Origin of the sequence: Paenibacillus sp. JSM ZJ436 (assembly GCF_044383795.1) — a bacterium.
GTDB lineage: Bacteria > Bacillota > Bacilli > Paenibacillales > Paenibacillaceae > Paenibacillus_AQ > Paenibacillus_AQ algicola.
The window spans coordinates 1-173325 of record NZ_JBISEO010000008.1 but is presented as its reverse complement, the minus strand read 5'-3'; the positions used below and the strand labels follow the sequence as shown (position 1 = coordinate 173325).

The 173325-nt window shown below is 51.6% G+C and carries 164 protein-coding genes, 16 tRNA genes, 1 rRNA gene, 1 pseudogene and 2 riboswitches; of the genes and pseudogenes, 43 read left to right on the top strand and 139 right to left on the bottom strand.

Translation table 11 applies throughout. The features are described 5' to 3' along the window. The 12 genes from ACH6EH_RS12725 to tsaE all read right to left on the bottom strand — a co-directional run. Positions 1 to 2604: alginate lyase family protein (locus ACH6EH_RS12725; RefSeq protein WP_397332572.1), on the bottom strand; the 2604-nt coding region annotated here is incomplete at its 3' end. 78 nt (positions 2605 to 2682) lie between these two features. Further along, positions 2683 to 4029, bottom strand: coding sequence for a sulfatase family protein (locus ACH6EH_RS12720; protein ID WP_397332571.1), 1347 nt, complete (start codon positions 4027 to 4029; stop codon positions 2683 to 2685). A 15-nt stretch (positions 4030 to 4044) separates the two neighbouring features. Further along, positions 4045 to 6681 carry a glycosyl hydrolase gene (locus ACH6EH_RS12715; protein ID WP_397332570.1) on the bottom strand — a complete coding sequence of 879 codons (2637 nt, stop codon included), beginning with the start codon at positions 6679 to 6681 and terminating at the stop codon, positions 4045 to 4047. A gap of 128 nt (positions 6682 to 6809) precedes the next feature. Beyond that, positions 6810 to 8219, bottom strand: a complete 1410-nt coding sequence (locus ACH6EH_RS12710) for an extracellular solute-binding protein (protein WP_397332569.1) — start codon at positions 8217 to 8219, stop codon at positions 6810 to 6812. Between the two features lie 231 nt (positions 8220 to 8450). Further along, the gene (locus tag ACH6EH_RS12705; RefSeq protein ID WP_138226827.1) at positions 8451 to 9329 is read right to left on the bottom strand and encodes a carbohydrate ABC transporter permease; all 879 of its coding nucleotides are present in this window, start codon (positions 9327 to 9329) and stop codon (positions 8451 to 8453) included. Positions 9330 to 9348: 19 nt separating this feature from the next. Beyond that, positions 9349 to 10329 (bottom strand): ABC transporter permease, encoded by a 981-nt coding sequence (locus ACH6EH_RS12700; protein WP_233281041.1) that lies wholly within the window; start codon positions 10327 to 10329, stop codon positions 9349 to 9351. Between the two features lie 193 nt (positions 10330 to 10522). Beyond that, positions 10523 to 11611 (bottom strand): response regulator, encoded by a 1089-nt coding sequence (locus ACH6EH_RS12695; RefSeq protein ID WP_138226828.1) that lies wholly within the window; start codon positions 11609 to 11611, stop codon positions 10523 to 10525. Continuing rightward, the gene (locus ACH6EH_RS12690) at positions 11589 to 13418 is read right to left on the bottom strand and encodes a sensor histidine kinase (RefSeq protein ID WP_138226829.1); all 1830 of its coding nucleotides are present in this window, start codon (positions 13416 to 13418) and stop codon (positions 11589 to 11591) included. The genes ACH6EH_RS12695 and ACH6EH_RS12690 overlap by 23 nt, the downstream gene beginning before the upstream one ends. Positions 13419 to 13757: 339 nt before the next feature. After that, complete coding sequence (gene tsaD, locus ACH6EH_RS12685) at positions 13758 to 14813, bottom strand: tRNA (adenosine(37)-N6)-threonylcarbamoyltransferase complex transferase subunit TsaD (protein ID WP_397332567.1); 1056 nt, start codon at positions 14811 to 14813, stop codon at positions 13758 to 13760. Further along, positions 14810 to 15331 (bottom strand): ribosomal protein S18-alanine N-acetyltransferase, encoded by a 522-nt coding sequence (gene rimI, locus ACH6EH_RS12680; RefSeq protein ID WP_208203226.1) that lies wholly within the window; start codon positions 15329 to 15331, stop codon positions 14810 to 14812. Before rimI ends, tsaD begins: the two co-directional genes overlap by 4 nt. Before the next feature lie 17 nt (positions 15332 to 15348). Beyond that, positions 15349 to 16134, bottom strand: a complete 786-nt coding sequence (gene tsaB / locus ACH6EH_RS12675; protein WP_397332566.1) for a tRNA (adenosine(37)-N6)-threonylcarbamoyltransferase complex dimerization subunit type 1 TsaB — start codon at positions 16132 to 16134, stop codon at positions 15349 to 15351. Positions 16135 to 16136: 2 nt separating this feature from the next. Next, positions 16137 to 16610: a tRNA (adenosine(37)-N6)-threonylcarbamoyltransferase complex ATPase subunit type 1 TsaE gene (gene tsaE / locus ACH6EH_RS12670; RefSeq protein ID WP_397332565.1), complete on the bottom strand. Its 474-nt coding sequence runs from the start codon at positions 16608 to 16610 to the stop codon at positions 16137 to 16139. Between the two features lie 249 nt (positions 16611 to 16859). Here tsaE and ACH6EH_RS12665 point away from each other — a divergent pair, with 249 nt between their 5' ends. Beyond that, complete coding sequence (locus tag ACH6EH_RS12665; protein WP_208203229.1) at positions 16860 to 17495, top strand: copper amine oxidase N-terminal domain-containing protein; 636 nt, start codon at positions 16860 to 16862, stop codon at positions 17493 to 17495. Positions 17496 to 17763: 268 nt separating this feature from the next. Here ACH6EH_RS12665 and ACH6EH_RS12660 read toward each other — a convergent pair whose 3' ends face one another. Then, positions 17764 to 17946 (bottom strand): H-type small acid-soluble spore protein, encoded by a 183-nt coding sequence (locus ACH6EH_RS12660; protein ID WP_397332564.1) that lies wholly within the window; start codon positions 17944 to 17946, stop codon positions 17764 to 17766. 3 nt (positions 17947 to 17949) lie between these two features. Then, positions 17950 to 18246, bottom strand: a complete 297-nt coding sequence (locus ACH6EH_RS12655; RefSeq protein WP_138226836.1) for a hypothetical protein — start codon at positions 18244 to 18246, stop codon at positions 17950 to 17952. A 159-nt stretch (positions 18247 to 18405) separates the two neighbouring features. Between ACH6EH_RS12655 and ku the strand changes: the two genes are divergently transcribed. The 3 genes from ku to ligD are packed head-to-tail and all read left to right on the top strand — an operon-like array spanning position 18406 to position 21139. Then, a complete protein-coding gene (gene ku, locus ACH6EH_RS12650) occupies positions 18406 to 19332 on the top strand; it encodes a non-homologous end joining protein Ku (RefSeq protein WP_397332563.1) in 927 nt (308 codons plus the stop codon). A 35-nt stretch (positions 19333 to 19367) separates the two neighbouring features. Continuing rightward, positions 19368 to 20246: an ATP-dependent DNA ligase gene (locus ACH6EH_RS12645; protein WP_397332562.1), complete on the top strand. Its 879-nt coding sequence runs from the start codon at positions 19368 to 19370 to the stop codon at positions 20244 to 20246. Further along, positions 20243 to 21139, top strand: coding sequence for a non-homologous end-joining DNA ligase (gene ligD, locus ACH6EH_RS12640; RefSeq protein WP_397332561.1), 897 nt, complete (start codon positions 20243 to 20245; stop codon positions 21137 to 21139). Before ACH6EH_RS12645 ends, ligD begins: the two co-directional genes overlap by 4 nt. Before the next feature lie 64 nt (positions 21140 to 21203). Here the strand turns inward: ligD and ACH6EH_RS12635 are convergent, their stop codons facing one another. Continuing rightward, a complete protein-coding gene (locus ACH6EH_RS12635; RefSeq protein ID WP_397332560.1) occupies positions 21204 to 22157 on the bottom strand; it encodes a YitT family protein in 954 nt (317 codons plus the stop codon). A gap of 146 nt (positions 22158 to 22303) precedes the next feature. Next, positions 22304 to 23731 carry a cardiolipin synthase gene (gene cls, locus ACH6EH_RS12630; protein ID WP_397332559.1) on the bottom strand — a complete coding sequence of 476 codons (1428 nt, stop codon included), beginning with the start codon at positions 23729 to 23731 and terminating at the stop codon, positions 22304 to 22306. A gap of 248 nt (positions 23732 to 23979) precedes the next feature. Between cls and ACH6EH_RS12625 the strand changes: the two genes are divergently transcribed. Together ACH6EH_RS12625 and ACH6EH_RS12620 are read left to right on the top strand one after the other, a co-directional pair. Next, a complete protein-coding gene (locus ACH6EH_RS12625; protein ID WP_397332558.1) occupies positions 23980 to 24945 on the top strand; it encodes a M23 family metallopeptidase in 966 nt (321 codons plus the stop codon). Between the two features lie 31 nt (positions 24946 to 24976). Next, positions 24977 to 25396 carry a bactofilin family protein gene (locus ACH6EH_RS12620; protein ID WP_397332557.1) on the top strand — a complete coding sequence of 140 codons (420 nt, stop codon included), beginning with the start codon at positions 24977 to 24979 and terminating at the stop codon, positions 25394 to 25396. A gap of 54 nt (positions 25397 to 25450) precedes the next feature. On the opposite strand, the gene ACH6EH_RS12615 is transcribed toward ACH6EH_RS12620, so the two are convergent. The 22 genes from ACH6EH_RS12615 to ACH6EH_RS12510 all read right to left on the bottom strand — a co-directional run bounded on the left by ACH6EH_RS12615 (position 25451) and on the right by ACH6EH_RS12510 (position 48938). Continuing rightward, positions 25451 to 25639, bottom strand: coding sequence for a hypothetical protein (locus ACH6EH_RS12615; RefSeq protein WP_138226842.1), 189 nt, complete (start codon positions 25637 to 25639; stop codon positions 25451 to 25453). A gap of 198 nt (positions 25640 to 25837) precedes the next feature. Then, the gene (locus ACH6EH_RS12610) at positions 25838 to 27649 is read right to left on the bottom strand and encodes an ABC transporter ATP-binding protein (RefSeq protein ID WP_397332556.1); all 1812 of its coding nucleotides are present in this window, start codon (positions 27647 to 27649) and stop codon (positions 25838 to 25840) included. A 12-nt stretch (positions 27650 to 27661) separates the two neighbouring features. Then, positions 27662 to 28150 (bottom strand): lasso peptide biosynthesis B2 protein, encoded by a 489-nt coding sequence (locus tag ACH6EH_RS12605; protein ID WP_397332555.1) that lies wholly within the window; start codon positions 28148 to 28150, stop codon positions 27662 to 27664. Then, positions 28147 to 28431: a lasso peptide biosynthesis PqqD family chaperone gene (locus tag ACH6EH_RS12600; protein ID WP_397332554.1), complete on the bottom strand. Its 285-nt coding sequence runs from the start codon at positions 28429 to 28431 to the stop codon at positions 28147 to 28149. Before ACH6EH_RS12600 ends, ACH6EH_RS12605 begins: the two co-directional genes overlap by 4 nt. A gap of 14 nt (positions 28432 to 28445) precedes the next feature. Then, the gene (locus ACH6EH_RS12595; RefSeq protein ID WP_397332553.1) at positions 28446 to 29648 is read right to left on the bottom strand and encodes a nucleotidyltransferase domain-containing protein; all 1203 of its coding nucleotides are present in this window, start codon (positions 29646 to 29648) and stop codon (positions 28446 to 28448) included. 11 nt (positions 29649 to 29659) lie between these two features. Continuing rightward, a complete protein-coding gene (locus ACH6EH_RS12590; protein ID WP_397332552.1) occupies positions 29660 to 30994 on the bottom strand; it encodes a UDP-glucose dehydrogenase family protein in 1335 nt (444 codons plus the stop codon). After that, on the bottom strand, positions 30991 to 32379 hold the full coding sequence (locus tag ACH6EH_RS12585) for a sugar phosphate nucleotidyltransferase (protein WP_208203239.1): 1389 nt from the start codon (positions 32377 to 32379) through the stop codon (positions 30991 to 30993). The genes ACH6EH_RS12590 and ACH6EH_RS12585 overlap by 4 nt, the downstream gene beginning before the upstream one ends. 1 nt (position 32380) lies before the next feature. Next, positions 32381 to 33520 (bottom strand): glycosyltransferase, encoded by a 1140-nt coding sequence (locus ACH6EH_RS12580; protein ID WP_397332551.1) that lies wholly within the window; start codon positions 33518 to 33520, stop codon positions 32381 to 32383. Then, on the bottom strand, positions 33520 to 34716 hold the full coding sequence (locus ACH6EH_RS12575; RefSeq protein ID WP_397332550.1) for a glycosyltransferase family 4 protein: 1197 nt from the start codon (positions 34714 to 34716) through the stop codon (positions 33520 to 33522). Before ACH6EH_RS12575 ends, ACH6EH_RS12580 begins: the two co-directional genes overlap by 1 nt. Further along, positions 34713 to 35900 carry a glycosyltransferase family 4 protein gene (locus tag ACH6EH_RS12570; RefSeq protein WP_397332549.1) on the bottom strand — a complete coding sequence of 396 codons (1188 nt, stop codon included), beginning with the start codon at positions 35898 to 35900 and terminating at the stop codon, positions 34713 to 34715. The genes ACH6EH_RS12575 and ACH6EH_RS12570 overlap by 4 nt, the downstream gene beginning before the upstream one ends. Positions 35901 to 35925: 25 nt before the next feature. Further along, entirely contained in the window at positions 35926 to 36870 is a 945-nt protein-coding gene (locus ACH6EH_RS12565) for a glycosyltransferase (protein WP_397332548.1), read from the bottom strand. 114 nt (positions 36871 to 36984) lie between these two features. Continuing rightward, positions 36985 to 37869 carry a glycosyltransferase family 2 protein gene (locus ACH6EH_RS12560; protein WP_397332547.1) on the bottom strand — a complete coding sequence of 295 codons (885 nt, stop codon included), beginning with the start codon at positions 37867 to 37869 and terminating at the stop codon, positions 36985 to 36987. 23 nt (positions 37870 to 37892) lie between these two features. Next, the gene (locus ACH6EH_RS12555; RefSeq protein WP_397332545.1) at positions 37893 to 39176 is read right to left on the bottom strand and encodes a lipopolysaccharide biosynthesis protein; all 1284 of its coding nucleotides are present in this window, start codon (positions 39174 to 39176) and stop codon (positions 37893 to 37895) included. A 61-nt stretch (positions 39177 to 39237) separates the two neighbouring features. Then, positions 39238 to 40380 (bottom strand): glycosyltransferase family 4 protein, encoded by a 1143-nt coding sequence (locus tag ACH6EH_RS12550; protein ID WP_397332544.1) that lies wholly within the window; start codon positions 40378 to 40380, stop codon positions 39238 to 39240. After that, positions 40377 to 41162, bottom strand: coding sequence for an SGNH/GDSL hydrolase family protein (locus ACH6EH_RS12545; RefSeq protein ID WP_397332580.1), 786 nt, complete (start codon positions 41160 to 41162; stop codon positions 40377 to 40379). The genes ACH6EH_RS12550 and ACH6EH_RS12545 overlap by 4 nt, the downstream gene beginning before the upstream one ends. A gap of 2 nt (positions 41163 to 41164) precedes the next feature. Continuing rightward, on the bottom strand, positions 41165 to 42349 hold the full coding sequence (locus ACH6EH_RS12540; protein WP_397332542.1) for an O-antigen ligase family protein: 1185 nt from the start codon (positions 42347 to 42349) through the stop codon (positions 41165 to 41167). A 212-nt stretch (positions 42350 to 42561) separates the two neighbouring features. Beyond that, complete coding sequence (locus tag ACH6EH_RS12535) at positions 42562 to 43491, bottom strand: glycosyltransferase family 2 protein (protein ID WP_397332541.1); 930 nt, start codon at positions 43489 to 43491, stop codon at positions 42562 to 42564. Positions 43492 to 43507: 16 nt separating this feature from the next. After that, positions 43508 to 44227: a sugar transferase gene (locus ACH6EH_RS12530; RefSeq protein ID WP_397332540.1), complete on the bottom strand. Its 720-nt coding sequence runs from the start codon at positions 44225 to 44227 to the stop codon at positions 43508 to 43510. A 16-nt stretch (positions 44228 to 44243) separates the two neighbouring features. Further along, complete coding sequence (gene galU / locus ACH6EH_RS12525; protein ID WP_397332539.1) at positions 44244 to 45134, bottom strand: UTP--glucose-1-phosphate uridylyltransferase GalU; 891 nt, start codon at positions 45132 to 45134, stop codon at positions 44244 to 44246. Between the two features lie 258 nt (positions 45135 to 45392). Beyond that, positions 45393 to 46034, bottom strand: coding sequence for a CpsD/CapB family tyrosine-protein kinase (locus ACH6EH_RS12520; RefSeq protein ID WP_397332537.1), 642 nt, complete (start codon positions 46032 to 46034; stop codon positions 45393 to 45395). Beyond that, complete coding sequence (locus ACH6EH_RS12515) at positions 46015 to 46761, bottom strand: YveK family protein (protein ID WP_397332536.1); 747 nt, start codon at positions 46759 to 46761, stop codon at positions 46015 to 46017. The genes ACH6EH_RS12520 and ACH6EH_RS12515 overlap by 20 nt, the downstream gene beginning before the upstream one ends. A gap of 290 nt (positions 46762 to 47051) precedes the next feature. Next, positions 47052 to 48938, bottom strand: coding sequence for a glycosyl hydrolase family 28-related protein (locus ACH6EH_RS12510; protein ID WP_397332535.1), 1887 nt, complete (start codon positions 48936 to 48938; stop codon positions 47052 to 47054). A gap of 183 nt (positions 48939 to 49121) precedes the next feature. On the opposite strand from ACH6EH_RS12510, the gene ACH6EH_RS12505 reads away from it, so the two are divergent. The 4 genes from ACH6EH_RS12505 to ACH6EH_RS12490 all read left to right on the top strand — a co-directional run bounded on the left by ACH6EH_RS12505 (position 49122) and on the right by ACH6EH_RS12490 (position 52800). Continuing rightward, a complete protein-coding gene (locus ACH6EH_RS12505) occupies positions 49122 to 49556 on the top strand; it encodes a VanZ family protein (protein WP_397332533.1) in 435 nt (144 codons plus the stop codon). A gap of 85 nt (positions 49557 to 49641) precedes the next feature. Beyond that, positions 49642 to 51591 carry an asparagine synthase-related protein gene (locus ACH6EH_RS12500; protein WP_397332532.1) on the top strand — a complete coding sequence of 650 codons (1950 nt, stop codon included), beginning with the start codon at positions 49642 to 49644 and terminating at the stop codon, positions 51589 to 51591. 29 nt (positions 51592 to 51620) lie between these two features. Then, complete coding sequence (locus ACH6EH_RS12495; protein ID WP_138226862.1) at positions 51621 to 51746, top strand: paeninodin family lasso peptide; 126 nt, start codon at positions 51621 to 51623, stop codon at positions 51744 to 51746. A 118-nt stretch (positions 51747 to 51864) separates the two neighbouring features. Beyond that, a complete protein-coding gene (locus ACH6EH_RS12490; protein WP_397332579.1) occupies positions 51865 to 52800 on the top strand; it encodes an aldolase in 936 nt (311 codons plus the stop codon). A gap of 75 nt (positions 52801 to 52875) precedes the next feature. Here the strand turns inward: ACH6EH_RS12490 and ACH6EH_RS12485 are convergent, their stop codons facing one another. Beyond that, a complete protein-coding gene (locus tag ACH6EH_RS12485; RefSeq protein ID WP_397332531.1) occupies positions 52876 to 53880 on the bottom strand; it encodes an LCP family glycopolymer transferase in 1005 nt (334 codons plus the stop codon). Between the two features lie 172 nt (positions 53881 to 54052). Then, positions 54053 to 54490, bottom strand: a complete 438-nt coding sequence (locus tag ACH6EH_RS12480) for a hypothetical protein (protein ID WP_397332529.1) — start codon at positions 54488 to 54490, stop codon at positions 54053 to 54055. Positions 54491 to 54727: 237 nt separating this feature from the next. Here ACH6EH_RS12480 and ACH6EH_RS12475 point away from each other — a divergent pair, with 237 nt between their 5' ends. Next, positions 54728 to 55096, top strand: a complete 369-nt coding sequence (locus ACH6EH_RS12475) for a helix-turn-helix domain-containing protein (protein ID WP_397332528.1) — start codon at positions 54728 to 54730, stop codon at positions 55094 to 55096. 75 nt (positions 55097 to 55171) lie between these two features. Here ACH6EH_RS12475 and ACH6EH_RS12470 read toward each other — a convergent pair whose 3' ends face one another. The 4 genes from ACH6EH_RS12470 to ACH6EH_RS12455 all read right to left on the bottom strand — a co-directional run bounded on the left by ACH6EH_RS12470 (position 55172) and on the right by ACH6EH_RS12455 (position 63620). Beyond that, positions 55172 to 55321, bottom strand: a complete 150-nt coding sequence (locus ACH6EH_RS12470) for a hypothetical protein (protein ID WP_175415346.1) — start codon at positions 55319 to 55321, stop codon at positions 55172 to 55174. Positions 55322 to 55708: 387 nt separating this feature from the next. Continuing rightward, positions 55709 to 60307: a glutamate synthase large subunit gene (gltB, locus tag ACH6EH_RS12465; protein ID WP_397332527.1), complete on the bottom strand. Its 4599-nt coding sequence runs from the start codon at positions 60305 to 60307 to the stop codon at positions 55709 to 55711. Between the two features lie 340 nt (positions 60308 to 60647). After that, a complete protein-coding gene (locus ACH6EH_RS12460) occupies positions 60648 to 62909 on the bottom strand; it encodes a YhgE/Pip family protein (RefSeq protein WP_397332526.1) in 2262 nt (753 codons plus the stop codon). Between the two features lie 117 nt (positions 62910 to 63026). Continuing rightward, positions 63027 to 63620, bottom strand: a complete 594-nt coding sequence (locus ACH6EH_RS12455) for a TetR/AcrR family transcriptional regulator (RefSeq protein WP_397332525.1) — start codon at positions 63618 to 63620, stop codon at positions 63027 to 63029. Between the two features lie 271 nt (positions 63621 to 63891). On the opposite strand from ACH6EH_RS12455, the gene ACH6EH_RS12450 reads away from it, so the two are divergent. Continuing rightward, on the top strand, positions 63892 to 65058 hold the full coding sequence (locus ACH6EH_RS12450; protein WP_138226869.1) for an MGDG synthase family glycosyltransferase: 1167 nt from the start codon (positions 63892 to 63894) through the stop codon (positions 65056 to 65058). Positions 65059 to 65167: 109 nt separating this feature from the next. Here ACH6EH_RS12450 and ACH6EH_RS12445 read toward each other — a convergent pair whose 3' ends face one another. The 3 genes from ACH6EH_RS12445 to thpR form a co-directional block, all read right to left on the bottom strand. Then, positions 65168 to 65851, bottom strand: a complete 684-nt coding sequence (locus ACH6EH_RS12445; protein WP_208203257.1) for a metal-dependent hydrolase — start codon at positions 65849 to 65851, stop codon at positions 65168 to 65170. Between the two features lie 39 nt (positions 65852 to 65890). Then, positions 65891 to 66889, bottom strand: coding sequence for a cell wall hydrolase (locus tag ACH6EH_RS12440; RefSeq protein ID WP_397332524.1), 999 nt, complete (start codon positions 66887 to 66889; stop codon positions 65891 to 65893). Between the two features lie 113 nt (positions 66890 to 67002). After that, positions 67003 to 67575 carry an RNA 2',3'-cyclic phosphodiesterase gene (gene thpR, locus ACH6EH_RS12435; protein ID WP_397332523.1) on the bottom strand — a complete coding sequence of 191 codons (573 nt, stop codon included), beginning with the start codon at positions 67573 to 67575 and terminating at the stop codon, positions 67003 to 67005. Positions 67576 to 67975: 400 nt separating this feature from the next. Here thpR and ACH6EH_RS12430 point away from each other — a divergent pair, with 400 nt between their 5' ends. Beyond that, positions 67976 to 68929, top strand: a complete 954-nt coding sequence (locus ACH6EH_RS12430; protein WP_397332522.1) for a D-2-hydroxyacid dehydrogenase — start codon at positions 67976 to 67978, stop codon at positions 68927 to 68929. Positions 68930 to 68996: 67 nt separating this feature from the next. On the opposite strand, the gene ACH6EH_RS12425 is transcribed toward ACH6EH_RS12430, so the two are convergent. The 5 genes from ACH6EH_RS12425 to ACH6EH_RS12405 all read right to left on the bottom strand — a co-directional run bounded on the left by ACH6EH_RS12425 (position 68997) and on the right by ACH6EH_RS12405 (position 73332). Next, positions 68997 to 69962: a TRM11 family SAM-dependent methyltransferase gene (locus tag ACH6EH_RS12425; protein WP_397332521.1), complete on the bottom strand. Its 966-nt coding sequence runs from the start codon at positions 69960 to 69962 to the stop codon at positions 68997 to 68999. Positions 69963 to 69964: 2 nt separating this feature from the next. Continuing rightward, entirely contained in the window at positions 69965 to 70894 is a 930-nt protein-coding gene (locus tag ACH6EH_RS12420) for an MsnO8 family LLM class oxidoreductase (protein WP_397332520.1), read from the bottom strand. Positions 70895 to 70930: 36 nt separating this feature from the next. Further along, entirely contained in the window at positions 70931 to 72352 is a 1422-nt protein-coding gene (locus ACH6EH_RS12415) for a deoxyguanosinetriphosphate triphosphohydrolase family protein (protein ID WP_397332519.1), read from the bottom strand. Between the two features lie 95 nt (positions 72353 to 72447). After that, positions 72448 to 72630, bottom strand: coding sequence for a YvrJ family protein (locus ACH6EH_RS12410; protein ID WP_138226877.1), 183 nt, complete (start codon positions 72628 to 72630; stop codon positions 72448 to 72450). A 210-nt stretch (positions 72631 to 72840) separates the two neighbouring features. Continuing rightward, a complete protein-coding gene (locus tag ACH6EH_RS12405; RefSeq protein ID WP_397332518.1) occupies positions 72841 to 73332 on the bottom strand; it encodes an ArpU family phage packaging/lysis transcriptional regulator in 492 nt (163 codons plus the stop codon). Positions 73333 to 73614: 282 nt separating this feature from the next. Here ACH6EH_RS12405 and ACH6EH_RS12400 point away from each other — a divergent pair, with 282 nt between their 5' ends. From ACH6EH_RS12400 to infC, 3 genes are all read left to right on the top strand, one after another. After that, positions 73615 to 74049: a helix-turn-helix domain-containing protein gene (locus tag ACH6EH_RS12400; protein ID WP_138226879.1), complete on the top strand. Its 435-nt coding sequence runs from the start codon at positions 73615 to 73617 to the stop codon at positions 74047 to 74049. 75 nt (positions 74050 to 74124) lie between these two features. Beyond that, positions 74125 to 74550 carry an ImmA/IrrE family metallo-endopeptidase gene (locus ACH6EH_RS12395; RefSeq protein WP_138226880.1) on the top strand — a complete coding sequence of 142 codons (426 nt, stop codon included), beginning with the start codon at positions 74125 to 74127 and terminating at the stop codon, positions 74548 to 74550. Positions 74551 to 74656: 106 nt separating this feature from the next. Then, complete coding sequence (gene infC / locus ACH6EH_RS12390; RefSeq protein WP_138226881.1) at positions 74657 to 75181, top strand: translation initiation factor IF-3; 525 nt, start codon at positions 74657 to 74659, stop codon at positions 75179 to 75181. 364 nt (positions 75182 to 75545) lie between these two features. Here infC and ACH6EH_RS12385 read toward each other — a convergent pair whose 3' ends face one another. The 8 genes from ACH6EH_RS12385 to ACH6EH_RS12350 form a co-directional block, all read right to left on the bottom strand. Next, a complete protein-coding gene (locus ACH6EH_RS12385) occupies positions 75546 to 78578 on the bottom strand; it encodes a DUF5704 domain-containing protein (RefSeq protein WP_397332517.1) in 3033 nt (1010 codons plus the stop codon). Positions 78579 to 78957: 379 nt separating this feature from the next. Continuing rightward, a complete protein-coding gene (locus ACH6EH_RS12380) occupies positions 78958 to 80217 on the bottom strand; it encodes an S-layer homology domain-containing protein (RefSeq protein WP_397332516.1) in 1260 nt (419 codons plus the stop codon). A 50-nt stretch (positions 80218 to 80267) separates the two neighbouring features. Then, positions 80268 to 81518: an S-layer homology domain-containing protein gene (locus ACH6EH_RS12375; RefSeq protein WP_397332578.1), complete on the bottom strand. Its 1251-nt coding sequence runs from the start codon at positions 81516 to 81518 to the stop codon at positions 80268 to 80270. A gap of 138 nt (positions 81519 to 81656) precedes the next feature. Beyond that, entirely contained in the window at positions 81657 to 82829 is a 1173-nt protein-coding gene (locus tag ACH6EH_RS12370) for an S-layer homology domain-containing protein (RefSeq protein WP_397332515.1), read from the bottom strand. A gap of 201 nt (positions 82830 to 83030) precedes the next feature. Next, on the bottom strand, positions 83031 to 84290 hold the full coding sequence (locus tag ACH6EH_RS12365) for an S-layer homology domain-containing protein (RefSeq protein WP_397332514.1): 1260 nt from the start codon (positions 84288 to 84290) through the stop codon (positions 83031 to 83033). Positions 84291 to 84527: 237 nt separating this feature from the next. Beyond that, the gene (locus ACH6EH_RS12360) at positions 84528 to 85334 is read right to left on the bottom strand and encodes an energy-coupling factor transporter transmembrane component T family protein (RefSeq protein ID WP_397332513.1); all 807 of its coding nucleotides are present in this window, start codon (positions 85332 to 85334) and stop codon (positions 84528 to 84530) included. Further along, positions 85331 to 86956 carry an ABC transporter ATP-binding protein gene (locus ACH6EH_RS12355; RefSeq protein WP_397332577.1) on the bottom strand — a complete coding sequence of 542 codons (1626 nt, stop codon included), beginning with the start codon at positions 86954 to 86956 and terminating at the stop codon, positions 85331 to 85333. Before ACH6EH_RS12355 ends, ACH6EH_RS12360 begins: the two co-directional genes overlap by 4 nt. Then, the gene (locus ACH6EH_RS12350) at positions 86940 to 87563 is read right to left on the bottom strand and encodes an ECF transporter S component (protein ID WP_397332576.1); all 624 of its coding nucleotides are present in this window, start codon (positions 87561 to 87563) and stop codon (positions 86940 to 86942) included. Before ACH6EH_RS12350 ends, ACH6EH_RS12355 begins: the two co-directional genes overlap by 17 nt. 374 nt (positions 87564 to 87937) lie before the next feature. Between ACH6EH_RS12350 and asd the strand changes: the two genes are divergently transcribed. Next, complete coding sequence (asd, locus tag ACH6EH_RS12345) at positions 87938 to 88738, top strand: archaetidylserine decarboxylase (RefSeq protein ID WP_397332512.1); 801 nt, start codon at positions 87938 to 87940, stop codon at positions 88736 to 88738. Between the two features lie 97 nt (positions 88739 to 88835). Here asd and ACH6EH_RS12340 read toward each other — a convergent pair whose 3' ends face one another. Then, complete coding sequence (locus ACH6EH_RS12340; protein ID WP_397332511.1) at positions 88836 to 89723, bottom strand: SDR family oxidoreductase; 888 nt, start codon at positions 89721 to 89723, stop codon at positions 88836 to 88838. Between the two features lie 308 nt (positions 89724 to 90031). Next, positions 90032 to 90817 (bottom strand): helix-turn-helix domain-containing protein, encoded by a 786-nt coding sequence (locus ACH6EH_RS12335; RefSeq protein WP_397332510.1) that lies wholly within the window; start codon positions 90815 to 90817, stop codon positions 90032 to 90034. A gap of 240 nt (positions 90818 to 91057) precedes the next feature. Here ACH6EH_RS12335 and ACH6EH_RS12330 point away from each other — a divergent pair, with 240 nt between their 5' ends. Together ACH6EH_RS12330 and ACH6EH_RS12325 are read left to right on the top strand one after the other, a co-directional pair. Next, the gene (locus tag ACH6EH_RS12330; protein ID WP_397332509.1) at positions 91058 to 92356 is read left to right on the top strand and encodes an aminotransferase class I/II-fold pyridoxal phosphate-dependent enzyme; all 1299 of its coding nucleotides are present in this window, start codon (positions 91058 to 91060) and stop codon (positions 92354 to 92356) included. A gap of 166 nt (positions 92357 to 92522) precedes the next feature. Beyond that, positions 92523 to 92645, top strand: coding sequence for a YjcZ family sporulation protein (locus ACH6EH_RS12325; RefSeq protein WP_208203272.1), 123 nt, complete (start codon positions 92523 to 92525; stop codon positions 92643 to 92645). A gap of 202 nt (positions 92646 to 92847) precedes the next feature. On the opposite strand, the gene ACH6EH_RS12320 is transcribed toward ACH6EH_RS12325, so the two are convergent. From ACH6EH_RS12320 to ACH6EH_RS12300, 5 genes are all read right to left on the bottom strand, one after another. Further along, complete coding sequence (locus ACH6EH_RS12320; protein WP_397332508.1) at positions 92848 to 94071, bottom strand: ABC transporter permease; 1224 nt, start codon at positions 94069 to 94071, stop codon at positions 92848 to 92850. Beyond that, a complete protein-coding gene (locus tag ACH6EH_RS12315; RefSeq protein WP_397332506.1) occupies positions 94068 to 94823 on the bottom strand; it encodes an ABC transporter ATP-binding protein in 756 nt (251 codons plus the stop codon). The genes ACH6EH_RS12320 and ACH6EH_RS12315 overlap by 4 nt, the downstream gene beginning before the upstream one ends. 16 nt (positions 94824 to 94839) lie before the next feature. Further along, entirely contained in the window at positions 94840 to 96255 is a 1416-nt protein-coding gene (locus tag ACH6EH_RS12310; protein ID WP_397332505.1) for a DEAD/DEAH box helicase, read from the bottom strand. Positions 96256 to 96447: 192 nt separating this feature from the next. Then, positions 96448 to 97221, bottom strand: coding sequence for an SDR family NAD(P)-dependent oxidoreductase (locus ACH6EH_RS12305; protein WP_397332504.1), 774 nt, complete (start codon positions 97219 to 97221; stop codon positions 96448 to 96450). Between the two features lie 78 nt (positions 97222 to 97299). After that, on the bottom strand, positions 97300 to 97758 hold the full coding sequence (locus ACH6EH_RS12300; protein WP_138226895.1) for a chemotaxis protein CheX: 459 nt from the start codon (positions 97756 to 97758) through the stop codon (positions 97300 to 97302). A gap of 385 nt (positions 97759 to 98143) precedes the next feature. Here ACH6EH_RS12300 and ACH6EH_RS12295 point away from each other — a divergent pair, with 385 nt between their 5' ends. Both ACH6EH_RS12295 and ACH6EH_RS12290 read left to right on the top strand, forming a co-directional pair. Then, a complete protein-coding gene (locus ACH6EH_RS12295) occupies positions 98144 to 99046 on the top strand; it encodes a LysR family transcriptional regulator (RefSeq protein WP_208203276.1) in 903 nt (300 codons plus the stop codon). Positions 99047 to 99096: 50 nt separating this feature from the next. Beyond that, positions 99097 to 99909, top strand: a complete 813-nt coding sequence (locus tag ACH6EH_RS12290) for a histidinol-phosphatase (protein WP_138226897.1) — start codon at positions 99097 to 99099, stop codon at positions 99907 to 99909. 174 nt (positions 99910 to 100083) lie between these two features. Here ACH6EH_RS12290 and ACH6EH_RS12285 read toward each other — a convergent pair whose 3' ends face one another. The 5 genes from ACH6EH_RS12285 to ACH6EH_RS12265 all read right to left on the bottom strand — a co-directional run bounded on the left by ACH6EH_RS12285 (position 100084) and on the right by ACH6EH_RS12265 (position 105037). Then, the gene (locus ACH6EH_RS12285; protein ID WP_397332503.1) at positions 100084 to 100989 is read right to left on the bottom strand and encodes a metallophosphoesterase; all 906 of its coding nucleotides are present in this window, start codon (positions 100987 to 100989) and stop codon (positions 100084 to 100086) included. Continuing rightward, positions 100986 to 101687 carry a potassium channel family protein gene (locus ACH6EH_RS12280; protein WP_397332501.1) on the bottom strand — a complete coding sequence of 234 codons (702 nt, stop codon included), beginning with the start codon at positions 101685 to 101687 and terminating at the stop codon, positions 100986 to 100988. The genes ACH6EH_RS12285 and ACH6EH_RS12280 overlap by 4 nt, the downstream gene beginning before the upstream one ends. Before the next feature lie 142 nt (positions 101688 to 101829). Continuing rightward, complete coding sequence (sdhB, locus tag ACH6EH_RS12275; RefSeq protein ID WP_397332500.1) at positions 101830 to 102594, bottom strand: succinate dehydrogenase iron-sulfur subunit; 765 nt, start codon at positions 102592 to 102594, stop codon at positions 101830 to 101832. Between the two features lie 15 nt (positions 102595 to 102609). Beyond that, entirely contained in the window at positions 102610 to 104352 is a 1743-nt protein-coding gene (gene sdhA / locus ACH6EH_RS12270) for a succinate dehydrogenase flavoprotein subunit (protein WP_397332499.1), read from the bottom strand. A gap of 16 nt (positions 104353 to 104368) precedes the next feature. Next, positions 104369 to 105037, bottom strand: coding sequence for a succinate dehydrogenase cytochrome b558 subunit (locus ACH6EH_RS12265; protein ID WP_138227864.1), 669 nt, complete (start codon positions 105035 to 105037; stop codon positions 104369 to 104371). 256 nt (positions 105038 to 105293) lie between these two features. Here ACH6EH_RS12265 and ACH6EH_RS12260 point away from each other — a divergent pair, with 256 nt between their 5' ends. Further along, positions 105294 to 106214 (top strand): LysR family transcriptional regulator, encoded by a 921-nt coding sequence (locus ACH6EH_RS12260; RefSeq protein WP_208203279.1) that lies wholly within the window; start codon positions 105294 to 105296, stop codon positions 106212 to 106214. A 113-nt stretch (positions 106215 to 106327) separates the two neighbouring features. Here ACH6EH_RS12260 and ACH6EH_RS12255 read toward each other — a convergent pair whose 3' ends face one another. Together ACH6EH_RS12255 and ACH6EH_RS12250 are read right to left on the bottom strand one after the other, a co-directional pair. After that, positions 106328 to 106993, bottom strand: a complete 666-nt coding sequence (locus tag ACH6EH_RS12255; protein ID WP_138226902.1) for a potassium channel family protein — start codon at positions 106991 to 106993, stop codon at positions 106328 to 106330. A 14-nt stretch (positions 106994 to 107007) separates the two neighbouring features. Further along, on the bottom strand, positions 107008 to 108348 hold the full coding sequence (locus ACH6EH_RS12250) for a TrkH family potassium uptake protein (protein WP_397332575.1): 1341 nt from the start codon (positions 108346 to 108348) through the stop codon (positions 107008 to 107010). Between the two features lie 92 nt (positions 108349 to 108440). After that, a riboswitch (cyclic di-AMP (ydaO/yuaA leader) is annotated at positions 108441 to 108585 on the bottom strand. 315 nt (positions 108586 to 108900) lie between these two features. On the opposite strand from ACH6EH_RS12250, the gene ACH6EH_RS12245 reads away from it, so the two are divergent. Further along, entirely contained in the window at positions 108901 to 110559 is a 1659-nt protein-coding gene (locus tag ACH6EH_RS12245; RefSeq protein ID WP_397332497.1) for a CPBP family intramembrane glutamic endopeptidase, read from the top strand. 204 nt (positions 110560 to 110763) lie between these two features. On the opposite strand, the gene uvrC is transcribed toward ACH6EH_RS12245, so the two are convergent. Further along, entirely contained in the window at positions 110764 to 112866 is a 2103-nt protein-coding gene (gene uvrC / locus ACH6EH_RS12240; protein WP_397332496.1) for an excinuclease ABC subunit UvrC, read from the bottom strand. A gap of 97 nt (positions 112867 to 112963) precedes the next feature. Beyond that, positions 112964 to 113281 carry a thioredoxin gene (trxA, locus tag ACH6EH_RS12235; protein WP_138226905.1) on the bottom strand — a complete coding sequence of 106 codons (318 nt, stop codon included), beginning with the start codon at positions 113279 to 113281 and terminating at the stop codon, positions 112964 to 112966. Between the two features lie 224 nt (positions 113282 to 113505). On the opposite strand from trxA, the gene ACH6EH_RS12230 reads away from it, so the two are divergent. Further along, positions 113506 to 113661: a YqzM family protein gene (locus ACH6EH_RS12230; RefSeq protein WP_138226906.1), complete on the top strand. Its 156-nt coding sequence runs from the start codon at positions 113506 to 113508 to the stop codon at positions 113659 to 113661. An 87-nt stretch (positions 113662 to 113748) separates the two neighbouring features. On the opposite strand, the gene dnaI is transcribed toward ACH6EH_RS12230, so the two are convergent. The 3 genes from dnaI to ACH6EH_RS12215 form a co-directional block, all read right to left on the bottom strand. Then, the gene (gene dnaI, locus ACH6EH_RS12225; RefSeq protein ID WP_138227866.1) at positions 113749 to 114711 is read right to left on the bottom strand and encodes a primosomal protein DnaI; all 963 of its coding nucleotides are present in this window, start codon (positions 114709 to 114711) and stop codon (positions 113749 to 113751) included. Positions 114712 to 114760: 49 nt separating this feature from the next. After that, positions 114761 to 116266: a DnaD domain protein gene (locus tag ACH6EH_RS12220; RefSeq protein ID WP_397332495.1), complete on the bottom strand. Its 1506-nt coding sequence runs from the start codon at positions 116264 to 116266 to the stop codon at positions 114761 to 114763. 201 nt (positions 116267 to 116467) lie between these two features. Further along, on the bottom strand, positions 116468 to 116767 hold the full coding sequence (locus tag ACH6EH_RS12215) for a YuiB family protein (RefSeq protein ID WP_138226908.1): 300 nt from the start codon (positions 116765 to 116767) through the stop codon (positions 116468 to 116470). A 195-nt stretch (positions 116768 to 116962) separates the two neighbouring features. Here ACH6EH_RS12215 and hemQ point away from each other — a divergent pair, with 195 nt between their 5' ends. Then, positions 116963 to 117712, top strand: coding sequence for a hydrogen peroxide-dependent heme synthase (hemQ, locus tag ACH6EH_RS12210; protein ID WP_397332494.1), 750 nt, complete (start codon positions 116963 to 116965; stop codon positions 117710 to 117712). Positions 117713 to 118287: 575 nt separating this feature from the next. On the opposite strand, the gene ACH6EH_RS12205 is transcribed toward hemQ, so the two are convergent. Together ACH6EH_RS12205 and ACH6EH_RS12200 are read right to left on the bottom strand one after the other, a co-directional pair. After that, the gene (locus ACH6EH_RS12205; protein WP_397332493.1) at positions 118288 to 118536 is read right to left on the bottom strand and encodes a hypothetical protein; all 249 of its coding nucleotides are present in this window, start codon (positions 118534 to 118536) and stop codon (positions 118288 to 118290) included. Next, entirely contained in the window at positions 118537 to 119727 is a 1191-nt protein-coding gene (locus tag ACH6EH_RS12200; RefSeq protein WP_208203286.1) for an NAD(P)/FAD-dependent oxidoreductase, read from the bottom strand. A gap of 357 nt (positions 119728 to 120084) precedes the next feature. On the opposite strand from ACH6EH_RS12200, the gene ACH6EH_RS12195 reads away from it, so the two are divergent. Beyond that, positions 120085 to 121083: an NAD(P)/FAD-dependent oxidoreductase gene (locus ACH6EH_RS12195; RefSeq protein ID WP_138226915.1), complete on the top strand. Its 999-nt coding sequence runs from the start codon at positions 120085 to 120087 to the stop codon at positions 121081 to 121083. A 131-nt stretch (positions 121084 to 121214) separates the two neighbouring features. On the opposite strand, the gene sda is transcribed toward ACH6EH_RS12195, so the two are convergent. Together sda and ACH6EH_RS12185 are read right to left on the bottom strand one after the other, a co-directional pair. Then, positions 121215 to 121358 carry a sporulation histidine kinase inhibitor Sda gene (gene sda / locus ACH6EH_RS12190; protein WP_138226916.1) on the bottom strand — a complete coding sequence of 48 codons (144 nt, stop codon included), beginning with the start codon at positions 121356 to 121358 and terminating at the stop codon, positions 121215 to 121217. Positions 121359 to 121660: 302 nt separating this feature from the next. Continuing rightward, a complete protein-coding gene (locus ACH6EH_RS12185; RefSeq protein WP_397332492.1) occupies positions 121661 to 122323 on the bottom strand; it encodes a YheC/YheD family protein in 663 nt (220 codons plus the stop codon). A 227-nt stretch (positions 122324 to 122550) separates the two neighbouring features. Between ACH6EH_RS12185 and ACH6EH_RS12180 the strand changes: the two genes are divergently transcribed. Continuing rightward, positions 122551 to 122760 carry a hypothetical protein gene (locus tag ACH6EH_RS12180; protein WP_397332491.1) on the top strand — a complete coding sequence of 70 codons (210 nt, stop codon included), beginning with the start codon at positions 122551 to 122553 and terminating at the stop codon, positions 122758 to 122760. Between the two features lie 71 nt (positions 122761 to 122831). Here the strand turns inward: ACH6EH_RS12180 and ACH6EH_RS12175 are convergent. Continuing rightward, positions 122832 to 122960: pseudogene (locus ACH6EH_RS12175) on the bottom strand (type II toxin-antitoxin system HicB family antitoxin); the annotation flags it as partial. Between the two features lie 253 nt (positions 122961 to 123213). After that, complete coding sequence (locus tag ACH6EH_RS12170) at positions 123214 to 123573, bottom strand: HesB/IscA family protein (RefSeq protein ID WP_397332490.1); 360 nt, start codon at positions 123571 to 123573, stop codon at positions 123214 to 123216. Between the two features lie 436 nt (positions 123574 to 124009). Here ACH6EH_RS12170 and mqnE point away from each other — a divergent pair, with 436 nt between their 5' ends. Together mqnE and ACH6EH_RS12160 are read left to right on the top strand one after the other, a co-directional pair. Continuing rightward, positions 124010 to 125116 (top strand): aminofutalosine synthase MqnE, encoded by a 1107-nt coding sequence (mqnE, locus tag ACH6EH_RS12165; RefSeq protein ID WP_138226920.1) that lies wholly within the window; start codon positions 124010 to 124012, stop codon positions 125114 to 125116. Between the two features lie 111 nt (positions 125117 to 125227). Then, complete coding sequence (locus ACH6EH_RS12160; RefSeq protein WP_138226921.1) at positions 125228 to 126286, top strand: NAD(P)/FAD-dependent oxidoreductase; 1059 nt, start codon at positions 125228 to 125230, stop codon at positions 126284 to 126286. Positions 126287 to 126338: 52 nt separating this feature from the next. On the opposite strand, the gene ACH6EH_RS12155 is transcribed toward ACH6EH_RS12160, so the two are convergent. Next, positions 126339 to 126575: a DUF1450 domain-containing protein gene (locus ACH6EH_RS12155; RefSeq protein ID WP_138226922.1), complete on the bottom strand. Its 237-nt coding sequence runs from the start codon at positions 126573 to 126575 to the stop codon at positions 126339 to 126341. A gap of 81 nt (positions 126576 to 126656) precedes the next feature. Between ACH6EH_RS12155 and ACH6EH_RS12150 the strand changes: the two genes are divergently transcribed. After that, positions 126657 to 126902, top strand: a complete 246-nt coding sequence (locus ACH6EH_RS12150; protein WP_138226923.1) for a NifU family protein — start codon at positions 126657 to 126659, stop codon at positions 126900 to 126902. A gap of 64 nt (positions 126903 to 126966) precedes the next feature. Here the strand turns inward: ACH6EH_RS12150 and ACH6EH_RS12145 are convergent, their stop codons facing one another. The 10 genes from ACH6EH_RS12145 to ACH6EH_RS12100 all read right to left on the bottom strand — a co-directional run bounded on the left by ACH6EH_RS12145 (position 126967) and on the right by ACH6EH_RS12100 (position 136586). Next, a complete protein-coding gene (locus tag ACH6EH_RS12145; protein WP_138226924.1) occupies positions 126967 to 127743 on the bottom strand; it encodes an SDR family oxidoreductase in 777 nt (258 codons plus the stop codon). 154 nt (positions 127744 to 127897) lie between these two features. Next, positions 127898 to 129070 (bottom strand): NAD(P)/FAD-dependent oxidoreductase, encoded by a 1173-nt coding sequence (locus tag ACH6EH_RS12140; protein WP_397332489.1) that lies wholly within the window; start codon positions 129068 to 129070, stop codon positions 127898 to 127900. Further along, a complete protein-coding gene (locus tag ACH6EH_RS12135; protein WP_397332488.1) occupies positions 129051 to 129803 on the bottom strand; it encodes a methyltransferase domain-containing protein in 753 nt (250 codons plus the stop codon). Before ACH6EH_RS12135 ends, ACH6EH_RS12140 begins: the two co-directional genes overlap by 20 nt. Continuing rightward, a complete protein-coding gene (locus ACH6EH_RS12130; RefSeq protein ID WP_397332487.1) occupies positions 129790 to 130953 on the bottom strand; it encodes a type III polyketide synthase in 1164 nt (387 codons plus the stop codon). Before ACH6EH_RS12130 ends, ACH6EH_RS12135 begins: the two co-directional genes overlap by 14 nt. 221 nt (positions 130954 to 131174) lie before the next feature. Further along, complete coding sequence (locus tag ACH6EH_RS12125) at positions 131175 to 132020, bottom strand: MetQ/NlpA family ABC transporter substrate-binding protein (RefSeq protein WP_208203294.1); 846 nt, start codon at positions 132018 to 132020, stop codon at positions 131175 to 131177. Between the two features lie 48 nt (positions 132021 to 132068). Further along, complete coding sequence (locus tag ACH6EH_RS12120) at positions 132069 to 132737, bottom strand: methionine ABC transporter permease (RefSeq protein WP_208203295.1); 669 nt, start codon at positions 132735 to 132737, stop codon at positions 132069 to 132071. Continuing rightward, positions 132737 to 133756: a methionine ABC transporter ATP-binding protein gene (locus ACH6EH_RS12115; RefSeq protein ID WP_397332486.1), complete on the bottom strand. Its 1020-nt coding sequence runs from the start codon at positions 133754 to 133756 to the stop codon at positions 132737 to 132739. The genes ACH6EH_RS12120 and ACH6EH_RS12115 overlap by 1 nt, the downstream gene beginning before the upstream one ends. Positions 133757 to 133870: 114 nt before the next feature. Next, a riboswitch (SAM riboswitch) is annotated at positions 133871 to 134015 on the bottom strand. 118 nt (positions 134016 to 134133) lie between these two features. After that, positions 134134 to 134853, bottom strand: a complete 720-nt coding sequence (locus tag ACH6EH_RS12110; RefSeq protein WP_397332485.1) for a Cthe_2314 family HEPN domain-containing protein — start codon at positions 134851 to 134853, stop codon at positions 134134 to 134136. A 249-nt stretch (positions 134854 to 135102) separates the two neighbouring features. Beyond that, positions 135103 to 136071 (bottom strand): COX15/CtaA family protein, encoded by a 969-nt coding sequence (locus ACH6EH_RS12105; protein WP_397332484.1) that lies wholly within the window; start codon positions 136069 to 136071, stop codon positions 135103 to 135105. A gap of 170 nt (positions 136072 to 136241) precedes the next feature. Next, entirely contained in the window at positions 136242 to 136586 is a 345-nt protein-coding gene (locus ACH6EH_RS12100) for a thioredoxin family protein (RefSeq protein ID WP_138226932.1), read from the bottom strand. 124 nt (positions 136587 to 136710) lie between these two features. Between ACH6EH_RS12100 and ACH6EH_RS12095 the strand changes: the two genes are divergently transcribed. Next, positions 136711 to 138072 carry a DUF2515 family protein gene (locus tag ACH6EH_RS12095; protein WP_397332483.1) on the top strand — a complete coding sequence of 454 codons (1362 nt, stop codon included), beginning with the start codon at positions 136711 to 136713 and terminating at the stop codon, positions 138070 to 138072. Here the strand turns inward: ACH6EH_RS12095 and ACH6EH_RS12090 are convergent, their stop codons facing one another. The 6 genes from ACH6EH_RS12090 to ACH6EH_RS12065 all read right to left on the bottom strand — a co-directional run bounded on the left by ACH6EH_RS12090 (position 138073) and on the right by ACH6EH_RS12065 (position 144911). Further along, the gene (locus ACH6EH_RS12090) at positions 138073 to 139695 is read right to left on the bottom strand and encodes a putative polysaccharide biosynthesis protein (protein ID WP_138226934.1); all 1623 of its coding nucleotides are present in this window, start codon (positions 139693 to 139695) and stop codon (positions 138073 to 138075) included. A gap of 28 nt (positions 139696 to 139723) precedes the next feature. Then, positions 139724 to 140203 (bottom strand): DUF456 domain-containing protein, encoded by a 480-nt coding sequence (locus tag ACH6EH_RS12085; protein ID WP_397332482.1) that lies wholly within the window; start codon positions 140201 to 140203, stop codon positions 139724 to 139726. A 6-nt stretch (positions 140204 to 140209) separates the two neighbouring features. Beyond that, a complete protein-coding gene (locus ACH6EH_RS12080) occupies positions 140210 to 140968 on the bottom strand; it encodes a Cof-type HAD-IIB family hydrolase (RefSeq protein ID WP_397332481.1) in 759 nt (252 codons plus the stop codon). Between the two features lie 166 nt (positions 140969 to 141134). Next, complete coding sequence (locus tag ACH6EH_RS12075) at positions 141135 to 143183, bottom strand: peptidoglycan D,D-transpeptidase FtsI family protein (RefSeq protein WP_397332480.1); 2049 nt, start codon at positions 143181 to 143183, stop codon at positions 141135 to 141137. Positions 143184 to 143288: 105 nt separating this feature from the next. Next, positions 143289 to 144449: a transglutaminase domain-containing protein gene (locus ACH6EH_RS12070; protein WP_397332479.1), complete on the bottom strand. Its 1161-nt coding sequence runs from the start codon at positions 144447 to 144449 to the stop codon at positions 143289 to 143291. An 18-nt stretch (positions 144450 to 144467) separates the two neighbouring features. After that, positions 144468 to 144911, bottom strand: coding sequence for a hypothetical protein (locus ACH6EH_RS12065; RefSeq protein ID WP_208203301.1), 444 nt, complete (start codon positions 144909 to 144911; stop codon positions 144468 to 144470). A 185-nt stretch (positions 144912 to 145096) separates the two neighbouring features. On the opposite strand from ACH6EH_RS12065, the gene ACH6EH_RS12060 reads away from it, so the two are divergent. From ACH6EH_RS12060 to ACH6EH_RS12050, 3 genes are all read left to right on the top strand, one after another. Further along, positions 145097 to 146263 carry an MFS transporter gene (locus ACH6EH_RS12060; protein WP_397332478.1) on the top strand — a complete coding sequence of 389 codons (1167 nt, stop codon included), beginning with the start codon at positions 145097 to 145099 and terminating at the stop codon, positions 146261 to 146263. Positions 146264 to 146377: 114 nt separating this feature from the next. Further along, the gene (locus tag ACH6EH_RS12055) at positions 146378 to 146491 is read left to right on the top strand and encodes a sporulation protein YjcZ (RefSeq protein WP_397332477.1); all 114 of its coding nucleotides are present in this window, start codon (positions 146378 to 146380) and stop codon (positions 146489 to 146491) included. Positions 146492 to 146694: 203 nt separating this feature from the next. After that, on the top strand, positions 146695 to 147075 hold the full coding sequence (locus ACH6EH_RS12050; protein ID WP_397332476.1) for a DNA primase: 381 nt from the start codon (positions 146695 to 146697) through the stop codon (positions 147073 to 147075). Between the two features lie 42 nt (positions 147076 to 147117). Here the strand turns inward: ACH6EH_RS12050 and ACH6EH_RS12045 are convergent, their stop codons facing one another. Beyond that, positions 147118 to 147738, bottom strand: a complete 621-nt coding sequence (locus ACH6EH_RS12045; protein WP_138227869.1) for an SCO family protein — start codon at positions 147736 to 147738, stop codon at positions 147118 to 147120. A 251-nt stretch (positions 147739 to 147989) separates the two neighbouring features. Continuing rightward, a complete protein-coding gene (locus ACH6EH_RS12040; RefSeq protein ID WP_138226941.1) occupies positions 147990 to 148214 on the bottom strand; it encodes an alpha/beta-type small acid-soluble spore protein in 225 nt (74 codons plus the stop codon). A 122-nt stretch (positions 148215 to 148336) separates the two neighbouring features. Here ACH6EH_RS12040 and ACH6EH_RS12035 point away from each other — a divergent pair, with 122 nt between their 5' ends. From ACH6EH_RS12035 to ACH6EH_RS12025, 3 genes are all read left to right on the top strand, one after another. Beyond that, a complete protein-coding gene (locus tag ACH6EH_RS12035; RefSeq protein WP_175415347.1) occupies positions 148337 to 148513 on the top strand; it encodes a hypothetical protein in 177 nt (58 codons plus the stop codon). A 105-nt stretch (positions 148514 to 148618) separates the two neighbouring features. Further along, the gene (locus ACH6EH_RS12030; protein WP_397332475.1) at positions 148619 to 149599 is read left to right on the top strand and encodes an aldose 1-epimerase; all 981 of its coding nucleotides are present in this window, start codon (positions 148619 to 148621) and stop codon (positions 149597 to 149599) included. 172 nt (positions 149600 to 149771) lie between these two features. After that, positions 149772 to 150011, top strand: a complete 240-nt coding sequence (locus ACH6EH_RS12025) for an alpha/beta-type small acid-soluble spore protein (RefSeq protein WP_138227870.1) — start codon at positions 149772 to 149774, stop codon at positions 150009 to 150011. A gap of 102 nt (positions 150012 to 150113) precedes the next feature. Here the strand turns inward: ACH6EH_RS12025 and ACH6EH_RS12020 are convergent, their stop codons facing one another. Next, positions 150114 to 150518, bottom strand: coding sequence for an O-methyltransferase (locus ACH6EH_RS12020; protein ID WP_208203303.1), 405 nt, complete (start codon positions 150516 to 150518; stop codon positions 150114 to 150116). Positions 150519 to 150767: 249 nt separating this feature from the next. Next, a complete protein-coding gene (locus tag ACH6EH_RS12015; protein ID WP_397332474.1) occupies positions 150768 to 152567 on the bottom strand; it encodes a M3 family oligoendopeptidase in 1800 nt (599 codons plus the stop codon). An 87-nt stretch (positions 152568 to 152654) separates the two neighbouring features. Between ACH6EH_RS12015 and ACH6EH_RS12010 the strand changes: the two genes are divergently transcribed. Both ACH6EH_RS12010 and ACH6EH_RS12005 read left to right on the top strand, forming a co-directional pair. Beyond that, positions 152655 to 152837: a YycC family protein gene (locus ACH6EH_RS12010; RefSeq protein ID WP_397332473.1), complete on the top strand. Its 183-nt coding sequence runs from the start codon at positions 152655 to 152657 to the stop codon at positions 152835 to 152837. After that, positions 152834 to 153064, top strand: a complete 231-nt coding sequence (locus ACH6EH_RS12005; RefSeq protein ID WP_397332472.1) for a hypothetical protein — start codon at positions 152834 to 152836, stop codon at positions 153062 to 153064. Before ACH6EH_RS12010 ends, ACH6EH_RS12005 begins: the two co-directional genes overlap by 4 nt. Positions 153065 to 153085: 21 nt before the next feature. Here the strand turns inward: ACH6EH_RS12005 and ACH6EH_RS12000 are convergent, their stop codons facing one another. Then, entirely contained in the window at positions 153086 to 153790 is a 705-nt protein-coding gene (locus ACH6EH_RS12000) for a DUF2225 domain-containing protein (protein WP_397332573.1), read from the bottom strand. A gap of 35 nt (positions 153791 to 153825) precedes the next feature. Next, complete coding sequence (locus tag ACH6EH_RS11995; protein WP_397332471.1) at positions 153826 to 154203, bottom strand: globin domain-containing protein; 378 nt, start codon at positions 154201 to 154203, stop codon at positions 153826 to 153828. A gap of 439 nt (positions 154204 to 154642) precedes the next feature. Between ACH6EH_RS11995 and ylbJ the strand changes: the two genes are divergently transcribed. Then, complete coding sequence (gene ylbJ, locus ACH6EH_RS11990) at positions 154643 to 155866, top strand: sporulation integral membrane protein YlbJ (protein ID WP_397332470.1); 1224 nt, start codon at positions 154643 to 154645, stop codon at positions 155864 to 155866. Between the two features lie 66 nt (positions 155867 to 155932). Then, on the top strand, positions 155933 to 156736 hold the full coding sequence (locus tag ACH6EH_RS11985) for an NAD kinase (protein ID WP_138226948.1): 804 nt from the start codon (positions 155933 to 155935) through the stop codon (positions 156734 to 156736). A 110-nt stretch (positions 156737 to 156846) separates the two neighbouring features. Here the strand turns inward: ACH6EH_RS11985 and ACH6EH_RS11980 are convergent, their stop codons facing one another. Next, on the bottom strand, positions 156847 to 157494 hold the full coding sequence (locus ACH6EH_RS11980) for a YutD family protein (RefSeq protein WP_397332469.1): 648 nt from the start codon (positions 157492 to 157494) through the stop codon (positions 156847 to 156849). 37 nt (positions 157495 to 157531) lie between these two features. Beyond that, the gene (gene lipA, locus ACH6EH_RS11975; RefSeq protein ID WP_138226950.1) at positions 157532 to 158428 is read right to left on the bottom strand and encodes a lipoyl synthase; all 897 of its coding nucleotides are present in this window, start codon (positions 158426 to 158428) and stop codon (positions 157532 to 157534) included. A 195-nt stretch (positions 158429 to 158623) separates the two neighbouring features. Here lipA and ACH6EH_RS11970 point away from each other — a divergent pair, with 195 nt between their 5' ends. Continuing rightward, a complete protein-coding gene (locus ACH6EH_RS11970; RefSeq protein ID WP_397332468.1) occupies positions 158624 to 159709 on the top strand; it encodes a M23 family metallopeptidase in 1086 nt (361 codons plus the stop codon). 21 nt (positions 159710 to 159730) lie between these two features. On the opposite strand, the gene yunB is transcribed toward ACH6EH_RS11970, so the two are convergent. The 3 genes from yunB to ACH6EH_RS11955 form a co-directional block, all read right to left on the bottom strand. Next, positions 159731 to 160729 carry a sporulation protein YunB gene (yunB, locus tag ACH6EH_RS11965; RefSeq protein WP_397332467.1) on the bottom strand — a complete coding sequence of 333 codons (999 nt, stop codon included), beginning with the start codon at positions 160727 to 160729 and terminating at the stop codon, positions 159731 to 159733. A 139-nt stretch (positions 160730 to 160868) separates the two neighbouring features. Beyond that, positions 160869 to 161660 carry a TrmH family RNA methyltransferase gene (locus ACH6EH_RS11960; protein WP_397332465.1) on the bottom strand — a complete coding sequence of 264 codons (792 nt, stop codon included), beginning with the start codon at positions 161658 to 161660 and terminating at the stop codon, positions 160869 to 160871. 37 nt (positions 161661 to 161697) lie between these two features. Further along, complete coding sequence (locus tag ACH6EH_RS11955) at positions 161698 to 162360, bottom strand: potassium channel family protein (protein WP_138226953.1); 663 nt, start codon at positions 162358 to 162360, stop codon at positions 161698 to 161700. A gap of 128 nt (positions 162361 to 162488) precedes the next feature. Between ACH6EH_RS11955 and sspI the strand changes: the two genes are divergently transcribed. Further along, positions 162489 to 162728, top strand: a complete 240-nt coding sequence (sspI, locus tag ACH6EH_RS11950) for a small acid-soluble spore protein SspI (protein ID WP_138226954.1) — start codon at positions 162489 to 162491, stop codon at positions 162726 to 162728. 83 nt (positions 162729 to 162811) lie between these two features. On the opposite strand, the gene ACH6EH_RS11945 is transcribed toward sspI, so the two are convergent. From ACH6EH_RS11945 to ACH6EH_RS11820, 26 genes are all read right to left on the bottom strand, one after another. After that, a complete protein-coding gene (locus ACH6EH_RS11945; protein WP_397332464.1) occupies positions 162812 to 164392 on the bottom strand; it encodes a peptide chain release factor 3 in 1581 nt (526 codons plus the stop codon). A 130-nt stretch (positions 164393 to 164522) separates the two neighbouring features. Next, positions 164523 to 166070 carry a glucose-6-phosphate dehydrogenase gene (zwf, locus tag ACH6EH_RS11940; protein ID WP_397332463.1) on the bottom strand — a complete coding sequence of 516 codons (1548 nt, stop codon included), beginning with the start codon at positions 166068 to 166070 and terminating at the stop codon, positions 164523 to 164525. A gap of 404 nt (positions 166071 to 166474) precedes the next feature. After that, entirely contained in the window at positions 166475 to 167119 is a 645-nt protein-coding gene (locus ACH6EH_RS11935) for a response regulator (protein ID WP_208203330.1), read from the bottom strand. Position 167120: 1 nt separating this feature from the next. Further along, positions 167121 to 168209, bottom strand: coding sequence for a sensor histidine kinase (locus tag ACH6EH_RS11930; protein WP_397332462.1), 1089 nt, complete (start codon positions 168207 to 168209; stop codon positions 167121 to 167123). Between the two features lie 33 nt (positions 168210 to 168242). Further along, positions 168243 to 168887, bottom strand: a complete 645-nt coding sequence (gene liaF / locus ACH6EH_RS11925; RefSeq protein ID WP_397332461.1) for a cell wall-active antibiotics response protein LiaF — start codon at positions 168885 to 168887, stop codon at positions 168243 to 168245. A gap of 169 nt (positions 168888 to 169056) precedes the next feature. Then, a complete protein-coding gene (locus tag ACH6EH_RS11920) occupies positions 169057 to 169746 on the bottom strand; it encodes a PspA/IM30 family protein (RefSeq protein WP_397332460.1) in 690 nt (229 codons plus the stop codon). 1 nt (position 169747) lies between these two features. Continuing rightward, entirely contained in the window at positions 169748 to 170227 is a 480-nt protein-coding gene (locus ACH6EH_RS11915) for a PspC domain-containing protein (protein ID WP_397332459.1), read from the bottom strand. A 2-nt stretch (positions 170228 to 170229) separates the two neighbouring features. Beyond that, positions 170230 to 170901: a PspA/IM30 family protein gene (locus ACH6EH_RS11910; protein WP_397332458.1), complete on the bottom strand. Its 672-nt coding sequence runs from the start codon at positions 170899 to 170901 to the stop codon at positions 170230 to 170232. Positions 170902 to 170966: 65 nt separating this feature from the next. Further along, positions 170967 to 171269 carry a LiaF transmembrane domain-containing protein gene (locus ACH6EH_RS11905; protein ID WP_138226962.1) on the bottom strand — a complete coding sequence of 101 codons (303 nt, stop codon included), beginning with the start codon at positions 171267 to 171269 and terminating at the stop codon, positions 170967 to 170969. A 301-nt stretch (positions 171270 to 171570) separates the two neighbouring features. Then, a tRNA-Leu gene (locus tag ACH6EH_RS11900) sits at positions 171571 to 171650 on the bottom strand. A gap of 3 nt (positions 171651 to 171653) precedes the next feature. Further along, positions 171654 to 171730, bottom strand: a tRNA-Arg gene (locus ACH6EH_RS11895). Positions 171731 to 171742: 12 nt separating this feature from the next. Further along, positions 171743 to 171816, bottom strand: a tRNA-Cys gene (locus ACH6EH_RS11890). Positions 171817 to 171825: 9 nt separating this feature from the next. Next, positions 171826 to 171900 (bottom strand) — tRNA-Gly (locus ACH6EH_RS11885). A gap of 3 nt (positions 171901 to 171903) precedes the next feature. Next, positions 171904 to 171978: transfer RNA gene (locus ACH6EH_RS11880), tRNA-Gln, on the bottom strand. Between the two features lie 27 nt (positions 171979 to 172005). Then, a tRNA-His gene (locus ACH6EH_RS11875) sits at positions 172006 to 172081 on the bottom strand. A 19-nt stretch (positions 172082 to 172100) separates the two neighbouring features. Next, a tRNA-Trp gene (locus tag ACH6EH_RS11870) sits at positions 172101 to 172174 on the bottom strand. A 6-nt stretch (positions 172175 to 172180) separates the two neighbouring features. Next, a tRNA-Tyr gene (locus ACH6EH_RS11865) sits at positions 172181 to 172266 on the bottom strand. A gap of 4 nt (positions 172267 to 172270) precedes the next feature. Continuing rightward, a tRNA-Thr gene (locus ACH6EH_RS11860) sits at positions 172271 to 172346 on the bottom strand. A gap of 29 nt (positions 172347 to 172375) precedes the next feature. Beyond that, positions 172376 to 172448, bottom strand: a tRNA-Phe gene (locus ACH6EH_RS11855). Positions 172449 to 172477: 29 nt separating this feature from the next. After that, positions 172478 to 172554: transfer RNA gene (locus tag ACH6EH_RS11850), tRNA-Asp, on the bottom strand. A 28-nt stretch (positions 172555 to 172582) separates the two neighbouring features. Beyond that, a tRNA-Met gene (locus ACH6EH_RS11845) sits at positions 172583 to 172659 on the bottom strand. Positions 172660 to 172672: 13 nt separating this feature from the next. After that, positions 172673 to 172748, bottom strand: a tRNA-Val gene (locus ACH6EH_RS11840). Positions 172749 to 172845: 97 nt separating this feature from the next. Further along, positions 172846 to 172920: transfer RNA gene (locus tag ACH6EH_RS11835), tRNA-Glu, on the bottom strand. Positions 172921 to 172929: 9 nt separating this feature from the next. Then, a tRNA-Ser gene (locus ACH6EH_RS11830) sits at positions 172930 to 173021 on the bottom strand. 3 nt (positions 173022 to 173024) lie between these two features. Then, positions 173025 to 173100: transfer RNA gene (locus ACH6EH_RS11825), tRNA-Asn, on the bottom strand. A gap of 112 nt (positions 173101 to 173212) precedes the next feature. After that, a 23S ribosomal RNA gene (locus ACH6EH_RS11820) occupies positions 173213 to 173325 on the bottom strand; the annotation flags it as partial.

The following is a 173325-nucleotide window of genomic DNA, read 5'->3' as shown; positions in this document are numbered from 1 at the left end:
CGTTTCTTCATTAATAAACCAAACCTGAACAATTTCTTTGGCCTTATTTATATATTTTTGATCCTCTGTGAAATAATAGGCCAATGTTAATGTATTTAATGATGTAAACATTTCTCTTAACCGAGTAAAATCAGTATCCGAACCTCTAGTTATAGGATTAAGTACACCATCTTTATAAATCCATGGCAGTCCATCCTCCTGTGTGGGGTCTGGCCAGTGGTATGGTGAAATACTGTAGTAATCATGAATGTCACCGCTTGCCGGAATAAGTGTTTTATTCGTTACAGGATCAATTGCCTTTGCCAGCTCTGCATCTGCTTCAAGAACCAGAGTCTTGTAAGCCTCTACAAACGTATGATTATTTGCTTCAATTTCTCTTTTTGCCAGGTTTAGCCTTTCTTCATTTAAATAAACCAGGCCCTTTTCGGTAGGAGCCCCGTTTTCATCAATATCTAACGGCGCATAAACAAGGATATCGTTGTAACTAAATTCGTGATATCCATTCAGTTCATTGGGCAGGATTTTTTCCCCTAACATCAGCTCACTTCTACTGAACATGGGTAACGCCCAGTCCTTTAATGAAGCTTCAACCCCTCCGCCTGTGATTTGTTTCCAGGTCCATTCTTTTTCTCCTAGAATGTATGGTATTACGAAATCATATCCTTTTTTCAGATTGACTCCTTTTTCCGTCTCGTAGGTCCATAAGTCGACCTCTGTAAAGCGACGGCTCAAGTCAGCAAGTCTTACTAATGCCCATAGGTTGTTAACTGTGTAGCTAACGGATTTAGTCCTTTTTAATTCAAGCGGTTGGCTGCCATCCGGATCAATTTGTGCTTCTACACGCTTTGTCATAGCCTCTCTGATCTTGGCTTCAGCCTCATTTATCTTACCTAAGTAAATCATGAGACCTACCACTTGATAATCATAGTTGGAACCGTGATTATTCGTCGTGTTATCTTCCGCGATCCCGAATTCACTTGTTGTTAACCACGTGTAATATTCGTTCAGCCATTTACCCATGACCGTCCGATCACTGTCACTCCACAAGTTGTTTTTCTCTAGCATTTGAATTGCTGTAATTACCTTACCGATATCTGTCCAATCGATCACAGCAAAATTTGTTCCATCTTCAGTACCTGGTCTAGCTTTACCATAGTTAATATTAGGATTTACTTTTGTTTCTTCATTGATAAACCACACCTGAACAATTTCTTTGGCCTTATTTATATATGTTTGATCCTCTGTGAAGTAATACGCCAAGGTTAAAGTGTCCAAAGATTTGAACATTTCCCTTAAGCGTTTCCAATCAGTATCAGGGCCTGCAGTTGTCGGATTGAATTCACCATCTTTATAAATCCAAGGCAGCCCATCCTCTTTTGTAGGATCTGGCCAAAAATATGACGCAATCGTATAATAATCATGAATGTCACCGCTTGCCGGAATAAGTGTTTTATTCGTTACAGGATCAATTGCCTTTGCCAGCTCTGCATCTGCTTCAAGAACCAGAGTCTTGTAAGCCTCTACAAACGTATGATTATTTGCTTCAATTTCTCTTTTTGCCAGGTTTAGCCTTTCTTCGTTTACATAAATCAGATCAGTCTCACGTTCTTGTGTCACTTCTTCACCTAGGATGGTAAGATTAAATTCTTTTTGTGCACTTTTCCCATTCTGAGTTCCTGTTACAGTTAATTTAGCTTGCTGATTGTAATCTCCGCGAGTGATGTCTACAACTCCTGTTGTATTGTCAACAGTAGCTGATGCATGGTCAGAAGTCCAACTAAATACGGTGTTCCTTGTTCCTTTAATTGGTACGCTAAAATTCTGTACGATCCCCCACATATTAGCAATTGAAATTTCATCCAAGTCCGCTTGTATATTGAATTCATCTGTATTCGGTACCGCAGCCGACGCTTTCATTGCGTACAATCTAATACCTACACCATATTTGGTTTTATCAGCTAATGTCCAGTAAGCGCTATCCACTTGTTGCATATCCATACCATTCACAAGAGGATATTCTTTTAATTCCCCGCTGTTTATCCCCACATATATTTTATCTTCAACGGTATCCACAACGACCTTGGCCATCGCCTTCTCCTCTAGCACCACTGTACTAAGTGTCTCGTATGAGCTTCCGGTCTTTACCTTCACCTCGTTACCTTGGTGCTGCATAGATAACACGGTGTTACTTGAACCTTGCGCACTCTTGGCTGCAAGGTTAAATTGAGCTCTACCTGCACCGCCATCTGTGCTGCTGTTTGCAAATTCAAGGTCTATTGTTACAATACCTGTTGCATCTTCACTAAACTGTCTTTTTAGTGCTTTACCACTGCTGTCCCCTTCCGAACGATACAACTCCATATATTCATGGGTATACCCTTCACCATTTTTCACTGTCCAATCCATTGATAAATTACCCTGCACATCATTATAGCTCTCATCAAATAGCACCTGCGAAGAAACTTCTTCTGCACCATTCGAATCTTGAGATGTATTAGCATACACATAGCCATTGGGTGATAGAACTGAACTGATGCACACACACGACACCATCATAACCGTCAATTTACTTTTGATACTTTTTAGCATTTTAGAGTTAGACATAGATCATATTCCCTCCTCAGTTCGCTTAATCATGCTTTATTCATTTAACGTGTTAACGTATCTGTCATACTCCTTCCTTTACGGTATAATGGGCACGGTACCTGATTCGTCCGTTGCGTAACCCCAGAGATTGATGTAATGTTCTCCAGGTAAAAATTCGTCGTTACGCTTCTCCAGCATCCTCATAAGCAGGTCATCCAACTCTTTCTGTAAATGGACCATTTCTGGCACCCTGCATAAATTATAAAGCTGGTATGGGTCTAACGCATTATCGTACAGCAGCCATGGGCCACTCAGATCTCGCACGTACGTATACCGCTTCGTGCGGATTCCGCGATACTCGCGGCCACCTAGGGAACGGCGGTACTCTCCAGCCGGATGAATACAAGCAATCAACGCCGCTTCCGCCGGGGCTGGCTCAGTTCCATACAAGAATGGTGCATAATTAATACCTTCGACGGTTGATGGAATCGCAATTCCACTTAAACCCAGCAATGTTGGCATAATATCCGGGCTATTGAATGGTTCTTTAATTCGTTTACATTCTCTTGAAAAAACCGATGGATAACGCAGCAAAAACGGCACTCGGATCGACTCGTCCCACGGTCGCTGCTTGCGTATATCTCCTTGTGAATAAATCATGTCCCCATGGTCGGACGTGTAGACAAAGATCGTATCCTCATCCTTTCCCGTTTCCATCAGAGTCGTCAGCAGATCACCGACATATTCGTCGAGTGCAGAGATATGGGCGTAATAACCGGCCAAATCTCTGCGCGCGTCCAGTTCGGCTGTAGCAGGTACATTGTCGCGGAGCATGAGCTTCTCAGGCTCATACATTTCCCTGAACTGTTGTGGTGCAGTATGATATGGATTGTGCGGCGGCCCCCATGACAGCACCAGGAAAAAAGGCTTGTCGCTAGCCTGCCGTGCGCGGATATAGTTCTGCGCATCACGTGTTTGAGCTTCTGCATCATAGCCCTTCCATTGCTGTTTAATATCCGTGTCCGCATAATAGAGCGAATGATTATAGTCGTGCGTACACTCCAGAACCTTCCAGTAATCAAACCCCTGACGATCCTCTCCAGCGATATATTTGCTTCGACCACGACCATCGACATGCCATTTGCCTATATAGGCCGTATCGTAACCAGCGCATTTAAAGGCATCGGCACAGGACACCGCTTCATGATTAAGATGAACATCGTTAACGAACACCCCATGTGTCAGCGGGTAGCGTCCTGTTAAAAAAGTCGCCCTATATGGACTACAGCACGGGACATTAGCTACGGCAGTGTCTAGGCTGACGGACTCTCTTGCCAGTGCATCCAGATTCGGCGTCTTGACATCTGGATTACCATTATATCCTGTTGCCTCCGCGCGGTGCTGATCACTAAATACATAGACAACATTAGGTTGCTCCTTCATTAATTCACGCCTTTCCTAATCATTAACATCTGAAGTTTTTAAAACTTTGCTATGACGAAGTATTACAGGTCCAATGAGTCCGGAAGGCTCTTGCTGCCTATATATGGAGAAGCGATCCCGTACTTGCTTCACAAGTGTATTCGTCACTTCTACGACTACTACGTTGCTCCCTGCTTGAAGAAAGCTAGTCACTTCAAAGAGGTAGGGAGGACAGATCCGGATTCCAGCATGATGTCCGTTGATCCAAAGTTCCACTGTTTCATAGGCAGCACCCAAGTCTAGCACCACTGTACCCGCGAAGTTTTCAAAGGCAATCATCGTTTCGTATCGAAAGGTACCGCTAAACCTTGGGAGATGCTCCGGAACCGCAAGGTTAATCAACTTTGGTAACGTGCAATATGGCTTGAAATGAGGGTATTGATTCGCTTCCGCTGTACTCACCTTCCACTCCGCTACAATCGTTTGATTTACTGCAGTTTCATGCCGTGGTCTAGGAGACAAGCTCCATTTCAAATCATCCAAGGACTCATCCCAAAGGAAAACTTTAGACTCGTATGGCTCTAGATGTAATAGAATACGGCACCCATGTTCTGTTACATCACTCGGATATTTTCTGACCTCGTTGTCAAATGCATCATATTCATACACGACGCCGTTCAAATTGATGTTTACTTGATCATGAATGGCATCGTAAGGATGTTCATTAAACATCATGAGGAACCGAGCATTCTGTCTTTGATATAGGTATACCCTCAGATCTGGCTGAAATTTGTCCATTTTCAAATAAGAGGTGAAGCGCTGTTGAATCTGTTCTACGAGCAATTCTAGAGGTACCGTATATTGGTTCTCATGTTCTGCCATAGACTTAAGCACGCTGTGTACGTCTACTCCGTCGCTCGACCTTACTGGAAGATTCTCTACGAAGTAGATGGTCAGGCCCTCCTGCATCGCTTCATATAAAGAATGGAGTAACTGGCTTGGCAGTGCTTCCGCGTATGGAATAATAAGATAATGAAAACGTTCTTCGTTTATGATAAGCTGCTGGTCAGATATGATCATCCTATCTTGAAGTAGGTCGGCAGGTACGACATCACAATCGATCTGTCGCTCCAACAACTGCCGTACCGGTCTCTGAAACAGCTGAGCTTCTCCAGACCATTCTGCTTCAGCATGGTACATCACGGCTGCGCTAGCAATATGCGTGCCTCCATTTAATAAATGAGAGAGACGATTTGTATATTCCATGAGCGTCTTCAAATAACGATATTGAGGGTTATTCCCTTGTGCGTAAAAATGCGGCGGACAATCATCATCCGGGAATGCCTTGGGCGAGAATGCATGCGGGATAAAATGATTGACTCCCCGGACAAGCATATGATCGGTGAGCCATTTCATCAGTTTCAATCCCTCTACCCATCCGTAGGCACCGAAGATTTCGCAGATGGTTCTACCTTTCTTTTTAGCATCGAGATGGCCCAAAGAGGATGCCATCTTCGCCAAGCCATAGTGGTAAAACTCCCCGTCACCTGCTCCAAGAGCGATACGGAAATCGTAGGTCATACCAGGAATAATTTGCTGCAGCACTACATCCACGCCAGACATATCCTGATCCCACAGCGCTCTGTAGAAATGTCCGACGCCTGCTCCCAGCCTAGCATGTGCATTATTATCCTCAATGACATGGCTGATATATTCCACACCCTTTGCTCGACACCAATCCGCTAAACGCTTGGTAAAGCAAGTAGCATACCGCCTTGTAAGCGTATCCATATAATGATAACGAAAAGATGATGCTCTGCTTCCTGAGTTATACCATAATAGCGGCAGTTGGGTAATTAAGTCCTCACCCGGCAATTTCTGTTGTAACAGCGTAAGCATATCCGTGCACCATGGCAGTACCATAGGGGTCTTTCCAATGATAGCTTCCAAAGAGTTAATATTCCCAAATCTTGGCTCATCACTAAAAAAACCAGATAAGGTGTTTCCAAACTTATGCCGCAACCGTTCATAATGAGGCTCATAAACGGTTTGTAACAGTACATCAACGGCTTCAGGTTCCAAAGGATTGAGATGATATTGTAGTCTTTCATGGCCCCCTTCGTTTGTCAGTTTGAGCATGAACACTCGCCAGTGACCTTCTGGTACATCCCAAAATAAGACTCCGTCACGAATAAAAACATTAAGGTTCATCAGTGAACCTAATTCTTCCGTTCCAGTCAAGCGTTCTGCTGCAACGATTCCCACCAGTTCTTCCCCGTCTAGAATATGTTCTCCTACCAACAGTGATGCTCCCGGCATCGATCCCACCACATCGATGTGATCCACTCTTAGATATCGGTTCCTTAGATGCGGAAACTCATATTTCATTCGACCCGCCGCATAACCGGTTGGAAAATGTGAGTCATCGAATATCCACACTTTCATGTCTTGATTTTCTGCTTCTTCCATAATGATTTCCAAATCTCTCCACCAGCCAGATCCAACAAAATCTGGATGTGTTCTGGATTCAACACATACGGCCCGTATCCCGCTCTCACGAATTTTTCTCAACTCTGTCCGTAATACTAATTCCTCCTGACCTTGCTGCCAGAAAAATGGTAGCACATAGTTCCCTTCTTCTCCGGATAGGTTATCTATCAATTTTGCGTCCATGTTTCCTCCTTTGCCGCCAATTTGATCTCGCATCATCGGAATTACGTATAATCCTTGTTATAAGATGTAGAGATGTTTGCTTGAAAAGGAAGCCGCTTGCGCGGCCCCCTCGTTATATTGTTTTCCATTTATTGTTTGCCGTTTTGCTGATACCATTCTGTCGCTTCCTTGATCAGCTCATCGCCTCCACGTGCACGCCAGTTGTTAACGAATTCGTCAAAGTAGTCAAGAGGCTTTTCGCCCAGAACAATCCGTCCGGCAGTTTCAATAAACATAGTAGACGGTGTCACATAATCGCCGATCTCCGGCTGATCGGATTTGAAGCTCGGTGCCCCCGCAGTCACATTAGTCGTGCCTTCCTTCTTCCCAATCTCATATACCTCCTTGATCTTCGCTACAGCTTGCTCGTCTCCGCTTAACACCAGCTGAATTTCCTCGTTAAAACCTACCATGTTGAAGACGAGTGGACGCCAAAGTGCGGTTTTGTCATCCGTATCCTTCTGCTTGTTATAATCGATCTTGCCGTTATCCTTGGTAACCGTTATACCCGGTACCCCGAATTGAACGAACTCTTGACCTTCCTCAGTTACAAGCCAATCGAACAGTCTCACTGCAGCAGCAGGGTCTTTACTTGACTTTGTAATTGAGAACGCTTTATTGTGAGGGCTCTTATTAAAGCCTGATTCTTTGACACCCGGGGCTTTGGGTGTAGGAATTGCAATAACCTCAGGATTGCCATTCGGAAGCGATTTGTTCAAGCGTTCCTGCCAATCCCAAGCGAGATTTGGAGCATGAACCCATGCGCCCACAAGATCACTTTGAATCTTTTGCTCCCATACATTTCGTTTGTTGGACATGAATTCGCTGTCGATAAGCTTCTCTTCCATCATCTTTTTCACGATGCCAAGCGCCGGCTTCATATTCTTACTTACATACTGCGGGATAACCTCGTTATTTTCGATCGTTCCTCCGTACAAGTTTACACCATACATGCTCAGCACATTATCTAACCAGGTGAAATTCTCACGGGCAGAGAATGGTATTTCATCCTGTATGCCATTACCGTTCGGATCCTTGTCGCGGAATGCGCGAAGCATATCCAGAAACTCGGCATCTGTCTTTGGAGCTTCCTTTATACCTACCTTGTCCATCCAGTCCTTACGAACGAAGAGCACTCTTGCTACCGGACTGTCACCCAGCGGAGCTTCGGGAATCGCCAGAATCTTGCCATCCCGTGTGACTGCATCCCATGCATCTTGTGAAATTACCTTTTTTAAATTAGGTCCATGCTCTTCAATAAGATCATTGAGTGGCAAGAGCTGATCGTTATCTGCTAGCTCTGCATTTATTCCCCACCCCTGCACAATGTCAGGGATCTCGCCGCTCGCAAATTTGACACTCAATTGATTCCGGTATTGACTGTTTGGAATGAAGGTAATATTCAGGTCCGTATTCGTCTTCTCAGCCAAATACTTCACTGTAGGATCGTCCATGGACTCGCCCCCCGGCACAGGCTGGCCTGCGTCTGATGCAAACATTGAAATTTTTGCAGGTCCCTTCACTTCTGTACTCGTCCCTGAGCCTTCTGAATTTTCGGTCTTTGCTGTAGAGCATCCAGCTGTAGAAACAGCTAAGGCAAGCGTTAGAGTAATCCCGAGCCATTTTCGCTTGATTGACATTGTTGTACCCCCTATTTTTAGTTTTATTTGGCATTACAGGATATCATATATGACATCCTTGATATATGAAGGCTTATTGCCTGCATAGCGTTACTCTTTAACTGAGCCTAATGTGGCACCTTTTACAAAGTGCTTCTGGAGAAATGGATACAGCACCACGATCGGCAATGTAGCCAGTACAATCGTCGCCATCTCCAGCGCCTGCGGCAGCATGTTTGAAGATTCAGCCGCAGCGGCACTAGCCATATCATTGTTGGAGCCTAAAGAGATGAGATTATATAGATATACCTGCAGCGTCTGCATGTCCCTGTCATTGATATATAACAGCGGTGTAAAATAATTGTTCCAATGACCTACAGCATAGAAGAGCAGCAAAGTAACCAGAATCGGCTTTGAAAGCGGTGTTACAATACTCCACACGATGCGATAATCGTTCATCCCGTCTACTTTGGCCGCATCAAACATCTCTTCAGGAAGACCACGAAAGAAAGTAATGCACAACATCATATTGAATGCACTAATAGCCGTAGGAACGATCAGAGCCCATATTGTATTCAGCATACCAAACTCTTTAACGACCAGATACATCGGAATCATGGGCGCGTGGAAGATCATCGTAAACACAATGAACAGCAAAATCGGGCGGCGCCCCCGAAGGTACGGCTTCGACAAAGGGTATGAGCCGATAATGGTCAACACCATGTTCAGTAATGTACCCAGTACTACAACCCTAATCGTGAGCCAGCCCGCCTCCCAGAAAGCCTTAGTTTGCGTAACCAGCTTATAATGGTCCAAAGTTGGCTCGACCGGCCACAGTGTTACCCGGGAGTGGATAATTGCATTGGCTGAGCTGAAGGAGCCGGCCACCACATGAAGCAACGGGATAATGGCAGCTAAGCTTAACAAGCTCAGCAGAATGATGTTCATCGTATCAAACAGCTTCTCGCCTGTTGATTTTCGTATTTCCATTCGTTGTCGCCTCCTTCTCTTAATACAGGCTCTCGCCGGTTGTTCGCTTACTTAACTGATTGGCTGACACTAAGAGGATAAATCCAATTACCGATTTGAACAAGCCGATTGCGGTTGTAAGACTGAATTCCCCGTTCAAGATCCCTAGTCGGTACGAATACGTATCGAGCACCTCTCCGACTGACAATGTCACCGGGTTAAGGAAGATATAAATTTGTTCAAATCCTACATCAAGTACATTCCCGATTTTCAACAATAGCAGAATTGTAATAGCAGGCATTAACCCCGGGAGAGTTACATATATGAATTGCTTCCAGCGACCGGCTCCGTCAATCTTGGCTGCTTCATAAAGTGATGGATTGATTCCGGATAAAGCAGCCAGAAAGATGATCGTACTCCACCCCATCTCCTTCCATATACCTGTTCCCACTACTACAGTACGGAACAACTCGGTTGATTGCAGGAAGTTGATAACAGGTTCACCAATTTCCTTAAACAGATTGTTCACCATACCGGTTTGGGTCGAGAACATCATGTAGGCCAGTCCGTAAACTAGCGCCCAAGACAGAAAGTGAGGCAAGTACAATACCGTCTGGACTCCCCTTTTGAAGGCCATTAGTCGCACCTCATTGAGCAGACAAGCCAGAATAATCGGAGCAGGGAAGGCGAACACAATCTGATAGAAGCTTATAATCATAGTGTTCTTAAACAAGTCAATGTACATCGGATTATTGAACATAAGCTCAAACCATTTAAACCCTACCCACTCGCTTCCTAAAAAACCTTGGAATATATTGTAGTTCTTGAATGCAATGACGGAGCCAAGTAGCGGGACGTACTTAAATACAATAAAATAAAAAATGACGGGAATTAGCATGACGTAGAGCGCATGGTTTTTCTTTACAAAGCTGAGGAATGAAACATCCCCTGATACTCTTCGAGCCCCAGGCTGCTTCTTCTTTTCTTCCTTTGACAGCATCTGTAGCGACTTGCTTTGCATGGTTGGTCTTTCTCCTCTCTATGTGCACTGTTGTTTGATGTAACTTAATGATATCCAAGATTTGATAAGCCCGCTACGACAGGATATTCGGAAATTACCCGATGATGTTCTGCAATTTACCCGGTAAAAATAAAAAGAGAACAATCCGGCACTTTTCAATGAACCGGATAGTTCTCCAAATTTAGTAATGATGTCATGACTTCATCCTTTTCTTGTAATCGAGCGGGCTTAGCCCGTAATGCTTTTTAAAAATTTGTGTGAAATAATCTGCATCCTCATAACCCACTTGTTTGGCGATCTCATACACTTTGCTGCCTCCTTCAAGCAACAAGTTACGTGCCAGCTGCATGCGTTCTAACACAATGTAGGTATGAATTGTCTGTTCTGTTTCCTCCTTAAACAGCTTGCACATATAAGTTTTGTTCAGCGCCACATGGTCCGCGAGGTTTTGAAGATTGATGGACTCGCCGCAATGCTCTTTAATATATTCTTTAATTTGATTCACGACTTTAACCGACTGTTGATCTCTGACTCCACGCATGCTTGCAATCAGCCGATAAGCCCCTTCCTCCAGCCTGCGTACGGCGCATAACCGGAAGTAGTATCGCGTGCTCGACAGTTCCAGATGCTTATCACCTAACCCTAGATCCTTGCCTTCATCCAGCTCCATCTGTAACCTATCGGACGTTAACTCCTCGACTAAGGTTTGAAGCCACAAATTGGAGAGAGGGTTTAATAGATAATAATTCCCCTCCACCCACCGCTCGAGTAAATCCAATGTTTCTACGATCAGAAGTGGGAACGTGTCCATCCGGAGGGTCTGAATATGCTCCAGCCATTGCTCCAGCTGGGCCCGGTGATGCGGCAGCCGCTTGAGGAACAACTGAGCGGCATCCCGATTGCGAAGCTCGTGAATTTTGTTCGTTGCTTTGATCAATGCCTTGTTCATTGATTCCTTCTTAACAGGTTTCAGTACATAGTCAAGAGCATTTAACTCTATGCTTTGCTTAGCATATTCAAAGTCGTCATAACTGGATACGACCAAGCATGCCATCCAGCGAAATTTGGCGTTGATCTGTTCAATGAGTTGCAACCCATCCATGACTGGCATCCTTATGTCAGTAATACATAGGTCGGCGTAAGACTCCTTGAGCCATTCCACTGCTTGTTCGCCATTGGATACCATTCCGGAGACGACGGTCATGTCATTAAATCCTTCTACAAAGACCGATAAACTTTGACGAATTAGGGGTACGTCATCAACGATCAGTACACGAATCATGCATTAAACCCTCCTTTTGTTCCCATGGGTAAATGATAGTAATCTTAGTCCCTCGCTGATTAAAAGCTCTGTCTACCTTAACCCCCGTATGCTCATCTTTATAAAAGGTAATTAGCCGATAATGAACGTTTAGCAGACCAATTCTGGTCAGCATTATGAACTCTTGTTCAGTATGCAGCTGCTTTAAGGCATGCTGAATCTCTTGAAGTCGCTCAGCGGTCATACCAATTCCATCATCCTCCAACTCAATACTTATATATCGCTCTTCAACAAGTTTCACTCGTACTTGTATGGCAAGCTTACCTCCGTTCACCTCGTAACTATGCTTAATGCTATTTTCAACAAAGGGCTGCAGAACTGCCTTTAGGCACTTGGCATCCAGTAGTTCCGGTTCAATAAGCACCTGAAAGGATATATCATCCTGATACATCAATGTAATAATGTGCATATAATCATGCACATGCGCAATTTCTTCGGCAAGGGTTACTTCCGTATCTCTATAGTTGGATGTGTACCGGAGCATGTTCGAAAGAGCAACGGTGGTATTCATAATTCCGTCGTGTCCCGCGATATTTGCCATAGAGTTAATCGACTCAAGTGCGTTATAGAGAAAATGGGCATTGATCTGAGACTGAAGTGCGGATAATATCGCACGTTGCTGGACGACACGAGCTTCCGCCAGCTCTTGAATAGACGTATCGATTCTCTCCAGCAAATGGTTGTAAGCCTCCCCGAGCTCACCAATTTCATCAATGCCGGTTACCTGGGTGCGAATATCAAATCGACCTAATTTTGTCATCCGCATCGTCCGGCGCAGTTCCTTTAATCTCCGAGTGATGGAAGAGGAAATAATAAAGATCAATACAGCCGACACTACCAGAGCGGTAAGGGTCATTGCTATGGTCCAGTTGCGAATATTCTGAATACTGACAGCCAAATCATCATAGGGCACAAAAGAGACAACCTTCCAATTTGTTCGGCTAATGCTCTGAAAGACAACCATCTGTTCAGTTTCTTCAAGATAGAAGGAGCCTGCATCCTTGCCCAGCATAGGTTGGCTGATCCGCTCCGCCACTAGTGTGTTCACCTTAGAAGTTTCAGGTGAGGTTATAATACGACCTGCTTCATCTACGATCAAGGAGTAACCATTATCACCAAGATGAATTTCGTTAAGAATAGCCTGTAATGACATCAAGGAAATATCCATAGCTAAATAGGTTGTTTTATCCGAGAAACGGAATTTCTGGACATAGGTTAGTACAGGCAATTGAAGCTGTTGATTCGACCGGTCTCTATAATCCAGCCTGAGCTCCACATGCTTGTAGGGTGAGCCAAGGGTTGCAATATTCTTAATCCAAGGCATTTGGCTAAATGAATAGTGGTAGGCGAGTACAATATCTTGAGCATGACTGCTTCGGTATACACTTTCATTTCCACCCTCTTGGTACAATACAACGGATAAAAGCTCTGGATGATAATGAATGTAAGGGCTGATCGTTCTCTCCTCCAAGGATTTCATCAGGTTGTAAAGTTGGAATCGATCACCTAACGCTGTCTTTGTCCACTGCATAAAATCAGCGCTCCCTGACATCGCTCGAAAGAACTGCTCATTATCACTAAGGTATCTTTCCATATTCAAATTAGCCTGCTTCAAAATTTGGCTACTGAAGCGTTGTACATCGGAATCAATAGCTTGAGAGCTCTTATAATAGCTAAACGTACCAATCGCAGTAACAATAATAGAGATGACTGAGGTTATGATGAGAATCAATTTCCAATATAATGAGCTCCTGATTTTATGAAGCATGGCTTATTCCCCCACGATCCCTGCAAAATATAATCATGATTCTAAATTTACGCTCAGGTAGTGTGTGAATTGTCAAGCACTATAAAAAGGATACGCTTTCAACTAAGCAAGTAAACAGGGAGTTCCTACTAGGTGAAAGTCAGTTTGTATATTCTTCATAAAAATCTGTTATCCTTTAAAAATTTGAGAAAAATTTATATAAAAGTAACTGCCAGAACCGACATGAATGACCATATTTCGCATCCGGCTGCATTGATTCAAGATGATGCCCATACGGCGCATATCATTAATAGCCATAGTGAGATCCATCTCACTATGGCTATCAGGACATAACAGCGACTACCACTCCTCCAGCTTAAGCTGGGGATCCGCTTTTAGATCCAGCCCGCTGACGGCTCCCTGCTTCCACTTGAGGTGAGCTGCGGCGGCGATCATAGCCGCGTTATCCGTGCAGTACACGTGCGGAGGGATGAGAAGCGGGATACCCTCCTGCTCACAGCGGGCGCTCAGGCGCTGCCGCAGACCGCGGTTGGCCGCGACCCCGCCGCAAAGCAGCAGCTGCTGGCTGCCGAATTCCTTGACGGCACGGATCGCTTTTTCCACCAGCACTTCCGTCACTGAATCCTGGAAGCCCTTCGCAATGGCTGCGGTCTGCACGTCTTCACCGCGCATTTTGCTCTGGTTAACAGCATTCAGCACCGCCGATTTCAAGCCGCTGAAGCTGAAATCATAGGAGTCTGGCTCCAGCCATACCCGCGGCAGCTCTACCGCCTCGCTGGCTTCAAGCGCCAGCTTGTCTACATGCGGCCCTCCCGGATAAGGAAAGCCCAGTGCACGCGCTACCTTGTCATACGCCTCTCCAACTGCATCATCCCGGGTGCGTCCGATCAGGCGGAAGTCTCCCTCCTCCTGCAGATCGACCAGCTCCGTATGTCCTCCCGACACAACGAGCGCCATGCACGGGTACTCCAGCGGAGAGACAATCCGGTTGGCATAAATATGCCCGGCAATGTGATGCGTTCCGATGAGCGGCTTGTTAAGGGCAAGCGCCAGGCTTTTGGCAGCCACGACGCCCACGAGCAGCGCTCCAACCAGTCCCGGTCCCTGGGTGACTGCAATACAAGAAAGCTCTTGCAGCTTCACACCTGCCAGCTGAACAGCCTCCTGGATGCTCAAAGTAATGTTCTCCACATGCTTGCGCGATGCGACCTCGGGCACAACACCCCCAAAGCTTTGATGGGTTTCGATCTGGCTCGCGATCACGTTAGACAGCACCTCATGTCCGTCACGCACAACCGCAACCGAGGTTTCGTCACAGCTGGTCTCAATCGCCAGAATGAGGCTGGAGACGTCTGAAGCTGCCGAATGTGTTTGCTTATGCTCTTGCTCTATCATGATATATCTTCGCTTCCTTCCTCCTGAGCCTGTGCCCGGTAAGCATCAAGCTCTGCCCACATAATGAGGGCGTCCTCCTGATTGTCGGAATAATAGCCTTTGCGGATGCCGGCGGGGGCAAAGCCTTTTTTGACATACAGATTCCGGGCCACCTCATTGCTTACCCGTACCTCCAGCGTCATGCGCTCCATCCCCATAAAAGCCGCCGTCTTCATCAGCTCGTCCAGCAGACGCTCGCCCCATTTTCGGCCCCGGTAGTCCCCCAGCAGGGCAACATTCGTAATATGGGCCTCGTCGACGATCGTCCACATCCCCGCATAGCCGATCAGCTGGCCTTCATATTCCATGACCATATAATGGGCAAAATGGTTCATCGTCATCTCATTTTGAAACGCTTCTTCGGTCCACGGAAGGCTGAAGGCATCCTGCTCGACCTCCATCACGCTGGGGATATCGTCCAGGGTCATACGCCTGAATGTCAGCCCCGCCTCCCGCTCCGGGTGCTCCTGTTGCTTCATCTGATGCTGGCCTCCCTTCACCGCTTGCGCAGCAGATTGCTTTCTGCCTCAGACAGCTGTGTATAATTCGGTACCAGCGTATGCGGCTCGTCCCGCTCTCCTCGCAGCAGCCGCTCTGCTCCCAGCAGACCCGCCCACTGGCCTTCCAGCTCATAGGGGAGAACCCTTACCGGTCCTCCATAAACCTCAGCCAGTCTGGATGCTGCATCGGCGTGAACCCCGGTGTCTCCAGTAAACCAGATTCCCGCAGGCAAAGAGTCCTTTTCCAGCGTGACCAGCCGTTCACTTAACTCCTCCACCCAAGATTGCATAAGCCGGATGGCATCCGGTGCAAGCCGCTCCGGTGCAGCACCCGTGCTTCCTTCAAATAACGCCGTATAGGCCTGGCCTCTGCGGGCATCCATCACAGGAATGACCCAATGCCGGCCAGACCCCGCTTCGTCGTGCCTCTTCAGCGCCTGCTCCAAACCGCCCCATGCCAGTGCGTGCAGGCTGGATATCCCCACAATCGGGATGTCGTTCGCCCAGGCCAGGGTCTTGGCCGCAGTCACCGCCATGCGCACGCCGGTATAAGATCCTGGACCCACACCGACCGCTATGCCGTCCAAATCAGCAACGGTAATCCCTGATTGCTGAAGAACACGCTCCAGCACCGGATGCATATGAACCGAATGATTTCGTTCTACACTTTCATGAATTTCGCCCAGCAGCTCCTGATCCTCCAGCACAGCTGCAGCCAGCGAGGCTGTGGACGTATCCAACGCCAAAAGCCGCTGTCGCGGCTTGCTTTGATTCCTGCTCATCGCTATCTAACCCCGTTCTGTTTCAAGTCGCGGCACCAGCCGTCCGTGATGTCACCCTGGCCGGTCAGCGTAATAAGGCGGGCCGAGTCGCCCCGGTGCTCCAGGTGAATATGCAGATGCTCCTGTGGCAGCAGCTCTGTGATGAGCGAGCTCCATTCCACCAGGCACACACCATCGCCGTAAAAATAATCGTCCAGCCCCAGCTCATCCGCTTCCTCCAGGGATAAACGATACACATCCATATGGTAGAGCGGCAATCGCCCCTCGTACTCTTTAATGATGGTAAAGGTCGGACTGTTTACCACACCACTCACGCCTAGCGCGCGGGCGAAGCACTGGGAAAAGGCCGTTTTACCCGCCCCAAGATCCCCGTCCAGGCCAATGACCGTACCAGGCTGTACCATGCCAGCCAGCCAAGCGGCCAGCCGCTCCGTATCCTCCAGCCCGGAAGACTCGTAATTAAATGTTTCTGTCATTTGTATTCACCCCATACGTGAATGCTAATCGTCAGCTCCAACATGTCCTTAATTATATCGGTCCCAACAAGCACCCGCAAGGGAAGCAAAGCGCAGGACGCAAAAAGGAGCCGGGACTCCCCGGCTCCTGTGACTCTGTATAAAAGGATAAATACTGCATATTGTATGTACTTTTTTTGATTTTTCTTCCATTTCGCCCTATTATTAATTACATGTATTAACATCTAAATACAGCTTGGAGGAGAACTAATGAAACGCATTGTCAAAATAGGACTTGCTGGAATCCTGCTCACAACCGTATTTTGCGCAGGTGCTTATGCTTCAACAGTAGTACCTAAAGTCTTTGTTCATGGCAATATCACTCAAAGCACAACAGCACCGAAAATTATTGATGGAACAGTCTATGTACCACTTCGTACAATATCTGAAGGCCTTGGAGCAAATATTCAATGGGATAATAAGAGTAAAACCGTGTATGTCAATTCTGATCCGAACTTCAAAACGGAAACCGGCAGCGTATCGTATGTAAATGAGCGTGATCTAGCATTTAATTGGATTATGGCCTACGATGATCGACGGAAGGAAGATGTACTTGCATTAAACGCGCCGGGATTCAGAACAGATATTTACAATGAAAGCTTCCCTATTGGAAACTACAATATGGCCAGCATTATCGAAATGCAACCTGTAGACCGCAGTGAAAATACTTTAACTGTGCGTATTGTGCAACGAGTCACCGCAGAAGATGATTACAATGTCAAAGTAGAGAAATGGAAATTCACATTTGAGGGAACTAACAAAATTAAATCGGTGATGATCGTACCGAAATCGACCCAGTATTTAGAACGATACACCTTGTTTCCAGGAACAAGCTTTGGAGAGTAGAATACCAACCATAAACATGTTCCCCTAAAAGTAAAGATCCTAAATAGCGAGTTAACTACTCAAGTATGACTTTCAGTTTGTCTATCTAAGATAGACAAACTCTTTGATTTAAAGCCGCTAAATTTAGCGGCTTTTTTGTTTGCATATGAAGACTCCTTTGAGGATTATACTAGCATGCACTATCGCTCAGCATGTCCGTAAGGAACTGTGATACAACTACTGTTTCATTTACTTCCGGTTCTTTTTCACAGGACTCTCTAATAAAGCCTCACTCGCCCTCCTGCAGGCGGTCTACACTGACCGTCATCGTGTTGGCCGGGCGGGAGCCCACCTGCACCGTCGCCATGCCGTTGGCATGGTCCAGTTCCTCGATCCACACCGGCTGGCCGGCAAGATGAACCTTAATCGTATCCGGTGATTCAAAAATATGAACAGCGCGCTGCATCTCCATCCTCTATTCCTCCTCTCCATAGCGGGGAGTCTCGTCCACCGTATTCATCGTATCCGTGGTCGTCTCTCCGATCTCCCCGTTGTCATCCTCTGTCACGTATCCGCCGCCGAGCCCTTCGTTGATCATCCGGTCCACATCAAACATCGTCGATTCCCGGGACAAGCCCCGGTCCTCGCCGGTCAGCTCCTCCCAATCCAGCATCTCGCCGTTTACAGGCTCCAGTGCGTCCTCATTGAAGAGTGAGCTGTGCTGATCCGGCAGTCCGCCGCTTTCCTTGCCTTGTCTTTCGTGCTGCTTCATGGTTATGCATGCTCCTTTTCTGCCAGGAATCCCTTCTCAATATGCCTCCATCCCCCCGGTATTATGCAGGCCGTAGCGTCATAAGAAGGTACTTTTTAGGGCAAACTATAAATAGTTTATACAGAAGCGATATCAAGGATAGAAAGGTTGTGCCGCCACATGCATACCGTCTGGAAGGGTGCCATCAGCTTCGGATTGGTCCATGTCCCTGTCAAAATGTTCTCCGCCACAGAAGATAAAGATATTTCGATGAAATATTTACATAAAGTCTGCGGCAGCCCGCTGTCCTATGTTCGCAAATGCCCCGTGTGCGAGGAGGAAGTAGCGTGGGAGGACATCAGCAAGGGCTATGAGTATGAGAAGGGACGCTTTGTTCTTTTTGAAAAAGAAGAGCTCGAGCAGCTCACCGATGCAAACAGCAAGAGTATTACGATTCTTGACTTTGTGAATTTGACGGATATTGATCCGATTTATTTCCAGAAGACGTATTATCTCTCTCCCGATCAGGCAGGGTCCAATGCATACCGCCTGCTGCTGGAGGCTATGCGGCTGTCGGGCAAAATCGGCATCGCCAAAATCGCCATCCGCTCCAAAAGCAGCCTCGCTGCCATCCGCGTGCTGGATGAATGCCTCGTGATCGAGACGATTTTTTATCCCGATGAGATTCGGCCGCTGTCACAGGTGCCCAACCTGCCGGAAGGCGTCGCCGTCAATGACAAGGAGCTGACCATGGCGCGCATGCTGATCGAGCAGCTGTCCACGCCGTTTGAGCCGGGAAAGTATACAGATGATTACCGGGAACGGCTGCTTGGCGCGATCCAGAGCAAGATTGCGGGCGAGGAAATTCAGGTCGCTCCGGCGGCGCAGGAGAGCAATGTTGTCGATCTGATGGCAGCCTTGCAGGCCAGCATTGAGGCTGTCAAGCCGATTGCGACGGACCCCGGGGACGCCGGCAAAAAGCGCAAGCCTGCCCGGAAGCCGGCGGCTGCAGCTGCGGCCAAGGTTAGCGGGGACGTCGGCGCCGCTCCCCCGGCCAAGCCGAAGCGGCAGAGCCGTAAAGCCAAGTCACCGGAAGCCGGCTCCTGATGGTCAGCGGCAGCCCCCTGTTTCCGAGGGAGCCGATGGCACCCATTGCGGTGGACGACATTCCGGAGGGCGACGAATGGGGCTACCAGCTGAAGTGGGATGGCGTGCGGATCCTAGCGCTTGTAGAGCACGGCAAAGTGACGCTCATGTCACGCAAGCTGCTGGATAAGACGGCCCTGTATCCAGAGATTACAGAATGTCTGCGCAGCGGGTTTCAGCAGCGCCTGCTGCTGGATGGGGAGGTCATTTATTTCGATCCGGAGCAGGGACGGCCGGTGTTTCAGAAGGTGCTGCAGCGCGAGCGCTCCAGAGTCGCTGCCGCCAAGAATCCCCGGCTCACCTATGTTCTGTTTGACCTGCTGATCGAAGGTGAAGAAGATCTGCGTACGCTGCCGTATGAGCAGCGACACGCTCGTCTCCAGGAGCTGATGGCGAAGCAGCCTGGCCTGCTGCTGTCCGAGCTGTTTCGTGATGGTCCCCGCCTGTGGGAATGGGCACAGGAGCGCGGCTGGGAAGGCATCGTCATCAAGCGCCTCAGCGCACCTTACCGCGAAGGCAAGAAACACAAGGATTGGCTGAAAAAGAAGATTGCACTCACCGTACAAGCCAGCTCACCCGGAATCATTCTGCGGGAAGGACGGGTCGCCAGTCTCGTTGTACTGGGTGAAGACGATGCCTATATCGGACGAGTCTCCCTCGGGCTAACCGAGCCGCTGAGGCGTCAGCTGCTCTCCTTTGCCCAGCAGCATCCCGGGCCGCCGCGCTGGTCACCATCGCCCGCGGCTGGGCGCAAGGAGCAGATCCAGTGGCTCAGCCTGCCTCTAAAGCTTACAGTCACCTTTCTGGAGTGGAGTCAGGACGGTATGATGCGTCATCCGAAGCTGCTGCATTTGGAAGGGCTGGAGCCGGAATGAGGAAGCAAGTGAAAGGCTTGCTGAGGATTGAGGGCCACGACATCGTGGTTACGAATCCGGACAAGCCCTTATGGCCCGAGGTCGGCATTACCAAAGCCATGTATTTGCAGAAGCTGACCGCCCTCTCTCCATTTCTGCTGCGCTACACGTCCAATCGGCTGCTCACGACCATCCGCTATCCGCACGGGGCTGCGGGAGAATCCTTTTATCAGAAAAATGCGCCTCAGCCGCGTCCCTCCTTCGTCCAGACCGCCGTTCATGAGAAGATTAACTACGTGCTGTTGAATGGCCTGCCCGAGCTGCTGTGGCTCGGTAATCTCGCCGCACTGGAGTTTCATCCGTCGCTGCACGTTGCCGGCAGTACACTGCCGTGCGAATGGATGATTGATCTGGACCCTTCACTTCCTGAGGAGCCGCGCATCATGGAAGCAGCCAGCCTCGTAGGAGAGCTCCTCCGCTCGCTCGGCATCCAGTCCGTTCCCAAGACGTCCGGGGCTACCGGCGTGCAGATTATCGTGCCGATTGAAGCCGGGCTGACCTTCGAGGAGCTGCGCAGCGCCGGACAGTTTCTCGCCCAGTATGTATCCCAGAAGCATCCCGAGCTGTTTACGGTAGAGCGGCTGAAGAAGCACCGCGGCAACAAGATTTACTTCGATTATCTTCAGCATTACAGCGGACGCACGCTGGCTGCTCCCTACACTCCCCGCGCGCGTCCCGGTGCCACAGTCTCTACACCCTTGACCTGGGAAGAGGTGAACCGGAATGTCTCGCCTTCCTCCTATCATTTGCTCAATATCGAGGAGCGGCTCCAGGAGAAAGGGGATTTGCTGTCTCTCCTCCCTCCTCAGCCGCTGGCTCCCCTTCTGGGACATCTGCGCAAGAAGCAGACCTGATCTTTCATAGAAAAAAAAAGCATCCTGCATACGCGCCAAACGCGATATGCAGGATGCTTTCTTGTTAGTGGATATCCTTCTTCTTGAACCGTCCGCCCTTCACATCGTGAATATTACCTACAGCGAGGAAAGCTTGGGAATCCCAATCCTCCACGATGGTCTTGAGCTTCGCTTCCTCCAGGCGCGTAATAACGGTGAAGATGACCTTCTTGCTGTCGCCGGTATAAGCGCCCTCGCCATCCAGGTAAGTCACTCCGCGTCCCAGACGCTGGGTCAGGGCATCCCCGATCTCCTTGTAGCGGTCGCTGATAATCCATACCGATTTGGACTGATCCAGCCCCTCGATCGTAATATCAATCAGCTTGAACGCCAGATAGTAGGCAATCAGAGAGTACATGGCCCGGTCCCACCCAAAGACGAAGCCGGCGCTGCCCAGGATGAACAGATTGATGAACATCACAATCTCTCCGACCGAGAACGGCAGCCTCTTGCTGAACAGAATAGCTACGATCTCGGTGCCGTCGAGCGATCCTCCAGAGCGGATGACCAGACCGACGCCAATCCCCAGGATGACACCCCCGAAGACGGCTGCAAGCAGCGGATCAATCGTAATGGGAGCCACCGGATGCAGCAGATACGTTCCCAAAGACATAACCAAAACGGCAAAAAGCGTAGAAAGCGCGAACGTCTTGCCAATTTGCTTATACCCCATGAACAGAAAGGGCAGGTTAAACAGCGTCAGAAAGATCCCCAGCGGCAGTGAGGTTGCATGGGATACCATGATGGAGATGCCTGTAATTCCGCCGTCAATAATGCGGTTCGGGACGAGGAAGATTTCCAGACCCACAGCCATAAAGCCCGCACCCAGGGTGAGAAAAATGAGCCGCCGCAGCAATCTCGCCCACATCGACTTGGCAGGCTGCTTCTCCGGCTGCACCGGCGTCTTCGCGGCAGGTGACACCTGCTGCTCGCGCGGCGGTGGTGCCGGCTTGGACAAGGATTTCAGTTCACTGGACATATGATTCCCCCGATTCTTAACCCAACGGCCGTCTCGCGGCCTGTCATGTAATATGTTTATTTTATCACATAACCTTGCGATATAGAAAAGGAGGAGGTGAAACAATATTCACCGCCTCCCGATAATATAAAGTGATCAGCCCTTCCTTACAGCATGGGAGACAGCATGCGGCAGAAGATCTCCGCCGCTTTTTGCGCGCGTCCCCGTTTGTGAAAGGCCTCCTCGTCAATCTCCTTACTGTGCGTCAGATCCTCCTGAAAATCAGCTACCAGATGCCCGATCGGCTGCGGATCGAACATGACCGCCGTCAGCTCAAAGTTGCAGAAGAAGCTCCGCATATCCATATTCGCCGTTCCTACCGAGCCCAGCAGGTCATCCACGATGAGCACCTTCGCATGGATGAAGCCTTTTTGATATTCATAAAATCGTACGCCAGCCGTAATCAGATCCTCTACATACGAGAGTGAAGCCAGCTTGACGAGTCGTGAATCCGCCTTGTCCGGGATGATGATGCGCACATCTACCCCGCTGACAGCCGCTGTCTTGAGCGCTTCAAAGATGCCTTCATCCGGGATGAAATAGGGCGTTGTGATCCAGATGCGCTCCTTGGCTACCGAAATAGATCCGAAGCACATCTCCTGAATTGCGTTCCAGTTCAGATCCGGACCGCTGCTCAGAATCTGCACCTGCTCATCCCCCTTGCATTGATGCTTGGGGAAGAGAGCCATATCGACGATTTTTTCACCGGCAGCGAGCCGCCAGTCATGCAGAAAGACATTCTGGAGAAAATAGACCGCGTCCCCCTGTACCTCGAGATGCGTATCGCGCCAATAGCCCATATCAGGGTATTTGCCCAGATAATCGTCACCGACATTAATGCCGCCGAGAAAGCCGACCGTGCCGTCCACCACGACAATTTTGCGGTGATTGCGGTAATTGATCCTCCGGTTCAGCACAGACACCATCGCAGGAAGGAAGAAGTGAAACTCTACGCCCGAATCCTTAAACCTGCGGATGAATGAGCGCTTCAGCTTGTAGCTGCCCAGCCCGTCACAGATGAGGCGGACCTTCACGCCCTCCTTGGCTTTGCGGATCATGACATCCTGGAACTTCGTCCCGATTGAATCATGCCGAAAGATATAAAATTCCACATGGATATGCTCCTTTGCCTGCTCCATCGCGTGAAGCATCGCAGCAAAGGCCTCTTCCCCATCCGTCAGCACCCGGGTCGTATTGCAGCCCGTAATCGGCGTCTCGGACAAGTGATTCAGCAGATTGAACAGCCTCAGATTGTGCTTGAATTCAGGGTTATGCATGCCGGATACCTGATCCACCACCGCTGCGCGGTCCCACAGATGGCTCTTGATTTCACGGAAGAGCCGGGTGCCCCGGTTGCGGATTTTGAGCCGCTGCCTGTAATCCTGGGCAATAAAGTAGTAGAGAATGAAGCCGAGCAAAGGCAGGCAGAACAGAATAAACATCCAGGCCACCGCCTTGGACGGGTTGCGGAATTCCAGCAGCAGCACAGCCGCCATCTGAAGCACAAACGCAATGAGTGCAAGCAGGAGCCACATAACGGCAGCCTCCCAACGTCTAAGTATAATGGTTCCGTCCTGCAGTCCATGTCTTTTACAGCATTGACCAGGAGGAGAGTGATTTATTCAATACATACCCAATCTTCCCGGTAACTGAATACACCGCGATCCATCCCGGGATTTGCTGACATGTTTCCACGTCCTCCGGAATAGATAAAGAATAAGAAGCCGTCCAAGCATTGCCATGCCGTTTGCTATGAAACCGGGCGGTGCAGAAAGGGGTGCTCATGAAACGAAAGCCGGGAAAGCAGCCGTTAACTCTGCTCGTGCTGCGGGATGCCCAGCAGTCCGTGCGTCAGATTCATTTGTCCAAGCCCTTGATGATCCTCGTTCCGGCCGCTGCCGTTCTCTCGATAGCCGGTCTGATTCTTACGATGCACATACAAGCTGAGCGTACCGTCTCCGGGCTGGAGCGCCAGCTGCTATTGAAAAATCTGGAAGCCTTGCGCATGGAAATCACGGTTACAGATAAGGATGAAGCGATCGAGCGGTTAAATCAGGCCATTCTTCAGCTATCCAGTGAAGCGGCCGAAACTGAAGAGCAGATGCAGCGGGTCCAGGAGCTGGAGGCCGAGCTGCGGCAATTCATGAAGCGTCACGGATACGATCCGGACGACATTACATCCCTGGAGTCTTCAGGCGGCATGGGCGGCGAATATGTTGCAGTGCACGAGTCTGAAATGCTGCAGCTGGCCGAAGAGACTCGGGATGATTTCGAACGGGTGCGGCAGCTGATGTCTGTCATGGAGCAGGCCATCCCCCGGGCTCTCGACAGCGCGGAGCAGACTCGCCTGAAGCGGGAGGCCACGCCTTCCCTGTGGCCGACGAAATCCCGCACGCTGACGTCCAGCTTCGGCTATCGAACCGATCCCATCAATGGAAGAACCGCCTTTCATGCCGGTATCGACATTACCGGTGACACCGGCGATCCCGTATATGCCGCCGCAAGCGGGACGGTCAGCGCCGTGGAAAGGAGTGTCATCCGGGGCCGCTACGTCATTGTCGATCATCCGGACGGACTCCAGACCTGGTACGTTCATCTGGAATCTGCTGCCGTTCAGGCCGGGGACTCCATTACCCAAGGCGATGTGCTCGGCCGGCTGGGAAGCACCGGGCGCAGCACGGGCCCGCATCTGCATTTTGAAGTCGTGAAGAATAACCGGACGGTAAACCCGCTGGAATATGTGAAGTAAATGCAATGGATTTGAAGGAGGATGAATACACATGATGAGATCCAGGAAGAAGTCAGCACGGCGATCCCAAGGCCCCGCCACATTGATCAGTCAGGGAAGCCAGGTCGAGGGCAAGCTGATCTGTGAGAGTGATCTTCGGATTGACGGACAGTTTCAAGGAGATATTGAAAGCACGGGAGAGGTAACGATCGGAGAGCTCGCTGTAGCGCGCTCAAATATTACGGCCAAAGAGGTGTTCATTGCCGGAAAGGTGTATGGCGACGTGGCAGCTGAGGAAAGACTGACGATTACACGAACTGGACAAATGTATGGGGATGTGGTGGCCTCCTCCCTCATCATTATGGAGGGCGGGGTGTTAAACGGGGCCAGCCGCATGGAGCACCAAGCTTCTTCGGGGGATTCCAGTACAGCTTCCGATGCTCGCCATTTGCCGCAGCCGGAAGCGGGATAAGACTTGAGAACTGTTGGAGGATGAAGCAGCGAGCAGGCCATATGACGGGGTCATTCAAGGCTCGGGCCTTGATGTCCCCGGCTGGCTGCTGGCTATGGAGGATGGATCCTGACATTTTTGGGCGGCACATTCTTCGCAGAGTCCAATCGGAATATTATGCTTGAAATAACCGGTACGAAAAATTTTTCCGGACTGGTTCACGACACGGCAGCAAACAATGCAGTACATGTTCATCTCATCCATTCGGACCGCTTCCTCTCCGGGTCGTTTGTCGGATTGACTCGATACATATTGTATCATACTTAAAAATGTATATAAACCCGAAAAGTTTGTCAACCCGCAGTTAGGTCTTTTTGCCTGAGTGGGAAGAAATAGGGTCTTAATATAAAAAAGACAGCTGCCTCTCCGGTGCAAAAGTCCGGTGCAAAAGGCAGCTGTCTTCTATTTCGTCATGCCTGTCTGCTCCTGCAGCAGACGGCTGAATCTGCCCTGCCGGTCCTGTGCCAGCTGGCGGTAGCCCCCCTGCTGGATAACAGCCCCCTGCTCCATGACTATGACCTGATCCGCATTGCGGATGGTGGACAGGCGGTGGGCGATCACAACAATTGTCATGCTTCCTCTCAGGCTCTCCAGTGCAGTCTGGATCAGCCGCTCATTCTCTGTGTCCAGAGCACTGGTCGCTTCATCCAGCACGAGCAGAGTCGGGCGCTTGAGGATGGCCCGGGCAAGAACGATCCGCTGCCGCTCTCCTCCGGAGAGGCGGATTCCCCGGTCTCCAATGACCGTGTCCAGCCCCAGCGGCAGGCTGCGTACGAATTCCTCCGACGCGGAGAAACGCAGCGCTTCCCACAGCTCTTCCTCCGACGCATCCGGTGCCACCAGCTTTAAGTTATGGCGAATGCTCTCATGGAACAGGAAAGGGTCCTGCGGGACGTATCCGATGCCCTCCCGGAGCCGGTGCAGCTGCTGCTCCTTTAGCGGGATGCCGTCTACGAGGACCTCCCCGCTTTCCGGCGGAATCAGGCCCATGAGCAGATCCATCAGGGTGCTCTTGCCCGCGCCGGACCTGCCGACGATGGCTGTCATTTGACGGGCAGGAATTTGAATGTTGATATCGCGAAGGGCATAGACGGGGGAGCCGGGTTTATACCTGTAGCTGACGCCGCGGCACTGGATGCCCTGCGTCATGTGCAGCTTCTCCTGTTTCCCCTTGTTGTCTTCCTCGCCTCCTGTCCACTCCCGCTCTTGTCTAAGCTCCTGCTCCAGCCGGCGCATCGCGGTAAAGGCGGGTATGTTCGTGACAAGCTGCTCGGACTGTGACTGAATCGCAATGAAGCGCGGCCATAGCCTGGAGAAGATCAGCACGATCAGGATCAGCTTCTCTGCCGGGGTATGCAGCATTTCGATGGACACATAGATAAATCCAGCGATCAGCAGCACCGAGGACAGGCGGTAGATGAGCTGGGACTTGGAATTAATATCTCCGAACGTAATAAAATTGGTCTCCATTTGACGGGAGAGCCTTGCGAACCAAGAGGTATGAAAGGGCTCAAGACGATTGCTCTTGATATCCTTAATGCCGCTGAAATGCTCCTGAATCCCGGCAAAATAATACTTCGACAGCTCCGTCGTCTGCTCTCCCACCCGCTTCGACCCCCGAATATATCTTCGCCCGAACAACGCCAGCGCAGCACCCGAAAGAAGCACGAAGGCGGTCAAGAGCGGCGAAAGCCAGAGGGCAAGACCGATCTGAATCAGTGTGAACAGCCCGGCTGTAATCATGCTCATGAACAGAAATACTCCTTGATTGACCCTTCCCAGCTCATTGGACATCATGTGGTGAAAGTCCGATTTGCGGCTTCGGAGGAAGAACTCCCACCTTGCATACAGCAGTCCTTCATACGTTTCCATCCGCATCCGGCGGATAAAGCCCTGCAGCATGCGCGTACTAAGCAGGCTCTGCAGCCGGGTGAGCATGGCTTGCCCTCCCAGAATAAGCACATACAATGCTAGTACCAGGAGCAGGCTCAGCTCGGTGAACCAGCCTTCCAGCAGGGTCTGCACCCCCGATACAAGCGGCCAATCGTTCCAGGCCTGCTGCTCCAGGAGGCCGATCATGCCCAGCAGCGGAATCATGAGATACAGTCCGAGTCCTTCCAGCAGGCTGATTACCAATACAAGCGTGATATTCAGAACCAATCTAAAGCCGGAAGCTCTGTACAGCTTGGCGATAAAATACATCAGATCCTTCAAGACAACAACTCCTTATACGCCGGAGCGTTCCGGCTTGAGGCCTTTACGAGAAGGCTGCTTTGCAAAAATGCCCACGACAGCATACAGCTCATGCCCTTCAGCTCCGGTCACCAAATAAGAGCCGCTGCGCAGCCAGGCATGAGCGGCCATACGGCCCTGAGCATCTCGGCCGCTTCCCAGGTACAGGGTGCTCTCCACACCGCGCCGCTCCAGCATGACCATGGCTGCTACCGCTTTGACCAGACATTGACTCTCCCACCAGGTATAGCGGCTCATACGGTGTACCGCTTTGGATACCTGCTTCAGCAGCCTCAGCTCCTGCTCCGTGCACGGAGCTGCCGAGGTCTCCTTCATCGGAGCTCCCAGCGAAGCGGACACCTTGGCGAACGGAAGCAGCTTGAAGATTCGGCCCCAGGCCAAGCAGAGATAAGCCTCGGCATGCAGCATTTTTACGGAAAGGGAACTGTTCAGAATGCGCTGCAGCTTTGTCTTTCTCCTCATGACCCCGACTTCACCTGAATGAGGCCTTCCTCAACCAGCTGGGTGACAAAGGCCTGAACCTGCATATCACACACCTCGCGCTCAATATCGTATTCTGCGACCAGCTGATCCACGATCAGAGACAGCGAGATCGGCGCTGCCGCCAGCTCCCAGATCCGTCCCCCAATGTTCCCCAGGTTGTAGTACTTCCCGTTCTGTATACTCATCATGACCTTCTCGCCGTCCATGTCACTGACCAGAAACCCTTCCTTCTGTACGATCAAATCTTGCGATGTCATCATATGGCTCTTCATCTTTAATTCCTCCCCGCGAATGGATTTTTGGACAAGGCCTGGAGACGGCGCCAGGACCACAGCACCGGCCGAAGCACGTAATACAAGAAATGGAGCTCCCGTGGAAGCGGCAGCTGCATAGCATCTCTGGAGTTCGGAAGCAGCTTGTTTCGGAAATAAGCCGCTCTTTGTTTTCCGTCCATAAGTGCAATCAAGTAACGGTTATAGTGCCAGGCTACGCTTTTTTCCGGGACTGGATTGAGCTGAACGATTCGTTCAATGTAATGAAGCGCCATGGCGGCCAGCTGCCGGCTCTTCGCGCTTTTCATGAAGGGATGCAGCTCTACCGGAATCCGGACGTAGAACAGTGCCGACGCCAGAATCCAGGCCTGCCCCGCATAATGCTCCCCTCCCTGCTCCCGTAGATGATGCTCCAGGAGAAGAGCGTCTACGCGCGGAGTCAGCTTGACTATATCCATCAGCCAGCGGAGACGGAACCAGCCGTGCCTGGCCCCGTGGTCAGTCAAATACCCGAGCAGATCCTCATGCCCCAATCCGTATACGGTCTGCCCGGACACCGAGATGGCGCTGCGCCGGGACCAGAGCTGATCAAAGGAATACGCTTTGCTGAAGTGCGGATTGAGGCGCCAATGGATCTCCACCTGAGCCGCGTGCGCCGCATGCTTTAACGAAACATGGTGACTGGTCTGCTTCCAGTTCGCCAGGACACGCTCCTCTTCCGGGATGTACCCGAGCTCCTTCAATACTCCCTCGGCTTTCTCGACCTCGTCGGGATGCAGCAGCAGATCCAGATCCTTGGAGGTCCGAAGAGACACATCCCCATACAGCTGCATCGCAAGAGAAGGTCCTTTCAGAAACAGGCAGCGGATTCCGGACTTCTCCAGCGCGGCCTGAATGGTGCTCATCTCCCGGGTCAAATGCAGCATCTGGACTGTATTGCTCTGGTACTGCCGGCGAAGAGCTTCGAGAATGTCATCCGGAACCAGCCGTTTCGGCAGCTCCTTCAGCCGCAGATAGACGCGCGGAAACACCCGATGATGCATGGCCAGCCGGACCAGCAGACTCCAATCCAGCTGCGGCGGACATTGCCGGACCAAGGCTTCTGCCGGTACCTCCTCGCGCAGCAGCCGCAGCATAAACACCAGCTCTTTGGGCATTGCAGAGCTGCTTCGTTCTAGAATCCCGCGGGTTTTCAACGTAAACACCTCCGTAGGTATCATGACAGGGTAGGCACCGGCTCTCGCAAGCCTTGATTCATACCGGGACGCCCCACCGAATAGTAGACGAGCCCGGTTTCAGCCAGCTGCTCTTCCGTGTAAATGTTCCGTCCATCAATCAGGTAAGGCCTCTTCAGCCAGCTCTCAATTTGGGCCGGGGAAATATGCTGGAATTCGCTCCACTCGGTCAGAATGCACAGGGCATCACATTCACGAGCAGCGTCCGCAGCCTCACTGCAATACTCCACGCCGTCCTTCCCGAACTGCTTCCTGAAGTTATCTGCCGCGACCGGGTCGTAGGCTTTCACGCGCACCCCCCGCTCCAGCAGCGCCGAGATAATCTCAACAGCCGGGGCATCCCGCACATCATCCGTCTCCGGCTTGAATGACAGCCCCCAGATGCCGATGACCGCGTCCTCCATGTTCTCCAGCAGCAGATCGAGCTTACGCACGACGTTAAAGCGCTGATCGCGATTCACCTCAACGACGGATTTCAGCAGCTTGAAATCATAATCCATCTGCCCTGCAATCTGAATCAGTGCCTGGGTATCCTTAGGGAAGCAAGAGCCCCCGTACCCGATTCCCGCCTTCAAAAAAGAAGAACCGATGCGCTTGTCGAATCCCATTCCATGGGCGACTTGAGTCACATCGGCTCCTACCTTTTCACATATGTTGGCAATTTCATTAATAAAGGAGATTTTGGTCGCTAAAAATGCGTTGGACGCGTACTTGATCATCTCGGCACTTCGGATATCCGTAATGACAATATTTGCGGTCAGCCGCTCATGAAGCTGTACCAGCTTGTCGGCTGCCCTTACACTGTCGGTCCCGATAATGATTCGGTCCGGATTCATCGTGTCCATGACCGCTGTACCCTCCCGCAGAAATTCCGGTACAGATGCGACGTCGAACTCCTCCCGGGTTCTTGCGGCAATAATCTCCCGGATTTTCTCGTTCGTGCCGACCGGAACCGTACTCTTGGTTACGACTACCGTATACCCGCTCAGCGATTCCGCAATGTCCACCGCCGCCTGCTCGATATAGCTCAGATTCGCCTGGCCATTCGGCAGAGAAGGCGTTCCTACTGCGATGATAACCAGCTCCGCCCCTTGAACAGCGTCCGCGGTGTTCGTCGTAAAGCTCAGGCGTCCCTGGTCCAGATTATCGACAATCAAGGGCTGCAGGCCCAGCTCGTAGATGGGAGCTTCTCCCGCCTGAAGGCGTTCGATTTTCTCTGCCACCTTATCCACGCACACCACCTGATGCCCCAGCTCTGAAAAGCATACTCCTGACACCAAGCCGACATAGCCGGCTCCAATCACTGCAATCTTCAATGGATTTCACTCCCCAGCGCCATCATAATAATTTCTTCCCAGTGCACAGCGAGCCGGACAATATCATCCTCAATCAGCTGGCTGCCGGTCTGTACCTCGATAATCTCCATATCTGTAAACCCCTTCAGGCTATGCCGGGCCTCAGCCGGGATGACGATCACATCGCCTTTACCTACTTTGGAAGCCACGCCGTCCAGAATCATTTCTCCTTCGCCGGATATGACCGTCCAGACCTCGCTGCGCAGCAGATGGTACTGGTAGCTCAGATTGTTGCCTGCGGTCACGCAGATGCGCTTGGTCAGCACCTCATACCCTCCCGGATACTTGATATAGTCGAGCACCCGGTACCGGCCCCAGCGCCGTTCCTCGTACATGGGACGCTGGTCCCCGAAGGAAAGCACCTCCTTGATGCGCAGACTGGCATTTTTCTCCGACACCAGAATGCCGTCCGGACTTGCTGCCACAATCAGGTTCGGGGCGCCAATGACCGTAATCGGGATGTCCAGCTCATTAATAATATGCGTGTTGAAGGAATCATCCGTTAACACACCCTTGCCGACCAGAGGCGTGTGAATCTCTTCGGTCAGCATATCCCAGGTGCCGAGATCCTTCCAGATCCCGTGGTACGGCAGCGCGACAATCTTCTCTGCCCGCTCCACGATGGCATAATCGAAGCTGATCTTCTCCATTCGGCTATATTGGCGAAGCATTTCTTCATATTGAATCGGGAGGCCGCGGTCCAGCAGCTGCTGAATGATATAGCCCAGCCGGAAAGCAAACACGCCGCAGTTCCACAGCGCTGACTGCTGAATCAGCCCGCGGGCCTGCTCTTCATCCGGTTTCTCCGCAAAGTGGCTGATTCTCACATAATCCATTCCCTGCTCGGTCACAGCATGCTCCCCCGGCACCATATAGCCGAATTTAGAAGAAGGGCGGTCCGGCGCTGCGCCAATTAATCCAAGGTCCGCGCCAGTGTCCTTCAGCAGCGGCTCCAGCTCTTTGACCTTCTGGAAGAAATGTGTCTCCACGTAGGGATCCACCGGCAGCACGGCCACGATCTCATCGAGGCTTGCCCCCTTCATGGAATATAAATAGCAGGCAGATAAGGCAATCGCCGGGAAGGTATCCCGGCGCTCCGGCTCGACAATGATCTCCAGCTCATAGCCCAGCTGACTTTGCAGCAGCTCCACCTGAGATTTGCCTGTAGCTACGGCGGCGGTGGATTGAAGCTGCAGCTCCCCGAGCTGGCTCCAGACACGCTGCACCATGGACTGCGGCTGTCCGTCAGGTCCTTTGAGCACCTTCAGAAACTGCTTCGATCGGGTCTCATTCGACAGCGGCCATAAGCGGTTCCCGCTGCCTCCGGACAATAGTATCATTTGCACGTTACCCGCTCCTTTTCACTTCTGTAATTCGGGCTGGGCCCGGTTGGGCATGCAGCATGCCCTCAATGACTCCCTGCATCCGGCGGATAAATACGTCCTCACTGAAGGCCTGCGCATGTCTGCGTATGGCGGCCGGGTCCCAGGCTTGCTGTTCAAACCGCTTCATGGCTGAGATGAGAGAGTGTACGGACTGCTCTTCAAAGAACAGCCCCGTCCTGCCTGCAGCCACTGTGTCCAGTGCTCCGCCTTCGCGGTAGGCAATGATTGGCCTTCCACAAGCGTTTACCTCCAGCGGCGTAATCCCGAAGTCCTCCATTCCCGGAAAGATCAGCGCCTTGCAATGCTGCATGCGGCGAACGACCGTCTCATCACTTTCTCTGCCCAAAAAGGTTACCGTCTCCCCAGCCATCTCCTCCAGCCGCTTACGGTCCGGGCCATCCCCGACAATCAGCAGCCGCTGCTTCGTTCTCGTGCATGCCTTCACGGCAAGCTCAATCTTCTTATAAGATACGAGCCTGGACACTACCAAGTAGTAATCTCCCGGCTTGTGGTCACTGATCTCAAAGCGGTCAATATCAACCGGGGGAAAAATAATATGTGCTTCTGCTCCATAGTGGCGGCGAATCCGTTCCTTCACAGTCGTCGAATTGGCGATCAGCCGGTCCACCTGCCTGGAGTTCCGCTGATCCCAGATTTGCAGCGGATAGGTCAGCCATTTGGCCAGCAGCTTTAAGGCTCTGGGTACCTTTACCCCTTCCATATACGACTCGAAGCTCCACGCAAAGCGCATCGGAGTATGGCAGTAGCAGGCGTGCAGCGCTCCCCGTCCTTTTTGGACTCCCTTGGCATAAGCACTGCTGGAGCTGAGGATCAAGTCATAGCCCTCCAGATCCATCGACCTTACAGCAAAGGGATACAGCCAGAAGAACAGCTTGAATTTGCTGAATATACCGGGAATGCCTTGCATCCAGGTGGTCCGGATATCCGCATCCTGAAGCTCCGGCAGCAGCTTGCTGCGATCCATTATCGTTGTATAGATCGGCGCATCCGGAAACATGCGGTGCAGCACCGCTACAACCCGCTCCGCGCCCCCCATCTGGTTCAAATAATCATGCACGATGGCCACCTTCAGCTCTCTCATCACATCATCTCCTTTACCGGATGATGCTCCAGCTGTTTTCCACTGGCTGTATGCAGCAGCTGATGATATACCTGCTCTACCTTATCCGCGGTCTGGGTAATACAGAAATGATCGATGGCACGCTGCCGGCCGTTCTCACTCAGCCGGGACCACAGCTCGGGGTTATCGAGCGTTAAGCGAACATATCGGATCAGCTCCGGGACATTTCCGGTTTCATACATGAAGCCGCTTTGTCCATGCTCAATAATCTCCGGCACGCCGCCGCCGTAAGTCCCGATAACCGGTGTGCCTTGGGACATGGCCTCAATCACGACTCTCCCGAAGGGTTCTTCCTTCGAGCATAATAAAAGGAGGTCCGCTCCGCAACAAATTTCCAGCACATCGTCCCGGAAGCCGGTAAATCGAACCCGGCTGCTCAGACCCAGGCTCTGCACCCGTTGCTGCAGCTGCTCCAGATAACGCTCGTTCTCCGGTCTGAATTTCGCTTCGCCGACAATCCACAGCACCGCATTCCGACCCTCCTGAACCAGCGTGGAAAAAGCCTCAATGGCATCCTCCTGCCTCTTCCATGGAGCAATCTGACCAATAATAGCAAGTACCTCGACATCATTAGCGGCTCCAAGCTCATGGCGAACCTTGACACGTAGACGCTGCCGCTCCTCCAGGCCCAAGTGCTGCAGCTCCACACCATTATGAACCAGGTGATAACGCTCCTCCCGGCCCTGTCCCTTCATTTCCTGGAGAACAGGATTAGAGATGCCGATCAGTGCCTGTGCGCTGCGGGAAGCGAACCAGCGGATCAGCCTGCCCATCCAGCCCTTGGGCGGCAGATCCCGCACATGCCATACGACCGGGAGCCTGTGCAGCCACCGGAAAGAGCCTGCCATGATCCCGGCCCGGATGGAGTTGGCATGAACCAGCTCTGCCCCGCTGTGCCTGAGCTGCCGAGCCAGCTTCCAGCCGGCACCCAGCATCCCCAGCAGATCGACGGCAAGCCGCAGCGGATTGCGAGTCATTCGGGCCCGATAGCTCGGCAGCGGCTGTACGTCCAAGCCAAGGCTTCGCGCCCTGTCCAGCAGCTCGCCTTCCGGAGCGAACAAGACCGGCTGGGCCTGCTTCAAATGCCGGGCCGTTAACAAGAGGCTGATTTCTGCGCCGCTGATCATGCTTGTATGGTTATAGAATGCGATTTTCATGGCCGAAATGTCCTCCTCTTCTGAATTTCCTCGGCGAACACGTCAGTCACCGCTGACGCCACCCTGCTCCAGGTATAGCGCTCCAGAACTTTAGCGCGGCAGGCTTCTCTAGAGGGAAGCAGCGCCGGGTGATCCAGGACGTCGATGATTTTGCGGCTGATGGATTCCGCCGTGCCGTCCGTGAACAGCAGTTCCTTCTCCACATCCTCCAGAATCTCCCGCGTTCCACCGTAAGGGGTTCCCAGAACCGGCGTTCCACAGGCCAGGGATTCAACCGTAATCAGTCCGAAGCCCTCCAGCGTCTGTGTCGGTACAATGCTGATATCTGCAGCCTGGTAACAGCGGACCAGCTCCTCGTTCGAGATGCGCCCTAGCAGCTTCACATGCGCCGAGAGATCAAGCTCGTGAATCATATTTTCCAGCTCTGTACGCAGCGGTCCGTCACCCCCAATCCACAGGACGGCATCCGGATGGTGCTGGATCACCTCCCTCATGGCATAGATCAGGCGGTCGATTCCCATCCGGCGAACCAGACGGCGGATGCAGAACAGCACCGGCTGACCTGCAGCAAAGCCCAGCTCCGCGCGCAGTTTCTCCCGATCCGAAGATGGCTGAAACAGCATATGGTCTACCGCGCCGGGGATGATATGAATCTTGGACTTGTTTATGCCGTACGTGTTAACCAGCACATCCCGAAAATACTGGCTCAGTACAATAAAGCTGTCGGAGCGGCGGTATGTAAGCTGCTCTACCTGTTTTTTCAGCCAGAACCTGGCTTCGTTCATCAGACCCGTCTTCGCATTCTCCTCTACCTTCGACTCCATAGCCCAAGGGCCGTGGAAGTGCGTCACGATGGGAACGTGCAACGGAATCTGCTTTCGCGTCACCATCGTGGTATAGAAGGCGAAATGCGGATTGAATACATCCGGCTGAAAGCTTCGAACTGCCTGGACCGCATGCCGCTGCACCACTTTCATCCGATTCAGGAAATGATTGATCCGAATCTCGGAAGCGGCATTGTCGATGCCGCGCTCCTGGGGCAGCCGGGCATCTCTCGGAGCAACCACTATGCCCATACCCCGATGGCCATACTCACTCATTGCCCTTGTATAATCGGCAAAATACCGGTTAAGCCCGCCATGCTGAATATCTATCCAGCCCATGCCGGTCGATAGTACATTCATCGCTCGCTCACTTCTTCCATTGGATTTAGCTGATCAGTGTATTCTGGTAAATCTCAAGAGTGTCTCTAGCTACCCGCTCGACGCTGTAGTACTCCAGCCCCTGCGATGCTTTTGTCCGGTAAGCGTTTAGAACGTCAGGATATTTCAGCATAGCCATAATTCCTTTGGAAAGCTCCTCCGCCGATTTGGGAGGTACGAGCAATCCGTAGTTTCCATAATCAAGCGTTTCCGGAATACCATCCACTTCGGTTGCCACAATAGCACAGCCGGCTTCCCGGGCCTCGATCAGCACAAGTCCAAAGGATTCTTTATGTGAAGCAAATACGAAAATATCAGCCGCCTCCATAAACACCTTGGGATTTGCTTGGAACCCGAGAAAATGAATCCGATGACGATAGCTCGATCTTTGAGCTTGAAGCTCGAACTCCAGTTTGTCCGGACCTTCACCGATGAGATATAAATGAGTGTCCTCATATTCCCCGGCAACAATATTAAATGCTTCAATGAGCTCGGCAATGCCTTTCCTTCGATACATCCCAGCCACGGTTAGAATGGGGATGCCCTCCAGCACGACCTGATCCACGCTGCCGTTTCTTCTGCTGCCCACTGTCCCGTTACGAACCACATGCAGTTTGTTGGCTACAATTCCTCTGCGCTGCATGGACTCCGCAACAGCTTGACTTACAGCAATCACCGAATCTCCCACCTTCATGACAGTGGCGCTCTTTTGAAACTCATTGTGAACATGGGTAATGATTTTGTATTTGTGAAAGCCTTTCAGCAGCCGGGAAAGCAAGGCGCCGGTCATCATATGCGCATGAATAATGTCAGGCTGGAATGCCCTGAGCATTTTTCGGAAATGAAAAAAGGCCTGGAGCATCGGCACCGGCCTTCGAGTTTGATTCAGATTATAATGTGTGATTCCGTGTTTATGGAGCAGCTGAGTATACCCCCCCTCCCGCCGAGGCAACCGCTACATTGTGGCCGAGTCTGGCCTGCTCGCAGGCTAAGTCCACCATCACGTTGACAATGCCGTTCCCGCATTCTTTTACATAATTTGCGATATGCAAGATATGAATATGAATCACCTCGTCTCCGCCGCAGCGTGTACTTGTTTCATATTACGGATATATTTTCTGGAAATCATTAACGTTTGGAACGCATCCCGCATACCTTTGATCCCGCTTGTTCTTAATTTATTTGCTGTGATATGAGCGCCAGCGAGCAGGAGGAACATGTAGGCTTTCATCAAGGTTCGATCGGTCTGCCTATAACGTTTATATGTAACATAAATTCGTGAGGCTTCTTTAACGGGTCTGTAGTAATCCCGGTTCTCACTGGATGGAAAATGATGATTGACCGCTTCTTTACACAGATAGATTGTGTAACCAAGCTTTACAGCACGAGTAGTCAAATCCACTTCGTCATAGCCGTAAATAAGCTGTTCGTCAAACTGAATTTCCTTGAAGAGCTCTGCCGGGAAAATGGTGCTGTTGATCACGACGGTCTGGATGTTACCCTTCTCATACTCATATGGTTTACTCTGATGTCCCAGAAAAGATTGATTATTCGGATATACAAGCAGACCATGATTGAGTTCCAGCCCTGTGATAATAGCCTTATCCCGTTGGCCCTGATTTACAGCTTGGAGTGCTGCTAGTGCATTCCTTATAAAATGCTCCTGCATAACGACATCATCGTCCATAAACAGCAAATGTGATCCAGTAACTGCAGGAAGAATATGATTGCGGTTTGCACACAACCCTTTCTTCGGCCCATTCAAATATGTAACCGACGGAAACGCATGAGCAATCCATTGTCTTGTTTCTTCATTTGTACTGTCATCCGAAATAATAATTTCATGTGCGGGAATGGAAGAATTTAAAACCGATTGGATCGCTTTATGCAATTCTTTGGGGCGATTACGAGTGCAGATACAAACTGAAAGTTGTGAATTCAAGCTTTGCACCACCTAATAGTAGTAATAATCAACTAGGCACTATCTTTGGCAACAACTTTTTTACCTAGTTTTTTATTCCAAATCGTAGTAAATAACGTGTGAACATCCACTATATCCTCCCGTCTGGGAAGCATTAAACTAATGTTAAAATTTGAAATATGCTTATTGTAGCCATAATAATATACGGACAGCCTAATGATACTTGCTATAGTTGTTACAATTGCTGCACCTATAAGTTGCCAATTATCTAAAAACAACAACAATAATCCAACTGTAAACACGAGAACAATGAACTCTGTTTTAGTATTAATTAGTGTTCTTCCTATACCATTAAGCGCATTCTTATACGTGTTTGAAACACTATTTAACATTAAACTTGGCAGCATAATTAAAGCTGGTATAACTGCCCCTATAAATTCTGCTCCATAAATAAACGGAATCCCCACTGGAAGTAAAATCGCGAGGATAAATGAGCATGTTCCCATAATTAATATTGATTTGCGCACGACCTTCATAGCTCTCAAATGAATAACACTCCGCTCTTCGGCTGTAAGCATAGGTTGAAGAGTAATTCCAATCGTCGTTGCCACTGTATTAAGTGGAGAGATTGAACTTTGCGCAGTTGAGTAGATGCCTAAAACGGAAGGGTGAAGAAAAACAGACAACATCATTTGAGTTGAATTTAACGATGCTAGACCAGCTACACTGCCACCATGAGATTTTGATCCGTATTTGAAGGCACTTATCATTAATCTCCAATCCACTTGGGTTCCGATCATATTTTTTTGTATTATTTTCCGTATATTCAAGAGAAATATCACTGACCATATTGCAAATGACACATAAAGACCACTAAGGATATTAAAATTATCTGTTAAAAATAGTGCTGTCATGCAAATTGTAGTCATTACAGGCAGCGCCATTCTTATATAATTTGAAAATTTAAAGTCTTCTTCTCCAGCCAATGAAGCCATTAAAACATCCGTAAATGCAGCATAGATAATACCAATGAAATAGATGCGGCCTGCCAGCTTGATCTCTGAGCTATAATCTGACATCACCAATGGAACAATTAAGAATTGAGCGATGATTACGGCTATACAGCAAAAAAACACACTATATAATAGTAGTGTTGTGAAAATTATTTTTTTAGTACTTTGGTATGACTTCCAATAATAAAGAACCGTTTGATAAACACCAAAGCTTAATGCCCAATACAATAAATTTGTCCACATTGTTATAGCAATATATTGCCCTCTTCCCTCTGCACCTAACCCTCTTGCAAGCAACACACCAGACAGTATCGTTACAAGCATTATGACAAATTGGCTGCCGAATGTATTCACAAGATTGGATAGCCTATTAGTTCCTTGAGTTTTACTTTGCATATTTTAACTCCGAAGAATATTCCTTAAATAATTCTAAATACTTATCCGCCATTATAACCCATTGATTTTTCAACGCCACGTTTCTTGCTTCGAGAGACATTTTACTTAATTTATCAGGGTTATTAATCAGTTGCTTGATCAGCTGACTTAGTTGTTCCGCATCATTGGGATCATTCAATAAGAGAACCGAATCTTCTGTCATCAAATCGACAACGCCGCAACATGTACTCATAATGACAGGCAAGCCAGTTGCAAGTGCTTCCAGAATAACAAGTGAAAATGATTCGTAACGTGAAGGGAATATGAATATGTCAGCAAGAGACATTATGTCTGCAATATCTTTTCTGTATCCCAAAAAATGCACCCTATCCTTGATACCCAACCTATTAGCGAGTTCTGGATAATTAGTGTGATTAGCATCTCCAAGTACTAAAAGTTCAAAGCCATCGACTTTAGAAATAGCATAGAGCACTGTTTCAAAATTTTTTATACCTGACTTTAAGTCACCTGCAAATAATCCATATTTCTTATGCTTGTTAAGTTTGTAGTTTTCCCTATCAAGAAGTTTAGGCGAAAACTCGTCGGTATCCACTCCGTTATGAATGACAGAAATCGCAGTTTTATTAACTTTCGCATCAACTTGGAGTTCGTGCTTAACTTGACTTGATACAGCGATTATATGTCCGGTTTTTTTAAACGCATATTTTTCAAGAACTGCATTTAATTGATTGTAAAAGAAGTGATAAATAGTCCTTAAATTTTTCTTCCTGCGAATTGGATGGTATTTAGAATTTGCCCAAGTACTATGCACCAGATGAACACAATTAATATCTGATTTTGCATAAGTAATGAACCCATTCGCTATAATTAGGTCTGCACGAGCTTTATGTGACCAGATCAACAAAGCTGACACTATCGCAAAATATTGATTTTTCAATAAATTTGACGGTATTCCATTCGCGGCAATTCTAATCCACGTAACATTAGGGTGCTCATGTAAATCTATTGACAAATCTGATGAAATAATCGTAATTTTATATCCATGCTCAAGTGCTTTCTTAACCACTTCATAATTAACCCTTCCCTGACCATCTCCTTTTTTTACACAATGTGTCACAATACAAATGTTCATATGCTCACCTCGTTTCGAATCAATTTTTTTTGAAAGAGATCATTTTCTTTAATTGTATGTACGAGCATGTTCGCTATTTTTTTATGACCATGTTCATTAGGATGGAAATGATCCTCAAAATAGTCCGTCCATTTATCTAATACATGGTGACTATCACACATAAAGACGCGGCAAGTAGAACTATTCAATTCACATATTTTTTTTGTAACCTCTCGATATTTACTCATAGAATCCGATGAACCAGGAAAATATTTTTGATCTACATCACTTGGAGATAGAAAAATAATGTTTGTACTTGGACTGTTAGTTAAAATTTTAGATACGAAATCATTGGAGTAGTTTTCAAAGTCGCTTATATTCATCCAAGGAAGCCCGCCAAAAATTTTAATAAGTGCGACTTTAGTTCTCCAACGGATAGACGACTCAGTTTTCTCCATGAATCGGCGTAGCTTACTTCTCGAATAATACGCGCGCGGGTCCATCCACCCTGGCCTTCTCCACCTTTTGGGTAAATATCTTAGATACTTTTTTTGTTCGCGAACAATGGATTCAGTAATTCCATGAGCAATAATTACAATATCAGGTTGAAGACTAATAATCTTCTCGGAGTATTTCTCTAAAGATTCATTAATTTGCATTGCACTAGCTCCAAAGTTAAGCACATTAACTGGAATTGAATATACCTCTTGAAACTGTTTTTTGATCAGGTCGGCATAGCTACTCTTAGTTCGAATTACTCCTAATCCTTCCGTAATTGAATCTCCTATACATACAATGAGCATATTCACATACTCTCCTTTCTTAAAGGATTTTTTGTCAATGATAAAGAAATCAGTAGAAATAAAATAATACCGCTCAACCCACTTAACACATTGCTGCCTAACAAAAGAAAAAATATTGCACCTAGAGCTGCAATCGAAATGGGAGTATATTTCTTTTCATGCCTGTTAGCTTTAACTAAAATAATAAACATGTAGATTAATACTGAGATCATCGCTAATCCAAATGGAAGACCAAACACATATAGTAAGTTTAGATATCCATTATCAAATACAGCGAGAGTATTCGTACTTTGAGTTAATTTGACGCCTACCCCAGAACTTCCAATCCCATTTCCAATAGGATTTTTCAATAACTCTGGCACGATATATTTCGCAAAGTTCAACCGATCATTAAAGGAATGATCTTCTTCTAAAGATTCAAATGTGTTAAATCTAGCAGATACATTATCGGCCCCAGGCAAAATTGGTAAAATAGATACATAAGCTATACCCATTATAACCATCAGCATCAGCAATCCTATTTTTTTCCTAAACTGAGAACAAAGAAAATATACAAAAAACATAACTAAGCAACTAATCCAGCCTACCCTAACTAAAGTAAGCAGAAGCGCGAACGCAACTATCATTACTCCTAGGATCCCAAACACTCTCCATTTTCTTTGCACGAGCATAACAGGTAAAGCAAAGCCTAAGAACATACCAGCAGGTCCGGGAGAATTTAGCAATGAATATAGACGGAATTTTTGTGCTTCAGGTAATCCTATTGAATTCATATCAGTATTAATCATCCAAAAATGATCCCACGGGGGTAATGTTATATATTGAAATATTCCATATATACTCACAATGACTGCGAGACACGCATAGCTTCGCATCCAAAAATCTTTAATACTGTCTTCAATATAACTGACATTCGCATAGATCAATATTAAAAAAGGAATGAACAAGTTTAGAAGTTCGTATATTGATGACATTCCGTATTTCATAAAACCAACCAAAAATCCATAAAGAAGGGCTACCATTACAACTTTTAAGAGTGTTTTAACTTTAGGATTAATATGTTTAATGTTATTCAATGTTGGTATTAACAGTAATAATGAAACACTTTGCGGAGAAAGCATTATTAAAGAAAATTCACTATAACTTTGGAACGACCAATCAACAACCCGTCTTACTTCCGGAGACATAGTCCATATAAATAGAATGTATGGAATTATATAGTTGGAATACCGCGATAAAACGTACACACCTAACAATACAGTTACAAGCAGATAAAAAAACTCGAAAAGCTTAATATGCAAACTAGATACTGAGCTAGCGTAGCCTACTATCATTGCAACCGAAGAAATACATAAGATTTGTGTGATCGTATACATACTTAAGCGTGAATTCCAGATTTTTACCCTAAAGACCTTTTCCATGTATTCCAACCACCCCATCTGCCTTTAGCTACTATACATAATTTGACTAGGGCCACATACCTCTGCTCTGGAAGCATTCTCAGACACTGCAGCAGCCCTGGAGATGATTTACTCCCAACCGCCGCAACCCATAGCAGATACAGCACACGGCGTGACAGGCTCGCATGCTTCAGCATGGCATACGTCTCATTGTGGGCCATATTGAAAAATGCGGTCTCATTGAAGCTGTTTCGCTGATCCTCATCAAATCGCTCTGCCGGGAAATGGTCTACACAGACCTGCGGATCGTAAATCAGCTTCCAGCCCTTCGCTTTCACCGCTCTGCTGAATTCCAGCTCGTTATGAACCTGCGCACCGGTCCCCTTCAGGCGCTCGTCAAACCACAGTCCGGCTATCGCCTGGCGTCGAAAGCTCATATTGGCGCCTTTAAGAACATCGACTTTCCGTGGATTTCCCATGCCAATATGATGATTTCCGATGATACGGCCGTAGGGCTTGATGATCCCAACCTGGGATTTCATTGGCTCGATGGCTGTTCCCCGTATGTGGACAATATCTCGGCCCCCAACGCCTCCTACCCGGGCATCTGATTGATAATGATGCTCCAGCTGCTCCAGCCAATCGGGGTGAGGAACGGTATCATCGTCCGTAAACGCCAAAATGGAGCCTGTACTGTTCTGAATGCCGCAGTTCAAGGCCGCAATCATTCCACCACGGACGACAACGGCCATGACCAGGTTCTCGTCCTCTATTTTCTCAATAAAACGCCGGGTTTCTACATCGGTATCTCGTACCACAACCACAATCTCATCGGCTTGCCGGCGCTGCTGGCGAAGGCCTTCCAGACAATGGATAAGCACCTCCACCCGCTGATACGTGGGAATTATAACGCTTATTGTCATCTTCATCCTTTGAACAACTCCATCAATAAGCTGAATTCGGAAACACCATGACCTTGACCGTACGCAGGATCACCTTCAGGTCCAGCCAGAGTCCGCGTTTCTCGATGTAATTCAGGTCGAGGGCCAGCATTTCCTCGAAGCTCAAGCCGTTTCGTCCGCTAACCTGCCACAGTCCAGTACATCCCGGTGTGACAGTCAGGCGCTGCTTGTCGTAGCTGCTATACTGCTCTACTTCTCGCGGCAGTGCCGGCCGAGGGCCGACGAGGGACATGTCTCCACGAACGACATTCCACAGCTGCGGCAGCTCGTCAATGCTCGTCTTGCGAATCCATTTGCCGATTGCTGTAATCCGGGGATCCTCTTTCATCTTGAACATGGCCCCGTTGATTTCATTCTGTGCAAGCAGCTGCTCCAGCTGCTCCTCCGCGTTGGAAACCATGGAACGAAATTTATACATACGAAACAGCTTTTCGTTCTTCCCCACCCGGGTTTGGCAAAAAAAAACGGATCCCTTAGGATCCTCCAGCTTGATCGCCAGGGCAATGACCAGTAAAAAAGGGGACAGCAGCAGCAGTCCCCCTAACGCCAGCAGCACATCGGTGCTGCGCTTCCATGCCAGATACAGGCGGCTTTGACGACCGCCGAGCTCTCTTCCCGTCCGTTGCTGCAGTGTATAACCGCCATAGCTCGTACTGCCATCCAGCACGATGTCTGCATCGTTATGCTGCGAATTCGGATACATGATTCAGGTCACCTCGTTAATTCAGTATTTTTCCGGAGTGCTCCCGTTCCAAAATACTCTCCATGCCCTCCAGCAACGGCTTGCGAAGCTCCTCATTCTGCAGCGCAAAATCCAGTGTCGTCATAATAAATCCCAGCTTCTCCCCGACATCATGGCGCGTGCCTTCGAAATCATAAGCGTATACGCCTTGGGCCTCGTTCAGCTTCTGAATCGCATCCGTCAGCTGGATTTCGCCGCCCGCGCCCTCTTCCTGGTGCTCCAGATAATCAAAGATTTCTGGTGTCAGAATATATCTGCCCATAATGGCCAGCTGGGACGGCGCTTGTCCTGCCGGAGGCTTCTCCACGAAATACTCCACCTCATACAGCCGGTTCATCTTCTTCGCCGGTGCAATAATGCCGTAGCGGTGTGTCTGATCACTCGGTACCGTCTGCACCCCGATCATGGATCGCTGCGTAGTTTCAAATTGCAGAGCCAGCTGGCGGATACAAGGCACTTGGGATTTAACAATATCGTCACCCAGGAGAACCGCAAACGGCTCGTTTCCAATAAAATTACGTGCACACCATACGGCATGCCCTAGACCCTTGGCTTCCTTCTGTCTTATGTAATGAATATCTACGTTCGAGGAACGGCGAACCTCGTCCAGCAGGTCAAACTTGCCCTTGCTGAACAGATTGTGCTCCAGCTCAAACGCGTGATCGAAATGGTCCTCAATGGACCTCTTTCCCTTGCCGGTGACAATAATAATGTCTTCAATACCCGAAGCCACGGCCTCCTCAACAATGTACTGAATGGTTGGCTTATCGACGATCGGGAGCATTTCCTTCGGCATCGCTTTGGTTGCGGGCAGAAACCGGGTGCCGAGCCCTGCTGCGGGAATAATCGCTTTTGTAACCTTTTTCATCGTACCTTCACTCTCCTGTCCATATTTTAGTGGAATGAATACATCAGGACTCTTATTGTTTTTACAGAGGACTTAGCTACACACTCTTCCCCCTGAAAAAAACATAGCTAAGCCTTCTGAACAGGGCATTCAACCCATCCTCACATCACACCCTTGACAATCATGTCTAAGGTCCGAAACCGAACCCACAGCGTGACCGAGTGCCTACAGTGATAAAGGTGCAGTAGACATTACCTATTCGCTGTACATCCATGCTGGCTAGACGACCCGATTCAGCACAACGCCCAGCATTCTGGCATGAACATGCTCCAGCTGCTCCCGGGCTTTCTTCAAATGCTCTTTTCTCACCTTGCCCGGCGCGGCGACCATGATCACCCCGTCACACAACGAGCTGACAATAACCGCATCCGAAGCCGCCAGTACGGCAGGTGTATCTACGAGAAGCACGTCATATTGCTGCTTCTGCTGCTGCAGAAGCTGGTGCATGGCCGCAGAATCAATAAGCTCTGACGGATTGCCCGGCACTGGGCCGGAAGGCAGCAGATCCAGATGCTCGAAGTCGGTAGGCTGCACTGCATCCTGAATGCTGCAGTGGCCGGTCAATAGGGAGCTTAGTCCCTGATGGTTTAGCTGAGGAAAAATACGGTGCAGCGACGGCTTGCGCAAATCAGCATCGATCAGGAGTACCTTCTTGCCTTCCTGGGCATACGCGATCGCCAGATTGCTGATGGTTGTCGTCTTGCCCTCTCCCCCCTGAGATGAGGTGACCATGACGGTCCGGGCCTCCTGGTCTTTGAAGGAGAACTGGATCTTGGTCCGCAGCAGCCGATAGCTCTCCGCGATGGAGGATTTGGGGTTCATGGATACAATCAGACCGTGCTCACTGCTGAATCGTGGCATACTGTCCTTCACCTGCCTTTGGTTGTTGTGGAGCTTTCTTCGACTTGAACGCCGGCTTGAGATCACTCTTGGTCATACGGCCGACAGAGGCCAGGACCGGAGCTTCCATAATTTCAAGCACCTCTGACTCTGATTTCAGGGTGTCATCCAGATAATCCAGCAGGAAGATAAACCCGATCGCCAGTACAAAGGACACCATGAAGCTGATTAAAAGGTTCATTACCGGGTTGAAATTAATAGCCCCAGGATTGGCTGCAGGATCGGCTTCACTCAGAATGGTGATGTTATCGATATTCATAATGCTTGGAATTTGGGCTTTAAAGACGGTAGAGACCGCATTCACGACAGCAGCGGCTTTTTCATAGGAAGTATCTTGATAGACGAGGTTCATCACCTGGGAATTGTTCGCTGAGGAAACCGAGATGCGGGCGGCCAGCTGTGACGCGCTCTCCCCCAGCTCGGGGTATTGCTCGACGACTTTATTCATTATGGCCGACGACTTGATAATTTCTTTATAGGAGTTGATCAGAAAAATACTCGTTTGAATGGTGCTGGCATTCAATCCATCGCCCGACGACTGATTCACGATCAGCTTCGCATTTGCTGCATACACCGGTGTTGTAAAATAGAAGCTCTTCACACTTGCTGCCGTTAAAGCGACCACCACCATCATGACAATCAGCCACCACTTTTTCTGGATGACCCGGAAATACTGTTTCAGTTCCATTGGCTCGCAACCCTCCGCTAATGATTAATGCTGACGCTTGTAACTAGAGTCCTACTCCGAGGATCCACCCGAAGTCATGTGTAAGTCTTGCGATACACTATGTAGATTACACACCATAATTTAAGATACAATTTGTATCATGTCAAGCTAATTTTCGTGTTTTTCTGGAATCTGGAAGTCTGTTTGGATGTAAAGGTTTTCATTTTTAGGCAATCAGCAAGCCATGGATGTAATTAGAAAAAGCCCCGCAGAGCCTGAATCTGCAGGGCTTCATCTTCTTTTCTGGTACCTTAGGTCCGGATGAGCTGCACACTGCCATTGCGTATGGCTATGCGGTAACGCTCTCCTGTCGCTTCGTCCGTCAGAATTACACCATTGCCCGGTCCTCTGATTTCAAGGGAATCCGTCATATAGCTGTGGGGATACGGCGAGTAGGACCCGATCTGGTCCCAGTTCACCATGACTCCTGCAATATACGTGTCCCCGGTTTCCGGAATACCCGCGATACTAAAATTGTATAACCGTCCGGTTCGGCTGGACATCTCCCGGCCCCGGAGGTGCTTCCACCCCGGCTCCCGCCAAGTGATTGTATCGTTGAAAATGTATTCCCAGTTCTGCGCCGTCACCCGTCCCAGGGAGCGGTACAGGGAGCTGCTGCCGGTGCTCGTTTCGAGGATGAAATACTGCATCGCCAGGTTCCGTCCGGCATCCCCTTCGTACGGAAGCGACGGTGCCTGAAAGTCAATCACAACTCCCGGAGACCGCGAACCATCCGGGGTCACCTTCAATATGACGGGATTGCGGCCAAGGACCTGCTTCAATTCATTGCTAATAGGAACCGGAACCTGCTGCGGACTGACGAGACTGATCGTACCGCCATTCGTGACGGTCCAGTTCGACAGCACCTCCGGGTTGCGCAGCAGATTGGGCGCGGAGACAGGCATCCCTGTGCGGTGCTCCCGCTCCTGCATCCGTTCGTGCAGGTCCGAAGTCCGGTACAGCGGGGTCCATTTCCGCCGGATGACAGTCTGGGGCAGATTCAACCCCGTCAGATCACTTTCCCGTTCACCGGTCAGGACATCAATATATGCGGTGCCTTTTCCACCTGGAGCCGTGGATAATCGCAGCGCCCCCAGATCATTATGAATGGTGACTGGATAGGTCAAGGTACCGAACCAGGCCGCATACTGCTGCTTCTCCTCCAGCCGCATCAAGGAATCCGGCAGTGCGTACTGCCAGCGGGTGGGATCGTCCGAGTACGAAGGAACGGACCAGGAGAACCCGAAGCCGAACATTCTGAGGCTGGAGGTATTCGATTTACTGAGCAGCTTGATAGCAGCCTCCCCGCACTGCTCGAATTGCACAGTGGTGTAAATGCCGTTTAAGCCATTCACAGAAGCGGCCTGGCGATAATCGTCCATCCCGCTGTCAATACATTGGTAGATCGCATAAGGCGCAAAGCCCAGATGAACCCTGTGCATATCGGCAGGAAAGCCTCCCCGGTGTCCGGCATGAAGGATGGTCCCCAGCAAAATGCCGCAGAATGCTCCGGAAATGCCGCCCCCTTGAAAGAAATAGTCCCCAGAATTGATTCTGCAATACACGCCGATGAGCCCGCCCCAGGAGCAATCATAAGAGGTTACATGGCCCTTCGTGCTGTTCAGCAGCAGTCCCGTCTTCACTCTAGCCGTCTGAATATTGCGGAAGATTGGGGTAGCACCGCCTGCGACCTCGATCGCTGCACTGCCTGCTGCAAACATCTCATAAGAGCTCTGCTCGAACAGGCTCTTGTCCACCCAGGTCGAAAGATTTCTGGAATTGTAGCCCACCATCCCGAAGATGGAGAAGTTCTCAAATACCGCCTTGACCCCCGCATCCTGAATCCGCAGGCACGGGAGCAGGTCCGAGGACGTGTCCAGCGGGTCCCACAAAATCCGGCTGCCCTGCTGCCCGCTGTCTACATAGGGCGCTTCACCTACAATGCCGCGGCTCTGATTCTCAATAGTCTGCCGAATCCGGTAATCCCCGGACGGAATATATAACCGGTGCCGCTTGCCGCACGCTGCCATGGCCGCCTGAAAAGCAGCCGTATCGTCAGCCTTCCCGTCGCCGACAGCCCCATACCATTTGACATTAATGCCCAGAGCCCTCATGTCCTCATCCATCGGTTTGGCCATCTTATCTCCTCCTTGCTATATCATAGTGAAGGCCGTGCAAAAAGGTTTGTAGTACATGCCTAGAGCCGTATCTATATTCTATGAAATTGCACCTTGATGGTTGAATCCGGCTTCTTTGCTCGTATATGATACAGAGTGACTGGAGATACATATTGTATCAAATGACAAAAGGAGAAGGTGTTTGTGCGTATTTTGTTCACAGGGCTCTGGGCCATCCTGCTCTTCATATTTACATGCTCCTTCAGCTTTCAGGACCTCATCCAGCATCAGAGCCTTGACTTCAGCTTTAATGCTTCCCCCGATTGGTCGGAGCTCACCGATCAGGATGTTCAATGGTATCGGCGCGACTGGGTGCTGCGCAAAGCCGGACATCTCCTAGGCTTCTTTCTGCTGGCACTTCTGGCCTCCGGTGGAGGCAGAAGCACGTACGCATTCGGCTTGTGCGTGCTGTACGCAGCAGCTACCGAAATTTTGCAGCTGTATTTTTTTCGCGGTGGGCGTATTTACGATATGGCTATTGATACTTTGGGGGTTCTTATGGCCTACCTGTGGTGCCGATTTCTCGTCAGGGTCAAATTAACCACTACTAATTTCACTAGACATAAAAAAAACACTTGATACATTTTGTAACTTCATGTATATTATGACCGATACTAAATGTATCGAATAAAACGTCAGGATGATCATGAAGGAGAAATGGATCATGAGTGCCATCGCCTGTATTTATCGCCTGGACGGAGAACCTGTACAGGCTGGGCATGACGAACTAGTCATAGATGCCCTGAAGCTGTACCCGGCAGATCAATGCTCCGTGTGGCAGCATGAACATGTCATGCTAGGATGTCTGCTCCAGCAAATGACGACCCAGTCTCTGGAGGAACAGCTTCCCTACCACGATTCCCGCCGTGGCCTGGCCATAACGGCAGACTGCATTCTGGACAATCGGGAGGAGCTCATGGACCAGCTGCTCATTCCACAAGAGCTGAGATCCCCCATGCCAGACAGCCAGCTCCTGCTGTGGGCCTATGAGAAGTGGGAGGGACGCATGCCGGAGCGGCTTGTGGGAGACTTCGCCTTCATCATCTGGGATCCGCGTCAGCATGTTCTGTTCGGTGCCCGGGATTTCTCCGGAGCGAGAACGCTGTATTATCATCGTGACCGGCAGCAGCTGTCCCTGTGCACCATGATTAAACCCCTGCTGTCCCTGCCCCATATACATAAAAGTCTGAACCATACCTGGCTGGCCGAATTTCTCGCCATCCGCGGCGTGTTCGAGCCGCCTGATATGCTCTCCACTGTTTATGAGGGGGTTGCCCAGCTGCCTCCCTCACATACCCTCACCGTCAGAGGAAATGACATCACGATTCAGAAATATGACAGCCTTAGAAATATCAGCCCGCTGCAGCTATCCTCCTCTCAGGAGTACGACGAAGCTTTCCGGGGAGTCTTTCAGAAAGCGGTGACCTCCCGCTTCCAACGGAGCCACCGCAAGGTGGGCGGCTATCTCAGCGGAGGTCTGGACTCCGGTTCCGTCGCCAGCTTTGCCGCCAAGGCACTCCAGCAGCAGCAGCGGCCGCTGCATACGTTCAGCTACGTCCCGGCCGAAGATTTTGAAGACTGGACACCCAAGCGCAGACTCGCCAATGAGCGGCCGCTGATTGAACAGACGGTTCAGTTTGCCGGTAATATGGAGCCCAGCTACTTGAGCTTTCAAGGAGCCAGCCCGTTCACCGAGATCGATGAATGGCTGGACACCCTGGAGTCCCCTTACAAATTCTTTGACAACACCTTCTGGTTCCGCGGCATTCATGAAGCCGCAAGCCAACAGGGCATTGGTGTCCTTCTCAGCGGTGCCCGTGGTAACTACAGTATCTCCTGGGGTCCCGCATTTGGTTATTACGCCACTCTCTTGAAGCAGCTTCAATGGGGCAAGCTTCGGCGGGAGGTTCAGCAGTACAGCTTGAATACCGGCACCAGGCGCAAAATTATGTATTCTGTCTTGTGCCGCAAAGCGTTTCCGATCGTCAATCGGCTCAAGCCGGTGGGAACAGCTTACGAGTTTCCGCAAATGATCAATGACGCTTATGCTAAAGAAACCGGCATCTACCATCGACTGCAGGATCAGGCCTTTATTGGCATCGGCTCTGAAGCCGAGCTGCCGGCAGATCCGCTGGAGGCGCGAAAGGTTCATTTTGAACGCATTCACATGTGGGGTACGACCGGAACGAGCAGCTCCAAGCTTTCACTTCGCTACTCTCTTTGTGGCCATGACCCGACGAATGATCTTCGTGTCATCCGGTTCTGCCTGGCAGCACCCATCGAGCAGTTTGTGCAGCAGGGCATGGATCGGGCGTTGATTCGCCGCTCCACCAAGGGCTTGCTTCCGGATTCGATCCGCCTGAATCAGCGCACGCGAGGTATACAAGCGGCCGACTCCCTGCACCGAATGAAGCCGCATTGGCAGGAATTCTTGAACGCTCTGGAGCAGATGCGGCAGGATTCGCGGATGCAGCATGTGATGAACATGCCGGCCGTAGATACCGCGCTTGCCGAAGCACGGCAAGGTATTGCGTCAGATCAAGCTTACCAGCCGGCATTCAAGCTTCTCATGCGAAGTCTCATTTTGCATCGATTTCTGCAGCACCACATGTAAAGCACTGTGCTTGAAAGGAGGTGAATGCAATGAAAAAAGAATGGAATGCTCCTACATTGGAAGTGCTTGACATGAACATGACCATGGCAGGCCCTGGCGATGCTCGTCCAGACCTTGTACAACCGGACCCGGACGAACAGGTACACTTCAGCTAATGCTGTCCACATGTACAAAAACAGCCCCTGTACCGCTTCCTCCGGGTATACGGGCTGTTTCTCTTCTTACTTGATAGAAGGAGTGAGTGAATTGTCTCAAGAATTACATTCCATCCCGATGTACAAAGCATTTGGCTTGCACATACAGAGTGAAATTCCGCTGCCGGAGCTGCCGAATCTCCCCCCTGCTTCAATCCAGGCACCACATTCTGCTGAGCCGATCGATCTTTACATTGGCTATGCTGACCTTGCCAGCCAGTGGGCTTCTTACTCCCCAACGGGTGCTTATATCAACACGCCGGACACCTATATGCTGCGCATCGAAGGCCTGGCTCTGTTCGCGTGTAAGAACGGGAACCGGATGGAGGCTTCTCCTGAGCCGGGAGCGGACCCGGATCAGCTGCGCCTGTACCTGCTGGGCACCTGTATGGGAGCGATCCTGCTCCAGCGTAAAATCCTCCCCCTTCATGGCAGCGCTATTGAAATCGACGGCAGAGCGTACGCCATTGTCGGCCATTCCGGACATGGAAAATCGACGCTCGCCTCAGCGCTGCTGCAGCAAGGTTATCGCCTGCTCACCGATGATGTGATCCCCGTCAGCAGGGATGCTAACGGCACCTTTCAGGTTACCCCCGCCTATCCGCAGCAGAAGCTATGGCAGGAAAGCCTGGATGTCTTCGGAATGAGCACCTCGGAATATCGTCCGCTGTTTGAGCGTGAGACTAAATTTGCTGTGCCGGTGACGTCCTCCTTCGTTCAGGATACCCTGCCGCTGGCCGGAATATTTGAGTTAGTCAAGGCAGACTGCAAAGACCTGATGCTTCAGGAAACAAGCCGGCTGGAACGGCTGTCCTTGCTGTCAAGGCACACCTACCGCAGCTCCCTCCTTGAAGGATGCGGCCTGACCGCTTGGCATTTTGATATCACTGCGCGTCTGGCCTCCCAGGTAGATCTGTACCGCATCTGGCGTCCTATGGACCAGCAAACGATACACTCCCTGCGCGAACTGGTGCTGGACAGAGCCCGCAGCGTCTCCGCAGCGTTCTCCCAATGATCCTGGTCCCCTCTTCTCTCCACAGCCAAAGAGAACATCCAGGAGATATCCCGGATGTTCTCTTTGGCTGTGCTGCTATTGCGGCGGCTGCATATGCTCCACCAGGATGGACCGGATTCGCTGGCGTTCCTTGGCTTCCACGATATAGTACCAGATTCCGCCGATGGTCGCGCCGGAGCCCTGAATTTCAATTTGCTTTGTGCCGTGTAGGTTCTTGCGGTATTTCGTCATCAGAATCTTCATTTCCTCAAAGGTGATGTCGGTCCTCACACTGCTCCCGATCCCCTCCAGCAGCTCATTCAGGCTGAATACCGTAGACATCTGCAAGGACTTCTGAAGCACGCCGTCAACAATCTGCCGCTGCCGCGTGTTCCGTCCGAGATCGCCCCGAGGATCCTCAAATCTCATCCGTGAATACGCCAATGCCTGATCACCCGTAAGCTCAATACTGCCCTGTGTAAAATGGTAACCCCCATAATCAAACGCCATCGTATTCTGAACGCGGACTCCTCCCAGCGTGTCAATGATCCGGGCGAAGCCCTCCATATTAACCTTCACATAAAAATGGACCGGTACCTGCAGGAACGATTCTACCGTGCGGACAGACATATCCACGCCGCCAAAAGCGTAAGCATGATTAATTTTGTCCACCGTTCCGTGGCCGGCAATCGCGGTTCTTGTATCGCGGGGGATGTTAAACATCAGGATGGATTCCCTGGCCGGGTTCACGGACAGCAGAATCATCGCATCCGAGCGTCCACGGTCATGCTCACGCTCATCCACTCCCATAACGAGTACGGTGAACGGCTCCTTCTGATCCAGATTAGCCTGGATCGCCGGAACACTTTCTCCAGCCCTAATCGAAATCGCTTCCTTGTCAATGACAGCAGCCATATCCGATTGCGTGGCCTTCGGCTTGTTCTCCTTAGAAACCGGCTCCGTCTGAAGCACCATTGGGGGCAAAGGTGTACGTTCTTCAAACATCTCATCCGCTGTTTTTTTCACCGAATGATACATACTGTACGCATAAATCCCGGTCCCAAGCAGCAAAGCTCCCAGAACCAGGGTGGTGATTTTCATGATTTTCCTCAAATGGGTTTGACTCCTTCCTTCCCTTCCATGACCCGATTCATATGTTTCTAGTCACAATTTGACAAAAGCAAATGTACTTTTCTGCGTAAATAGAACACGTATTTAAGTTAAAAGAACTAATGACCTACCTGCGCAAGTATAGTAAAATATATGTATTCTTTTATTTGCGGGGATACAGTGAAGCTCCAGACCTCCGCTCCCGCCGGGAATGCCCAAATAACGGGCTTTGATAATGATGAATACGCCGATCCACAGAGTACCGTGACATCATTCGATTTAGCATGCCGGTAATCCGGAGCTTTTGCGTTTCATCCGTCTGCAGCTTGACGATATAGAGCATTCGGCTCTCCCACGGCTTACTCCCTGCAATCTCCCCTTGCAGCAGAAGACGGTCTCTGGAGTCCATAAGCTCATAGATCAGCTGGACGCGATCTGATTCAGGAATTCCCCACTCACACAGAAACAGCAGCTGCTGTGGGCTGATTTCCAGCACAGTGACCTCGTGGAAACGCCCGGATATAGGAAGTGTGCCGATGGCGGCAAGCTGTATTCGAACAGATGGGCCATATTGAATGCCCGAGAACATGGAACTATCCATAATACCCCTTCTTCTTTCGAGATTTCTGGTATAGGACATTCAGATCATGGATACAATGATACCAAATGTTTCAAGAAGATACGTTTCGTATCTAATTTCTATTTCCATATTACGATACATAATGTATCTAGTCAATACGCTTCCTTAGGATTTACGTGCAGTATATCCATTTATTTCATTGGAAATTTTATTGTTAATATAAAGGTGTGATTGTTAGTTACCGGAGGAGGACCATACATGAATTACGGAGAAAGGATTGCAGCATTGCGGGAGCAGCGGGGCTGGACTCAGGAGGAGCTCGCAACTTCGATCGGTATCACCCGTGCTGCGTTATCCCACTATGAGAAGAACCGGCGCAAGCCGGATTTCGAAACCTTGACCGGACTGGCAGACCGCTTCAATGTGTCCATTGATTATCTCATTGGACGGACCGGCAACGAGAAGATGGTCATGGAGCCGGATGTCAGACAATTTGTGGATGAGCTGGAGCTGTCGGATGAGGACCTGTTGAATCGATTCCACTTAACTGTAGATGGCCGCAAGCTGAGTGAAGACGAAGCCCGGCGTTTCATTGCTTTCGTTCGGATGGAACGCTCGATGAAATAACAAATCCCCGGATCTGTTCACAGATCCGGGGATTCTTTCCAAGCTGCGGCGGCTCGTAAACCACCCTCTTCGCTGCTATTCGTCTTCTTGAAGCGCAAGATGCTGCTTCCATTTGTCGGGATGGATTCCCATTTGGCTCATAATGGCATGAATGTCCAAGCTTTTTGGCTCCTGATTCGGCTGCGGATTATTGATCCGCGTTCCGGTCTCTCTCTCCTTATTCATCCGCTACTTACCTCTTCCTTCCTTATCTATTCTCTCCATCCCCCGGTATGATTACATCGCGTGCCAGCCCTAACCTACTTACCAATATTATAATGGACCAAGCCTTGAGATGCTGTCGTCTCATGGAGGCTTGCCTATAAATTTTAGCTTCTAATTTTGTCGAATACTCAGCACATTTTACTATCCAATACTGAATTGTTAGATTTAGGCTGGCTTTTGAGTAGCGTGGTTTGTCATTATGCAAGCAGCAGGGCTTTATACCCAAATTTCTGTAAACCCTTTCATTTGAGACTTCGATATGTCCATGACACGTTATTATAAAAAGAACGGGACGCTCCGTAAGGAGACGTCCCGTTCTCATGTCTGTTCGTCTATACTGCTTGTGATTTAGGCACCGCCAGTGCGCGCCAGCTCTCGCATATTCGCTTCGAAAGCGGCCAGCAGGGCAGCATCCCCGGTCAAGCCTTGATCCTGGACCTTCTGAATCTGCTCCAGCATCCGCTTGTAATCCTTCGGTATCACCTTCACGAACTTAGACCGTGATTGCTCCCAGTCTCCCAGAAGCTCCTGCGCTACACTGCTGTCCGTGTACATGGAATGCCGCTGAAGCATCGAGAACAGAATTTCAGACTCCTCTGCATCCTCTACGCGCTCCAGAAGCACCATTTCGCGATTGCAGCGATCCATAAAGTTTCCTTCCGGATCGTACACATAGGCTGTACCTCCAGACATCCCGGCTGCAAAGTTCCGGCCCGTCTCGCCCAGTACGGCTACACGTCCGCCGGTCATATATTCACAGCCGTGATCGCCTACGCCTTCAACGACAATGCTAGCTCCGGAATTCCGAACCGCAAAGCGTTCACCGGCAATCCCGCGGATATATGCTTCACCGCTCGTTGCTCCGTAAAATGCCGTGTTGCCGGCAATGATGTTCTCTTCCGGTACAAAGGTCGCCTGCGGGGAAGGCTTCACAATAATCTTTCCTCCCGACAAGCCTTTGCCGATGTAGTCATTGCTGTCGCCCTCTACTGTCAGCGTCATGCCCTTCGGTACAAAGGCGCCAAAGCTTTGGCCTGCAGAGCCTACGAAGGTAAACTGAATCGTATCATCCGGCAATCCGGCAGCGCCATACTTGCGAGTGACCTCGCTGCCGACAATTGTACCTGCAGCACGATCTACGTTCGTAATGTGGTACCTGCCTTCTACAGCTGTGCCAGCTTGAATTGCAGGCTCCGCTTGACCCAGCAGAACGCGCATATCCAGCGTTTCTTCCAGACCGTGGTTCTGGTGCTGAGTACGGTAGCGCGTGCTCTCTTCGTTCAGCTCCGGCGTATAGAGAAGCGCGGAAATGTTGACGCCTTTCTTCTTCCAGTGGCTGTCTACATTGACGGAATCCAGGCAATCCGTGCGTCCGATCATTTCATCAACGGTGCGGAAGCCCAGCTCAGCCATCTGCTCCCGCATATCCTCTGCCACAAACTTCATAAAGTTCACAACATGCGCCGGATCTCCGGTGAAGTTCTTGCGCAGCTCAGGATTCTGGGTAGCGACGCCGACCGGACAAGTATCCATTTGACATACACGCATCATGATACAGCCGATCGCAACCAGTGGAGCTGTGGAGAAGCCATATTGCTCCGCGCCCAGCAGCGCCGCAATGATCAAATCACGGCCATTCAGCATCTTGCCGTCCGTCTCCAAAACGACGCGGTCCCGAAGGTTGTTCATCATCAGCGTCTGATGCGTTTCGGCAAGGCCCAGCTCCCAAGGCATACCGGCATGACGGATAGAGCCCTGTGGTGAAGCGCCGGTACCCCCGTCGTAGCCGCTGACCAGAATAATATCTGCACGTCCTTTGGCAACGCCTGCGGCAATCGTGCCCACACCGACCTCGGAAACGAGCTTGACGTTAATGTCTGCACGAGGATTACTGTTCTTCAGATCGTAGATCAGCTCAGCCAGATCCTCAATGGAATAAATATCATGGTGAGGCGGAGGCGAGATCAGGCCGACGCCCGGCGTGGAGCCGCGAACCTCTGCGACCCAAGGATACACCTTACGTCCCGGCAGCTGGCCTCCCTCACCCGGCTTGGCACCCTGCGCCATCTTGATTTGAATTTCATCCGCATTCACCAGGTAGTTCGAGGTTACACCGAAGCGTCCTGAGGCTACCTGCTTGATGGCGCTGCGGCGGGAATCGCCGTTCTCATCCAGTGTATAACGTGCCGGATCCTCGCCGCCTTCACCGGTATTGCTTCGGCCACCGATCCGGTTCATCCCGATTGCAAGGCTCTCGTGCGCCTCTTTACTGATAGAACCGAAGGACATCGCGCCCGTCTTGAAGCGCTTCATGATGTTCTCCAGCGGCTCGACCTCATCCAGAGGCACTGGCTTGCCTCCCGGCTTGATCTGAAGCAGAGCGCGGAGCGTCATATGGCTCTCGTTCTCACCTTGTACCAGCTCTGCGTACTGCTTATATACCTTGTAATCACCGGTGCGTACAGCTTGCTGCAGCAGGTGAATCGTTCTTGGATTGAACAGATGCTCTTCTCCGCCGTTTCTCCACTGATACTCACCTACAGAATCGAGCGCCTTATCGTTGCCATCTTTGTCTGTAAAGGCACGCTCATGGTGTGCCAGAGCCTCGGCAGCCACTTCCTCAAGGCCGATGCCTCCGATCCGGGAAGGTGTCCAGGTAAAGTACTGATCCACGAACTCGGACTTTAATCCGACCGCTTCAAAGATTTGAGCACCGCGATAAGACTGAATCGTGGAAATCCCCATCTTGGAGAGCACCTTCACGACGCCCTTGCTGGCAGCCTTGATGAAGTTCTTGACGGCCTTCTCGTGAGAAATACCGCGAAGCATCTTCTCTTGAATCATATCATCCAGAGTCTCGAACGCCAGGTAAGGGTTGACGGCACTTACGCCATAGCCCAGCAAGAGCGCAAAATGATGCACCTCGCGAGGCTCGCCCGATTCCAGCAGAATGCTGACCCGGGTACGCGTGCCTTGGCGAATCAGATGGTGATGCAGCGTCGATACGGCGAGCAGCGAAGGAATTGCTGCGTTCTCGCGATCAACACCGCGGTCAGACAGAATCAGAATGTTGTGGCCCTTCTTGATTACGCGGTCAGCCGCTTCACACAGGCCATCCAGCGCCTTGCGCAACCCTTCCGCGCCGTCTGCAGCGGTAAAGAAAATCGGAATGGTCATCGACTTGAAGCCTGGACGATGCACGTGACGGATTTTTGCAAAATCCTCGTTCGAGAGAATTGGAGAATCCAGACGGATATGACGGCAGCTCTCCGGCTCCGGCTGCAGCAGGTTCCGCTCCGGCCCGATGGTCGTAGCCGTAGAAGTGACCAGCTCCTCCCGAATCGCATCAATCGGCGGGTTGGTTACTTGGGCAAACATCTGTTTAAAATAATTAAACAGGCGCTGCGGGCGATCGGACAATACAGCCAGCGGAGCGTCATAGCCCATAGAAGCAATCGCCTCGGCGCCGGTCAGCGCCATGGGCTCCAGCACCTTGCGCAGCTCTTCATACGTGAAGCCGAAGGATTGCTGCAGCTGACGTACATTCTCATGCTTCGGATTTGGAAGCTCCGGTGCTTCAGGAAGATCTGAAAGCTCAACGAGATGCTCCTTCAGCCAATCGCCGTAAGGGAGCTCGGATGCAATCTTTGCCTTTACTTCTTCATCAGAAATAATGCGGCCTTCCTGGGTATCAACGACCAGCATACGGCCTGGGCGCAGACGATCCTTGCGCAGCACGTTCTCGGCCGGGATGTCCAGAACTCCTGCCTCGGAGGACAGTACAATCAGGTCATCCTTCGTCACATAGTAACGGGATGGACGAAGACCATTACGGTCCAGTGTCGCGGCAATCTGAACGCCGTCTGTAAATGCCATCGCGGCCGGGCCGTCCCACGGCTCCATCAGCGTGCTGTGATATTCATAGAACGATTTCTTCGTCGTGTCCATGCTCTCATGATTGTTCCAAGGCTCCGGCACCATCATCATCGCTACGTGCGGCAGGGAACGTCCGCTCAGATACAGAAACTCGAAGGTGTTATCGAACATGCCTGTATCCGAGCCGTCCGGGTTAATGACAGGCTTGATCTTCTCCAGGTCGCTGCCGAACACTTCACTCTCAAACAGGGATTGACGGGCATGCATCCAGTTCACGTTGCCGCGAAGCGTATTAATCTCACCATTGTGGATCATAAAGCGGTATGGATGCGCGCGCTCCCAGCTTGGGAACGTATTGGTACTGAAACGGGAGTGCACGAGTGCAATCGCCGAGGTCAGGGAAGGATTCTGCAGATCCAGATAGAATTGGCCGACCTGAACTGTCGTCAGCATGCCTTTATATACAATCTTGCGGCAGGAAAGGCTGGATACATAGAAGGTATCGCCTTCCGGCACATTGCTGTAGCGGATCGCCAGCTCAGCGCGTCTGCGGATTACATACAGCTTGCGTTCGAAATCAAGGTCGTTCTGAATATCTTCACTGCGTCCGATAAACACCTGGCGGACGTAAGGCTTCGCTGCCTTCGCCGTCTTGCCAAGCATCTCGTCATCCGTCGGGACATCGCGGAAGCCGAGCAGAGTCTGTCCTTCTTCAGCAATGATGCCGGCAAGCTTCTGCTCATGCACTTCACGAACGGCTGCATCATGGGAAAGGAACAGCATCCCGGCGCCGTACTGGCCTGCCTCTGGAAGCTCAAATCCCAGGCGCGCTGCTTCTTCAGCGAAGAAGCTGTGCGGAATCTGCATCATAATGCCCGCTCCGTCACCGGAATTCGGCTCACTGCCTTGTCCGCCGCGATGCTCCATATTGCCCAGCATTGTCAGCGCCTGGCTGACGATGCTATGTGAAGGGCTGCCTTTGATATGTGCGACAAAACCCATGCCGCAGGCGTCTTTCTCAAACTGCGGATCATATAACCCTTGTTTCTTCGGGAATTCGGTATGTTTCATAGTAAGCAACCTTTCCTGTTACAAAATAAAATAAAGCCGAAAAATGGGTCCTCCAAGACAAACCGGCCATTTCTCCTGCTTGGTGATCAATATTTGCATGACAATGACATTTTGTGCAAAATAATAAGAAGGAGCCTTCATCCATTAACATCAGAAGTTAGATTAGTGTTATTATTTTAGCATTCCCTTAATATCAGCGCAATTCAAACTTTTTATAATTTCGATAACTTTTGCTTTTGTGACCGTTCTCAAGCCAACTTACTTGATTGATTATGTATAATAATGCAAAAAAAACACCAAAAAAGACATTCCGCATTTTTCAGCGAAATGTCTTTTTTTGTCACTGCACGGCGGTTATTGCCGGAACGGGTTTGACTTTCTTCTTGTATTGATCTGTCAGAAAATACACGGCCGTCAGCACCAGGCATCCCACGCCAAAGGCGGACAATACCCCGATATTGCTCCAGATCACGCTCATTTCGCCAGTAGAAATCACAGCCTTGAACCCTGCTACACTGTAGGTCATCGGGAGCAGCGGATTAAACATTTTCATCCAATCCGGAATCAGTTCCAGCGGGAACGTGCCCGCGCTTGTCGTAAGCTGTAGAATCAGGATGACAATGGCGACAAAGCGTCCCGGCAGATCCAGCCAGGTCACTAGCATCTGAATCAGCAGCATATACGACAGACTCGTAACGATCGCGAATCCATAGAACATCGGTACGTTCTGGACCTCCAGATCAAAGCCGTAAATCAGAAGCAGTACGGCGAGCAGCGCCTGGATGATTCCCATGGCTGCAAAGGACAGCGTCCGACTCACCAGTCGGCTGAAGCCGCCAGCTCCAGGCACCGCCGACTCATATACCGGCATAACGATGGAGGTAATCAGGGCACCGACAAACAGTCCCAAAGACAGGAAATAAGGCGCAAACCCGGTGCCGTAGTTAGGCACTTCGTTTACCTTTTGCTCTTCTACCTGTACAGGCTCGGCAAACATGGTATAGTTGTTGTCTGTTGCCTGGACTGAGCCTGCCTTTTCTGCGGCTTCGTTAAGCTTGGATGCCAGCGTACCGGAGCCTGATTTCAGGGAATCCATGCCAATGACCAGCTCACCTGCTCCGACATCCAGCTCCTTCGAGCCGTCCGCAAGCGTGCCGACTCCGCTGCCCAGCTTGTCCGCGCCTTTGCTTAGCGCCAGCGTGCCCTGCTTCAGGCTGGCCGCGCCATCAGCGAGCGCACGGCCACCACGGGCCGCATCACCCAACTTACTGCCAAACTGCTTCATGCCCGCAGACAGCTGTTCTTGCCCCGCCGTCAGCGATTTCGCACCCGCAAGGAGCTGTTCACTGCCGCCGGACAGCTCCTCGCTGCCCTGTAGCAGCTCTTCTGCGCCGGTGTTCAATCTGCCTGCTCCCTCGCTCAGCTCGGCAGTCCCTATCTTCAGCTTCGCGGCGCCAGCCCGCAGCTGCTCCTGGCTCTCACTCATTCTTGCTGTGCCGGCCGCTACCTCCTGGCTTGCTGCCACCAGCTTCTGCAGCTCTGGCAGCGCAGCCAGCTGCTCACTACTTTCGGACAGCTGCTGTAAGCCCTCTGCCAGCGCTTCGGTCCCTTCCTGCAGAGCCTCGGCACCTTCCTTTGATTGCGCAAGGCCGGCTTCCAGGCTTTCAGCTCCGCTAGCGGCGCTTTGCGCCCCTGCCTGCAGCGCTGCAGCCCCATTGCGGCTGGCTTCCAGCCCTGCAGTCAATTCCCGGCTGCCGCTGGCTGTTCTTTCAATGCCGGCAGCCAGCTGAGTGCTGCCGGCGGCAGCGTCCTCTGCACCTGCCTGCAGCTCCTTCTGAGCCGCAAGCAGTTGGGACAAGCCTAACGCCAGCTCCTTCGCTCCCCCGTCCAAGGTGCTTGTGCCGGCCGCTACCTCCTGAACACCCTGCGCCAGCGGAGCCACTCCGGAGCGAAGCTCCTCTGTACCGCTCACCAGCTTGCTGAGATTGTCCTTCAGCTTGAGGGCCCCTTCATCCAGCTTCACCGCACCGTCTGACAGCTCAGAGGCACCCTGACCTGCATCGCTCAGTCCGCCTGCCAGGGTCTGAACTTGCTCAAATAATGTCTGGGTATAGGCTTCCGTCACTTTTGCAGACACACTTGACTGTATCTGCTTGACTGCACTTCCTCCGATCTGACCAGCAAGGAAGTTATAGCCTTCATTCGGCTCAAAGATCAGCTTCGCCGGCTGCGGTTGCTCATCCAGCACCGTTGTCGCCTGCTTTGAGAAATGCTCAGGAATGACAATCGTCATGTAATATTCGTTATTCAGCATTCCGGCCTCAGCTTCTTCGCGGCTAACAAACTGCCAATTGAAGTCACCGCCCTTTTTCAGCTCGGCCACAAGGTCCTCCCCGACAGCCAAATCCTTGCCCTCAAACTCCGCGCCCAGATCGTCATTGACGACCGCCACGGGTAGCTGCTCCATTTTTCCATAGGGATCCCAGAAGGCTCCTAAGAACATCCCGCTGTACATAATCGGAATAAACAGGACGGCAATGAGTGGAATCAGCAGCTTCCGATTACGCAGGGCCGCTCCCACATCCTTAAAAAACACATTCACTTTTCTCCATCTCCTCTTAATACAATATGACTGATTTGTTCATTTGGTCATTCTTGAGCGAAAAAATAAGACAATCCACATGGGCTGCCCCTCACCTTGTCCAAACGGGTCCCTCCGTTACATCCGGCCGGATCCCGCATCCTTTAGTCCCTGCTCCATAAACAGCATCATATATTGCTTCACGGCATCCTTCGCCAGCGGCTCTCTCAAGCCGTTGAAATCTCCTGCCAAAGACGTGTACAGCTTCAGCATCACAAAGGCAATAACCTGCGCATCGCAAGGCTTGATCTCCTGCTGCTCAATCGCGTTCTCCACCACTCCCTGAATATACGATACAATCCCATTCTCTACCTTGGACAAGCCATAGCCTGCCTTGGCGGTACCCAAATCCCGTTTCTCCTGCCCCAGCTTTACAAATAGTGAATGCTCATCCCGGAAATCCAGGAGCGCATCCAGCGCATCATACAGATTATCGAAGAAATGACGGTCCTTGCGGATCGTTCGCTCCGCGATCCTCTTCATCTCCAGCATGACCGAAAGCAGAATCTCTTCAAACAGCTCTTCTTTATTCGCAAAAAAAGTATAGATCGTCCCTTTGCCTACATTCGCAATCCGGGCTACCTGATCCATAGTTGTCGCTTTGTATCCAAAGCGTGCAAACGATTCGGCGGCGGCATCCAGAATCAGTTGACGGCGGTCTACGGCTGCCATATATCCATCTCCCTCCTTCGTGTATTATAATAGAAGAAACTTGTCCGGAATCGATAAATTGACTATAATTCAATTCTGGTCATTCAGTCATTCCAGTGTAGCAAATTCATCGCTGAAGCGCAATAGCTGCCAGAGGCTTGGATTTTACAAAAATAAACGGAAAACATCCGCAGTTGCAGCGTATATACTAGTAATGTCCTTTTTTGCGAAGTCACTCTTCAAAAATCCAATCCGTTTTTGTAAGATAGAGGAAGAAAGAAGTGGTGAAAACATGCGAAAAACAAGAGTGCTTCTCTTTTCAGAAGGCTTCGGCACAGGACATACCCAAGCGGCGTATGCATTGGCAGAAGGCCTCAAGAGAAAGAATCCGCATATTCAGTGCCGGGTCATTGAGCTTGGCAATTTCCTGAATCCGACAGTAGGCCCGCTGATTCTTTCTGCTTACCGCAAGACGGTAAGCGTCCGGCCCCGGCTTGTAGGCATGCTGTACCGTTCACAATACAAGAAATCACTGAACAAGCTGACCCGGCTCGCACTGCACCGGATTTTTTATGCGCAGGCTTCCCAGGTCATTCAGCAGCTCAAGCCGGACCTGATTATATGCACCCATCCTTTTCCCAATGCCGTGGTATCCCGGCTCAAGCGTCAGGGACTGCACGTTCCTTTATACACGCTGATTACTGATTATGATGCGCATGGAACCTGGGTGAATCCCGAGGTTGATGAATACCTGGTATCCACGCCGCAGGTGAAGAAGCTGTTGATGCGCAGATCGATCTTATCGCAGTACATACATGTAACCGGCATTCCGGTCCATCCGAAGTTCTGGGATCCTGAGCCTCCCGAGGCTCTCCGGACGGAGCTGGGGTTCAAGAATATGCCAACGATCCTGATCATGGGCGGCGGCTGGGGGCTGATGTTCAATAAGGAGCTGCTCAGCAAGCTGGCATCGAGAGCTGACGATATTCAGCTGATCTTTTGCATGGGACAGAACGAGAAGCTCGTCGCCGAGATGAAGCACAATCCGTTGTTCCGCCATCCGCACATTCATGTGCTGGGATACCGCAAGGATATCCACAAGCTGATGGGCGCCTCGGATCTGCTCATTACAAAGCCCGGGGGCATGACGTGCACGGAAGGAGCCGCCAAGGGCATTCCGATGCTCTTCTACGAGCCGATTCCGGGTCAAGAGGAGGAGAACTGTCACTTTTTTGTGAGTGAGGGGCTTGGTGAGGTACTGGATCAGCCTGCGGTGCTGGATAAATGGCTGCAGCTGCTCTCCTGCCGCTATGAGGACGTTCTGCAGTACCGCCGCCGCATGATGGACGGGGTTTCCCCGCATCTTATGCCTGATCACTGTGTGAATCAAGTGCTCTCCATGCTGAACCGCGAAACCGTGGCCATTCCCCATGGCGTTCAGGTGCTCGTGGATCAATAGTCTATCTGCCATCATTCAATAGTACTGTGCATCCTATACAAAAGGCTGGGCCCGCATGAGCAGCGGGTCCAGCCTTTTTGGGCGATTAGATATGAGGTTGTCTATAAGTCTATATCTCCAGACTTTGTCCGGATGTCAGCGGATAGCCTTCGATGCCGGACTGCTTCAGCCGGTTACAAAAGTCCTGTCCATCCTGCTCAATACCCGGAAAGGTGTTATAGTGTACCGGGATGACCCGTGGTGTGCGCAGCCATTGCGCTGCCAGCAAGGCATCCTGCGGTCCCATCGTGAGCGCATCTCCGATCGGCAGTGCCGCGCAGGCTATGGAATTCATCTCGCCAATCATCCGCAGATCACTGAAGAGCGCGGTATCCCCGGCATGATAAAAGGTATGTCCTCCCATGGTGAGCAGCACGCCGGCCGGCTGTCCTGCATATACCCAGGAGTCTCCGTCCGATACGGATGAGGAGTGCAGCGCACTCGTCAGCTTAACCTCAAAGCCGTCATATTTGCGGGCCCCGCCAATATTGAGTCCATCGGCTTGAACCCCTTTTTTGCTGCAAAATACAGCAAGCTCATACACTGCAATAATCGGGCAGTTATTTCTCCTGGCAAGATCGATGCAATCGCCAAAGTGATCATCATGGCCATGAGTCAGAATGACCGCATCCACTTCAATATTTTCCGGGGACACGCCACTTGAAGGATTGCCGGACAGAAAAGGATCTATAATCACCCTCGTCGCCTCATGCTCAACCAGCGTGCAGGAATGACCGTAATACGTTATTTTCACAGGGTTAGCACCTCCTGCTGTTACATTACCCGAAGGAAGCTATTTGTAAAAAGAATGATTTCCGATTTTTTTCGCAAAGGTTCTGGAATGATGCACCGTTAGGTCTTGAGCTAACGTTAAGGACAGAAAAAAATACGTATCATCGCTGACCGCCTTCTCGCCATGAAGTGCAGCATGCACCGCTTTAATCGTCTCTTCGCTCGGTTTTACCCGGTCCATACGTCCGTTCGCAACGGGACTGAACTGATGCTTCTGGTAGATCACATTTCTAATCGTGTCGGGAAAATTGGCTGACCGCAGCCGGTTCAGGACAACATTGGCAACTGCCACTTTGCCTTCGTACGGTTCGCCTTCCGCCTCTGCCATAACAATCTTTTGGAGCAGAAGCAGCTCTTCAGCTGACAAAGCGTATTCCCAGGTAGCGTGCTGCTTCTCATTCTGGGTTAACGTCTTCGTTCTTGTGAAGAATAAAGTTGTGGGGGGGTGTAGGCTGTTCGCCTTGGCATTAACGGCATGAGTCCCCTCTGTGTTCTTCGGCTTCGCCTGGGCCTTAGGTGCTGAATCTTCTGTGCTCTCATCAACGGGCTTGGCTGTGCTTTTCGAATGCTGGCTCGCAGTTGCTTTCTCTTTAGCCTGAGCTTCTTCCTTGTCGGATTCGCTCTCCTGCTGCCGGGGTTCCGGAATAGACAATGCCTTGTCTGGCTCCGGCTTCCAGCCTTGAAGCTGGCTTGAATAATGAAATGCCGGTAGTTGAAACGGTTGGTTCTCATTCGGGCTTGAATGTTGAATCGGTGCTGCATTTGGCTTGACTGCCTGTATCGCTGTGCTGCTTGTTAAATCGGTACTCTGTCGGCTTGCTTCGCCGGCTTGCTGTGCCGAGGCCGCAGATGGCTTGCCGTTCACCAGGGAAGGCTTGCTCTTCTCTGTCTGTTCTGCGGATGTCTGCATTCCCAGCAGGCTTATTAAAGACAAGCTCACTAAAAGCGCTCCGACCAGCAGAGCGATGAAGCGATTTTGCCTAAACATTGAAATATCCATGTTCTTCCTCCTATAAGTCGGCACATTCCCTCTCTATGTAACCAGAAATTCAGGAGTTGAAAACACCCATTCTCGCAAAAATAAAAAGTTTGAGCGCGCTTCTTCCTGAGAGATCAGCCTGAAAAAGCAGCTCGTTCCTGAACTTCGTACATAGGGCTGGCACCCATCACGGTCCGATACAGCACCAGAGCGTCCGCCGTGAAGCGAACACGCTCTGGTCCCTGCTCCAGGCAGGGGATGGGAATGCGGCCGTCTATAAATTTTCTGGCAGCGGTAATATGAGGCCGGTAAGGGCGTTCCTCCGGCTTTAAGCCGAGGGCTGCCATACTGGCGGTCACACGCTGCTGCAAAAGCTGCAGCTCCTTCAGATCTCCGTCCACGCCTGTCCACATGACTCGCGGCGAAGCAGCCAGCCCGAACACCCCGCCCTTGCCGAGCGTGAGTGAAAAAGGCTTCTGTATCGCTGCAACGCTGGACAGGCTAGACACCACGGAGGCCGTCATCTCCGGATCCAGATCTCCAAGAAACTGAAGAGTAATATGATAATCCTGCGGGTGCACCCATTTGCGGAAGGACAGATGCTCCTTCAGTTCTTGAGTCCATTGAAGCATAGCGCCGGCTGCTTCCCGGGGCAGCGGCAGGGCGACAAACAAACGCATGACCGAGCTTCGGTCGGCTGCATTCATGCCATAACCTTCTTTCCTTTGTGGTTTGATTGCACCCTTACAGGATGTGCATTTCCCGCACTAAGTTCTACATGATACCATAAAATCTGAAAAAGGGAATGCAAAAAACTCCCAGCACGCCTGAAACGGCGTCGATTCAGCCTCTTCAGCTGCGTATATTTCATCAGCTTTGAATCCTGTTGTCAAGTCAGTGAGGCAGGGTTATGGTCAACCTCCACCCCCTTCATGTAAGCGCTATACTCCTTGCCAGATCCCGATTTTCAGGGGTGCACCTGTTCCCCTATGGCAGACCCGGCCACTGATGCTGGATGTTTCCCGACATGCATCACTGGTTTAATTCTGATAAAATATTGAACGACCTGGTACTTTTTTCATTCATCTGAAGGAGGAGACCCCATTCATGCCGAAAATTGTTGCATTACACAAGCTTTCCCAGGAAGAACAGAACCGGATCACCGAGGCAGCGCAAGGCTATGAGCTCGTTGTCGGGAAGTATAAGGAGCTTCCATCCGGAACCGTATCCTCTGCGGATATTGTGCTGGGCTGGACCAAGGATGCTCAGGAGGAAGCCTTGCAGGAGAACAGCCGCGTTCGCTGGATCCAGGTTTGGTCCGCCGGTGTTGATAAGCTGCCATTACAGGACTTCAAAGCCCGGGGCATCCAGCTTACGAATGCCAGTGGTGTGCACAGTATTCCGATTACCGAGCATATTTTCTCGCTGATGCTGGCCTTTAACCGGAATCTTCACCGCGCGATTGAAGGACAAAGCAGCCATCAATGGATCAAGGGCGGAGATTTTCGCGAGCTGTCCGGCAAAACCGCTGTCATCATCGGTGTCGGTCACATCGGAAGTGCTGCGGCGAAGGCAGCGCAAGCCTTTGGAATGAGAACGATTGGCGTCCGCCGCTCTGGCAAGCCTGACCCTTATATTGATGACATGATGACCACAGACAAGCTGAATGATGCCCTTGCGCAAGGAGATTACTGCATTAACATTTTGCCGCTCACGGACGAAACGAAGGGTTTGTTCAATAAAGACCGGTTTGCTGCCATGAAGAAAGGAGCTTTCTTCGTCAACGTAGGCCGCGGACCTAGTGTAGTTACCTCCGCCCTTGTCGAGGCGCTGCAATCCGGACATCTGGCTGGCGCCGGACTGGATGTGTTCGAGGAGGAGCCGCTTCCAGCGGACCACCCGCTGTGGGATATGCAGCAGGTCATTATGACCCCGCATACGGCCGGTGATACGGTTCATTATAACAAACGGATTATGGATATATTTATAGACAATCTGAAGGCTTATGCAGATGAAAAGCCCTTGCCGCGCAACGTCATTGATTATGAGCGGGCGTACTAAGGGCTGTCAGCAGCTTCAATATAGATAGCAATAATCCCGGCAGTGTGACTGCCGGGATTTGCTATGATTACATACTCTGGCACAGCCATATATCCCGCGTAAAGGTACCCTTGCGGGTCTGTACATGTCTCAGCACCGTCCAGCCGGTGTCTGCAAGGAGCGTCTCCAGCGGCTCGGTCGCTACGATTACGGCTCGTCCCGTCAGGCGGCGCAGCGACCTGAGCATCTGTATCTTCTCTTCCTCCGGAAGCACTGAGCAGACGTTGTACGGCAGATCCAGCACAGCTGTATCATAGCGGCCGCTGCGGTCATTCATATCCTGAATTCGTACACAGTCCTCGCCATACCCGTAATGCCGCAGATTGACTCTCGCACCCTGCACAGCAAGCGGATTTAAGTCGCCGCCTTCTGCTCTCAGCCCCATTGAGAGCGCCTCAATGAGCACATTGCCCATGCCGCAGCAGGGGTCAAGGAACGTCGTTCCCTCCAGCCGGGGTGCTGCAATATTGACGAGTGCCCGCGCGGTCCGCGAGCTGAGGCCTGTCGAATAATTGTGCGGCTTGGAGGTATGCTCCAGCCACTGCCGCGGAGGCAGGTGCAGCTCACCGAGCAGCCATTTCCCTCCCGTGGCGGCCAGGCCGAAGGTGACATCCGGCGACTTCATTCGGGCCTGTCCCTGAATACAAGCGCCGATGCTCCTTTCCCGTGTTCGCTGCTCTTCATAGCTGCAGGCATCGCTTTCTTTCAGGTAGACGACCTTGAAGGTCATCTCCTCCGGCAGAGAGAGGCTAGCTGCCTGAAGCGCCAGCTCCTCGGCCGTTGAAGCGGCAAACCAGACATCCAGCCGCGCTGTCAGAAACGGACTCCGGTCCGGGTTAACAGCTCTTTCACTGAATAGCAGGCCCCGGCTGGACGGTGCAGGCGATGGTTTCGGCGTAACAGGGAAAGATCCTAGCAGCTCTGACAGCTCCAGCGCGCACAATGCCTGCTCGGATTCATGGGCAGCATAGGTGTAAAGATATGCATCCATCATGCTCATCCCTGCCGCATCACCTGAGACAGCAGGCGGTAAGAGCTCAGGCGCTGTTCATAGCTGCCCAGCGGCGGCGTAAAGATCATAAATTCACTGCAGCCGTAGTACTCTGCCATCAGCAGCAGCCGTGAATGTACCTTGTCCGGCGTGCCTGTAATGACCCGCCGCTCTTTCTCTCCTTCTTCCATAGGAAATCCGGGCATTACGGCCTGCTCCGCCAAGGCCTCGGCTTCCCCCGGTACCGCGGCACAAATCACACTCACAGCAACCATCGCTGCCGGTGACGGTTGCAGCGGCGATGCTGTGAAGCTCTCCCGGTATTGTGCCAATATTTCTTTGCCGTCCTTCTCACTCATAAACTGACCGAACACATAACCTGTCCCGTGCTCAGCCGCCAGGGCAGCACTCTTGGTGTTCGTACCCAGCATCCAGAGTGCCGGCTGGATCTTAGGCACCGGCTTAGCGGTTACCGCAGCTCCCTCATACGTATAAGCATCCTGAAGCAGCTCGCTCAGCGCCTTCACCCGATCACGCATCTCTGCCACATGCGAGAGGTAATTGCCGCTCAGTGCCATCGAAGCATGGGCGGAGCCTCCGGGAGCCCCCCCGATGCCCAGATCTACCCGATCCGGGAACAGTGCTGCCAGCATGCGGAAATTCTCCGCTACCTTGAGCGGACTGTAATGCGGGAGCAGCACCGCTCCTGATCCCAGGCGAATCTGCTTCGTAGCCGCGCCAATTCGCGCCAGCAGCACCTCCGGCGAAGCGCAGGACAGCTGATCCATATCATGATGCTCTGCCGCCCAGTAACGATGATATCCCCAGTGCTCCGCCTCCTGTGCAAGTGTTACAGCCTGCTGCAAGGCTTCTTCAAAGCTTGATTCCCCGGTGTGCGGAACGAGATCAAGCACGCTTAATGACAGCTGTTGCATGTGAACCCCCTCCTGATGACGTTCTCTTGCCGTTCATTAATCCAGGTCATAGATAGAGCCGACCTTTAATCCAAACAGCTCGTTATAGATTTTCTCTGCGAAGGCGTCCGTCATGCCTGCAATATAATCAATGACCATATGCTCCCAGGTCCAGATCGGCTGTGACCGCTTCTGATCCTCTTCATAGCGCTGGAGCCAGTCCGAGGGAATAATGGCTTTGGACGACTCCGGATCGAGAAACGCGCCCCATAGGCGCCGGATGATCCACTCGCTGCGCTTTTGCAGCCGCTGGACGCGAAGATCGCGGATCATTGTCACCCAGGCGAAGCTTTTGAGCACACTGACCGTTCTCAGCATATCCTCGTCCTCCGCGCCCTCCTTCACGAACGTCACCTTTTTCCAATCTCCATCCGGAATGACGCCCAGGCTCCCGACAAACAGGCTGACCCAATACGCCTTCACCTCGCGCCGGGTGCGGGAATAATCATGCTGACACAGGGGCAGCTTCTCATTCCAGACACGCTGGAAGTCATCCAGCACCTGTGCTACCTTGGGGCCGATACTCTCCGGCTGCCAGCCGCTCCAGAAATCATCCTCCAGTGTCGTAATCTTCTCCACAATGAGCCGGTTCAGATGTCCGTCTCTCAAAAAATGCTCATGCACCTCAATCTTGCCCGCTTTAATTCCATCCTCCAGATCATGCGCGGAATACGCGATGTCATCGCAAAGATCCATCAGCTGCGCTTCCAGCGTCCGCTTCTTGTCCGGAATTTCCCAGGCCTGTCGAATCTGTGAAATATACTCCCACTCATGGCGGTACATGCCCTTGGGCTTCTCCAGCCCGGAAAAAGGATACTTGTTCACGCCCAGCAGCACGGCATCGGAGAGGTTCAAGCCGTTAACATCCTCTCGTTTCTCCAGAAACATCATCAGACGGAAATTATGTGCATTGCCTTCAAAATGCTCATATTTCTCCCGCATCAGCCGCTTCACCCGCAACGCCTCTGCGGGGTCCGGAATGCCCGGCTGCTTCGCCAGCTCCTGCTCCGTCTTCCGGTCCACCAGCTTATCCAAAATATCCTGAAGCACCTCCTCGCCCTTATGGCCAAACGGAGGATGCCCGAAATCATGCGCGATCGCCGCGCACTCTACAACCTCGGGATCGATGATCAGACCGGCACTCTCTGCCGACTCCGGCAGCACCTCCGGGTAAGAGCGAAGCAGGCTGCGCGAGGCCTCCCTCGCAATCTGCGCCACCTCCAGGGAATGCGTCAAGCGCGTGCGGTAGTAATCTCCCGTGCCGGCCCCGAATACCTGCGATTTGCCCTGCAGCCGCCGAAAGGTCGGCGAATGAATCAGGCGGGAATAGTCCCGCTCATAAGCGGCCCGGGTAACGTCCTGCTTCGTCTGCTCCGGATATTGCCGATGCTCCCGCAGAGACTTCAATATATGCTCCATACTGTTCCACTCCTGTAACCAGTCTCTCTGTCTTGTTTTCTAATTATATGTTATTCCTGACGGTATTGAAAAAGGATGTCAGGTATTTTTGGAGTTTACTTCTTTCCATGAGATGCATTCCGATCATCCCGAAGTTCTTTTTGCAGCTCCAGAACAGCATGGTTTAATGCTTCAAGCTTCTTCTCAACACGCAGCAGCAAGAATCCGGCTACCACAATTGGAAATCCCAGGTTCGAAACCACAGAGCTCATCAGTGTAATCCAAGAAGAGTCCTGCATACATCACTCGCCTCCTTTCCTTTATCGACTTTGTGTCGTAACACTGAGTACACCTATTCCTTGAAATGAGGTATCGCCTCCGTTTACTACAATTATTGTACCTTCTTCAGGATATATCGCTGACGATTCAAGGAAGAACCTCGGGCGAATCTCGGGACAAAAAAAGTAAGAACACACGTTCCTATTTAGAGGTGCTTGTCCCGATGTATATTAGCTCATAGCTCTGCCATTTCCCTTCGCCTTGCTCCCCTTACGCAGCTTCTCCAGGTGAAGCATTCCCCGATCTGCAAACGCAAGAGCCAGCTTGTAAAAAGCGCGGCTGCGGATTTTGGCATACGTATCCTTGCTGACGGGCGGCTCCAGCATGTGATTGTACACCTTGTAATCGTAAACGTCGTCCTGCTTCAAATATCGCTCTCGAATCAGCCGCTGCTCCCGTTCGCTCAGCCGTTCTACCATGAAATCAATCGTATCGCAATACTGCTTCCTCGCGGCAGGGTCATCCATGTTGGTGTTCTCTGCCTGCGCAGTCTGCTCTGAGGTTCCATTGGTGGGACCATGAGATCTGTCACCGTATAAAGCGGTCAGATCGGTTTCCCGGGCTTCAAAGGTGATGGTTTTATAAATGCGGTATTTTTCAAACAAGGCTTCAATGGCCTGCTGGGTCTTGCGGCGATCCAATTCTGGTAAATGGTGATTCATGCTTCCTCACTCCTTAAAAAATGTAGTGCGGGCTCAAAGGCTCTTCCATTTATGGAAGCTCATGTTCCCATTTTGTTCGTATTTAAGATCAATATACCACTATTTGGTGTTTGTCGTAAAACAGGAATGCGTGACCCTTTTTCAAGCCTGCTTAAGATATGCTCTTGTTTCCTTGCCTTTTGGCAACGATACGCAGGATTTTAGAACCTGTTGGCAACACGCCGGATCGTGTTTATACTATATAAAGGATGCAGTATATTTGAAGGTTTAGGAGTGGCGGATGTGGAGCAAGCATTTGGCGAGTATCTGAAAACACTTCGGGAAGATCAGAATCTCAGCATCAGTCAGCTATCGCAGGCGGCCGGCATTAGCGGCTCCCAAATTTCCCGGATTGAAAACGGCCTGAGAGGGATTCCCAAGCCGCAAACGCTCCGCAAGCTCGCGGAGGCGCTTCAAGCTCCTTATGAAGAGATGATGCAGGCGGCAGGATACTGGGAGGATCTGCAGTCCTCCGAGGACGAAGACAAGCTCGTGATTCCGGAATGGGCCACCAACAAGGACAAAAGGGATTTCAAGCACCTGCTCGAGGATGACGGAGAGCTTATGTTTGATGGAATTCCGCTGGACCAGGAGGACAAGCAGCGTATCAAGGACGTCCTGACCGGACTTTTCTGGGAGGCCAAGAAAATGAACAAGCGCGGCAGGAACAAGCCATAGCTGTCCAGAATGTAAGGGGAGAGATTAAGTAAACGCTGACTCCCGTTAAATTTAGTAAAGCTGCAGGTGAATATCATGGATGATCTGCTTCAAGCACTTGTACGCAAGCTCGTACGCAAACACCATACAAGCTGTCCTTTTACACTGGCTTCGCTGCTCGGCGTTCACATCCGTTATGCTGATCTCGGCAAGTCTACCAAGGGGCTTTACGTCCGGAAGCTACGGCGGCGATTCATTGTCATTCATTCCAGGCTGCCGTTGGAGTGGCAGCGGTTCGTCTGTGCCCATGAGCTGGGTCATGATCGGCTGCATAAAGGGATCAGCCGCTTGTTTTTGGAGGATCACTCGTACTTTTCGCCAGGGAAGCTTGAACGCCAGGCCCATCGCTTCGCCATTCTGCTGCTTACCGCTAACGTGACACTGCAGCCCGACGAATCATTGAGAGAGTATTATTTAAGAGCCGGCATTCCTCAGGAAATGCTTTATTTTTTTGATATTTAACCGAACATACGTTCTTAATCAGGCGTGCTTGACGGATTGTAATTATTGCATGCTCACTTTATGATAGTTCTATCGATCTGTGTATTTATTCGGGAGGGAATGTATTGTGGCCGTATTCATAAACGAACAAATTCAAGCATCAGAGGTGGTCCTTAGCGGATTAAACGGAGAGCCGCTCGGGGTGTTGTCCCGGGAAGAGGCTCTTGCGATGGCCCGCTGGTATAAAGCCGACCTACTCTGCACCTCGCTGATGAGCAGCCCGCCGCCCTGCAGACTTGTTGCTAAAGGGAAAGGAAAGGCCTTCGCGCAAGGGCAGAAAAGAACGGAGAACAACAGCCGCCCCGCCGCGGACAAGAAGTCGAAAGGAACAGCGAAGGAAAAAGTAAAAGAGCTAAGATTTACTGCGCACATCGAGGAGCATGATTACGATACCAAGCTGCGCCAGGCAGACAAGCATCTCCGCTCCGGCAAGCCGGTGCAGCTTGTGGTCAGAGCCTCCGGCGCCAAAGAGGCTGCCGCGGCCAAAGCCGTGCTGGAGCGTCTCTTGACCGATCTTAAGGAATCCGGAACAAAGGAGACCGGGATCCAATCCAGCGGTAAAGGCGCTCAGGTCAAAGTGAATCCGCGCTAATGGAAGAGAAGCTTCGGCTCATTCGCAGGTGCTGACCATCATAGGGGATTTGTTAACGGAAGCTGAGTGACCAGGAAATCGATCGATGATCTTAAACCAAATGACATGCTAGAAGCATGGGTCTGGTCTACAACGACATTTGGCGATGAGCTTATTGAAGTGACCGAAATCACCGTAATACAAAGCAAAGAGTAGGATTTATCCCCTACTCTTTGCTTGTACTCGTTTAGTTTGGTTGGACCCGTGTAACACCATTATAGATATAACGTCCAGGAGCTCCATCGCTGCCTCGATTTAGAATGAGAGCACTCAGTTGATCGTGTTACTACGTTGTTCGGTTGTTCGATTGTTCGGCTTCTTATCATTAATGCGGCACATGTGACTCAAAATCCTGCCGGCTGCCGAGGTCGCCGTGGTAGAACAGCACATCTCCGTCCAGCAGCGGAAACCTCTGTCCGGCAGGGTTGCGGATACTGTCCTGAAAGCCCTCAAGCCGCCACTGATTCATATGCGGGGCATGGATATACTGCAGATGCGGATGGGCAAGATCCCCATTCCGCACGCTTTCGAGGTCAAAGTTCACGATAATGTATCCCTCTTTCAAGAACAGGTCCGATTGCTCGTCCAGTCCATAGCGCCGGGCATATTCCGGCAGCGAGGTCCCCTGCGGCACCGCATAGACCTCCGCCGGCAGGCTGTATTCGCCGTACCAGCGCTGGATCGCGGCACTCGCCCGGTAAGGATCTACCGTAGGCGGAAGGTCAGCCTTAGGACCGATCAGGGTCCGCAGCTGGGACGGCAGCAGCAGCCAATCATAACGACCAATCCATGTTTTCTCCGTGCTCACCTGCTGGAGGTAGCGGCTCGTGTAGGGCTGCAGTGCCTCTCCTTGCGGACCTCTCTGGTACTGGTAAGCGGCCGTATCGAGCAGCTCCTGCAGCGGCACATTGCGCAGCCGGGTATTCAGCGTGATCTCCCGCTTCACCGTATCCTGCGGGGAGCCGATTGGAATGAAGTACTCCTTCCCGCGGTGGTAGTACAGGTCCACCGGCTGGCGACCCCGGCCATCTAAATGGACAAAATCAAATCGCGGTGTGATGGCGATACCGTCACTTGACCCGAACAAATTGCCCTTGGTCTTCACATCAAACTTGAAGTGGTAGCCCGTCTTCACGGCGGCATTAGCATAGCCGGCCTGCGGGTGCTTGCCCGGTGCAATCGGCAGGGTGTATGGCAGCACGTTGCCACGGCTGCCTCCATCCAGATGCTGCAGGCCGGTCCAGTACACCTTGCCGGTATGCTCTCTGCTTCCTTTCGCGGTGCGGAACACCGTCTCCCATGTGTAATCAGCAATATCCGTCACCTTGAAGTCATACAGCCGCCCGATCACGTCTACACTGACCTCATCCACTGCAGCGTGGTGCGAGAGATGAAGGTTTGCCTCCCGTTCCCAGCTGTAGTCTGCCGGAGCATTCTCGGCCAGCGTCCTGAAGTATACCTCGTACTCGCCTTCGTCGACCCATACCGGCAGGAAGAACTCCGTGTCCAGCTGGTGAACCGGAATGTCGATCCACGTATGCTTCGGGATAAAGGTGCTTCGATCTGCCTGATAGACATCAAACGGAAAGCGAACCTGCTTACTCCGAACATAGCGGGCATAATCCCGGTTCCCGTAGCCGGGATAGGACGACGCCTCCAGATGCTGTCCGGAGGTTGGGATCCGGACGGTGAAGGGCCGATCCAGAATGAAGGCCGCCCGGGTAGGATGGGGCTCCGTCTTTTGGTTGTGCGCCTGGTCATCGGACACTGAGGCATAGAGGACAACCGGAGTATGTATTGTCACTGGATTAATGGATGAAATCGGAAAGACCGGATCGACTCCACTGCCCTGGATCTGGACGGGCATCCGCTGGTAAGCCAGGGTGCCCTGGCTGGGCGCCCGGGAGCGGTTGATTTTATCCGCCGAGATCACATGGTTCGGACTGTACAGTACATCAGGATGAACCCAGCCGGGCGCAGGAAGGGCCGATGGCGCCGGGCCCGACTCCTCCACCAGCGAGCTGTCCAGGATCAAGCTTTGGTTGAAGGTCAGGTGATCATTCCGGACCTTGACGGGCGTGACTGCTTCTTCCGCATAGGCTGTGAAATCCTCGGCTGGCACCTGCTCACCGGCGACCGTCTTGAGCGGCAAAGTGACCGCGTTGATGGAAGGCTCCAGAAGGTGCTCCCCCGCCGTTGCAGCAGCATAGGAAGGCGGCGTATATCCTGCCGGGCGCAGGGTCATCGTACCACCGGACAGGGCATAGTTCATCAGCTCCGCCTCCTGCAGCTGATACACCTCCAGTTTCCCGATCACCCAGTAAGCGTAAGGTCGCTCTACCGTGTACTCCTGAGTCACCGTTTCGCTGCGCTGCTTGCGGACGGTTATCGTCGTGGGCTTTCCGCTGGCATCCGGCGGCCCATTTTCTTCCTCATCCCACTGAAGCAGATACGGCTGTGTGACCGGAACCGTGTATGTACACGTTCCATGCATGTTCACAAACTCATTTTGATATAGATATGACCGCGCCATCACGTTGCCGTAGAGAGATTCCGAGGTCGGGATGCCCTGAAGCACGTCAAAGCGCTCCTGCCCGCGTGGATCTGCCCGAATTACGGCGGTCGCCGACGGGTCCATAACACTTCCCGTCACCGAGTCGCCTGGAACGGGCGCGGTGCAGCCGCCTCCCGGCGCGGGTGGCGGACCACAGTCTCCCATGCACCCGCCGTCTTGAACGGTCAGGGTGAGCGAGGCGGTCAGGACGTAGCCCTCATCATTCGGGGTCTCCTGCTTCCGCCAAACCGCGGTGACGGTCGCCGTCCCCGGGCTGACGCCTTTGACCTTGCCCGAGCTTCCGACAAGGCTAACAACAGACTGCTTGTCTGTTCTCCAATCGGCAGCGTAGGAGATATTCACCGGCGCGCTGAAATCGACTTGCCCAGGAGACAAGGTCGAAACCGCGGCGGCCAGACTCGTCTCCTCACCGATATCCAGTGTAGCCTTACCGGTGAGGGTGATTTTTTTCTCCTCGATAACTTCTCCACGCCAGTAGATGTTGATGGGGGTGTAGTAGCCAAAGGTCCACTTGCTCCAGTCCAGATAGCAGCCGCAAGCATCGCTCCAGGCTTTGTTGCCGGTGTCTTTGTAATCAAACGGTAGAAACCCTTTTCCTGTTTTGGATGTAATGAGGGTAGCCGTTTTTAAATCTGTGATTTCTAAGCTCGTAATTTCAGAGTCGATACCTTGACGCTCATCTATTGTTTCTACCTTTGTTATAATTTCATTTTTAACTTTTTCATGCGTGAACGACCCATTATTTTCATATCTGGTAGGTTGGTATACAATTTTGTTTTTCATTTCAATTTTATCGACTACTTCTGTGACATTAGGTATGGGCATATGTTTTGTACCTGCGTTACTCGCGTAGATGTAGCCACCCGAAGCGCGATAACTTTCTGCACGAAACCTACCATCGTCGATCTGGTACCAATAGACTCCAGGATTAGCTTCTTTTAATCCCTCGACTCTTATCACTTTTTTCTGGTAAGCCGTAGGTCCATTTGAAGCTTTCGGGTGGAAACTTGGCGCAGGGAGTTGTTCAGTGTCTTCTCGATCTGAGCTTTCAGTAATAATTTTACTTGCTGCCAAAGAGTAATCCGCCAACATTAATAGAATTCCAATCACACAAAATACAACTATCAGGTTTCTAATTGGATTCAACATGAGAAGCACCCTGTTACCTAGTGTATGGAATAGACCATGAGGCAAGCGTACCATTTCCAATCCTCCCCATATCACTGCCATTAACCCCATCGCCTATACCTCTATTTAGAAATCGATGCATCCAAAAACGGCGTGGCACATCTTTTTTAAAAAAACCGGTCTTTATGAAATGACCTCTTGCCGGGAGTACTGTTAAACCAAATCTTGTAATCGCCTCACTGTTAAAACCATTTCCAGCCGTAAAATTGTAAAGCGTTGAGTTAGGAAATGCTGCATTTGTTAAAGACGTGTTGTCATTAGGGATCACTGTCGCCTCGAGAAACACATTATATACAAGGGCATGTACTGGAAATGTAAAATCACTAGATATAAACATCTTCCCATATAAATTCTTAGATTCTGATTTGCTCACTGCATCGACCACGATCATTCGATGCACCGTCATCGTTCCCCGATTATAAAGCATGGCATAAGGCTTATTGGCAAAGCTGTCAAAACTGGTGATTTTATTTGATCCATGAATGGTATGATACACATGCGGCGTCGCCGACAGCAGATTCGTTCCCGTCAACCCAACCTCCCGCATCTCCTCCAGATCCTGATAATCTGACGCCTCTTTAAGCTGTACCTGCTGGTATCGAGATAGAATGACAGCAACTTCCGCACGGGTCGTTGGCTGAGTTGGACCGAAGGTGCCGTCCAGGTAACCCGTCATCAATCCTGTGCCAAGCGCCACCGATAGATAGGGATAGTCGCTCGGGTTCAATCCACCCTTGTAATACTCAGCCACCGGTACTAGCGTATCCTTCGTATCCGACAGCGCCTGTTTAAACCCTTCATTTTGGGCTGCAAGCCCTGACGCCATCCACTTCGCCATCTCACGGCGGGTTAATGCCTCGTCTGGCTTAAAGCCGCCCGAGTAATCTGACGGCGTCAGAAAGCCCATCCCGATGGATTGCTCAATGCCAGATCTTCCCCAGTGATCTGCAATATCTGCAAAAGTGCTAGAGTCATTTTCTACCACGTTGCTCGAAATCCGTGACAGCAACACGGCAAATTCCGCCCGCGTGATGTGGGCTTGCGGCCGAAACGTCCCGTCAGCATATCCTTTGAAATACCCTTTAGCTAAGGCACCCTCAATAGAAGCTTTAGCCCAGTGATTTGCTGGCACGTCGTTAAACGAAGCTTTGGCTGCTTCCACCAACTCTACGCCCCCGAGGGCAGCCCCCATACATAGAGCGCCTGCCACAAGCCTTATCCACATTTTCTTCATTTTTATGTTCTCCTGATTTCAACAACCAAGTATATCCACTTCGTAGATCCTTACCTTGAGATTGGAATTCCCCAAGATGTCAGCGTTCCATTACCTGCTCTCCCCATATCGCTACCATTAACACCATTATGTATATCTTTGTTCAAATACCGATGCATCCAAAAACGGCGAGGTACGTCCTTTTTGAAAAATCCTGTTTTTATAAAATGATTACTTGCCGGAAGGGCTGTTAATCCGTAATTTACTACAGACTTACTATTGAAACCTCTTCCAGCCGTAAAGTTGTAAAGCGTAGAGTTAGGAAAAGCACCATTGGTCAGAGAGGTGTTGTCATGTGGAACCACAGTTGCCTCTACAAAAACATTGTAAAATGCACCTTGAACTGGAAATGTAAAATCATCCGCTATAAACATGTTTCCATATAAGTTCTTAGACTTTGTGTTGCTCACTGCATCGACCACGATCATTCGATGCACCGTCATGGTCCCACGGTTGTACAACATAGAATAGGGTTTATTAGCGAAGTTATCAAAGCTTAATGGTTTGTCAGAGTTATACATTTTTCCATACTCATGCGGCGTCGCCGACAACAAATTCGTCCCCGTCAATCCAACCTCACGCATCTCCTCCAAATCCTGATAATCTGACGCCTCTTTAATCTGTACCTGCTGGTATCGAGACAGAATGACGGCAACCTCTGCCCGGGTCGTTGGCTGAGATGGACCGAAAGTACCGTCCAGATAACCCGTCATCAGTCCTGTGCCAAGCACCACCGATAGATAAGAGTAATCGCTCGGGTTCAATCCACCCTTATAGTACTCGGCCACTGGTACTAGCGTATCCTTCGTATCCGACAGCGCCTGTTTGAATCCCTCATTTCTGGCTGCAAGCCCTGAAGCCATCCACTTCGCCATCTCACGGCGGGTTAATGCCTTGTCTGGCTTAAAGCCGCCCGAGTAATCTGACGGCGTCAGAAAGCCCATCCCGATGGACTGTTCAATGCCAGATCTTCCCCAGTGACCTGCAATATCTGCAAAAGTGCTAGAGTTATTTTCTACCGCATTGCTCGAAATCCGTGACAGCAGTACGGCAAATTCCGCCCGCGTGATATGGGCTTGCGGCCGAAACGTCCCGTCGGCATATCCTTTGAAATACCCTTTAGCTACGGCACCCTCAATAGAAGCCTTGGCCCAGTGACTTGCTGGCACGTCGTTAAACGAAGCTTTGGCTGCTTCCGCTGACTCCCCGTTCCCCAGTATGGCACCTATACACATTGCACCTGCCATAAGCGTCATCCACATTTTCTTCACGCTCTTTCTCCTCCTTAATCCATTTTGCCTGCACCGAGAATCTTGTGTATCTCAATCAGCAAGCGACAAGCAGTGTTCTCACATTTGATGCTACTCAACACAGTTTTCAAAAAATGATTGATATACTTTTTAAGGTATATACCAATGCGTTAACGTTCCATTTCTGCCCATAGTTCCTCCATTAACACTTACATCTCTATCTCTGTTTAGGTATTGGTGCATCCAAAAACGACGGGGAACATCTTTTTTGAAAAATCCGGTTTTTAAGTAATTATCACCTTCTGGAAGTGTGGTAAGACCGTATTTTCTTGTAGAGTCGCTTTCAAACCCCCTCCCAGTTGTGAAATTGTATAAAGTAGAGCTTGGGAAAGCAGCATTCGTTAAGGAAGCATTATCGTTAGGGATAATCGTTGATTCTAAAAATACATTGTACATACTACCTTGAACTGGAAATGTAAAATCACCCGCCAAAAACATCCTTCCGTACAAATTCTTGGATTCTGTTTTGCTAACTGCATCCACAACGATCATTCGATGCACGGTCATTGTTCCCCGATTGTAAAGCATCGAATAGGGCGTGTTCGCAAAATTCTCAAAACTGAGTGGTTCCGTGGTTCCGTGCAACTTCGAGTACACATGCGGCGTCGCCGACAACAAATTCGTCCCCGTCAATCCAACCTCACGCATCTCCTCCAAATCCTGATAATCTGACGCCTCTTTAAGCTGTACCTGCTGATATCGAGACAGAATGACGGCAACCTCTGCCCGGGTCGTTGGCTGGGATGGACCGAAGGTGCCGTCCAGGTAACCCGTCATCAATCCTGTGCCAAGCACCACCGATAGATAAGAGTAATCGCTCGGGTTCAATCCACCCTTGTAGTACTCGGTCACCGGTACTAGCGTATCCTTCGTATCCGACAGCGCCTGTTTAAATCCTTCATTTTGGGCAGAAAGCCCTGAAGCCATCCACTTTGCCATCTCACGGCGAGTCAATGCCTCGTCTGGCTTAAAGCCGCCCGAGTAATCTGACGGCGTCAGAAAGCCCATCCCGATTGACTGCTCAATGCCAGATTTTCCCCAGTGATTTGCAATATCTGCAAAAGTGCTAGAGTCATTTTCTACCACGTTGCTCGAAATCCGTGATAGCAACACGGCAAATTCCGCCCGCGTGATATGGGCTTGCGGCCGAAACGTCCCGTCGGCATATCCTTTGAAATACCCTTTAGCTACGGCACCCTCAATAGAAGCTTTGGCCCAGTGACTTGCTGGCACGTCGTTAAACGAAGCTTTGGTCGCTCCCACCACCTTAGCGCCCCCTAGGAATAGCCACATACATAGCGCGCCTGCCATAAATGCTTTCCACGTGCTCTTCATTCTCTTCTCCCGTTAAATTCGGTAATTTCGTTCCAGCTTCAACTACGACTATGTATAACAACATTGCTTTTGATAAACGGTAAAAGATTGAATCTTTTACCACGGATAAGTAGTTTGTTATGAACTTCTTTATCTAGATAGTGGGATGGACCACGAAGTCAAGGTACCATTTCCAATTCTACCCATATCCCCACCATTGTCTTTAGTGCTTGTATCTTTGTTTAAATACTGATGCATCCAAAAACGTCGGGGCACATCCTTTTTAAAAAATCCGGTCTTCAGGAAGTGGCCGGATGCTGGAAGTGTCGTTAGTCCATACCTCACTGTACTACTACTTTCAAATCCCCTCCCAGTCGTGAAGTTATAAAGAGTCGAATTGGGAAAAGCTGCGCTTGTTAATGATGTGTTGTCATTTGGAATAACTGTTGTTTCTAAGAACACATTGTAAAATCGGTTTTGTACCGGAAACGTAAAATCACTATCCATAAACATCTTCCCATATAAATTCTTGGATTCTGTTTTGCTCACTGCATCGACCACAATCATTCTATGTACCGTCATCGTGCCCCGATTATATAGCATGGGGTAAGGTTTGTTGGCAAAATTGTCAAAACTGGTAATTTTATCGGATCCATAAATGGTATGATACACATGCGGCGTCGCCGACAGCAGATTCGTCCCCGTCAATCCAACCTCACGCATCTCCTCCAAATCCTGATAATCTGACGCCTCTTTATGTTGTACCTGCTGATATCGAGATAGAATGACAGCAACTTCCGCCCGGGTCGTTGGCTGGGATGGACCGAAGGTGCCGTCCAGGTAACCCGTCATCAATCCTGTGCCAAGCGCCACCGATAGATAGGGATAATCGCTCGGGTTTAATCCACCCTTGTAGTACTCAGCCACCGGTACTAGCGTATCCTTCGTATCCGAAAGCGCCTGTTTAAATCCTTCATTTTGGGCAGCAAGCCCTGAAGCCATCCACTTCGCCATCTCACGGCGGGTTAATGCCTTGTCTGGCTTAAAGCCGCCCGAGTAATCTGACGGCGTCAGAAAGCCCATCCCGATGGACTGCTCAATGCCAGATCTTCCCCAGTGATTTGCAATATCTGCAAAAGTGCTAGAGTCATTTTCTACCACGTTGCTCGAAATCCGTGACAGCAGTAAGGCAAATTCCGCCCGCGTGATGTGCGCTTGCGGCCGAAACGTCCCGTCGGCATATCCCTTGAAATACCCTTTAGCAACGGCACCCTCAATAGAAGCTTTAGCCCAGTGACTTGCTGGCACGTCGTTAAATGAAGCTTTGGTCGCTCCCACCACCTTAGCGCCCCCTAGGAACACCCCCATACATAGTGCGCCTGCCATAAATGCTCTCCACGTGTTCTTCATTTGCCTTGTCCTCCTCGACCAGCTCCGCTCCTTCTGAAATTGAAATCCTCCCCTCCTCTTAGTCAGCAAGCGACAAAACTCGCATTACAGGAAATTCTACCCATCTATTGCTATTTCCTCCTTATGAAGTCCTCAAGTACCAAAAAAAGCAGAGCCCGCCCAATGTCTCGGCAAGCTCCGCTTTATACGGCAGCAGGTAAGTATTTACAGTCAGTGTAGCACGGACCCTGTATAAAATCAATTGAAACGTACGTCTCCAATCCCGAAGCCCGGGGCCCAGATGGAGAACAAATACGCAGCACCTGCTGCAGCTGCCAGCAGCAGCATAATGACCAGATCATATCTGGAATATCGGGATTCGTAGAAAAAGGTTCTGCCCTTCCCCTGATCCCCGTCAAATTGCTTGGCTTCCATCGCCGCCGCGACGCGGTGGGCCCGGCGGATGCTTTGAGCCAGCAGCGGCACCGCGAACATATTGGCCCGCTCCGCCAGGCCGCGAATTCCTTTTACCGGACGCATACCGCGCACCTGAAGGGCCTGTCTTCGAATCAGAAACTCTTCCCACACCATCGGCAGCAGCCGAATGGAGGCCATAAAGCTGTACGCAAACTTAGGAGCCAGCTTCAGCTTCTGCATCAGTCCATAGAAGAGGGCTACCGAAGACGTGGTCGTTACGAATAACAGCCCTTCCGCAGCAAACGCAATCCCTTTAAATCCAAGATGCAAACCGCGGTAGAAGCTTTCCTCCGACACTTTAAACAGCCCCCATTCCCACCAGATGATCTCTCCCTTCCCGAACAGCATCATCGTGGAAGCCGAGGAAACAAACGCGATCAGAAAGGGCAGTGAAAAAAGCCCGATCTTCCACAGCTTCAAGCCGCAGAGCAGTACCAGACAAACCGTAAACACCGCAGCCTGATACATTATAAAATCCAGATTGTGCGTCAGCACCGTCATGGTGAACAGCAGCAGCAGAATACCCAGCTTGACTACAGGGTTAGCTTTATGCAGCCATGTGATTCGATCCTGTCCCCATACATTCATACCCCCACCTCCACGACACTGCTGAAGGATTCGGCCTTGGCCGCACATGCTTCCTTATCATACATGCCGCGGCTTGTCTGCCGGGACAGCAGCCGCCCCTGACCGATCTCCCAGATCTCGCGGGCCGCCTGATGAGCAATTTCCATCTCATGGGTGACCATCAAAATGGCGGTTCCCGCCTCATTCAGCTCCTGGCACAGCTCGAGGATGGCAAAGGTATTCCGGGCATCCTGCCCGAAGGTCGGCTCATCCAGCAGCAGAACGTCAGGCTTGCGGACCATCGCCGTTGCGACGCTCAGCCTTCGCTTCTGTCCGGTGGACAGCTGGTACGGATGCCGATCCTCCAGTCCCTTCAAGCCGAAACGGGCAAGACAGACCTCCGCTTCCTGCATGGCTTTCTCTGGAGTGTACCCTTCCACGATCAAGGAATAAGCAACCTCATCGAGCACCCGCTCGCACACAAATTGCAGCTCCGGATTCTGAAACACAAATCCGATGCGGCGAAGCGCCTGCTCCCGCTGCTTGCGCACCCGCCGCTGACTGCCCGCCGGTATGACCTGCTCTCCAAGCCGGTACGTGCCGGTGAAGGGCAGCAGACCCATCAGGCCGAGTAACAGCGAGCTTTTGCCAGCACCATTATGTCCGATAATGGCTGTGAAATCTCCTGGATATACCCGCGCTTCATCAACATGAACAATAGGCTGCTTTCTTCGCAGCACCTGAAATTGGCTCAACTCCAGCACAGGTGCAGGACTGCCTGTGTCTGTCAGAGGTCCTCCCTTCAGCGGATCCGGGCCTCTGCCTTCCGCCAAGCGCGATGACCGCTCCGGGTGCTTGGACCGAAACTCCTGCCACACTCCCGGGTGCCAGATGCCGTACTGCTTCAGCTCCTGACGATAGTCACCAAAAATAAAATCCGGTCTCCCATCGCCCAGAATCTGGCCCTCCGGTCCAAACAGCACCACCCGGTCCACGTAATGAAGCATCTCGTCGATCCGGTGCTCCACGATAATGAGCGTTCGGTCCCCTGAAACCGCCTTAACGGCTTCCCAGATTTGCTCCCGCCCTTCCGGGTCTAGCAAAGCTGAGGGCTCATCCAGGAACAGCACCTCCGGCTCCAGCAGCAGAGCTGATGCCAGCGCCAGGCGCTGCTTCATACCTTGCGACAGTGTGGAGATCGGTGTATGCATGTCGGGCAGCTTCAGCCCGACAGCGTCAAGGGCTTCCCGCATCCGATCTCTCATATGGTCTCGCGGGACCTGTAAATTTTCCAGCACAAACGCTAATTCTTCATCGACATAAGGCATACAGAACTGCGTGTCTGGATCCTGAAACACATATGCCCATGAAGACGGATGCAGTTGGTCTGCGCATTTCATCGGCACTTCTACGGCTCTCGGAATCATTCCGCTCAGCACCTGAATGAGCGTAGATTTACCGCAGCCGCTCGGTCCCAGCAGCAGAATCTTTTCCCCCCGCTTTGCTTGAAAGCTAAGATCTCTGAACAGCAGCGGACCGTCTCCCGGAAACTTCAGCCGGAGATCCCGGACGGATGCGGCAATCGGCTCCACCGCTTCCGCCGTATCCAGCACCCTTGTGGCCGGCTCAGCCATTCCGTACATCATCCAGTGCCGCATAATCCTTAGAGGAGGCCGGATTCAGCAGCGAGGTCACCCCGGTACGCTCCAGCGCCTTCGCCAGCGCCAGCATGGCCAGGCCCGCAATCAGCACGCCGCTGATGACGCGCATGGAATACTTGAATATGAACATCCACAGCGCATAATCATCGGTATAGCTTAAGTAGAAGTCCATGAACATAGAGCCGAAGGCTGCTGCTGCCCCGGCCAGAGCAACCACCCAGGCCCCCGTCTTGCGATAGCGGAATGCTGCAAATACCAGCTCACAAGCTAGTCCCTGAATCAAGCCGTACAGCAGCAGATTCAAGCCCCACCCGCTTCCGAACAGTACCTCGATGTGCGCAGCAGCGAGCTCGGCAATGACAGCGACTCCGGGCTTTCGGATCAGTAGAAACGCAAGCGTCGCCGCCGCAAACCACATGCCGTACATGAGCTCGCCCGCCTCAGGAAACAGCGGCTTGAACAAGCTGTACACCGATGCCCAGAAATGATACACCACTCCAAATACCAACGAAATTAATACGGTGACGAGAATGTCACTGAGGCGAAGCCCCTTTTTTACCGGTAAACCTCCCAATGTCTTGCTTTGCATGTCCTTCATCCTCTCTTCTTCCTAAATTAACTTGCAAGAACGACAAAAAACCGCCTGGACACAAGCGCAGACGGAAAACAGACCCAATAGACACAAAGGGACGCGGATATTCTCTACGCTGGCATTACCCAGTTCAGATTAACGGTCAGCAGCAGGATCTTATCTGCAATCTCAGCCTGATTCACTCAAGCCCCCGTAGTCCATATTCGGTTTTTGGCTGACTTAAAAATACACAGATTTCCAACAATTTGCAAGAGTTTTTTTCACAGCGCTGCGTCTTATTGATTTCACCCTTGTTCTATGTCAATATAGTTCAGAATAGGAATGCTTCGTAAACGCCTGACACACGCGGTTTAAGGTTAAAGGAGAATATTATGGCCAAAACATTACTGAGACTGATGACCGAGCTTTCCTCCCGCCGATGGGTATCCCGGATAATGGGACGCTTTTCACACAGCGGGCTAAGCCGTTATCTGATCCCAACATTTATTAAAGCCTATCAAATTCCTGCCCACGAGGCGGAAAAAGAAATTCAGGAATACCGGTCGCTGAACGAGTTCTTCTCCCGCCGGCTAAAGATCGGCATGCGCGAGATTGATACGACGGCGGACGCGATGACCTCTCCCGTGGACGGCATTATTACCGGCATGGGAGAAATTCATGCAGGAACCATTCTAAATGTGAAGGGCCAGGATTATACCGTGGGCGATCTGCTCGCGCAGTCACCCCGTATGGAAAATTACATGCATGGATATATGTATGTGCTGTACCTGAGCCCGACAGATTATCACCGCATTCACTCCCCCGTGACCGGCACCCAATCGGAAAGTGAATATCTAAAAGGCAAGGTGTATCCTGTCAATGATTTTGCAATGACGCATATCCGGGGAGTATTGAGCCGGAACGAGCGGCTGATCACATACATTGCCCACGGATTTGGCGAGGTTGCTGTGGTGAAGGTCGGTGCCATGAACGTCAGCAGCATCCGTTATGCCGATGAATCACGCACCCAGTGGAGCATCGGGGACGAGCTGGCTTATTTTGAATTCGGTTCCACCGTTGTCCTGCTGACCGAGAACGGAACCTTTACTCCCCGCGGCGATCTCAAGGTCGGCGATAAGGTCCGAATGGGAGAGCTCCTTGGCCTGCTGCACCCTCCTGCGAGCAAAGGCTAGCGGGCCCTGTCCTGTCACATATTTGTATAACCAAGCGGCAGCCCACCCACGTGAGCTGCCGCTTTGATCTGTTTATGAACGCACCCGTTAGCACCCGTTATGTCCGTCTGCGCCGGATCGCTGACAGCACCAATCTCCGAAACAGGCGGTGCGGCAGCAGACGTTTGGCCGCAAGCGTCCAGCGGCTGGAGGACGGCAGCATATATCTCAGCTTGGGAGACTTCTGATCAGCAATATTCCCTACCTGTACCGCGACCTCACGAGGATCGCCGCTTGCGCCTGCGGTCTGGCTGGAGAAGGCCAGTACGTCCTCCAGCATCTCCCGGTACGGCGACTCTGCGGCGGGCTGGATTCCGCGGAAGCCCTTGTCCCAGATCGGCGTACCGTAGGCGCCCGGCTCCACCAGAACCACATGAATGCCAAACGGCTCAAGCTCCATCGCGAGACTCTCTCCCAGCCCTTCTACCGCAAACTTTGAGGCAGCGTACGGACCGTATCCTGGAAAGCCGATCACCCCGCTGATGCTGCTCATCAGAATGAGCTTGGCTCCCTCACTTTGCCGCAGCAGCGGCAGCGCCGCACGGGTCATGGTGATGGTTCCGAACACATTAATCTCAAATTGTCTTCGCCAGCTCTCTAGTGACAGCTCCTCCACAAACCCGCCCACCGCCTCTCCGGCATTGTTCACGAGCACGTCGAGCCGTCCCCAGCGGACACTCGCCTCTTCCACTGCAGCATGGACCTGCTCCTCCAAACAAATATCGAGCAGCACGGCATGGATGCGTGTTTCGACACCTGCTGCCATCGCCAGATCCATCAGCTCCGCCCGTGCTTCCTCTCTACGGACCCCGGCCATAACCTCATAGCCTCTGGAAGCCAGCTCCAATGCGATCAATTGTCCGAAGCCGCTGGATGCACCGGTAACCAGCGCGCTCTTGCCGCTGCGCGGCTTTACCCCGTCAGCAGGCTTGTTGTTCCTTGCCATATCCTACTCTCCTTTATAACACATCAAAAAAGCACCCTGAACCGTGAAGCGCTTCAAGGTGCTGCTGAGTTTAAGCTGTATTAGAACCACATATCCACTTCGGGATTGGAATCAACGAATTTGGACCGACGCAGGCGATTTCTAAAAACGCTCCAGCCTCCTCGACCGCCGTTCAGGCTGCGCATTCTTCTTCTCTGGCTCATTGCCGGCACCCCCTCTCTGTATGTCTTGTCTTCCCTGATATTACCCTGGCAGGATTGCGGTGAACCAGATCCAAACATGCGGTCAATTTCTGGATCCTTCAGTCCCTAGCGTACCTCTGACGGGCTTTTGCCGGTGTATTGTTTAAACTGCCTGCTGAAAAAGAATATATCGCGGTACCCCAGGGCATCTGCCACTTCCGTCACGTTCATGCCCTGGTGCAGCAGCAGATGCTGTGCCCGTTCGATCCGCATCTTGATAATATACGACTGGACCGGAACGCCCACCAGCTCTTTGAACTTGATGGAGAAATAACGCGGCGACAGCCCGGCGCGGGCAGCCAGGTCCTCCACTTTATGAGAAATGCCGGGGTGAAGACGGACATAATTGGCAATCTCCTGAATGGCCTCACTCAAGTGATGACTGGCCTTTTTGACGTGTGGGGCCGAGCGGTCTTCCCGCAGCAGGAAGATCATCAGCTGTTTGAGCAGGAGCTTCCCCTCCTCCTCTGCCCCGAACGGCTGGTCGAGGTACAAGCGCACATAGCGGGCGAGCAAATACTCGAAATCAATCGTGTCATTCAGCTGGCGGTACCGTGCAGGAATATCCTCAACCGGTTCTGTGACGTCAAAATGTATATAAGTCAAGACCAGCGGCTTCTGCGGGTTATGTGTTGCACTAGTATAATCGCCGGGATAAAAAAGAAAGCAGCTTCCTTTGGACACCTCGTAAGGCTCATCATTCACAATTACGGTGCCCTCACCGCTCCAAACATAGAATAGGTCATAATTTTGCATCGGTTTCTCACGCTTTTGCCATTTCCATCCGGGCTCGCAGACAATTTTGGCCAAAGCGGGCTTGATTACAAAAGAAGACGGCGATGCGTCCAGCATCACGTCATTCCCCCTGTCTTTCATTAATCGCACTACTACCCATCATACTCTTTTTTCAGCCATTTTGCATATCCCTGAAGCTGACATTCCGTGATAGCTTATTACCTGGGGCAGATGACTTGTAATGGCGCTCATTTTTCGTGACGCTCACGCGGTGAAGTGATATAATGTTAGGCAATGATTGTAAACAGAAGGTAAATCCATTTTAACCCCAAGCATTCGGAAGGATGATATGAACTCATGAATTCATTGGCTGCACAATTGAATGAAAGCATTTCCGCGGGCAACCGCCATGTGTATGACATGCTGTCCAATCTAGGCCGAGAGATTTATTTCCCGAAGGAAGGCATTCTAAGCCAATCTGCGGAAGCCGCCAGCCAAGCCAAGCGATATAACGCAACGATCGGCATCGCCACAGAGGGCGGCGGACCGATGCACCTGGGCGTGATCCAGGATAAGCTGTCTGCCTATGCGCCGAAGGATCTCTATCCATATGCCCCGCCAGCCGGCAAGCCGGAGCTGCGCAGTGCCTGGCGCACGAAGATGCTGAAGGAGAATCCAAGCCTTGAAGGCAAGAGCATCAGCACTCCGATTATTACCAATGCGCTGACGCACGGCCTCTCCATCGTAGCAGATCTGTTCGTGGATGCAGGTGACGCTGTCATCTACCCGGATAAGAACTGGGAGAACTACGAGCTGACCTTCGGCATCCGCCGGCATGGCGAAGCAGTGAATTATCCTTTGTTTACAGAGGACATGAAGTTCAATGCCGCCGGGCTGCGCGAAGCACTCCTGAATCAGAAGGACAAAGGCAAGGCCGTCGTCATTCTGAATTTTCCGAATAACCCGACCGGCTATACTCCAGGAGCAGCCGAAGGCGAAGAAATCGTATCCGCCATCAAGGATGCAGCCGAAGCCGGCATTAATGTCGTCGCTGTCACAGACGATGCGTACTTCGGGCTTTTCTTCGAGGATTCCCTCCAGGAATCCTTGTTCGGGAAGCTGGCGGATCTCCATCCCCGCGTACTGGCTGTGAAGATTGACGGAGCTACGAAAGAAGAATTTGTCTGGGGCTTCCGCGTCGGCTTCATCACGTATGCCTCTCAGGATGCTGGTGTGCTGACTGCACTGGAGCAGAAGACGCTCGGCATCATCCGCGCCACAATTTCCAGCGGCTCGCACCCGTCCCAGACGTTTGTTCTAGAGGCGCTGAACTCCCCGGAGTTCGAAGCACAGAAGCAGGAGAAATTCATTATTATGAAGGGCCGTGCGAACAAGGTGAAATCGCTGCTCGACAGCGGTAAATACGACGGCGCCTGGGATTACTATCCGTTTAACTCCGGATATTTCATGTGTCTGAAGCTGAAAGGCATCTCCGCCGAAAGCCTGCGCGTTCATCTGCTTCAGGCGTACGGCTTGGGCACGATCGCACTGGGTGAATATGATCTGCGGATCGCCTTCTCCTGCATTGAGGAGCAGCATCTGGAGGATCTGTTCGATCTCGTATATCAAGGCATTCAGGATTTGCAGTCCTCCTAATGCGACAGCAGGGCTGCTCCGAAGAATCTTCCGAGAAGATTCCGGAGCAGCCCTGTTTTTATTTCATGTACCCTCCACGCTCGCCCATACCTGTTCACCACGAGCATCATACAATACCATGTATCAAGCAACCACAACCAATTACGAACCGAAAGGGGAATGAAACATGAGTGCAGTTGCAGGTGCAGCAAGATGCGGAGGATACGGATACGGTGGATACGGTAACGTTGGAGCGATTCTGGTACTCTTTATCCTGCTCGTAATCATCACTCGCGCTTTCTGGGTATAATCCCGGTGACGCTTCCGTGGGGCTGTCGCAAGAGTAGACTCAAGGGATGGCCCCATCTTTAAGAAAAGAGCATGCAGCAGGCAAAATAACCAGCCAAAGGTATTATACCTGGCTGGTTATTTCTATTTGTTGGCTTAAGGACGCAACGATTCGGACCAGCGGACGCGTTCGCCTTTGACGCCGAATTCTGACATCACTTGAACTACAGGTCGTCCTCCTCCAGCTCCTCTTTGGCCTTGCGCATGGCAGCGGCGCGGAAGCCCCACACCAGCACGAGGCCTGCTGCTCCCGTTCCCAGCACACGGACCGGCTGGGAGAGGAGCTGAGGCAGAAGGGGCAGCAACAAAAGCACCGCCCATAGCAGCTGTAGCTGAACCAGCAGCTTCACTTCATTGCGGGAGCGGGAGCCCTCCGGAAGCGGATAAACCATCAGCCAGAACGATTCCCGGTGCACATTCCGCAGCGACGACAGCTGAAGTCCCGCAATCATCAGGGTCACCAGGTACACTGCGGCTGAGGCAAGCTGTCCCCCGGTAATGATCATAAGAACAAGGCCCAGAGCTAAAGCGCGCAGCATAATCCCGAAGGACTCACTGCGGGACAGGCTTTTGATCAGCAGGAAACGGTATGCCGTCTCCTTGCTCCAGGGGATGCCGCTGCCCCATCGGGACAGCCATTTACGGGCATACACCCGCTGCTCCCCCTGAGGCACATTCACGAACCAGCTCAAGATAAGCATAACCTTTGCGGCATGCCGCTTCTCCAGCTGAATGAATCGTTCCCAGGGAACGCGGTGACGTACCGGAACCAGGCTGGCGGCGATGTAAGCTGCAGCCAGCAGCGTGATAAAGATCAGACTGCTGACCGGGGAATACCACAGCCAGGATGCCAGCGCCAGCCCGATGACAGACCATCTCAAGAGGCGATATCCGGCAGCCGCTGGCTTGAACACCATATGCTGCTCTCTCCAGCTTCCCCAGCCTGACAGCAACTTCAATCCGGTCAACAACAGCACCGCAAAAGTCAGACCTTGCGGATCAGTGTCACTGCGGATGTACAGCGGCCATAGAATAGTCACCGCCAGCAGCAGCAGGATCAGCTTGTACACGATGCCCCGGATAACAGCACTGCTGAAATAGGAGGCCATTCTGGATTCCTGAGGCAGTAAGAAGACAACATCCGCAGGCTTTAGATATGTACGGGCGCTGCTGAATATCGTCAGCGGCAGCAGGATGCCAAGCATGATCCAGCGGATCGGCAATCCCTCTGGTACATTGATAAGGATTGACGTATACCATGCGGAGAACGCAATCAATAGAAACAGGAACACTACGGCGACGCCGCTCTGCAGGACATAGCCCAGATACGGCAGCACCTGGCTCCAGAATTGTCCGCGCCGGCTAGATAACAGCTCCTTCAGGTTCATCGGCGGCTCCCGTCTTGAATCAACGCATAAAATAACTGCTCCAGCGGCAATCCCGGCTTTCCGGCCTGCTCCGCAATGTCCTCCAAGCTGCCTTGGGCAATAATCCGGCCATGATGCAGTACGACAAAGCGTTCACAATAATTCTCGATCGTCGATAAAATATGGGAGCTCAGCAAAATGGATGCGCCGGTCTGCTTGATCTCCACCATGAAGTCCAGCAGTGAACGAATCCCCAGCGGGTCGAGGCCCAGAAACGGCTCATCAATAATGTACAGCGACGGCCGGGCCACGAAGGCGCACATAATCATGACCTTCTGGCGCATCCCCTTGGAGAGATGCGAGGACAGGCTGTCCATCTTCTCCTCCATCCGGAACATGCCGGACAAGGCTGCTGAGCGGGCCTCATAATCCGCTTTACTCACCCCGTAGGAGCGGGCTGTAAATTCCAGATGCTCCCGCACCGTCATCTCCTCATACAAAATCGGTGACTCCGGCACAAAGCCGAGCGCTCCATGATAACCCTCCGCATCCTCGCCACGGGTTCTGCCCTGCACCCTGATCTCGCCCTTGTGCGGGTTCATAAGTCCGAGAATATGCTTCATCGTTGTGCTCTTGCCCGCTCCATTGAGGCCAATCAGGCCGACCATTTCTCCCGGCCGCACCTGAAAAGACACCTCATGCAGCACGGGACGGTTCAAGCTGTAGCCTCCGCTCAGTCCGCTCACGGACAGGATCTCGGAAACCTCCTTCATTCCCTCACCCCCACATCTATTCACCCTTGGATTTATTCTTCAGCCATTTCGGCGCCCCTTTGTTCTTCCGGTCCTTGAGACGCTCGCTTTGTAATCTTGAGGAGGCACTCTCTCTTGCACCGGCAGCAGATGACGGCCGCGCCGGCCGATTCTCGCTGCGCGCTGACGCCGGCTTCCCACCGATCTCTGAGGAGGCACCCTGCCGCGGCGAACGTTCGGAGCCGGGGCGTACGCCAGCCGTCTTCGCCTTCCCGCCGCTTCCGCCTGCCGGACGTTTAGCCGGAAAGCTGCTGGAGCGCGGCGTCCGTACCTTGCCGCCATACAGCGCCCGCTCTCCAATGGAGATCCCCAGCTCCTGATTAAATTTTCGCATAATGAAAACCTGGCGGTCGGTGACTACCGTCACGGCCATACCGCTTTTTCCCATACGTCCGGTTCTGCCGGCTCGGTGCGTATAGCTCTCCGCGTTCAGGGGCGGATCATAATTGATGACCATCTCCAGCCCTTCAATATCCAGTCCTCTCGCGGCAACATCACTTGCAACCAGCAGCTGGGTGCTTCCTTCGCGAAACGCTTTCAGCACGCGGCTGCGTGTCAGCTTGTCTGCCTCCCCGTACAGGGCGGCGGAGGATAAGCCGACATAGTTCAGCTTGGCTTCCACCTCCGCCAGATCCTCCGTCTGATTCACAAATACGATCACGCGCTTCGGGTTATAATGCCGTACAATCCGGCGCACCATATCCACCCGGTCCCGCTCTTCCGCGACAAAATACACATGCTCCAGTGTAGACGGAGTCCGTGCACCAGGATCAATGCCGATCTCGACGGGCCTGTCCATCTCCTGCTTAACCAGCTGCGCTGTTTCCGCACTAACGGTGGCGGAGAGAAATACGAGCTGCCGCTGACGCAGCGTGCTCTTCAGAATCCGGTCCACATCTCCGGCGCCTCCCAGCTTAAATACCTGATCCACCTCATCCACAACCACGGTGCTGACTTCATGCATCTTCAGCTTCTTGATTTCGATCAGCTCCCGCACCCGTCCCGGTGTTCCCACAACCAGCTGTGGATGCTGCTTCAGCTTCTCCTGCTGACGCTTGATAGCAGCGCCGCCGATCAAGGAGAGCACCCGAATCCCTCTTGCTTCTCCGTACCGCTCCGCTTCCCGCACAATCTGCATCGCCAGCTCCTGGGTCGGCGCGAGGATCAGCTTCTGCAGATGCTTGCTGTCCGTGTCAATGCCCTGCAGCGCCGGCAGCAGATAGGCCAGTGTCTTACCGGTTCCGGTCTGCGAGGTGGCCAGTACATCCTTGCCTTCCAAAATAGGCGGAATGGCTTCTGCCTGAACCGGAGAAGGCTCTGTAATTCCGTGCTCTGCCAGCCGATTTGTAAATTCCCCGGCGATGCCGAGGCTTTGAAATCCATTAGAGGTCATGATGTTACTCCATCCTTTATCTCGAGAGTCCCGAGTTTCGTTTCATTCATTATATGCTAAAAAAGGCGCCCTCACCAAGTCAAACACAAATTCCCTCGCCTTTAAGGTCTTCGGCCTCCGCCGCGCAAAAAAAGACGCCCCGCTTCCGGGGGCATTTAGCTTCCCTCGGGAGCGGGGCGGGTCGTTGCAGCATTACTTCATATCCAGCCAGCGATAAAGCACCTTGTCCATCAGTCTTGGAAACAGCTGATAGATTCTCATTCCCGCCGCCGCAGATCGCGGCAGATTGAGCTCTTCCTTCCGCTTCTTGATCAAGTGCACAATCCGGTCTGACACGTAGTCCGGCTTCATGACAAACCAGCTGATATTTTTGACATATTGTCCTGAAGGATCTGCCTGGTCAAAAAACGGCGTGTCAATCGGGCCGGGATTTACGGAGGAGACCGTAATCCCCGTTCCTCTCAGCTCTTGACGAAGCGAATTGGTCAAACCTAAAACCGCATGCTTGCTGGCAGCGTAAGCGGTCGATTTGGCAATCCCCATCTTCCCTGCAATCGAAGCGATATTGACGATCTGTCCAAAGCCCTGCTTCAGCATAACCGGCAGCACCGCTTGTGTCGTCCGGACAATGCCCATGTAATTGACATCCATCATATCCTGAAACCGCTCTGGCGGCGCATCTAGAAAATTCTCAAATACGCCGTAGCCCGCATTGTTGACGAGCACATCAATAACACCGTGCCGCGCCTCAATGTCGTGAACGACCGCCTTTACCTCTTCGGCATTGCCAATGTCCAGCTGAATCGTTTCGTATTTGCCAGGCATTCCGCTGACCGCTTCTTTCAAGCGAGCTTCGGATCTGCCGGTCAAAATGACATAGGCACCCTGCTGGGACAGCTTCTTGGCAGTCAAGGCCCCGATTCCGCTGGACGCTCCGGTGATGACTACAACTTTATTTTCAAGCATGATCAATTATCCTCCCTGCAGCCTCGCCGGGCAGGCTGGATCTTCGCCTTCGGTGTGATGGGCTGTGATCCTTCTATTTTATGAAATCATGACCTGAATATCCAGTTCCCCGATACCGTCCATCTTCAGCGGGATACTGAGCGCTTTTCGTGAAGAAAATTCCGCAAAGCCTTCCGAGTGGTACACCTGCGGAGGCGTAATGTCCACATTGACCCCCTGATTGGATAAAATGGTGCTGGCATTCCCGCTGATCATATTGCTCAGCTCTGAAATCGCGCTCTTGCCCATTTCATCCATCTCCGTAATCACAAAGCCTCCCATCATGATGGACACCATGCGAAGTGCCACCTGCTCGTGGAGGCCAAAGACGATATCGCCCTTCATTTGGCCTGTCATGCCAATCAAGATCCAGATATGGTCCTGCTGAGATGAGATTTCTTTCACACCAAGAGTACCGGTTGAAGGCGAAATCTGGATGACTTGCTCGATGACATTCCTTGCTGATTCTAAAAATGGGTTGATGACTTCCGCTTTCATTCCCGAATGCCCCCTTGTCTGGGTTGTTGGTCAGGGTCCTAAAGTCCCACGTAATAGTGTAATGCCATTATAATGGATACCCTGTAATAATTCATCATAAATTAAGTCTGGAAGCGCTGTGCCAAGATCACGGGCCCGAGTCAACGGAATAAAACCCTCTCTAAAGAGGGTCTTTTGTAGTAGTTCAAAAAGAACAGTCTCTTACTATTTATCGGTTTTTTTCGTCTGCATTTAATATACCAGCTGAATTTTTTTACGGCAGACACCGTCATTTTCCAATCTTTCATGCTGCATACGTTTGCCCCCTATTTCAGAATCCCCTATAATTCAAGAAGACCCTGATTCGTGTACCGGTGATCAATTTATCTAGACTAGGAGGAAGGCCATGAATATCAGCCAACTGGAAACGCTGATTACGATCTCCAAAACCATGAGCTTCCGTAAAGCCGGAGAGCTGCTAAACCTGACTCAGCCTGCCGTTTCGGCTCAAATTAAAAGTCTGGAAGAAGAATTCAAAACCGTGCTGGTAGACCGCAGCCAGCCTGTCACGTTAACCGACCGTGGACAAGTATTTGTAGAGCACGCTGATCAGATTCTCCGCATTGTGGATGAGATGAAGCAGCGGCTTTCCGATTTGGATCAGACCCCGCAGGGGCATATCCGGCTCGGTACTACAACCTCTATTGCGATTCAGATCCTGCCGCGCGTGCTGTCGTATTTTCAGGATCAGTTTCCTCATATCAAGACGACGATTCAATCCATGGCATCCTCACAAATTTATCACGGTGTCGAGAACAACCTGATTGATGTCGGTATTGGCTATCTCATTGAGCGTAATCCGAATGTAAGCTCCTCCATCCTGTTCTATGATTCCTTCGAGCTGGTCGTCTCTCCTGACCATCCGCTTGCCAAACAAAGTAAAGCCGGCATTGAAGTGCTGGGCCAAACCCCCTTGATTTTGCTGACTCAGGACACCGTAGGCCGGCGCTTTGCAGATGAAGTCATGAGAAAGCATGGCATCGAGCCCCAGGTCATTATGGAGCTGTCCAGCAGTGAAGAAATCAAGCGGATGGTTGAAATCAACATGGGAGCGGGCATATTATCCAAGCAGTCTGTCTCCAAAGAGCTGCGCAACGGCTCTCTGCGCATTATTCCTTTAATTGAATTGGAGGTCAGCCACCCTGTCGGCGTCATCTATAAGAGCGGCCGGTATGTGAGCTCTGCGATGCGCCAGTTTCTGAGCGACTTGAAGGGCATGCCGGAAACACAGTTTATCAGCACGGAATAAAGTGCCGCCGGAGCACACCAGGACATCATATTCCAAGGAGGATTCCCATCATGAAGTTTGACTTGCATACCCATCATTTTCGTTGCGGACATGCGGACGGTAACATCCGGGATTATATAGAGGCCGGAATCGCCGCTGGACTTCAGGTCATTGGCATCTCGGATCACACGCCTTTCTTCGGACATGAAGAGGAGCAGCCGTTCCCCGGCATTGCGATGGCGAAGAGCGAGCTCGCCCATTATGTAGAAGAAGTACTTCAGCTCAAAAAAGAATATGACGGGCGCATTGATGTCCTGCTCGGCATTGAATCCGACTTTTTTCCCGAACACGGCGCTCTATATACCGAAACGCTCTCACGATATCCCTTTGACTACATTATCGGTTCGGTTCATCAGACCCTGGGCGTCAGCATTTTCAACAAGAACCGCTGGAAAGGGCTGTCCCCTCAAGAGAAAGTGATGCATAAGGAAGAATATTATGCCTTGATCCGCCAATCCGCCCGGCACGGCCTGTTTCAAATTCTCGGCCATATTGACGCCATGAAGGGCAATTACCCCTCGTTCTCCGATATTATGACGGAAGAGGCGCTGGAGGAGACGCTGAAGGTCATCGCCGAATGCGGCGTTGCCATCGAGATCAACACCTCTGGGAAGACCAAGCTCAGCGGCGGCTGGTACCCCTCCCATGCCATTCTGGAGCGTGCCTTCCACTACGGCGTGAATGTTACGTTCGGCTCTGACAGCCATGTCCCTTCCCGGGTCGGTGATGAGCTAATGGAGGTCGCTGCGGTACTTAAAGAGATCGGTTATACAGAGTGGGTGTATTATAAGCAGAAGCAGAAGGTTTCCGTTCCTCTTCCTTGAGGCGGAAATCTTTTTTTATAGTTGGTCATATCGAGGACAAAAAAAAGTGGACCCGAAGCAATTCGGGTCCCAAAGCATTTATATATTCTCAAAAGGGGGTCATGTGATAAGCTTACCCGATCGCTGTTAGAGTTTGATAACAGCTATATTTCAATTGTGTGACAATGGTTTGCCTTAGCGGCTGGACAGCGTAAGCACGGTAATTTCCGGCCTGCACAGAAATCGCATCGGGAGTCTCGTCGTCCCCAGCCCGCGGTTAACATAGAGCGGCATTCCACGCTCACCCACGTTGTACAGACCCTGCACGTAGCGAAGTGCGCCAGGGGGCGTAACGACCTCTCCAATGCCTGGCAGGCGAATCTGCCCCCCGTGGCTGTGTCCTGAAAGCTGAAGGTCTACAGGGTAAGTCGAGACGATGCCGGCATAATCCGGCTCGTGCATCAGCATAAGTGTGTACATGCCCTCCGGAATGCCCTGTAATGCCTGCTCTGCATCAGGGGTTCCCTCCAGCCAGTCCTCCAGCCCCGCTACCGCGATGACCCCATCGCGCTGCTCCAGCAGCACATGGCTGTTACGCAGCACCGTAAAGCCGGCAGAGGCCTGCTTCGAGGCCAAATCATCGGCATGCTCATAATCATGGTTTCCGAGGATCGACAGCACGCCCAGAGGAGCCTGCAGGCGGGACAGCGCCTCCAGCGAGCCGTCCATGGCCTGAGCACGTCCGTCCACCATATCCCCCGTGAACACGATCAGGTCCGGCTCTTCTTGCAGAATCATCTCTACAACCTTCCCGGTCTTGTCAGACCAAAGAGGAAATCCAAGATGCAGATCGCTGAAATGTACAATCTTCATGCCGTGAAAAGAAGCGGGCAGGCGCTGCTGCTGCAGGTTCAGCCGGGTAAGCTCGATATGATTCGGCTCCCAGAATGCCCCGTAGCCTGCTCCAAGCAGCCCTGCGGCCGCTGCAGCCTGAAATCCGCGCTTAAAAAACTGCCGCCGCGTCATTCCCCGTCCGGGCGGCGAAGACAGGGATGGCGAGGAGTTCGGCTCTGTACCGGATCGTGATCCCGATGTTTTCATCCTTTAGGTCCCCCTTGTTCCCGGTCTTTTGGAGCCTCATCCGGCGGCTCATCAAACGGTCCCTTCTTCTCCATGGGCAGTTCGTTCTCATCGCCGGGATCAAAGATCTGCCGCAGCGTTCCGAGCATGGATAGGGCGTAGCCCACGGTAATAAAGCTGAAGGTCATTTGCATCGTGACGACGAGCCGCGCCGTATTATCCACCGGTGACACATCCCCGTACCCGACAGTGACAAAAGTGGCTACACTGAAGTACAGAAACGTAATCATCTGGCTCAGTGTGTCTTCACCCAGATTCGTGCCCTCAAAGGATGAGCCCTCAAACAGCTTGTAAATCGACATATACACGATCGTAAAGAACAGCACGCAGGTCAGCGCCGCAAAGCTGATTCGCATCAGCGTCGTTCGCATCAGAATATGCTTATGCACCGACTCGGCGATTTTGTTGAAAATATAAATGATATAGAACACGACAGACAGCAGCACAAACAATACAACCAGCACCCGAACACCGGCTTCTCCCGGCACGACCGTCATCAGATCAATCCATCCGAACAGATCCTCCAGCGACACCGCAATATAAATCAACAGCGGTGCCAGCAGCACCGGCCTGCTCGACCATTTCTTGTCCACATTATAAAAGATCAGGATCAGAGAAGCCAAGCCGATGATATTTATAATCCACATCCACCAATTCAAAGCCTCTCCTCCTCCCTTTGCTTGTCCCTTCCGTTAAGGCCCACCTATCTATTACCCGTTATTTCGCGAGGCTGCTTCAATCCTCTTGCCGGTAAAAAAAGACACCTGCGCGTTAACTGCCGCAGGTGCCTTTACATTCAGATTATACGCCCAGCCAGCGCTTGAAAAGCTGCTTCGTGGTGTCTTTGTTCATTTCTGCAATGGAGGTCGTCAATGGAATGCCCTTCGGACAAGAGCGGACACAGTTCTGCGAGTTTCCGCAGCCCTCAATGCCTCCGTCCTGCATCAGCGTCTCCAGGCGTTCTTCCTTATTCATCTCACCCGTTGGATGGGCGTTGAACAGGCGCACCTGAGAAATGGCTGCCGGACCGATGAAATCGGTCTTCTCGTTCACGTTCGGGCACGCTTCCAGGCAGACGCCGCAAGTCATGCACTTGGACAGCTCATAAGCCCACTGGCGCTTCTTCTCCGGCATACGCGGTCCCGGACCCAGGTCATAGGTACCGTCAATCGGAATCCACGCCTTGACCTTCTTCAGGGCGTTGAACATTCGGCTGCGGTCGATAACCAGGTCACGCACGACCGGGAAGGTCTTCATCGGTTCAATCTTGATCGGCTGCTCCAGCTTATCCACCAGTGCCGCACAGGCCTGACGCGGCTTCCCGTTAATGACCATCGAGCAGGCGCCGCATACTTCCTCCAGACAGTTGGCTTCCCAGCATACCGGAGAGGTATCTTTCCCCTGGGCGTTGCTCGGATTCCGCTGAATTTCCATCAGCGCACTGATTACGTTCATGCCGGGACGATACGGAATCTCGAAATCCTCCGTGTAGGATTTCGACTCCGGGCTGTCTTGACGGGTGATACGAAACTTAACGTTTTTCGAGGACGCAGTTGTTTGAGCCATGTCTAATCCCCCTTCTTACTTATCTTTCGAATAATCGCGAATACGCGGTGTAATCAAGGATACATCCACTTCTTCATAAGAGATCTGCGGTCCATCCGCCGTCCACGCGGCTTTGGTCGTCTTCAGGAACTCATCATCGTTACGGTCCGGGAACTCCGGCTTGTAGTGGGCACCCCGGCTTTCGTTCCGCAAAAGCGCGCCCAGGGTCATTGCCTCAGCCAGCTCCAGCATGTTCCACAGCTGGCGGGTAAACGCTGCCCCTTGGTTGTTCCAGCGGGATGTGTCCGTCATATTGATGTTCTTGTAGCGCTGCTTCAGTTCTTTGATCTTGTGGATCGTTTGCTCCAGCTTGTCGTTATAGCGAACCACCGTCATATTGTTGGTCATCCACTCGCCGAGCTCCTTATGAATCACATAAGCATTCTCGGTGCCCTGCATGTTCAGCAGACCGTTAAACTTCGTCTCCTGCTCCTTCACAGCCCGCTCGAACACGTTGGAGGAAACATCCTCGGACGATTTCTTCAAGCCCTTCACATATTCAATTGCCTTCGGCCCTGCAACCATTCCGCCGTAGATGGCGGATACCAGAGAGTTCGCTCCCAGTCGGTTCGCGCCGTGGTATTGATACTCACATTCGCCGGCTGCAAACAGACCCGGAATGCTCGTCATCTGGTTGTAATCGACCCACATGCCGCCCATGGAATAATGGACCGCCGGGAAGATTTTCATCGGGATTTTGCGGGGATCATCACCCATGAATTTTTCATAGATTTCGATGATGCCGCCGAGCTTCACATCGAGCTCCTTCGGATCCTTATGGGACAGATCCAGGTAAACCATGTTCTCGCCGTTAATGCCGAGTCCCATGTCTACGCAGACGGAGAAGATTTCGCGGGTTGCGATGTCACGAGGCACCAGGTTGCCGTAAGCCGGATATTTCTCTTCGAGGAAATACCATGGCTTGCCGTCTTTATAGGTCCAGATCCGGCCGCCTTCACCGCGCGCGGATTCCGACATCAGGCGCAGCTTGTCATCGCCCGGAATTGCTGTCGGGTGAATCTGGATGAACTCGCCGTTGGCGTAGTGAACACCCTGCTGGTACACAGCACTTGCCGCTGTACCTGTATTAATAACCGAGTTGGTCGTTTTGCCAAAAATAATACCAGGACCGCCGCTGGCCAGAATAACCGCGTCGGCACGGAATGCGCGCAGCTCCATGGTGCGCAGATCCTGTGCATTGATGCCCCAGCATACGCCGTCATCATCCAGCACGGCGTTCAGGAATTCCCAGTTCTCGTACTTCGTTACGAGTCCTGCAGTTTCCCACCGGCGAACCTGCTCATCCAGCGCGTACAGCAGCTGCTGACCGGTTGTAGCCCCCGCGTACGCGGTACGGTGATGCTTCGTGCCGCCGAAGCGGCGGAAGTCCAGCAAGCCTTCCGGCGTCCGGTTGAACATAACGCCCATGCGGTCCATGAGGTGAATGATGCCGGGTGCCGCGTCACACATAGCTTTTACCGGCGGCTGGTTCGCGAGAAAGTCTCCACCGTAAACGGTGTCGTCAAAGTGCTCCCAAGGTGAGTCGCCCTCCCCTTTGGTGTTCACGGCTCCGTTAATGCCGCCTTGCGCGCATACAGAGTGGGAACGTTTAACCGGTACCAGCGAGAATAGATGAACGTGCGCTCCAGCTTCTGCTGCCTTGATGGTAGCCATCAAGCCTGCGAGGCCTCCGCCCACAACAATAATGTTAGATGCCATTCTTAGGTCACTCCCCTTAACTCAGAACTGTTTGGATCATATCAATCATTGCGGCAGCTTCTTCAAATTCCGAGCCGCGGAATGCATTCAGCGCCATAACGAACATTACGCTCATGATAACGAACAAGCCCATGCAGATGTATGAGGATACACGCTGAGCACGCGGTCCGACCGTGATGCCCCAGCTGACCATAAACGCCCACAGGCCGTTTGCAAAGTGGAACGATGCCGACACGATCCCGATCACGTACAGGACGAAGATCAGCGGATTGGTAACCATCTCATGCATGGCGGCTCCCAGCTCTTCATGCGTAATCTTGCCGATGGCCACCTGGAAGCGGGTGTCGTACATATGCCAGATGACAAACACAAACGTGATGACGCCCGTAATCCGCTGCAGCGTAAAGCGAATATTGCGGGAGTAGTTGTATCGGTCGATGTTGTTGTTCGCCTGATAGGCAATGTACAAGCCGTAAACTCCATGGTACAGCAGCGGCAGCCAGATCAGAAACGTTTCCAGGAACAGAACCAGCGGCATGCTGTTCAACAGGTTAACCGCCTTGTCAAATCCCTCTTTCCCTCTTTCATACGCTTGATAGTTCGTCAGCAGGTGCTCGATTAAAAAGGCGCCGAGCGGGATGACCCCTAGCAAGGAATGCAGCTTTCTGGAATAATACCCTTTCATCAGTGGACGTTCCCCTTTCATTGTGTATAGCGTTTTCATGAATCCAATCACTGTGAGGTAGTAACCCATCTTTCATGATACAGCATAATGCGATCTGTTTGTGACATGATTCTACAAAACAGGGCAGACTGCGAACATCATGTGTCACATTTTATGTTACTCCTTTTTTTCTTATAATGGAATTGCAATATAATTATTAAACGTTATAATATACACGCATAACGAGACGTTACCCATTTATAAGGAAGTGAAACCGTTGTTCGATGAACTGGATGTATTTGCTGTTGTGGTAGAACAGAGCAGCCTGAACAAAGCCTCCAAGCTGCTGAATCTGTCCCAGCCCGCCCTCTCCCGCAAGATTGCCAAGCTGGAGGACGAGCTGGGGGTACAGCTGTTTAACCGGCGCGGCAAGCGGCTGGAGCTGACCTCCATCGGACAGCTGGCGTACACTTACGCCCTGGAACAGCGGCAGAACCAGCTTCGCTTCATGCAGACCCTGGCTCACTACCGCGAGGGAGAACAGATCACAATTACTTTGGGAGCCAGCCTCACGACTCTTCAAACGACGCTGCCCCCCTTGGTGAACGCCTTCATGGAGCGCCATCCTTCGGCGGAGATCAAGCTCATTACCGGCAAAACGCATGAAATCGTGTCCTCCGTGCGGGACAAGCGGGTCGATGTGGGGATTGTCGCTTCCTCCATCTCCCAGGCGGGACTTAATTGCATTCCACTCTTTGACGACCATCTGGAGCTGGTACTGCCAGAGGGCCATCCGCTGGCTGATGCGCCCGAGGTGGGCATCGAGCAGCTGCAGGGGCTGCCGATGATCATCTTCTCGACCGGCACCTGGTACCGCAAGCTGACCGATGATCTGTTTCATCGGTGGGGCATTATGCCGGACATCCGCATGGAAATTGACTCCTTTGAAGCGATTGTGCGGCTCCTGCCGACCTGCAAAGCCGCCGCACTGCTTCCCAAGTCATATCTTCGGCCGCAGCTGCTGGCCGACAACGGACTTGTGGATATCCATATTCCGGTCCTCATCGAAACCCGGCGCACCACCAGCCTCATCTACGGTGAAGCCTCCGAGCTTAGCAGCGCCGCCAGCCGCTGGATTGCAGAGACCGAAGCGCTGTTCCGCAAGCTCGCGGAAGAGCGGCGGCAAGCCGATAACTAATGCTTCACCGCTTTCCTTGCTGAAACAACAATAGGCAGGCGGGACAGAATATTCTGTCCCGCCTGCCTATTTCACATACTGCTTCATGCCCGGCCTGGCCCGCAGGCTTCACCTTAGGTGTTAACGACTTCACCTTCAAAGCGGTCAATATTATTCTTAGTTCCGATGACGACCATAATATCTCCCGCCTTGAGGACGTCCATCGCGGTCGGCGCCACAATAATGCCCTTATGCTGATTGAGAGCCACGACGCTCACTCCGTATCGCGTCCGGGTGTTCAGCTCGCTGAGCGTTTTGCCGTCCATGCATTCGGTTACGGTCATCTCCACCAGCAGATAATCCTTCGACAGCTCCATATAGTCCACCAGATTGGGAGTCACGAGCTGATGCGCGACCCGGATGCCCATATCCCGCTCCGGAAAAATCACGCGATCCACGCCCAGCTTATCCAGAGCCCTTCCGTGCAGCACCGAGATCGCTTTGGCTACGACCGTCTTCACACCAAGCTCCTTGAGCTGAATTGCCGTCAGGATGCTCGTCTGGATATCATCGCCGATGGCCACAATCCCGCAGTCAAAATTTCGGATGCCTAGCGATTTCAGCACCTCTTCATCCGTAGCATCCGCAACAACGGTATGTGTCAGCAGATCGCTCATATCCTCCACAATCTCTTCGTCCCGGTCCACGCCCAGCACCTCATAGCCAAGGTCCATCAGCTCCAGCGCCAGACTGGCGCCGAAGCGACCAAGGCCGATCACCGCAAACTGTTTTGGTTTCATGTCCTTCTATCCCCTTATCCAATAATCATTTTGCCTTCCGGATACCGGTACAGCTCTTTTCCCTTCTTTGGTCCGAGCGCGAATACGAGTGTCAGCAGTCCGACCCGGCCCGCAAACATGGTCACCGTAATTAGCACCTTGCCGAGCAAGGACAGCTCGGGCGTCAGTCCCATGGACAATCCTACCGTAGAGAACGCCGAGGCCGTTTCAAACAGAATCGCCAAAAAGCTCGCATCCTCCGTTGTAGAGAGCACCATGGCTACCGCTACAATAAACAACAGAGCCAGCAGGGAGACCGTCAGTGCCTTAAAGATCCGCTCCTGCGCCAGCCGGTGACGGAACAGCACGATATCATCGCGTCCGCGAATCATCGAAATGACGGCACCGATCATAATCGTAAAGGTCGTCGTCTTGATTCCGCCGCCCGCCGATCCCGGGGATGCTCCAATAAACATAAGAATAATGATAAAAAACTGAGTGGCCTGGCGCAAATCCGGAATATTCAAGGTGTTGGCCCCTGCCGTCCGCGGCGTGACCGACTGGAACAAGGAGCCCCACAGCTTGCCGTCCCAGCCCAGTGCGCCCAGCGTTTTGACATTCGTAAATTCAAATATAAATATAATGACCGTACCGACCACAATCAGCGCTCCCGTCATGGACAGCACCACCTTGGAGTGCAGGGACAGCTTCCGCCGGGTTTTATAATCTACGATTTCTGACATCACAATAAAACCGATTCCGCCGGATATAATAAGAAATAAGCTCGTAAGATTTACAAAGGGGTCACTGACATAACCCGTCAGGCTTCTGAAATCTCCAAACAGATCAAAGCCCGCATTGTTAAACAGGCTGATCGCGTGGAAAACGGCAAAATAGGCCGCTTTGCCCAAGGGCATATCGAATGCCCATCTGGCCGTATAAATGATTACCGCCACCCCTTCAATATACAAGGAGTACAGCAGCACTCTTCGGATCAGCCTCACGATCCCTTCCATAGCGGTCTGATTCATGGCCTCCTGCAGGATCAGCCGATCCTTGAGCGAGATTCGGCGCTTGAGAACCAGCGCAATCAAGGTAGCCATCGTCATAAAGCCCAGACCGCCTACTTGTATCATACACATAATGACGATTTCCCCAAACGTGCTGAAGAACGTTTCTGTATCCACAACGACAAGACCCGTAACGCAGGTTGCAGAGGTGGCCGTAAACAAGGCGTCCATAAATCCGAGCCCTTCCCCGCTTTCGCTGGCTATGGGAAGCATCAGCAGAAAAGCCCCGGTCAAAATAATGGCACTAAAGCCCGCAACCAGAAACTGCGGCGGGGACAAGCGGAGCCATTTTAGCTTCCATTTCAGCTTCCATTTCAACTTCCGTTTCACTTTGCTCACCTCTTAAAAATGGCACATAAAAAAGACACTGGAAATCCAATGCCTTTTTATCGCGTTTGGGTCCCTGTGCACACAGCCTACGAGGTTAGCTGACGGATTCGGGCATATCACAGGCTGCCCTATTCGCTTCTCCTGCAAAAAGCGAAATTCACCCCAATTACATGGTTCCCCCGTTTTCTTATCGAAACTCGGCTGATCTATTCAATTATCGTCATGACGTTCTGACATGATGTGATTATAACGCATGCAGCCACGGAATATCCAAAACCGTTTTTGACTGAAATCCATGTAAAAAGGTTCAAATTAGCCATATTCCAGAATCACAGCATCCCTTTTTCTGAGGTTTTCGGAATTTTCTTCGCGTTTTCAGTTTTTTTCAAGTTATTTGAAGGTTCCCTCCCTTGGACCAGGCGCCCTTATTTGTGCTCCCGGCATCCCAGCCTATATACTTCTAAATAACAAAGTCTTCAACAGAGTCACCAAACTAAAAAATCCATTTCGCAATAAAGGAGGGACATCATGAATCGGTCAGGCTCCCCGCTGATCCTTAAGCCGGATTTCAAGCCCTTGCTCCTGATGGCTTTGGCCGGCTGTATACTGTTTCTCGCCCTGCAGGTGTACCCTGCACTATATTCCGGGGCGTCAACACCCCAGCCCATCGACAAATCCGAAGCAGCAGCGGCGGCACAGCGCTTTTATACCGAACAGATGACGCTGACTCCCGGCAGCAGCCAAGAGCCCTTAGTGACATATATTGCGCGCTCTGAGCTTTACGGCTACCTGATGAAGGAGAAGCTGGTGCAGCTCTATGACGAACAATTCAAGGAGAAATATCCTTATGAGCTGTACCGGGTCACTCTGGATCAAGGAAATAGCAATGCCATCCATGTCGATGTCAATATGCATACCGGAGCGATCGCCGGCTTCACCTACGATTCGCAGGACTCCGGCTATGAGGGCGCCATGCTGCAGGAGGGCCGGGCGCAGCGGCAGCTGCTGCTCCTGCTCGAAGGAGAGCTGACGCTTGCGGAGAAGCAGGCTTTAGCTGCCCCTTGGGTACAGCGCGCAGGCTATGATCCCGAGCAACTGACGATGGTCACAGGCAAACGTGAGCCCGGACTCATCTACCGGGACCCTGATGCTAAAGCAGGGGAAGCGGTGCTGCAGCTTGCCTTTACCTTTGAGAACGGACAGCTTCGGTCTTTCGAGACGGCTTTTGCCGCTCCTGAGTCTCATCTGGCTTATGTCGATCAGCAAACCTTGGCTGCCGTGCTGCTTACCTTGCTAGGCTACGGGCTGTTCACCCTCATCCTGGGCATCCTGGCCGTCATTTACAGCGTCAGAACCCGGATGTACATCTCCTGGAAGCGAGGCGTTCTGCTTGCAGTCATCGTGTTTGTAACGCAAATGCTGAATGTGTACAATATGCTGCCGTCCTATGAAGCTCAAGGGATGTCGGAGACGATGATCGGCGGGCGGCTTCTCTTCTATGCCGGCTACTCCCTGGTCTTTTCGGCTCTGGTCTACTTCTCGCTTGCCGGGGGAACAGGGCTTTGGCTCAAAGAGGATGGCTTAAATCCTTTTCCCGAGGTCCGTGAGACCGGTTATGGCCGCTATGTACTGCAGAGCATGAAGCTGGGTTATGTATGGGCATTTATTTTGATGGGCGTGCAGTCAATGATCTTTGTCGTTCTCGGGCTGACACTGAACACATGGTCAACCATTGACGCCAGCCAATCTCCCTACAATATGCTGTATCCATGGCTGTTCCCTCTGATGGCATGGTTTGCCGGCATCATGGAAGAAACCGTATATCGCCTGTTTGGCATCAAGATGCTGTCCAAAATATTCCGGAGCACACTGGCCGCAAGTCTGATTTCGTCCCTGATTTGGGCGCTGGGGCATACGCTGTATCCTATTTTCCCAGTCATATCAAGGCCGATCGAGCTCATCGTTATCGGTTTACTGTTCAGCTTTATCTTTCTGCGGTATGGATATTTGGCGGTCATGTTCTCCCATATTATCTTCAACAGCATCCTGATGGGCTTCAGCCTGGCGATGATGAATGGAACAGGGAACCTGCTCACAGGCATCTTCTACATGCTGCTGCCAGCCCTCGTGGCGTATCTGATCCATATCTTCCATCGTCCGAGGACGCTTCCCGGTCCCGCAGCATAAAGCGATTCATACAGCACTGCGATGACACTATAATGAGGCTGTTTCTTTGAACCACCCAAATAAAGACATGGAAGAGCTGGGCTAACCGCCCTGACTCTTCCATGTCTTTATTTGTGCTTCATATTTCACTCAAGGGAGTTGCAGGAGTTGTCTCGTTAAACATGAATCCATTTTCGAGACAGCCCTAATCTTGCTTTGGCGAATTCATCCTCTCAGGTCGTTTCCGCCCTCGGTCTCCATCTCGTCATTCAACGCCTTCAGAATCTGCCTCGCCAGCTTGTCGCCAATTGATAACGGGCGGAAATCCTCAATACTGGCTTCCTTGATCTTCTTCACCGAGCCGAAATGCTTCAGCAGCAGCTTACGCCGCTTCTCGCCAATGCCGGGAATGGCATCCAGCTTCGAGGTGACCATCGACTTGCCACGCTGCTCGCGGTGAAACGAGATGGCGAACCGGTGCACCTCATCCTGAATGCGCTGCAGGAGATAGAACTCCTGGCTGTCCCGCGGCAGCGAGACTGGCTCCGGCGGGTCGCCGACCATCAGCTGGGCTGTCTTATGCTTGGCATCCTTGACCAGACCACAGACCGGGATAAAGAGCCCCAGCTCGTTCTGCAAAATGTCAGACGCTGCCGAGATCTGGCCTCTGCCACCGTCCACAACGATCAGATCCGGCATGGCAAGATTCTCTTTCAGCACCCGTTCATAGCGGCGCCGGATCACCTCGCGCATCGTCTCATAATCATCCGGCCCCTGTACGGAGCGCACCTTATATTTACGGTACTCCTTCTTGTCCGGCTTGCCATCGGTGAATACCACCATCGCCGAGACCGGATTCGCTCCCTGAATGTTGGAGTTATCAAACGCTTCGATCCGGTGCAGCTTCTCAATACCGATGACCTCACCGAGATTGGCAGCAGCGATCGTGGTCCGCTCTTCATCCCGCTCAATTAAGCGGAATTTCTCGTTCAGGGCGACCTTGGCGTTGTCCACCGCCATGCCAACCATCTGACGCTTCGTGCCGCGCTGCGGCACATACACCTTGACACCAATCCACTGCTGCAGTGCTAAAGCCGCTCCTGAGGGCTCAACCGCACCGGGACGTGCGATCTGCTGCTGCAGCGGATTGTCCTGCAGCGCGTCCTCATCACTCTCCGTTGCTTCCGCTTCTTCTAATGCTGCTTCGGCCGCCAGCGGCTTCTTTGGAACCGGAACCATAGATTGCAGCGCGGCCGCACTGACAGACGCTGCAGCCTGCTGCTCCGAAGAAACTTCAGCCGTGCCGGCCGCCTCCCCGCCTTCGGAAGGCTCTCCTCCAGCCTGCTCCGAGGCCTCCACGGGATAAGGAAGCAGAATCTCTTGCGGCAGCGCCGGATTGTCGCTGTAATACTGGGCTACGAAGGACAGGAAATCACTGTAGGCTTCGCCGTAATACGGGAAAGCCGACGTGTTGCGCTGAACCATTTTGCCCTGGCGCATATAAAAAATCTGCACACACATCCAGCCCTTGTCTGTCCAATAGCCGAACACGTCCCGGTCCCGGGTATCTGCGGTCGTAATTTTCTGCTTCTCCATGATGGCATCAATATGCATAATCTGATCCCGAAGCTCTTTGGCCCGCTCGAAGTACAGCTCCTCCGCAGCCTCCTGCATCTTCCGCTGAAGCTCCTTCTTCACTTCCTCATGCCCGCCGCTCAGAAAGCCGCGAATGTCATTCGTAATATCCTCATAAGCCTGCTGCGGAATGTCCTTCACGCAGGGAGCCATGCACTGGCCCATATGGTAATAGAGGCATACGTCCTTTGGCATGACGTCACATTTGCGGAGCGGATACATCCGGTCCAGCAGCTTCTTCGTTTCATGGGCCGCATAGGCGTTCGGATAAGGGCCGAAATATTTTGCTTTATCTTTAAGCACCTTCCGCGTCACAATGAGGCGGGGGTGCGGTTCGTGAGTTATTTTTAGATAAGGATAGGTCTTGTCGTCCTTAAGCAGAACGTTGTAACGCGGCTGATGCGTCTTGATCAGGTTGCACTCCAGAATCAGGGCCTCCATGTTGCTGCTCGTCACAATGTATTCAAAGTCACGGATTTCCGAAACGAGCCGCTGGGTCTTGCCGTCATGACTGCCGGTGAAATACGAACGGACCCGGTTCTTGAGAACCTTCGCCTTGCCCACATAAATAATGGTGCCTTCTCCGTTCTTCATCAGATAGCAGCCTGACTGGTCAGGCAGCAGCGCGAGCTTGTTGCGAATCTTCTCCATGGCCTTCTCCTGTTCCTGAAGCCTACGCGCAAAGTCCTCCATCCTTCTCCTCCTCTCCAAGGGGGAAATCACACAAAGCGCCTCCGGCAAATCAATACCGAAGGCGCTGTATGAGTGCTTGCAAGTCTCAGCGTTATGCTTATTGATGCTTCGCGATAATGCCTTTCAGAGCTTCCTTGGAGTTGAGCCCTACTACTTTATCGACAGGCTGGCCGTCTTTAAAGAAGATCAGCGTAGGAATACTCATTACGCCAAAGCGGGATGCGGATTCAGGGTTCTCATCCACATTCACCTTCGCAATTTTCACATCATCACCGAGGTCCTGGGACAACTCATCCAGGATTGGAGCCAGCATCTTGCAGGGACCGCACCAAGGCGCCCAAAAATCAACAACAACCGTTCCTTGACCTTCTACTTCGTTCGCAAAAGTCTGGTCGGATACATTGACGATAGCCATGAGTTTCTCCTCCTTACTGTAATATCGTTTCAGTCGGTGCTTAAACTATTATGTCTAAGCCGGCCCCCATAGTATACCACACTCTTCTGTCGATTGCGAAATCAGGAAACGCACCCGGCTGTGCCGATATTCTTTACAAACTTGCTGCCCACCCAGTATACTACTAGTAACAACCGTATGCTGGCGGAGAGACCGCCATCGTCGGCAGTTTAGGAGGCAGCACCATGGACGCTAACGTGCACGTAGTAGATCCTCGGGAGCATGTGAATGAAGAACCCCGCAATGACTTTTTCGACCTGATGCTCGGCTTTGGGGGCATGTTTGCCCTCATGCTCGTTATATTCTTCGCAATGGTCATTGTAAAGTTCATCATCAGCTAAACGCTCAAGAGTCCCAAAGAAGAAGGTATCCCCGGCCTGATCCAGGCCTGCGGGATACCTTCTTTTTTGGGGGATGGACAGGAACGCTTAAGATCTCCTCATATTTCCGCGCTGATTCTCACCAAATAGCTGTACCTCATCAACAAACGGCGCAATCCGGTTCATCAGGCGCTGTCCTTTATGACTCTCTTCGCCGTCCTTGCTGGTGAAGCTCAAATGCTGCTCCAGACCGTCCAGCCGGTAATTAGAGGTATAAAAGGTCGGCTTGCGGTTCATGCGAAAGTTCAGGATCGAGCCCAGCACATGATCTCTGACCCAGGGACTCAGGTTCTCTGCCCCGATATCATCAAAGATAAGCAGGTCACAATGCTTCATCACCTCAATGCTTTCCTTCAGCTTCGCACTCTCCTGCAGCATCGACTTGATATCCTCCACGAAGTCAGGCATATATACGATAACACCGGTGTGCCCTTCCTTCGCCAGCTCATGCAGCAGATAGCACATGAGAAACGTCTTTCCGGTTCCGAAGGAGCCGGTCAGATACAGCCCCCGGGGCGACAAGCCGTTCTCCTTCGTATCCCGGATGTAACGGAAGACCTGATTCACCGCCGGGGCGCGAAGCCGATCCTTCGACATAATCTCAACCTCGTTATAGCCTTCCTCCAGCGCCCGCTCGTCCACATAAAAGCTGCGGACGCGCTTCTTGATCTGCTCCTCATTCATTCGGGAAATCTGAAGCGCACAAGGCGTCTTCCGCTCATAAATCTCTGCCTTGCCGTTAACCGTCTGAATATCCAGGCTGCTGAAATGCCCTTGAAAATCATTCGGACAACGCTCCAGGCCCGGACAATGCTGACAATGGTCATGGTCCTTGGTATATTGATAGATCCGGCTCAGGTTCCTGTTGATCGCCTGCTCATCCAGCTCGGGATGCTCGGCCTTCAGGCGGAGCACCAGCGGATGACTCAGAATCCGGCCCAGAAGCTCGTCGGATCTGCGGCGGAAGGCCGGACTTTTCATACTGTCGAGCAGCTGTCCGAGGGATTCCATCGTCATCACCTTCTTTCATAGGTTCATATCATGCATTTGAGCTAACGCCCTAGCCTCTCTTCTTGGAGGTCTGCATCTCGGCAGCCAGTCTTAGCATTTCCTCATACTCCTCTTCCGTAACGCTCTCTCCGCCGACAGAGGTCTGAGCAACCGGAATCTCCGGCTTGCCTTTCCCCCCCTTGGCGTATGTACGCGTGCGTGAAGCGGCGGCCGCTTGCTTGCCCTTGCTCTTGGCCTGGTCGCGGATATACTGGACGGCTTTCTCATAGGTGTCGACCTGCTTGAGCAGCATGTTGGAGGCAATCGCCTCGACAAAGTTGCGGTTGATCCGCTGGTCGCCGCCTGCAGCAATTAAAGACATCAGATAATGAATCAGAATATTAATAACTTCGCCCGGAAGCTTGTAGCTATGGTCGATTTTCTCGAACATATCCATGAAGTGAGCCGGCACCGAGCCCGGAAAAAAGGTCTGCAGCAGCCGGGTATACGGTTCATTGCGAAGCATCATATTGTATTGGTGAATATCACACTTGGACTGAAATTGCAGCGGAACCTCCACATAATATTCGCTCTGGACTGCATGCTCCTCTGCCGGCACGTCCTGATCGGCGCTCAGCTCCTGATGCAAAGCGACCACCTTGCCTGCGGTCACCTGACGCTTCTCCTGCAGCTTCATGCCCTGACGGAAATGAAGGCTTGCCTTGTGCTGGAGATCATCGAGCATAACCTCACCCTGACTGGAGAAAATCCCATCTTCATCCAGAAGACGGCATAAATCCTGCACATTCAGGTCATACTTGCGGACTACATAATTGACGACACCGAGCTGTTCATGGTCATGGCGCAGCCGTTCCACAAAGACGCGGTTCCGCGATTCACGCGGAAAGCGCAAAATAATGTCCGCATAATTCAATCCGCCTTCTCCCGCAGAGACTACAGGAACCGCCTGCTTGCGCGGCGTCTCCACCTCGGTCAGCGCCTGCTCGAGCTCGTAATCAATTACATGCGTATTCAGCTCAAAAATATCATAGAAAGGAACCGAGATGTTCTCCTTGTTGAAGGAAACGCCAGTCCACTCCTGCGGTTCCTTGCTCCACAGCTGCTCCCGCAGGGCAAGCACGGCGAATTTGCCGACCTTGTCACGCAGCAGCAGTGTCAGATGCTGTGTATTAAAAAATTCCGAGGGCGACAATGGTGTCTGCAGCTCGTACTCATATATATAATCGTCATTTTCCGGAGCATAAAGCCGGCTCGTCTGCAGCAGCCCCACCGCCTCCAGTCTGGAGGTTTGCTCAATCAGGTAGCGGCGGCCCTTCTCGCTGGGCTCCAGGCCAAGCGTCAGAAACAGGCGGCGCTGCTGATCAATCGGGGAGTACCCCACCTTTTCCAGCGGCACATGTGTGCACAGCAAGCGGTACAGACTGATGGCGAAGGCGCCAACCATCGGTTGATAAATGGAACTGAGCATTTTGTCATCCAAGCCGCTCAGGCAGAAGTCGCGGTACACGCAGTAACGGTGATTCTCGGTATAATGCAAAAAATTAGTCATGCGCATGGTGTAAGCTCCTTCCCCGTCTTTTTCGCCAAGAACAGGTCCCGGCCGAAAATAGACTGCCTCTATTCTATCATAAATACAGAGGGCGATATCTGTTAAATCCAACTAAATTCTATGAAATCACCTGTGAAAAAAGAAACAAAAACGACCCGCCCGAATGGGGTGAGCCGCCAATGACATCAGACACAATCCAACATTACCTTAGAACATCTTAAAGCCCTTGACGCGCAGGACATGTATCGCCCAGCCGCTCAGCACCGCACCTGCCAGCCCCGCAATTCCGGTCAAATAATCCACCAGGCCGTACGAGCCGATATGGCTCAGGAACGTGGTCTCGCTGGAGTTCCACATACTGTATACTACCACCGGCAGAATGACAAGCACGAATAGATAGCACGGAAACCAGGTCGTCTTCATCAGCATGTTCAATATAAAGCCAATCCCGAACATCATTACAAAAAATAATATCATCAGTACCAACACGGGGATCAATTCAAGCATTGCCGACCTTCACCTCTTCTTTATACCGCCGCAAAACCGGACGGACTAGTTAGTAGTTTACTAAAAAAAATGTCGCTTATCAACGAATATTCCATGAATAGATTGTGTCAGGGTTTGCCCTTCAGCCCCTCCTTCGCTACAATGTAGGAAGATATGCCTGACCTAACCATTTCACGATGAAACAGGAGTGATCATATGAATGAAGCTGCCATGACCCTGGAGGGCTGGTACGCTCTGCATGATTTTCGTTCCATCCATTGGCCGGCCTGGAAGGCCGCGGATGAAGAGGAGCGCGCAGTTGCGCTGGAAGAGCTGAATGAATTTCTTTCCGCCTGGGAAGCCACCGGGGAGAGTAAGCAAGGCAGTACTGCTGTATACACGATCGTTGGACAAAAGGCTGACTTCGTGCTGATGCACCTTCGCGAGACGCTGGAGGAGCTGAACGAAATCGAAAATGCCTTTAACAAGACGACGTTTGCCAAGTATACGACCAAGGCTTACTCTTACGTAAGCGTAGTGGAGCTCAGCAATTACCTGGCCGGATCTTCCGGCGGCGATCCGATGGAGAATCCGCATGTGATTGCCCGCCTAAAGCCGGAGCTTCCCAAGTCCAGGCACATCTGCTTCTACCCGATGAACAAGAAGCGGGATTTGCAGGACAACTGGTACATGCTTAGCATGGATGAGCGCCGCACGATGATGCAAAGCCATGGCCTGATCGGCCGCGGCTATGCCGGTAAGGTGAAGCAGATTATCACCGGCTCGGTCGGCTTTGACGACTGGGAATGGGGCGTAACCTTGTTCGCAGATGATGCGCTTCAGTTCAAGAAGCTTGTATATGAAATGCGCTTTGATGAAGTCAGCGCGCGCTTCGGCGAGTTCGGTCCGTTCTACGTCGGCAACCTGCTTCAGGCCGATAACTTTAACCAGCTGATGAAGGTTTAGCACTTGCATGACTATAAAGAGGCTGTCCCAAAAGATCTAGGGTCTTATGGGATGGCCTCGTTTGTTGTTGCGAGATGCTCCGCGTACGAAACGTTCCTCCCCTCGCTGTTGCCCCCAAATTTCTTTGAATTTATTCTGGTGCATATCCATCCCCCAAAAAACAGGTAACACAAAGAAACCGCCCTTTGGCAGAATGGAAGTGTCTAGCAGCCATTTAAAAGGGAGCGGTTTCATTTGTACATTCAATATACCATGAATCAACTTTATCTGACCATGGATGTAGAAGACATTCCATCCAATGCTCACCAAAGTCCTCATTTACGCCTACACCCAGCAAATGTATTCCTCGCGCCAAATCGCCAGTGAGCCTTGAGGTCGGATGGCTTTCGCTCGCCCATAATTTGCTCAAGAAGGCGGCAATAGACCGAAATAAAGACATGGCGGTGCTGGGATCACCTCCCTGACTCCGCCATGTCTTTATTTTTTGCTTCAGATCTCACTCAAGTGAGCTGCCTCGTTAAACAAGAATCTGCTTTGGGGACAGCCCCTTTATTATGGCTTATCCAACGTTCATTCTAATTCTCGTCCTCGTCATCACGAAGAGACTGAAGATACTCCGCGGTAGCCGCATCCCTCGCCCTGCTCTTCTCCTTCAGCCGCTCGATCGCCGGCATAATGAGCAGGTCCACCTCCTGCTGAATAGAGTAGGCGAGGTCATAGCGCTCCTGGGATTCCAGATAGGATCCGACCTCCATGAGCGCGTTATAACGGTCCAGCTCCTGCCGCTCCAGCAATCCGCGTACCTGTACACTGCAATGTCTCATTTATAGAAACCGTCCTTTTTTGAGTACGAGCGGAATGCCGCCGATCATAAACAAATACCGGAGATCCACCAGCTTCTTTAGCTGCGCTGCCTTCCAGCCCTGATACTGCTTGCTTCCCACGACGCCAATGCCCTGTCCCTTGCCCAGGGAAGCTACGGTGCCCTTGTGCTGGTACTGGAACTTCCGCAGCACCTTGCCGCGAATAGTAGCCACAATGTTCTGTGCGCAGCAGATGCCCTGCTGGATGGCCATCTGAGCCGTTGGCGGGTAAGGGCGCTCCCCGTTCAGCACCAGGGAATTGTCACCGATAATATAAATATGATCATGCCCCGGTGCCCGCAGATATTCATCCACCTTGACCCGGCCGCGCATCGTCTCAAGTCCGGCAGCTTCAATAAGCCGGTTGCCCCGGATTCCTCCCGTCCACACGACCGTGTTGGAACGAAGCTCCTCTCCGGTGCTTAAGACGACGCCATGCGGAGTACACTCCTGAATTGCGGTGCCGAGCTTAAAGGTAACGCCTTTACGCGTCAGCAGCTCCATTGCGTAATCCACCAGCTCCGGCGCGAAGCCCGGAAGGGCCGAAGGGGCCGCCTCGACATTGTAGATATTGACCAGTGCGGGATCGACATCATATTCCTTACACAGCTTCGGGATGCGGTCCGCAAGCTCCGCCACAAATTCGATGCCGCTAAAGCCTGCACCGCCCACAACGAAATTAATCCGCTCCTGCGGCCGGCGTTCATTCTTGTAGAGCGCGAACTGATGCTCGATATGGGAGCGGATCAGCCGGACCGAGTTGATGCTGCGGATGGACATAGCATGCTCTGCAAGTCCTGGAATCCCGAAGGTTTCGGGCTCACCACCCAAGGCAATGATGAGATAATCATAGGAAAGGGTACCATCCTCAAGAATGACCTTCTTGTCATGGAGCCGGATCTCCTGTACAGAGGATTTGACCAGATCAATCTTGAACTCGTCGATCAGCTTCGAGATGGATACTCTGGTGTTCTCGATGCTGTCTGTTCCTGCAGCGGGCATATGCAGATGGGTCGTTATATAATGATAGTCATGGCGATTGACCAGCGTGACATCTGCTTCATTATAATTCAATTCCTTTTGCAGCCGCTGCGCTGTTAAAATGCCGCCGTAACCCGCTCCAAGGATTACGATTTTCGGTATGCTGCTCATGTTCCTGCTCCTTCCAAGCTTGCTTATCTATATAATTGGATTTCAGAAATATACGTTTGGTACCCTGTGATAAAACATAAAAAAATAGAGAGCTCTGGATTAGAGCCCGCTGAGATTGACACATGATGACGCAAGTTATCACGTTAATCATAGACAGTTTCAGAACAAAGATCAAGCGGTAATTTAGCTAGGAAAAACCACCCCAGCTTGCATATGCCGGATTATTATTATATGAAAGCCTGCTTCCATCCCGTGAAAGCGCCTCCCCTGCTCCTTCGGCTTTCTTTGAGGGGTAAAGAGCATTATAATAATGATGAATTGCTGGAATGGTTTATAAAAAAACGGAGGTGTACCCCCATGACAGATATACCGCAGGAGTCAATGACCGACCTGCTCATTATTGGAGGAGGCCCGGCAGGCATGTTCGCCGCATTTTACGGCGGCATGCGGCAGGCCTCGGTGAAACTGATCGAGAGCATGCCTCAGCTCGGGGGACAGCTGTCTGCATTGTATCCCGAGAAGTATATATATGATGTCGCCGGCTTCCCGAAAGTGACCGCTCAGGAGCTGGTTAACAATCTATCCAAGCAGATGGATCATTTCGATACCGATATCCGCCTGGATGAGAAGGTCCATACGGTGGAGAAAGCCGCGGAACGCCATTTTATCGTCAAGACGGATAAGGGCGAGCATCACGGTAAGTCTGTGATCATTACGGCCGGGGTTGGCGCCTTTGAACCCCGGCGCCTGGAGCTGCCGAATGCAGCCGCTTTTGAAGAACGCAACCTGCACTACTTTGTCAGCGATTTGAGACGCTTTGAGGGCAAGAGAGTGCTGATCAGCGGCGGCGGCGACTCTGCCGTTGACTGGGCCTTGATGCTGGAGCCTTTGGCTGCGCAGGTTACCCTTGTACACCGCCGGGATAAGTTCCGTGCCCATGAGCATAGCGTAGAGCGGCTTATGAGCTCCAGTGTACAAGTCATTACCCCTACCGAGATTACCGCGCTTCACGGTGAGGACCAGATTACGAAGGTGACCCTGACTCATATTAAGAGCAAGGAAGAGCAGGATATTGAGGTCGATGATGTAATTGTCAATTTCGGCTTTGTCTCTTCGCTTGGCCCTATTACAGAGTGGGGTATTGCGATTGACAACAATTCCATTGTGGTCGATTCCCGGATGGAAACGAGCGTATCCGGCATTTTCGCCGCCGGGGATATTACCAGTTATCCGGGAAAGGTGAAGCTGATCGCAGTTGGGTTTGGCGAGGCACCGACGGCTGTTAATAACGCGAAGGTTTATTTTGATCCGGACGCCCGGCTGTCTCCGGGGCACAGCACCAATATGAAGATGTGAGGACACAAAAAAGGTATCTTTCTTCTGCAGGCCCAGGGCCAGCGGCATGAAAGATACCTTTTCTATGAGGCAACAGAATGGAGCTATTGCCATAGGTGCTGCTCTATATATAGTAGGTGACTGCCGGCGGACTAATGCAGGAGCATGATGGAATCGGTGTTGAGGTTCCGTTTCTGGATCTCCGCCATCAGAAGAGATATGAATTCCCGTTCAAGCTTCAGTTCCACCGCCATATAGTAGGAATCCAAAAGCATCTCATCCGTTAACATAGCCATCAGAATACACCCCTTCCTCAATTTTCCTGAATTCATCATATCAGACATTGGATGACAGAACAACCGTTCGTCTATCCACAAGGCATTGTGGAAATCCTGTGCACAATATGTTGGTAACTATCCCCAACCTGCATGGAACTAAAGTGGATTATGGGGATATTATTTATACACAGGCTGCGACCGTCCGTGGGTCTCCAAAAAAAAATAATAGATTTATATATTATATCGGCAAGCTAGTATTCTTTTGTTATTACCCGAAAGGGGAATCAAGTAAACAAAACTGGAATTTTTTGATGAAATCATCAGTGCGGACGAGTATTTACCTCAAAGATCCAGATGCGTCCTTCGGTATCAATTCCATAATCAAAGCCCAGCTCTCCTATACCTGGAAAATGCTTCTCCATCACTTCGGTGCCGATCCGTGTCAATGCTCGAAGATCCTTTCTGATCTGCGGCACATTAGCCTGTGGCAGTGAAAGGGCGATAGCCCGCCTGCCAGGAAGCATCGTTCCGCCTTTGCATAAATTGGTCACGAATAGCCCTCGCCGTGCCAGCCGCCCTACCATTGCGCGGCATGCCCAGGCGCCTCTATCTTTTACCACCTTGACCCGGTAGTCCAGCGGCCGGCCCTGAATAGTGGCTAGCTCAATGCCCTGCTGGATCAAATAGGCTCTCCTGAACCGGAGTCTGGAGAGGAGCCGAAGCAGCTCCGGGAAGGCGCTGACATGGCGGCTTACTCTCTGATGCCTGACGCTGTAGCCCTTTTCGTTAGACTGGATCAGGATCACCCCGTTCCCGCCTGTACCGACGACCGGCTTGATTACCACCTTCCCATGCTTTAGCAGCATGGAATTGAGTGCCTCCGGAGATAATGACGTCGTTTCCGGGATATATGGAATTAACCGCGGATCGCTCCGCAACGCTTCAGTCTTTAACCACTTGCTGGCCAATTGTCTGGCTGCCATGCACCGATACCTCCTCTGAAGTAGACTGACTTGCTCTACGCTAAAAAGCTGATGCTATATTTTACTCAGCCCCGCCCTCTTCTTCTTGGATGATTGTCCCGCTATCCCTAATTAATCACCACAGCGGATCAGGCTGTCTCTTTCCAAACCCTGCAATCTGTCGTATAGTATTATGGAAGCTTTACGCGGAGCATCATACTGGATTTTAGTAAGGGGAGGCATTTACATTGGAGGCTTTTTTCACTATTCTGTACTGGATTGCCATGATTGGCATGTCATTATCTCTGGCCGCCATTACCGTATTCATTTTTGCCATCGGCTTTAAATTTCTGAAGGACAAGCGCAGAGGTCTCGGAGCGGGCTGCATCGCTTTTTCATTAGTAGCTGCATCCATGGTAATCTTTATGCTGAATGAGAAATTCTTCTTCGCTTCATAAGAAAGAATACGACCCCCGTAGGATTATGCTTCAAGGCTGAAGCGCAATCCAGCGGGGGTCGTTTTCATTTACTATGAACGGTTTTTGTTACGCTCAGTCACTCCAAGATCGTTCTTTAACGCGTCTTGCAGTACGTGTGAATAATTCACTTTGCTTTCTGCAGCTGAATCGTCGAGCCATTTTGGAATTGTCAGCGTCTTACATTGAAAAAGTATCTATTGAAGAATTATTGCTTGCTCAAAGGTAAGAGGTGCGGAAAGTTCTTTCCAGTAGTAACACTCTTCGTACGCTTCTTTAACGACAGAAAAACGACCTCCATAACGGTTATTTTACCGTCATAAAGGCCGTGATCCACAATCCCTAAACGTTAAATTTAGGGTTGTTATTATACCAAATCGCCATTGAGGACTGCGTTTTTACAGGTACAATCCGCACTTCCCCGGAAAGCGCGTCCTAGCAAGGCTCCTCGCTCGGCTTGCCGGCGTCTGTCGCCGTACGGAACGAGCTGCCGCAGCCGCAGGTCACGGTCGCATTCGGGTTATGAATGGTGAAGCCGCCGGTCATTCCCGACTCTTCAAAATCAATTTCCAGGCCGTTGAGGTACTTCACGCTCTCCTTATCGACCACCACTTTAAGGTCCTGCACATCCATATATACATCATTTTCCGTCTCGTCGTCGTCAAAGCCCATGGCATAGGAGAATCCGCTGCAGCCACCGGAAGTCACGCCCAGACGAAGGAACATATTCGGTAATTCCTGCTCAGACAGCATCTCTTTCAGTCGCTCTGCTGCTGATTCGCTGATTGTAATCATAGGTATCCCTCCTTTTCGCGTTTCATGTCTTAGTATACTCCAGATTACGACATCCCTCAAGCCAGGGTCTCCCTGTCTACACGGCATCTCTAATGACTGTAAACAAGGATCATGCTTCCCTTCGGGCAAGCCAGCTTCTTCATCGTTTTCCTCTTGGTTTGTATTGCTCCATGCAGAGGTCGGGTTTATAATAGGGAAGAAACTTGAGAGGTCGAAGGCTGGATTACATGCCGTTATGCTCCCCAGTTTGCCCTGAGCCCATGGGCTGCGGCTGGTCTATAGTTGTATATTTTTTCACATATTATTGTAAATATAACGACTGCCTCCCATTGGTTGATGTACTGAGACAGCAGCGCGCCCGTGACGCGCACCAAGATACACAGATCTCCATCATGAAGGCATGCTTCGGGATCTGTCATAAGGAGGAAGGTATAGAATGTCTACCCTGATAAGTCCGGCCATGGACAAAAGAATGGCTGAGATCGTAGAAAAAGTTCAAAACGGAATCCGTCTTGATGTGGAAGACGGTGTATATTTATACCAAACGGATGACCTTTTAACCCTGGGACAGCTGGCTAACGAAGCCAATCTGCGTAAAAACGGGAAAAAGGTTTATTTTATTGAGAACATGAGCCTGTATTTTACCAATGTGTGTGAATCTCACTGCGCCTTCTGCAATTTCCGAAAAGATCAGGGCGAGGAAGGCTCGTACACCCTCTCTGGTCCGGAGATGATTGAGTACGTCGAGCAGCATTTTCATCCGGGAATCCGGGAATTTCATATCGTTGGCGGGCATAATAACCATGTTCCGTTTCAATACTATGTCGATTCCTTGAAAGCCCTCCATGAGCGTTTTCCAGAGGTTACCTTGAAGGCGTATACGGCTGCAGAGATTGAGTTCTTCACGCGAATTAGCGGACTTAGCATTGCCGAGGTGCTTCAAGAGCTCCAGAAGGCTGGGCTGAAGTCATTGACCGGCGGCGGCGCTGAGATTTTGTCCGATCAATACCGTCAAAAAATGAAAGTAGATAAAGCGAATGTCGATCAGTACCTGGAGGTGCACCGGACTGCGCATCAGCTTGGGATCCGTACGCACACGACGATGCTGTATGGATCGATCGAAAGTCATGAGGACCGGATTCGCCATATGATACAAATTCGCGAGCTGCAGGACGAAACGAACGGCTTCATGGTGTTCATTCCGCTCTCTATGCAGCCGAAGAATAAGAATGCGGGCATTATGCGCCGCAACTCCGCTTATGAGGATCTGAAGACCATCGCGATCAGCCGCCTGATGCTGGACAACATTGATCATATCAAGGCGTACTTCATTAATATTGGTGCCCAGCTGACCCAGGTGGCGCTGAGCTTCGGAGCCTCCGATGTGCATGGTACGATCCTGAAGGAGCGCATCAGCCACGCAGCCGGTGCCCTGACCCCGGAAGGCTTGACCCGCAAAGAGCTGGTCTGGCTGATCAAGGGTGCAGGCCGCATCCCGGTGGAGCGCGATACGTTTTACAATGAGATCATGGTTTACGAATAAGCCGTTTATCGCTGCTTCATGCGGTTAAGAAGAAGTATAAGGACACCCCGGCCAAAGCACAGGCACCAGGATGATGACTGCAAGCTCTGGCCGGCAGAAAGGAAGACATATATGAAAAAGCTCGTCATACTCGGCGGAGGCTACGGCGGTCTTGCCTTGATTCAGGAATTATTCAGCAGCTATCTTCCTCATGACCTGGAGGTTGTGCTCATTGACCGCATGCCTTATCAGGGACTAAAAACGGAATATTACGCACTGGCGGCAGGTACCGTTGCAGATACCGAGCTCCGCGTCCAGTTCCCTGAATACGATAAGCTCACGATTCATTACGGAGAGGTTACCTCCATTGATCTGGAGCACAAACGCATTCACCTTCACCAGGAGGACCCGATGGAGTATGATCAGCTCGCCATTGCGCTGGGCTGTACAGATCAATACCACGGTGTGCCGGGTGCAGCAGAATATACGTGCAGTCTCCAGTCCTTCTCGGGGGCGAGAGAGTCTTATCTTCGCTTGAACAACCTGAAGCCCTATAGCCAAGTGCATATTGTGGGCGGCGGACTGAGTGGAATCGAGGTCGCTGCGGATCTGAGAGAGAGCCGGCCTGATCTGAACATCGCCATTCTGGACCGGGGTGCCCGGGTACTTTCTTCTTTCCCGAATCGCCTGTCGGCCTACATTCAGCGTTGGTTTGCCGAGAACGACGTGAACATTCTGTCCGGAGTATCGGTCTCACGCGTTGAACCGAACATGGTATATAACATTGAGCAGCCGATTGCCACAGACATTACGGTATGGACCGCGGGCATCCAGCCGGTCGAGGTCGTGCAGAAGCTGGCATTGCCGAAGGATCGAAGCGGGCGTGTTATGCTGAATGAATGGTACCAGGTACCTTCACACCCTGAGGTATATGTCATTGGGGACTGTGCCAGCCTTCCGTTCGTCCCAAGTGCTCAGGCTGCTGGCGCTCAGGCGGAACAGATCGGCCATGTTTTGAAAGCGCTGTGGAATGAAGAGAAGCCGAAGGTTCATCCTTTGAAGCTGAAGGGCACCCTGGGCTCTCTAGGCAAACGTGCAGGCTTTGGCCTGATGGGCAAGACCTCCGTCATTGGACGAGTTCCCCGCCTGCTAAAGAGCGGTGTGCTGTGGAAGTCTAAGCGTCATTTCTAATTCGGCACTTTTGCTGCTGAATGCGCCGCCAAGGAATAGGGAGCTCTTCCTGTTATTTCGTTTCCAGCTCCCGCAGCCGTTTCAGCACAGCAGCATACAGCTCTTTCGCGGTTGGCGCTTCTACTTCCTCGTTGTTGACAAGCGCAAACGGTGTTTGGTCACATTGGCCGCAGCTCGTCAGGCATCCGTATTCAATGACGCTGCACAGTCCCTGCTCTTCTAGCGGACGCAGCGCTCGATCCGTTCCATAACTGGTGTTGCCGGCACAAAATTCAACAATTCTTTTCATTTGTAACAACCTGCCTTCAGATTGGCATTTTAATTTTCGTCTATTTGTACTATAATATATGGAGGAAAGGAGTTGATCAAGATGAGCGAGAACACACAAACCACCGTTTACGATGAAGTGGCAGAAGTGCTCGACAAGCTTCGTCCGTTCCTGCAGCGTGATGGCGGTGACGTTGAGCTGGTCGACGTTGAAGACGGTATCGTTAAGCTGAAGCTGGTAGGTGCCTGCGGTAGCTGCCCAAGCTCCACGATTACACTGAAAGCCGGTATTGAGCGTGCACTGGTTGAAGAAGTGGAAGGCATTGAGGAAGTTGTTCAGGTATTCTGATCCATATAAGCTGAAGAGCCTTGGTCCATAACGGATCAAGGCTTTTTTTATTCTCATGTATGGATCAGGGCTGTGAAGCAATCTTGGGTCGAATGGGGTCCAGGCCGCCGGAAATATCCATAATGTTGCCGGTAATGAAATCGGAATGATCCATGCACAGAAACTCAATCACCCGTGCGATATCCTCTCCGCTGCCAGAGCGTCCGCGCGGGGTATCACTGTCGCTAATGCCAGCCACCTCAGCGATACTCTTCTCTTTGTTCGCTCCGCGAATATCTCCAGGACAGATCATATTGACGGTAATCCCGTAAGGAGCCTCTTCAACCGCCAGCGTTTTCGTAAATGAAACCAGTCCGACCTTCGCTGCTGCATATACAGATCTGTGTGGCCAGGAACGGGCTTCTCCGGCATGACCAAAACCGAAATGAATGATCCGTCCCCACTTCTTCTCCCGCATAGAGGGCAGTACCATATGATCCAGGAGCATCACTCCCGTCAGATTGCCGTTCACCAGATGAATAATTTCCTCAGACGTATATTGCGAGAACAATCTCCGCTCGCGGATAAATGGTCCCGCATTGTTCACCAGAATATCCACCGTACCCAGGTGCTGCTCGGTTTCCTCAGCCAGATGCTCCAGATCCTCCTGCTTTGCGACATCGGCCCGGACTGCAATGGCTCTGACACCGAGAGCTTCAATCTCGCTCTTCAGGGCATAAGCTTGTTCTTGACTATTCACATAATTGATAGCAATATGGCATCCCTGACGGGCGAGGGATAATGCTGTCATTTTTCCCAAACCGGTTGCACTGCCCGTAACCAGCGCTACTTTTCCCTTCAAAGGTCCTTCCTCCTCCGGCTTAGTCTCTTCTTCATTCTCAGTATAAAAGATTTCCTTGGAACGCTCAACAAACGCTCCATAAAGTCAATAAAGGCATGACTGCCGGCTTGCTGCTCCCGGCCAGTTCATGCCTTTATGATTGATGAGATCCCTGCTATGCATTTCGTCGGCTTAACAAGCCGGTTTCCGGCAAGCGGGTCGCTTTAACGAGGTAGGAGGAGATAACAGGAAATCTCTTCGCCAGCTCGGGATACCAAATATTCGTTTTGGCAAACGCAAGCCGTTGAATCATCCGCGCCCGCCGCAGCAGGCTGCCGAATTGGGCTTCCGCTTCTCTGGTGTAGCCGCTTCTCCATTCCTCCAGAGACAGCTCCCCATTGAGATACTGACTGGTCAAGCGGCTGCACAGCAGTGAGGAGCGCAGCGCAATCGACATACCGTCTCCACACAGCGGAGGAATCATCATCATGGCATCCCCGACATGCGGAAAGTCTGACCAGGGCTCAGGGGCATCCGATAGCCGCACGGGGGCAATGGAAACCTGCGTGCCTTCAACGGGAACGGCCTCCTGAAGCCTGGCTGCCAGCTTGGGATTAGACTGGGCGGCAGCCTGCAGAATGTCCTGCACGGATTTACCGGCAGCCTGCACAGATTTCAGGGTCAGCAATGCCGCGATGTTTACTTTTCCGCCCTCAATGGCATTGATTCCGGTGTAGCCCCCCTCGCAAAAATACAGCTCTACCTCCGGTCCCAACGTGAGCCCCGTATAATGTGATTTCACACCGACATAGACCGTCTGATCTCTGTACTGATCCTCGGTATTGGGAACGAATTTCGGCTTTCTAGTTCCGTGGGCAGCAATCACGGCGCGAGTATGGTACAGCACCTCCTCCTCACCGGTCTTAATGCCGATCTGGTAAGTTCCATCCGCGTCCTGCCTGATGGAGGTGACGTTACTCTTCGTCCATATTTCAGCGCCTGCAGCAAGCGCTCTTGCATGAAGCAATGTATCCAGCTCATAGCGGCTGATGCCCCAGGCCTCACCTGGCAGCGAGGCTTCCATCTCCCCGCCTTGGGGCATCACAATTCTTGCTTTGGAGATCGGACTAGGTGAGATTAATGTAAGCTGGGGCACAATCCCCAGATACTCCAGCATCTCTTTCGTTTCCGGTGACATGAACTCACCGCAGGTCTTATGCCGGGGAAATTCCTGACGATCCAGCAGCAGCGTACGATGGCCCTGCTGCGCCAGCTGTATAGCCGTGCTGGCCCCGGCAATTCCTGCTCCAATAATAACGGCGTCCCAACTATGCATATCCGATTCCACTCTCCTTTCCTCCCGGCTTCAAGGGATGCGGAATGACTACCGCATAGCGGAACAGAGGCTTCCAGGAGAACGTCATCGTTTCATGGTTCAGCCGGCGCTTCAGCTCCTTCCAGTCTCTCGCAGTAAATCCCTTGGCTACGGACAACGGGCCGTCATGCCGAATGTACCGGTTACGGGAAATCAGCCGGGTTGTCAGCCAAACTGCAGTGTAGGAAACCTGATGCCTGTGAATATCATTGATCACAACACCATACCGGGAGGCGCGAAGCATATGAGAGACGATGTCTACCAGCTCATCCCCGTCAAAATGGTGTACGAACTGGGAGCCGGTAACAATATCAGCCGAGGCATCCGGAAGATCGCGCACGTCCGCACGCTGAACCTGAATCCGCGGCTCATCCTTGAACAAGGCCGCGGCTTCCTGACACGCCTCTTCGGTGAGATCGACAAGGATAATACGCAGCTCCACTCCCCGGCTGGCTGCCCACTCCAGCAGCTTCCGGTTGACGTCACCGGAGCCTGCGCCTACATCTAGAACACTCAAGGACGCCGGGCTGCCCATCATTCTCCACAGCTTTTCCACGCCATAGCGTGTCGGTCCGGGAGCCGCGAATATTTTGTTCAAGCGCCTTAAATGCACCAGCGCCTCGCTCAGCTCTGCCCCGCCCATGGAGAAATCATCCATTAACTCGTCTTCCTTCGCCCGGGTCGATAAATTCCTAAAGATAGACATGGTCCGCCTCCGACTCGGATGCCACCTTTGCCGCAATATATTCAAAGCGCATAAGCTCGGCTGTCAGTCCTGGGCCAAACGCCATGGCTACTCCGTTCTGAGCGGCGCTGCTTTGGGCTTTAAGGTCCCGGCGCATGGCATCCAGTACGAAGAGAATGGTACAGGAGGACAGATTCCCGGCGGTACGCAGAATCTCGCGGCTGAACCGGGTTTGATCCTCCCGCAGACTCATTACCTCTTCCACGGAGTCCACAATGCCTCTTCCCCCGGGATGAATGGCCCAGAGCTCAGGAAGCTCCTCCCCTTCAAAGAGACGCTCCATTTCCGGAGCAATATATTGTCCCAGCAGTCTCGGAATCCGCGGCGACAGATATAGATCAAAGCCGAAATTGCCAACCTCCCAGGTCATATCCTCTGTGGTGTCCGGCAGCAGCACTGAATATCCTCTGCCCAGCTGGAAATAATGGCGGCTGTTTTCATCTGCGTGGCCAATGACGCAGGATGCCGAAGCATCGCCGAAGAAGGAGGCCGCAAATAGAGCTTCCTTCTCCATCACGGGCTGGAAGTGCAAGGTGCACAGCTCTACGCAGACGACAAGCACAGTCGATCCGGGTGCTCCCTGCACGACATCCCTTGCCATCTGAATCGCTTTGAGACCTGCAGCACAGCCCTGGAAAATAACCGGCAAACGATTAACCCTTGGCGACAGGCCCAGCTGGGAGATCAGTGTCACATCAAGGCCGGGAAGGTATTGCCCCGTGCAGCTGACTGTAATGAGATGGGTAATGGATTCTGGATGCGTACCTGCATCCTTCAGCGCTTTCTGGGCAGCTTCAAGAGCGAGCGGAGGCGCTTCTCTTTTATATGTATCCATCCGTTCTTCTGTGGTCGGTATGCCGCTTGCATCTCCGGTAGGAAGATACTTGCAGTCCTCCGCAGCTCCTGTATAGCTCGGCTCTACTGTATATCGGGTATCCACTCCGCAGGAGTTAAAAATCCTTCTTGCAAAGCGCGCCAGATCCGGCTTGTCCTGCAGATGGGAAGTTAGCAGATTGGTGATGTCAGGCTGAGGAACCTGATGAGCCGGCAGCGCTGTACCGAATCCCAGGATTGAGGCTTGCTGTGGATTTGCATGAAGATTAGGGTTCATGAAAATGACCTCCTGAAATATGAATTCGTCGTTACCGTAAACAAGCTCATCGCCAACGATAAGCCTACTGACTTTATTATGCCGTTATTGAACCTATTTACCCTGAACCACTTAAAAGGAATCTCACCCACTATAAAAAATACAGCGACTCCGGAAAGTTTCCGGGCCGCTGTATGCTCATTTCCATGAATTTGTTGGATCGACATCTGGTTGTTGCCGTTTTAGAATGCCGGGATAATAGATCCTTTGAACTGCTCTTCGATAAAAGTCTTCATCTCTGCCGAGGTCAGTGCCTCTGCCAGCTTCTGAATCGCTTCGGAATCCTTGTTGTCCGAGCGGGCAACAAGCAGGTTGGCATAAGGGTTATCCTTGTCCTCGATGACCAGCGCATCCTCCAGCGGATTCAAGCCCGCTTCCAGCGCATAGTTCGTATTAATGACTGCCGCATCCATCTCGTCCAGCATCCGGGGCAGCATCGCTGCATCAACCTCTTTAAACTCCAGGTTTTTCGGGTTGCCGGTAATATCCTTGGCGGTTACAGCCAGATTGCTGTCATCCTCCAGCTGAATAACACCATGCTTGGCCAGCAGAAGCAGGGCACGTCCTCCGTTTGAAGGATCGTTTGGAATGGCAATGACTGCACCGTCCTTCAGATCGTCCAAAGACTCTACCTGATTGGAGTAAGCTCCCATCGGCTCCACATGCACCGCAGTAACTGGAGCGAGATCGAAGCCGCGCTGCTCGATTTCGCCGTCCAGATACGGCTTGTGTTGAAAGAAGTTGGCATCGATTTCTTTCTGGTCGGTCTGCTGGTTAGGCTGGACATAATCCGTGAATTCGATAATTTCAAGCTGAATGCCTTCTTGCTCCAGCACCGGCTTGACGTGCTCCAGAATTTGCGAGTGAGGCTGTGGCGATGCCCCTACACGCAGAGTGACGGTTTCACTTGCTGCTCCGTCTTTAGCTCCGGCATCCGAGCCGGTGCTTTCTTTTTCAGTGTCTGTCCCGCAAGCCGCAAGCACCAGAAGCATAGCCAGGGCCAAGATCATTACATTCCATTTTTTCATCTCGTTATATCCTCCAATATTTATAAATTTCACTATTTCTGCTTAAACCTACTTCCGGGTGTAATGCCGGACGATTCGATCGCCTGCCATCTGCAGCAGCTGTACCAGCAGAATCATCAGCACAACAGCTACGAGCATCACTTCGGTTTCATAGCGGTTATAGCCGTATTTGATCGCGAGATCCCCCAGCCCGCCGCCGCCGACAAGACCGGACATCGCGGTATAGGACACCAGAGTCACGATCGTAATGGTCACCGCCGCGATCAGGCCTGGCCTTGCTTCCGGAAGCAGCACTCTCAGCACAACCTGCTTGGTTGAAGAGCCCATTGCCTGAGCGGCCTCAATAACGCCTTTATCCACCTCGCTCAGTGCGGTTTCTACAAGCCTTGCAAAGAAAGGCGCTGCCCCGATCACCAACGGGGGAATGGTTCCAAGCACCCCATAGGATTGACCAACAATGACTTTCGTAATCGGAATCAAGGCCACGATCAGGATAATGAATGGCACGGAGCGCAAAATATTGACCACGAAGGAGAGGACACTGTATCCTGCTCTCGCCCATCCTGACGAGGATCTTGACCACATGTACAGCATCACACCGATCGGCAGGCCGATCAGCACCGCGAACACGGAGGAAGCCAGAAGCATTCGCAGGGTGTCCAGCGTGGCTGTCAGTACTTCTTCCCAATCCACCAGGGTAAAATCCAATCCGAGCATCAGCCTGCCACCTCCACATCAAGTCCTTCTGCCTGAAGTGCCGCAATCGTGGCAGCTACCGCCTCCGGCTGGCCTTCAAATCGAACGATCAGCTGGCCATAAGGGGTTGCCTTGATCGTTGAAATCTTGCCCTGTAAAATTGCAAAAGCGACGCCGGTTTCTTTCACGGTCTGGGATAGAGTGGACTCGTAGGTTTTTGGCCCCAGAAACGTAATTTTGACTGTCTGGCTGTGGGACCCTTGAGAAGAAGCTCCCTGCTCGTACAGCGCCTCCGGAATAAATCTTTGATCCTCCCGAATAAAATCACGGGTAACCTCGTGCTTAGGTCGAAGAAACACTTCCGTGACCGGCCCCTGCTCCACAATCCCGCCCTGATGAATGACAGCAACTCGGTCACAGATGCTTTGAATAACATGCATTTCATGAGTAATGAGAACAATCGTGAGCTGAAAGCGCTCGTTGATGTCCAGCAGCAGCTTCAGGATGGAATCCGTCGTCTGCGGATCCAGTGCCGAAGTGGCCTCGTCACATAGCAGCACCTCAGGATCACTGGCCAGTGCTCGGGCTATGCCAACCCTCTGCTTCTGTCCCCCGGACAGCTGTGCGGGATATTTATTGCGATGTGCCTCCAGACCGACAAGCGTCAGCAGCTCACTGACCTTCCGTTCCATTTCCGCCTTGGGCGTCTTGATCAGCCGAAGCGGAAACGCAATATTGTCATACACCGTCGCTGAGGAGAGCAGATTGAAATGCTGAAAGATCATTCCGATTCGGCGGCGCTCCTCCTGCAGCTGTTTTTTGCCGAGAGCTGTTAATTCGACACCGCCCACCCAGACCTCTCCCGAGGTCGGACGCTCCAGCAGATTCACGCAGCGAATCAAGGTGCTTTTCCCGGCTCCGGAATGCCCGATCACTCCAAAAATTTCGCCTTTCTGTATAGATAAATCGAGGCCTGACAAAGCGGTTGTCAACGCACCCGGTTTACCGTAATGCTTCGTAAGCTGCTTCAGCTCAATCACAAGCTGCACACTCCTTCCCTTCACTTCATTTTAACCAAAAAAAGAGAGCCCTATGGATTCCTCAGATACAGAATCAAAAAAGGGCTCTCTTCGCTAACGAAAGAAAGATGCCTTGTCTCATCTGCCAAGACTGCGCTGTCGCTCAGTCTTGAAGGAATTAGCACCATGACACCTCTGATTCCCGCGGTATGCTGCGCGTGACTCAGAAGTCGGTTGCCGGGCTTCATCGGGCCTGTCCCTCCGCCTCTCTCGATAAGAAAACATCGATATGAAATTATAATTTGATCGTTTTCAGAAACTATTCATGAATGCAATAGTTAGTATATGCCGTTTTCATTCTAAAGTCAAAAGGAATTTCAAGGAAAGTTAAACCCGCTTTACGCCTTCATTCCTCTTTCAGACCAGAGCTTATTGGTGTAGTGATAGGACGCAGCCAGTGTCTTGCACACCATATCCAGCCCCTGTTTCAGATCATCCAGATGCTGATCCAGATCCTCCAGCTCCACCTTGTCGTTGAGACCCTTATGACGCTGCCACAGATCATCCTGCATTTCCGAATTCATGTAATGCACCTCGGCGTTACGGCGTTTGCGAAGCACGGACATCGGATTGCGATAGCTGTCCTTGATGGCTTCCAGCTCCCGGGATAAATCCTCATGGGTTTTCAAATATTTAAACTGCCGCAGCACCGTAAAATAACTGAAATGCGCCTTGACCTTAGATGTGTTGAGGTCGTAAAGATCATTCAGCACGGTTCCGAGCTTGTCGAGAATGGAGAAGACCCGGATAAATGCATTTTTGTAAAAGTAAACGTAACGGCCGTACTCTCCCTGCTCCTGAATGGACAGCTCATCGACATATCCTGCCTTGATCGATTTACGAAAATGTCCTGCTGCAAAGCAGCTTTGCTCCAGCTCATCCAGGGACACAATCAAGCCGCGCGTCCAAATCTCCAGCTTGCGGAAATCATGCGTGGGGTCTTGGTTCTTGTCCATTTCCTTCTGCAGAAGCTGTGTGGTTGTTACCATGGTTTCTATCGCATCTTCCATGAGCCCGTGATTAAGTCTAGGCTCCTCCCCAAGCAGTATTCGAAGCATGGCGTAACCTCCCTACGTTCAAGTTCAAGTTCATATAAGACGCGGCAGCTGGCGTATCGAGCGATGTTTATTAAATATAAACAGATCTCTGGAGGAATTAAACCGCTGCAGAGAGGATATGGAGCCCCACCTTTAAAATGTCCTTAAGGGGGCCCTGTTCATTCCTAAGGTGAACAAGCAAGCCCCCGAGAAACTCGAGGACTTGTCGTATTGATTATTGGGTACCGTGCATGTGTTCTGTTCTACATCTTAAGAGGCTGCCGTTGCAAGCTGTTGATCTCCCTTCTGGGCAGGACGTGACCGGCTCAGCTGCCACACCCGGACACTAAGGTAGGCCAGAACCCCGAAGAGCGCTGAGATGAGCAAGGTATGACCCAAAGCGGCAAAAATGTACAGCTCCTCATTCTGCATCGTAGACATCAGCACTCCGCCGCTCAGCACTTGAAGCAGGCACAGCACTAAGGCCGCAACGCCCAGCATTTGAATTTCTTTATTATTGCGGTGACGCCAAAAAGCGAAATGCGCCATCACTGCAATGGTCAGCAGCAGCAATGCCGCCGCTACGCGGTGCATAAAGGCAATGCCAACGCCGCCTGAAAGCTCCGGGATAAGCTCTCCGTTACACAGCGGCCACCCGGAGCAACCTTCCCTGGATTCCGTATGGCTTACAAATGCCCCTATGTACACTACCACGTAGGAGTACACTGCAGTTGCCCATACCAGATTCCGAAACCTCTTGCTGACCTGCGGCAATGGCTCGGAATCTTTCGTATCACCTTCATGCTCCAGCCGCCGCATAGCCAAGGCCAGCATCACCGAGCTTGCGAACGCAATGAGAGAAAACCCGAAATGCAGTGCCATCACAGCCGCTGATTGCGGAGACATTACGGCCATTGCGCCCATAATAGCCTGCAGGATGACAAAGACGGAGGTTAGCCCCACGTACGCCAGCAGATCCCGGCGATGCCGCTTGTAGCGAACGAAGGCAAGCAGAGAAGCCAGCGCTGACAAGCCAGCCAGTCCACTAATCAGGCGGTGCGAGTATTCAATCATAGAAGCCAGGGTGTAAGCGGGAACAAATTTCCCGTTGCATAACGGCCATTCCTGCCCACAGCCCAAGCCTGAGTCTGTCTTCGTGACCACCATTCCGCCAAAGGTCGCTAGAAACATAATGAGACACGTTATATAACTGAGCCATTTCAACTGTTTATTATTCAAAATTATTCACCTGCTGCCTTATATTTCGTATTCTGAGCATGAAGTTTTCCACGTCATCTATATTATAGCGGATCATGGCGCTGGGGTCATGGCTTGTTTGTGACAAAATGTTCAAAAATAAAGCACTATCTCCCTCTTTACAAGGAAATAGTGCTCTATTCGTATCTCATTTACTTATGGATCGTGTTGTATACTTCCAGGGCGCGCTGCAGGAAGGCTTCAATCTCTTCCCGCGACTTGCGGAGCTTGTTCACGAACCGAACCAGCTCACGGCCATCCGTGTAAGCCACAAAGCTCGGGATGCCCAGAATATTCTGCTCCTGACTGACATCCCCCACTTGATCCACATCAACCTCTACCAGTGTCAGGCGGTCGCTGTATTGGGCTTCCAGGTCCGGCATGAAGGGATCGATAAATTTGCAGTCACCGCACCAGTCTGCCTTGAAAACAGCAATGGTCAGTCTTGGGGGCTGGATCGCAACTTGAAACTCAGCTTTTGACGTGATTTTTTCCATAGGTAACTCCCCTTTTCCTGTGAATTCCTCTCTCCACAATAGTGAAGCAAATGTCAGAGTGGAAGTCAAATTTTGCGAGCATACTACATGGGTACTCAAGAACACTGCGAAAGAAGGTCATGGTATGCCACAGCAGCGGAGACAGCGGACAGGCTCCCTTTGGTCGATGCTGAGCGCCCTGCCTCATGCCGCTTCCGAGGCTGTCAGCGGCTTAGCCGCATCCTGGCACAACTCCGGCGAGCTTCGCAGGAGCAAGCTTCCTCTGGATTGGAACGAGGGAAGCGTCAGGAGCATCCTGTGTATCCTCGACCGCACGGCTGAGGGCTGCCGGAGGGAACGCGACGCCCGTCATTCAAGGTTTCAGGCCGGAGTCGATGCTCCGCTGCCGGGCAGCAAAGCAGAGGACCTCGTTACGGCGGATCATCTGCTCATTCAGCGGATCCAGGAGATGACTGCCGATCGGAACCGAAGCAATGTAACACGCACGCAGGCTTATCTAGAGATCTATCTGGAATTTCCGGAGCTGCACTGGGCTCTGCTGGCCCATCTGGTTTCAAGAAATGCCGGCTGGAATATGACGGATCTGAAGGGCGGGCTCATGTCTGATTTGACCGATGCCGCGTTCAAGCTGAACATGTACCGATTTCTGGAGCGGTGCAACGCGCTTATTTTTCAAGATGCCTATCCGCAGCTGCTGTTGTATAAATATAGCCGTGAACAGAAGCGGAGCTGCTTTCACCTGCTGCCCTGGTTTGATGTTTCGGCCTTCATGACGCCGTTTTGGGAACGGTTCTGGATCGAACGCAGCAGCGGAGTGCTCAGTGTTGCCCTGATCATCAATGAGCAGAACTACATCGAAGGACGGGTGGTCTCCCATCCTTTTTACCGTGAGCAGGTGCTTCAGCATCCCTACCTCAAAATTCATGAGTGGACCCGCCTGAATCAGATTCTGTTTCCACTGGGAGACAGTCGCTGCCGCCATGAGCTGTACAAAGAGTCCATTCTTCCTCTGCGCCCTTTAATCGGCCTGACCGTGCAGCATTTTGCCGACCCGTCCTCGCGGATCAAGATCGGCAAATCTCTATACGGCATGCTGTTCGGATATAAGCGTGTGCTGGAAGGTGCCTTGCATTTCGTCAACTGCACCCCGCACCTGGGTTCTAGGGAAGAGTATTGGCCTGCTCTATTCACATATCAGGCTGAGGGCTCCATGGATGCCTCTGATGAAAGCCAGGCTCTGCTCCAGTCCGAGTGGCTGCCGGAGGGGCAGCGGCTCTACAGCCCGCGACTGCTTCAGGTGTGGGAAGACCTGGAGTACGAAAGCATTCCCCGTTATGACTGGTATCAGCAGCCGGATATGCTGCGTCATGTTAGCAAGCCGTCACTGCCCTATTTTGTAGATATGACCCACCGCCACCGTTCTTCACTGGAGCGGACCTCCATGGCCCATGATGCTGGCCGGTGGCTGAAAGCTCCAAACACCTGATCAGCCTTTCTGGCGGAACGCAGAAGGCGCAAGCCGCATCAACGGTCGCAGTACTTTTTGAAGCACGCGTGGATACCCCTTGAGCTCAGCCTGCCGCACAACCCCGAGAATGATCAAGAGCAGCAGGTACAGTGCACCTACCACGATGCCGACAATTGCGCACACAATCAAAAAGGCCAAGCGGTCAGGCATCACATTCACCAGCTGGCGGCTAAACCCTTCCGTACCGTAGCCGGCGCCAAAAGCGATCAGCACAGTCATGCCAAAGGCGATCCAGCGGGTGCCGAGAATGGAGAATGAGACAATGCTCTTGATGGTACGCACATTCAGAATCGTGATCACCAAGAAGCAGAGCGCCGTAGCTGCAATGATGCCGTAAATACCGAGCAGCGGCGATAACAGATAGCTGCCGGCCAGCTTTACCAGCAGGCCGACGATGACGTGCTTGACTGTGATTTTTGCTTTGCCGGTTCCCAGCAGAATGGAGCCCGAGGTAACCATCGTAATCTGAAAAATCGTAGTCAGCGTAAGCATCATAATAATACCGGTGCCCTCGATGGAGCTAAACAGCAATCCATTCAGGGAATAAGCGGCGGCGGCAAGAACCAGCACGACCGGCATTCCGGACAGAATCGCTACCCGCAGCGCCAGCGTAACCTGATGCTGCAGATGCTGCTCGTCTTTTCGGGCATAGGCAGCCGAAATAATTGGAATCAGAGACTGCGCGAGCGCGACTGCCAGGATGGGCGGGATTCCGGCAATGCTTTGAGCCCGCGTGCCTAGCACGGCCAGGGCTGCTGTAGCTTCCTCCGGGCCAATGACTCCGTTTAGCAGCGGCTTGACCAGTGAGGTATCGAGAAAGTTCACCGAGGGCACCGTCACGGAGGACAGCACAATCGGAATGGAAAGCGTAAATATCGCTTTATAGATCGTTCCCAGCGGAATGGTGGTGTCTGCGGCCAGCTCATGATTCAGCTTATCCTGACGGCGCAGCCGCAGAGCAAAGGCCAGCATGACGGCAAAGGCTGCCAGGCTGCCGAGAACGCCGCCAAAGGTAGCACCCGCGGCAGCAAGCGGATCATTATAGCCAAAGTGAATCAATATGTATGCGAGTCCGATGCCCGTCACCACTCTGGCGATCTGCTCTACAATTTGCGAAATTCCACCGGGCGTCATAAAGTTGCGGCCCTGAAAATACCCCCGCATCATCGCAATCGTCGGAAACAGCAGCAATGCCGGAGCAAGTGCCTGAATCGCTGCAGTTGCCTCCGGCAGCTTCGTCAGTCGGGCGTAATAGGGCGCGAAGAAAAAGAGCAGCAGCGTAATGACGACCCCGACCCCGGCGGAGAAATACAGTGCAGCCTGATAGACCCGCTTGGCTTCTGCCGGGCGGTTCATCGCGTAGCGTTCGGATACCATCTTGCTCAGCGTGCTCGGCACGCCGGCGGTCGCTAAAGCGAGCAGAATCAAATAAATATTGTTCGCACTTGCAAATGCAGATTGGCCGATATCATCCAGCAGGTGCTCCAGCGGAATCCGCTGCGCGATGCCGAGCACCCTTGCCACCAGGGCAGCCGCTGCCAGAATAATCGTCCCTTTAATAAAGCTGTCTTTTGCCAAAATAGCACCCTTCTTTCTTCCTCACGGCGTATCAAAAAACCCAAATAAAAAATATGACAATCATGGCCAGCTGTAAAATAACTTTGACCACAATGCTGCTAAACAGACCCAGCACCGACCCTGCCCCAACCTTCATCGCTTTGCCCGGTCCCGAGCCCGCAAGCATCTCTCCAATCAGAGCACCGATAAAGGGTCCGATGATCAGGCCGAAAGCCGGGATGACGAACGGGCCGATGATCAGGCCAATCGTACTGCCCCAGATGGAGGCTTTAGAGCCGCCCAGCTTTTTGACGCCCCAGGCATTGACGGCGTAATCCGCCACGAACAGCACGAGCAGAATCAGCGTTTGAATGACCCAGAACCATACGGTGTAATGCTGAAATGTGAAGAACCAGCCATATACGAACAGTGCCAAATAAATGGCGACCACACCCGGCAAAATAGGGTATACGGCCCCCGCCATACCGACGGCAAACAAGGCAATTACCAGAATCCAGCCTAACACATCCATCTGATCTCACTCCTGTCTCAGGATAACATCTCGGATCACCTCAGCGATGCCGTCCTCATTATTACCCGCAACCACGAGATCCGCTTCATCCTTCACCGTCTGCTGGGCATTGCCCATGGCTACACCGAGCCCCGCCGCCTGGATAGCGGCCAGGTCATTCAGGCTGTCTCCACAGGCGACCACCTGCGACATGTCCAGCCCCAGCAGGTGACACACCTTCTTGATCCCCTCGGCCTTGTTTACACCCAGCGGATTGATCTCCAGATTGAACGGTGATGAGTTGGTAATTTCGAGGCCGCCCATATCCTGCAATGACATTAAAATATGATGGCGGACCTCCTCGTCCTCCGTGTAATATCCGAACTTCAGCCATTCCTGCTCCTCTAAAGTTTGGTGCAGAGCCTCACTCCAGCTGTCCCGGTTATACACCTGTTCTACCGTATAGGCCCAATACCAGGCACCGGTCTTCATAGCCAAGGCATGCATCTGGCGGACCAGACTGACATCCATCAGCGAGCGGTGGTACAGATCGTAGGGAGCTTTCCAGATTTCACTTCCGTTGACCGTCACCATCGGTGTGGCGAGCCCCAGCTGCTGTGCATAGGGATAAGCGCTTTTGAAGGCTCTGCCGGTAGACAGGCAGACATGCACGCCCTGCCGGACCGCTTCCTTAATCCACTTTACCGTTTCCCTCGAAATCTCATGCTCATCCGTCAGCAGTGTCCCGTCCATATCCAATGCCAGCAGCCGGTACTTTAAACTCATATGACCGCTCCTTTCCGCAAATAGCTTCCTTGCTTCAACATAAGGACATTTTATCACAAACCCGAGCCTTTCTTGCAAATGACAACCCGTGCATCGTACAGGAACATAGCAAAAAGGACCCCTGCCCATCGCTGAGCAAGAATCCTCTTATGCGGGTAAAGGGATGCTACTCCGCGACTTCCTGCGGATTTCCCTCTGCCGCTGGTGCTGCTGCTCCTTCTTCCTGCGGCTCTTCTGCCGCTTCACCTTCTCCCTCGGTCCCTTCCACTTTGGGATGCGGGGTGCCGTCCAGGCCATAAACCTCATCGTAGGCGTCAAAAATTTTGCGAGCGATAGGTGCAGCGCTGTAGGATCCGAAGCCGCCTTCCGGAACGATGACAGCCACCGCGAGCTTCGGCTTGTCTCTAGGCGCAAAGGCCACAAAGACACCGTTGTCTGTAAACTTAGCCTCGCCGTTCTCTTTTATGGACATCTCCGAGGTTCCTGTCTTGCGGGCAAAATCATAACCAAAGCCCTCAAAGGAGGAAAGCCCCTGCGTATTCATGCCTTTAATAACTTCATCCCAGTGCTTATCCTCGAATTCGACGGTATTCAGTACCTGCCGCTTGAAGGTTTGAATGACCTGCCCGTCCTGATTCTCGATCTTCAGCGCTATTTGCGGCTTGATGCGCTCTCCCTTATTAGCAATAGTAGCTGTATACTGTGCCAGCTGCAGCGTTGTATACCCTCCGGACTGTCCGAAGGAGGCGAAAGACAGAGCCGCCATCGCACTGCCGGCCTGTTCGATGTTATCGTAATCGATCTTGCCAAGAAACTCTTTAGGCAGGCCGGACTGTGTGGAGACGCCCAGTCCAAACTGCTTCATATAATTATCCCAGACCTCTATTCCCGAAGCGCCGTACTTATTAAACAGCTTCTCTCCGACCATATCAATCATGAAGGCGTTAGAAGACTTCTCGATAGCGACCGCTCCGTTAATCGAACCCAGCACCTTGCTAAGAGAGTTTCTGACCTTACGTTCATCCTTGCCGATTTGAGCATAGCCTTGATCGTAATAATAATCGTTGGCAGCAAACAAGCCTTCCTGCAGGCCGATCAGTACACTGAGCGGCTTAATCGTAGAGCCTAGCCAAGGAACGGAATCCAGACCGTTCTTGGAACGCCCGCTGCCGTAAGGGGTAATAGTCCCGTTCTGGTAATGAGCTATCACATGGTCCCAGTCCTGGGTTCCGTCCTTCCATACATTCGGATCATAGTCAGGTATACTGGCCATGGCTACGATGTTTCCCGTATCGACTTCCATGGCCACAGCATAGCCTGTCTGGGCCTCCGCATGCGTCTCACCGGAGAACGGCGTCGTGCAAAGCCATTTTAACTGATCTACAATCGCCTGCTCCGCCTCCATTTGAATATCCTTATGGATGGTGGTGTACACATTATACCCCTTCTCCGGCGGCATCAGTGACGGCACACCGTCAATCATATTCTGGGGATTGATCGGTATGCTCATATAGCCGCTTTTGCCGCGGAGCGCATCCTGAAACATCAGCTCGAGTCCGTCGACACCGACGAGTTCGGATTCCATATAGGTGAGCCCTGGTTCCCGATCACTGTTCTTCTTGTCGATCGCTGCATATTTATCCAGGCTTTTCTGACCACTGAACTTTTTGAGGTAACCGACAGCCTGCACCGCAACCGTATCGGTGTCATAGTAGCGGACATTCTCCTCTACAATTTCCACCCCCGGAAATTGCTGCTTGTTCTCAATAAAGAACGCAACCTCTTTGTCCGTCAAGTCACCCTTGATACGGCGGGGCTCGTAACCATGCTGCCGGTTCGACTCCAGATCGAGCAGAGCGATGACCTCCTCCACCGTCAGCTTGGCATCCGGCTCGCCATGCTTGTTGAACACCTCTACCATTTTTTTCGCAAAAGCCTCGATTTCCGGACGATTCTTTTCTCCGGCAGGAGAGTTCTTGTTATAGTTTTTGAGGAGCGTGACGTACAGGGCATTGGATGGCTTGGAGTAAGCAATCGGCGTGCCGGCTGCATCCAGAATGCTGCCCCGGATCGGATTGAGCGGGTAATTTTTCGTTCGTCCCCCCGTCTCCTGCTGAGTCAGCTCCGGCCCCTCGACAAATTGTAAAAATGCAAGGCGTACAATGATGACGCTGAAAATAATAAAAGTGCTGAAGAAAAAAATGTTGATGCGCATGTTAAATTGACGCCCTGCATTTTCCTCTTCCTCTCTGCGCTTTGGGTCCCGTTTAAAAAGCCCCACCTTTGCTCTCACCCCTTTGTTTGCTGTAGCCTGTGTTCTTTAGAACACTTCCTCCTTGATATGCGTTTCGGAGAAACGCGGAGGGTTAAACCAATCTCCGCTCGGTGCCCAGGTTGGATCCAGCGGCACCCACTTGTCCTGCTCTGACAAATACACCTCGTTCCAGGCATGCGGGCCAAAGCCGCCTTCTCCGTTGTAGCCTCCCCCGGTCACTACGCGGACTTCTAGCTCCTGCGAACGGGCCATCATCGCGTAGAGGCGGGCATAGTCTATGCATACGCCCAGGCGCGTGTCATACGTATCCTGAGGGGTCTGCTCTTTCCAGATCCGCTGCTGTTCATACATCTCAACCTTATCATAATCATAGGATATTCTCGTGCCTACCCAGTCATAAATCATCCTGGCCTTCTCTTCATCCGTGACTGCGTCCTCAGTGATGTAAGCTGCCGTCTGTTCAATGCCTTCAGGGATAGCATGATCGATGACCTCGTACTTCTTCTGCATAATACCGTTCAGCTCTTTCTGAACGGACTGCTTAAACACCGGAAGCTGACGCTGCACCAGGGAGCCGGACAATGGCTCAATGACTGCCTGCGCACCTTGCTTATACAGCGGCGAAGCCTCTACATAGCGGCTGAACTCGCTGGCCGGGTTCAGGCTGACGCAAATAAATAACAGGGCAATAATAATCATTCCGCGCCCCACCCCCAGCAGGACCCCGATTAACGCTCCCGCCGAGCGGCTGATCAGGGAGGACGAGCCCTCTTTGTTGCGGGTGTTCTCTCTGCCTGATGACGACAAGCCTCCAATGGTTAAGGCTGCCAGCAGGCGCAGCAAAGATAGAATGATGCCGTAGCTTATGATGAACAGAACCGCAAACCGCAGCAGCGGAAAGCTCGCCAGAGAATGCACGGCTGTAAACCAGATCTGCTCCCAGAAGCTGAGCTCCCTTGCCGGCATGCGTTCAGCCAGATCCTGCAGCCAGGCTGCGGCCTGAGGAGATACAGATAGGGTAAACAGAACCGAGATTCCCAGGCCCACGACACGCATTAGCGTATCTCCCAGAAAAAAAGCCAGCCTGCCTGCTGATCGCGACGCTCCCCGGTTCCAGCCCTGCACCAGAGAGAAGACAGCAATGAGCAGCAGCAAAATCGTAACAGCATTGCCTTCCCGCAGACTGTCACTCCAAGCCGAAAGCATATCCTTCCTCCTTCTGCCTCATTCTGTGCTGTTTAATTTCGCTTGACCGATGTATTCCTGGATGCTTTGATTCACGTCCCAGGTTCCCACAGGCACTCCCCGAAAGGTCACCTCGACCTCATTCGCACCGCTTTCTCCCTTCAGCTCCAGATTCGGGGATTTGATGCTGTAGGTGCCGTCCTTGTTCGATGTATATTGTGCTTCCTTCGCTTCCTTCATCATCAGCGTCATGGCCTCGGCTTTGACCGTATCCACGGTCTCATTCTTGACCGTACTCACGACCTCCCCGATTCGATCCAGCGATATTCCGCTGTAAATCAAGAGCCCGCCAGCAATCAAAATCACAAGCAGCCATTTCACCATGGTCTTGACTACATTCACTACAATCAGAAGCACAATCAAGCCAATCGCAATAATTAGCCAGTTCTGCTCTAGAAATTCAAGCCACACTTGTGTATCCAACCCTCTCACTCCTATCGGTATGCCCGTAATCTTCCTATGAGCCGTACTTATGTTAGTATACATGATTGCCTCCCTCTCTGTCAGCCAGACGCAGGGAACGGCGAGGGAGGCATAAGCCTGGACATTTCCGCGTACAAGTAGTACAGCTTGGTTTTTTATTCCCTGCGGCTTGGAGGTGCCTCAATGTGAAAACGGCCCTGTGGCTATATCTGTTTCTGTTCCTGGCTTATTTCGATCTTCATGCCCAGCATCCCGTGCTGACACCTTTTGCCCTGTCATTGGGAGCGGCACCGGCTTTCATCGGCTGGATGATGGGCATTTATGCACTCACTCACCTGCCCGGCAACCTCTTGGCGGGCAGCCTGATTGATCGCCATGGCAGCCGGCGCTACATTATTTTCAGCTTAACGGCAGCGGGAATCATTCTTCTGTTTCAGGCTCATGTCCAGCTGCCCTGGCAGCTGCTGCTGCTGCGGTCGATCAGCGGCTTTGTGCTTGCTTTCCTGTCGCCAGCCTGTCTGGCACTCCTTGCCTCGTTATCCGTGGATCCCGTAACCCAGGGGAAATATATGTCCGGGCACGGGGTCGTCCATACGCTCGCCTCTGTGCTTTCTCCTGCTGCCGGGGCCATCATCGTCGCCCAAAGCGGATTTAGCGGTACCTTCGTGGGTCTCGGGTGGCTGCTTATTTTTACAGGTGTAATCGCCTTTCTGACTGTGCCGCGTCCTGCCCGGCTCCCGACGAAAGCACGTCTACCGCAGAAAGTGACCGCAAAGGCCGAGCCGCTGCCGCAGGAAAGCTTTCCCTTCAGCCTCCGCCTGTACATGGTTCCATTTACCATTGCCTGCTGCCAGGGAATGCTCTTCTTTGAAATCTCGCTGCGTTCCGGCGGGCATGCCAGCATTCTGTCCACCGGGATTTTATTCTCCGCCGTCAGCCTGGGCGCACTAGTGACGCTCAGTATGCTGTTTCTGAACCAATATTCCCCCGGCAAAAGAGTGGCCGTCGCCATGTTCATCCTGGCGCTTTGCTTCTACGCGCTGGCCGCCGCGCACACACTGCCGCTTATTGGCATCCTGCTAGTGCTGGGGATGGCCAAGGGACTTCTGTTCCCAGCCCTTTCCTCTCTGTTTATTGAACGCAGCGGAGGAGCAGCGCTTGGCAGGGTGTTCTCTTATCAATCCATTGCCATGTCGATTGGCTCCTTCGCAGGACCTGTGGCAGCCGGACAGCTCCGGGGACATACTTCTCCTTACTTTATAGCCTTTCTGCTGTTAATGGCTGCTCTGATCGGTTTATTAACCGGCAAACAGAATTCTGCCAAGGTCATGCCCTCGGGGATACAGCTGTAGCTTCTTATTCTTTTATTAGGCTGAAGCACAGTCGCCTCAGCGCCTTGTTCATACTATAAAGTACAGCTCATAACTACTACCATGATTACGAACCGAATGAAGGGGTGAAACAAAATGAGTCACGTCAACAAAGCAGCTGCTTATTGCGGCGGTGTCGGTACTTCTGTCGGCATGATCCTGGTGCTCTACATCCTCTTGGTCATCATCTTGAGCGGTCTGTTCTACTAAGCTGATCCTAAGCTTTATGGAGGCCTCTGCTTCATCAACAGAACGGTAGTCATGCTTTGCAGGCTGTCCCGCTGGGGGCAGCCTTTCATGCTGCCTTTTTTGCATTAAAAACAGGCAGAACGTTACAATATACATATATCGTTCATTTCCCGGGGAATGTGTGTTTCCATTTTCTTGCCAAATCATCATTGGAGGTGGATGCCTTGCCGATTTTCATTATTGTAGAGGGGAAGAACGACCGGAGCCGGCTTCGCCGCCTTCTGACACCGGAGATTGAAATTGTATGCACCTTTGGCACCCTGAATACAACCAGGCTTGAAACCCTTCACAAGCAAATTCGTCATGAGGACGTATACCTGTTTATGGACAATGACAGCTCCGGCAAAAAAATTCGCGGCATACTTCGGGATTCCTTCCCCGATGCTGAGCATATTTATACCCGCAGAGGTTATGCCGGTGTAGAGGGGACTCCCGATGAGTACCTGGTTGCCCAGCTGGAAAAGGCGGGTCTTGAAGAGTATATTGTGTATCCTCCGGAGATGCTGCCCAGTAATTCGTGGGACAGCCAGCATGATTCCCATTAAGAGAAAAAGGACGATCCTCTAAAGGAACCGTCCTTTTATCATTTATTGAACGAGGCTCTTGAGATCCTTGACGATGTCCTCCACCTTGACCTGCATAGGATCAGTGGCGTCGTACAGCTTGCGTATATTGTGATCTCCATCGACCAGAGCAATCCGGTTACCATGAGAAAAATTACTCGTTTCGTTCCCGATTAACGGTATCTTGAACGAGCCCTGCATCAGATCCCGCGTTTCCTCCTGGTCGCCGCGCAGGAAATACCAGCCACTGTAATCAGCGAAGAACTGATCGCCGAAGGCTTTGATTTTTTCGGGGGTATCGGTCTCGGGATCGAAGGAGAAGGACAGAATTGCAGCTTTCTCTCCAAACAAGCCCTCCTCCTTCTTCAGCTCATTCTGAACCTGAGATAACACCATGGTGGTTGGCGGACATACGTCCGGGCAGCTGGTGAAGTAAAAATACATCAGCCTCACCTTTCCCTTCGTATCATCCAGCGTCACCGTCGATCCGTCCACATTCTCCATCTGGAAGTCGGCTACCTGCCCCATCACCGGCAGCTTGCTTTTTCCAATACCTAGAGTACTGAACAATAAAGCCCCTGCCGCAATCAGACAGACAGCTAGAATAAGCCAGGTCCATTTATATTTCTGAAGCAAATTCGACATCATGTGCTCTCCTTAACCGTTAAAGTGACAATATGTACGGATTAAAGTGTACCATAACGGAGGCAGCCTGTGGCAGGAAAAACAGTCCGGCGGACAAACTTCCTATGACAATTTCGTGACATCTTTTATACGCTTTCGTCCTTGACGGAACGTTTCTATTACGGCACAATTTGTCTAGGCAGCCCAATTTAGCGGGCAGCAAAAAACCCGAAGCGTGACGCTTCGGGCGGTATGCACAAGTCCTAATAAAGTTACTGACTGCTGCGTCCGGAAAGCGATTGCTCTGCCAATTGGACGAGGCGCTTGGTGATATATCCTCCCAAAGAACCAGTTTCACGGGATGTGTAATGACCCATGTAGCCGTCTTGTGGAATTGTGACGCCCAGCTCTTGCGCGGCCTCCATCTTCAGCTGCTGCAAGGCTGCGCTCGCTTGGGGAACAACCAGATTATTACTGCGGGATCCTCTTTGTGCCATGTTGTACATATCTCCCTTCAATGATGTCTGTGTCTTTTGCAAGCTTGCAAGCTTATTATGTCTCGCTCTTCGCAGCATTATACGGGAAATTCACATTATTATTTATAGGGAGGTCATAGGATATGGGAAAGGGATTGTCGCTGTGGTTTGCATCTTCCTCCATCGTTCTGATGGCTGCCGCCTCCATTATGCTCAGTCATAATATATGGGCTGCACTAGGCTTAGGGGTGCTGACCATTCTGAACATTGGATGGGGCTTTATCGTCAAAGCAAGATTGCGCCGGTCCGGCAAAGAGTAATCCTCCAGCCGTGCATTTGGGCTTCCGCCATTTCTAACGAATCTGTTATGATGGAACAATGATGAATATAATGAGCAAGAAACCATGTGGTGAAGGAGCATCGATATGAATCAGGTGACCAAGGGTCAGTGGAATGATTATGATACCTATACTCTTAACAGCGGCAGTCTCGAGGTTACAATTCTGCCCAGACTCGGAAACAATGTGATCGGAATCAATGACCTGCACGAAGAGCGCCAGATTATTCGCAGACCTGACGAAAGCGAGCTGGCATTTTATCTGCAAAAACCTTACCATTTCGGCATGCCCCTGCTGATTCCGCCCGGAAGAATATCCAAAGGACGCTTCCAATATGCCGGGCAGGATTATCAGTTTGATCAGAATACAGTCAACGATAATCATATACATGGCCTGCACCGGACTCAGGCCTGGTGCGTCAGTGATATTGAGGAAGACGAGGAAGGCTGCTCCGTGACAACAGAGCTTCATACCAGCGATGACCCTCATTGGCTGCAGCAGCTCCCAGAGCCCCTGAAGCTGCAAATGGTGTTTCATCTTCAAGAAACGACGCTGCAGCAGCGGCTACGCGTCAGTAATCTCGGCTCTTCGCCGGTTCCTTTCGGAATGGGATATCATACGTGGTTTCTGCTGGACGGAAGCCCCCAGAACTGGCAGCTAAGGCTTCCGGTAGATCATATATGCGAGCTGGATGAAGAGCAGGTTCCCACCGGCGGCACCGTCCCCCTTCATGAGCTTGCCGAGCTACAACATGGAATGAGCCTTGCCGGCTCGAATCTGGATACGATATTCAAGCTTCAGGAGAATCAGCCTGCTGAAGCTGTTCTTACCCGAAATGACGGGTATACGCTTCACTACTCTGGAGATTCGTCCTTGTTCAAGCACTGGGTGCTGTATACGAAGGGCGAAGCGCAGGACTTCTTATGTATAGAGCCCTATACGTGGCTGCCTAATGCACCGAACCTGCCACTGAGCAAGGAAGAGACAGGCCTGATTGAGCTTCTTCCCGGCTCTTCGGTAGAGCTCGTAACCACGCTTCAGATCCGCCGCCCGGAATCCTCTTCATAGTCTGAAGCCTTTCAACGATTTAGCTGTCCTTGCGGTCTCACACTCGCGAAGGGCAGCTTATTTCATGAACGGCTAATATTACCAGACTTCTGATTCTCTCTATAGCGCATGAGAAGCAGGACTTTCAACCATAATATCCTCATCAGCAATGAAGGAGGTGACAGAGATGGGCATGGGTCAAAACGGACAAGGTCGCCGTAACAGAAGCTCGAACAACCTGGTTGTTCCTCAAGCTAATGCGGGTCTGCAGCAAATGAAATATGAGGCTGCACAAGAACTGGGCGTAAGTATTCCTCAAGACGGTTACATGGGTCATTACACTTCCCGTGAAACCGGTTCTTTGGGAGGATACATCACAAAGCGTCTGGTACAAATGGCAGAGCAGCAATTGTCGGGTCGTTCTAACTCGTAATTGATTCTCTTCCCTCCAGATGATGAGAATGAGAAAGAGGCGGTCTTCTCCCCAAAGATCCGCCTCTTTCGTATGTACATAATAAAAGAAATAAGGGCTAAATCAATATTCTGCAGCTGCATCGGATACAGCCGGCCTGCTATAACGAATCATCATGTTTGCCATGTTGTAATTAGATTCCAGTACCGCATCCACGAGCACGATGCCTTGCTGAATGGTGAACTCATAGCTGATCTCGCCATGGGTCCAGCGACGCTTATGATTCAGGCTCTCAAGTGCCATGCTGCGAAAAGAGCTTTGCTGCACCGGTGTCAAGCCGCAGCCCGCTGGTGTTATTACACCGTTCCGGCCTGCAAGCGGATTATGGCGAATACCGAATTTGCCAATGACATTGTTTCGTATTTGCACAAACACGGTACCTGAGTTCAGTCCGGCCAATTCCTCCTCCAGCTCCTTAAACACGAGATCCAGCTGCCTTGCAAGAGATAACTGCTCTAATCTTATCATCTTCCTCCCCCTTTCCATTCCTATCATGATTAGGTATTTCAGCCTTTTACTAGGGCTTGTGACTCATTATAGGACAAGCTTCAAAATCCATCAACAATTTACAACATAATTGGGTATTTATCCCTACTTTTGCATATTTAACACATTCATATTTCGTTTTTTTATGTCATTTTATTCTTTAATATGACAAAAAAAAGAGGCCAGCCTGTGACCTCTCCTGCATACCGCTTTCATATTTAAATCATCATTCTACACCATATTCTGAGTCATCTGCAGAAATTGACGAATATCCTGCTCGCAAGATGAAGCTGCTTTTTGCCAGAAATCCGGACGTGTCAGATCTACGCCCAGATGCTTTTGCGCCAGCTCCTCCACAGGCAGTATGCCGGTATCCTGCAGCAATGCATCATATCGTTCAGCAAAAGCTTCGCCCTGCTCCAAAGCAAGTGCGTACAAGCCGGCGCTGAACATATACCCAAATGTATACGGGAAGTTGTAGAACGGCACGCCTGTAATATAGAAGTGCAGCTTGGAGGCCCAGAAATGCGGATGATAGCCGGACAATGCATTCAGGTAAGCTTCTTTCTGAGCCTGCTCCATGAGATTGCTGATCTCGGACGCCGTCAGGATGCCCTGCTTGCGCTGCTCATAAAACGTGGTTTCAAACAAGAACCGGGCATGAATGTTCATAAAAAATGCCACGCTGCGGTTAATTTTTTCTTCTAAGAGCGCCAAACGCTCCTCCTCCTGCTGAGCTCCTTTGACCTGGGCATCGGACACAATCATCTCCGCAAAGGTCGAGGCCGTCTCAGCCACATTCATGGCATAGCTCTGGTTCAGTACCGGAAGCTCGGTCATCAAATGCTGATGATACGCATGCCCCAGCTCATGAGCCAAGGTAGATACATTGGAGGCCGTGCCGCTGTAGGTCATAAAAATCCGCGTCTGATTGCTGTGCTTCAGTGAGGTGCAGAAGCCTCCAGGGCGCTTGCCAGGGCGATCCTCCACCTCAATCCAGTTCTTATCAAAGGCCATCTGGGCAAAATCCGCCATTCTCGGGCTAAAGGCACGGAACTGGCGGACGATGCTTTCCGCAGCATCATCGTAGCTGATCTTGACTTCCGAGGTTTGCAGCGGTGCATCTACATCCTCCCAGGAGAGCTGATCCATACCGAGCAGCTGGGCCTTGCGGTTCAGGAACTCCACCAGCAGCGGTTTCGTGCTTTGCACGACGGACCACATCGCATCCAGCGTCTCCTGCGACATCCGGTTAACTGCCAAAGGCTCCTTCAGCACCTGGTCCCAGCCACGGGCCTCATACAGCTTGAGTCGGAACCCGGACAGATGGTTTAATGTATCAGCACAATAGTCTTCCGAGGCACTCCAGGCCTCTTCCCATTTCTGGAATACTTCCCTGCGAACCTCCTTGTCGGGATGGCTCAGCTTATTGGCAGCCTGGCCTGCGGAGAGCATACGCAGTTCACCATTCTCTTCAAAAGGAATCTGAATATGGCTCACGATGGTGTTATAGAAATCTCCCCATCCGTGATAGCCGTCTACAGACAAAGACAGAGCTAGGCTTTCCAGCTCAGGACTCATCTTCTCCCGGGCCCGGCTGCGGCTTTCACCTAAGGTAAAAGAGAGCGGTGCCATGTTATCCTTAGCCATCCAGTCATGAAACAAGGTATCGTCAATATCACGCAGTAAAGTACTGAACTGTACTGCAGCACTCTGAAAGGAAGCAAGAAGACCCGTGATTCGGCCCGATAACTGGTTGGCCTTCTTATCGCTTTGATCCTGTGCAGACAGGCAGCTGACAAAAGAGCGGGCTTCACTGCCCTTGGCCGTGCACTGCTCCAGCAGCTCCACAATGCCCTCCAGTCCGGCTGCTTCCTCCAGTGTCTGTGGTATGGATGCCGACTTCACTTGCTCCTGAAGCAGCTTGATATCCTGCTCCAGCCCTTGGATAAAGGCTTCAAACTCACTGGAGGCTGAGCCTCCCGGAAATATCGTATCCAGATCCCATGTCTGGCGCAACGGATGCTTCATCCTGTTCATCAACCTTTCCAAATTGGATTCATCAGTGTATAACTAATAGAAGTGCTTTGCAATCATAAGAACAAAGGAGCGAATGTAATGAGACCCTTACAAATTTCCGCCGAAACGGCGCTGGCTTTATCGAAAAAGCTCGGGATTCCGCTCGAGAACCTGATGCATATGCCCCAGCATATCCTCATGCAAAAAATCGCCGAGCTTTCCCAATCCGACAATCATTCGGAACAGGAAAGCCCGGAGAACAAGGACGGGAAGGAATCATGATCCCTTTTTCCAACACATGGCCTTATGATGTCGTCTCCAAGGATGTATACGTCCAGAGCTGTCCTTTCTGCGGAGCCGATAATGTGCTGCTGCCCATGAAGCCGAAGGAGCTCACCAGCGTACGGGAGGGTAAGAAGAAGCTGCTCATCTTCCCCTGCTGCCACAATAAGGTTACTGTGGTGGACAGCGATGGAGATTATATTCTGACCGATCAGGCTCTAAGGTAGTCTCGTGCACCGACCGCGAGATTAAGACGAAGCCGGAGCATCCGTCTCCTGTTGTGCCTCCTCGGCCATCATCTGCTCCCGGAGCAGAGCCCATTGTTCTCTGGAGGCGCGGATCATCGCGGCATCGGTAATTTTCTGATCCTGTACGACTCTGGAGAACCATTGCACGGCTTCCCGGTATCGGCCGACCCTGCGGTTAAGCTCTCCGATCAGATATAGCAGCCGCGCATCATTTCCAGTAAAGCCTTCATATTCATAGCAGCGAACATACGCCTCCAGACTGTACTTCAGGAAGCGCTGCTCCTGCTCCACATCATTTTGATACCGGTACAGCCAGGCAATATGCTGCAGCAGGCTCGCCACAATCCTGTCCTTTTCTCGGATGGCCTGGGCACACAGCAGAGCCAGCTTGTATGTTTCCAGCGCTTCCTCCAGCCTCCGCGCCCCGCCGAAGTCCCGCGTATTCCAGCGCCTTCCGACCTGATCATGAAATGCGGCTCGCTGCGCGTCATTCAGACTGGTCACAGAATGCTCGGTAAAGGCGAATCCGCAGGAGGGGCATACCCGGACGACGTAGAAGTCCGGATTCTCATTTTTGTAATAACCGCAGAAATCTGAATCACTCCGGTACGCCTTCTTCAGGCTGGGCCGAACCCTAGAGGTCTCAAACTCATGCTCACAATAAGGACATGCTACTTTAATTTTATACAGCGGCTCCATTGCCATGCTCATGACATCCCTGTCCCCCGCGCGTTCGCGCATTAATAGCTGTTCACAAAATGCCGGGCAGGCCCGGACAGCCGGTCCAGCACGAAGCTGGCCAGCGGTTCTTGAATACCTACATCCCGCAGGGCATGAGCCATGCAATGCAGCCATACATCAGCATGTCCATCCGTGATGGTAAACTTCATATGCCTTGCTCGCATCATAGGATGGCCAAAGGCTTCCGAGAACAAAGCGGGCCCGCCAAAGAATTGGCTCAGAAACATATATTGCTTCTCCATAACCGGCTCGATATCTTCAGGAAACAGAGGCGCCAGCACGGCATTCTGCTGTACTCTTGGATAGAATGCCTCCACTAAAGCTCGAACTCCCTCTGCTCCTCCCAGCTGATCATACAGACTAAGACTTGGGTCCATGGTATATATCATCTCCTGTCTTTCACACAACTCGTTATGCTTCTCCATTATATCAAACCTGCCGCAAACGTCTAACCGTACCCCCAGACACAAAAAAAGAGCTAAACTCAATGTTTAGCCCCTTGCTCCTTATCAGTAGCTTCTCCAGTCTTCTTCACTTTGACGACCCAGCGAAGCCCGTATCACATAAACAAACGCGCATACCAGCAATCCGGTCACTATACTCATAATCATCACTCCATCTCTGTTTCATCGTTACTTAAGATGTGCTTTGATGGTTTTAATTATAGCATAATACTCACAAAAATAAAGCTTTTTTGTAACCGCTTTCTAGGTCTTTTTGTACTGTTTGTCCTCATAACTGCATACAGTGGATCAGAGCCTCCCATGATTGCAATGGGACCTATTACTGTCTTTACTGGGGGGATTCAAGTGCATCATGCCTATTAAAAAGCTCGGATTTCCTATATTTACGGCCTTGATGCTCAGCCTCATCCTTCTGATGGCAATATTTCCGGAGTCTGCCCTGCAAGCTGCGGTACGCGGACTTTCCATATGGTGGGACGTTTTGTTCCCCTCCCTCTTTCCGTTTTTTGTCATCTCGGAGGTGCTGCTTGGCTTCGGCGTGGTCCATCTGATCGGCACCCTTCTGGATCCCTGGATGAGGCCCTTATTCCGCATTCCCGGCTGCGGCGGCTTCGTCGCCGCTATGGGCTACGTGTCCGGCTACCCGGTAGGCGCCAAGCTGACGGCCAAGCTGTGGGAGCAGAAGATGATTACGCGGGAAGAGGGAGAGCGCCTGGTCGCGTTCACCACCTCCTCAGATCCTATTTTTTTAATCGGCGCTGTCTCTGTCGGCTTTTTTCACAGCACCGAGCTGGCACTCATTCTGGCGATCGCTCATTACGGAAGCGGACTGCTCGTCGGATTGCTGATGCGATTTCATGGCGATCAAAGCTCGTCCTCTTCTCCCGCGCAGAAGCACAGCATGAAGGGCAGCCGCCTTAAGCGCGCCGTCCTGGACATGCATGCGGCCAGAAGCGCTGACGGTCGGCCGCTGGGTGTGCTGCTGACAGAAGCCATTCAGTCCTCGCTGCAGCTGATGGTGGTCGTCGGCGGACTCGTCGTTTTCTTTTCTGTATTTCTGGAGCTTTGGACCCAGGCTGGTGTTCTGTCTGCGATCAATGCAGTGCTTGGCCAGCTGCTGATGGCAGCGGGCGCTCCCGAGCAGCTCAGCATGGCCCTTATGGGAGGCTTATTCGAGGTCACACTGGGGGCTAAATATGCTGGAGGCGCTGGCGAAGCTGTACCTTTGATCTATAAGGCTGCCGTGGCTGCTTTCGTGCTGTCGTGGGGAGGCCTTTCGGTGCATGCCCAAATTGCCAGTATCCTTCATTCCACCAATCTGCGTTACTTGCCCTTTATGGGGGCCAGGCTTCTTCATGGGGCCATGGCTTTCACCGCCGTGCTGATCTTATGGGGTCCATTTATGGGAGAAGCCGAGCCTGTATTCACGCCAGTTCCTGTTTCTGATGGGGCTCTGAGCGGTTATACCCATTACATGGCCTGGTTTAGCCTGCTGCTCACATTGCTGTTAGGTGTTGTGATTATCACAGAGGCGGTGTATTGGATCTCGCGTAAATTGCGCAAATTGAAATCGTGAAGCATTGTTTTCTGTCACAAGATTGATTATCATCGTTATATAATCTTTTTAAAGGAGCTTATCGACTTGAGATACTATGTTCTGGACCGCGGTGATCCCTTGTCAGTCGAATTAAGTCAACAATTTCATAAGCTGGCGGGACAACGGGGCTTTCAGCTGGACGCGGAATCCCCGGAGATCGTAGTTTCTATCGGTGGAGATGGCACCATGCTGCATGCCTTTCACACGTTCATTGACCGGATTCCCGATCTCGCTTTTGTCGGGGTGCATACTGGGCATCTGGGCTTCTATGCAGACTGGAAAGCCGATGAAATCGAGAAGCTTGTTGATATGATGAGCGGGGAAGGAGAACCGAAGGGAACGAAGCCCCGCTTCGTTAAATATCCTTTGGTTCAGCTGGAAATCCACAAGAAATCCGGCTCTGCCTCTTATATTGCCTTGAATGAATTTACGCTCAAGGGTGTCGATGGAACGGTCGTTGCCCAGATCGACATCAATGATGTCACGTTCGAGATGTTCCGGGGCGATGGCATCTGTATATCCACCCCATCCGGCAGTACAGCTTATAACAAGAGTGTCGGCGGCGCCATGGTGCATCCTTCCATCGATGCCTTGCAGATTGCGGAAATTGCATCTATTAACAATCGGATTTTCCGCACACTGGGGTCGCCGCTGCTGCTGCCAAAGCACCATCATTGCGATATTTTTTCCCGCAAGGACCAGCGGCTATTGTTAACGGTGGATCATAACAATATTCCGATTGATGACCTCATCTCTGTGCGCTGTCAGGTCGCCGAGCAGCAGGTCAGCTTTGCCCGCTACCGGCCGTTTCCATTCTGGAATCGGGTACGTGATGCATTCCTTGGCTAGTGCGGCTGCCAGACATAAAAGTGGAGATCCCGGGCTTGTCCCGGGATCTCCACTTTTATGTTTCGTGATTTTATTTATGGACTGCCAGACAGCGGCAATGCGTCTTCGCTTTAGTTCTGGGGATCCTGGCTCCGGCTCGGCTTGGAGGCAGAACGCGCCTCTCTGCGATCCCGTCGTTCCTTGCCTTCCCTCGGCTTGGCGTCTTTCCAGGGCTTTTGCGGTCTTCCGCCTCGGGACTCTCGTCCCTCCCGAGGCTCCTTGCCATTCTTGGAGCGGGACTGCGGCTCGGTCCCCTCCTTCACTTCCCGCTCCTGATTACGGGAAGGGGATCTTTCGGCTACCCGCGATAAATCCTCCCTTGGTGATGCTGCCATGACCTTGGCCGGCGGTGCCGAAGCCTCCTCCGGCTCCTCCTCACTAGAAGCCGCCGCTGCTTCCTGGTTCAGCGTCTCCTTCAGCTCCCTTAATTCCTTGGGATCCTTGATCTCCTTGCTTTTGTGAAGAACAAAGTACGCACAGCCGAAATTACAATATTCATTGATATAATCCGACAATGTCGAGAAGCTGGAATCTCTGGTCGCCTTGGGGTGATTATCGCGGTAGAAGCCCTTGAGCCGAAGCTGATTGTATCCCCAGTCCCCCACAATATAATCGTACCTTTCCAGCACTTCACTATACCGGTCCCGGAATACTTCCGGATTCCAGCCACTGCGGTAATCTACAACAAGCTCATAGCTTTTGTTCCCGATCACAATCACATTCTTTCCCCTGCCTTTCCCGGCCAGACCCCTACTCCTAAAGGGCGGTCTCTTCCTTTCGACGTTCTGCAGAGCGAACCTGCTCATGAGCATGATATGAGCTCCGCACGAGCGGACCAGACTCCACATGGCTAAAGCCGCGGCTCAGGCCTTCTTCCTTCAGCTTCGCAAACTCTTCAGGAGTATAATATTTCTCAACGTCCAGATGCTTCTGTGTAGGCTGTAAGTATTGCCCGATGGTCATGATATCGCAATCTGCGGCGCGAAGGTCATCCATCGCTCCCAAAATTTCATCCCATTCCTCTCCTACGCCCAGCATAATACTGGATTTGGTCGGAATGCTCGGCTGCATAGCTTTAGCCCGGCGAAGCAGCTCCAGAGAACGTTCATATTTCGCTTTCGCCCGCACCCGATCCGAAAGGCGCTCCACCGTTTCAATATTATGATTCAAAATATCAGGCTTGGCATTCATGACAATCCGCAGCGATTCCTCATCGCCCATAAAGTCAGGGATGAGCACCTCGACACTGCACAGCGGCAGACGCTTGCGGATTGCCTTCACCGTCTCGGCAAAGATCATCGCACCGCCATCCTTCAAGTCATCCCGTGCCACACTCGTTACGACGCAGTGCTGCAGATTCATCTGCTCAGCGGCCTCCGCGACGCGCTCCGGCTCTTGCAGATCCAGCTCCGTCGGCAGGCCTGTATTGACGGCACAGAAGCGGCAGGCCCGCGTGCAGATGTCCCCCAAGATCATAAAAGTAGCGGTTCGGTTCGCCCAGCATTCATAAATGTTGGGGCAGCGTGCTTCCTCGCACACGGTATGCAGTGTCTTGGAGCGCATCATATTTTTGATTTCTTTATAGTTATCACCCGTAGTGAGCTTGATCTTGATCCATTCCGGCTTCGGTTTGCTGTCTTTCGTTTTGGCCAAGAAAGAAACCTTCTTTCATTTAAGGTAATGGTTTGCATGAACTTTCACATATTATATCATGAAAACCCTTAGATTACCTATCCTTGTCGCTATAGGATTGATCTATCCCCGGCATGGATAAAATCAGCCCTCTCGATACACCCTACAGGCAGGCATGGATGCGTGTATACCGCGATTGAACCAGGAGGACAGATCATGAAAAAAGCAACTCATAGGCGTTTACGGCGCTGGACCTGCCGGATTGCAGCCTTGGTGATGGCCTCTGCAGCCTTATCGGCCTGGCCGGCTGAAAGCTGGGCAGCCTTGCCGGACAAGCCGGCAGCGCAGTCCTCATCGCCTTCGAGCGCGAAGGATGACCCCTTTACGTACCGGATGCAGCTTTACGAGCGTATTGCTGCCGTCACTCAGGTTCCCTGGTACCGCCTTGCGGCCATCGACCAGTATGAGCGAACGCTGACAGCTGTCCATCCTAAGGACCGGAAGCATCCCGAGCGACACATCGGAATCTTCGTCCCGCTGACCGCTTGGGCAGGGCCGCTTAATCCCGTTCCTGAGGACACCCATCCCTTTACCATTGAAATGTACTCCGGCCTTGGACAAGATGGAGACGGAGACGGGGCCGCCGATCCAAATAATGATACCGACCTTCTTTACAGCGTTGCCTCTCGTCTGGCCGCCTATGGTCCACATGAGGATGACTTTGCCAATGGCCTGTGGGCCTATTATCAGAACGGACGGGCTGTACAGCGCATTCTGCAGTATGGAAAGCTGTATGAGACGCATGGCAAGCTCAATCTGTTTGCCCATGCCTTCCCGCTTCCGGTCAAAAGCGATTATTCCTATCGAAGCACCTACGGTATGGGCAGAAGCTACGGGGGCCGGCGGATCCATGAGGGCACCGACCTGTTTGCCCGCTATGGCGTGACGGTGCGCAGCACCTGCTACGGCATCGTGGAGCTCAAGGGCTGGAACCGTTTCGGCGGCTGGAGAATCGGCATTCGCGATCTGAACAATCATTATCATTACTACGCCCATCTGCAAGGATTTGAAAAAAGCCTTCAAGCCGGCGATGTCGTCACGCCGGGTCAAACTATTGGCTGGGTTGGCAGCTCGGGATACGGAAAGCCCGGTACCTCCGGCAAATTCCCGCCTCACCTTCATTACGGCATCTACCGGGATACCGGCCTCAGCGAGTGGTCCTTTGATCCTTATCCGCTCTTGAAGCAATGGGAGCTGCAGGAACGCCGCGCACTTCAGAACAGCAAACAAACGCGCCGCTAAAAGCAGCTGCGCGTTTGTTTGTTATTCATGCTCCAGATTCCCTCCGACCTCGCCGCTGCCTTCAGTTCCCTCCGTCTGGCCTTCGACACCTGGCTGCGGCACGATCTCATTCCCTGACGGAGCAGAAGGGCTTGAAGGCTTGATATCTCCCGCATCCGGTGACGTAAGCCCTGGTGACGGGATTGCAATGCTGGGAGCACCTGCGCTGTTATTGCCCACCGGCTTGCCTTGACCGTTATAATAATACATGGGCACATCCCCGACCACCAGCATATAAGAGATCGGAATATCGGTCTCCACCACCTGCGGCTCCATATCAAAGGGCACAACGACGGCAACCTCTGTCACAATATGAACGAACACCTCAACCAGAATCATGTTAATGCCCGCTTCCTGCTGGCGGGTGTCCAGCTGCACCTTGACCGCGCCCTGGGGCTCAATCTTGACCGGAATTTTCGGTCCGAAGGAAGCAACGACTGGACTTTTGAGCACCTGCCCGAGCGGGATATGCTCTTTTTGCTCATGAATTGACTCCAGCGTCTCCTGCACCAGCTCCGTAGTAAACGAGGTTATCTTCAAATGCTCCGCATAATTCAGCATAAAGCCGGTCACCTTACCCGTGCTGTCTGTCTTCCAATTCACCAGATCATCAAAGGTTTTGCCATCTGTCACCTGGCTCGTAATCGCCTTGTTAATCGCTTCTGTCGCAATCTGCTTCACCCGAATTTGAGCGAGGTGCATGATGGGCGGCTTCAGATTCCGCTCAACATACAGAAACAACTGAAACACCCCGAACAGCACCAAAAAAACAACGCCGATCCACCACCTGCGCCGCACCTTCAGGCGCAATCCCTTTCCCTTGTCCGGCGGTGCCCAGCCGGCAGACGCCGGCTTGCCTCCATGTCGGCTTCGCACCGGGCGGTATGCCGATTTGCGGTAGCTTTTATGCCGGTTGCGCTTGGGCCAGCCCCGCCAGGATAGAGACAGCCGGCGGCTTCCCCATTTTTTTCGTCGAAACATCTCACTCTCTCCTCCCTCTCCGGAGGTTCGCGAACAAGCCATTGCAGCCAAGCTGCACCTCTTCATCAGCCTATGCAAGCCAAGCCCAAAAAAGAAGAACGGTCGCCTCAACTCGGCACCGTTCTTCCATCAATAGCTTTTAGCGTTGCAGCCGCTGCCTTAACGCCTCAAACAGCAGCACCGTCGCGGCCATCGCCGCATTCAACGATTCTGCCTTGCCTGGCATCGGAATGATGATCGCATCATCCACAAGACGGGATACGGCAGGCGAGACACCGCTGCCCTCACTGCCGATCACCATCCAGCAGCTGCCGGTAAAGTCATACTCAAAAGCCGAAGCCTTGCCCTCCAGAGAGGTCGTAACCAGACGCGCTCCCCGGGACCTGGCTTGCGGCAGCAGCTCCTCCAGGTTTCCCTCGATCACCGGCAGGTGAAACAGCGAGCCCATGGTCGAACGCAGCGTTTTGGGATTGTACACATCCGCACAGCCCGTACCCAGCAGAACGCCTCCTGCTCCAGATGCATCTGCACTGCGGATAATCGTTCCTACATTGCCGGGATCCTGCAATCCGTCCAGCACAATGACCGGCTTCGAGGGATTTTCAAATAATCTGTCCAGTGAGCCCGCTTCCTTGCGTACAACCGCAAATACCGGCTGCGGCGTCGAAGCCTGACATACTTTTGCAATAATGCCCTCAGTGACCGCAATCCATTCCACATGTTTGCCCTGATCCGGAAGCTCCGTAAGCTCCGCGGGAATCCCCCGGTCTTTATCATAGGCCACACACTCAATGTCAGCCCCGAAGCTCAAGGCCTCCTGAACGAGGTGGATGCCCTCTACGACATATTTATGCTGCTGATCCCGATGCTTCTTGTCCTGAAGCTGGGCCCAGCCCTTCACGCGGGAATTTTGGAGAGAAGCAATTTCCATGTTAACACCTGCTCTATTATCAAAATAAGGCCGACAATTATCTAGGGTACGCCAGCTCCAGCTTGGTCAGATCATTTTTCTGTCCAACAATAACCAGCACATCCCCCGCTGCAAGACGGTCCTGCGGATTGGGAGAGATGTTCATTTTACCATTCGTGCGAATACCCATCACGTTGCAGCCAAAGCGCGCCCGGATGTCCAGCTCGATCAGGTTCATTCCGATCATATCCGCCGCGACCTTCATCTCCATGATGCTGTAATCGTCCGACACCTCGATATATTCCAGGATGTTCGGGGAGATCAGGTGATGCGCTACCCGAAGCCCCATATCTCTTTCCGGAAAAATAACCTTGTCCGCGCCGATTTTTTGCAGCACCTTACCATGCAGCTCATTCTTCGCCTTGACGATAATGACCGGCACGCCCAGATCCTTGAGGATCAGGGTAGTCAAAATGCTGGACTGGATATCCTCGCCGATTGCGACCACGACCACATCAAAATTACGAATGCCGAGTGCCCGCAGCGCCTCCTCATCCGTGGAATCCGAGGATACCGCCTGTGTGACCAAGCCGGCAATCTCCTGCACCCGCTGCTCACTGGCATCCACGGCCAATACGTCAAAGCCCATCTCGCTCAGCTCTTTGGCCACACTCGTTCCAAACCGTCCCATGCCAATGACGGCATACTGCTTCTTCGCCATATTTTAACCTCCACAGCCCCATAAAATACTATATTGCCAGTATAGCACAACGCCGATGCTTGTTGAATTTAACGACAGACAGAGGGGCACATTAAGAACGACCCTAACAACAAGGAGGAATTTACCCCATGTCCATTTTGTTAGATCTGCGGCAGGCCGTCATTCATAAGGTCCATGATCAGGATGAACAACAGCTGCGCTCGATGATCGAGGGTTCCGTCGATGGCCCCGAAGCTGCGCTTCCGGGACTTGGCGTTATGTTCGAGATGATGTGGAAGGATATGAAGGAAGCCGAGCAGGCCGACCTGATTTCCTCTCTGCATGATCACCTGAAGACGGTGACCCCGGGGCAGCTGGTACCGCAGTAACCGTCTCGCAAGGCACAACAGCCATCCCCTCGCTTGTTGAGGGAATGGCTGTTTCATTTGCTTATACAGCGATACCGCTTAAATTAAGGAGCCGTTTCGAGGAATTGCGCCGTCGGATTTTTATCCATCGCGGTTCTCATGGCATATTCGTTCTCGAACAAGACGACATAATTCTCCTTCTTGTCCTTCACCAGCGTAGAGTTAATACGGAACTTGGAAGGATCGATTTTGTCATCCACAATCCAGCGGGCGAACTGATACGGCATACGCTGAAGCTGAACCTCCACGCCATATTCCGCCTTCATCCGATATTCGAACACCTCGAACTGGAGCTGTCCTACCACGCCTAGAATCATATCCTCAAAGCTGATCGTCTTAAATACCTGAATCGTACCTTCCTCTGTCAGCTGATCCACGCCTTTTTGATACTGCTTATGCTTCAGTGCGTTCTTGACTGTCACCTTCGCAAACAGCTCCGGCGAGAAGGTAGGCAGCTCATTAAAGATGATCTCACCGCCTTGACTCAATGAATCGCCGATACGGAAAATGCCGGGATCGAACAATCCGATAATGTCGCCGGGGTACGCCTCCTCTACAATATCGCGGTCTTGAGCCAGAAATTGCTGCGGCTGCGACAGCTTGATCTCCTTGCCTGCACGTATATGCTTCACGCTCATGCCGCGCTCAAATTTACCGGACACAATACGAAGGAAAGCAAGCCGGTCCCGGTGGGCGGGATTCATATTCGCCTGAATCTTGAATACATAGCCGGTAAACTTCTCATTCGTGGGCTCGATCATGCCCTGGGTGCTGCTGCGAGGCTCCGGCTTCGGAGCCAGCTGCAGGAAGTTCTCGAGGAACGTCTGCACGCCGAAGTTGTTGACCGCACTGCCGAAAAATACCGGTGTCAGCTCGCCCTTCAGCACCTTCTCCAAATCGAACGGATCACCCGCTACATCCAGGAGCTCCAGGTCCTGACACAGCTGATCGTGCAAATACTCTCCAGCCATATCCCGAATGATGGGATCGTTGTAATCCTCGACTTTTTTGACAGCAATGGCGGAATGATCGTCGTTCTGGAACAGCTCTACCTGATTTTTCATACGGTCATATACCCCGCACAGGTCACGTCCGGAGCCAATAGGCCAATTCATCGGTACAGAGCGGATACCAAGCACCTGCTCAATCTCTTCCATCAGATCAAAGGGGCTGCGTCCTTCCCGGTCCAGCTTGTTTACGAATGTAAAAATAGGAATGCCGCGCTTCGCGCACACCTGGAACAGCTTGATGGTCTGGGCCTCCACGCCCTTGGCGACATCAATCAGCATGACAGCGCTGTCCGCTGCGGTCAGCGTCCGGTAGGTGTCTTCACTAAAATCCTGGTGACCTGGTGTATCCAGTATGTTAATCCGATGACCCTGGTAATCAAACTGCATCACGGAGGAGGTTACCGAGATTCCCCGCTGCTTTTCAATCTCCATCCAGTCACTCGTGGCATGCTTGCTTGCTTTTCTTGCTTTAACCGATCCCGCCAGGCGAATTGCGCCGCCGAACAGCAGCAGCTTCTCCGTCAATGTCGTTTTACCGGCGTCCGGGTGGGATATAATTGCAAACGTCCGCCGTTTATCGACTTCGGTCTGCAGCTCATTCTGGAGTTTGCTCATTTCACTGTTCCCTTCGTACTAAAGTCATGTATATCATTGTACCACAATCCATACGCAAATCATCCCCATACCAGGTACGTATGGGGATGATTTTATTCCTATCCGGTTCAGGGAGGCTTGCTGTTCCCTGTTAGCTCTTCGTCCAAATGACCTTGTCCTCGTCCTGCCCGTTAACAGGCCACCAGTGGAAGCCGTCCTTTTCCAGTAAAGCGTCGGCCTGCTGTGGTCCCCAGGAACCGGCCGGATAGTTCTCCAGCGGGCCTTGGTTGTCTCTCCAGGACTGCGCAATCTTGTCCACAAAGGACCATGCTGTAGCCACCTCATCCCAGCGGGTGAAGTAGGTATGGTCGCCTCTTGCGGCATCATGGATCAGGCGCTCGTAAGCCTCAGGCGAGTTAATGCCCACCAGGCAGCTTTGGCAGAAATCCATCGCTACCGGCTCGATTTCCGATTCAGAGCCTGGCTTCTTGGCGTTAATCTTCACATACAAGCCTTCCATCGGATTCACGCGAATGACGAGCAGATTCGGCTCCAGTGAATGCTTCTGGCCCAAGTAAACATTGCCTGGCATCCGCTTGAATTCCACCACGACCTCCGTCGTCTTGACTGGCAGGCGCTTGCCTGTACGGATGTAGAATGGAACTCCCGCCCAGCGGAAGTTATCGACGAACAGACGGGCGGCAAAATACGTTTCCGTATTGGATTCCGGATTTACCTTATCCTCTTCGCGGTAGGCCGGAAGCTCCTTGCTTCCGTTGCTGCCCTTCGTGTACTGGGCGCGAACAACATGATCCGCAACCTCTTCACTCGAAGCGTACGGACGCAGGGAACGCAGCACCTTCACCTTCTCGTCCCGAATATCCTCCGGCAGCAGACGGCTAGGCGGCTCCATCGCAATCATGGTAAGCATTTGGAGCATATGGTTCTGCCCCATATCACGCAAAGCGCCGGCATGATCGTAATACCCGCCGCGCTCCTCCACGCCCACCGTTTCGCTCAGCGTAATCTGAACGTTCGCGATATGCTTATTGTTCCATAGCGGCTCAAAAAACGCATTCGCAAACCGGATGACTTCAATATTCTGAACCATTTCCTTGCCCAGGTAATGGTCAATCCGGTAAATCTCCTCTTCCTTGAACACCTGGTTAATTTCTTCATTCAGCTTCGCTGCGGACTCCAGGTCATAACCGAACGGCTTCTCAATGACCAGACGGTTCCAGCCTGCACCATCCAGCATGCCGCCCTTCATCAGATTGAAGGATACGCTGCCGAACAGCTCCGGTGCCAGGGCCAGGTAGAACAGGCGGTTGCCCGGAATTTCATATTTAGCCTCAAGCTGCTCCGTTTGCTCCCGAAGCTCGCGGAAGCCGTCAATATCATTAATATCGAGCGACTTGTATTCAAAATGCTGCGCAAAGGTATCCCATTCCGCGTTCAGATCAGAACGGTAACGCCCGAATTCCTGAATGGATGAATAGACATCCTGACGGAATTCATCCTGTGTACGCGGACGGCGGGCTACTCCGATGACCGCAAAATCCTCCGACAGTTTGCCTTCACGGTAAAGACTGTAGATCGCGGGAAACAGCTTGCGTTTTGCCAGATCACCGGTCGCTCCGAATATAAAAAATACCGCTCCCGGTGTATTTAGTGTATCGAAATTTAGATTTTCAGCCATGGCTCCTCATTCTTTCTATGTAATATAGTGTATTTTTATGCACCAAAGTTTATCACGATGTGATGACATTTTAGCATATCCGTGTCAAGTATGCTATCTCATTTCACACTTTTGTTATTGTTATTTCAAGATCTTGTGTCCATTTTAAGCAGGAGTGCCGGATTTTTCGATCCACAAACTTTCTTTTTCTTCATGTAATCTTCATGCATTCTACCCTGCATATCTAACAGAGAAACCTCCCTTTCATTTCCCTGTCTTTCCCTTCCATACATTGCCCTTAGCCAGCTTGTTTCATTCAGGAAGTGTGTGCTGCGCCGGCATTCCCGCCTGAAATCTGCATGGCGACAGAAGGAATCTAAGCGACAAAAAAAGCTCCAGCCTTGTCAGCCCGAGCTTCTCTATTTTTATTCAGCGAGTCCGTTTTTGTAAGCGTAAATGGCGGCCTGTGTCCGATCCTCAACGCCAAGCTTCGCTAAGATATTCGTCACGTGGAATTTGACCGTCTTGATCCCGATAAACAGCTCATCCGCCAGATCCTGATTGGATTTACCCTGTGCAAGCAGGCGCAGCACCTCCATCTCCCGGTCCGTCAGCTCACTGTGCGCAGGCGCTTCAGCCTGAGGGCGGCGAAACCGGTTCATCATTTTGGAGGCTACCTGTGATTCCAGTACAGATTGTCCCCGCACCGCCGCCCGGATCGCGTCAGCGACTTCGGATGCACGCGAGGTTTTCAGCAAGTAGCTGAATGCACCGGCCTCAATGACCGGATACATTTTCTCATCGTCCAGATAACTGGTGAGCACAATGACCTTGCAGTCAGGGAACAGCTTGATGACCTCCCGCGTGGTCTCGATACCGTCCATTCCTTCCATGACTAGGTCCATCAGAACCACATCCGGCACATACTCCTTTGCAAGCCGAATACCTTCCTCACCGCTGCCCGCTTCCCCGACAACCTCAATCCCGTCCTCCGTGCCCAGCACAGCAGCGAGGCCGATCCGAACCATCTCATGATCATCAACAAGCAGCACCTTAATCGGTGTCTCCATGTCAGACTCCGTTTCCTGCGGCATTTCCATCCTCCTCTGTCTTATTGCGCTCTTCGTCCAGCAGCGGTACCGTAATCTCAATTCGTGTGCCTTTCCCTGGCGCCGTAATGATCTGAATGGCTCCCCCCAGCTCAATGACCCGCTCCTCCATCGTAGAAAGGCCATAGGAAGCCTGTTTCTTCTCGTCTAGTTCAAATCCGACACCATCATCTCGAAGCATAACCCGTACGGTATTGAGTTTACGGTGGATGCGGATGTCCATTTTATCGGCTTTGGCATGCCGGAGCGTGTTCGACATGGCCTCTTGTACAATGCGGAAAAGATGATTCTCGATGCCCTTCACGAGCGTCAAGCCTTCGTCCATCTCCAGCTGAATTTCCATCGGAACCTTGATCTCCAGCTCCCGGATCAGCTCTCTCAATCCTTGCTCCAGCGCCTTTCCTTCCAAATACACGGGCCGCAAATGTAGCAGAAGCGCCCGCATCTCCGATTGCGCTACAGAGGCCATTTCCTCGATCAGGGCTACCTGACGCTGCGCTTTGTTAAAATCCTTCTCCAGCGTTCGTCCTACCGCAGTAGCAGTCATGGATATCGCGAACAGCTGCTGGGAGACCGCATCATGCAGCTCCCGAGCCAGCCGCTGTCTCTCCTCTACGATGGCTGTAATCCGTGCCTGCTCCGCCAGTTGGGCATTGTTCGTGGACAGCCTCTGCAGCGACGTCACCTGCTCTTCCCAGCGCTTGCTGATCCGATCCAGCTGCTCGCCCAGCCGTCCGACCTCATCATCTCCAACATCCGGCATAGAGCCTGCGGTAACCCCGCTTTTTTCCCAGTCAGATAGTGTTTCTCTTACCCGGTCCAGCTTCCGCCTCACCCGGTATCCCTGGAAGAACCCGTATCCTACTCCGAGTCCGATCGGCATTAATACTATGGTGATTCCGGCTTGGATCGTGTCGCCCCAATCGTTCATGGGCCGAAGATACCCGTATGTATATAGCACATATAAGACGATTAGCAATATGGCAAAGCCTAGAAGGGCGCCCTCACGCATGCTCCGCGTAATCATATTTGATTTCTTATCAGATTCCAAGTGACAGCCCTCCTGCAGCTCTATATTTGTACATTACACCATCCGGATACTCAAATCTCCGCCAAGATAAAAAACAATAAATTTCACTTTATACTCACTCGTCTCATAATTAGGAGATTTCCAATTCAGGCGATTCATAATGCCGGTTTCCCGCTTTAAGCTGGTGTCGATCGAGCCAAACAGAATAAATGCCTCAATCTCCACACCGTAATATTCCGGAATGACGATGTCGATATCGCCAAGCAGACCATGAAACATAAGCACCGTTTCGTTCTCTTCCGGTAAAGCAAGCGAAAGATCCACATCCGCTTCTCCCAGCACATGCCACACACTGAGGCTCTGCATGACCCAAGGCGCCCGATCCCAATCAAAGTTAGACATAAACGTCTGCTGCTGGTGGAAACGGTCATTTCGGTGAGCCTTCTTCACCTTTCCGTAGAAGAAACCGAGCGAGATTAAGCCGATTCCAATGACCAGCATCAAATGATCCAGCAGGAGCATCACTGAGCCTACGCCCAGCAATACATATCCCCGTTTAGGCCAGCCCACACGTATTTGCTGAATGCCTGCTGCCACCAGCAGAAGAGCGACCACGGTGAAAAATCCAATCCATTTGCCGAACAGCAAACAGATCCCCAGACCGATGAGCACAAAAGCAATTCCGCTATTTTTCTCCATGTCGCACCTCCTTCAGATGGCTGCTGCTCTACTGATTATTTTGCTATACAAACCAAAACGATGCGGATCATCCGCACCGTATGGTCATTAAGCTATAAGTCACGCTGATCCTGGATGACTCCTTGCCACTCCAGTAGCATATCATATTCCGTTCTTTTCGAACACGCTTTTACTGCTCGGACTTGGAGCCGCCGTTCATCTTGTTCTTCATGGCATTCAGCTGCTCTTCAATCTTCAGCTGCTTCTCAGCATCCACTGGATTGGTGTACCCGGCATGCTGTGAAGGATAAGGCGCTCTCATCACATCTGCCTCCGCTTCAAGCTGCATAATCTTTTCTTCCATGCGGTGGAAGCCCATTGACGCGCTGCCACTTTCAATGCTATGCAGGCTGCTAACTTGAGACATCTGCTTTTTCGCTTTGGCCATTTGGGCACGGGCTACCAGCTCGTTGCGCTTGTTGCGCATTTTATAGAACTCATCCTTCATTTGGTGCAGCTGTGCAACCAGCTCTTTCGCCTGTGCATCAGACTGCTCATGAAGCCCTTGGTATTCCTCTTGCTTTTGGTCAAAATACAGCTTCTCCTCCAGCAGCTTCCGTGCGACCTCTTCTTGACCATTCTTCAAGGCAAGCTCGGCCTGAGCTTCCCGCTGGCCTGCCATTTTCACCGCTTCCTCAACGCGCTGCTTCATCCGGCGTTCATTCGCCATTTGCTTGGCAACCGTAACCTCGGCTTCGTGAATCTCAGCCTCCATGTCACGCAGATACTGGTTCAGCATTACAATCGGATCCTCAACCTTATCGAGTAGCTCGTTTACCGACGCCTTTGTCATGTCCTTAATTCTTTTGAATACTCCCATATTATAAATCTCCCTTCTCGTACTTGGATAATTTTTGTTTTAGCTCTTCAATCTCTTTCTTTAACGCTTTTTTCTCGATATCCTTCAACATGGCATCCAGCTCCGCATCCGGTGGCGGTGTGCCGGGTGATTGCTTCGTCGTAGTAAAGCCCGGATCTTGAAATGGCGGATCGTACCGATCATAGTCATCCTGATCATATCTACGGTCCCTTCCACGGCCATAGCGCCGGCCTCTTTCATCAAAATCATCCTGGTACTCCGATCGCCGGCCTCCGCGCCGGTATGGATCGCGAGGATTAAGCTCCTTGGGCACGACCAAAGCTGCAATCAGATAGATCCAAAGCGTGGTCCCGCAGGTTATAAAGATACTGACTACAAAAATGATGCGCAGCACAGTGGAGTCAAAGCCAAGCTTGTCTGAAAGCCCGCCGATCAATCCGGTAAATACCTTGTCTCGGGAGGAGCGGTATAATTTCGTCATGATTACTCCTTTCCGCTGTCACTCAGCTTCTGTTTCAGCCGTGCAAGCTCTCGCTCTAGCATACTGGAGATGCCTTCACTCTGGGAGGTGCCTTGGTGATCCGTTCGGCGGATATCCCGAAGACTTTTGGCTTCAAGCTCCCAGTCTGTAATACGATCCTCCAGCCTGTTGAACATTCGCGGAACGTCCTGTCCGGGATATCCGCCGCTGCGGCCGTTCATACGCTGCTGTAAGCGCAAGGTTTCCATTCTGGCCGCGTAGTATTGGCGTTTGCTGTATGCGCTCTGATATTCCATACGCAGCTCCCCCAGCTGTACCTCCACCTCACGCAGTGCCTCATGGCTTGTTGTTAACAGCTCCTGATACTGCTCGATTTTCTCTTCATATATCAGCTTCTCTTGCAGAGCCAGCTTCGCTAAATGATCCTCCCCAGCTTTTAGAGCTAGCAATGCCTGCTCTTCCCGCTTACTTCGCATGGAATCGGCTTGAACCACCTGCTGCTTGAGATGACGAGTGTGGGATTCACACTGCTGCTGAAGCTTTTCGGCTTCCAGAATGTCCTGCCTGGTAGAGTGTAAGAACTGGTCAATGAGCTTGACAGGGTCCTGACTCTGTTCCAGCTTTTCATTCAGAGTAGCCATCGTAATATCACGAATACGGCGTAACACACTCATAGTCGTTTAATCCTCCTCTACCTTCATATTCAACATGATGTCTTTGCTTGTTGCTTGCTTCTACCTTAATAATAACGCCGCCGGCTTCGCTTCAATCGGGACACGCCCCAGACGATCAATGCAATACCCAGCAATGGTCCGAACAGCCAAGATAGCTTGCCTAACAGCGAGATAATACCAATCGCCATCACGATCCAGCCAATAAGTGTGTTGCCCCGCTTAATTCCATAGTAGCCTAATCCAATCATGACTAACGGAATCAAGAGACTGAACAGCCAGCCTAGCAGAGGTCCGAATACCCCCAGAAGAATTAATGCGCCTAACCCGATCAGTAGTACAGCCAATCCTTTATTTCTTGAGCTTCTCAAGGTTTCACCGCCTTTCTTATTTTCATGTCGTACTTTGTTGCTGCTGTTGATGTTGTTTTTGAATTTCAACCTTATGTCCTTATTGTAGAGAAAAAGCAGGGATCCTAAAACAGACTGAGGACGGTATTTCATCCTCGACTAAAGTCGGGGATGCCTTACGACCATTGTCGAAGCCTGCTCCTGCTGCCTGGGATCGTCAATAATCAATCGGAGAAGAGAATTGGCATACAAAAAAAGCAGATGAGATAACACTCATCCGCAAATATAAAAAAGGAACATGGTTTCCCATGTTCCTCTGTGATGCCGGTGAAGGGACTCGAACCCCCACGGTTTCCCTCACGATTTTGAGTCGCGCGCGTCTGCCAATTCCGCCACACCGGCTAATGGCGTGCCCTAAGAGATTCGAACTCCTGACCTTTTGATTCGTAGTCAAACGCTCTATCCAGCTGAGCTAAGGGCACAAAATATAATAATGGAGGCGCCACCCAGATTCGAACTGGGGATAAAGCTTTTGCAGAGCTGTGCCTTACCACTTGGCTATGGCGCCAAACAAAAATGGAGCGGACGACGGGAATCGAACCCGCGACCCTCGCCTTGGCAAGGCGATGCTCTACCGCTGAGCCACGTCCGCAAATGGCTGGGGATATAGGATTCGAACCTATGCATGACGGAGTCAAAGTCCGTTGCCTTACCGCTTGGCTAATCCCCAACAATCATATTCATAATTTTAAAATAATGGGGCGATCGATGGGACTTGAACCCACGAATGCCGGAGCCACAATCCGGTGCGTTAACCCCTTCGCCACGACCGCCATATATTTTAAGTTTAACTGGCAGGGGCAGCAGGAATTGAACCCACACTAACGGTTTTGGAGACCGCTGTTCTACCTTTAAACTATGCCCCTAAAAACTGGTGGAGGATGATGGATTCGAACCACCGAACTCGTACGAGAACAGATTTACAGTCTGCTGCGTTTGGCCACTTCGCTAATCCTCCAAGGTGGTGCCGGCGAGAGGACTTGAACCCCCAACCTACTGATTACAAGTCAGTTGCTCTACCAATTGAGCTACACCGGCAAGAAAAGTACTACGGTAATACATTAAGGTGGCTCGGGACGGAATCGAACCGCCGACACGAGGATTTTCAGTCCTCTGCTCTACCGACTGAGCTACCGAGCCTTAAAGCTCTTTCGGTTTAAAAAAAAGAATGGCGGAACTGACGGGATTCGAACCCGCGGTCTCCTGCGTGACAGGCAGGCATGTTAGGCCTCTACACCACAGTTCCATGAGGCATAATCGCTATGCGATATAATTGGTTGCGGGGGCAGGATTTGAACCTGCGGCCTTCGGGTTATGAGCCCGACGAGCTACCGAGCTGCTCCACCCCGCGTCATTAAATTATATGGTGGAGGCTGAGGGGATCGAACCCCCGACCCTCTGCTTGTAAGGCAGATGCTCTCCCAGCTGAGCTAAGCCTCCATAAACAAACCGAACTCTATATTACCAAATCATCAAGCAAATTGCAAGCTGCCCATGAACCTTTGGTATTCTCATTACCTGAAACTAGTAAAGAAAGTGGTGACCCGTAGGGGATTCGAACCCCTGTTACCTCCGTGAAAGGGAGGTGTCTTAACCCCTTGACCAACGGGCCTTATTTAAATGGCGGAGAGAGAGGGATTCGAACCCTCGAGACGCTTTTGGCGCCTACACGATTTCCAATCGTGCTCCTTCGACCAACTCGGACACCTCTCCAAATGGCTCCCCGAACAGGACTCGAACCTGTGACAACTCGATTAACAGTCGAGTGCTCTACCAACTGAGCTATCAGGGAATAAAGAATTCAGATGTTTGATCACCTGAAAACTAGATACGAAACGAATGTGCGTTGTTAGATTGATCATTAGCGTAATGCTTTCGTAGCTAGCTTTACTTCGCAAAGCTTGTAGGATAAGCCCTCGACCGATTAGTATTGGTCAGCTCCATGCATTGCTGCACTTCCACCTCCAACCTATCTACCTCGTGGTCTTCAAGGGGTCTTACATACTGGGAAATCTCA

Coding starts and splice junctions, on each gene's coding strand:
- ACH6EH_RS11995 (WP_397332471.1), bottom strand. CDS start 154,203: ATGGACCCAAGTCTTAGTCTGTATGATCAGCTGGGAGGAGCAGAGGGA.
- thpR (WP_397332523.1), bottom strand. CDS start 67,575: ATGAATGCAGCCGACCGAAGCTCGGTCATGCGTTTGTTTGTCGCCCTG.
- ACH6EH_RS11955 (WP_138226953.1), bottom strand. CDS start 162,360: ATGGCGAAGAAGCAGTATGCCGTCATTGGCATGGGACGGTTTGGAACG.
- ACH6EH_RS12080 (WP_397332481.1), bottom strand. CDS start 140,968: ATGAGTTTAAAGTACCGGCTGCTGGCATTGGATATGGACGGGACACTG.
- ACH6EH_RS12170 (WP_397332490.1), bottom strand. CDS start 123,573: ATGATTACAATCAGCGAATCAGCAGCAGAGCGACTGAAAGAGATGCTG.
- ACH6EH_RS12295 (WP_208203276.1), top strand. CDS start 98,144: ATGAATATCAGCCAACTGGAAACGCTGATTACGATCTCCAAAACCATG.
- ACH6EH_RS12575 (WP_397332550.1), bottom strand. CDS start 34,716: ATGAAAATCGCATTCTATAACCATACAAGCATGATCAGCGGCGCAGAA.
- ACH6EH_RS12230 (WP_138226906.1), top strand. CDS start 113,506: ATGGACGCTAACGTGCACGTAGTAGATCCTCGGGAGCATGTGAATGAA.
- asd (WP_397332512.1), top strand. CDS start 87,938: ATGGCCAAAACATTACTGAGACTGATGACCGAGCTTTCCTCCCGCCGA.
- ACH6EH_RS12055 (WP_397332477.1), top strand. CDS start 146,378: ATGAGTCACGTCAACAAAGCAGCTGCTTATTGCGGCGGTGTCGGTACT.
- ACH6EH_RS12715 (WP_397332570.1), bottom strand. CDS start 6,681: ATGGACGCAAAATTGATAGATAACCTATCCGGAGAAGAAGGGAACTAT.
- ACH6EH_RS12455 (WP_397332525.1), bottom strand. CDS start 63,620: ATGGCAGCCGTAGACCGCCGTCAACTGATTCTGGATGCCGCCGCCGAA.
- ACH6EH_RS12535 (WP_397332541.1), bottom strand. CDS start 43,491: ATGAAGATGACAATAAGCGTTATAATTCCCACGTATCAGCGGGTGGAG.
- ACH6EH_RS12515 (WP_397332536.1), bottom strand. CDS start 46,761: ATGGAACTGAAACAGTATTTCCGGGTCATCCAGAAAAAGTGGTGGCTG.
- trxA (WP_138226905.1), bottom strand. CDS start 113,281: ATGGCTATCGTCAATGTATCCGACCAGACTTTTGCGAACGAAGTAGAA.
- ACH6EH_RS12490 (WP_397332579.1), top strand. CDS start 51,865: ATGTACAAAGCATTTGGCTTGCACATACAGAGTGAAATTCCGCTGCCG.
- ACH6EH_RS12415 (WP_397332519.1), bottom strand. CDS start 72,352: ATGGAGCATATATTGAAGTCTCTGCGGGAGCATCGGCAATATCCGGAG.
- ACH6EH_RS12550 (WP_397332544.1), bottom strand. CDS start 40,380: ATGAACATTTGTATTGTGACACATTGTGTAAAAAAAGGAGATGGTCAG.
- ACH6EH_RS11970 (WP_397332468.1), top strand. CDS start 158,624: ATGAAAAAAGCAACTCATAGGCGTTTACGGCGCTGGACCTGCCGGATT.
- ACH6EH_RS12635 (WP_397332560.1), bottom strand. CDS start 22,157: ATGTCCAGTGAACTGAAATCCTTGTCCAAGCCGGCACCACCGCCGCGC.
- cls (WP_397332559.1), bottom strand. CDS start 23,731: ATGTGGCTCCTGCTTGCACTCATTGCGTTTGTGCTTCAGATGGCGGCT.
- ACH6EH_RS12350 (WP_397332576.1), bottom strand. CDS start 87,563: ATGCAAAGCAAGACATTGGGAGGTTTACCGGTAAAAAAGGGGCTTCGC.
- ACH6EH_RS12340 (WP_397332511.1), bottom strand. CDS start 89,723: ATGGCAAGGAACAACAAGCCTGCTGACGGGGTAAAGCCGCGCAGCGGC.
- ACH6EH_RS12710 (WP_397332569.1), bottom strand. CDS start 8,219: ATGTTTGCATCAGACGCAGGCCAGCCTGTGCCGGGGGGCGAGTCCATG.
- ACH6EH_RS12365 (WP_397332514.1), bottom strand. CDS start 84,290: ATGAAGAACACGTGGAGAGCATTTATGGCAGGCGCACTATGTATGGGG.
- ACH6EH_RS12125 (WP_208203294.1), bottom strand. CDS start 132,020: ATGAAAAAATGGAATGTAATGATCTTGGCCCTGGCTATGCTTCTGGTG.
- ACH6EH_RS12625 (WP_397332558.1), top strand. CDS start 23,980: ATGAAACGAAAGCCGGGAAAGCAGCCGTTAACTCTGCTCGTGCTGCGG.
- ACH6EH_RS12110 (WP_397332485.1), bottom strand. CDS start 134,853: ATGCTTCGAATACTGCTTGGGGAGGAGCCTAGACTTAATCACGGGCTC.
- ACH6EH_RS12705 (WP_138226827.1), bottom strand. CDS start 9,329: ATGGAAATACGAAAATCAACAGGCGAGAAGCTGTTTGATACGATGAAC.
- ACH6EH_RS12305 (WP_397332504.1), bottom strand. CDS start 97,221: ATGCTTGAAAATAAAGTTGTAGTCATCACCGGAGCGTCCAGCGGAATC.
- ACH6EH_RS12200 (WP_208203286.1), bottom strand. CDS start 119,727: ATGAGCAGCATACCGAAAATCGTAATCCTTGGAGCGGGTTACGGCGGC.
- ACH6EH_RS12255 (WP_138226902.1), bottom strand. CDS start 106,993: ATGAAACCAAAACAGTTTGCGGTGATCGGCCTTGGTCGCTTCGGCGCC.
- ACH6EH_RS12425 (WP_397332521.1), bottom strand. CDS start 69,962: ATGATGGATGCATATCTTTACACCTATGCTGCCCATGAATCCGAGCAG.
- mqnE (WP_138226920.1), top strand. CDS start 124,010: ATGTCTACCCTGATAAGTCCGGCCATGGACAAAAGAATGGCTGAGATC.
- yunB (WP_397332467.1), bottom strand. CDS start 160,729: ATGTTTCGACGAAAAAAATGGGGAAGCCGCCGGCTGTCTCTATCCTGG.
- ACH6EH_RS12000 (WP_397332573.1), bottom strand. CDS start 153,790: ATGGCAATGGAGCCGCTGTATAAAATTAAAGTAGCATGTCCTTATTGT.
- ACH6EH_RS12100 (WP_138226932.1), bottom strand. CDS start 136,586: ATGGAAAAAATCACGTCAAAAGCTGAGTTTCAAGTTGCGATCCAGCCC.
- ACH6EH_RS12160 (WP_138226921.1), top strand. CDS start 125,228: ATGAAAAAGCTCGTCATACTCGGCGGAGGCTACGGCGGTCTTGCCTTG.
- ACH6EH_RS12605 (WP_397332555.1), bottom strand. CDS start 28,150: ATGAGGAGAAAGACAAAGCTGCAGCGCATTCTGAACAGTTCCCTTTCC.
- ACH6EH_RS12030 (WP_397332475.1), top strand. CDS start 148,619: ATGAATCAGGTGACCAAGGGTCAGTGGAATGATTATGATACCTATACT.
- ACH6EH_RS12645 (WP_397332562.1), top strand. CDS start 19,368: ATGGCACCCATTGCGGTGGACGACATTCCGGAGGGCGACGAATGGGGC.
- ACH6EH_RS12095 (WP_397332483.1), top strand. CDS start 136,711: ATGCCACAGCAGCGGAGACAGCGGACAGGCTCCCTTTGGTCGATGCTG.
- ACH6EH_RS12035 (WP_175415347.1), top strand. CDS start 148,337: ATGGGAAAGGGATTGTCGCTGTGGTTTGCATCTTCCTCCATCGTTCTG.
- ACH6EH_RS12545 (WP_397332580.1), bottom strand. CDS start 41,162: ATGCTCATTGTATGTATAGGAGATTCAATTACGGAAGGATTAGGAGTA.
- ACH6EH_RS12690 (WP_138226829.1), bottom strand. CDS start 13,418: ATGCTTCATAAAATCAGGAGCTCATTATATTGGAAATTGATTCTCATC.
- ACH6EH_RS12655 (WP_138226836.1), bottom strand. CDS start 18,246: ATGAAGCAGCACGAAAGACAAGGCAAGGAAAGCGGCGGACTGCCGGAT.
- ACH6EH_RS11915 (WP_397332459.1), bottom strand. CDS start 170,227: ATGACGAAATTATACCGCTCCTCCCGAGACAAGGTATTTACCGGATTG.
- ACH6EH_RS12470 (WP_175415346.1), bottom strand. CDS start 55,321: ATGAATAAGGAGAGAGAGACCGGAACGCGGATCAATAATCCGCAGCCG.
- ACH6EH_RS12290 (WP_138226897.1), top strand. CDS start 99,097: ATGAAGTTTGACTTGCATACCCATCATTTTCGTTGCGGACATGCGGAC.
- tsaD (WP_397332567.1), bottom strand. CDS start 14,813: ATGATAGAGCAAGAGCATAAGCAAACACATTCGGCAGCTTCAGACGTC.
- ACH6EH_RS12530 (WP_397332540.1), bottom strand. CDS start 44,227: ATGTATCCGAATTCGCAGCATAACGATGCAGACATCGTGCTGGATGGC.
- liaF (WP_397332461.1), bottom strand. CDS start 168,887: ATGGAGAAAAATAGCGGAATTGCTTTTGTGCTCATCGGTCTGGGGATC.
- ACH6EH_RS12700 (WP_233281041.1), bottom strand. CDS start 10,329: ATGCAAAGCAAGTCGCTACAGATGCTGTCAAAGGAAGAAAAGAAGAAG.
- ACH6EH_RS12570 (WP_397332549.1), bottom strand. CDS start 35,900: ATGAATGTACTATCGACCGGCATGGGCTGGATAGATATTCAGCATGGC.
- ACH6EH_RS12380 (WP_397332516.1), bottom strand. CDS start 80,217: ATGAAGAAAATGTGGATAAGGCTTGTGGCAGGCGCTCTATGTATGGGG.
- ACH6EH_RS12485 (WP_397332531.1), bottom strand. CDS start 53,880: ATGAAAATCACCACCCTGGTTCTGGGAGCTTTGCTGCTTGGGACCGGG.
- sdhA (WP_397332499.1), bottom strand. CDS start 104,352: ATGGCATCTAACATTATTGTTGTGGGCGGAGGCCTCGCAGGCTTGATG.
- rimI (WP_208203226.1), bottom strand. CDS start 15,331: ATGAAGCAACAGGAGCACCCGGAGCGGGAGGCGGGGCTGACATTCAGG.
- ACH6EH_RS12580 (WP_397332551.1), bottom strand. CDS start 33,520: ATGAGAGAGCTGAAGGTGGCCATCGTGCATGATTATTTGAACCAGATG.
- ACH6EH_RS12070 (WP_397332479.1), bottom strand. CDS start 144,449: ATGCTTTCGGCTTGGAGTGACAGTCTGCGGGAAGGCAATGCTGTTACG.
- ACH6EH_RS12155 (WP_138226922.1), bottom strand. CDS start 126,575: ATGAAAAGAATTGTTGAATTTTGTGCCGGCAACACCAGTTATGGAACG.
- ACH6EH_RS12320 (WP_397332508.1), bottom strand. CDS start 94,071: ATGAACCTGAAGGAGCTGTTATCTAGCCGGCGCGGACAATTCTGGAGC.
- ACH6EH_RS12330 (WP_397332509.1), top strand. CDS start 91,058: ATGAATTCATTGGCTGCACAATTGAATGAAAGCATTTCCGCGGGCAAC.
- hemQ (WP_397332494.1), top strand. CDS start 116,963: ATGAATGAAGCTGCCATGACCCTGGAGGGCTGGTACGCTCTGCATGAT.
- ACH6EH_RS12325 (WP_208203272.1), top strand. CDS start 92,523: ATGAGTGCAGTTGCAGGTGCAGCAAGATGCGGAGGATACGGATACGGT.
- ACH6EH_RS12430 (WP_397332522.1), top strand. CDS start 67,976: ATGCCGAAAATTGTTGCATTACACAAGCTTTCCCAGGAAGAACAGAAC.
- ACH6EH_RS12085 (WP_397332482.1), bottom strand. CDS start 140,203: ATGGATGTGTTAGGCTGGATTCTGGTAATTGCCTTGTTTGCCGTCGGT.
- ACH6EH_RS12360 (WP_397332513.1), bottom strand. CDS start 85,334: ATGAATGTATGGGGACAGGATCGAATCACATGGCTGCATAAAGCTAAC.
- ACH6EH_RS12185 (WP_397332492.1), bottom strand. CDS start 122,323: ATGGCAGCCAGACAATTGGCCAGCAAGTGGTTAAAGACTGAAGCGTTG.
- ACH6EH_RS12540 (WP_397332542.1), bottom strand. CDS start 42,349: ATGTCTCCGGAAGTAAGACGGGTTGTTGATTGGTCGTTCCAAAGTTAT.
- ACH6EH_RS12405 (WP_397332518.1), bottom strand. CDS start 73,332: ATGAATCACCATTTACCAGAATTGGATCGCCGCAAGACCCAGCAGGCC.
- zwf (WP_397332463.1), bottom strand. CDS start 166,070: ATGGCTGAAAATCTAAATTTCGATACACTAAATACACCGGGAGCGGTA.
- ACH6EH_RS12395 (WP_138226880.1), top strand. CDS start 74,125: ATGGATGATCTGCTTCAAGCACTTGTACGCAAGCTCGTACGCAAACAC.
- gltB (WP_397332527.1), bottom strand. CDS start 60,307: ATGAAACATACCGAATTCCCGAAGAAACAAGGGTTATATGATCCGCAG.
- ACH6EH_RS11920 (WP_397332460.1), bottom strand. CDS start 169,746: ATGGGAGTATTCAAAAGAATTAAGGACATGACAAAGGCGTCGGTAAAC.
- ACH6EH_RS12045 (WP_138227869.1), bottom strand. CDS start 147,738: ATGTCGAATTTGCTTCAGAAATATAAATGGACCTGGCTTATTCTAGCT.
- ACH6EH_RS11910 (WP_397332458.1), bottom strand. CDS start 170,901: ATGAGTGTGTTACGCCGTATTCGTGATATTACGATGGCTACTCTGAAT.
- ACH6EH_RS11945 (WP_397332464.1), bottom strand. CDS start 164,392: ATGAGCAAACTCCAGAATGAGCTGCAGACCGAAGTCGATAAACGGCGG.
- ACH6EH_RS12375 (WP_397332578.1), bottom strand. CDS start 81,518: ATGTGGATGACGCTTATGGCAGGTGCAATGTGTATAGGTGCCATACTG.
- ACH6EH_RS12025 (WP_138227870.1), top strand. CDS start 149,772: ATGGGTCAAAACGGACAAGGTCGCCGTAACAGAAGCTCGAACAACCTG.
- ACH6EH_RS12695 (WP_138226828.1), bottom strand. CDS start 11,611: ATGATTCGTGTACTGATCGTTGATGACGTACCCCTAATTCGTCAAAGT.
- ACH6EH_RS12385 (WP_397332517.1), bottom strand. CDS start 78,578: ATGAAAAACAAAATTGTATACCAACCTACCAGATATGAAAATAATGGG.
- ACH6EH_RS12495 (WP_138226862.1), top strand. CDS start 51,621: ATGAAAAAAGAATGGAATGCTCCTACATTGGAAGTGCTTGACATGAAC.
- ACH6EH_RS12660 (WP_397332564.1), bottom strand. CDS start 17,946: ATGGAGATGCAGCGCGCTGTTCATATTTTTGAATCACCGGATACGATT.
- ACH6EH_RS12220 (WP_397332495.1), bottom strand. CDS start 116,266: ATGCGCATGACTAATTTTTTGCATTATACCGAGAATCACCGTTACTGC.
- ACH6EH_RS12510 (WP_397332535.1), bottom strand. CDS start 48,938: ATGGCCAAACCGATGGATGAGGACATGAGGGCTCTGGGCATTAATGTC.
- ACH6EH_RS12410 (WP_138226877.1), bottom strand. CDS start 72,630: ATGCAGGACTCTTCTTGGATTACACTGATGAGCTCTGTGGTTTCGAAC.
- ACH6EH_RS11960 (WP_397332465.1), bottom strand. CDS start 161,660: ATGGAAATTGCTTCTCTCCAAAATTCCCGCGTGAAGGGCTGGGCCCAG.
- tsaB (WP_397332566.1), bottom strand. CDS start 16,134: ATGAGCAGGAATCAAAGCAAGCCGCGACAGCGGCTTTTGGCGTTGGAT.
- tsaE (WP_397332565.1), bottom strand. CDS start 16,610: ATGACAGAAACATTTAATTACGAGTCTTCCGGGCTGGAGGATACGGAG.
- sda (WP_138226916.1), bottom strand. CDS start 121,358: ATGGCTATGTTAACGGATGAGATGCTTTTGGATTCCTACTATATGGCG.
- ACH6EH_RS12015 (WP_397332474.1), bottom strand. CDS start 152,567: ATGAAGCATCCGTTGCGCCAGACATGGGATCTGGATACGATATTTCCG.
- ACH6EH_RS12615 (WP_138226842.1), bottom strand. CDS start 25,639: ATGGATGAGATGAACATGTACTGCATTGTTTGCTGCCGTGTCGTGAAC.
- ACH6EH_RS12285 (WP_397332503.1), bottom strand. CDS start 100,989: ATGAAAACATCGGGATCACGATCCGGTACAGAGCCGAACTCCTCGCCA.
- ACH6EH_RS12620 (WP_397332557.1), top strand. CDS start 24,977: ATGATGAGATCCAGGAAGAAGTCAGCACGGCGATCCCAAGGCCCCGCC.
- ACH6EH_RS12005 (WP_397332472.1), top strand. CDS start 152,834: ATGATCCCTTTTTCCAACACATGGCCTTATGATGTCGTCTCCAAGGAT.
- ACH6EH_RS12420 (WP_397332520.1), bottom strand. CDS start 70,894: ATGCAACAGCTGTCATTAAGCGTGCTTGATCTCGTTCCGCACACCGGG.
- ACH6EH_RS12075 (WP_397332480.1), bottom strand. CDS start 143,183: ATGCGCATCAACATTTTTTTCTTCAGCACTTTTATTATTTTCAGCGTC.
- ACH6EH_RS12150 (WP_138226923.1), top strand. CDS start 126,657: ATGAGCGAGAACACACAAACCACCGTTTACGATGAAGTGGCAGAAGTG.
- ACH6EH_RS12475 (WP_397332528.1), top strand. CDS start 54,728: ATGAATTACGGAGAAAGGATTGCAGCATTGCGGGAGCAGCGGGGCTGG.
- ACH6EH_RS12335 (WP_397332510.1), bottom strand. CDS start 90,817: ATGCTGGACGCATCGCCGTCTTCTTTTGTAATCAAGCCCGCTTTGGCC.
- ACH6EH_RS12040 (WP_138226941.1), bottom strand. CDS start 148,214: ATGGCACAAAGAGGATCCCGCAGTAATAATCTGGTTGTTCCCCAAGCG.
- ACH6EH_RS12020 (WP_208203303.1), bottom strand. CDS start 150,518: ATGATAAGATTAGAGCAGTTATCTCTTGCAAGGCAGCTGGATCTCGTG.
- ACH6EH_RS12315 (WP_397332506.1), bottom strand. CDS start 94,823: ATGAAGGAGGTTTCCGAGATCCTGTCCGTGAGCGGACTGAGCGGAGGC.
- galU (WP_397332539.1), bottom strand. CDS start 45,134: ATGAAAAAGGTTACAAAAGCGATTATTCCCGCAGCAGGGCTCGGCACC.
- ACH6EH_RS12130 (WP_397332487.1), bottom strand. CDS start 130,953: ATGAACCCTAATCTTCATGCAAATCCACAGCAAGCCTCAATCCTGGGA.
- ACH6EH_RS12215 (WP_138226908.1), bottom strand. CDS start 116,767: ATGCTTGAATTGATCCCCGTGTTGGTACTGATGATATTATTTTTTGTA.
- ACH6EH_RS12245 (WP_397332497.1), top strand. CDS start 108,901: ATGAATCGGTCAGGCTCCCCGCTGATCCTTAAGCCGGATTTCAAGCCC.
- ACH6EH_RS12300 (WP_138226895.1), bottom strand. CDS start 97,758: ATGAAAGCGGAAGTCATCAACCCATTTTTAGAATCAGCAAGGAATGTC.
- ACH6EH_RS12480 (WP_397332529.1), bottom strand. CDS start 54,490: ATGGATAGTTCCATGTTCTCGGGCATTCAATATGGCCCATCTGTTCGA.
- ACH6EH_RS12555 (WP_397332545.1), bottom strand. CDS start 39,176: ATGCTTGTAACGATACTGTCTGGTGTGTTGCTTGCAAGAGGGTTAGGT.
- ACH6EH_RS12205 (WP_397332493.1), bottom strand. CDS start 118,536: ATGAGACATTGCAGTGTACAGGTACGCGGATTGCTGGAGCGGCAGGAG.
- ACH6EH_RS12440 (WP_397332524.1), bottom strand. CDS start 66,889: ATGGATATTTCAATGTTTAGGCAAAATCGCTTCATCGCTCTGCTGGTC.
- ACH6EH_RS12500 (WP_397332532.1), top strand. CDS start 49,642: ATGAGTGCCATCGCCTGTATTTATCGCCTGGACGGAGAACCTGTACAG.
- ACH6EH_RS12010 (WP_397332473.1), top strand. CDS start 152,655: ATGAGACCCTTACAAATTTCCGCCGAAACGGCGCTGGCTTTATCGAAA.
- ACH6EH_RS12310 (WP_397332505.1), bottom strand. CDS start 96,255: ATGACCTCTAATGGATTTCAAAGCCTCGGCATCGCCGGGGAATTTACA.
- ACH6EH_RS12450 (WP_138226869.1), top strand. CDS start 63,892: ATGCGAAAAACAAGAGTGCTTCTCTTTTCAGAAGGCTTCGGCACAGGA.
- ACH6EH_RS12665 (WP_208203229.1), top strand. CDS start 16,860: ATGAAACGCATTGTCAAAATAGGACTTGCTGGAATCCTGCTCACAACC.
- ACH6EH_RS12265 (WP_138227864.1), bottom strand. CDS start 105,037: ATGAAAGGGTATTATTCCAGAAAGCTGCATTCCTTGCTAGGGGTCATC.
- ACH6EH_RS12355 (WP_397332577.1), bottom strand. CDS start 86,956: ATGTACGGAATGGCTGAGCCGGCCACAAGGGTGCTGGATACGGCGGAA.
- ku (WP_397332563.1), top strand. CDS start 18,406: ATGCATACCGTCTGGAAGGGTGCCATCAGCTTCGGATTGGTCCATGTC.
- ACH6EH_RS12120 (WP_208203295.1), bottom strand. CDS start 132,737: ATGCTCGGATTGGATTTTACCCTGGTGGATTGGGAAGAAGTACTGACA.
- uvrC (WP_397332496.1), bottom strand. CDS start 112,866: ATGGAGGACTTTGCGCGTAGGCTTCAGGAACAGGAGAAGGCCATGGAG.
- ACH6EH_RS12135 (WP_397332488.1), bottom strand. CDS start 129,803: ATGTCTATCTTTAGGAATTTATCGACCCGGGCGAAGGAAGACGAGTTA.
- sdhB (WP_397332500.1), bottom strand. CDS start 102,594: ATGGCTCAAACAACTGCGTCCTCGAAAAACGTTAAGTTTCGTATCACC.
- ACH6EH_RS12720 (WP_397332571.1), bottom strand. CDS start 4,029: ATGAAGGAGCAACCTAATGTTGTCTATGTATTTAGTGATCAGCACCGC.
- ACH6EH_RS11935 (WP_208203330.1), bottom strand. CDS start 167,119: ATGGAGACACCGATTAAGGTGCTGCTTGTTGATGATCATGAGATGGTT.
- dnaI (WP_138227866.1), bottom strand. CDS start 114,711: ATGGAATCCCTCGGACAGCTGCTCGACAGTATGAAAAGTCCGGCCTTC.
- ACH6EH_RS12195 (WP_138226915.1), top strand. CDS start 120,085: ATGACAGATATACCGCAGGAGTCAATGACCGACCTGCTCATTATTGGA.
- ylbJ (WP_397332470.1), top strand. CDS start 154,643: ATGCCTATTAAAAAGCTCGGATTTCCTATATTTACGGCCTTGATGCTC.
- sspI (WP_138226954.1), top strand. CDS start 162,489: ATGTCCATTTTGTTAGATCTGCGGCAGGCCGTCATTCATAAGGTCCAT.
- ACH6EH_RS12520 (WP_397332537.1), bottom strand. CDS start 46,034: ATGCCACGATTCAGCAGTGAGCACGGTCTGATTGTATCCATGAACCCC.
- ACH6EH_RS12600 (WP_397332554.1), bottom strand. CDS start 28,431: ATGATGACATCGCAAGATTTGATCGTACAGAAGGAAGGGTTTCTGGTC.
- ligD (WP_397332561.1), top strand. CDS start 20,243: ATGAGGAAGCAAGTGAAAGGCTTGCTGAGGATTGAGGGCCACGACATC.